Raw genomic sequence first — 224588 nt, forward strand, 5'->3', positions numbered from 1 at the left:
ACCCGCCGGGATGAGCTTGCCGATGATGATGTTCTCCTTCAGACCGCGCAGCGAGTCCGACTTGCCGTGGATGGCTGCGTCGGTCAGGACGCGGGTCGTCTCCTGGAAGGAGGCGGCCGACAGCCACGACTCGACGGCCAGCGAGGCCTTGGTGATGCCCATGAGCACCGGACGACCGGAGGCGGGGGTGCCGCCCTCGGCCACGACGCGCCGGTTCTCTTCCTCGAACTTCGCACGATCGACCAGGTCACCGGGGATGAGCTGGGCATCGCCCTGCTCGATGACCGTCACGCGACGGAGCATCTGGCGAACGATGATCTCGATGTGCTTGTCGTGGATGGCCACACCCTGCGAGCGGTAGACCTCCTGCACCTGGTCGACCAGGTGCTCCTGCGCCCGGCGGACACCCAGGATGCGCAGGACTTCCTGCGGATCCGGCGTGCCGTGCGTCAGCATCTGACCGACCTCGACGTGATCGCCGTCCTGGATCAGGAGGCGCGCACGCTTGGTGACGGGGTACTCCAGCGGCTCCGAACCATCGTCCGGGGTCACGACGAGCTTGCGGATCTTGTCCGAGTCGTCGATGACGACCCGTCCGGCCGACTCGGTGATCGGCGCCTTGCCCTTGGGCTGACGTGCCTCGAACAGCTCGACGACGCGCGGCAGACCGTGCGTGATGTCGTCACCGGCCACACCACCGGTGTGGAAGGTACGCATCGTGAGCTGCGTGCCGGGCTCACCGATCGACTGGGCCGCGATGGTGCCGACGGCCTCGCCGATGTCGACGAGCTTGCCGGTCGCCAGCGACCGTCCGTAGCACTTGGCGCAGGTACCGGCCTTGGCCTCGCAGGTCAGGACCGTGCGGACCTTGATCTCCTCGACGCCCTCGGCGATGAGGCGAGCGATCTCGACGTCGCCGAGCTCGCCACCGGCGGGGATCAGCACGTCGCCGGCCTCGTTGGTGACATCGGTGGCCGCGGTACGCGAGTACGCAGCCGTCTCGACGTTCTCGGCGGCGACCAGTCGGCCGTCGTCGGTCTTCGTCGCGATGACCTGCTTGAGACCACGCTCGGTGCCGCAGTCCTCCTCGCGGATGATGACGTCCTGGCTGACGTCGACGAGTCGACGCGTCAGGTAGCCCGAGTCGGCGGTACGAAGCGCCGTGTCGGCCAGTCCCTTACGGGCACCGTGGGTCGCGATGAAGTACTCGACGACCGACAGGCCCTCACGGAAGTTGGCCTTGATCGGGCGAGGAATGATCTCGCCCTTCGGGTTGGCCACCAGACCACGCATACCGGCGATCTGACGGACCTGCATCATGTTTCCGCGGGCACCGGAGTCGACCATCATCCAGATCGGGTTGTCCTCGGTGAAGCCCTTGAGCATCTCCTCGGTGACGTCGGCCGTGGCCTGCGTCCAGATCTCGATGAGCTCCTGACGGCGCTCGTCCTCGGTGATCAGACCGCGGTCGAACTGCGTCTGGACCTTGGCGGCCTGCGTCTCGTAGCCGCCGAGGATCTCCTGCTTGCGCGGAGGCGTCACGACGTCCTCGATGGAGACCGTCACGCCGGAGCGGGTGCCCCAGTGGAAGCCGGTGTCCTTGAGGTTGTCCAGAGCGTTGGCGACGTCGACCTTGGAGTAGCGCTCGGCCAGGTCGTTGACGATGACGCCCAGCTGGCTCTTGCCCACCTGGTGGTTGACGAACGGGTAGTCGTCCGGCAGCGCCTCGTTGAAGATCGCGCGGCCCAGCGTCGTGTCGAGGATCTCGCCGTTGATGCGGATCTTGACGTGGCTCTGCAGCGAGATCTCGCCCCGCTCGAAGGCCATCATCGCCTCGGGAACCGTGCTGAACGCGCGACCCTCGCCGATGTGACCCGAACGCTCGAGCGTCAGGAAGTACAGACCGATGATCATGTCCTGGGTGGGCATGGTCACGGGACGGCCGTCGGACGGCTTCAGGATGTTGTTCGTCGACAGCATCAGGACGCGTGCCTCGGCCTGGGCCTCGGCGCTCAGCGGCAGGTGCACCGCCATCTGGTCACCATCGAAGTCGGCGTTGAAGGCCGAGCAGACGAGCGGGTGGATCTGGATGGCCTTGCCCTCGATGAGCTGCGGCTCGAACGCCTGGATGCCCAGACGGTGCAGCGTGGGCGCACGGTTGAGCAGCACGGGGTGCTCGGTGATGACCTCTTCGAGGACGTCCCACACGACCGGACGAGCACGCTCGACCATCCGCTTGGCGCTCTTGATGTTCTGCGCGTGGTTCAGGTCGACCAGACGCTTCATGACGAACGGCTTGAACAGCTCGAGCGCCATCTGCTTGGGCAGACCGCACTGGTGCAGCTTGAGCTGCGGGCCGACGACGATGACCGAACGGCCCGAGTAGTCGACGCGCTTGCCGAGCAGGTTCTGACGGAAACGACCCTGCTTGCCCTTGAGCATGTCCGAGATCGACTTCAGGGGACGGTTGCCCGGTCCGGTGACCGGACGACCACGACGGCCGTTGTCGAACAGCGAGTCGACGGCCTCCTGAAGCATGCGCTTCTCGTTGTTGACGATGATCTCCGGAGCACCCAGGTCGAGCAGACGCTTGAGCCGGTTGTTGCGGTTGATCACGCGGCGGTACAGATCGTTCAGGTCGCTGGTGGCGAAACGGCCACCGTCGAGCTGGACCATCGGGCGCAGCTCCGGCGGGATCACCGGGACGGCGTCCAGCACCATGCCGGCGGGCGCGTTGTTGCTGCCACGGAAGGCCTCGACGACCTTGAGGCGCTTCAGGGCTCGGGTCTTCTTCTGACCCTTGCCCGTCGCGATGATCTCCTTTAGCAGCTCCTGCTCCGCGTCGAGGTCGAAGTCCTGCAGGCGCTTCTGGATCGCCTTGGCGCCCATGTAGCCCTCGAAGTACTTGCCGAAGCGGTACGTCATCTCGCGGTAGAGCAGCTCATCGCCCTCGAGGTCCTGGACCTTGAGGTTCTTGAAGCGGCTCCAGACCTCGTCGAGGCGGTCGATCTCGCGCTGGGCGCGGTCGCGACGCTGCTTGGCCTCGCGCTCGGCGGAGTCCTTGACCTTGCGCTTGGCGTCGGCCTTGGCGCCCTCGGCCTCCAGGGCCGCGAGGTCCTCCTCGAGCTTCTGCATGCGCTCGTTGACCTCGTTGTCACGACGGCTCTCGAGCTGCTTGCGCTCGAGCTCGATCTTGGCCTCGAGGCTCGGCAGGTCGGCGTGACGCGCGTCCTCGTCGACCTTCGTGATCATGTAGGCCGCGAAGTAGATGACCTTCTCGAGGTCCTTCGGGGCCAGGTCGAGCAGGTAGCCGAGCCGGCTGGGCACACCCTTGAAGTACCAGATGTGCGTGACCGGAGCGGCGAGCTCGATGTGGCCCATGCGCTCACGGCGCACCTTGGACCGCGTGACCTCGACGCCGCAGCGCTCGCAGATGATGCCCTTGAAGCGCACGCGCTTGTACTTGCCGCAGTAGCACTCCCAGTCCCGGGTGGGACCGAAGATCTTCTCGCAGAAGAGTCCGTCACGCTCGGGCTTGAGCGTGCGGTAGTTGATCGTCTCGGGCTTCTTGACCTCGCCGAACGACCATCCGCGGATGTCGTCGGCGGTCGCGAGACCGATCCGGATTTGATCGAAGAAGTTCACGTCAAGCACGTTGTCTTCTTTCCCTTTCAGAAATTCTTACGGGCGTGAGGGGTCCGAGCCTCGCGGCTCAGACCTCCTCCACGCTGGAGGGCTCACGCCGGGACAGATCGATGCCGAGCTCTTCGGCGGCACGGAAGAGATCCTCTTCCGCATCGCGCATCTCGACAGCGGTTCCGTCGCTCGAGAGCACCTCGACGTTGAGACACAGCGACTGCATCTCCTTGACGAGAACCTTGAAGGACTCCGGGATACCGGGCTCCGGGACGTTCTCACCCTTGACGATGGCTTCGTAGACCTTGACGCGTCCGAGGATGTCATCGGACTTGATGGTCAGGAGCTCCTGCAGCGCGTACGCCGCTCCGTAGGCCTCGAGGGCCCACACCTCCATCTCACCGAAACGCTGTCCACCGAACTGCGCCTTACCACCCAGCGGCTGCTGCGTGATCATCGAGTACGGACCCGTGGAACGTGCGTGGATCTTGTCGTCGACCAGGTGGTGGAGCTTCAGCAGGTACATGTAGCCGACCGAGATCGGGTCGGGGAAGGGCTCGCCGGAACGACCGTCGAACAGCTTCGCCTTGCCGTCACGCTTGACCATGCGCACACCGTCGCGGTTGGGCAGCGTCGAGGCCAGCAGGCCCTGGATCTCGTCCTCACGAGCACCGTCGAAGACCGGCGTCGCGACATTGCTGTCACGGGGGGCGCGGTCCGCACCGATGGCGCGCAGGCGCTCGGCCCACTCGTCCTTCATGTCCTCGATGTCCCAGCCGGTCTTGGCGACCCAGCCCAGGTGTGTCTCCAGCACCTGTCCCACGTTCATGCGTCCGGGGACGCCGAGCGGGTTGAGCACGATGTCGACGGGCGTGCCGTCCTCCAGGAAGGGCATGTCCTCGACCGGGAGGATCTTGGAGATGACGCCCTTGTTGCCGTGACGGCCGGCCAGCTTGTCGCCGTTGGAGATCTTGCGCTTCTGGGCCACGTAGACGCGGACCAGCTGGTTGACGCCCGGGGACAGCTCGTCACCCTCGGCCGAGTCGAAGACCCGGACGCCGATGACGGTGCCGGACTCGCCGTGCGGCACCTTCAGCGAGGTGTCGCGCACCTCGCGCGCCTTCTCACCGAAGATCGCGCGGAGCAGGCGCTCCTCGGGGGTCAGCTCGGTCTCGCCCTTGGGCGTGACCTTGCCGACCAGGACGTCACCGTTGCCGACCTCGGCGCCGATGCGGATGATGCCGCGCTCGTCGAGGTCAGCCAGCATCTCCTCGGAGACGTTGGGGATGTCCCGCGTGATCTCCTCGGGGCCGAGCTTCGTGTCGCGAGCATCGACCTCGTGCTCCTCGATGTGGATCGAGGTCAGCACGTCGTCCTGGACGACGCGCTGGGACAGGATGATCGCGTCCTCGTAGTTGTGACCCTGCCAGGGCATGAACGCGACCAGCAGGTTCGTGCCCAGGGCCATCTCGCCCTCGTCGGTGCACGGACCGTCGGCCAGCGGGGTGCCGACGACGACGCGCTGACCCTCCGTGACCAGCGGGCGCTGGTTGGTGCAGGTGCCCTGGTTGGAGCGCTTGAACTTGGCGAGGCGGTACGTGAAGTACGAGCCATCGTCCTGCATGATCTCGATGGCGTCCGCGGACACCTCGTTGACCACACCGGCCGCCTTGGCGACCGTGACGTCACCGGCGTCGACGGCGGCACGGAACTCCATGCCGGTGCCGACCAGCGGCGCGTCGTTGCGGATCAGCGGGACGGCCTGACGCTGCATGTTGGCACCCATCAGGGCGCGGTTGGCATCGTCGTGCTCGAGGAACGGGATCAGCGCCGTGGCGACCGACACCATCTGGCGCGGCGACACGTCCATGTAGTCGACCTCGGCGGCGGGACGCAGCTCGGCCTCGCCACCGCGCTGACGCACCAGGACCATGTCCTCGGCGAACTCGTTGTTCTCGTTCAGCAGCGAGTTGGCCTGCGCGACGATGAAGCGGTCCTCGTCGGTCGCGGTCAGGTAGTCGATCTGGTCGGTGACCACATTGTCGACGACCTTGCGGTACGGCGTCTCGATGAAGCCGAAGGAGTTGATCCGACCGAAGGAGGCCAGCGAGCCGATCAGACCGATGTTCGGGCCTTCGGGGGTCTCGATGGGGCACATGCGGCCGTAGTGCGACGGGTGGACGTCGCGGACCTCGTAGCCGGCGCGCTCACGCGACAGGCCACCGGGTCCGAGGGCGTTCAGGCGACGCTTGTGGGTCAGGCCCGCGAGCGGGTTGTTCTGATCCATGAACTGGCTCAGCTGCGAGGTGCCGAAGAACTCCTTCAGCGCCGCGACGACCGGGCGGATGTTGATCAGGGTCTGCGGCGTGATCGCCTCGACGTCCTGGGTCGTCATCCGCTCACGGACGACACGCTCCATGCGGGCCAGGCCGGTGCGGAGCTGGTTCTGGATCAGCTCGCCGACCGTGCGCATGCGACGGTTGCCGAAGTGGTCGATGTCATCGGCCTCGACGATGGTCGTGCCCGCAGGCGCTTCCATCTCGGTCTCGCCGGCGTGCAGCGCGACGATGTACTTGATCGCGAGCACGATGTCGTCGATCGTCAGCGTCTGCTGGTCGAACGCCTCGTCAGCGCCGAGCTTCTTGTTGATCTTGTGACGACCGACCTTGGCCGTGTCGTAGCGCTTGGCGTTGAAGTAGTAGTTGTCCAGCAACGTCTGCGCGGCCTCGCGGCTCGGCGGTTCGCCCGGACGCAGCTTGCGGTAGATGTCCAGCAGCGCCTCGTCCTGCGTGGCGGTGTTGTCCTTCTCCAGCGTCAGGCGGATCGACTCGTACTGGCCGAACTCCTCCAGGATCTGTGCCTCGGTCCAGCCGAGGGCCTTGAGCAGGACGGTGACGCTCTGCTTGCGCTTGCGGTCGAGGCGGACGCCGACCATGTCGCGCTTGTCGATCTCGAACTCGAGCCATGCGCCGCGCGAGGGGATGACCTTGGCGGTGTAGATGTCCTTGTCGGACGTCTTGTCGGCGGTGCGCTCGAAGTAGACGCCAGGCGAGCGGACCAGCTGGGACACGACGACACGCTCGGTGCCGTTGATGATGAACGTGCCCTTGTCCGTCATGAGGGGGAAGTCGCCCATGAAGACGGTCTGGCTCTTGATCTCGCCCGTCTCGTTGTTCATGAACTCGGCGGTGACGAACAGCGGCGCGGCGTACGTGACGTCGCGGTCCTTGCAGTCGTCGACGGAGTACTTGGGCGGCTCGAAGCGGTGATCGCGGAACGAGAGGCTCATCGTCTCGGAGAAGTCCTCGATCGGGGAGATCTCCTCGAAGATCTCCTCGAGGCCGGACTTGGTGGAGACGTCGGTGCGGCCGGCCGCGAGAGCGGCGTCCACACCTTCCTTCCACTTCTCGTCACCGATCAGCCAAGCAAAGGCATCGGTCTGCAGAGCGAGAAGCTCCGGGACCTCGAGAGGCTCTGAGATTTTGGCGAACGAGATGCGACGGGGCTGAACAGATGCGGAGGTGCGCGAGGCGGCCAAGAGGGGTCCTTCCAAGGGCTCGCAGGCGGGTGGCTCAAGATGTCGTGCTCCGCGCACGCCAAACGACCCCGGTCAAGGGGCGCCATTGCATTCCGAATGCGGAATGGGCAGGACAAGGCGAGCGCGAAAAATAAGTGTAACGCGGGTGCCACGCCGAAGCAAGGCCGGGTCTTGACATTCGCGGCTCAATAGGTGATTGTAGTTGGCTTTTCCTGCGCGCCGGCCATCTTTTGGACTGCAATGACGGCCCATACTACGACACCCCGCGGCCGAGGCCACGGGGTGTCGGGTGTGGGTGGGTGTGCTAGAGCGCCCGGACGTCCGCGACGAGCCAGCCGTCGTCCTGCTTGACCATCGAGACCTTGATCCGGTTGGCGAACACCGTCGGTTCCTTGGCGTCGCCGATCAGGCGGGCCTGGTCGACGAACACCAGGACATCGGCCTTCGTGGAGGAGCACTCGTCGCCGCACGGCAGGACCGCGGACTCGCGGGCCACGGCCTGCACCACGATGCTTCGCTGCGGGGCGAGCTCGGTCAGGGCGGGGGCGATCTTGTCGAACTCCTTGGCAAAGGCCGGGGTCATGAGCGCCTTGGAGGCCGCGAGGTGGTCGTCGAGCTGGTCGTGGCGGAAGGTGAAGATCGTCTCCGCCGCGCTCGCGGCCGCCGACGACGCCTGGCGACGCGATGCGTCCAGGTCTCCGTCGTCCCCGGTCACCTGGTCGACCATCACGAGCACACCGAGAACCAGTGCCGCGAGGGCGACCAGCGTCGCAGGAACCAGCCACAGCAGGTCGCGTCGCGACGGGCGCGACCCCGCGGGCCGCTCATCCTTTGTCGCCTTGGTCGCCTTGGTCGCCTTGGTCGCCTTGGTCTTCGGGGCAGCGATCTTCGGCGCGGTGACCTTCGGCGCAGCCGGCCGTGGCGCCGCCGGCGTGGCGGGCTTGGCGGGAGCTCGACCGCGCGTGACGGGGGTCGACGGCGCGGCGGTCACCCGCGCGTCCGGGGACGCCTTCGGCGTCGCCGGCGTCGTGCGTGCCACCGGCCTCCTGGGCGCGGGCCGCGGCGGGACGGCCTTGCGGGCGGGAGCGGCCGGGCCGCTCTCGCCGGCGATGCGCCGACGGCGCACGGGTCCGTTGGACTCACTCACTGTCGTCACCGCCCTTCTCGTCCGACGGGGCGGGGGTCGTCGGGCTCTGCCCCTGCGCCTCCGGCTCGCCAGTCGCCGGGCCGGTCTGCGCCTCGACCGAGGCGACACTCTCGAAGTTCGACACTAGCCACTCCCCCTTGCTCTTGGTGAGGCTGACCTTCCAGCGGAACCGCCGCTCGACCGCCGCGGCATTGTCGGTGTTGGTGATCGATGCGTCGACGGCGACGAGGGCGACGGCGGAGTCGCTGTCGAGGCTGTCGATCGCGACGGCCTGCACCTTGGCGTCACCGCTTCTTTGCTGCTTGGTCTCCAGCGCACCGAAGACCGCCTTGGTGATCTCGACGAACTGCTTGTCGTACGTCGGGGTCAGCAGGCCCTTGAGGCGCTTTTGGTAATCGGCCAGCTCGGCCACGTCGTAGGTGTTGTAGGCCACCGCGAAGTCGGTGACCCGCGAGGTCACCTGATTGCGCTGGGCCGTGTCGTCGTCATCCCCGCCCAGGCGCGGCAGCACCACCCCACCGATCAGGGCCAGCACCAGGCCCAGTGCCGTGAGTCCGGCGAGGGTGGCGATGACGACAGGGCGAGCGGACCAGCCGGTCACCGGGTCACTGGATCGCTCAGCAGCCACTTCCAGGAGTCCTTTCCAGTTGCCGTGGGCCCCTCGTGGGTGACGGGCCCTGCGGCTGCCCGGCGCAGCACCGTCTTGGACACCTGCCGGGCGATCTTGTTGTCGTTGACCTTGCAATCCACATCCGTGTCGAACTCCACGTCGCTGATCGCAGAATCCGCGCGCCGAGCGCGGTAGCCGGACTCGGCGCCGTTCTTGGCGCGAGTGCAGGTCGCGGTCTGATCGGTCAGCACGAGACCGAAGTTCGCGTTGTACTCGCCGGTCTCCTTGCCGTTCTTGACCTCGGGAGAGACCACGGAGAACGACCCCTGCAGAAGATACGGGTACAGGATGAAGATCGACTGCAGGCCTGCGACGTTCTCGGACAGCGGCTTGTTGGCCACGAGCAGGTCGCGGATCGCGTTGCCGAGGTCGTCGGCGTTCTCGTCGACGACTCCACGCACCGTCGCAGCACTGTCGCCACCCTTGTCGAGCAGGCGGCGCAGGTCCGGATCGGCGTCGACCAGGGTGTCCGACAGCAGCGCCAGGTTCTTGGAGAACGTCGCGAGCTCGCCGCGCTTGTCGATCTGCGTCTGCAGGACGCTGTCGGACTGGCGGATCAGCGACCTGGTCAGGTCGATGTTCTCGTCGGCGGTCTGGATGAAGTCCGACGACGTGTCCAGGATCCGGGCCAGATCGGGTCCGGTCCCCTCGAACGCCTGGCCGAGCTCGTCGACCACGGTGCGCAGGCTCTCGGTGTTGACGGACTTGACCAGCCCGTTGACGTCGACCAGCAGCGTCGTGGTGTCGATGGGGATGCGGGTGCTGCCGACCGGGATGGTCGTTCCGGTCTTCAGGTACGGGCCCGAGCGGGTCCGGGGCTGCAGGTCCATGTACTGCTCCCCGATGGCGGACTTGTTGGCCACGACCGCCAGGGAGTCCACCGGGATCTTGGGTGCGGAGTTCTCGATGTCCAGGGTCGCGCGCACACCCCCGTCGTCGGAGAAGGTCAGCTTGCCGACCTGGCCGACCGAGATGCCTCGGTACGTGACCTGGGCCCCGGCGAAGATGCCGCCCGAGTCGGCGAGCTGCACCGTGACCGGGTAGCTGCGGTCGACCACGAGGCGGTCGAGCTGGGCATAGCGTCCACCCACGAAGGCGCCGCCGATGACGGTGACGATCGCGAAGATGACCAGCTGGATCTTGGTGAGTCGGGTGATCATGGCGCCACCACCGGATCGACGAGCAGACGGGACAGATCAGCCGACGCCGCATTGGCGACCGGCGCCCGGCACGACCCGAACAGCCGGCACAGGAAGCCGGCCGGGGCGCGCGAGGTCGCAGCCGGAGCAGGTGTCGCGCCGGCAGGGGCCGGGACCGGCACCTGCGCCTGTCCCGGGGCCGTCGCCGGTGTGCGCGGCGTGGACTTGGCGGTGCTGGGCTTGCGGGTCGGGAGCCCCAGGCTCGGCAGGCCCTGCGAACCCGGCAGCAGCTTGGAGATCAGGTCGGCGAGGTCGGCCGCCGGGGCCGCCGCAGCCGGATCAGTGGCGGGAGCGGTCGGCTCCGCCGGGTCGGTGGCCGGCACCGGTGTCGCCGCCGGGCTGGGCTTGCCCGACAGCAGGCCGCGCAGGTCGAATCCGCCCAGGATGTTCTCCAGCTGCTCGGCGCCGATGTCCAGGCTGACCGACAAGTTGGCGAAGTCGCCGAAGCAGGCGCCTTCCTTGATCGCCTTCTGGTTGCCCGTGGCGTCCTGACAGCGTCCGGTCGCCGTCGCGATGTTGCCGCCCACGAATCCGTCGGTGAACGGGAACGTCAGCAGGGCCTGGGTGCCGGTGGCCAGGTCGTCGCCGGCCCGGGCCAGGTTCTTCAGTGCCGGCACGAGCGCCTTCAGATCGGCCACGGTGTCCGCCTTGGACTCGCGGATCACGCCGGTCGCCACATCGCCCAGCTTGTCCAGCGACTGCAGCAGGCCCACCAGCTCGTCGCGCTGGTCGTTGACGACGCGCAGCGCGTCCGGGAGCTCGTCGAGCGCGCCGGTGATCGCATCGCTCTGGTCATCGGTCGCGATCGCGAGCCGGTTGACCTTCTCCAGGGCGGTGAGCAGCGCTTCCTTGTTCTCGTCGAGCTGACCGATGAACGTCGTGGTCGTGGTCAGCAGCTCCTTGATCTGCGGCTCGTTGCCGCCGATCGCATTGTTGAGCTCACGCACGATCGTGTTGGTCTTCTCCAGGCCGCCGCCGTTGAACAACAGGGACGCGGCGCCCAGCACCTCCTCGATCTCGGGATTGCGCCCTGACCGGTCCAGAGGGATCTTGTCGCCGTTGCCCAGAGCACCGACGGCTCCCTGCGACGGCGGGGCGAGGGAGACGAACTTCTCGCCCAGCAGGCTGGTCTGGCGGATCGTCGCCACGGCATTGTCGGGGAGCTTGGCATCGCGGTTGATCTTGACGGTGACCAATGCGGTCCATCCCTCGAGCTCGATGTCGGTGACCTTGCCGACGGCGATGTCGTTGACCCGGACGGCGCTCTGCGGCACCAGGTCGAGCACGTCGCGGAACGCGATCTTGACGGTGTACGGCTCGCTGCCCAGATCGGCGCCGCCGGGCAGCGGCAGCTTGTACGGGGAGAAGCCGCACCCGCTCAGGGCGAGGGCGCTGACGATGGCCAGGATCGTGAGACGGACCGGACGAGAGATCATCAGTTCACCGCCAGCATCTCGGCGACCGAGCCGTTGACCCGCTCGGGGCGCACCGTCAGGTCGGACGCGGCCGCCGTGCGGGGCAACAGCCCCTTGGGCAGCAGGCCCTCCAGCAGGTCGGTCAGCACCGTGCAGGTGTTGCCGGCCACATCGGCCAGCTGCCCGTCACCGGCCTTGACCGGTGTCTCGCCCAGGAGGTTGCACAGCAGGGTGCTGGGGCTGTCGAGCGCACCGAACACGAGCTCGGGCAGATCGGCGCGGGTGTCCAGGGTGCCGAAGCGACCGTTGTAGGCCAGCGACACGTTCGACAGGGCCGTGGGCGCGCCCACCGAGATCTCCTCGAGCTCTGCCTTGCGCTTGGCCAGCAGCTTGGTCAGGGACGCGATGTTGTCGACGTTGCCGCGCAGCGCGCCGCGGTTCTCCTTGACCAGGGTGTTGACGTCGACCAGCGCCTTGCTCAAGGCCTCCAGCGTCGCCGCGAGGTCCTCGCGCTCGCCCTCCAGGACGGTCGAGACCTGCGCGGTGCTGTCGTTGAAGGCCCGCACCGCCGAGTCGTTGGTCTTGAGCAGGCTCACGAACTCCTCGACCTCGCGCAGGCTGCCGAACAGCTCGTCCTTGTTGTTCGACAGGGTCGTGCTCAGCTTGCCGAAGTTGCGCAGGGTCTCGTTGACCTGTGCCCCCTGGCCGCGGAGCTGGTCCGCCGCGCCGTCGACCAGCGTGCTCAGCGAGCCTTCCTTGTTGGCGCCCTCGGGCCCCAGCGCGACCGAGAGATCGTCCAGCGACTGGTAGATCTGGTCGAGCTCGACCGGGACGGCCGAGCGCTCGACCGACAGGTGCGCATCCTTCTTCAGGGTGGGCCCGCCGTCGTAGGCGGGGGCCAGCTGGACGAACCGGTCCCCCACGATCGACGGCGACACGATGACCGCCTTCACGTCGGCCGGCAGCTTCTGCGTGGCGTCGTAGGAGATCTTGACGCGGACCACGTCGCCGCGGGGCGTCAGGCTCTCGACCTTGCCCACCGGCACACCCAGGACCTTGACCTCCGATCCCTTGTAGACCGAGTTGGTCCGTTGGAAGTCCACCGTCATGTAGCGCGTCCCGTCACCCTTGTTGAGGAACAACAGCGTGGCCGCGATGAGCAGCAGCACCACGACGCCCACCAGCACCTTCGAGAATCCTGCGAACCGGGTCATGGCTTGGTCGCCCCCTTCGTCAGGCCGTCCTTGAGCGCATCGGTGATGGCCGGGACGAGTCCCCCGGCGGTGGTCAGCCCGCCCAGGTAGCTGTCGAACCACGGGCCGGTGCCCAGGGCGTTGGAGAACACCCGGGTGAAGGCGGGGAAGGTGCGCAGCGCCTCGTCCAGGCTGGCCTCGTTCTTGCGCAGCATCGTCGTGACGGTGTCGAGCTGCTCGAGGGCCGGCAGCAGGTCGGAGCGGGTGTCCTTGACCAGGCCGCGCAGCTGCGCGGAGATCGTCTGCGTGGAGACGAGCAGCCGGTGGATCGAGTCGCGCCGGGCGCTGATCGCCCGGAACAGCGTGTCGGCGTCCTTGAACAGCGTCACGAGCTCTTCGTTGCGGGAGTTGAGGACCCCCGAGACCTTCTTGAGGCTGACCAGCAAGGTGTTGATCTGCTCGTCGCGGGCCGCGAGGTTGCGGGACAGGTCGGAGACGCCCTTGATCGCCCCCCGGAACTCCTCGGGGGTCTGGGTCGAGATGTCGCTCAGCGTGTCGAGGGCCTGCGAGAGCTGGGGGATGTCGATCTGGTCGGTCGTGGTGCTCAGGTCCGAGAACGCCTGCACGACGTCATAGGGCGCGATCGTGCGCTCGAGCGGGATCGTGGCGCCCTTCGGCAGCTGACCGGGACCTGCAGGCGTCAAGGCCAGGTACTCCGCTCCCAGCAGCGTCCTGACCCGGATGTCGGCCCCGGACTCGGTGCCGAAGTCGATTCCCTTGTCGAGCTTGAACGTCACGCGCACCTTGGGACCGTCGAGCGCGATCTTCTGGACGTTGCCGACGGACACGCCGGCCACGCGCACCTCGTTGCCGGGCTTGAGACCGCCGATCTCGGCGAACTCGGCGTGATAGACGTCGCCGCCGCCGATGATCGGCAGCCGGTCGGCCCGGAAGGCGCCCAGCACCATGGCGGCGATCAGGGCCAGACCGATCAGACCGATGATGACCGGGTTGCGCTCGCGGAACGGCTTCATTTCTTGTACCCCGGCTGATCGCATCGGCGCTGGTCGGTGATGCCGAGCCCTTCCCCGGTCAGGTCGATCTTCGTCTCGGGGATGTTCAGGAGCCCGGCGACGTTGATCTCGGGGATCGTGATGCTCCCGTTGATGTCGCAGAGGTAGAAGTTGAACTCGCTGCCGGCCGATGCGGCGTTGCCGAACTTGGACAGCTTGATCGGCAGGATCTGGATCGAGCTCTGGACCTGGGCCAGGTTGCGCTCCGACGACAGGTTCTTGGTGAGGGCGTTGAGCTGGGCGATGTCCTCGGTCAACGCAGGTCGTCCCTGCACGAGCAGGTCGGACGTCTCGTCGGTGAGGTCCGAGATCGAGTCGACGGAGTCCAGGATCGCGGTGCGGTCGTCCTTCAGGCCGGTCACGAACTGCTGGAGCGTGTCGATGGTGTCGGTCAGCTCCTTGTCGCGGCTGCCCACGGTGTCCAGCACGGTGCTCAGGTTGGTGATCACGTCACCGATCAGCTGATCGCGGCCGGCCAGCGTGTTGGTCAGTGACGACGTCCGGGCGAGGAGGTCCTCGACGTTGCCGCTCTCGCCCTGCAGCGTCTGCACGATCTCGTAGGCGAACTTGTTGGTGTCGGCCGGCGAGAGCGCCTGGAACACCGGCTTGAAGCCGTTGAGCAGCACATTGAGGTCCAGCGCCTCCTGCGTGCGCTCCGGCGGGATCGTGCTGTTGGGCTTGAGGACCGACTTGGCCCCGTCGGCTCCCTGCGTCAGCGCGATGTACCGCTGGCCGACCAGGTTGCGGAACTTGATGGTGGCCCGGGTGTTGGCCGTCAGCGGGACGTCGGAGTCGACGCCGAAGGTGACGAGGGCCTTGTCTCGGTCGACGATCTCGACCTTGGAGACCGACCCGACCGCCACGCCGGCGATGCGGATGTCATCGCCCTTGGCCATGCCGGTGACATCGGTGAAGATCGCCTTGTACTGGTGGCGGTCCCCGAAGGAGCCATTGCCCAGGGTCAGTCCCAGGACCAGCGTCGCCAGCCCGGTGAAGGCGAAGAAGAAGGCCAGCTTGAGCGCGGCCCCCATGGACTCGGAGTCGATCTGCTTCATGATGCGCTCACCACCGTTCCGCGCAGCACCGGGCTGACCAGGAGCGAGCCGATGTCAGGGACGTCGTCGGGCGCCATCCCCAGCGTCCCGCCCAGGAAGACGTTCAGCTCCGCCCGCTCGCTCGGGGAGTCGATGCCCACGGCGCTGGGCTGCACGAGGTTCTGCAGGTCCAGGCTGGACGCCGCGGGCCGGTTGGCGAAGTCGCTGGCAGAGCCGAACTTCTTGTGGTCGCGCTTGACGCCCACGAGCTTGTAGACGTCGGCCGGCACCCTGAACGGACTCTTCTGGGAGGAAAAGGCCCGTTTCTGGGCCTCGCCCTTGTTCATCTCGTCCAGGTCCAGGCACGACGGGGCGGCCGCATTGCTGGCGTTGACGTCCTTGCCGCTCGTGGCCGCGGGACCACTCGATGCGCGGTCCAGATCGGCCTTCGAGACACGCACGTTCTCGTCGGCCTTGTATGCGGTCGGCTGGTCGATCAGCTCGACGTTGATGTGCAGCTTGCCGCCGCGGAAGGCACTGTCCAGACGCGGGATGAGCTGCGACATCGACTTGAGGAAGCACGGGAAGGTCGCCGAGTAGGTGCCGACCGTCTCCAGGACGGGGCGGGTCTCCTTGGCCAGCCGGACGAGGTTGTCACCGTTGTCCTGCGTGAACGTGGTGAGGGTCTCGGACAGGCCGGTGGCCTCCTCGAAGAAGGCCGCGAGCTGCGCCTTCTTGGCCACGACGGTGTTGCCGGTCACCACCGTGTTGCGCAGCAGCCGGCCGATCTCGGGCATCGCATCGGCGTAGGCGTCGGACACCGTCCCGAGCTTGGTGACGTCGGTGACCAGCTGCGGCACGTCGGGATTGACCTTCTTCAGATAGCTGTTCAAGGTCACCAGCGTCTCGCCGAGCTGGGTGCCCCGTCCTTCCAGCGCCGAGGCGACGGCACTGAGCGTGTACGACAGGTTCGCCGGGTCGACCGCCTCCAGCAGCGGGTACAGGTCGTTGAGCACCGTCTCGACCTCGATCGGCACATTGGCCTTGGTGATGGTGTCGCCGGCCTGCAGGGACTCCCCGCCGCGGCCACCCTCGGGCGGGATCAGCGCGACGTACTTCTCACCGAACAGGGTCTTGGGCACCAGCTGGGCGCTGACACCCTTCGGCACGTGGTCGATCAGCTTGGGGTTCATGCCCAGCACCAGCTTGACCCGGTCGCCCTCGGGCTGGACGCTGCGGACCTCGCCGACGATCATGCCGCGCAGCTTGACGTCGGCATTCTGCGGCAGGTTGACGCCCGCGGTGTCGGTCATCAGATCGACGTTGTCGTAGTCGACGAAGGTCTTGTTGAAGAATGCGTAGGTGACCCACAGCAACAGCATGACCAGCGCCACGAAGGCCGCGCCGAGCACCTTCAGCGCCGCCGGGCGCTCGAGGACAGGAGTGCGAGCCATGGGTCAGCCCGCCAGTCTGACGGTCACGTTCGTGCCCCAGATCGCCATGGAGGCGAGCAGGTCCACGACGTTGACCGCCACGATCGAGGTACGGATGGCCAGGCCGACGGCCACGCCGACGCCTGCGGGACCGCCACTGGCGTAGTAGCCGTAGTAGCAGTGGATGAGGATCACGACGACGGCGAAGATCAGGACCTTCGCGAACGACCACAGCACGTCACCGGGTGGCAGGAAGGTGTTGAAGTAGTGGTCGTAGGTGCCAGGGCTCTGCCCGTTGATCCAGGTCACCGTCAATCTGGTCGCGAAGTAGGACGCGAGCAGGCCCACGATGTACAGCGGCACGACCGCGATGAGGCCGGCGATGACGCGGGTCGTCACCAGGAAGGGCAGCGACGGGATCGCCATCGTCTCCAGGGCGTCGACCTCCTCGCTGATGCGCATCGCGCCCAGCTGTGCGGTGAAGCCGCAACCGACCGTCGCCGCGAGTGCGATGCCGGCCACGATCGGAGCGATCTCGCGGGTGTTGAAGTACGCCGAGATGAATCCGGTGAGCGCCGCCGTGCCGAGCTGGTCGAGTGCCGCGTAGCCCTGGATGCCGACCGAGGTGCCGGTGAAGAAGCACATCGCGCCGATCACGCCGACGGTGCCGCCGATCACCGCCAGCGACCCCGAGCCGAGGGTCACCTCGGCCACCAGCCGCATGATCTCCTTGCGGTAGTTGGTGAGCGCCCGCGGGAACGACTTGAAGACCCGCAGGTAGAACAGCATCTGGCGGCCGAGGCCGTCCAGGGCGTCGCCGAGTCGGGCCGGAGTGCTGGTGATCGTGGACAGAGCTGTCTTGGCGGTCGACATGCTCACATCCCCTTGGGCGGCACGAGCTGGATGTACACAGCCGTGAGCACGAAGTTGACGATGAACAGCAAGGTGAAGGTGATGACCACGGCCTCGTTGACCGCGTCACCGACGCCCTTCGGGCCGCCCTTCGCGTTCATGCCCTTGTAGGACGCGACGATCGCGGCGAGGAAGCCGAAGATCAGGGCCTTGATCATGCCCTGGTAGAGATCGGGGAGCTGGGCCAGCGCGGAGAAGGACGACACATAGGCGCCGGGCGTCCCGTCCTGCAGCACGACGTTGAACACGTAGCCGCCGATGACGCCGACGACCGTGACCAGACCGTTCAGGAACAGCGCGACGAGCATGCAGGCCAGGACACGCGGGACGACCAGACGCTGGATCGGGTCGATGCCCAGCACCATCATCGCGTCGAGCTCCTCGCGGATGCGCCGCGCGCCGAAGTCGGCGGCGATCGCCGAGCCGGCGGCTCCGGCGATCAGCAGGGCCGTGGCGATGGGACCGGCCTGCTGGACGACGGCCAGCACCGCGGCCGAGCCCGTGAAGGACTGCGCGCCGAACTGCTTGATCAGGCCGCCGGTCTGCAGGGCGATGACCGCGCCGAACGGAATCGCGACGAAGGCCGTGGGGACGATCGTGACCTTCACGATGAACCAGGCCTGGACCAGGAACTCCTTGAGCTGGAACGGCCGGCGGAACAACGCCACCATGACGTCCAGGGCGAAGGCGAACAGATTGCCGGCCACCCGTGCGGGGCCGGTGATGACGGCTGCGCTCACAGCGTCCCCCCTGCTGCGCCGCTCATGCCGAGAGTGCCTGTTCGGCGTTGGGCTCGAAGGAACCGGGAGGCGGCACGACGCCGTTCTCGCGGCACCAGGCGCCGGGCTCGCGCTGTCCGCGGCGGGGGCGGCCGTCGGAGGTCTCCAGCTGCACCGGCACGGGCGGCAGCGGCGGCATCGCGATGCCCTGCTCGGCGGCCAGCTCGTCGGCGTCCTTCTCCTCGGACATGCCGATCGGCCCGACGGTCTGGGCGTTGAGGAACTGCGCGACGACCGGCTCCTCAGACGTCAGCAGCATCTCGCGGGGCCCGAACATCGCCAGGTGCTTGTGGTACAGCAGGCCGATGTTGTCCGGCACCCTGCGGGCGGTGTTGATGTCGTGCGTCACGATCAGGAACGTCGCGTCGATCTGCGCGTTCAGGTCGATGAACAGCTGGTTGATGTAGGAGGTGCGGACCGGGTCGAGGCCGGAGTCGGGCTCGTCGATCAGCAGGATCTCCGGGTCCATGACCAGCGCGCGGGCCAGGCCGGCGCGCTTGCGCATCCCGCCGGAGATCTCGCCGGGCAGCTTGTGCTCGGCGCCCACCAGGCCGGTCAGCTCCATCTTGTCCATCACGATGTTGCGGATCTCGGACTCGGACTTGCGGGTGTGCTCGCGCAGCGGGAAGGCCACGTTGTCGTACAGGTCCATCGAGCCGAACATCGCGCCGTCCTGGAACAGCACCCCGAACAGCTTGCGGATCTCGTAGAGATCCTTCTCCTTGCAGTTGGCGATGTCGACGCCCTCGATCCACACATGGCCCGAGTTGGGCTTGAGCAGACCGATGAGGGTCTTGAGGAACACCGACTTGCCGGTGCCCGAGGGGCCGAGCATGACCGAGATCTCGCCGGCAGGGAGCGTCAGCGTGACGTCTTTCCAGATCAACGAGCTACCGAACTTCTTCGTCAGACCTTCGACGACGACTTCAACGCCCACGGATGGCCCCCCTCCTTGCTGACCGCGGCCTGTCGGCAGCTGCCGGCAGAACTCCCACTGTCACGACCGCTGTGACCGCGAACACAGACTCAACGAACAAGGCGAACCGAGGTTACGCCTGATCGTCCATCCATGTGACCGCCATGTAAACGACTGTGACCCAGAGAACATACCGTAGGTAACTCAGAGTGACAATCGCTACGCGGTGGCTTTCCCACAGAGCGGGAACGGCCCCGGACATGACGAAAGGGCGCCCCTTCCGAAGAAGGGACGCCCTGACGCGGGATTCAGCGACGAGTCACTTGACGGTGACGCTGGCGCCGGCGGCCTCGAGGGCCTCCTTGGCCTTGTCGGCAGCTTCCTTGTTGGCCTTCTCGAGGACGGGCTTCGGCGCACCCTCGACGAGGTCCTTGGCCTCCTTGAGTCCGAGACCGGTGATCGTACGAACTTCCTTGATGACCTGGATCTTCTTCTCTCCAGCGCCCTCGAGGATGACGTCGAACTCGTCCTGCTCGGCGGCGGCGTCGTCACCAGCGGCACCGCCGGCGGCGGGCGCGGCAGCGACGGCAACCGGGAGCGGCTGCGGTGACGTCGAACGTCTCCTCGAACTCCTTGACGAACTCGGAGAGCTCGATGAGGGTCATTTCCTTGAATGCGTCCAGCAGGTCGCTGGTGCTGAGCTTCGCCATGGTGGCGTCCTTCCGTTATGAGACCCCGAGGGGGTCCCGATTGGTTTAATCGGGCAGTCAGCCCTCGGTGGTCTCCGCGTCTGCGGAGTCGGCCTCGGCGGGTGCCTCGGCCGGAGTTTCAGTCGCCTCGTCGGCCGCGGGGGCCTCCTCGGCGGCGGCGACGGGCTCGGGGCCCGCAGCCAGGACCGACGGATCGCTCTCGGCCTTCGCCTGCAGGGCACCCAGAACGCGGGCGGCCTGCGAGAGCGGGGCTGCGAACAGCGACGCGGCGTTCGACAGGCTGGCCTTCATGCCACCTGCGAGCTTGGCGAGGAGGACCTCGCGCGACTCGAGGTCGGCCAGCTTGTTGATCTCCTCAGCGGAGAGGATCTTCCCGTCGAGGAAGCCTCCCTTGATGATGAGGGGGAGCGTTCGTCTTCGCGAAGTCACGCAGGCTCTTCGCAGCCAGCACCGGATCGCCCTTGATGAAGGCGATCGCGGTCGGACCGACGAGCAGCTCGTTGTCGAGCTCCACACCTGCGTCCTTGGCGGCGATCTTGGTCAGCGTGTTCTTGGCGACGGCATAGTTCACGTCCTCACCGAGCGAGCGGCGCAGTTCCTGCAGCTGCTTCACGGTGAGACCGCGGTACTCGGTGAGAACTGCGCCGCTGGACTCACGGAAATTGTCCGCGAGCGCTGCAACGGCGGCAATCTTTTCCGCGTTGGCCATGGGTCTCCTTCCAGCACATGGGTCGTCGTGACGAAGACTGCGACCCCATGTGCGAACACAGGCCCGACACGAAAAAACGTCCCGGGCACAGGGCCACGGGACGCGATCGAGCTGCATCTGAATTCGTGAACCTGCGCGGGCCGCCCCTTCGGGCGCTTCGGACAGCTCATGAGAGCTGCCTGCCAGCGGTCTTCGGCACCTTCAGGATAGAGCACGCAGGCGGCTCAACCAAATCGCGCTCTGCGGACGGTCAGGACCGACCCAGCCCGGCCAGGGGATCGGCGGTGACCTGGTCGTCCGGCGGCGGCTGGATGTCCACGGCGCTGCCCCACCGGGAGAAGTCCGCCGTGATGCTGGTGCCGGCGACCGTGGACGTGACGCGTCGCAGCAGGTCGTCCGAACCGATGTAGACGGTGTAGGTGATCGACTTCGGGAGGCCGGCCCCTGGAGCCTTCTCGGCGAGGCCGGGGATCGTGCCCGTGTCGAGCTTCAGCTCGTACGGCTGCGCCTGCACCCCGTCGATCGTCACGGGCGCTCCGGAGGGCCGCATCGACCGCACCGAGTCCTCGAGCTGCTTCAGCTGCTGCGATGGATCGATCTGGTCGGTGATCGCCGCCAGCCGGCGGGCGATCGGGTTGCTGGTGTCGTCCAGCGCGATGCGGATGTACTTGCCGTCGCTCATGGCGCCCGGGTTCACGAACAGGACCCGGTCCGCCAGGACCATCGACGTCGAGCCGAGACCCAGCATGCCCAGGTCCGCCGTCATGGCCATCGAGGTGTCGGCGGCAGTCTCGCCGAGCGAGACATCGCCCTCGGCGGTGATGGACTGCCCGTTCGCCTCGATCTTCATCGACACGTGGCTGGTGCGGGCATCGTCCTGCGCATCGGCGACCGTGCGGAAGAACGCTGCCTGCTGCATTCCGGCGGACGCGTCACCTGCGGCACTCGAGCCGGAGAACCGTTCGGTGCCCGGTGCGTCCGCGCCACAGGCGGCGACGCCCAGCACCAGGACCGCGGTCGACGCGGCGATGGCCAGCTGCTTGCGACGGGGGTGCATGCCGCCAGCATAACCCCGGCAGCACAGGGTCCCGGAGATCACGAGAACGGCCCGGCACCGACGCTGGGCGTCAGGACCGGGCCGTTGGTGGAGCTGTGATCAGCTCTCGTCAGCCGCGTAGTTCTTGGTGCGGTTCGGATCGACCGGGATGCCGGGACCGTTCGTCGTGGAGACGGTGATCTTCTTGACGTAGCGACCCTTCGAGCTGGCCGGCTTGATGCGCAGGATCTCGTCGAGCGCAGCGCCGTAGTTCTCGGCGAGCTGCTCGGCCGAGAACGAGGCCTTGCCGATCACGAAGTGCAGGTTCGCGTGACGATCGACGCGGAACTCGATCTTTCCACCCTTGATGTCGCCGACGGCCTTGGCGACGTCGGGGGTGACGGTGCCGGTCTTCGGGTTGGGCATCAGGTTGCGGGGGCCGAGGACGCGTCCGAGGCGGCCGACCTTGCCCATCATGTCGGGCGTCGCGACGACGGCGTCGAAGTCGAGCCATCCTCCGTTGACCTTGTCGACCAGCTCGTCGGCACCGACGAAGTCGGCGCCGGCCTCACGAGCGGCATCGGCGTTGGCGCCGGTGGCGAAGACCAGGACCCGTGCGGTCTTGCCCGTGCCGTGCGGGAGGTTGACGGTGCCGCGCACCATCTGATCGGCCTTGCGGGGGTCGACGCCGAGGCGGACGGAGACGTCCACGGTCGAGTCGTACTTCTTGCTACCCGACTCCTTGGCCAGCGTCGTGGCCTGCAGGGGCGTGTAGAGGTTGTCCTTGTCGATCTTCTCGGCGACCTCGCGGTACGCCTTGCTGTGCTGTGCCATCTCTGGTCTTCCTTACTGTGTATGAACCAGTCGTGGTCTGAACGGGCCCAGCCGGCCCTGCCACTAGTGGTGATGTGTGAGGTGGTGCTCAGTCCGTCGTGACGCCCATGGAGCGTGCGGTGCCCTCGACGATCTTCATCGCGGCGTCGATGTCGGTCGCGTTGAGGTCAGGCAGCTTGGTCGTGGCGATCTCGCGGATCTGGTCCTTGGTGATCTTGCCGACCTTGTCCGTGTGCGGGACAGCCGAACCCTTCTGCAGGCCGGCGGCCTTCTTGATCAGCTCGGCCGCGGGCGGCGTCTTGGTGACGAAGCTGAAGGTGCGGTCCTCGTAGATCGTGATCTCGACGGGGACGACGTTTCCACGCATGGCTTCCGTGGCCGAGTTGTAGGCCTTGCAGAACTCCATGATGTTGACGCCGTGCGGGCCGAGCGCGGTACCGACGGGCGGTGCCGGGTTGGCCATACCGGCCTGCAGCTGCACCTTGACGATGGCTGCGACTTTCTTCTTGGGAGGCATTTCTCGGGTCCTTTTGGTGATTGTTGCGGTAGGTGCGGGGCTTCTGTTGGGTCAGCCGCCGCGGCCGGGGTGGCTCAGACCTTCTGGATCTGGGTGAAGCTGAGCTCGACCGGGGTCTCGCGACCGAAGATCTCCACGAGGGCCTTGACCCTCTGCGCGTCGACGTTGATCTCCGTGATGGTCGCGTGCAGCGTGGCGAACGGTCCATCGACGACCATGACGGAGTCACCGACGGTGAAGTCGGAGAACTCGACCTTGGCGGCCTTCGTCTGCTGCTGGTCGGGGGCGTTGGCCGCGGTTGCGACCTCGGCCTCCACTGCCGGGGCGAGCATGCTCTCGACCTCGGCAAGACTGAGGGGGACGGGCTGGTGGGAGTTGCCCACGAATCCCGTGACCGACGGGGTGTGGCGCACGACGCCCCACGACTCGTCGGTGAGGTCCATGCGGACCAGGACGTAGCCGGGGAGGACGGTGCGCTTGACGAGCTTGCGCTGACCGTTCTTGATCTCGGCGACCTCCTCGGTCGGCACGACGACCTCGAAGATGTAGTCCTCGGCGTTGAGCGAGGTGACCCGGTTCTCCAGGTTCGACTTCACCCGCTTCTCCATGCCGGAGTAGGTGTGGACGACGTACCAGTCGCCGATCTGGTTGTGCAGACGATCCTTGAACTCCTGCAGCGCGTCGACGACGGGCTCGGCGTCCTCGTCGTCCGAGGACTCGTCCGCGGCCTCCTCCTCGGAGGACTCGATCGCCTCGTCGTCCTGGACGACCGGCTCGGCGTCCTCGGTCGCGTCGGCGACGTCGGTCTCCTCGATGGGCGCGTCGAGCTCAGCCGCCGGGACGTCCGACGAATCGTCGGCGTCGACGTTCTCTTCGTAACCTTGAGTCACAGTGATCCTTTGGCCGTGCAAAATTTGGGGCGAGTCCGCTTACGCGAAGATCTTGAACGAGGCCTGGCCGAACCCGTAGTCGAGTCCCGCGACGATGGCCATCATGACGAGCACGAACACGAGGACGACCCAGAAGTAGTTGATGACCTGGGGGCGGGTCGGCCAGACGACCTTGCGGAGCTCGGCGATGACCTGGCGGTAGAACGTGATCGGCGAGGTGCGCTTGCCGGACGTGCCAGCCAGCTCGTGACGATCGCTCACGTGGTGCTCCTTGGTCAGTCTTCGTGGTCAGTTCTGTGTTGTCGTGTGTCGCAGGGCACGAGGGACTTGAACCCCCAACCTTCGGTTTTGGAGACCGATGCTCTACCAGTTGAGCTAGTGCCCTTCAGCTTTCATCCTCGGCGTCACGGCCGCTCATGGGCATGACGATTGAGGGTGAATTTTCACCGGTGGGTCCAGTGTACGTGGTCGGCCCCGGCCGAGTCGAACCGAGTAGGGGCAGGGGCCACCTCGCCGGTGGCCGGACGCGGCCGGCGGCAGGGGCTGGCAGGATGGTGAGGGTGTCGATGACCGGAACCGATGAGCCTCCTGTCACGCCGGCGCGCGTGCGATCCATCCCCGCGCTGCCCAAGGCACACCTGCACCTGCACTTCACCGGGTCCATGCGGCACAGCACCCTGCTGGAGCTGGCCGAGCGCGACGGCATCCACCTGCCCACCTCGTTGACCGACGAGTGGCCGCCCGAGCTCAGCACGATGGACGAGAAGGGCTGGTTCCGGTTCCAGCGCCTGTACGACGTGGCCCGTTCGGTGCTGCGCACCGAGGACGATGTGCGTCGCCTGGTGCTGGAGGCGGCGCTCGACGACGCCGCCGACGGCTCGGTCTGGACCGAGATCCAGGTCGACCCCTCGGGCTACGGTGCCCGCTTCGGCGGCATCACCGCCTTCACCGACCTGGTCATCGACGCGGTGCGCGAAGCAAGCGAGCGGGCCGGCATCGGGATGGGCCTGGTCGTGGCCGCGAACCGCACGAGGCACCCGCTGGACGCGCGCACCCTGGCCCGTCTCGCGGCCCAGTACGCGGGCCGCGGGGTCATCGGATTCGGGCTGTCCAACGACGAGCGCCGCGGCGACACCGCGAGCTTCGCCCATGCCTTCTCCATCGCCGAGCGCGCCGGGCTCGCGCTGGTCCCGCACGGCGGGGAGCTGCGCGGGCCCGAGCACATCACGCAGTGCCTGGACCACCTGCACCCGAGCCGCCTCGGTCACGGCGTCCGCGCCGCCGAGAGCGAGGCAGTGCTGGGACGGATCGCCGACACCGGTGTCGCGCTCGAGGTCTGCCCGACGTCCAATGTCTCCCTCGGGGTCTACGCGACGTTCGAGGAGGTGCCGGTGCGCCAGCTGGTCGCTGCGGGCATCGACGTGGCCCTGGGGGCCGACGACCCGCTGCTGTTCGGCTCCCGGCTCGCCGGGCAGTACAACGTGCTGCGGGCCGCCCAGGACATGAGCGATGCGGAGCTGGCCGAGCTGGCCCGGATGTCGGTGCGCCGCTCCTACGCACCCTCCGACCTGGTCAGTGACGCCGTCGCGGGCATCGACGCCTGGCTGGCCTCCCCGCCGCCGGACGCACCATGACGACCGCCCACCCGGGATTCGCCCCGACGGCGCCGCCCAAGGCGCCCGGCGCGAGCCTGTCGCTGGTGCTCGGCATCATCTCGGTCGCCGGCCTGTTCGTGCTCGTCGTCCCCGTGTTCCTGGCGCCACTGGCCTGGTACCACGGGGTCGCCGCGGGACGCCGGGTCGAGCGCGAGCCGGATCGCTGGTCGGGTCGTGGCGAGGCGCGCGCCGGAGCGGTGCTGGGCATGATCGGCTCCGCCCTGGCACTGCTCGTGCTCGCCGCGCTCGCCCTGGCCGGTCTCGGCGTGCTGCTGGCATCGGCCCAGGGCTCCGGCTACCGCTCCTGAGCGCTAGAGCTCGCAGCCGACGAGCACCGGCTCGTTGACCAGCCTGATCCCATAGGCCCGTTCGACGCCGTCGCGGACCTCACGGGCGAGGTCGAGGAGCTGGGTCGTCGTGGCGCCGCCGCGATTGGTCAGCGCGAGCGTGTGCTTGGTCGACAGCGACACCGATGCGGAGCCGTGACCCTTGGCGAAGCCGGCGTGGTCGATGAGCCAGGCCGCGCTGGTCTTGACCGAGCCGTCGGGCTGCTCGAAGCGGGGCGCCTCGGGAGGCAGGGCGGCGGCCTGCTCCGGTGTCAGGATCGGGTTGGTGAAGAACGAGCCCGCGCTCCAGGTGTCGTGATCGGCCGCATCCAGGACCATGCCCTTGCCGCGGCGCAGGGCCAGCACCGCCTCGCGCACGTCCCGCAGGGGTGCGCGCTCCCCCACCCCGACGCCCAGCGTCCGGGCGAGCTCGGCGTACGCGACCGGCGCCCCGAGGTCGCCGAGCGCCAGCTGGAAGGTGACCGACAGGACGACGTGGCGCTGGGGCTCGGCCTTGAACCGGCTGTGCCGGTACGCGAACTCGCAGTCGGCTGCCGCGTACGTGCGGATACGACGGTCGTAGCGGTCGTACGTGCGCACCGAGGCGATCGTCTGGGCCACGTCCTGCCCGTACGCACCGACGTTCTGGATCGGGGTGGCGCCGGTGGACCCGGGGATGCCGGACAGCGCCTCGACGCCGACCCAGCCCTCGGTGACCGCGCGGGCCACGAGGTCGTCCCAGGGCTCGCCGGCCGCCACGGTGACCATGGCCCCACTGCACGCATCGGCGTCGACCGTGACGCCGCGGTTCAGGACCCGCACCACCGTGGCGTCCACGCCGTGGTCGCCGACCACCAGGTTGCTGCCACCGCCGACCAGCAGCACCGGGTCGCCGGCCTCGTCGGCGATCCGGACGATGTCGACGAGGTGCTCCTCGGTCGTGGCGTCGATCACGGCGCGAGCCGGGCCGCCGAGGCGAAGGGTCGTCAGCTCGGCGAGGTCCACGGGAATGACGCTACTAGGTGCTGACGCGGCAACGACGAAAGCCCCCGCCTGCCGAGGCAGGGGAGGCTTTCGCACGGACGGCGAGGGGTCAGCGCGTCTCGCGGTGCAGCGTGTGACGCTTGTCGCGAGGGCAGAACTTCTTCAGATCCATGCGATCGGGATCGTTGCGACGGTTCTTCTTCGTGATGTAGTTGCGTTCCTTGCACTCGGTGCAGGCCAAGGTGATCTTGGGGCGAACGTCTGAGCTCTTGCTGGCCACGAGGGTGCCTCTTCTTGATCGGGTGTAGCTGATGTCTTGCCGGTCTGTCGTGCGGTAGCTGGGGCGGGACTCGAACCCGCGACCCCACGATTATGAGTCGTGTGCTCTAACCACCTGAGCTACCCAGCCACGGGCGGGAGTTTCCTCCCGCCCACAGGACTCCTCGAGTGCTGAGAGTCCAGAGCCCCTTTACGGAATCGAACCGTAGACCTTTTCCTTACCATGGAAACGCTCTGCCGACTGAGCTAAAGGGGCAAGCCGACAAGCAAAGATACCCGGTCCCTCCTCGAAAGGTGAAATCGGGGTCCCCTCGTGCAGGATGGCGTCCATGACTTCTCGGCATCCCAGCGGTTTTCGGTTCAGCGACGAGTTCATCAAGCGGTGGACGAACCGCTTGGTGATCGCGATCTTCGCGATCGGGGGCATCGGGATCGGGCTGAGCGCGGCCACCGAGATCGACGGCTCACCCGACTGGCTCGGGACGGTCGCGGCGATCGTCCTGATCGGCGGCGTCGTCGGGCCGCTGCTGGCGGCCGCGGTGCTCGGCGGGGAGTCGATCAGGCGCGGCGGCGGGCTCGTCGGCGTCCTGCTCGTGGGCGGCCTCGGCGCGGGCGGCGCCGGCCAGGTCATCGACCGGCCGTGGCTGACCTGGTGCGGCGCGGCGGCGGTCGCGCTCAGCGTCATCGGTTTCTGGGCCATGGGCTGGATCGCGAAGGTGCCGATGTACATCGGGTTGCCGTGGGCGCACGGCGACGTCGTCCAGCGCGACGACAGCGCGCCGAAGGATCTGTTCGGTGGGGACGACCCGCGGCTCAGGCCGAGGCGGCCGCGAGGCGGCTCGGCCAGCCGGGGCCCTCGTAGATGAAGCCGGTGTAGCCCTGGACGAGATCGGCACCAGCGGCCAGCCGGGCCCGGACGTCATCGGGCGTCGTGACGCCGCCGACCGAGATGATCGCCAGCCGGTCGCCGACCCGCTCCCGCAGCCGGACCAGCACCTCGGTCGCCCGCTCGGCCAGGACCGGGCCGGACAGCCCACCGGCTCCGGCCGCCTCGATGACGGCACGATCGGTCCGCAACGTGTCCGGCCGGGCGATCGTGGTGTTCGTCGCACTGATGCCGTCCAGGCCCAGCTCGAGGGCCAGATCGGCCACCGCGTCGACATCGTCGTCGGCCAGGTCCGGCGCGATCTTGACCAGCAGGGGCACCCGGCCGCCCGGATTGCGGTCGGCGACCTCCTTGACCGCGCTCAGCAGCGGGCGCAGCTCGTCGACGGCCTGCAGGTCCCGCAGGCCCGGCGTGTTCGGCGATGACACGTTGACGACCAGGTAGCTCGCATACGGCACCAGGAGGCGGGCGCTCTCGACGTAGTCGGCCACGGCGTCCTGCGCGGGCGTGACCTTGGTCTTGCCGATGTTGACGCCGATGACGGCATCGCGTCCGGCATTCGTGCGGCGGAGCCGGTGCAGGCGGGAGGCGCACTCGGCTGCCCCGTCGTTGTTGAAGCCCATGCGGTTGATGATCGCGCGGTCGTCGACCAGGCGGAACAGCCGCGGGCGCGGGTTGCCCGGTTGCGGGCGGGCCGTCACGGTGCCGATCTCGACGTGCCCGAAACCGAGGGCCAGCAGCCCGGGGACGGCCTTGGCGTTCTTGTCGAAGCCCGCGGCCAGGCCGAATGCGTTGGGGAACTCGATGCCCATCACGGTGCGCGGAGCCCGGGTCTGCGGGAAGACGATGCGGGTGGCGAACCGCCCGGCCCGGATCGCGGCGAAGGCGCGTTCGTGCGCCTTCTCTGGATCCATCGACAGGAAGACGGCATCGAAGAACGCGCGGTAGACCACGTTTGCAGCGTATCGCGGCCTCGAGCGGAGGGTCAGGGCCGAGGCGCCGGGCCGTCGCCCTCAGGCGGGTTCTGCTCCACCTCGTGCTCGGGATCGGGGGCCAGGCCCGGGTCGAGATCGGGCTCTTGGCGCTCGATGGGGTCGGCGGGATTGGTGCCGCCCGGCCGGGGGTCCGGCGGCCGGGTCATGACTGCTCCTGCGCCGTCGGCGCCGGCGACTCGTCGAGCCGGGTCAGCGGACGGACCGCCGGCCCCTCGATGACCGTCCCGTCGGGCGCGAAGCGGGAGGCGTGCAGCGGGCAGTCCCACGTGCGCTCGTTGTCGTTCCACTCCAGCACCCCGCCCAGGTGGGTGCAGATCGCCCGGACGGCGCACGTCGTGCCGTCGACGGTCGAGACGCCCACCGGGACGACTCCACGGCGTCCGACGATCCCCTCCCCCTCTGCGGGCTCCGCCGGGGCGGGCTTCAGCTCGGCGGAGACGGCGGACACAGCCGCGGCGGCACCCACCTTGGCGTTGATCGAGGCGACGTGGAAGGCGCCGGAGGGCCCTGTCACGCGCCGGGACATCGTCTTCTGCCACGACGGCGCCTGGTCGAGGATCTCCGCGGAGATGCTGCGTCCGGCCATGACGCCGGCGGCCATGCCCCACTTGTCGAATCCGGTCGCCACGTAGATGCGCCCGCCGCCACGCGGCATGGGCCCGATGTACGGCACCGAGTCGTGCGAGCGATAGTCCTGGGCCGACCAGGTGTGCGTCTCGGTCGCCCCCGGGAAGTGCACGGCGGTCCAGGCCCGCAGCTCGTCGACGTGGGCGCGCTCGGAGGACGTGCGACCCACCGAGTGCCCGCTGCCGCCGATCACCAGCTTGCCGCCGGGGGCGTCGCGCACCGAGCGGCTCGGAGAACCGGCCGACAGGTACATCCCGTGCGGGACCACGACGTCGGGGGCATCGAAGGCCAGGGCGTACGACCGCATCGGCTCCAGCTTGGCGAAGTACAGTCCCCGATCCAGGATCGGCGTACCGGTTGCCAGCACCACGTGATCGGCGTCGAGGCTCGTGCCGTCCTCCAGCCGGACGACGCGACGGCCGCGGTGCGTGACGCCGACGACGCGGTGCCCCTGGTGCACCGATCCGCCGTGGGCGCGGATCTGGTCGACGAGCGCCGAGAGCAGGTCCATGGGGTCGATCTGCGCCTGGTCGGGCAGGACGACGCCGCCGAACTGCGGGAACGGGACGTCCAGCTCACGCACTGCGTAGGTGTCGAGCCCGACCGTGCGGCTGGCCTGCAGCTCGTCGTCCAGCGTCGAGCGCTGCTCCGGCGACGATGCGTACGTCACGGCATCGCGCACCTGGTACGGCACGCCGTGGTCGTCGCAGAAGCGCAGCATCCACTGCTGGCCCTCCAGGTTGCCCTCGACGTACGCGCGGGCGACCTGCTTGGACTGGTACCGCAGCATGCGCGAGTACTTCGTGCCCTGCAGCAGCGAGACCTTCGCGGTGGTGTGACCGCTGGCCAGCGAGCCGACGACCCCGGCGTCCAGGACCACGACCCGCCGCCCGGCGCGGGCCAGCAGCAGCGCCGTGGTCAGACCCGTGATGCCGGCGCCCACGACGATGTCGTCCACCACGGCGCCCTGGGGCAGGGGCTCGTCCGCGATGGGCTCCGGTCGGTCCTGCCACAACGACGTCCCGCGGCTAGAGCTTGGCTTCATCGATGTCGTCCCCTGCCTTGTCGCGGATGATGGTCTGCAGCATCGCGCTGACCGCCCCGATCACGGCGAGCCCGAAGGCGGCGTAGACCCATCCGTCGGCGAGCGTGCCGGCCTGCGTCAGGACGATGCCGACGATGCCGATCACCACGAGCAGCAGCGACACGCTCATCCCCAGCACCCAGCGCCGGTTCAGCACGTGGCGCTGTCGTCTGCGAGTTCTGCGACTTCTGCGTTGTGCCATGTGCCCGCAGTACCCATGGTCGCCACGGACAATCGGCCTAGAAGACGCCCTTGCCGCCGGTGACGCCCAGCACGGTGCCCGACACGTAGCTCGCATCGCTCTCCGAGGCCAGGAACACGAAGGCCGGTGCGACCTCGGCCGGCTGGCCGGCGCGACCCAACGGGGTCTCCTGGCCGAACTTCTGGACCTTCTCCTCGGTCTGCGTCGCCGGCTGCAGCGGGGTCCAGATCGGGCCGGGCGCCACGGCGTTGACCCGGATGCCCTTGGGCCCCAGCTGGGCGGCGAGGTTGATCGTGGCGTTGTTGATCGCCGCCTTGGTGGAGGCGTAGTCCAGCAGCGTCGTGGACGGGTCGAAGGCCTGGATCGACGAGTTGTTGATGATGCACGATCCGGGGCCGAACTGCCGGGCCGCCGCACGCGACATCCAGAACATCGCGTACAGGTTGGTCTTCAGCGTCCGGTCGAGGTTCTCGTCGGTCAGGTCCGCCAGCTCCTCGGAACGGGCCATCTGGAAGCCGGCGTTGTTGACCAGGATGTCCAGGCCGCCGAGGGCCTCGGTGGCCTCGGCGACGACCCGGTCGCACGTCGCGCTCTCGCGCAGGTCGGCCTCGATCGGGACGGCCTTGCGGCCGGCCTCCTCGACGAGGGCCTGGGTCGCGTCGGCGTCCTCCTTCTCCTCCGGCAGGTACGTGAAGGCGACGTCAGCGCCCTCGCGGGCGTAGGCGATCGCCACCGCGCGACCGATGCCGGAGTCGCCTCCGGTGATCAGGGCGCGACGACCGGCGAGCCGGTCGTGACCGACGTAGGAGCTCTCGCCGTGATCGGGCAGGGGGTCCATGGCCGAGGTGATGCCGGGAGGCTCTTGCTGCTGCGGGGGAAAGGACTGTTCGCTCATGGCTGGCACGTGCCCGATTCACCCTGCGGTCAAACGTCTCGTCGGGGTGCTGTTCCCGCCCGCCCGCCGTGGCGCCGGGCGAGGACGTCCGTCAGCATGGTCCCCGTGATCATCAGAAAGGTCGGTGTCGAGGAAGAGATGTTCCTCGTCGACCCCTCCAGCCGCCGGCTCGTCCCCGTCTCCGGACGGGTGACCTCCGGAGAGGACGACGTCGAGCAGGAGCTCTTCCTGCAGCAGCTGGAGACCCAGTCCGATCCTCACCGGGACCTCGCCGACGTGGCCGCCGACCTGCGCGAGGCTCGTCGCAAGGCGGCCGCAGCGGCGGAGTCGGCCGGCGCGCGTCTGGCCGTCATGCCGACCCCGGTCCTGCCCGGCGACGACGGCGACGTCACCCCCAACGCCCGCTACCACCGCATGATGCGCCGGTTCGGCGAGGTGGGCCGCCGCGCCCTGGCCTGCGGCATGCACGTCCACGTCGACGTCGCCGACGACGAGGAGGCCGTCGCGGTGATCGACGCGCTGCGGCCGTGGCTCCCGCTGGTGCAGGCCATCTCCGCCGGATCACCGTTCGACTCCGGGATCGACACGGGCTACGCGAGCTGGCGGGCCCAGGTCTGGGAGGCCTGGCCGTCGGCGGGCGTCGTCGAGCCGTTCGGGGACGCTGCGGGATACCGCGCCGCCGTCGAGGCGCTCATCGCGTCCGGCGCCGCGCTCGACGAGGGCATGATCTACCTCGACGCGCGTCCTGCGCGGGCGTACCCCACCGTCGAGATCCGCGTCGCCGATGTCTGCACCGACCTGCGCGACACCGTGCTGGTGGCCGCCGTGGCACGTGCCCTGGTCACCACCTGTGCGGAGGACTGGAAGGCAGGCCGTCAGCCCGAGGCCTGGCGGGTCGACCTGCTCCGGGCGGCCCGGTGGCGGGCCCGCCACGACGGCCTCGGCGGCGTCCTGCTCGATCCGCTCACCCGCCGGCCGGTCCCGGCCGCCGACGCCCTGGCCACGCTGGTGCGGACGATCGAGCCCGCGCTGATCGCGGCCGGCGACCACGACCTCGTCACCGAGGGCATCGCCCGTGTGCTGCGCGACGGTGGCGGCGCGCAGCGCCAGCGCGCCGCGGCAGGCGAGGATCTCGACCTGGTCGCCGTGGTCGACGACGTGCTGGCGCGCACCGCCGCGTCCTTCGACGACGACTGAGCCCGTCGGCCCCTCAGGCGCGGTGCGGCAGCCGGCCGACCAGCGCATCGGGCTGGACCGGAAGGTCGCGCACCCGCACGCCCGTCGCGTGCCAGACCGCATTCGCGACCGCCGCGGCCGATCCGACGATCCCGATCTCGCCGATGCCCTTGCCGCCGACCGGGTTGAGGTGCTCGTCGTGCTCCTCGAGCCACTCGACGTGGATGTCGGGGATGTCGGCGCACGCCGCGACGTGATAGGTCGCCAGGTCGTGATTGGCGTAGTCGCCGCGGCGCTCGTCCATGACCCCGTGCTCGTGCAGCGCCATCGACACCCCCATCGTCATGCCCCCGATGAGCTGCGATCGCGCGGTGCGGGCGTTCAGGATCCGGCCCGCCGCGAACACCCCCACCATGCGGGCCAGGACGATCTCCCCGGAGTCGAGGTCGACCCGCACCTCCGCGAAGTGCGCACCGTAGGCGTGCCGGTCGACGTCGTCCATCGCGTCGACGTCGTCCGACGTGTCCGCCTCCACGACCAGGCCGTCGGCCGGGATCCGCTCGCCGGCCGCGAGCCGTTCGGCCAGCTCCGCGCAGGCCTTGGCCACCGGCCACCCCCAGGACGCCGTGCCCGCCGAGCCACCGGCGATCGCGCCGGGCGGCAGGGCCGAGCTCCCGATCCGGATGTCGATGCGCTCGACGTCGACACCGAGCCGGTCCGCGGCGATCTGCGCCAGCACGGTGCGGGCACCGGTGCCGATGTCGGTCGCGTTGATCTGGACCAGGAACGTCCCGTCGCTGCGGGCCGTCGCCCGGGCACTGCTGCCACTGACCATCGCGGGGTACAGCGCCGAGGCGACACCTGTGCCGATCAGCCAGCGGCCCTCCTGCCGGGCGCCGGGCGTCGCGTCGCGACCGTCCCAGCCGAAGATCTCGGCGCCGCGGCGCAGGCAGTCGACCAGGTGCCGGCTGCTGAACTCCTTGCCGGTCTCCGGATCGCTGGCGGGCTCGTTCAGCACGCGCAGCTCGACCGGGTCGATCGCCAGCTCGTGTGCGAGCTCGTCGATCGCCGACTCCAGCGCCTACATGCCGGGGCACTCGCCGGGGGCACGCATCCACCGCGGCGTCGGGACGTCCAGCGCCGCGACACGGTGGGTCGTCGAGCGGTGCGGTGCGGCGTACATGTGGCGGGTCGCCTCGGCGGTCTGCTCGGCGAACTCCTCGATCGTCGAGGTCTGCGACTGCGCATCGTGGGCGATCCCGAGCAGGCGGCCGTCGTCGTTCGCGGCCAGCCGGACCCGGGAGATCGTGGGCGTCCGGTAGCCCGCGATCGAGAACATCATCTGCCGGCTGTACGCGATCTTGACCGGTCGTCCGGTGCGCCGGGCCGCCAGCACGGCCAGCACCACGTTGGGGCGCGGCGATCCCTTGGACCCGAAACCGCCGCCCACGTGCTGCGAGTCGACCGTGATCGCATCGGCCGGGACGTCGAACAGCGTGCTGAGGACCCCGCCGGTCGCCGTCGAGCCCTGCGAGGACTCGAACACGTGCAGGCGCCCGTCCGACCACGTCGCCACTGAGGCGTGGGGCTCCATCGGGTTGTTGAACAGCGCAGGCGTCGAGTAGGTCCGGTCGACGACGACATCGGCCTGGGCCAGTGCCTGGTCGAGGTCACCGACGCGGGTGTCGGTCTCGAATCCGGCGTTGACCTCCTCCGGGGCGTACAGCTTCGGGTGCCCGGGCGTCAGGACGGCGTCGACCGGGCGGGCGTCGTACTCGACGTGCAGCGCATCGGCTGCCGCCCGGGCGGTCTCCAGCGACTCCGCGACCACGAGCGCCACGACCTGCCCGCGGTACGCGACGTCGGGCGACTGAAGCACGAGCAGCTCGCCGTCGTCCGCATCGTTGAGGCGCTCCGCGTCCTCGTGCGTGATGACGTCCACGACGCCCGGCATCGCCAGCACTGCGGCGACGGCGATCGCCGTGATGCGGCTCGGCGCCTCGGTGGACTGCACGGGCCAGGCGTAGACGCAGCCGTCCGGCGTCCGCTCGTACGAGTAGCGGGCGGTGCCGGTGACCTTCTCGTGGCCCTCCAGGCGAGGGACGCCAGCGCCCAGGGCGGTCATCGGGCGCCTCCGGTGAGCTCGAGCAGGGTGCCGGTGACCAGCCGGGTCACGAGATCGATCTTGAAGCGGTTCTCGTCGGTGGGAGTGGCGGCGGCGAGCTCGGCCTCGACCGCCGCACGGAAGCTGTCGGCCGTCGCCGGCGCCCCGCGGAGGAGCTCCTCTGCGGCGTACGCCCGCCACGGGCGGTGGGACACCCCGCCCAGCGCCAGGCGGACGTCGCGCACCCGGCCGTCGGCGACATCGACGGCGGCGGCGACGGACGCCAGCGCGAAGGCGTACGAGCGGCGGTCGCGGGCCTTGCGGTACGTCGAGCTCGCCGCGAACGGCAACGGTGGGACCTCGACCGCGGTGATCACCGCTCCCGGCGGCAGGTTGGTGTCGACGGACGGATCATCGCCCGGCAACCGGTGGAACTCGGTCATGGCCAGCGTCGCGGGACCGTCGGCGGTGACGTAGTGGACGACTGCGTCGAGCGCGGCCAGCGCGACCGCCATGTCGCCGGGGTGGGTCGCGATGCACGATCGCGAGGTGCCCAGCACTCCCAGCTCCCGCGAGGCGCCCTCGATCGCGGGGCACCCGCTCCCGGGGAGGCGCTTGTTGCACGGCTTCGTGGCATCCATGAAGTAGACGCAGCGGGTGCGTTGCAGCAGGTTGCCGCCGGTCGTGGCGAGGTTGCGGATCTGCCCGGACGCCGCCGACAGCAGCGCCCTGGCCAGGACCGGGTAGCGCTCGCGGACGCGTGGATCGGCGGCCAGGTCCGCGTTGCGGACCATCGCCCCGATCAGCAGGCCGCCGGAGTCGGTGTCCTCGACCCGGTCGAGCCCGAGGTGGTTGACGTCCACGAGCAGTCCCGGCGTCTCGACCTCCAGCTTCATCAGGTCGACCAGGTTGGTGCCGCCGGCCAGCAACCGGGCCGGGACGTCCGAGGCGGCCAGCAGCCCGACGGCCTGATCCAGGCTCGATGCGCGCTCGTACGCGAGCGGCTTCACTGCTCCACCGACCCGATGGCCTCGACGATGTTGACGTAGGCCCCGCACCGGCACAGGTTGCCGCTCATCCGCTCGCGGATCTCATCGGTCCCCAGCTCTCCGGGAGAGACGAGATCGTCCGACACCGCGCTCGGCCAGCCCCGGGACGCCTCGTCGAGCATCCCGACCGCGGAGCAGATCTGCCCCGGCGTGCAGTATCCGCACTGGAACGCGTCGTGCTCCAGGAATGCGTCCTGCACCGGGTGCAGCGTCTCCGGCTCCGGGCCGCCGAGGCCCTCGATCGTCGTGATCGCCGACCCCTGCGCGGCGACGGCGAGCACGAGGCAGCTGTTGGCCCGGCGGCCGTCGATCAGGACGGTGCACGCTCCGCACTGCCCGTGGTCGCAGCCCTTCTTGGTGCCGGTCAGGTCGAGGTGCTCACGCAGCGCGTCGAGAACGGTCGTGCGGGTGTCGAGCTCGCAGGCCCGGCGGACGCCGTTGACCTCCAGCTCGACGCGATGGCTGGTCACGGGTGCTGGCATGCAGCGTGGTTACCCCGAACCCGTCGGCTGACGCGCCCGGCCGCGGGTTTCCCGCGGCGCCCAGCGGGTACGACGGATCGAGCCGCAGGAGGACACGTCCTGCCGAGAGGAGAACCGCGATGGGCCGTTACCAGCTGCGCAACGACGACGGGGACGTCATCGCCGAGGAGTCCTTCGACTCGTTCGAGAGCGCCAATGCATGGGCGCTCCTGCAGGACGTCGGCCCCGGCTGGACGCTGTTCCAGCACCTGGGTGGGGAATGGACCGCGGCCCGGTTCGACCCGTCCTGACGTCGGCTACCCGCGCTGCCCCGCCACCTCGTCCGGGGTCAGGTCGGGCCGCAACCGCACGAGCTTGACCGGGTGCCGCCACCGGCCCTCCTGCACCGAGCTGTCGACCGACACCTCGACCACGAGGTTCGCCCGGACCGGGCGAACCGGCTGCTTGTCGCCGCCACCCCAGCGCGATGCGCCGCTGTCGGGCAGCCATGCGTGGGCGGCCTCCGCAGGGCTCACCGCGGAGGCGACCTCGCGGCGCTGGGCCGGCGTGAGCGCGGTCGTGGTGCCGGCGAAGAACAGCCGGCCATCGGCGTCCGGCAGGCCCAGGACCAGGTGACCGGGGGCATCCAGCGACCCGCCCACGCCGCCGACGACGGCCTCGACGGTGTCCCGCAACCGGTACTTGAGCCATCCCCGGGCGCCGCCCCGGTAGGTCGTGTCGGCGCCCTTGACCACCAGCCCCTCCATGCCCTGCTCCGCGTCCGCGAACTGGCCCAGCCACTCCCGGGCCACGTCCAGGTCATCGGTCTGGGGGCACAGCTCCAGGGGCGCGGACGTCCCGGCCATGACGGTCTCGAGCAGCTGGCGCCGGACCCGCAGGGGCGTGGTCCGCACGTCGCGCCCGGCCGCGGCGAGCAGGTCGAACGCGATGAACGACGCGGCGGGCTGACCGATGCGCTGCTTGCCCGCCCGCGCGAGCCGGCGCTGCAGCTCGCCGAAGTCGAAGGCCCCGCGGGTGCGCACGACGAGCTCCCCGTCGACCACCAGCCCTGCAGGCAGCTGCTCGAAGGCCGCCTCCGCGACATCCCGGAACTCATCGGTGATGTCGTGGCCCCGCCTGGACTGGACGCGGCAGCCCTCCTCGGTGACGAACAGCAGCGCCCGGTAGCCATCGAGCTTGGGCTCGTACACGCAACCGCCCGGCAGCGCGGAGGGCTCCGGCAGGTTCGCGACGTGCTTGGCCAGCATGGGGTCCTGCGGGAACGACACCATCGAAGCTCATCCATCCGGCTGCTGGGGGACGCGACACCCGGACGTCGACGTCCGGACGCGCCTCGGCGCCGGCGATCCTACGGCACTGTGACCCCCGGCGCAGGGTTGAACCGCGCTCCACGGGGTACCTTCGGGACCGGTCGAGCACCCGGCCGCAGCAGCTCCAGAACGAGGATTTCCCCATGCACCATCCACTGACTCCCCTTTCCGGCCCGGTCATGCCGGCGGCCACGTGCTGACGCCCAAGGGCCGCGGGTCGCTCAGCGAGGTCGTGTTCTCGTCGCTTCGTTCGTCCACGCCCGACTGGCGCGCCGCGCTGAACACCTTGGCCGATGACGACGAGGACCTCCAGATCACCCTGTGGGCCCTTTACGAGCTGCACTACCAAGGTTTCGAGGACGCCGACGACCGGCTCGAGTGGCAGCCCGAGCTGATCGAGCTGCGCCGCTCGCTGGAGTCCAGCTTCGAGAACTCCCTGCGGGACCGGGCGCCGTCGAGCTGGCCCGACGGCGAGTTCGCCGATGCCCTGTTCACCTTCGTCGAGGAGCACGACGGCCCCTCGCTGGCCGCCTTCGTGCACAAGGACGCCGATCACGAGCAGGCGCTCGAGCTGCTGCGGATGCGCTCGATCTACCACCTCAAGGAGTCCGACCCGACCGCCTGGGTCGTGCCGCGACTGACCACCCGCACCAAGGCGGCTCTCATGGAGCTGCAGTTCGACGAGTACGGCGGCGGCGACCCCAACCGCCTGCACTCCGAGCTGTTCGCCCGAGGAATGGACCGCTGCGGCCTGCGGGCCGAGTACGGCGCCTACATCGACGACGTGCCGGTGGAGGTGCTGGAGGAGAACAACGCGATGTCGCTGTTCGGCCTCAACCGCCGCCTGCGCGGCGCCTCCCTGGGGCATCTCGCGGCCTTCGAGATGACCAGCAGCATCCCCTCGCGGCGCATCTCCCAGGGACTCACCCGGCTGGGACTTCCCGCCGAGATGATCGGCTACTACGACGAGCACGTCGAGGCCGATGCGGTCCACGAGCAGCTCGCGGTCCGGACGATCTGCGGCTCGCTCCTGGACGAGTCGCCTCACCTGCGCGACGACGTCTTCTTCGGGGCCTTCACCTGCCTGGACCTGGAGGACCGGTTCGCGCACCGGATGCTGGCGGAGTGGGCGGCATGAGCGACACCGAGCACCCCGACATCATCCTGTGCCCCGGCGGGCCGATGCTGCTGCGCGGCGATCACGTCGTGCAGGACGCCGAGGGCAACGCCCACCGGACCTGGCGTCCCATCAGCGCGGTCTGCCGGTGCGGGAAGTCCGCGACGCAACCATGGTGCGACGGGACCCACAAGGTCATCCCGCCGAAGAACCGGCCCTGACGCCGAGCCGGACCAGCACGCCGCGCTCGAAGGTGCGTGTCTCCACGACACCCAGCTGTGAGCCGGCCGCCGCGAGGTTGGCGTCGAGCTGATCGGCCTGGCCGATGTTGCCCAGCTGCAGGATCGCCGATCCCCCCGGGGCCAGGTGACGGTCCACGACCTCGCACGCGATGCGTGCCAGGGCCAGACCGTCCTCTCCCCCGTCGATCGCGATGGTGGGGTCCTCCGGGAACTCGCCGATGCCTGCGGTCGGTACCCACGGCGGGTCGGCGATGATCACCGGGAAGGTCTCCCTGCTCTCGAGCACCTCATCGATCCGGCCCTGCCGGATCTCGACGCGCGCCCCCATCCCGGCGGCGTCCGCGTTGCGGCGGGCCAGCTCGCAGGCCACGGGGTTCAGGTCCACCATGACCAGCTCACGCGCGTTGGCGGCCACCGCAGCCAGGCCGATGTGGCCGACCCCGGCGAACAGCTCCAGCACCTGACCGGCCGGCGCACCGTCGAGCAGCTCGGCGGCCCAGTCCGACTGTGCCTGCGTCCACTCCCTGGGGCGCAGGACGCGGTCGTCGAACCACACCTCGAGCCCGGCGAACGTCATGCTGCTGGGTGCTTGACTCACGACCATCCTTCCTCGGCGGGACCCGTGCCCCCGCTCCTGTATGCCTCTACCCGCCGTGTCGCGCCGGAAACGTCCGACAGCCACCCCGTCGAGCGTTTCCCACGCCGCGGGGCGGGGTACCTCGGGGTGTCCCACACGAAGACCCTCGAAGGAGCATCATGACGGACGAATCCGGCGGACTGGTCGGCAAGGCACGAGACATCGCCGGCGAGGTGGCGCACGAGGTGAAGGCGGCCGTCAACGACGCCGCTCCCCTGGTGCCCGGCACCCCCGGCAGCGGAACGCCGACGCTCGAGGAGCCGACGACGCCCACCGAGCCGTTGCCGCCGAAGCCTGCCCAGCACGGGCCGGTCCCGCACTCGCCGACCGGCGCCCCGTCCAAGGACGGCGAGCTCGCCGCTGCCCAGCAGGGCGCCTACCTCACGACCGCGACCGGCGTCCCGCTGCGGGACACCGATCACTCGCTGAAGGCCGGGCGTCGCGGACCGACCCTCCTGCAGGACCACCACCTGCGCGAGAAGATCATGCACTTCGACCACGAGCGCATTCCCGAGCGTGTCGTCCACGCCCGCGGTGCCGCGGCACACGGCGTGTTCCGCTCCAACGGCGCGGCCTCCGAGCTGACCAAGGCCGCATTCCTCGCCGAGGGCGCGACCACGCCGGTGTTCACCCGGTTCTCGACCGTGCTCGGATCGCGTGGATCGGCCGACACCGTGCGCGACACCCGCGGATTCGCGGTGAAGTTCTACACCACCGAGGGCAACTACGATCTCGTCGGCAACAACATCCCGGTGTTCTTCATCCAGGACGCGATCAAGTTCCCCGACGTCATCCACGCCGGCAAGCCGCATCCTGACGTCGAGATCCCGCAGGCGCAGAGCGCGCACGACACGTTCTGGGACTTCGTGTCGCTGCACACCGAGGGCCAGCACCACGCGCTCTGGAACATGTCGGACCGCGGCATCCCGCGCTCCTACCGGATGATGGAGGGCTTCGGCGTCCACACCTTCCGGCTGGTCAACGCCGCCGGCGAGACGACGCTGGTCAAGTTCCACTGGAAGCCGCGGCTCGGCGTCCACTCCCTCACGTGGGAAGAGGCGCAGATCGCCGCCGGCGTCGATCCGGACTTCCACCGCCGCGATCTGGCCGACGCGATCGAGTCCGGGGCGCACCCCGAGTGGGACCTGGGCGTGCAGGTGTTCCCCGACACCCCGGACCAGATGTTCGAGGGCATCGATCTGCTCGACTCGACCAAGTTCGTCCCCGAGGAGCTCGCCCCCGTCCAGGTCATCGGCACGATGACGCTGAACGCCAATCCGGGCAACTACTTCGCCGAGACCGAGCAGGTCGCCTTCCATGCGGGCCACTTCGTGCCGGGCATCGATGCGACCGACGACCCGCTCCTGCAGGGCCGGCTGTTCTCCTACCTCGACACGCAGCTGACCCGGCTGGGTGGACCGAACTTCAACCAGATCCCGATCAACCGGCCGCACGCACCGGTCAACGACATGCTGCGTGACGGATTCCACCAGCACGCCGACCACACCGGCATCGCTCCGTACAAGCCGAACTCCCTGGACGGCGGGTGCCCGTTCCTGGCCGGTGAGGACGTCAGTGCGTTCATCGACGTCCCCCAGGCGGTGGAGGCCGCGACCAAGGTACGCGAGTCGCCCCTGACGTACGACGACCACTTCAGCCAGGCGCGGCTGTTCTACCGCAGCATGAGCCCGGCGGAGCAGTCGCACATCGCACAGGCCTACACCTTCGAGCTGGGCAAGTGCTACGAGCAGGCGATCAAGGAGCGGCAGCTGCTGGCGCTGGCCAACATCGACGCGCACCTGTGCCAGCTGGTCGCTGACGGCCTCGGTCTGCCCGCACCCGAGCCGACGGTCGCGGTGACCGACGAGGCGCCGAGCCCGGCCCTGTCCCAGATCGGCGACACGTGGCCCACCGACGGACGCCTGATCGGCATCGTCGTGCCGGACGACGTCACGGACCTGTCCGATGTCCGGGCGGTGCGCGATGCGGTGTTCGCGGCCGGCATGGTGCCGCTGGTCATCGCGTCCAAGGGCGGCATGCTCACCGATGGCAACGGCGACCCGGTCGCGGTCCAGCGCACCTTCTTGACGGTTCGGTCCATCGAGCTGGACACCGTCCTGCTCGCCGGCGCTCCCCTGGTCGGCGCGGACGCCGATCCCTCGGCCGACGCCAAGGCGGGCGCGCCCAGCGGTGGCGTGCTCGACCCGCGGGTCTCGCTGCTGCTGTCGGAGGCCTACCGCCACTGCAAGGCGCTGGGCGGCTGGGGCGATGCAGCCGCTGCGTTCGAGGCCAGCGGCCTGCCGGCCGCACCGGCGGGCGTGTACATCGGCGACGACGCGCTGGACGTCCTCGGCTCGGTCGTCGAGCTGTTGGGCAGCCACCGCGTCTGGGAGCGGTTCCCGGCGTAACGGCGCATCTGGTGCGGCGGCCGTCCTCGGACGGCCGCCGCACTTTTGCCTCCGGGCTGCGTAGAGTGCTGAGCAACTACTTGGGAGGTAGCGACGTGGACGTCGCCCGCATGCTGGCAACGATGGCGCTCGAGCTCGAGCAGGATGCCACCCCGCAGACCATGCTCGACCGAGTCAGCTCCTACGCGTGCCGTGTGCTCGACGCCGATGACGCCGGCATCATGCGCACGCTGAGCCGGTCCCAGATCGAGACGCCGGCCCAGACCTCGCCGCGGGTCGCCGAGGCTCACCAGCTGCAGGTGACGTATGACGAGGGCCCATGCCTGGATGCCATGACCGGGCAGGCCACCTACCGTTCCGACGACGTGAAGAACGATCTGCGCTGGCCCCAGTGGGGTCCGTCCGCCGACGCGATCGGGATCCGCAGCACCCTGGGCGTGCGCCTCGCGACCACCACGCGTGGCTACGGGTCGCTCAACATCTACGCCAACCGAGTGAGCGCGTTCACCCGTGCCGACGAGGAGATCGCCGAGCTGCTGGCGGCCCACGCCACCGCGGCCTTCGCCGCCGCGGAGCGCACCGAAGGACTCACCACGGCCCTCGACACACGCACGGTCATCGGACAGGCCCAGGGCATCTTGATGCAGCAGTTCGAGATCAGTGCCGACACGGCGTTCCAGTTCCTGCGCCGGATCTCCCAGCACGAGAACAAACGTCTGGTGACGGTCGCCGAGGCCATCGTCGTGCAGCGCGAGTCGAACGCCCGCCCGCAGAACAGCTGACGCCGTGGCGGACGACCTGTCGATCGACGCCGTCGCCCGACGCCTCTACGGCCTTCCGGTGGCCGAGTTCACCCAGGCCCGGGACGCGGCGGCCAGGCAGCTCAAGGCATCCGGCGACAGCACGGCCGCCGGTCGCGTGAAGAAGTTCCGCAAGCCCGCCGCCGGGGCCCACCTGGTCAACCTGTTGGTGCGTGACGACCCGGCGCTGGTGGATCAGATCGACGATCTCGGCGACCGGTTGCGGGCCGCGCAGTCCCAGGCCGACGCGGGGCAGCTGCGCGCCCTGGACCAGGAGCGACGCGCGCTGGTCGGCCGGGCCGTCACGGCCGCGGGTTCGCTCGGTGCCGGTGGGCGCGCCACCGCCGCCTCGCTGCGCGACGTGGAGCAGACCGCGTGGGCAGCCGTCGTGGACCCCGGAGCCTGCGCGGCACTGCGCGCGGGTCTGCTGGTGCGGCCGTTGTCGCCCGGCGGCTTCGGCTCGGTCGACATCACGGACGCCTCCGCACTGCCGGTCGACGAGGTGTCCGTGCAACGGAGCCGCCGGGCCGCGCGGACGGCGCCCCAGCCCCCGCGTCGCGGTCGCGCTGACCCGAAGAAGCCGAGCGCCACCGCGGCGGACCGCAAGGCCGAGGCCGCGCGCCGGGAGGCCGCAGACAGAAGGGCCGAGGCGCAGCGCCGCGCGCGGGAGGAGGCCCGGGAGGATGCACGGCGCGACCTGGCCTCGGCGCAGCAGGAGCTGGAGCGCGCCGAGCAGGCGGAGGCCGAGGCCGGGCAAGCGGTCGTCGAGGCCAAGGAACGGGTGGCCGGGCTCAGGGACGAGCTGGCCGATCTGCGCGATCGCATCTCCGCAGTCGAGCAGGAGCTCCGGGCGGAGAAGTCCGGGCTGCCCGGACGCTCGACGGCTGTGTGGGCCGCCGAGAAGGCGCGACGCGCGGCCGACGCCGCCGTCGAACGCGCCCGTGAGCGGCTGGCGGAGCTGTCCGGCGACGGCTGAGCGACCGGCAGCCGGGGGTTTGGTCGGCTCGGCCACGGGGTACCTGCCGGCCATGATGACGATGCTCGGCACGATGACGACCACCTCGGTGCTGATCGCGGCAGAAGCCGCGACGGCCGCTCGCAGCGCCGCTGCCTCGCGGTTCGGCGCCGGACCACGCGCGTCGCGGTCGTGGCTGCACACTGCGGGCACGACCGGCACCCGCGTCGACTCCCCCACCGCCCGATGAGCGCCGATCGCCAGGACAGCCCCTCCCCGATCCAGCCCACCGTCGCCGAGGTGGATGCCGAGGTGCGCGCCAAGCTGACCGGGCTGTCGGTCCAGAGCATCGCCACCCAGGCCGAGTCCGCGTTCGCCACGATCGGCGTCCAGCTCGACGGCGAGCAGCTCGCCGCCTACGCCGATGCCGTCAGCACCGGCTCAGCGTTCGACATCGAGGACGCTGTCGAGCGCTGACGCCACGGCGTACGAGCCGTCGGGCCGCCGGGTCACCAGCTCACGCGCCACCAGGGCGTCGAGCCAGCCCTGCATCGGCCAGCTGCCCCAGCGGCGCCGGAAGATCGTCGCATTGCGCACGATGTCGTCGACGTGCTCGACCGGGGGGCGGCTGACCGGGTGGTGCTGGTGGAAGGCGTCGGCGCCACCGACCCACGTGAGCGCGATGCCCGCCGACTGCGCCACCCGCCCGAAGTCGGTGTCCTCTCCGCCGTACCCGACGTACGACTCCTCGAAGCCACCGAGCCGGTGCCAGGTCTGTGCCGACACCGCGAACGACAACGACCAGAACAGGTCGTACCGGTCGTGTCCTCGGTCGACCTGTCCCGGAGGCGGGCACGGCCTGGCCCGGTGCGGCTCACCCATGTGGGCGACCTCCTCCAGCCGGTACCCGCCCTCCGGCGGAGGCGGCAGATAGGTGACTGCCCCGCACACCACGTCGTCGGCGGTCCGTGGATCGGCCAGCACCCGCTCGTAGCTGCCGATCAGCTCGGGTGACGGGATGCAGTCGACGTCCAGGAAGATCAGCGCCTCGGCGCCTGCCGAGAGAGCCCGGCGGGCGCCGACGTTGCGGGCCCGCGCGAGCGGCAGCCCCCGGTCGTCGCCCTCGACGGACACCACGTCGGGGACCGGTGGAGCCGCAGGACGCCACCGCTCGAGCTGCGGATCGTCCATCGCCACCACCACCCGGTGATCGGCGGGACGCCGTGAGGCCGCGAGCCCTTCGTGCTGCAACAACAGGTGCCCGTGGCGGCCGTGGACGACCGTGACGACCGCGATCCTCACCGCGACTCCGGCATCGTCGCGCGCGCCTCGGCCTCGATCAGGGCGGCGGCCCGGGCCGCACCACCGCCGTCGTTCCAGCCCTGCCACTGCAGCCCGTCGAGACCGGCCGCGGAGTCGAGCAGCTCCTCCCAGCCGGTGGCGGGGAAGCCGCCGCGCACCACGACCGGCCAATGGCCTTCGGCCAGTCCGGCGGCCATGACGTCCTGCTCGCCGAACGGCCGCGGCTGCGGGATCACGACCGCGGGGCGCCTGGCGGCGGCGATCTCGGCGATCGCGTTCTGGCCGGCGTGGCTGACGACGACATCGGCGCCGCACAGCAGGTCCCACGGGTCGTCGACCCAGGCGCCCGGCCCGCCCAGCACCGTCCACTCCCAGCTGGTCGTCTGCTCCATCGCCCGGTCGAGGTGCTCGGCGGTCACGTCCGTGCCGCCGGCACCGGCCAGGACCACGACGCGCCGCCTCGACGGGCGACCCGCCGCGAGGACGATCGGCCGCCCGTCGAACCGTGACATCCCGCCGACCCGGACCAGCCGGTCGGACTCCTCATCGACGCCCCGCAGCAGGCGACGCGCCTCGGGGGGCCACACCGCGAGCAACCGGCGCGCGACCGAGTGCACCAGCTGGTGCGCCGGATCGCACCGATCACCGGGCAGGACCACCGTCACGACGGGCACGCCGTGCAGGCGGGCGAGCAGCGAGACCTCGACGGAGACGTCCACGACCATGAGCTGGGGTTCGACATTGGCGATCCAGGCGGACACCTCCGCCATCCGGGCACGCAGCCCACCGTGGTGCTCCGGGACCCAGTGCAGCTGCCCGTGGGCCTGGGCGTCGACCATCGTGTCGCCGTCGTCGTCGCGCGGCAGCTCGACCCATGGTCCGCGCCAGGCAGGCGGCCTGGGCAGCGAGCTCAGACCCACGACCGGCGTCTCGAGGGCCGCGGCGATCGCTGTCGCCCGGTGCACGTGGCCCTGTCCGTGGTGGTGCACGTAGTACCCGATCACGCCGCCTCCCCGCCGACCTGCTCGTACACCCGCTCGTAGCCGTCGACCATCGGGTCGATGCCGAGCCGGTCGACCGCATGCGCGCGGACCCGCCCGCGGTCCAGCCGGCCGGCGCTGCGCACGGCATCGGCCAGTGACTGCACGTCGCCGGGCACGGCCAGCGTGCCGCCGACCGGCGCGACGATCTCGGGCATCGCACCGCGGGCGAAGGCTGCCACCGGCGTGCCGCAGGACATCGCCTCCGCGGCCACCAGCCCGTACGGCTCGTCCCAGGTCGGCGACACGATGGCGACCGCCGAGCCGCCGACCAGCTCACCCAGCTCGTGGCTCGACAGGTGCCCCGCGTACTCGACGTGGCGATCCAGCAGCGGGGCCACCTCGCGGTCGAAGTAGCCCGGATCGAGGCGTGCCCCCGCCAGCACGAGGTCGATCCCTGCGGCCCGGGCTGCGCGGATGGCCAGGTGGGGCGCCTTCTCCGGCACCAGACGTCCGGTCCACACCGCCCGCGGTCCCCCGGGGCCCGGGCTCCAGCACTGCGTGTCGACGCCGTTGCGGATCACCCGGGCGTCCACGGCGTGCGACCACGCTCGTGCCGTGTGGTCGCTGACCGCCGTGAACGTCACCTCGTCGCCGGCCAGCGACATCGCCGACTCCAGCCAGGCCAACGGAGGGGTGTGCAGGCTGGAGATCATCGGCACGGCGAGGGCCCGCGCCATCGCGACCGGCAGGTGGTGCAGCGAGTTGTTGTGGATGACGTCGAACCGCTCCGCTCCCGTGGCGATCAGCTCCAGCATCAGGCGCAGGTACGCGTGGTGCTCCTGCATCCACATGCGGGGTGGGGAGCCGACGTCCTGGCGGGCGGCCGCACTGGGCTCGAAGGTGTCGACCTCAAGCTCCTCGACGTTGAGCCGCGGATCGGACCCGGGAGCGGCGAACAGACTGACGTGGTGCCCCCGGGCGATGAGAGCGGCTGCCAAGGTGGCGGTGTGCGCCTCGAGGCCACCTTGGTACGGCTCACGGACCGGGAACCGGCTCGACGCGATGAGGCAGACCCTCATGCGAGCAACGTGTCGTAGAGGGTCCGGTGGGCGAGCGCGGTCTCGTACCGCTGTCGCTCCCGCTCGGCCACCGTCACGTGCGAGGGCCGCGAGCGGTGCGCCCGGTGGACCGCCTCGACCAGGGAGTCCTCGTCCCAGCGCTCCTCGTCCATGACGTAGCTGTGCACCGGTCCCTGCTCGGCGTAGTAGCCGCAGGTGGGTGCGATGACCTGCGTCTCCAGGTCACGACATGCCTCGAGCCATCCCGAGTGCGTCCCGAATCGGTACGGCAGGACCGAGACGTCGAGCGAGGCCAGGTAGGCCCACAGCTCCTGGTCGTCGAAGTAGTCGTGGACGCGCAGGTCGATGCGGTCACCGTAGGAGCGCACCTGATCGGCCAGTCGCCGGTCGTAGCGGGCACCGGCGGTCTCCAGGACGTCCCGGTGCCCGTCCACCTGCACGACGGCGTCGCCGATCTCGTCCGCGGCGCGCACCAACGCGGGGAGGACGGCCGCCGGGTCCATGCTGGCGCGCAGGCTCTTGACGTGCAGACCGATCCGGAACGGCACGTGGCGCGTCCGCATCGCCCGCCACCGCGCCATGTCGTCCAGCTCGACGACATGGGGATGGCCGATGACCTGCGCCCGGCGTCCCCACCGGTGCCGGATCTGCGCGGCGGCGCCCGGGGTCAGGGTGATGAGTGCCTGGGCGGCCGGCACCAGCACGTCGAGCTGGGCGTCGTGCTCCTCCCGGCCGGCGTGGTGCGGATTGCGCAGGTCGTGCACGGTCAGGACCAGCGGCTTGCCGTGCGCCCCGAGGGCGTCCACCAGGTCGGTCAGCTGCTGCGGGGTCCGCGCGTCGAAGCCGAAGTGGATGTGGAACACGTCGAAGTCGTCATGGTGCGCGTGCACCCAGTCGGCCTCGAGCATTGCGGGCGGCCACCAGCGGGACTGCGGTGCGGCGCCGGACGGGACGGGGTCCGGAAGCCGGCGCACGCCGTCGGTGGCGTCTCCCGGTGGCGAGAGGTGACGGACGTACACGTGCGACGAGGGGACGGACGCCACCCGGATCGGAGTGGGTTCGGCATCTCTGACGAGCGGGGCCGACAGGTCGGTGGCCATGGACTGCTGCCTTCTGAAGCGAGCTCAGTGAGCGACCTTCTGCACCCGCCCGCGGGGTACCCCGTTGACCGGGCTCCAATCATCGTGGGGCCGTCAGGCCTGCTCGTGCTCCTGGCGCAGGCGCTCGCTGCGGATCACCCGGTCGCGGCCCAGGGCCTTGGCCTCGTACAGGGCCCGGTCCGCCTGCTCGATCGCCTGCGCGAGATCCACGCTGTCGGCCACCGAGGCGATCCCGTAGCTCACGGTGGGGAACGTCATGCCGTTCAGCGTCGCGGTCTGCCGCAGCCGGGTGCTGATCTCGACCACCACCTGCTCGGCGCGCTCCGGGGTGATGCCGGGCAGGAACAGGATGAACTCCTCGCCGCCGTACCGGCCCACCAGGTCGGAGGACCGTACGACACCGCGACACGTCGCCGCAAACGCCTGCAGCGCGTAGTCGCCGGCGGGATGGCCATAGGTGTCGTTGACCAGCTTGAAGTGGTCCAGGTCGGCCAGGACGAGACAGCCGTCGGCGCCCGGGCGGTTCCTGGCCCGGCTGCGCCACTCGGCGGCGGCCTGGCGCATGAACTCCTGACGGTTGAGCAGTCCCGTCAGCCCGTCCCGCGTCGCCCGGGTGCGCAGCTCCTCGGTCTCCCGCTCGAAGCTCAGCGACGTCATGCCGAAGGAGACGGTGGCCAGCAGCACCGTCGTGAACAGGGTCGTGACGCCCGAGCCGAAGAACCGCTCGAAGACGTCACCGTCCGGCCCGGAGGTCAGGAACGCGACGGTCCGTGCCGCGTAGTACGCGCTGAAGGCGGACGCCATGACGGCCATCGTGCGCACGGCCGGGGAGAAGGTGCGCTCACGGCGCAGCAGGACTGCCGCCGCAGGCCGGACCGACCACAGCTCCCACGACGCCAGCGCGACGGCCGAGGTCATCCAGGCCAGAAAGACGCCTCCCCCGGCCCAGTCGTTGGCGGCCGGATCGTCGAGCACCGCGGCCAAGAGGGTGCTGCCGGGAGCAACGACGAACAGGGCGGGCAGCACCGGCCGGTCGCGCAACGAGCGCGTGCCTGCCCACACCGCGCACACTCCGCCCACCATGAGGGTGCTGCCCAGCGGATTGGCCCAGACCTGGTGCGACGTGCCGTCCAGCACATAGGCCGCCGACCCGCCGATGAACAGCAGGAGGGCCACGCACCACCACCCGCAGTACGCCGAGCGGCTGGTGCGGTACGCCACGAAGTAGAACAGGACCAGCAGGGTCACCGCGACGACCCCGAACGCCACGCGCAGGCTCGCCGTGTCCAACACCGCCCGCACCCTTCACCGCCCCGAAATTGTCGAGACAGTGTGCCACAGATGAAGGCCGGGTCAGCGGTGAACCGCGTCGTCCGTGGCGGGTCTCACTCCGCGACGCTGCGGTACCCGAACGTGATCACGGCCAGCCCGAGCAGCGTGATGACAACTCCCTGAATCCATGCGCTGACCAGCAGGAACGCCAGTCCGGTGAGGGTGACGGCGAAGCCAACGAGAGTGACCAGGACAGCGGTCCGGGAGTCGATCTTGAGCATGGAGCAAATGTAGGTCGCGCCACCTGACCGGGGCTCGGAGGCACCTCCGATCCGTTTCCCGGGCTCACGTTTCGTACCCGCCCACGTGGGAAAACCTGGGGCATGTCCGCTCCAGATCCGCACCCGACACCCACCGACGGCCGCCCCGGCAGTTCCCCGTCGCTGGCCGGCCAGGACGAACGCCGGCTCGGCGGCACACTGAGCGTCCTGGTGCGACAAAAACGCGACCACGTCGAGCTCGACAGGTTGCTGCACGAGCTTGGCAGCGCGGCGCCGAACGCGCAGGACGATGTCCTGCGTCGCCTGTACCGCCTGGTGTTCTCACACGCCTTCGCGGAGGAGGCCGTGCTGTGGCCCGTCATCCGGAGGGTCCTGCCCGACGGCGAGGCCCTGACGCTGCAGGTCGAGCGGGAGCACCAGGAGGTCAACGAGATCGTCACCGAGATCGAGGCGACGGCGGCCGGCTCGGCCGAGCGCCAGCCACTTCTCGACCGGCTCGTCGCGGTGCTGCGCGAGGACGTGCGCGACGAGGAGGACGAGCTGCTGCCGCGCCTGCAGGCACGGCTCGACGTCCATCGCCTGCGCGCCCTCGGCCTGGCCTGGGAGACCGTGCGGCGCACCGCCCCGACCCGGGCCCATCCGGTCGTCGCGCGCCGCCCTCCCGGCAATGTCCTCGCAGCCGTTCCACTGACCGTGATCGACCGCCTGCGTGACCGCGTCGACCGCCACATCCAGCACGGTCGCGGTCCGGCGCCGCGCCTCCACGACGCCAGCAGGCTGCTGACGCGTGCCGCGCACGCCGTCGAGCACGCCCCGCTCCTGCGTCGCGGAGAGGACCCGTCGACCGCGGCGGAGCGGCCCTGAGATCACCGTGAAGGCTGCCCCGGGCTCACTTCCTCCCTGGTGGCTTGCCCTTCCCCTTCGGGGCGTGGGCCTTGCCGGCCGGAGCCTTCGCGGCCGGACCCTTCTTCGCCGCCGCCCGCTTGCTCGCTGCGCCCCCGGTCGAGGTCGAGCTCGCCGAACCCTGCGACGCGGTCCGGGCGGGAGCCACCGCGACCGTCAGCGTGACGGACGATCCGTACGCCAGCCGACCGGAGCGATCCAGGCCCAGGACCGTGCCCGGCTCGGCGCTGCCCGCGATGTCCTGACGGACCACCTCGAAGCCCTGCTCGGCCAGTGCGTCGGCGGCCTTGGTGTACGTCGTCCCGATGACGTCATCGGCCGAGAGCATGACCCGGCCCGACGCGACCGAGAGCTCCACCCGCTCGTCGCGCGACCCGGGCCGACCGCTGTCCGGTGACTGGTCGACGACCTGCCCGGCGGGGACGTCGCCGGCATCGACCGAGGTGGAACCCACGGCCAGGCCCGCGTCCCGGATACGGGCAGTCGCGTCGTCAACGTTCATCCCGACCACGTCGGGGACCATCGCCTTGTTCGGGTCCGGCCGCATCGACTGGACGCCGAGGAGGGCCAGGCAGACCACGAAGATGCCGATCCCGGCGTAGGCCTTGGCCGGGCGTCGGGTGCGGACTCCCGCAGCGGGGGCCACCGCACGCCCCGGCAGCGCAGTCACCGCCGGAGTGGTCTCGGTCAGCTGGACGTCCGGGGCGGTCCACTCGAAGGTCGCCGGCAGCTCGATCGCGCCCGCCGCGCCGATCGCGGCCGCCTGCAGGGCGACCGCCGCGGCGCTGGTCGGCCGGTCGGCAGGATTCCTGGCCGTCAGCGAGCCGACCAGGTCGGCGACCTCCTGCGGCACCCGGCCACCCAGGTCGGGAGCGTCCTCGTTCAGGTGGGCCACGGCCGTGGCGACCTGGGACTCACGGCGGAACGGGGACGTGCCGGTGAGGCAGTGGTGGGCGACGACGCCGAGGGCGTACAGATCCGATGCCGGTGTCGCGGAGCGCCCGGCGGCCTGCTCCGGGCTCATGTAGTCGGCCGTTCCGACCAGGACCCCGGTGCTGGTGAGCGGATCGCTCGTCGCCGAGCGGGCGATCCCGAAGTCCACCAGCACGGTCCGGCCGGCCGGGGTCAGCATGATGTTGGCCGGTTTCAGGTCCCGATGGACGATTCCCGCATCGTGGGCGGCCTGCAGCCCCTCGGCGACCTGCACGACGACGGACATCACCTGATCGGTCGGCAGCGGTCCGTGCTCGCCCAAGAGCTGGGCCAGCGACCGCCCCTCGATCATCTCCATGACGATGAAGGTGGGGCTCCCGCTCGAAGGCGCGCCCTCGTGGAAGTCGAAGACCCGGGCGACCCCGGGATGGTTGATGGACGCGGCGAGGCTCGCCTCGCTGCGCATCCTGGCCCGGGCCGTGCCGTCGGCCAAGGCGTCACCGCGCAGGATCTTGACGGCCACCGTCCGGCCCAGACGTAGATCCGTCGCTCGGTGGACGGCTCCCATCCCACCGGAGCCGACGACATCCCCCAGCTCGTACCGGTCGTTCAGGACCTCGCTCACCTGTTCTGGTCCTCTCTTCCGCGCATGCCCTCCTGAAGTACCCGCCTCGGGGCGGTGGCAAACCTGCCCGGGACGCAGGAGTGGGCGGCCCCGTGACGGGACCGCCCACCTCATGACCGCAGCGGACTCACTTGCGACTGAGCTCCTCGAACATCGTGCCGCCGGACGGCAGCGCCCGGAATCCCTTCAGCCCGGCCGAGATCCCGGCCAGGTCGGGGACCTCGACCAGCGAGATGATGGGCTCCTGCTCGGCCAGGACGTCCAGCGCTGATGCCAGGACGCCGGTGCGCTCGTCGCCGGTGGGCAGCTTCAGCGCCTTGATGACCAAGTCGTCCAGCTCGGCGTTGGCGAACCCGCTCTTGTTCAGCGCAGACTTGCTGTAGCTGTACAGGAACAGCGAGAACCCGGCATCGGGCTGCGAGGGGCGGTCGCTGTAGAGGTAGGACTCGTACTTCTGCTTGGAGACTCCCTCCTCGAAGTCCGCCGCGGACGGCACGGCCTTCAGCGAGACGTTGACGCCGACCTTCTTCAGGTCGGTCTGGATCAGCCGCGCGAGGTTCTCCGCGTACGGTCCCGGACGCTCTGTGGCGTAGCTCAGCTCCATGTCGAATCCGTCGGCGTACCCGGCGGCGGCGAGCTCCTTCTTGGCCAGTGCCACGTCGTACTCACCCATGGCCGGCTGGTCGGCGGCCAACGTCGAGGAGATCGGGGACAGGGCCGGGGCCGCGTAGCCCTGGTAGATCGCGCCGACGATCGCCTCGCGATCGATCGCGTGGCTCAGGGCGCGGCGCACCTCGGGCTTGGCCAAGATCTCGTTCTTGGTCGAGATCGACAGGTTGTGGCGGTTGGAGTCGGCCTGCTCGGACACGTTGGCGCTGGTGCTGTCCTCGATCTTCTTCAGCTGGTCGATCGGCGGCTCGGAGGCGATGTCGGCCTCGCCCGAGATCAGCAGCTGCGCCCGGGACGAGCCGTCCGGCACGGCCTTCATCACGATGTTCTCGAAGTAGGGCGTCTTGTCGAAGTAGTTGGGGTTGCGCTTGAGCCGCAGCTCCGTGTCCGGCTTCAGCGTGTCGACCTGGTACGGCCCGAAGCCGGCCGAGTTCTGCGCCAGCCACGCGCCGGCCCATTTGTCGTCCTCGGTCGCGTGCTTCTTGACCTCGGTCGAGTCCAGGATGCCGACGATGGGATAGGCCAGCACCGACATCGCCAGCGCGGACGGTGCCGTCAGGTTGTAGTGGATCGTGTAGTCGTCGACCTTCTCGACCGGCTTGTCGACGTCGACGTTGGCGGTCGCGAGCAGGACACCGGCCTGCAGGCTGGCGGGGTTGGAGTACATGCGCTCGAAGGAGTAGACGACGTCGTCGGCCGTCATCTCGTTGCCGGCCGGACTCTTGACGCCCTGACGCAGCTTGATTGTGTACTGCGTACCCGCCTCGTTGACCTCCCACGACTCGGCCAGCGAGGGCTTCAGGTCGTCCACGCCGACGATCTGGTCCTCGGGAACGCTGGTGTCGTACTCCACCAGGGTCGCCAGGAAGGCATCGGTCGCGTAGACCCAGGTCAGGCCCGTGAACACGTTGGGGTCCAGCTGGCTGGGCGTCGTCGTCCAGGCCACCGTCAAGGTCTTGGACCCCGAACCTGACGAGTCCGAGCCGGCGTTCGAGCTGCAGCCCGCGGCAGCCAGGATCGCCACGGCCGTGGCGGCGATCCCGAGGCGACGAAGAGTTCCTCTGCGCATGTCTTCTCCAAATATCTCTGCCAACCCCATGTCGGCAATAGGTCAGACAATAGGTCGCGCTCGTATCAAGAGACAGTGTTTGGGACAAAATTGTGTAATTTGTTTCACACCGAAGGCGAAAGGTGTAACACTCAGACCTATGCAGGCGCCGCACACCATCACGTCCGCCCTCGCCGATCTCGAGGCCGGACGCACCACGTCCGTGAGTCTCGTGCAGGCCTGCCTGGACCGGGCCGATGCCCTCGACGATCGGCTGGGCGTCTTCCTGCATCGCGACCGCGACCAGGCCCTCGCGGCGGCCCGTGCCAGCGACGCCCTCCGGGCGGCGGGGCACATGCCCCGGCCGCTGGAAGGCATCCCGCTGGGCATCAAGGACATCATCCTCACCGCCGACGCCCCCACCACGGGGCAGAGCGCCACCCGCGACCCGGTCCCGACAGGGGACGCCCCGGTCGTCGCGCGGCTGCGCGCCGCCGGCGCGGTCATGATGGGCAAGACCAGCACGATGGAGTTCGCGCTGGGGTTCAGCGATCCCGAGAAGCCCTTCCCGACCCCCGCCAATCCCTGGGACACCGATCGGTGGACCGGCGGCTCGAGCTCGGGCACCGGGTCAGGCATCCAGGCCGGGATGTTCCTCGGCGGCCTCGGCACCGACACCGCCGGATCGATCCGGATGCCGGCCGCATGGTGCGGCGTGAGCGGGCACAAGCCGACCTACGGGCTGGTCCCGCGCACCGGCGTCCTTCCGCTGGCCTGGTCGCTGGACCACGTCGGGCCGCTCGCCCGCACGGCCGAGGACTGCGCGCGGATCCTGGCGGTGCTGGCCGGGCCCGACGACCGCGACCGCTCAGTGCGGCCCGCAGCGACCTTCGACCTCGACGAGGTGCGGCTCGCGACCCGTGGCCTGCGCATCGGCCTGGCCCGCGACCCGATGGCCCGCTCGACGGACGCGGTGCAGGAGCTCGTCCGCGAGGCCGCGGACACCTTCGCAGCGGCGGGCGCCGTCGTCAGCGAGGTGAGCCTCCCGGCCTACGACGAGGTCAACGACTCGGTCATGCTGGGCCTCGCGGCCGAGGCGTTGGACTACCACCACGACGAGGTCATCGGCCGCTGGCACGACTTCGGGCGTCCCACGCGCTCCGCGCTGCTGACCGGCGCCCTGCTCAGCGGGCCCGACTACGTCCGCACGCTGCGGGTGCGCCGCCACGCGCAGCGGCAGATGGCACGGCTGTTCGCCGACGTCGACCTGGTCATCGGGCCCACCGCGACACAGCCGGCGCCCGCGCTGGACCATCTCGACTTCGCGGAGGTCGTCGGGATGCTGCAGACCCACTACTGGGACGGCACTGGGCATCCTGCACTGTCGGTCCCGATGGGTCAGGTCGACGGGCTGCCCGTCGGCCTGCAGATCATCGGACGCCCCTTCGAGGACGCCACGGTGCTCGACGCCGGCCGCCGCTGGCAGCAGCTGACCTCCCATCACGAGAAGGTGGCCCCTCTGTGAGCTCCTCCCCCGCCCCGACGCCCGATCACGCCACGACCGTCCGCGCCATGATCGCAGCCGCCGGGCTGACCCCCGATCCCGCCGAGATCGACGCCGCGATCGCCGGATACGCCTCGCTGCGCGCCTCGGTCGACCGGCTCCATGCGCTCGACCTGGACCACGAGGAGGATCTCGTGGTCTCCTTCGAGGCCTGACCCGTCCCGCACCCCGTCCCCGCACGACCGACCGACACACAGGAGCCACCATGACCCTCACCCGCGACGCCAGCGCACTGCTCGTCATCGACATGCAGAACGGATTCCTCGACCCCAAGGGGTCCATGGCCGCGATCGGGATGCCGACCGACCAGCTGCAGCCCTCCATCGAGGGCACCCAGCGGCTGATCGAGGCCGCACGTGCGGCGGGCGTGCCGGTCATCTTCACCCGCTACCAGTACATGGCCGGCTACGCGGACGGCGGCATCCTGCCCAATGAGCTGGTCCCCGCGATGCGCGACGCGGACGCCCTGCTGGCCGGGTCGTGGGACGCCGACGTCGCCGATGCCGTGGCGCCCCTCGACGGCGAGGTGATCATCGACAAGGCCCGCCCGAGCTCGTTCTACGGCACGCAGCTGGAGCCCGTCCTGACCGGCCTCGGCGTGCGCAACCTGGTGCTGTGCGGTGTCACGACCAACATCTGCGTCGAGACCACGGCCCGCGACGCCGGCCAGCGCGACTACCGCGTCCACGTGGTGGCCGATGCGTGCGCCGAGTTCGAGCAGGCACGTCACGACCACGCGCTGAACACGATCGGCTTCACCTTCGGCTGGGTCAACACGGTCGACGAGGTCGTCCAGGCCTGGCGCCCCTGACGCCGACGAGTCACGGAGTTCCGCTCACGAGTCACTGAGGGCACGCACAACGAAGAAGTGAGTGGCTCCTGGCCGGAACTCCGTGACTCGCGAGCGGATCTCTGTGACTCGCGAGCGGAACTGCGTGACTCGCGAGCGGATGTGCTGGCTGGGGCGGGTCAGCGGGACCAGACGATGCGGCGGGTCTGGCGTACCTGGGCGATGAACGAGCCGGACCGGTCGTAGAGCCGGGACTCCTCGACGCAGAACTCAGCCGTGGCCCACATCGTGCTCTGGGTGACGTAGTGCCAGCCGTGGCGGTCGAACTCGCCGCCGGGCGCGAAGTGGATCGTGAAGTCGACCGTCGGGACGTAGACCGGCGGCGGGTCGGTGAAGAACAGCCCCGGTGGCTGGGCGTCCAGGAAGATTGCCGCCAGACCGTACCGGCCCAGCTCAGGCGCCTGCTGGACCGACTCGTCGAAGCGGATCCAGGCGCGGGTCGTCCCCCGCCGCACGTGCGCGGGGTCGTCGATCAACCGGTGGTCCAGGAAGCTCTCGTACGGCATCGCCGAGGCGAAGCGGTACGACTCCAGGGACTCCGGCGCCGGCAGATCGGACAGGTCGATCGGGAAGTCCAGCAGTCGCTCGCCCTGCGCCCCGCCCAGCTTGCCGAAGGCCGTCAGGCGCGGATGCCCCTGCACGAGCTCGACCCCCACGGCCGCCGTCGAGCCACCGTGGTGCAGGACCTCCACACGCCAGTCGCTGTCGACGTCGCGCACGGCACCGGTGAACTGGATGCTGACGCTCATCGGCTCGAAGCCGTCGACGACCCGCACCGCCTCGACGACCCGGGCCAGGACGTAGCCGCCGTAGATGCCGTCGAGACCGCGCCACACCCCGGGGAACATCAGGCGATCGGCGTCCGGCGCAGGACCAGTCCGGAGCCGTCCGGCACCGGGTGCTCACCGTGCGACCACCGGGTCAGCCCCAGGTCGACCGTGTCGTCGTGCTCGGCCGCGGCCAGCGCACCGACGGACCAGCGTGCCTCGGAGGTCACCAGCAGGTCCGCTTCGAGCAGGGCGTCGATGTGGATCGACTCGATCCCCTCGCCGACGGCGTCCTGGCCGAGCTCGTCCGCCTCCACGAAGGTGGCCGGGCCGCCGAACCACGCCAGCGCCGTGCAGCCCTCGGGGGCGATCATGCTGGTGCGCAGGAAGCCCGCCGGGATGTAGGTCAGGTCGCCGCGCGCGAAGGTGCGTCCCTCGATCTGCAGGTGGCCGTCCAGCACCAGGAACTCCTCGGCACAGCGGTACCCACCGGGCGTGAGCCGCTCGAACCCCTCCGGGAAGCGGGTCAGGATCGCGAAGGTCGAACCGGCCGACGCCAGCGGCACGACCCGCAGACCCTGGTTGGCGCCGGGCATGGGCACCTCGCGCCAGGGCTGCTCGGCGGCGGTCAGGTCGAGGGTGGTCGGTCGGGGCATGGGAGTCCTGCTTTCTGGGCAGCTACGGGGCGGGTGCGTCGAGGAAGTCCGCCACCAGCCGGGCCGCCTCCGAGGAGTGTGTGTCGAGGAAGCCATGCGTCCAGTCGGACGCATCGAACAGGGTCGCATTGCGCAGGTACGGCATGATCCGCGGCGTGTGCTGCCGCAGGTCGTCATCGGGGTTGATCACGAGCATCGGGACGTCGACCTGCCCTGCGGCTGCCACGACGTCATAGGCGAAGGCCGCCCGGTGTCCCCACCAGTGGCGCTCCCCGCCGGACAGGCGGGCGTGGAAGATGCGCGCCGCGTGCTCGACGGTGTTGACCGTCCCGACGCGGAAGAAGTCGACGAACCAGCGCCACCGCTCCAGCAGTCGGGTGCCGTCGGGCGTGAAGATCGGCGCCGTGTCGTAGAGCGCCCGGAAGTCGACCAGCTCCTCCTCGGTGAACAGGGGCAGCGACACGGCCACGACCCGGCGCACCAGATCGGGCCGCAGGCGGCTCAGCTCGAGCGCCGTGAACGATCCGGTGTGATAGCCCATCACGTCCACGGGAGCTGACAGGCCGAGCGCCTCGATCACCTGGGCCACGACCCGCGCGTAGTCGGCGATCTCGGGATGCGCCGGCAGCGGATCGGACGCACCGAAGCCCGGCGTGTCCATCGCGATGACCTGCCGGCTCTCGCCGATGTGCGCCATGAACTGCTCGTAGACCAACCCCGATGCGGGGCTCATGTGCAGGCACAGCAGCGGAGGTGTCGCGGCGTCCGCCGAGCCGGCCACCCGCAGGTGGACCTGCCCGTGCGGGACGTCGACGTAGCCGCGCCGGACCGCGACGGTCACGGCGTCCCGTCGCGCCCTGCGGCCGACTCGGCCAGCGCGAGCGTCCGGCGGGCACTGTGCAGGACCGCCGGGTCGACGAGGCGTCCGTCCTCGTCGAGGACGACACCCGTGCCGCGCGCCTCGGCCGCCGCGACCATGGCGATGACCGCCTCCGCCTCCGCGACGTCATCGGCCGTGGGGGTGAACACCGCATGGACGACCGGCAGCTGGGCCGGGTGGATGCAGGCGCGACCCACGAATCCCTGCCGCTGCACCCGCCGCGTCGACACCTCGAACGCATCGGTGTCCTTCGTGATCCGGGAGACCGGTCCGACCGGCGGGTCGATGCCCGCGGCCGTGCTGGCCAGGACGACCAGAGCCCGGAACGGGGCCAGCTCGGCCTCATCGTCGCCCGGGAGCAGACCGAGCTCGCCGGCCAGGTCGACCTCGCCGATCTGCAGCTGCTGGACGCGCGGCCCTGCCGCGATCGCGCGGGCGTCAAGCACGGCGGCCGCCGTCTCGAGCAATGGCATCACCGAGGTGGTGCTGTCGCCCAGCGAGGTGAGCAGGGCGTCGATCGCGACGACCTCGGCCCCGTCCTCGACCTTGGCGAGCACGATCCCGGTCAGCGACGCGATGTTCGCGAGCGCCTGCACGTCGGTCTCGCGCAGCGGACCGCTGTTGACCCGCACCCACAGGTCGACGGGTCCGCCGGCCGGCTGCTCGGCGAGCCACGCCACGACGGCGTCCCGGGCGGCGTCCTTGCCCTGCAGCGGGACGGCGTCCTCGAGGTCGACGATCAGCGCGTCCGCGCCGCGGCCGACGGCCTTGCTGAGCTTGTCGGCCGCATTGCCCGGGACGTACAGGTACGACCGCGTGGTCGCGGTCATCCGACCACCGTCTCGCCCTTGATCAGCGACTTGGCCACGACGGTGCGCAGGATGTCGTTGGTGCCCTCGCCGATGCTCATCAGGATCGAGTCGCGGTACAGGCGCTCGATCTCGAACTCGGTCGAGTAGCCGTAGCCGCCGTGGACCTTCATCGAGTCGATGGCCGCCTGCAGGGCGACCTCTGAGCAGAAGATCTTGGCCATGCCGGTCGCGCCGTCGGCGCGTCCGTCACGCACCGCGTCCGCGGCCCAGTAGGCCATCAGGCGGGCGGCCTGGACCTGGGTGCCGAGCTCGCCGAGCTTGAGCTGGATGGCCTGGAAGTTGGCGATCGGCTCACCGAAGGCCTTGCGCTGCTGCGCGTACGCGAGCGCCTCCTCGTGGGCGCGCTGCGCGATGCCGACCGAGCGCGCGGCGATGTTGACGCGGCCCCACTCCAGCGCGGACAGCACCTGCTTCATGCCGGTGCCCTCGACGCCGCCGAGCAGCTGGTCCTTGTGGACGCGGACGTTGTCGAGCAGGATCTCGCACGACTCCGTGCCCTTGTAGCCGAGCTTCGGAATGTCCTTGGTGACCTCGTAGCCAGGGGTGTTGGCGTCGACCAGGATGACGCTCATGCCGCGGTGCGCGGGCGAGGCGCTCGGATCGGTCTTGACCAGGACCGGCAGCGGATCGGCGTAGCGGGCGTTGGTGATCCACATCTTGGAGCCGTTGATGACGTAGTGGTCCCCGTCGAGGCGGGCCGTCGTCCGGATGCCCTGCAGGTCGGTGCCGGCGTCGGCCTCGGTCAGGCCGATGCCGGTGCGGCGCTTGCCGGTCGCGAGATCGGGAAGGTACATGTCCTTCTGCTCCTGCGTGCCGTGCATCGCGATCAGGCGGCACGCCAGCGAGTGGCTGCCCAGGATGCCGGCGATGCCCATCCAGCCGCGGGCGATCTCCTCGAAGACCAGCGCGAACGACACCGGGTCCAGGTCGAGGCCGCCGAACTCCTCGGGCACCGTGATGCCGAACAGGCCCATGTCGGCCATGCCCTTGACGATCTCGGTCGGGTAGCGACCCGACTGCTCCCAGTCACGCGCGACGGGGATGATCTCCCGGTCGACGAACTGCCGCAGGAGCGCACGGAACTCGCGCTGGTCCTCGTTGAGCTTGAAGTCCATGGGATGTGCCTTTCAGGAGGGGACGGGATCAGCCGTCGGTGCGATGGAAGACGGGCAGGGCTCGGCCGTCCGGCAGGTCGACCCAACCGACGGCGACCGCGTCGCCGATCGTCCAGTCGTTGCCGCCGGTCAGCCGGGTCAGCAGGATGGGGCCTTCGGCCAGCCGCACGCGGGCCACGGTGTACGGGACCTCGACATCGGGCCGGGGCGCGCGATGGACGACCGTCGATGCGTCGACGACACCCGCGCCTGAGGCATCACGCAGCGTCAGGTGGTCCATCGACGAGCAGGCGGTGCACACCGCACGCGGCGGGTGCTGGACGTGATCGCACTGCGTGCAGGCCTGGACGGTCAGCCGGTGCTCACGCGTCGCGTCCCACCAGTCGGCGGTGACGTCGTCCGCGGGAGGGACGTCGGGAAGATTCATCGGTCGACCCCCAGGACGACGGTCGCGTGCGTGGACAGGATGCCGCCGGTGCCGTGGGCGACGGCCGTGCGCGCGCCGGCCACCTGCCGGTCGCCGGCCTCGCCGCGCAGCTGGCGGACGGCCTCGACCAGCAGCAGCACGCCGTACTGGCCGGGATGGCAGTACGAGAGCCCGCCACCATTGGTGTTGAGCGGCAACGCTCCCCCGGGCCGGATGGTGCCGTCGGCGATGAAGTCGAGCACCTCGCCGCGGCCGCAGAAGCCCAGCGCCTCGACGCTGAGCGCCGCGGTGATGGTGAAGGAGTCGTAGACCTCCAGCACGTCGACGTCGGCCGGCGTGATGCCGGCCCGCGCGAACGCATCGCGGCCCGAGCCGATCGCGCCGGGCGCCGTCAGGTCGTCGACCGCCGTGAAGGACGTGTTGGTCGTGCGCTCGCCGTAGCCCAGCACCTCGACGGGCTTGCGGGGCAGGTCACGGGCGCGTTCCAGGGACGTCAGCACGACCGCCCCGCCGCCGTCGGTGACCAGGCAGCAGTCGCCGACCGTCAGGGGCGAGGACAGCATCGTCGAGCCCGTGACATCGGCGGCAGTGATCGAGCCCTTGCCGTACCGGAACGCCTTGGGGTTCAGCAACGCCCACTCGCGGGCGGCGACCGCGATCTCGGCGAGCTGCTCGTGCGTGCCGCCGAAGCGGTGCAGGTACTGCTGCATCGCCATCGCGTAGTAGGAGGCCGGGAAGAGCATGTCGTACGGCTCCTCGAACTGCGCCTCGGGGATGTGCGGCTCGTGCACCCCGCCGAGCTTGCGCGACCTGGCCGAACGCTGGTTGGAGGCGAAGCTGATCACGATCGTCGTGGCCTGCCCCGCATCGATCGCCTGTGCCGCGCGGGCGACCATCATCTCGTAGGCCGAGCCGCCGGCGAAGGTCGAGTCGGTCCACGTCGGCTGGATCGCGAAGTAGTCGGCCAGCTGCGTCGCGGAGAAGCGCGAGACGCCGGTCGTCGCGATGCCGTCGACATCGGCCAGGGTCAGCCCGGCGTCAGCGAGGGCACGCGTCACGGCCTGCGACTGCAGGGTGAGGATCGACTTGTCGGTGACCCCGAGATCGGACTCGGCGGCGCCGACGATCGCGACACGGGTCGTCATCGAGCGCCGGGCCCGTCCGGCGTGCCCAGCAGCACCACGGCGCGGGCCGGCTTGGCGGCCGCGCGCTCCGGCCCGAAGTCCGAGGCCAGGATCGTGGCGGTCATCTCCACGACCGCACGCTCGGCGTCGATCTCGGTGACGGTTCCCTCGACCCGCACGGTCTCGCCGGCGAACATCAGGTTGCGGAACGTGAACGACAGCTCGCGCACGAACGACTGTGGACCGAAGGCGTCCTGGCACAGCTCGACGAAGTACGCGCCGAAGACCTGGCCGTCGACGACCGGGCCGGGCACCTTGGCTGCCTCGACGAAGGCCGGGTCGTAGTGCAGCCCGTACCAGTCCCACGTCGCGCCGGCGTAGGCGATCATGTCGGCCAGCGTGATGGTCCGCTCGATGACGGGCAGCGACTGCCCCACCTGCAGGCTCATGAGGTCGCTCCGATGCTCACGAAGATGATGGTCTCCTCGTTGACGGCGAGCAGCTCGTCGTCCTGGTTGGTGTAGGTGGCGCGCGAGTGGACGATCAGCATGTCCGCTCCCTTGCCGGTCTTCTTCTCGGTGAGGTCGTGGATCTCCCACGTCGCCGTGACGACGTCCTCGGGCCGCAGGCGGCGCTCGAACGTGTAGGTGTTGCCGCCACGGACCTGCCGCGTGCCCGGGATGTCCAGGTGCCACGAGTGGCCCGCGTAGCCGTCGGGGGCCATCGGCAGGTTGGCGTACTGGTTGGTCTCGGTGATCAGCGTCAGGGGCGCGCTGACTCCGGGCAGTCCCTGCTCGCGGGCGTACTCCGGATCGCTGTAGATCGGGTTGTCGTCGCCGATCGCGAGCGCGAAGTAGCGCCCGGCGGCAGCGCCGAAGGGCTCCGGCGCGGTGTAGACCTTGCGCGTGCCGACCAGCGCACGCACCTCGTCGGTGACCAGGCTCATGCCGTCGCCTCCGCGGCGGGCTCCGGGTACACGGCGGTCGGGAAGACCTCGAGCAGGAATTCCGGTCGCAGCAGCTCCTTGCAGATGCCGCCGGTCGAGGCGGGCCACGGCGGGCTCAGCAGCCGCTCGCGGACGCCGGCGACTGCCCGGTAGTCCGGCAGCGCCGACTCGACGCAGTACTCGGTCGTGAACAGCAGGTCCTCGGGACCGAGGCCGGCGTAGGTGAGCAGATGGAGGATCGCCCCATAGGTCACCTCCGCCTGGGCCCCGATGTCGCCGGGATGGAGCGCCTCCTGGGTCTCCATGTCCAGCGCCGCGAAGCCGGACATGTACAGCGTCCGGCCAGCCTTGATGCCCGGCGCGTAGGTCAGCGTGTCGTAGCGCGACCAGCCCGGGTTGACCAGCTCGAGCGGGTGCTTGGACGCGGTGACGTCGATCGCGACGAGTGACTCGGGGTGGTGCAGGCGGCTCATCAGGATGCCACCGGCGCCGGGGTACACGCCGGCGCCACCGAGGCGCTCCTTGCGGACGCGGTGGGTCTTGCGGTAGACCTCACGCGTGCCGGGCGTCGAGTAGTCGTAGGTCGTGACGGCCTGGTCGATCGACATGCCGGCGCGATCCAGCATGTCGGCGGCCTTGTCCAGGCAGTAGGCGTACTGGCTGACGAAGTCACCCGCGAACACGATGTCGCCGTGCTCGTCGACCGGCACCATGGTGGGCAGGTAGACGGCACCGTCGGTGCCCTCCTTGACCGCCGAGCGCTGCCACGTCCCGGCCTCGCGGGCCTCGCTGGCCACCAGCAGCTCGGTGCCTCCACCCTTCTTGGCCACGAGCTCGACCTCGAGGAATGCGGCCCGGCGCACGAGGCGCTCGACGATGATCGTCGACACGACCGGTTCGTGCTCGCCGAAGATCTCCTTGCGGACCGCGACGGCGTCCTCGTAGTCGCCGATGCCGGAGACCGTGACGTTCTCGGTGATGCGCACGACGTCCTCGATGCCCAGGCCGGCACCCTCCAGGATCGTCAGCACCTTGGCGTACGCGGTGCGGGCCTGCTGCTCCATCGTGCCCGAGACCGTCATCTTGCCGACGGCGTCGTCGAAGGCGGCGCTGGTGTGACCGGAGGTCCAGGCGCTGTCGCCCTCGCTCAGCCCGAGGCAGAAGGTGAAGCCTTCATACGGGAACCAGGTGAACTTGGGGGTCGTGATCGCGTTCAGGGTCATGATGTCCTTCGTGGGTCGTTCAGTCGCTGAGATCGGCCGCGGTCTTGGCGACGACGGTCATGAGGTGTCGGAGATCGGAGTGATCGGGCAGTGACTCGATCGCCTCGATCAGGGGGGCTGCTCCGGGTCCGACGTTGCCGGCGAACTTGGCGTGCAGGTCCGCATCGCTGAGCGGGTTGTCGGGGCCGCCGGCGCTGCGCTCGACCGTGCCGACGATCTGGCGACCGTCGCGCAGCTGCACGCGCACCTCGCCACGGGCGTCCGCGGCGACCTGCTGGGACGGAGCCAGCTCGACCCGGACACGTGCCGCGAGGTCGAACAGCTCGGGGCGCGCGATGCTCGTCTCGTCGAACGTCTCCAGCGTCATCGTGCCGTCCGCGAGCAGGGCCGCGACGCTCCACGGCAGCGAGAACTTGGCCGCGTACGGGCTGGCCGGACGGGTCAGGTCACGACTGGTGTCGCACACGACGGACGCCGAGTCCGGGTGCACCCGAGCCGTGATGAGCTCGATGTCGTCGACGCCGAATTCGACCTGGCGCCGGGCGTCCTGCACGGCGTCCAGCGTCGCGTGCGACAGCTGGCAGGCCGCGTAGGGCTTGATGCCGATGCGGGTGGTCTCCCAGCGCTCACCCAGGTCCGCGACGATGCCGTGCGGATTGGCGACGCCCTGCGCCAGGGCGTCGAACACCCCGTGCGGACCGTCGAAGACCGTCTCCGGCCCGGTGGCACCGGCGGCTGCCAGGCGGGCGGCGATGATGCCGGCCTGCGAGGCGAAGCCGGGGTGCAGCTGCTTGGTCGAGGCGCCGGTGCCCAGGAAGGCCAGCAGCCCGCCGGCCTGGCTCCCGGCGATGCCCAGGGCGTTGGTCGTCCGGTCGACGTCGAGGCCGCCCAGACGGGCGGCGATGATCGCCGAGGAGAACACCCCGGCCACCATCGTCGCGTGCAGGCCGCGGGCGTGGAAACCGTGCGGCGCAGCGGCAGCGATCCGGCAGGCGGTCTCGTAGCCGACCACGGCGGCCATCAGCACGTCCTCACCGGATGCCTGCACCTGCTCGCCCACCGCGAGTGCCGCGGGGAGCACGACCGCCGTCGCGTGGACCAGGCCACCGGCGTGCGTGTCGTCGAAGTCCAGGGCGTGCACGAGCGTGCCATTGGCCAGCGCCGCCGCCGGGGCGGACAGGCGGGAGGTCTGTCCCAGGATCGTCGCCTCCTGGGGGCCGCCCAGCCCGAGCGCGACCTCGACCGCGGGATCGGCCGAGCCGGCGCGGATGCCGCCGACTGCCGTCCCCAGCCCGTCCAGGAGGTGCCGCAGGGCTGCCCGACGGACATCGTCGGGCACCTCGGTCAGGCCGAGTCCCCAGGTGGCCAGCTCGCGCGCGATCATCGTCCGGCGGCCTCCGCCGCCGTCTCGACCTCCACGGGGTCCGCCCGCTTGCCGAAGGCGCCGTCCGCCGAGAGCTTCTCGACCGCGTCGTCGTCGAACCCGGCCAGCTCACGCAGCACGTAGTCGAAGTCCTCGTTGCGCTGGGGTGCGCGGCGGTACTCGGGCGTCTCGTTGCCGACCCGGACCGGCGACGCGACCTGCTTGACCGTGCCGAAGCGCGGGTGCTCGGTCTCGACGATGAGGTTGCGGGCGATCGTGTGCTCGTCCTTGAGGGCCGCCTCGACGTCGTTGATCGGGCCGCACGGGATCGATGCCGGGTAGAGGACGCTGAGCCACTCGTCCACCGTCTTGGTCCGGAAGATCGCCTCGAGCTGCGCGAGCAGCTCGACGCTGTTCTGCTGGCGGCCGGAGAAGCTGCCGAACGGCGACTCCGCCTCGGCCCACTCCGGGTGTCCAACCAGCGGCGCGAGCCGCTGCCAGAACTTCTCCTTGGCGCAGCCGACGACCATCCAGCCGTCACTGGCCTCGAAGGCCTGGAAGGGAACCAGCGAGGGGTGCGCCGAGTGGTGGGTGCGCACGGGGCTGAACCCGGCGTTCATGTGCCACGTCGCGGGATAGGTCAGCATGCCGATCGCGGTGTCGTACAGGCTGACGTCGCAGTCCATGCCCACTCCGTCGCGGCGCGCCGCGTGCAGGCCGCCGAGCAGCGAGATCGCCGCCACGAGACCACCGGAGTAGTCGACCATCGACAGGCCGGACTTCGTCGGCGGCCCGTCGGGCTCGCCGGTGAGCTCCATCCAGCCGGCCAGGCCCTGCAGCACGTAGTCGTAGCCGGGCTCGTTCTGGCGCGGGCCGGTCATGCCGAAACCGGTCAGCGAGACGCACACGATGGCCGGGTTGAGGTGCTTGAGGTCGTCGTACCTGATCTTGATCTTGGCCGGCACGTCACCGCGCAGGTTGGAGTAGACGACGTCGGCGGTCTTGACCAGCTCCTCGAAGACCTGGCGGCCCGCATCGGTCGACAGGTCGAGCGACACGCTCTTCTTGTTGCGGTTGAACGTCTCGAAGAAGAGGGAGTCCTCCTCCTCGAAGTACGGGGGCACGTAGCGCCCGACGTCGCCGCCGAAGCGGGGATCCTCGATCTTGATGACCTCGGCGCCGAGATCGGCCAGGTGGACCGAGCCGAACGGCCCGGCTCCGTACTGCTCGACGGCGATGATGCGCACGTCCTCGAGAGGCTTCACGAGATGCTCCCCTTCATGTCAGCGATCATGGAAATGAGTTCGTCCTGCGCCGCGCGGATCTCCGCGGGCGTCATGCCGTGCACGGGGGCGCTGAGCTTGACGGCATCGGCGATCCCTTCATAGGCGGCGATGCGTTCGGCGACCTGGTCGCGGGTCCCGGCCATCGTGAGCGCGTCGACCATCTCGTCGGACACCTCGCTCGCCAGGTAGTCGGCGCCACGTCCCGCACGGAAGGCCTCGATGACCTGCTGCTGCTGCTCGCCGAGCCCGTGGAACTCGAAGAAGTCGGCGTAGGTGCGCACGCTGGCGTAGAACCCGACCGTGCCGGCGACGTAGCGCTTGGCCGTCGCGAGATCGGGGTGCACGCCGCAGCACGCCGAGACGACGACGTCGACGTCGTCCAGGCTCTTGCCCTCGACCTTGTCGACACCGGCCTGCAGCTCGGGCAGGACCCGCTCGGCCAGGAACTTCGGCGAGCACAGCTCGTGGCTGATCCAGCCGTTGCCGATCTCGCCGGCCAGCCGGGTCATGACCGGGCCCATCGCCGCGAGGTAGACCGGGATGTCGGTGCGCACCTGGTTGAACGGGCGCTCGTAGCCGCGGATGTTCATGGGCTCGTAGTCGCCGTCGAGGGCGATGTCGCTTCCCTCGTCCGCGCTGACCCAGAACTGGCGGACGTTGCGGACCGTCTCACGGATGTGCGCGACGGGCTTGCCCCACTGGGCGTTGTGCCACGCCTCGTTGAGCTTCTGCACCCCCGAGCCGATGCCCAGGATGAACCGCCCGTCCGAGATCTCGTCGATGTCGAGCGCCTCGAGGGCCGTGATCATGGGGCTGCGGGTGAAGGCCAGGGCGATGCCGGTGCCGACCTTTGCGGTCGTCGTGGCGCCCGCCACCGCAGCCGCCGTGACGGTCGCGCTGCGGTGCAGCTCCTGGACCCACAGGGTCTCGGCGCCGGCCGCCTCGGCCCGGCGGCTGACGTCCAGCAGCTCGGCCATGGACTCGCCCCACGGCTGGAAGGTGATCCGCATCGAGCTACTCGCCGACCTGCGGCAGCGGCTTCTTGCCCTCGGGGAAGATGCCCTCGACCTGCTCGGCGCCCTGCTTGTACACGTAGAACATGCGCTTGAACGAGCAGACCTCGTCGCCGTCCTGGTTCAGCGTGCGGGTGTGGACCGTGACGATGCCGGCGTGCGGCCGACTGGCCGACTCACGCTTCTCCAGGACGACGGACTCGCTGAACAGCGTGTCGCCGGCGAAGACCGGGTGCGTCATCTTGATGTCGTCCCAGCCCAGGTTCGCGAAGGCGTTCTGGGTCAGGTCGGTGACGCTCTGACCGACCGCGATGGCCACGGTCAGGGTCGACACGACCAGCGGCTTGGTGAACTCCGACTTCTTGGCGTACTCGGTGTTGAAGTGCATCTGGTTGGTGTTCATCGTCAGCAACGAGAACCAGGTGTTGTCCGTCTCGGTGACGGTCCGGCCGAGGGGGTGCTTGTAGACGTCGCCCACCTCGAAGTCCTCGAAGAAACGCCCGGTCCAGCCCTGTTTGATGGTCATACGACTACCTTTCACACCCTGAGTCCGATTCCGCGATACTAATTGTCAGACATTTAGCCTGTCAAGATCCTATACGAAATTTGTCCGGGATTCAGCCGTATTCGCGTCCAGATCTCCCGGAAGTGACCGACAGCGACCTGTTGAAACGATCGCTCCACGAATACATCTGTCTTTTCGCCGCCGAACGAGCGGCGCAGGCGGACGACCTCAGCCGATGGGGGTGTCGCGGTAGGCGATGCTCAGCTTCGCCAGGTGGTCCTTCATCGCCGCGGAGGCGCCGTCGCTGTCACGGTCACGGATGCGGTCCACGATCTCGAGATGGTCGTCGTCGACCTCGCGCCAGAAGCCCGCGTCCATCTCCCCCCGGGCCAGCCGGGCCTGGAGCACCCGGAAGACCGGTTCGGTCATGACGCCGATCAGGCCGTTGCCGGCCGCGTTGACCACGATGCCGTGGAAGTTGCGATGCTCACGGAACTTCATGCCACGCCCGCGGGTCTGCTTCTCCCGCTCGACCACCTGCTTCATCTCCTCGAGGTGGTGCTCCTCGTGGCGGAGCGCGGCCAGTCCGGCGGCCGGCACCTCCAGCAGCTCCCGCGCCTCCAGGAGATCGCCCAGCGTGACGTCGTCGGTGCCCGACATCAGGCCCAGGCTGGTCTCCAGGTACTCGCTGACCTTCTCGAACTGCACGCGCGACACGAAGGTTCCGCCCGTGGTGCCCCGCGTCGTGTAGATCAGGTCGCGCGAGGCCAGCACCCGCAGGGCCTCGCGGACCGTGCTGCGACTGACGCCGAAGATGTCGGCCAGGTCCAGCTCGGTGGGCAGCCGGTCACCCGAGCCCAGGGAGCCGTCCAGGATGCGGTCACGCAGCTGGTCGGCCACCTGCTGGTACGCCGGCCGCACGCGGTTGACCCGGGAGGGGTCCAGCCCTTCGCGCGCCGTCGAGCGGGTCGTGAGGACGTGCCCCGCGACATGGTCGCCACCGTTGCTGCCGACCATTGCGATGCCTCACCTTCGTCCTGTGGATGGAACCGACCCGGTGTGCCACCCCCCGGTACGTCCAGATTAGGGCACTGCGGGCGCTGCGACAGCAATGTCGCGACGCGGGCACGGCAGCCTGCACGCAGGAACGCCCGCACGACCGCCTCGAGCGAGGTCAGTCGGGCGGCTCGCGATAGGCGGTGCGTAGCCGGACCAGGTGCGCCTTCATCGCGCTCGCAGCCCCGTCGCCGTCGCCGCTCTCGATGCACCGAAGGATGTCCCGGTGGTCGCAGTCGATCTGGGCCCAGTAGTCGGTCGTGACGTCGGGCGACACGAACTGGGCCTGCAGCACCTGGAACACCGGCCCGGTCATGACACCGAGCAGCCCGTTGCCAGCGGCCTCCACGACGAGCGCGTGGAAGTTGCGGTGCTCGCGGAACTTGATCCCGCGCCCTTGGCTGACGTTCTCGCGGTCGATCGCCTCCTGCAGCGCCGCCAGGTGGGCCTCGTCGCGACGTGACGCCGCCAGTCGGGCCGCGGGCACCTCCAGCACCTCGCGCGCCTCGAGCATCTCCGCGACCGAGACGTCCGAGGACCCCGTCAGCAGGCCGAGGCTCGTCTCGAGGTACTCGCTGATCTGCTCGAACTGCACCCGCGACACGAACGTGCCGCCGGTCGTCCCCCGCAAGGTGTGGATGAGATCACGGGAGGCCAGGACGCGCAACGCCTCCCGCACCGTGCTGCGACTCACCCCGAAGACCCCCGAGAGCTCGGCCTCGCTGGGTAGCCGGTCGCCCGACGACAACGACCCGGACAGGATCAGGTCGAGCAGCTGGTCGGCCACCTGCTGATAGGCAGGGAGGACCCGGCTGACGGCGAGGTTGTCGCCGCCCACCGCTCCTGCGAGGACCTGTTCGGTCACCAGCTCTCCTCCCCCCGATGCCCGCGCGCTAGCGCGCCTCGGCCTGCAGCGCCGCGATGTGGTCGTCCCGGATCTGGCGCTTGAGGATCTTACCGCCGGCATTGCGCGGCAGCTCGGCCACGACGTACCACTCGCGCGGGATCTTGTACTTGGCCACATTGTCCTTCACGTAGGCGGCCAGCGCCTCCATGTCGCAGTCCTCACCAGGCCGGTTGACGACGTAGGCCGCGATGCGCTCACCGTAGACCTCGTCGGGAACCCCGATCACCGCGACGTCGTCGATGGGACCGAAGCGGGCGATGACCTCCTCGATCTCCCGCGGGAAGATGTTGACGCCGCCGGCGATGATCATGTCCTTCTTGCGGTCGACGATCGAGATGAAGCCGTCCTCGTCGCGGACCGCGACGTCACCCACGGTGAAGAAGCCATCGGCGTCATAGCTCTCCTGCGTGGCTTCCTCGTTCTTGAGGTACCCGCCCAGCAGCAGCGGCGACCGGGCGTAGAGCTCGCCCGGCACGCCGGGCGGCACCTCGTTGCCGTCGTCGTCGACGAGCTTGACCTCGTTCATGAACCACGGCTGGCCGACGCTGCCGGCACGTTCCAGGGCGAACTCGGGACGCAGGTTGGTGACGATGGAGCACTCGGTCGAGCCGTACAGCTCGTGGACGCCGACACCCGGGAACGCCTGCAGCACCCACTGCTTGAGCGCCACCGGCAGCGCCGCGGCGTTGAAGTACAACGTGTCCAGCGCCGACAGGTCGTAGCTCTGAGCCGGGGTCTCGCACACACGACGGATCTGCTGGGCGTGCGTGGGGACGAGGAACACCGTGTTGCAGCGGTCGTCCACCATCATCTGCAAGAAGGCCTCGGGATTCCACTTGCGCAGGATCGAGACCGAACCGCCGAGCAGCAGATTGCCGTAGCTGAACGCGAAGCCGGCACCGTGGTACAGCGGCGCGACGGCGATGGTGTGCCGGCCCGGGCCGTAGCCGTACTCCATCGCGGCGCAGTAGACCGTCAGCACGCGACCGCGATGGGTCAAGATGACGCCCTTGGGACGTCCCGTCGTGCCCGATGTGTAGGTGATGCAGAACGTGTCGTTCTCGTCGACGTCGGCCAGCGGGTCGACCGGGTCGCCCGTCGCGATGAACGTCTCGTACTCCTCGCCGGTCTGTCCGCCGAAGGACACGACCAGGTCGAGGGTGTCCAGGAACGAGTCGGCCTGGGCGTGCAGCTCGTCCTCGAGCACGAGCACCCGCGCCTCGGAGTGGCCCACGATGTACGCGTTGTCCGATGCGCTGTTCTTGGAGTTCAGCGGCACCATGGCGATACCGGCCTTGGCCAGTCCGGCCGAGATCTCGAAGTACTCACCACGGTTGCCCGACAGCAGCGCCACGGTGTCGCCCTGCTTGACGCCGCGGGCGAGCAGCGCCTGGGCGAAGCGGTTGGAGCGCTCGTCGAGCTCGGCGAACGTGTAGGTCCGGTCTCCGTCGATGATCGCGGTCTTGGCCGGGGTGTTGCGGCCGAACTCGCGAATGCCGTTGGCCATGTTCAGCTGGATACCGCTCATGGAGCGTCGGTCCTTTCGTGTCTGTTGACCAGCATCACCGCATGCGCCTCGACGAGCGGCACGTCATTGCCGTCGAGGGCGGTCCACCGGTAGTTCTGGATGACTTTTCCGCTGCTGGTCTGGTGGGCGTCCAGTGCGACGAGCTCGACCGACACCGTAGTGCCCGCCGAGACCATCTTCAGGAAACGCACGTTCTTGAGCTCGACCAACGCGATCGCGTGGTCCAGCGCGCCCGACTGCTCCAGGAGGCCACCCATCATCAGCAGCACACCTTGACCCGGCAGCGGCGCGGTGGCGGCGTCTGCGGGTGGCGGGTTGAACAGCGGATGGGTGTATCCCCCGGTGCCGACGATCGTGGCGATCAGCTCCGGGGTGATCTCGACCGCGGCGGTCCTAACGGAGCTCTGTGACATCGAAGTCCCCCCAGCTGGGCGTGCGGCGGTCGACGAAGGCCTGATAGCCCTCGCGGGCCTCGACCGGCGCGATCTCGTGGAGGCGGCCGAACAGCTCGAGCTCGTGGCGCAGCCCGTCGGCGAGGGGCAGCTGCTGGGCGGCGTTGATCGCGGCCTTGGTGATGGCGATCGCAGGACGCGATCGTCCCCGCAACGAGGACAGCAGGTTCTCGACCTCGGCGTCGAGCCCGGCGCGGGGTGCGCTGGACAGCGCCAGCCCCCACCGCACGAGGGACGGGCCGTCGAGCCACAGCGGCGTCAGCATCAACGCCTTGGCCTTCTGGTCGCCGAGCTTGCGGGCCGCGCGCTGGCTGGACCCGGCTCCCGGCGGCATGCCGAACTCGAGGTGGATGTCGCCGACGCGGGCCTCGTCCGCGGCGATCACGAAGTCGCAGGCGAGGATCAGCTCGAAGCCGCCGGCCCGCGCCAGCCCGTTGACCCGGGCGATGACCGGCACCGGCAGCGCCTCGATGCGCTGGAGGACGGTGTGGAAGGTCTGCAGGAACGGCAGGAAGGTGCCCTGCGGGTCGTCGAAGCAGCTGCCGAGGAAGGTGATGTCCATCCCGACGCTGAACGCCTTCTCGCCCGCACCGGTGATCACGACGGCACGCAGCGACGGATCGGTCTCCGCGACCGCCAGGACATCGTTCAGGCCTGCCACGACCTGCGGCGAGATGCTGTTCATGGTGTCCGCGCCGTCCAGCGTCACGTGCATGACCTGGTCGAGGATCTCGTGGACGACCTCGGTCATCGCGCGACCTCCCGCGCGAAGGCCAGCAGCTCGGCGCTGAACTCCTCGGGGGCGCGCAGGTGTGGCTGGCCCTGCAGCCCCGGCAGGATGTTGAGCCGGGGGTCCTTGGCCAGCTCCATGGCCTTGGCGTCCAGGTGCGCCAGCATGTCGAACTCCGCGTCCAGCAGCATGACCGGCACGTCCAGAGCGGCCAGCGGCGCGGCCGGGTCGTGCCGGAACGCGGCCTGGTAGCCCCACTCGTACCGGTCGAAGACCCGCAGCACCTCGATGCAGGCGATGTGCAGCATCTCCGCGCTCAGGTCCGGCCAGATCCGGCGGTACCGCTCCACCGCCCAGTCGAACTGGGCGCCTTCGTCGTCGAAGGGGATCTTCGGGTTCCAGGTGGCCAGGAACTCGGCGCGCTCCTGCTCGTCCAGCAGCGCCACGCCGCTCAGCGACAGACCGGACACCTCGAGGCGGTGGGCCATCTCGATCGCGATCGAGGCGCCCGTGTGCACCCCGGCCAGGACCGGCCGCTCCATGCCGATCGCGGTGGCGGCCTCGGCCAGCACCTCGGCGTAGTCGGGGATCTCGTAGCCATAGGCCGGCGGCGGGTCGGAGGCGCCGTAACCGGGGGTGTCGAAGGCGACGACCCGGGCGTCCCGGCCCAGGACCGTCAGGACCGACTCGTAGACCTTCGACGACAGCGGCGACTCGTGCAGCAGCCCGATCCAGGGGCCGGAGCTCCCCGCGATGCGGTAGTGCACCTGGCCCCAGCGCGTGTCGACATAGCCGCCTCGCACCGTCGTGCTCATGCGACCGCCCCGACCTTGACCAGGAGCTCGGCGCCGTCGTCGGTGGAGAGCGTGGGCGCCGCTGCGCCGGGCGGGACGTGGACCAGCGAGCACGGTTCGAGGTCGTGGCCGTCGACGGTGATGGTTCCCGTGGTGGAGATGAGGAAGCGCTCACGGTCGCTCGGGGCGATCTGCGTGGAGCATCCCGCCGGCACCGCGACCAGGACCGATGCTGCCGCGGTGACCGCGTTGCTGCTGAGCACCTTGCTCGTCAGCTCGGCCGAGCCCAGCGCGGTGACCGAGTCGTCGTGGCGGCGCCACACCATGTGGCGGGCCTCGGCACGGCGGACGTAGCCGCGCGGCCCGATGCTCTGCTCGCCCTCGCGGATCGGGTTGCACCCGGCGTCGGAGTCGGGACGGATGACCCGCGAGACCCGGCCGCTGCCGTCGCTCGGGGACTCCCCCTCCATCATCAGGATGCCCTCGAAGCCCTCCGGGCTCCTGGCCATGTGCACCCAGCCCGGCGGCCGCCAGAAGTAGTCGCCGGCCTGGAAGTCGCCCTCTGCCGTCAGCTCGACCGAGCCGCTCAGGAAGAAGCACTCCTCGACGCTGTCGTGATACGCCTCGCACAGGTCCAGGTAGCCCGGATCGGTGCGGACGTGGTCGATGCGCCGGGTGGTGACCGGGTCGATCCACAGCGTCCGCATCGAGTACTTCGACAACAGCTCCTCGACCCGGTCCGGGGACCCGCCCAGGTTGTCGCGGAACGCCGGCTCCATCGACGCGTACACCTCGGCACCGTTGACCCAGGGGACGGACGTGGCATCCACGATGGTGGTTGTCATGTGCGCTCCTGGGGTCATGCCGACGGCGGGGTGACGACGGAGGTGTCGCCGACGAAGGCCTGGTACGCGTGCCGCTCGCGCGGGTCCGCCGACAGGCGCGCAGACAGCAGGGTCCGCGTGTACGGGTGCTCCGGGGTGTCGAACAGGGCGCGCGTCGGCGCGGTCTCGACGATCTCGCCCAGGTACATCACCGCGATGCGGTCGCTGACCCACTCGACGGTGTGCATGTCGTGCGAGACGAACAGGTAGGCCATCTTGTAGTCCTCCTGCAGCTCGGCCAGGAGCGACAGGATCTGGGCACGGATCGACAGGTCCAGCGACGACGTCGGCTCGTCCAGCACCATGAATCGGGGCCGGCTGATGATCGCGCGGGCGATGCCGACGCGCTGCTGCTGGCCACCGGACAGCTCGCCGGGCAGACGGCGCGCCGCATCCCCGGGCAGACCCACGCGGTCGAGCGTCGCGAGCACCTGCTTGCGGATCTCCTGGGTGCCCAGCTGCGGCTGGTGGATCTCGAGCGGCTCGGCGACGATCGCGCCGATCGACAGCCGCGGGTTCAGCGACTCGTAGGGCTCCTGGAACACGATCTGCATCTCGGACCGCTTGGCCCGCATGGCCTCCGGGCTCAGGGACCCGATGTCGGTGCCGTCGAACCGGACGGCACCCTCGTCGACCTCCAGCAGGCGCAGCACCGCACGTCCCAGGGTCGACTTGCCCGAGCCGCTCTCGCCGATGACGGCCAGCGTCTCGCCCTCCTCGATCGCGAGCGAGACACCGCGCAGGGCGCGGACGGGATCGCCTCCGCGCACGCGCGAGGCGAACGTCTTGACCACTGATTCAACTTCAACGAGCGACACTGAGCTTCTCCCCTGCCTTGGGCACCGAGCCGATGAGCTTCTTGGTGTATTCGTGCTGCGGGTCGACCATGACCTGCATGACGTCGCCGGACTCGACGACCTCGCCGGCGTACATCACCACGGCGCGGTGGCAGTACTGGGCGATGACGCCCAGATCGTGGGTCACCAGCACCATCGAGCGGTTCTCGCTCTTCACCAGGCTGGTGATCAGGTCGAGGATCTGCGCCTGCACCGTCGCGTCGAGACCGGTCGTCGGCTCGTCGGCGAACAGCAGGCCGGGGTTCAACGTGGTCGCCAGGGCGATCACGACGCGCTGGGCCATGCCGCCGGACAGCTGGTGGGCATATCCGTCGAGCACCCGCTCCGGGGCCACGATGCCGACGCCGTGCAGCATGCGCAGCGCGATTTCGCGCGACTCGGCCTTCTTGACACCGGTCCTGTGCGCCTTCTGCAGCTCGTAGAACTGACGCTCGATCGAGTAGATCGGGTTGAGCGAGCCGAACGGGTTCTGCGCGACGAAGCCGATGTGGTTGCCACGGATCTCGCGCATCGCCTTGTTGTCCGCCGCGGCCAGGTCGGCCTGACCGACCAGGTCGATCGCATCGGCGGTGACGTGGCTGTTGGGACCCAGCAGCTTCAGGATGCCCTTGATCGTCGTGGACTTGCCGCAGCCGGACTCGCCCATGATGCCGACGATCTCGCCGCGGCGGACCTGCAGGTCGATGCCGCGGACCGGGTGGACCGGCCCGTCGGGCGTGTCGATCGTGACCGCGAGATTGCGGACGTCCAGGACCAAGCCGTCGGACGTGGGCTCTGCGCTCATCGGTGGCTCCTGGCGGTCGTGTCGCCGATCGCGTCGGCGAGCTGGTTGAAGGCCAGGACGCACAGCAGCACGATCAGGCCGGGGAAGGTCGCGATCCACCACTCGCCGGAGGACATGTTGCCCGACCCGTCGCGGATCATGGCGCCCCAGGACGGGGTCGGTGCGCTGACACCGACGCCGAGGAAGGACAGCGAGGCGATGACGACGATCGCGTTGGCGATCGTCAGCGAGGTCTGCACCAGCACGACGCCCCACACATTGGGCAGCAGGTGTCGGAACGTGATGCGGCGCTGCGGTGCACCCATCGCGATGGCCGCCTCGATGAAGCGGGACTCGCGCAGGGCCAGCACCTCGCTGCGCAGCAGGCGCATGTACCGCGGGATGTTGATCAGCGCGATGGCCACCACGACCATGTACAGCTTGTTGCCCGACAGCGTCACCAGGGCGAGGGCCAGGATCAGCAGCGGGAACGCCTGGAAGGCGTCCAGCCCGCGGACCAGCCGCTCGCTGCCCTTGCCCTTGGTGCTGGCCGCGAGCCCCAGGATGACGCCGAGGACCAGCGACAGCACCGTGCCGCCGAGGGCCAGGGACAGATCGATGCGGGCCGCGTCGATGACCCGGCTGAACACGTCCGCCCCTGCGCCGTCGGTGCCGAACCAGTGGTCACCGTCGGGCGCCTTCAAGGTGGCGGCCCCGTCGGTCGCGCGCGGGTCGTGCGGCAGCGGCGAGAACAGGCTGGCCAGCAGCAGCAGGACGATGAACGTGACGCCGAGCGTGGCCGCCTTGTGCTGCTTGACCAGGCGCACGAACACCTGCGACCGGGGGGTGGCGAAAACCTCAGGCATGCTTGATCCTCGGATCCAGAAGGCCGACGACGATGTCGAGCACGGTGTACACGATGAGCGTGATCGCTCCGGCCACGAGGACCATTCCCTGGACCACGGGCAGATCGAGCTTGGTGATGCCCTGCAACGACCAGGTGCCGATGCCGTTCCAGGCGAACACCCGCTCCACGATGGCCTCGCCGCCCAGCAGCGAGGCGAAGATGACGCCTGCATAGGTGACGATCGTGGTGCGCGACTCGACGAATGCGTAGCGGACGACGGTCCGCTCGGGCAGACCCATCGCGCGGGCGAACTGTGCCTGCTGCGAGTTGAGCGCCTTGCCGATCGTCGAACGTGCCGTCTTGGCGAAGTAGGCCGCGTAGACCAGTCCCAGCGTCAGGACCGGCAGCATCAGGTGCTTGGCTGCCGAGACGAACAGGCCCATGTCACCGGAGATGAGCGAGTCGATCAGGTAGAAACCGGTGACCTGCTCCGGAGCCGACTCCGCGATCCCGACCCGCCCCGACGGCGCCGGAGCGATGCCGAGGACGAAGAAGATGAAGTAGATCAGGATCAGGCCCAGGAAGAAGTCGGGAACCGCCTGGAACACGCCCGTCCCCAGCCGGCTGAGCTTGTCGGGCCACCGTCCGCGGAAGTACGCGCCGAGCGCGCCGACCGCGATGCCGACGATGGCCGCGAAGATGACCGACAAGATGATCAGCTCGAGCGTCGCGGGGAGCTTGTCACCGATCTCGGAGGCGATGGACTGCTTGGTGAAGTAGGACTCCCCCAGGTCGCCCTTGAGCAGTCCACCCACGTAGTCCACGTACCGGGTGCCGATGGACTCGTCGAGTCCCAGATCGGTGCGGATCGCCTCGACCTGCTCGTTGGTGGCCATCGGGCCGGCAATCAGTTCTGCCGGATCTCCGGGGGTGACGCTGACCAGGAGGAAGGACAGCGTCACCAGCCCGAAGAGCGCGGCGATCAGGAAGCCCAGACGACCTGCGACCAAACGGAGGGGTCCGGAGGCCTTGACCGGCGACTTCACCTTGACGCCAGGCGTCGTGCTGAGCGTCATGCGTTACTCCCTGGTGAGGCTTGAGTAGGAGTAGCCACCCGACGGGACCGAGATGCGTCCGCCGAGATCGGATGCCTCACCCGTGATGTCGGGCATCTCGACCAACGAGAAGATCGGCTGGTTGTCGCGCAGCATCTGCAGCGCGTCCTCGATGATCGCGTCGCGCTCCTCGCCCTTGTCGAGCTTGAGCGTGCCGGCCACGAGCGCATCGAACTCGGGGTTGGCGAAGCCGACCTTGTTCAGGGCCGACTTGGAGGCGTTGTACAGGAACATCGAGAAGCCCGGGTCCGGCTGCGAGGGACGGTCCGAGTACAGGTAGGCCTGCATCGACTGCGCCGTCACGGCCTGCTCGAAGTCCGCCGGCGACGGGATGTTCTTGATCGAGACGGTGACACCGATCTTCTTCAGATCGCTCTGGATCAGACGCGCGATGTTCTCGGCGTACGGTCCGGGACGCTCCGAGCTGATGGAGATCTCGAAGTCCAGGCCGTCGGCGTAGCCGGCATCGGCCAGCAGCTTCTTGGCCTCGTCGGGGTTGTACTCGATCATCGGCTCCTGGTCGGCGAGCATGTTGCTCGGGACCGGGGTCCAGGCAGCCTTGGCGTAGCCCTGGTAGATCGACGAGGCGATCGACTCGCGGTCGATGGCCATGTTGATGGCCTTGCGGACCTCGGGCTTCTTGAGGTCGGGGTCCTTCATGCTCAGGTTGAAGTTGTGCCGGTTGGTGTCGGGCTGCACGTTGACCTTGGTGGCGTCATTGCTCTCGATCTTCTTGAGCTGATCGATCGGGGGCTCCGAGATCAGGTCGACCTCGCCGGCCATGAGCAGCTGGGCGCGGGCGGCACCGTCGGGGACGTTCTTGATCAAGATGTCCTTGAAGTACGGCTTCTTGTCCCAGTAGTTCGGGTTCTGCTTGAGCTTGATCTCCTCGCCGGGCTTGAGCGACTCCAGCATGTACGGGCCGAAGCCGGCGGAGTTCGTGGCCAGCCACTTGCCGGCGTACGGGTCGTCGGCCGTGGCGTGCTTCTTGACCTCGGTCGAGTCCAGGATGCCCATCAGCGGGTACGCCAGGATCGACAGGCTGATCGACGACGGCGCCGAGAGGTTGTAGCGGATCGTGTAGTCGTCGATCTTCTCGACGGCGTTCTTGGCATCGACGTTGGCCGGGCCCATCAGCGAGTTGGCCTGGATGCTCGTGGGGTTGGAGGCGAAGCGCTCGAAGGTCCACACGACGTCGTCGGCGGTCAGCTCGTTGCCGTACTGGCTCTTGACACCCTTGCGCAGCTTGAAGGTGAACTGGGTGCGGTCCTCGTTGGGCTCGAAGGACTCGGCCAGGGCCGGAACCAGCTCGTCGGTCGCGATGACCTTGTTGTCCGAGGCCTTGCTGTAGTCGTACTCGAGCAGGCCGGACAGGGTCGCGTCGGTCGCGTAGACCACGGTGTTGCCCGTGTAGACCATCGGGTCGAGCTGGGCGGGGACGTTGGCCCAGGCCATCTTGAGCGACGTGTCGCCACCCTTCGACTCACCGTCAGAAGAGCCGCCACCACACGCGGCCAGGGCAAGCATCGCCGCCGACACCGCCAGCACGCCGAGCGGGCGTGTGAATTTTGAACGCATCTGGAACTCCAAACTGAGATGGGGCGAACTGAATAAGTCCGACATTAACCTATAGTGACCGGTGTCACCTTGGGAATACAGTTTGATTACAGAAATATTTCGTGTCAGCCGAATTCCGTATTTGACCGTCCATACGGCCCCGGGACAAGGGTGTACAGCCGCCATTCCTCGTGACATTCTGAGCCGCGACCCCCGCGCGCATTCATCAGACATATTGGGTCCTTCCCGACTAGGAGCTCCCCTTGCTGGACACGTCACCCTTTGAGGAACCCGCCGAGCGCCACGATCTGCGGTCCATGGTGCAGGCCCTGCTCGGCCGCCACCTGCCTCAGGACCGCGCGCTGCAGATCGATCGGGAGGGGATCTTCGACCGCGACGTGTGGCAGGCCCTCGGCGAGGCAGGTGTCCTGGGCCTCGGCGCCGACGAGGAGGCCGGCGGCTCGGGCGGCACCGTGGGCGACGCCCTGGCGGTGACCGAGGAGATCGCCCGTGTCCTGCCGAGCCTGGCGGTCGACTACGTGACCTGCGGCATGGCGATGCGCATGCTGGCCGACGCCAACGCCGGTGCGGCGGCCGCCCAGCTGCCGGACATCGCATCGGGACGCACGGTGTGCGCCTTCGGCATGAGCGAGCCGGGGGTCGGCACCGATCTGCTGAGCCTGCGCACGACAGCCCGCGAGCAGGACGGCCAGTGGGTCCTGAACGGCCAGAAGACCTGGATCTCCCTCGGCCAGGAGGCGGACGTGATCTTCGTGGTCGCCCGCACCGACGCGGTGCAGGACGGCCGGAAGGGACGCGGGTTGAGCATCATCGCGGTGCCCACCGACCAGCCCGGGGTCACCACGCGCCGGGTCCACCTGGGCGGCATGCGCGCCGCCATCACGTGCGAGGTGTTCCTCGACGATGCCGTCGCGCCGCTGGACCACCTGGTCGGGACGCGTGGCCGCGCGATGAGCATCCTGGGCCAGACGCTGGACGTCGAGCGGGTGCTCGCGGCGGGCATCAGCCTGGGCATCGGCCGCGCCGCGCTCGACCTGCACGTGCAGTACGCCGGGGAGCGGGAGGCCTTCGGTGCTCCGATCGGTGCGTTGCAGGCCGTCCAGCACCCGGCTGCCGACTCGATCGCCGAGCTCACCGCGGCACGCGCCCTGGTCAACACGACGGTCCGCATGATCGAGGCCGGACGATCCGCCTCGGAGATGTCCGCGATGTGCAAGCTCACCGCCGGTGAGAGCACGGCACGCATCGTCGACCGCGGCATGCGAGCCATGGGCGCGATGGGACTGGCCGAGGAGTCGGCCATGCAGATGTACTTCCGCGATGCCCGCCTGCAGCTGTTCAGCCCCGTCTCCAACGAGATGATCCGCAACATCCTGGGCGAGGCGCTCGGCCTGCCGAGGAGCTACTGACATGTTCGACGGAATCGACACGATCGTCCTGCCGGTCGCCGACATCGCCCCGCTGCGCGAGCTGTACGTCGACCTGCTCGGTTTCACCCCCGGGCCCGTCGAGCCGGTGACCGACCCGGCGTGGCAGTCGCTGTGGGCCCTGCCCGTGGCGCCGACCCGCACCGTCCTGCTGGCCAAGCCGCGCAGCCATGGTGGCTGGATCCGCCTCGTCGAGGCTCCGGGACTTCCCGCGCCGGAACCGGCCGGCCGGCCTGATCGTCCCGGCGCGTACGCCCTGGACTTCTACCAGCGGGACGCCGCCACGACCGAGGCGCTCGTCGAGGCCGCGGGATGGACGTTCCGCTCCCCCGCCACGCACTACGCGCTGCCCGGCACGACGTTGCCGGTGCGCGAGCGCATGCTCGAGCAGCCGTTCTCCGGCCTGGTGCACGCCAGCGTGCAGTACCGCGAGAAGGGCACGCGATGCGTCATCGACCACGACGGGGCCGAGCAGACCAGTGAGGTCAACGCCGTCGTCTTCATGACCGACCGCTACGCCGGGGCCAAGTCCTTCGCCGAGCACGTCCTGGGGGGCCGTCCCTACTTCGAGGGCCGGTTCGACGATCCCGCGGTCGCCGAGATGCTGGCCCTGGAGCCCGGTGAGGGATTCGCCGCGGCGCTGTTCCGCGGACCCGCATCGCGCAACGCCCGCCTCGAGTTCGGCGAGGTCATGCCGGGCGGCACGCGAAGCCCCGATCCGGTCCCGCGCGTCGTCGCCAGCTGCGCGATGGACGACCTGGACGCACTCGCCGAGGCCTTGGCCGGCGGGGAGCACGGCGTCAGCACGGGTGTCGTCGAGGCAAGCGATGCCACGGGGACGACACGACGGCTGGGCCTCCGGTCGGTCTACGGCGCGACCTTCGACTTCTTCGAACGCCGGTGACCACCACCGCGGGCCGGCGATCCGGGGGGCTGCTGGTCGGGGCCTGCGCGCTGATCTTCCTGGCGATGGTGGCCAGCTTCGCGCCGACGCCGCTGTACCCGGTGTACCAGGAGGCGTGGAACATCTCGGACGTCCAGGTGAGCCTGGCGTTCGCGGCCTATCCGGTCGGCGTCATCGTGATCGTGTCGTTCCTCGGTGGTCTCTCGGACCGGATCGGCCGGCGCAACACCCTGCTGATCGGCCTGGTCATGCTGGCGATCGCGCTGCTGACACTCGCGCTGGCACCCAGCTATCCGGTGCTGGTGATCGGGCGGCTGATCCACGGCTTCGCGAGCGGCCTGGTGACGGGGGCCGCAGCAGCAGCGCTGATGGAGTCCCATCCCCGCGGGCTCGCGGCCGGCGCATTCGTCAACACCCTGTGCCTCGCCGCCGGCATGGCCATCGGTCCCCTGCTGTCCGGCGCGCTGGCGGGGCTGACCGACCACCCCCGACTGTTCCCGTTCCTGGTCATCGGAGCCTGCCTGGCCGTCCCGGCCGCACTGCTCAACCGGGTCCCGCGATCACCGCGATCGTCAACGCGGGTACGTCTGGTGCAGCCGATCGGCGTGCCGCGGCGGCTGTGGTTCCCGTTCAGCGTCTCCGCGGCCGGCATCATCACCGCCAACTTCGGCATGGGCGTGTTCGGGACGTTCGGCGCCGAGATCGCCGGGACGATCGGCTGGACCTCGCAGACCCGGACCGGCTGGCTGGTGTCGAGCATGCTCATCCTGCTGGCCCTGGCGCAGATCGGCGGACGCCGCCTCGCACACACGACGTCCATGGCGATCGGCACGGTGTGCGCGACCCTCGGGTGGCTGACCGTGGCGCTGGGAGGCCAGGGCGGCAGCGCGCCGGCGGTCGTCATCGGCTCGCTGCTGATCGGTTCGGCAGCGGGCCTGTGCCTGCTCGGCTCCGCGGGATTCATCGGCTCGATCGCACCGCCGGACCGCCGGGCCGAGATCTACTCGGCCTTCTTGCTGTTCGCCTTCGGGACGCTCGGCCTCACGGCCCTCGGGATCGGCCCGGTCATCGAGCACCGGACGATCGAGTCGGTGCTGTGGGGCGCGACCGGGCTCGCCGCTGCGCTCGCCTGCTGGGTCGTGCCGTCGGTGCTGCGGCTGCGACGGAGCGCCTGAGCTCAGCGGGCGAGGAACTGCTCGATCTCGGCCTCGTAGGCAGCCGCGGCGGACTCACGCTCGTCGTTGCCCCACGTCCGTCGGGCCAGCGCGACCAGGGGCTGCTCGAGTCCGGCGATGGCCTGCGCCGCCTCCTGGGCCGTGCGCGCGAGCTCGTGCCGCGCCACCAGCCGGGCTCCCCCGAGTGTCGCGACCTGGGCGGCACCGATGCGCTCCCCCGTCAACAGCATCCGCCTGGTCAGTGGGCCGCCGAGGGTCCGCTGCGCCACGGCACCGCCGATCGTCACGCCGACCTGCAGCTCGGGAAGGCCGAACCATGCGTCCTCGGACGCGATCAGGACGTCGGCGGCGCAGGCCAGCAGCGCTCCTGCGCCGATCGCTCCGCCGTGCACCGCCGCCACGAAGGGGGCACGGCAGCGCAGGGCGGCGATGACCGCGGCCGCACCGCGACGCAGGTCCGCAGCAGCCTGCTCGGCGGTCTTGTCGGACTGGTGCTCGGCCAGGTCCTGGCCCGTGCAGAAGTGGCGGGCGGCAGACCGCAGCACCAGCACGTCCTCGGGCTCAGCATCGTCGAATGCCCGGGCCAGCGCATCATAGGTCTCGCCGTCCAGCGCATTGACCGGAGGCCGGTCGAGCACCATGTCGACAAGGCGACCCTGCCTGCTGACGCGCAGGCTCATCAGTACGATCTCGGCAGGGCGAGCGCCTTGTGCGCGATGTGGTTCAACAGCATCTCCGAGCTGACCGGTGCGATGCGGAACAGTCGCACCAGTCCGGACAGGGTCGCCAGGCCGTACTCGGTGGCCATGCCGTTGCCGCCGTGGGTCTGGATCGCGGCGTCGAGGGCGAAGCTCGCGGCCTCGGAGGCCGACAGCTTGGCCATCGCGGCGGAGACGCCGGCGTGCACTCCGGCATCGTGGTCGCGGGCCGCCTTCTCGGTCAGCAGCCGAGCGCCGGCCAGCATCGTCTCGGCGTGCGCCAGCGGGTGGGAGATGGCCTGGTGAGCGCCGATCGGCGCATTCCACACTGTTCGCGTGCGGGCGTACTCGGCCGCCTTGTCGATGGCGTAGCGCGAGATGCCGTTGAGCAGGGCGGCGCTGCTGATCCGCTCGGGGTTGAGCCCGGTGAACAGGATCGCCAACCCGTCCTGGGCCCCGACGATCGCATCGGCGGGGATGCGGACGTCATCGAAGAACAGGGAGTACTGCAGCTCGGGCGAGATCACGTCCACCGAGATCTCCGTCTTCGTCAGTCCCGGCGCATCGGTCGGCACCAGGAAGACCTTCAACCCTGCCGGGAGATCGTCCGGCCCGCTCTCCGCCTGCGCGACGACCATCAACGCGTCGCAGTTGTCGACGTGCGAGACGTAGTACTTCTGCCCGCTGAGCACCCAGTCGCCACCTTCGAAGCGCGCCCGCGTCGTGATGTTGTGGGTGTTCGAGCCCGCATCGGGCTCGGTGATCGCGAAGCCCAGCACCTTCGAGCCGTCCGCAAGACCCGGCAGCCAGGTCGCCTTCTGCTCATCCGATCCGTGGTGGACCAGCATCGAGGCACAGACGGCCGGGGACAGCGAGATCAGCATCAGCGGGGAACCGGCGATCGCCGTCTCCTCCGACACGATCGCCAGCTCCTCGATGCCGGCGCCGCCACCCCCGAACTCCTCGGGGATCAGGACGCCGAGCGCTCCGGCCGCTCCGAGCGCCTCCCACAGCTCACGGGCATTGCCCTTGTCGGCGCTCGTGCGCAAGAAGTATTCGTGACCGAAAGGCGCGCACATCCGGCGCAGGGAGTCGCGGAAGGAATCGAGCTCTGCGCTCTTCGTGTCAGTCATGTCGAAAAGTCTGACGTATCGGCGGTTATCGGTCAAGGCTCGATGGCAAACGCCCGCTCAGCTTTGCCGCGCAACGCACGAATGGCCGGCACCGGGACGCATTGCGTCCTGGTGCCGACCATCGATGTGCTGTGACACATGCAGCGAGGCCGCGCAAGTTCAAGTGAATGAACCTGGGCGGCCTCGCGCTAATGATTGTCCGGCGACGTCCTACTCTCCCACACCGTCTCCAGTGCAGTACCATCGGCGCTGAGAGGCTTGACTTCCGGGTTCGGAATGTAGCCGGGTATTTCCCTCTCGCTATGGTCGCCGTAACTCTATTGAGATATCAAAACCATTCAACAACTCTCCCCGAACCAAACCCAAAGGGTTGTGGTGGGGGTGTTGGTGGTTCCCGATCATATCTCGGGAACCTCACAGTGGACGCGGTGTACATCTTTGTAAGAAACAAGCCCTCGGCCTATTAGTACCGGTCGGCTCCACACATTGCTGTGCTTCCACCTCCGGCCTATCAACCCAGTGGTCTGCTGGGGGCCTTACCTGGTAAACCAGTGGGAAACCTCATCTTGAAACACGCTTCCCGCTTAGATGCTTTCAGCGGTTATCGCTTCCGAACGTAGCTAACCAGCGGTGCTCTTGGCAGAACAACTGGCACACCAGAGGTTCGTCCATCCCGGTCCTCTCGTACTAGGGACAGATTTTCTCAAGTTTCCTACGCGCGCGGCGGATAGGGACCGAACTGTCTCACGACGTTCTAAACCCAGCTCGCGTGCCGCTTTAATGGGCGAACAGCCCAACCCTTGGGACCTGCTACGGCCCCAGGATGCGACGAGCCGACATCGAGGTGCCAAACCATCCCGTCGATATGGACTCTTGGGGAAGATCAGCCTGTTATCCCCGGGGTACCTTTTATCCGTTGAGCGACGCCGCTTCCACTTGCCAGCGCCGGATCACTAGTTCCGACTTTCGTCCCTGCTCGAGCTGTCACTCTCACAGTCAAGCTCCCTTGTGCACTTACACTCGAAACCTGATTGCCAACCAGGCTGAGGGAACCTTTGAGCGCCTCCGTTACATTTTAGGAGGCAACCGCCCCAGTTAAACTACCCATCAGGCACTGTCCCTGATCCAGATAATGGACCTAGGTTAGATATCTAGTACAGCCAGAGTGGTATTTCAACGATGACTCCACACACACTGGCGTGCATGCTTCACAGTCTCCCACCTATCCTACACAAACTGAACCAAACACCAATACCAAACTATAGTAAAGGTCCCGGGGTCTTTCCGTCCTGCCGCGCGTAACGAGCATCTTTACTCGTAGTGCAATTTCGCCGAGTCCATGGTTGAGACAGCGCCCAAGTCGTTACTCCATTCGTGCAGGTCGGAACTTACCCGACAAGGAATTTCGCTACCTTAGGATGGTTATAGTTACCACCGCCGTTTACTGGGGCTTAAGTTCTGTGCTTCGCTTGCGCTGACACGTCCCCTTAACCTTCCAGCACCGGGCAGGAGTCAGTCCGTATACGGCGTCTTTCGACTTAGCACGGACCTGTGTTTTTAGTAAACAGTCGCTTGGGCCTGGTCTCTGCGGCCGTCAACGCTTCTCGCAGCAAGTGCGATAACGAATCGGGCCCCCCTTCTCCCGAAGTTACGGGGGCATTTTGCCGAGTTCCTTAACCATGGTTCACTCGATCACCTTAGTATTCTCTACCTGACCACCTGAGTCGGTTTGGGGTACGGGCGGCTCTAGATCTCGCTAGATGCTTTTCTCGGCAGCATAGGATCACTCACTTCGACAAAATTGTCTCCCCATCAGATCTCAGGCACGTGAATGACGGATTTGCCTATCATTCGCCCTACATCCTTAGCCCGGGACAACCATCGCCCGGGATGAGCTACCTTCCTGCGTCACACCATTGCTTGCCTACTACCAGATCGGGTCGTGCGCAGCGCCGGCATCGCTCCGAAGAGTCCCGCCAGTTTTGGGCACTTAGCATTTCTGGGTTCAGCATGGGCGATCTAATGCCGGTACGGGAATATCAGCCCGTTGTCCATCGACTACGCCTGTCGGCCTCGCCTTAGGTCCCGACTTACCCAGGGAAGATTAGCTTGACCCTGGAACCCTTGGTCATTCGGTGGAGGAGTTTCTCACTCCTCATTCGCTACTCATGCCTGCATTCTCACTCGTGTAGCCTCCACGGCTGGATCACTCCGCCGCTTCGCTGGCCACACGACGCTCCCCTACCGATCCACACACCTGGACCACGAAGGCCTGGTTATTGTGTAAATCCCATAGCTTCGGTGGATAACTTGAGCCCCGCTAAATTGTCGGCGCGGAATTACTTGACCAGTGAGCTATTACGCACTCTTTCAAGGGTGGCTGCTTCTAAGCCAACCTCCTGGTTGTCTCTGCGACTCCACATCCTTTTCCACTTAGTTATCGCTTTGGGACCTTAGCTGATGGTCTGGGCTGTTTCCCTCTCGACAATGGAGCTTATCCCCCACTGTCTCACTGCTGCGCTCTCACTTATCGGCATTCGGAGTTTGGCTGGGTTCAGTAAGCTTGTAGGCCCCCTAGCCCATCCAGTGCTCTACCTCCGACAAGAAACACGCAACGCTGCACCTAAATGCATTTCGGGGAGAACCAGCTATCACGGAGTTTGATTGGCCTTTCACCCCTATCCACAGCTCATCCCCCCAGTTTTTAACCTAGGTGGGTTCGGTCCTCCACGCGGTCTTACCCGCGCTTCAACCTGGCCATGGATAGATCACTCCGCTTCGGGTCTAGATCCTGCAACTATGGTCGCCCTATTCGGACTCGCTTTCGCTACGGCTACGGCTCAACGCCTTAACCTCGCTACAGAACACTAACTCGCAGGCTCATTCTTCAAAAGGCACGCTGTCACCCGTCACAAGGACGAGCTCCAACGGATTGTATGCACATGGTTTCAGGTACTATTTCACTCCCCTCCCGGGGTACTTTTCACCTTTCCCTCACGGTACTAGTCCGCTATCGGTCATCGAGGAGTATTTAGGCTTAACGGGTGGTCCCGCCAGATTCACACCGAATTTCAGGGGTTCGGTGTTACTCGGGGTGACGCAAAAGAGCCATGAGCTTACGTGTACGGGGGTATCACCCTCTATGCCGCGACTTTCCAGTCGGCTTTCACTTCACTCATGGTTTATGACTCTTCGTCTGATCGGCAGAACAGACCATGCGGCCCCACAACACCCCAAACACAACGCCTGCCGGCTATCACATGCTTGAGGTTTAGCCTGATCCGGTTTCGCTCGCCACTACTACCGGAATCACTTTTGTTTTCTCTCTCCTGTGGGTACTGAGATGTTTCACTTCCCCACGTTCCCTCCAAACGCCCTATGTGTTCAGGCGCAGGTACTCAGACTTTACTCTGAGTGGGTTTCCCCATTCGGACATCCCCGGATCACAGGTCGGTTGTCACCTTCCCGGGGCTTTTCGCAGACTCCAACGTCCTTCATCGGCTCTCGATGCCAAGGCATCCACCATGTGCACTTAGTAGCTTGTTGTTACTACAAAGATGCTCGCGTCCACTGTGAAGTTCTCAAAATACGATCGGTCCCGCATACAAGTCCCACGCCTACCAGATGAGCATCCCCGCCGAAGCGAAGAAACCGAACCTGGTGGTTCGAGGGGGTATACGGTCCGAGAAACCAACCCTTGCGGGGCTGATCCCTCAGGACCCAACAGTGTGCCTGATTCAGATGACAACCAACAACGATGTTCCACTCTCCCGAAGAAGAAGTACTGACGCTGCCAACCACCACCTGAGCCAAATAACCGACAATCCACTAGTGAGCTGGCCTGCGGACACACATTCGGTGTCCAAACAGAACCAATGGACAACCACCACGATGGACGGTTGCCGAATGCTCCTTAGAAAGGAGGTGATCCAGCCGCACCTTCCGGTACGGCTACCTTGTTACGACTTCGTCCCAATCGCCAGCCCCACCTTCGACAGCTCCCTCCGTAAACGGTTGGGCCACTGGCTTCGGGTGTTGCCGACTTTCATGACGTGACGGGCGGTGTGTACAAGGCCCGGGAACGTATTCACCGCAGCGTTGCTGATCTGCGATTACTAGCGACTCCGACTTCATGGGGTCGAGTTGCAGACCCCAATCCGAACTGAGACCGGCTTTTTGGGATTCGCTCCACCTTGCGGTATCGCAGCCCATTGTACCGGCCATTGTAGCATGCTTGAAGCCCTGGACATAAGGGGCATGAAGACTTGACGTCATCCCCACCTTCCTCCGAGTTGACCCCGGCAGTCTCCTATGAGTCCCCACCATTACGTGCTGGCAACATAGAACGAGGGTTGCGCTCGTTGCGGGACTTAACCCAACATCTCACGACACGAGCTGACGACAGCCATGCACCACCTGTATACCGACCAAAAGGGGGCTACATCTCTGCAGCTTTCCGGTATATGTCAAACCCAGGTAAGGTTCTTCGCGTTGCATCGAATTAATCAGCATGCTCCGCCGCTTGTGCGGGCCCCCGTCAATTCCTTTGAGTTTTAGCCTTGCGGCCGTACTCCCCAGGCGGGGCGCTTAATGCGTTAGCTGCGGCACGGAGACCGTGGAAGGTCCCCACACCTAGCGCCCAACGTTTACGGCATGGACTACCAGGGTATCTAATCCTGTTCGCTCCCCATGCTTTCGCTCCTCAGCGTCAGGTAATGCCCAGAGAACCGCCTTCGCCACCGGTGTTCCTCCTGATATCTGCGCATTCCACCGCTACACCAGGAATTCCGTTCTCCCCTGCATACCTCTAGTCTGCCCGTATCGGAAGCACGCTCAGGGTTGAGCCCTGAGTTTTCACTCCCGACGTGACAAACCGCCTACGAGCCCTTTACGCCCAATAATTCCGGACAACGCTCGGACCCTACGTATTACCGCGGCTGCTGGCACGTAGTTGGCCGGTCCTTCTTCTGCAGGTACCGTCACTTTCGCTTCGTCCCTGCTGAAAGAGGTTTACAACCCGAAGGCCGTCATCCCTCACGCGGCGTTGCTGGATCAGGCTTTCGCCCATTGTCCAATATTCCCCACTGCTGCCTCCCGTAGGAGTCTGGGCCGTGTCTCAGTCCCAGTGTGGCCGGTCACCCTCTCAGGCCGGCTACCCGTCAATGCCTTGGTGAGCCATTACCTCACCAACAAGCTGATAGGCCGCGAGCTCATCCTTCTCCGCCGGAGCTTTCCACCCCCCAACATGCGAAGGGGGGTCATATTCGGCATTAGCCATCGTTTCCAATGGTTATTCCAAAGAGAAGGGCAGATTGCTCACGTGTTACTCACCCGTTCGCCGCTCGTGTACCCCCGAAGGGGCCTTACCGCTCGACTTGCATGTGTTAAGCACGCCGCCAGCGTTCGTCCTGAGCCAGGATCAAACTCTCCGTTGAAAGCCACATAAGTGCGACTCAAACTTCAGTTCAACCTGACAAACTATTTGCTGACAAATAAATTGTCGGAATTAATCCATCGATCATCACCACAAACCCGAAAGTCTGTAGATCCGGTCTCGACGGGGTACTACTAATTAATCTCGTCGATTTTTGGCACACTGTTGAGTTCTCAAGGATCAGACGCTCACCTCAGCAAGACTGGTGTGTCTCACCTCAGGGCAACTCGTCCAACTTACACGGCTCGTTTTCACCGGTCAAACCGGGTCGGTCACCATGCTCAGCTTCCGTTCTCAGCGATCCGTTTCCTGGAACCTGTAAAGATTCCGTGCCGTTGATCGTTTCGGTTCAGCTGGTCAGATTCGCTGCGGTGGCGGGCTTTTCGGCCTGCCGTTCGCTGCGCTTTCCAACAAGAAGAACACTACCGGACCCCTTTTCGAAACGCCAAATCGGGGTCCCATAACGCACGTCACACTGGCCCGGAAGCCTGCAATTGCAGGGTTCGGTCCGCCGATTTCGGTCGCTCAGCTCATCCGCGGCCCGTCACCAGCAGGCTCACGCCGACGCAATGAGCGGCGAATGCCGCGATCGTCAGCGCGTGGAACACCTCGTGGAAGCCGAAGAACGCCGGCGAGGGATTCGGTCGCTTCGCTCCGTAGACCAGCGCCCCGAGTGAGTACAGGATCCCGCCGGCCGCGAGCAGGAGCAGCGCCGTGTGGTGCCCACCCCCGATGAAGTCCGCCGAGAAGGGAACCGGCGCCCATCCCAGCGCGAGGTAGAGCGTGACCCCCATCCACCTGGGTGCATCGATCCACAGCACCTTGACCGCGACCCCGATCGCCGCGCCGCCCCACATGACAGCCATCAGCACCCGCGCGTGCTCGGCAGACAGGAGCAGGATCGCGAACGGGGTGCTCGAGCCGGCGATCAGCACGAAGATGTTGGCGTGGTCGATGCGCTTGAGCAGCTTCGTGCGCTGCGCGCTCCACGTCCCGGTGTGGTAGATCGCGCTGGTCGTGAAGAGCAACAGGGAGCTGACCATGAAGACGGCGACCCCCAGGCGCGCTGCGAAGCCTTCTGCCATGACCAGGACGACCAGCAGGGACACGAACGCCAGCGGCGCCGTCGCTGCGTGCAGCCAGCCGCGGAGCCGCGGCTTGATGTCGGCGATGGCGTCGGACGTGTGGTCATGCACGGCGCCGGCAGCGCGTCCGGCTCCCGCGATCGCGTCAGCAGCGATCTGCTGGGGTGAGGCGGCCCGACGCCCGGGCGCGCCTCCTGCGTAGGCGTAGGTGCTGCCCGGTCCGCTCCGCTGGTTACTCACAGGTAGCCGATACCCATCGAAGCGGGTCCCAATCGGCGATGAGGGTCAGTCGACCGGTTCAGGCCCAACGAGAACAGCCCCTGACCAGCACGCGCGCTGGTCAGGGGCTGAGTGTTTCTCCCGTGGCAGGTAGAGGGTTCGAACCTCTGTAGGCTGAGCCGTCTGATTTACAGTCAGATCCCTTTGGCCACTCGGGCAACCTGCCGGGGTGTTGCCGGGGCAACGAGAAGGAAGCCTATCGCAGGCGATTAGGCTGAGAGAAATCGATCCCCCCGCGACGCTTCAGGAGCACCCATGGCCGACTCTTCCTTCGACATCGTGAGCAAGATCGATCGCCAGGAGGCCGACAACGCGCTGAACCAGGCGATCAAGGAGATCCAGACCCGGTACGACTTCAAGAACACGGGTGCTGAGCTCAAGTGGAGCGGCGAGTGGGGCATCGAGATCACGGCCAACGCCGACGAGCGCGCACTGGCCGTGCTGGACGTCTTCAAGGACAAGCTGATCAAGCGCGGCATCTCCCTGAAGGCCCTCGAGGAGGGTGAGCCGCGGCAGTCCGGCAAAGAGGTCAAGATCAACTGCACCTTCGGCGAGGGCATCAGCCAGGAGCAGGCCAAGAAGGTCTCCAAGCTGATCCGCGACGAGGGCCCCAAGGGCGTCAAGGTGCAGATCCAGGGCGACGAGCTGCGGGTCACCAGCAAGAAGCGCGATGACCTCCAGGAAGTCATCGCGCTGCTCAAGGGGGCCGACCTGGACTTCCCGGTCCAGTTCACCAACTACCGCTGACGAACCAGCAGCGCGGCCGCACGAACTGTCGTCGCGGCTAGCTGCCCTGGGCGAGCTCGGAGACGTGGTTCCACTGCTCCCAGGTCTCGATCCGCTTGGCGTAGTCGGCCTTCGCTATCCCGAGCGGAGCGGTGCCGAAGAAGACCCGCAGCGGAGGCTCCGGCGCGTCCACGATCTGGAGGATCGCGGCGGCCGAGGCGTGGGGGTCACCCGGCTCCGCGTTGCGGCTGGCGCGCCCCTGCATGGTCTTCTCGCGGAATGCGTCGTACGCCGGGTTCTGCTCGGAGTGCGAGGCGGAGTCGCCGGCCCAGTCGGTCGAGAAGCCGCCCGGCTCGACGAGCGTCACGTGGATGCCGAAGTCGGCGACCTCCTGCGCCAGGGCCTGCGAGAAGCCCTCGAGCCCCCACTTCGACGCGTGGTAGATGCCGACCAGCGGGAACGCCGAGATGCCGCCGATCGAGGAGACCTGGATGATGTGGCCGCTGCCCTGCTCGCGCAGGAACGGCAGCGCAGCCTGGGTGACCCACAGGGCGCCGAACAGGTTGGTCTCGATCTGGGCGCGGGCCTCGTCCTCGGTCAGCTCCTCGATGAACCCGAAGTGACCGTAACCGGCGTTGTTGACCACGACGTCCAGACGTCCGAAGTGATCGTGCGCCTGCTTGACGGCCGCGAAGTCGGCGGCCCAGTCGTTGACGTCCAGGGCGATCGGGAGGATCGCGTCGCCGTACTTCTGGACGAGGTCGTCCAGGGAGTCGGTGTTGCGTGCGGTGGCGGCGACCCGGTCGCCCCGCTCGAGGGCCGCTTCGGCCCATTCACGTCCGAAACCGCGGGACGTCCCGGTGATGAACCACGTCTTGGGTGCGTTGTCGGTCATGCCCTCGACGCTACGACCGCCAGTCCGTTCCTGCACCTCATGCCGCTAGGCGGCGCGGGGTTCCTGCTTGGTGAACCTGGCGTGACGTCTAGGACGTCTCTCGGGGTCGATGCGTGGTGGCGGAATGATCTCGGGGATCCCGTCGGCTCCCATCCGGGCTTCCCACTCCCCCTCGTGGACCAGGAAGTGGTGGAAGTGGCACAGGAGCGCCGCGTTGTTCAGATCGGTCGGTCCGCCCTCGGACCAGAAGCTGAGGTGGTGCGCTTCGCACCACGCCGGCGGGCGGTCGCAATCGGGGAACACGCAGCCCTTGTCGCGGACGGCCAGGGCGAGGCGCTGGTGGCGGTCGTAAAGTCTTTTCGTCATGCCGTGGTCGATGACCCTGGTGCCGTTCTCCAGGTACAGCGCGACGAGGTGGGCGTTGCACGCCAGACGCTGGGCGTTGCGGGCTGACAAGTTCGTGCCCGAGGTGTTGGTGGCCGTTCCCTGACCGGTCCGCAGGTCGTCCACGTCCACGGTGACTGCCACGGTGGCGGCCAAACCGCCGGACTGCGGGAGTGCATCGGTCGGCAGGTGCGTGATGAGCTCGGTGAACGCGTGCCCGAGCTTGCGATCCCTCGGCAACGCCAACCAGTCATCGGCACCCATGCCGTGGTGTTCGGCATTCGCCGCTGTCCGGCGTGGGGCGATGATTCCTTCCAGTGCCGCGCGCAAGGTGTCGGCAGCTGCGTTGGGGGTGATGAACGAGCCTCGGGTGGTGCCGTCGCCTCGGTCCTTGATCGCCATCCGGGTGGCGTCCCAGGCCTTCTGCTCCTGCTTGCGCAGTTGCTCCCCGAGGTGCTCGTCCGCACCATCGGGGTCAATGACCTCCAGCACCCGGTTCGCCAACCGCTTCAGGTCGTCCAGGCCGTACTCCGCCGCGAGACGGATCAAATGAGCCTCGGCGTCAGCCCGCTCTTCGTCACCGCACCAGTCCGGCAAGGCGTCGATCGCCTTCATGATCACCGCCGCCTGATCCGTCGACAGGTCACCGCGAGCCCAAGCCGCCTGGCTGGCCTCGACCCCGCTCACCCGCGCGAGGCCGACGAGCTTGGCGGCTTCGCCCTTGCTGATCCCCGTCGCACCCGCCAACCACACTGTCGTGGAGGTCGCTCCGTCGTCCTTGGCCAGCCCCATGTCCTCCGCGCACCCAGCAAGACGGGAGAGCGCCGCATCCAGACACGTCCGGGCCCTGACCACAGCGATCGCGACCTCACGAACCTCGCCACCGGTCAACGTCCAGGGCTCGAGCGCGGCCAGATCATCACTCACCGATGACAGCTGATCCACGATCATGGACAGAACTCCGAAACGACTAGAACGTATGTTCGATTCTATCGCTCATCCGGCTCCGAGCGCAATGCTTGCCCACCAGAAATATCCTGCAATCTCAGTGTAAATGTGTCACTACGGGACGCGCAGGAACGTCACCGCGAAGTCGGCGTCCGCGGAGAACGGCACGAGGTCCCACGTGGCGAATCTCTGCTCCAGGACGAGCCCCGCCGCCTCGACATCGGCGTCGAAGTCCTCCAGCGCGAGCTCGCGGTCGGTCGCGAAGCCGACGACGATCCGTCCGCCGGGACGCACGTGGCGGCGCAGCGACTCCAGCACGAGCCGTTCCGTGCCGGGCGCGACGAACACCATGACGTTGCCGGCGACGACAGCGATGTCGAAGGGCTCCTCGTCCAGGTCGAGCTTGCTCAAGTCACCGACGACCCAGCGCGGACCGGGATGATCCTGCTCGGCCGCCTCGATCAGCACCGGGTCGGCGTCGACCCCGACGACGGTGTGGCCGCGCTCGTGGAGCACCGCTCCGACGCGTCCGGGTCCGCAGCCGGCGTCGAGGACCCGCGACCCGGGAGCCGTCACCGCGTCGATGAGCCGCGCCTCGCCGCCGAGGTCTGCACCGTCGGCAGCGAGCTGCCGGAACCGGTCGACGTACCACTGCGAGTGGCCGTCCTTGGTGCTGGTGAACCAGCGGGGAATGTCCGTCATGTGCCCATCGTCCACCAGGCGTACGCTCTGCTGGTGAACGACTCCAGAAGTGGCGTGGGCTTCGGGGTCGCCGCCTACCTGTGCTGGGGATTCTTCCCCTTGTACTGGCCGCTGCTCGACCCCGCCGGATCGCTCGAGGTGCTGGCCCACCGCTTCGTCTGGTCGATGGTCTTCGTCCTCGTGGCGATCACCGCGATGCGCAAGTGGCCGGCCATCCTCGCGATCGCCCGTGACCGCCGGCTGATGCTGATCCTGGGCATCGCCTCGGTGACGATCGCCTTCAACTGGGGCGGTTTCATCTACGGCGTGACCAACGGGCACGTCATCGAGACCTCGCTGGGCTACTTCATCAACCCGCTCGTGACGGTGCTGCTGGGTGTGTTCGTGCTGAAGGAGACCCTGCGTCCCGTGCAGTGGCTGGCCGTCGCGATCGGCGCCGCCGCCGTCGTGGTGCTGACGATCGACTACGGCCGCCTGCCGTGGGTCGCGCTGCTGGTCGCGTTCTCGTTCGCGATCTACGGATTCCTCAAGAAGAAGGCCGACCTCGGCGCCTTCGAGAGCCTCGGCATGGAGACCGCGATCCTGTTCCCGGTCGCCCTGACCTTCCTGATCGTGCTGCAGCTGCGCGGCAACCTGACCTTCGGGCACGAGGGACCGGCCAACATGATGCTGCTGATCGGCACCGGCATCGTCACGGCCATCCCGCTGCTGCTGTTCGGCGCCGCGGCCACGCGGCTCTCCCTGACGACCACGGGTCTGCTGCAGTACCTCGGACCGATCCTGCAGTTCGCGACGGGCCTGCTGATCTTCCGCGAGGACATGACCGGCGCCCGCTGGGCCGGCTTCGTCCTCGTCTGGCTGGCACTGGCCATCTTCACCGTGGACGCGATCAGCAGCCGCCGTCGGATCGTCGCCGAGCCCGCGCCGCTCTAGCCCGTGCAGCCCTGCGGCGCGACCCGGTCCGGCGCGGGACGTCCGGCGACGAGGGCGGCGTTGCTGCAGGCCACGACATTTCCGCCCGCCCGCGCCGCACCGAACACCTCGACCGCCCACCTGGTGGCCGGCACCTCGAAGCGGTTGTCACGGAACACATTGGCCCGACCCCAGCCGTCGAGGATCTCGAACACGGCAGCCCCGTTGCCGGGCGACGCGGCTCCGGTGTTCTTCTCGATCGTCCAGCCGTTGCCCTTGACGTCGATCAGCGAGTCGGCCCTCGTGCTGCCCGCACCGTCGAGGTGGTTGCCCCGCACGACGCCGTCCGACGCACCCTCCTTGATGTCGATCGTCTCTGCCGTCGTGTTCTCGATCCTGTTGCCTATCACCGCATTGGCATCGCTTCGATCCGGCTCGCAGTCGGTGAGCGAGCACCAGTTGCTCTCGGCAGAGCCGATGTAGATCCCTTCACCGATGTCGGGCCGGGTCGTCCCCGTGCCGGAGATCCGGGACCGCTCGACCAGGTTGCGGCTGCTCCCGCGGCGCAGGTGGATGCCCTCCTCGCCCGTGCGCTCGACCGTCACGTCGACGATCTGGTTGTCCGACGACTGATCCAGCACGATGCCCTTCGCCCCACCGCGCACCGTGAGTCCCTGCACACGCCAGTGGCTGACGCCGTCGAGGTGCAGCGTGTACCCCCGCTCGCCCCCGTCCAGCACGGCGGACGACTCGCCGCACAGGACGATCGGGGCCGACGCCTCCCCCGCACGGTCCGCGACGAACGACCCCCCATAGGCGCCCGGGGCCACCACGATCACGTCACCGGCCTTCGCGGCGGCCAGCTCGTCGGCGAGCTCGGCGGACGTCTTGACGACCCGGCCGTCGGGGCAGCCGCCGGCCGGAGCAGGGGCGTCCTCATCGGAGCCCGAGCACCCCGCCGATGCCGACGCGATCAGCAGCACCGCGATCAGGCCGGAGATTGCAGCGTATTTCGGCACGCAGGCACCCTCCCACACACTAGGCTCACGGTCGGCACGCGGCTGGGGGGCCGACGCGGTGTGCCGGTGCTGGCGTTTGCGAGCCGATTCCCTCGTCCCCATCCCGGTCAGGACAACTCTGAATGCAGTGGGCAGCTCACGGCGGTTCATTGACCTGGCTCGTGCCGTTCGGAGTCTTCGGCGCGATCTCCTGGGGTATCTGGCTGGTGCGCCGAGTGCTGTCGGCGATCACCCGCCCGACCGTCAACGAGTTCGAGACGTCGGTGACGGTCGTCGTGCCGTCTTTCCACGAGGACCCGGACGTGCTGATGCGCTGCCTGGCCACCTGGCGTCACCAGGCGCCCGATCGCATCCTCGTGGTGCTGGACGTCGCCGACACCGAGGCGCAGCAACGGATCGAGGCGTTGGGCGATCCCGCGTTGGAGGCGGTGATGTTCGTGCATCGCGGCAAACGATCCGCGCTGGGCGCCGGCCTGCGCATGGTCGACACCGAGCTGGTCGTGCTGGTGGACTCCGACACGGCATGGGACGAAGGGTTGCTGGCGGCGGTGCAGATGCCGTTCGTCGACCCGGCGGTCGGTGCCGTGAGCACGCGGCAGAACGTGTACCGCCCGACCACCAGCATCTGGCGACGGGTGGCCGACTGGATCATCGATCTGCGCTACTGCGACTATGCGCCGGCGATGGGACGCTACGGGGGTGTCATCTGTGCCTCCGGGCGCACCGCTGCGTACCGGACCGATGTCATCGTCCCCCACCTGGATGCGCTCGAGAACGAGACGTTCCGGGGCCGCCGGTGCGTCGCCGGTGACGACGGGCGACTGACCTGGATCGTCCTGTCCCAGGGCTTCCGGGTCGGCCATCAGGACAGCGCACGAGCGTTGTCGATGTTTCCCGGGACGTTTCGCGCCTTCGTCAAGCAGCGGGTCCGGTGGAGCCGGAACTCCTACCGCTGCTACCTGACGGCCATCCGCAACGGCTGGATCTTCCGGGTCCCGCTGATCTCGCAGCTCACGGTCATGCAGATCCTGTTCACCCCCCTCACGATGGCGGTGGCCGTGGTCTACGTCGCCCTCACCGTGCGCAGCGACCATCCGCTGCCGGCCGTCGCGCTGGCCTGCGGGTGGGTCGTCGTCGGACGTGGCATCCGCAGCCTCTCGCACCTGCGGCGGCGACCCCAGGACATCTGGTTGCTTCCCGTGGTCACCGTGGTGGTCGCGTTCATCGCCCTGCCGATCAAGGTGTATGCGCTGGTCACCATGAACAAGCAGGGGTGGCTCACCCGTTCCGAGGACACCATCGGCGGCGAGGGTCAGGACGAGGCCAGCGTCGCGTTGGGGCGCCAGCCGTGAACACCCTCCCGGACCACCGGCTGACGCCGGACGAGCGTGGCGACCCAGCCAGTCCCCGGCGCACGCTGGTGGCCTTCGCGGCGATCGTCGTGGTCGTCGTCGGTGCCGCCGTCGCGATCACGGCCGCATCCAACGAGGCCAAGCCCTCCGAGCAGCGTCCGCCGGCGGCTGCCGCCTCCCCAGCACCGGTGACCAGGACCCCCGCACCCGGCGACATCGCCCAGGCCGATCTCGTCGACGAGGAGGACCGCCGCCTGCAGTCTGCTGTCTCCGGAGGAACCGGTCGGCGGGGCGGCGTCACGACGGTGGTGCTGGAGCCCCGGGAGGTCGGCGCGTACGGCGTGGACGACCTGATCGCGCTCGGGGCCGCCAGCCGCCAGGGACGCACGATCACCCTCCGGCGTCCCGTGGTCGTCCCGTCGGGCGTCTCACTGAGGATCCACGCACCGGGAGCCACCCTGCGTCTTGCCGGAAGCGCTGCGGGCCCGGCCAGCGTCGTCGCGTGGGGCGGGTCACTGACCGTGTCGGGCACTGCGGCCAAACCGGTGCAGGTCATCGGGTGGGATCGCGCGACCAGGGCGCCGGACGTGGACGAGACCGACGGGCGCGGCTACCTCCGGGTCCATTCCGGACGGCTCGCGGTCAAGCACGCCTCGCTGGAGCATCTCGGCTTCTGGAGCGGTCGCACCGGCGGGCTGGCGGCGACCGGGACGAGCTTCGCCCCGTCGAAGGCGCAGATCCTCGATGTCAGCATCACGGCGCCCCACATCGGGGTCTACCTCGCGGACACCCGCAAGGTTGCGATCAGCCGGACTCGCGTACAGGACGCCGACCGGGACGGCATCCAGCTCGACCGGTCGACGGGGACGCGCATCAGCGATGTCACCGTCGCCGGGTCCGGGCTGAGCGGCATCCGGGCCCGCTACCGCAGCGACCGGTTGTCGCTCTCCGGCGGCTCGGTCACCGGCAGCGCGGCCTACGGGATAGTCGCGGACGGGCGGCCGCGCGCGACGGGGCCGAATCCGGCCGGCCGCAGCGTGGTCAACGCGACCGGGCTGACCCTCACGGGAACGACGGTCACCGACAACCGCAAGGGCGGGGTCCGGATCTTTGGGACGAACGACGCCTCGGTGGACGGTTTGAAGGCCGATGAGGATCGTGCGGCCCTGCAGGTCATCGGGCGATCCAGCGGGACCTCGGTGCATGACAGCGTGATCACGTCCCGGCGCGGCGCCGCGATCGCCGTGGCGGGCGGGGCGCTGAGGGTCACCGTGGTCGGCAGCACCGTGGCCGGCACGACCTCGGGCATCACGATCGCCGATGCGGACGTCGACGTCTCCGGCACCGCGCTCACGATCGCCAAGGGACACGCTGTGCAGGTCACCGACCGACGTGGCACGGGCTCGGCGAAGGGCAACACCGTCTCCGGCGCCGGGCCGCACGCCTTCGAGCTGGCCGATGGCGCCGACGGCTTCACTGTCAGCGACAACGACGCGCAACGGTGGCGGACGACCCACCCCCGGATCGAGTGGATCGAGCACAACCCGTTCGCCCTGCTGTGGGCGCTGATCCTGGTCGTCCCCGCACTGGGCCTGCGCTTCGTCGTACGGCGACACCGCAGGCACCGGGATCTGCGCCGCCTCGCAGAGGAGACCGTCATCGCGATGGCCCGCGCCCGCCGGCAGGGGCCTGCCGAGATCCCGGATCCCCTGGCGCAGCCGCCACGAGCAGAGCGACCAGCTCCGGCGTCGTTGATGGGCGCGCCGGCGGCGATCGTCCCCGCGCCGCCCGCGCCGCAGGCACCCCGGCTGGTCGAGGCCAACCGGATCATCACGCGCGGCACCATGGGGCAGTTCCGCTCCGCCCACGATCTGGCGGTCCACGCCGTCCTCGAGGGTGGCAAGTCACCCCATGACGTGGCGCGGACCCTTCGGGTGCCGGTCGCGGTCGTGACCAGCTGGGTCGACGCGAGCAGGTCCGGACCGACCTGAGCAGCGAGGTGGGGTCAGCCGAGGCGGGTGACGACGGTGTCGCACAGCTCCTGCAGTGCCGAGCGTGCGGGAGAGTCCGGGAGCTTGGCCAGCAGGACGCTCGCGGCATCGGCCTCGGCCTGCACATAGGCGCGCGCCTCGGTCATCGCCGGGTGGGCGCGCAGCAGCGTGAGCGCCTCGGCGTGCTCGTCGTCATCGGTCAGCGGTTTGGACAGCAGCGACCGCAGCCGCGCGTCGGCCGGATCGGTCGAGCGCAGCGCGATGAGCGTGGGCAGCGTCGGGACGCCTTCGCGAAGATCGGTGCCCGGCGTCTTGCCCGAGTCGCCGGTCTCGCTGGCGACGTCGATGATGTCATCGGCCAGCTGGAAGGCAGCGCCGATGCGCTCGCCGAACTCGGTGAGCGTCACCTGGACGTCCTCGGGGGCGCCGGCCATCATGGCACCGAACCGGGCGGAGGTCGCGATCAGCGAGCCGGTCTTGTCCGCGACCACGGAGAGGTAGTGCGCCAGGGCGTCCTCGTCGGCGTCGGGCCCGATCGTCTCGCGGATCTGCCCCTGCACCAGACGTGAGAACGTGCGCGCCTGGATGCGCACCGCATCGGTGCCGAGGTCGGACACCAGGTCGGATGCCTGGGCGAAGAGATAGTCGCCGACCAGGATCGCCACCGAGTTGTCCCAGCGCGAGTTGGCGCTCGGGGCACCCCGGCGCAACGGGGCCTCGTCCATGACGTCGTCGTGGTAGAGCGTCGCCAGGTGCGTCAGCTCCACGACGACGGCGGCTCGAGCCACCTCCGCGCGGGACGGGTCGCCGAACTCCGCGCTCAGCATCACCAGCAGCGGGCGGAACCGCTTGCCACCGGCATTGAGCAGGTGGGCGGCTGCCTCGGCCACGAACGGCGAGGACGAGTCGACTGCCGCGGTCAGCTGCGACTCGACCGCATCCACCCCCGCGAGAACTCGGCTCTCGAGGGCAGTGTCGGCGAACGAGACACCCAGAGTGGACACGCAGAGCTCCTAGAGAAACGGTTCAGCGCACGAATGCGCCCGCATGCTGCGCGAGGTCCAGCACCGGTCCCGGAATGATACCGAGTCCGACCGTGCCCAACACAGCGACGACGATCACCACGGTAGTCAGCGCGCTGGGCACGGCGACCGTCGGGCCGTCGCCGACCGGATCGGTGAAGAACATCAGCACGATGACCCGCACGTAGAAGTAGGCCGCCAGTGCGCTGATCAGCACGCCGATGACCACGAGCCACCAGAAGCCGCCGGAGTACGCGGCGCTGAAGACGCCCCACTTGCCGATGAAGCCGCCGGTCAGCGGGATGCCTGCGAACGACAGCATGAACACCGCGAACGAGCCCGCCAGCCACGGCGAGGTCCTGCCCAGACCTGCCCACTTCGACAGGTGGGTCGTCTCGCCACCGGAGTCACGCACCAGCGTGACGACGGCGAAGGCGCCGATGGACGACAGCCCGTAGACCGCGAGGTAGAACAGGACACTGGACACCGAGGTGATGCGGTCGGAACCGGCGACGCCCGCGTAGACGCCGACGAACCCGACCAGCAGGAAGCCCGCGTGGGCGATCGAGGAGTAGGCCAGCATCCGCTTGACGTCGGTCTGCGAGATCGACACGACGGCGCCCAGGAACATCGTGATGATCGCGATGGCCACGATCATGGGACGCCAGTCCCACGACGATCCGCCGAAGGCCACGAAGAACACCCGCAGCAGCGCGAGGAAGGCCGCCGCCTTGGTGCCGGCGGCCATGAAGGCGGTCACCGGCGTCGGGGCGCCCTGGTAGACATCGGGTGTCCACGTGTGGAACGGGGCGGCGCCGATCTTGAACAGCAGCCCGACCGCGATGAGCGCGGTCGCCGCGAGCAGCATGTTCTCGCCGCCGGTGCGGTTGGTGACGGCCCGGTCGATCGCCGCCAGGTCGAAGCTGCCGGAGTAGCCATAGGCCAGCGCGATGCCGTACAGGAAGAACACCGACGAGAACGCCCCGAGCAGGAAGTACTTGAGCGCGGCCTCCTGGCTCAGCAGGCGACGTCGGCGGGCCAGCCCGCACAGCAGGTACAGCGGCAGCGACAGGACCTCGAGCGCGACGAACATCGTCAGCAGGTCGTTCGCCGTGGCGAACAGCATCATGCCGACCAGCGCGAACAGGGCGAGCGGGAAGATCTCGCTGTGCTCGACGCGCAGCTTGACCGCCTCGGCCTCTGCCGCGGACCCGGGCGCGTCCGCAGCACGTCCGGTGAAGGCGCTCATGCCGCCCTCGAGCCGGCGCTCGGCGAACAGCATCATGCTGAGCAGCCCGAAGACCAGCAGGCTGCCCCACGCGAAGACGCCCGGTCCGTCGATCGACAGGGCGCCCTCGGCGGCCACCTGACCGCGAGCCTGCAGCGCGGCCTCGATCCGGTCCAGGTCGTTGTAGACCAGGACGGTGTCGACGATCGCGGCCACGATCGCGACGACCGCCAGACCGGTCTGCACCACGAACCTGGAACCCCGGGGCCAGAACGCCTCGACGACGACGCCGAGCACTGCGGCCCCGGCGATGATGAACAGCGGGCCCAGCAGCGAGTACTGGATCTCGGGCGCGGCGATGGGCGGCAGATCGGCCGACAACAACGACGTGATCATCAGTGCCCCCCTTCTTCGTGGCCGGTCGACTCGGTGGTGCCGGCGTCGATCGGTGTGGGTGTCTTCGGCGCCGGGTCACCCTTGCCGATGTGGCTGACCACCGTGTCGATCGCGGGGTTGATGGCGTTGAGCACGGGCTGCGGGAAGAAGCCGAGCCCGATGATGAGCATGATCGCGGGGGTCAGCGCCGCGATCTCCAGCGGACGCAGCTCGGTGACCCCCTCGGCGCCCGGAGCCAGCGGTCCGGTCATCGTGCGCTGGTACATGATCAGGACGTACAGCGCCGCCAGCACGATGCCGAGCGTCGCGAACACCGCTGCGGGAATCGACACCGTGAACGTGCCGGCGAGCACCAGGAACTCCGAGACGAACGGCGCCAGCCCCGGCAACGACAGGCTGGACAGGCCCGCGATCAGCAGGACGCCCGACATGATCGGCGCGATCTTCTGCACGCCACCGAAGTCGGAGATCCGCGCCGAGCCGCGCCGCGCGATCATGACGCCGGTGACCAGGAACAGGGCGGCCGTGGAGAGGCCGTGGTTGAACATGTACAGCGTGGAGCCGGCCATCGAGGTCGACGTGAACGCGAAGATGCCCAGGATGATGAAGCCGAAGTGCGACACCGAGGTGAAGGCGACGAGCCGGCGGATGTCGTCCTGCCCGATCGCCAGCAGCGCGCCGTAGATGATGCTGATCACCGCGAGCGTGATGATGACCGGGCTCGCCCAGTCGGCCGCCTCGGGGAACAGGTTCAGGCACCAGGTGATCATGCCGAACGTGCCGATCTTGTCCACGACACTGACCATCAGCACCGAGGTGCCCGGGGTCGCCTGACCCGCGGCGTCCGGCAGCCAGGTGTGCAGCGGCCACAGCGGCGCCTTGATCGCGAACGCCGCCATGAAGCCCAGGAACAGCAGTCGCTCGGTGTTCTGGCCCAGGTCGAGCTCCTTGAGATCGGTCAGCAGGTACGACGCGTCCCCCTGACGGGCGCTGACGACGTACAGGCCCACGATCGCGGCGAGCATCAGCAGGCCACCGACCAGGTTGTAGATCAAGAACTTGACCGCCGCGTAGGACCTGTTGCCTCCCCCGAACGTTCCGATCAGGAAGTACAGCGGGATCAGCGTCGCCTCGAACAGGACGTAGAACAAGAAGACATCGGTCGCGATGAATGCGCCGATCGCCAGACCCTCGACGGCGAGCATCCAGGCGAAGTAGGCGTTGACGCCCCGCGGATCGGGGAGCCGGTCGTCGAAGGAGGCCAGGATGACGATCGGCACCAGGATCGTGGTCAGCAGCACCAGCGTGATCGCGATGCCGTTGACGCCGACCGCGTAGTGCGCGCCGAAGGCCTTGATCCAGGTGTGCTCCTGGGTCAGCTGGTACCCACCGGACGTCGGCTCGTACTTGGCCAGCACGACCAGCGACAACGCCAGCGTGATCAGCGAGACGCCGAGGGCGATCACCTTGGCGGGCAGGTGATCGGTCGTGCCGCGTGGCACGAGGGCGAGGATCAGCGCGCCCGCGATCGGGGTCGCGGCCAGGATCGTGAGGATCATGCGAGGTTCACCGCCAGGAGGCACAGGACGACGATGGCGGCGCCACCGAACATCGTGAGGGCATAGGAACGGACGTGGCCGGTCTGCGGCTTGCGCAGGAACTGCGAGGTGTCACCGAGCCGGTCGGCGATCCCGGTCACGAAGCCGTCGACACCCTTGCCGTCGAACCAGACCAGCAACCGGGTGAGGTACCGGGTGGGACGAACGACGAGCGCCTCGTTGATCTCGTTGCCGTACAGCTCGTGGCGGCCGGCCCGGGCGAACACCGACACCGAGCTGTCGGCGGGCGTCTCGGCGGCGATCGGCTCCCGGCTGTAGAAGAACACCGCGCCCAGCACACCGAGCGCGACGACCGCGGTGATGATCAGCGTCAGGACGATGGCCGGCACCGCCAGCTCGTGGTGCTCGGCCTCCCCGACGACCGGCTCCAGCCAGTCCACGATCCAGTCACCCAGCAGCAGGACACCACCGACGGCCGACAGCGCGGCGAGCGCGATCAGCGGCCAGGTCATGACCCGCGGCGACTCGTGCGGGTGGACGTCCTCGCGCCAGCGTTTGTGCGACAGGAAGGTCATGATCATCAGCCGCGTCATGTAGAACGCCGTGACGCCGGCCCCGAGCAGGGCGCCGAGGCCGACCCACAGGTTCTGCCCGAAGGCGGCCTCGATGATCTTGTCCTTGGACCAGAAGCCGGCGAACGGCGGGACGCCGATGATCGCCAGGTAGCCCAGGGCGAAGGTCGCGAAGGTGATGGGCATCATGTGCCGCAACCCGCCGTAGTGGCGCATGTCGACGTCATCGTCCATGCCGTGCATGACCGATCCGGCGCCGAGGAACATGTTGGCCTTGAAGAAGCCGTGCGTGATCAGGTGGAAGATCGCGAACGCGTAGCCGGCGGGGCCGAGACCCGCGGCCAGCATCATGTAGCCGATCTGGCTCATCGTCGAGCCCGCCAGGGCCTTCTTGATGTCGTCCTTGGCGCAGCCGATCCACGCGCCGGCCAGCAACGTCACCAGGCCGACGACGATGACCGCGGTGCGGGCCACCTCGGAGGCGTCGAAGATCGCGTTGCTGCGCACCACGAGGTAGACGCCCGCGGTGACCATCGTCGCGGCGTGGATCAGCGCGGAGACGGGGGTGGGGCCCTCCATGGCGTCCAGCAGCCAGCTCTGCAGCGGCACCTGGGCCGACTTGCCGCAGGCGCCCAGCAGGAGCAGCAGGCCGAGCGCCGTCGTCACGGTGTCGGTCGCGCCCGGGGCAGCGGCGTTCACCGCCCCGATCGCGGACGTCCCGAACTGCGCGAACATCAGCATGATCGCCAGCGCCATCCCGATGTCACCGACGCGGTTGACCACGAAGGCCTTCTTCGCGGCAGCCGCAGCACTCGGCTTGTGCTGCCAGAACCCGATCAGCAGGTACGACGCGAGGCCGACGCCCTCCCAGCCCAGGAACAGCACCAGGTAGTCGCCGGCCAGCACCAGCGTGAGCATCGCGGCGATGAAGATGTTGAGGTAGGCGAAGAACCGGCGCCGGCGCTCGTCGTGGGCCATGTACCCGATCGAGTACACGTGGATCAGGGTGCCGACGCCGGTGATGAGCAGCACGAACAGCGCCGAGAGCTGGTCGTAGACGAACACCATGTCGACGTGGAAGCGGCCCGCATCGATCCAGGTGAACAGATCGGTGGTTTGGGAGCGGTCCTCGGCGTCACGGCCCATCAGCTGGGCGAACAGGATGACGCCGAGGATGAAGGACGCCGCCGACGCCGCGGTGCCGATGAGGTGGCCGAAGCGGTCGGACTCCTTGCCCCAGACCAGGAGCAGGGCTCCGCTGGCCAGCGGGATGGCGATGAGCAGCCACTGAAGATCGAGCATCGAGTGCGTCCCCTTATGACTTCAGCAGGCTCGCGTCGTCGACGGAGATCGTCCGGCGCGCGCGATAGATGGACACGATGATGGACAGCCCGACGACGACCTCGGCCGCGGCGACGACCATCACGAAGAAGGCGGCCACCTGGCCGTCGAGGTTGCCGTGCTGGCGCGAGAAGGACACGAAGGCCAGGTTCGTCGCGTTGAGCATCAGCTCGATGCACATGAACACGATGATCGCGTTGCGGCGGACCAGGACGCCGACGGCGCCGATCGTGAACAGGATCAGCGACAGGGTGATGTACTCGGTCACTTCTGCCCTCCCAACGCGTCCGGGTCTTCCTCGGGGGTCAGCTGCTCGACGACCTTGTCGATGTCGTCGTCGAATCCGCTGCGCACCTGGCCGCGCTCGACGATGCTCGGCGAGAGCGAGGACTCCAGCGGCGTGCCGTCCGGCAGCAGGGCCGGGGTGTCCACGGCGTTGTGTCGGGCGAAGACGCCCGGCGTGGCCTGCGGGCCCGGGTGGCGGCCCGACTCGGCGTACTCGCGCATGCGACGCGCGGCGATGTCGGCCTGGGAGAGCCGGGGCGTCAGGCGCTCCTTGTGGGCCAGCACCATCGCGCCGAGGGCTGCGGTGATGAGCAGCGCGCTCGTGAACTCGAAGGCCAGCACGTACTTGCCGAACAGGAGCTCGGCCAGGCCGTACGGATTGCCGTTGGCGTTGGCGCCCTTCAGGCCGACGACCGCGCCCGACACCGTCTGACCGATCGCCAGCACCGCCGTGATGCCGAAGAGCAGGCCCACCACTGCCGCGAAGAAACGCTGACCGGCGATCGTCTCGCGGATCGCGTCGGAGGAGTCGACGCCCACCAGCATCAGGACGAACAGGAACAGCATCATGATCGCGCCGGTGTAGACGATGATCTGCACCGCGAACAGGAACGGTGCGCCCTGCGCGGCGTACAGGATCGCCAGGCTGATCATGACGACGGCCAGGGCCAGCGCCGCGTGGACTGCCTTGCGCGCGAAGATCAGCCCCAGTGCCGCGATCACCATGACCGGGGCCAGGACCCAGAACGCCGTCACTTGTTCTCCCCCGCGCCCGTTGAGCCTGTCGAAACGTCGCCCGTTGAGCCTGTCGAAACGCCCGTTGAGCCTGTCGAAACGTCGCCCGGCGCCCCCTCGGGATTGACCTCGGCGGTCTCGGCCGCGTCCACGGGGAAGATCGGCAGCTGCTTGCCGCGGTAGTAGTCGTGGTGGTCGTCGCTGATCATCATCTCGTGCGGGGGCTCGACCATTCCCGGCAGCAGCGGCGCCAGCAGGTCGTTCTTCTCGTAGATCAGATCGGCCCGGTTGTCGTTCGCCAGCTCGTACTCGTTGGTCATCGTGAGCGCCCGCGTCGGGCAGGCCTCGATGCACAGCCCGCACAGGATGCAGCGCAGGTAGTTGATCTGGTAGACCCGGCCGTACCGCTCGCCGGGGCTGTGCCGGTCGCCGGCGACGTTGGAGGCGCCCTCGACGTAGATCGCATCCGCCGGGCAGGCCCAGGCGCACAGCTCGCAGCCGATGCACTTCTCCAGGCCATCGGGCCAGCGGTTGAGCTGGTGCCGGCCGTGGAAGCGCGGAGCGGTCGGCATCTTGACCTTGGGATACTGCTCGGTCACCGGTTTGCGGAACATCGTCCGGAACGTCACGCCGAAGCCGGCGATGGGGTCCCAGAGGGTCTCCTTGGCGGGGCTGCTCATGACGAGGGGGTCCTCTCGGGGGGAGCTGCGGCGGTGTCGGTGGTCGGTGCGGCCTGGCCGGGCATCGGCGGTACGGGGTAGCCGCCGGCGAAGGCGTCCCACTGTTCGGGCTCGGGCTCCGGATCGGACTTCTTCTCCGGGATGAAGAACGTCAGCAGGACCAGGACGCCCGCCGCGACCGCGATCCACAGCAGGGTCTGCTGGTCGAGCATGTCCTCGCTCTTGAGCTTGCGGATGAAGGCGACCGCGATGATCCAGGCCAGCGAGGCGGGGATCAGGATCTTCCAGCCGAAGCTCATGAACTGGTCGTAGCGCATGCGCGGGAGTGTCCCGCGCAGCCAGACGAAGATGAAGATGAAGAACAACGTCTTGCCGAAGAACCACAGCAGCGGCCAGTAGCCGGTGTTGAAGTAGCCGTCGTTGATCTGCCCGATGCCGAACGGGGCCCGCCAGCCGCCGAGGAACAGCGTCGTCGCCAGCGCCGAGACCGTCACCATGTTGACGTACTCGGCCAGGAAGAACAGCGCGAACTTCAGCGAGGAGTACTCGGTGTGGAAGCCGCCGACCAGCTCGCCCTCGGCCTCGGGCAGGTCGAAGGGCGCGCGGTTGGTCTCGCCGACCATCGCGATGCAGTAGATGACGAAGGACGGGAACAGCGGCACGAAGTACCACAGGTCGCTCTGCGCCGCGACGATCTCGGACGTCGACATCGTGCCGGCGTACATGAACACCGAGACGAACGACAGGCCCATCGCGACCTCGTACGAGATGACCTGCGCGCTGGAGCGCAGGCCACCCAGCAGGGCGTAGATCGAGCCGGACGCCCACCCGGCCAGCACGATGCCGTAGACGCCGACCGAGGTGACCGCCAGGACGTAGAGCACCGCGACCGGGAGATCGGTCAACTGCAGCGGCGTGATGGTGTCGGTGAACGGGATGCGGACCTCGGGTCCGAAGGGGATCACCGCCCACGCCAGGAAGGCCGGGATCGTGGCGAGGATCGGCGCCAGGATGTAGACCAGCTTGTCGGCCGACTTGACGACGATGTCCTCCTTCAGCGCAAGCTTCACGCCGTCGGCGAGGCTCTGCAGCAGGCCGAAGGGGCCGTTGACGTTGGGGCCGACGCGGTGCTGCATGCGGGCCACGACGCGGCGCTCGAACCAGATGTTGAACAGCGTGTAGACCAGCAGGAAGACGAAGATCAGCACCGCCTTCAGCGCCACGACCCAGAAGGCCTCGTGCCCGAACAGATCACTCATGCGCCATCGCCCCTTGAGCCTGCCCCGTCGCCCCTTGAGCCTGCCCCGTCGCCCCTTGAGCCTGTCGAAAGGGAGACCGCATCCCCGAATCCCGCCGCGAGCCTCGCCCGCAGGTTGACCCCCGAGTTGGCCGGCGCCCAGACGACGCCGTCGGGCAGGTCGGCGACCTGGGTCAGGAAGGTCGCGGTGCCGGCCGGCGTCGAGAGCGTCGCCGGACCACCGGGGTCGATGTCGAAGGCCTTCAGCGTCGCCTCGCTGGCCCGCAGCACCGCGGGCCGGGCGGTGGCCTTGTACTGGTCCTGGCCGTCCTGGCCGCGTCCGTCGTCGACCAGCAGGCGCCACGAGTCGAGGACGACCTGCCCCCGGGCGGCTGCACGCGCAGTCGGCGCGACCGAGGGGGCCGGAGCCCGCGCACCGTCCCACGGCCCCAGATCGGCCATGGCCTGCCGGGCGGCGGAGACCGTGCGGAAGCCCAGGGACGTTCCCATCTCCTCGGCGATGCCGGCCAGCACACGGATGTCGGTGAGCGAGCTCGGCTCGTGCAGGACGGCGTCGAACGTCCGCACGCGTCCCTCCCAGCTGATGAACGTGCCCGGCTTCTCGACCACGGGTGCGATCGGGAGGACGACATCGGCCACGGCCGTGACGTCGCTGTGGCGCAGCTCCAGGCTGACCACGAACCCGGCTGCCGCGAGAGCGGCCCGCGCCGCGGCCGGATCGGGCAGGTCGTCGATCTCGACGCCGGCGATGAGCAGGGCCTCGAGGTCGCCGGATGCCGCGGCGGCCAGGATCTGCGACGTGTCGCGACCGGGGGCCGCCGGGATCGTCGGAACTCCCCAGGCGGCCGCCAGGTCGGCACGGGCCTCGGCGTCGTCGAGGGGCCGGCCACCGGGCAGCAGGGTCGGCAGGCATCCGGTCTCGACCGCACCGCGGTCACCGGCACGACGCGGCACCCAGGCCAGGCGTGCACCGGAGCGCTCCGCCGCGGCCACGGCCGCGCTGAACCCGCCGGGCACCGCGGCCAGCCGCTCGCCGACCAGGATGACCGATCCGGCCGGCAGCTCGAGCTCGCTCAGGGCAGCGGGCTCGTCGCCCGGGACGGTCTGCACGAGCTCGCCGGACATCTTGCGCAACCCGCGCGTGGCGTGGCTGGCGATCGCGACGACCTTGACCCCGCGGGTGCGGGCGCCCTTGCGCAGCCGCAGGAAGATGCTGCCGTTCTCGTCCTCGGGCTCGAGGCCCACGAGCACCACGGTGGACGCCCGCTCCAGGTCCGTGAAGCTGACCTCCAGCTGCGTCGCGGCGACGTGGGAGGCCAGGAACGCGGCCTCCTCGGCGGAGTGTGCACGCGCCCGGAAGTCGATGTCATTGGTGCCCAGGACGGTGCGGGCGAACTTGCTGTAGGCGAAGGCGTCCTCAGCCGTCAGGCGTCCACCGGTCAGCACGCCGACCCGGCCGGCCGCCGCGGCCAGGCCACGCCCGGCGACGGCCAGCGCCGCGGGCCAGGAGGCCGGCTCCAGCTCGCCGGTCGCCTGGTTGCGGATCAGCGGCGTCCTGATGCGGTCGGGCTGCATCGCGTAGGTGAAGGCGAAGCGGTCCTTGTCGGTGATCCACTCCTCGTTGACCTCGGGATCGTCGCCCGCGAGGCGTCGCACGACCCGTCCGCGCCGGTGGTCGACCCGGATGGCCGATCCGCTGGAGTCGTGCTCGGCGATCGACGGCACCGAGACCAGGTCGAAGGGACGCGAGCGGAAGCGGTAGTCGGCGCTCGTGAGCGCGCCGACGGGGCAGATCTGGATCGTGTTGCCCGAGAAGTAGGAGCTGAACGGCTCCTCCTCGTAGATGCCGACCTGCTGCTGGGCGCCGCGCTCGATCAGCGCGATGAACGGATCGCCGGCGATCTGCTCGGAGAACCGGGTGCACCGGGCGCACAGGACGCAGCGCTCACGGTCGAGCAGCACCTGCTCGGAGACCTTGACCGGCTTGGGGAACGTGCGTTTGGTCTCGATGAACCGGGACTCGCCCTGGCCGTGCGTCATGGCCTGGTTCTGCAACGGGCACTCGCCGCCCTTGTCACACACCGGGCAGTCCAGTGGATGGTTGATCAGCAGGAACTCCAGATTGCCGCGCTGCGCCTTCTCGGCGACCGGCGACGTCACCTGGGTCTTGACGACCATCCCGTCGGCGACCTCGATCGTGCAGGATGCCTGCGGCTTGGGGAAGCCGCGTCCGTTGCCGGCATCGGTGATGTCGACCAGGCACTGGCGGCACGCCCCGATCGGATCGAGCAGCGGGTGGTCGCAGAAGCGCGGGATCTCGGTGCCGATGACCTCGGCGGCGCGAATCACCAGCGTCCCCTTCGGCACGCTGACCTCGACGTCGTCGATCGTCAGCGTCACCAGCTCGACCGCTTCGCTCCCTGAGCCTGTCGAAGGGACGGTGACAGTCATCAGGAGAGTCCTTTCGACAGGCTCAACGAGCGGTCCGCGAACAGCGTCGAGGCAGCCGGCGGGAAGAGCTCGCGCGACGGTGTGTGCATCCCGGCCTCGAACTCGTCGCGGAAGTGCTGGATCGCCGAGGTGATGGGGCTGGTGGCGCCGTCACCCAGTGCGCAGAACGACCGTCCCAGGATGTTGTCGCACAGGTCGACCAGCAGCTCGATGTCGCCGGGCCTGCCCTGGCCCTCGTCGAGGCGTTGCAGGGTCTGCACGAGCCACCAGGTGCCCTCGCGGCACGGCGTGCACTTGCCACACGACTCGTGCTTGTAGAACTCCGTCCAGCGCAGGACACAGCGCACCACCGAGGTCGTCTGGTCGAAGACCTGCAGGGCGCGGGTGCCGAGCATCGACCCGGCGGCGCCGACGGACTCGTAGTCCAGCGGCATGTCGAGGTGCTCGGCGGTCAGCAGCGGGGTGGACGAGCCCCCGGGCGTCCAGAACTTCAGCTCGCTGCCCTCACGCATGCCGCCGCCCAGCTCGATCAGCTCGCGCAGCGTGATGCCCAGCGGCGCCTCGTACTGCCCGGGCGTCTTGACGTGCCCCGACAGCGAGTAGATGACGTAGCCCTTGGACTTCTCGGTGCCCATCGAGGCGAACCACTCGTGCCCGGCGCGGATGATCGAGGGCACCGACGCGATCGACTCGACATTGTTGATGACCGTGGGGCTGGCGTACAGGCCCTCGACGGCAGGGAACGGCGGGCGCAGGCGGGGCTGGCCGCGGCGGCCCTCCAGCGAGTCGAGCAGCGCCGTCTCCTCGCCGCAGATGTACGCGCCGGCGCCGGCGTGGATGACCAGGTCGATGGTGACGCCGCTGCCCAGGATGTCCTGCCCGAGGTAGCCCGCCGCGTACGCCTCACGGGCAGCGGCGCGCAGCCGGCGGATGACGTGCAGCACCTCGCCGCGCACGTAGATGAAGGCCTGGTTGGCGTTGATCGCGTGCGCCGCGATGATGGCGCCCTCGATCAGTGTGTGCGGCGTGGCCATCATGAACGGGATGTCCTTGCAGGTGCCCGGCTCGGACTCGTCCGCGTTGACCACGAGGTACTTGGGCTTCGGGTTGTCCTGCGGGATGAAGCTCCACTTCATCCCGGTCGGGAACCCGGCACCGCCGCGTCCTCGCAGGCCGGAGTCCTTGACCATGTCCACGATCGCGGCGGGCTGCATCCTCAGCGCCTTCTCGAGCGCCTGGTAGCCACCCGCCTCGCGATAGGCGTCCAACGTCCAGGCACGATCGGTGCCCCACTCGGCGGTCAGGACCGGTGTCAGCGGATCAGTCATCCGAACCCTCCTTGGCGGTGTTGGCCGGGGACTGCTCGATGACGGTCTCCGTCTCGGCGCGGGACGTGTCGGCCTCCGCGGCGGCTCCGGCCTTGGATCCCTCGCTGGTCTCGCCGGACTCGCCGGTCGAGCTTGTCGAGGCCTCGCCGGTCGAGCTTGTCGAGGCCCCGACCGGCGGCGCCGTCCAGCCTCGTTCCTTGGCGATCTGCAGACCGGCCAGCGATGCGCCGGCAGCGGTCGGGCCCTCGTCGACGAGCCCGTCCTCGTACCCGGCGATGACCCGCTCGGCCGCTCGCCAGCTGGTGATCGTCGCGCCCCGGGTCGCCTGGACGGTCTCCCCTGCCCGCAACCGGTCGACCAGGTCGACCGCGGACTCGGGCGTCTGGTTGTCGAAGAACTCCCAGTTGACCGTCATGACGGGCGCGAAGTCGCAGGCCGCATTGCACTCGATGTGCTCGAGCGTGACCATGCCGTCCTCGGTCGTCTCGTCGTTGCCCACGTCCAGGTGGCCCTTGAGCCGCTCGAAGATCAGGTCGCCGCCCATCACCGCGCACAGCGTGTTGGTGCAGACGCCCACGTGGTGCTCGCCCATCGGACGCCGCTTGTACATCGTGTAGAACGTCGCGACGCCGGACACCTCGGCGGCGCTGATGCCCAAGATGGCGGCGCACACCTCGATGCCCTCGTTGGTGACGTTGCCCTCAGCGGACTGCACCAGGTGCAACATCGGCAGCAGCGCGCTGCGAGCTTGCGGATACCGCCCCGCCAGCTCCGCGAGCTCGGCCCGCGTCACGTCAGAAAGCGTCATCGGTCCACCCCGCCCATTACCGGATCGATGCTGGCGATCGCGACGATGACGTCCGAGAGCATCCCGCCCTCGCTCATCACCGAGGTGCCCTGCAGGTTGACGAAGGAGGGATCGCGGAAGTGTGCGCGGTAGGGACGCGTGCCGCCGTCGGACACCAGGTGGCAGCCGATCTCGCCGCGCGGCGCCTCGATCGAGGAGTAGACCTGACCGGTGGGGACCCGGAAGCCCTCGGTGACGATCTTGAAGTGGTGGATCAGGGCTTCCATCGACTCGCCCATGATGTGGCGGATGTGCTCGGCGGAGTTGCCCTGGCCGTCGGCACCGACGCTCAGCTGGGACGGCCAGGCGATCTTCTTGTCGGCGACCATGACGGGCTGGCCCTCCATCAGCGCGAGCCGCTCGATGGCCTGCTCGACGATCTTGATCGATTCCCACATCTCGTCCAGGCGCACCCGGAAGCGTCCGTACGCATCGGGCTCGTCGCGGGTGACGACCTCGAAGTCGTAGGTGTCGTAGCCCCAGTACGGCTGCTTCTTGCGCAGGTCCCAGTCGTAGCCCGTGGCGCGCAGCACCGGACCGGTCAGGCCCAGCGCCAGGCAGCCGGCCAGCTCGAGGTGGCCGACGCCCTTGAGGCGTCCCTTGAAGATCGGGTTGGCGTTGCACAGGGCCGCGTACTCGGGCAGGCGCTTCTTCAGCAGCCGGACCGTCGACCGCAGCTTCTCGATCGCACCTTCCGGCAGGTCCTGGGCGACGCCGCCGGGGCGGATGAAGGCGTGGTTCATGCGCAGGCCGGTGATCATCTCGAACAGGTCCAGGATCAGCTCACGGTCGCGGAATCCGCAGGTCATGACGGTCAGCGCGCCGATCTCCATGCCGCCGGTCGCCAGGCACACCAGGTGCGAGGAGATCCGGTTGAGCTCGAGCAGCAGCACGCGCATCGTCTGCGCCTTCTCGGGAGCCTCGATGCCCAGCAGCTTCTCGACCGCCATGACGTAGGCGGCCTCGTTCGAGAACGGCGCCACGTAGTCCATCCGGGTGCAGAAGGTCACGCCCTGCGTCCAGGTGCGGTACTCCATGTTCTTCTCGATGCCGGTGTGCAGGTAGCCGATGCCGGCGCGCGCATCGCGGACCGTCTCGCCGTCGATCTCCAGGATCAGGCGCAGCACGCCGTGGGTCGAGGGGTGCTGCGGCCCCATGTTGATGACCAGGTGGTCGCCCTCGACCGCCGAGGCGTCGATCGTGTCCCAGTCCTGACCGGTGACGGTAAAGACCGGGCCACCGGCCGACTCGGTGGTGCTCGCGTACGGATCGTTGGTGGTGGTCACGAGTAGCTCCTGCGCTGATCCGGCGGCGGCACGGTCCCGCCCTTGTACTCGACCGGGATGCCGCCCAACGGATAGTCCTTGCGCTGGGGGTGGCCGGGCCAGTCGTCCGGCATGAGGATGCGGGTCAGCCCGGGGTGGCCGTCGAAGACGATGCCGAACATGTCCCACGTCTCCCGCTCCTGCCAGTCGGCGGTCGGGTAGATCGGGACGACGCTGGGCACGTGCGGATCCGCCTCGGGAGCGGTGACCTCCAGACGGATGCGCCGGTTGTGCGTCATCGACAGCAGGTGGTGCACGACGTGCAGCTCGCGCCCGGTCTCGTGCGGGAAGTGCACGCCGCTGACGCTGGAGCAGAACTCGAACCGCAGGACGGGGTCGTTGCGCAGGTGCGTCACGACCTCCAGCAGCTGCGCACGGCGGATGTGGAAGGTGATCTCGCCGCGGTCGACGATGACCTTCTCGACCGCGTCGCCCAGACCCGGCCCAGCAGTGAGGCGGGCGGCGACCTCGTCGAACCAGCCGCCGTACGGCGGCTGGCTGGCACCCGGCATGACAACCGGCCGGGTGAGGCCGCCGAAGCCGCTGGTGTCGCCCGTGCCGTGGGCCCCGAAGGCCCCCTCACGGATCTCGACGACCTCGAGCTGGGTCGTGTCGGAGCGGACCAGCTCGTTCTGCGTCTCGTGCGAGGCGTCCTGGGTCACGGTGCCCGCATCGCGCGCGTCCCGGTCGCCCTTCGGATCGGTCATCGCATGAGCCCTTTCATCGCCGAGGTCGGCGTCGCGAGCAGGGCCGTCTTCTCCTCGGCCTTGATCTGGGCCAGACGGTTGGCGCCGAGCTTCTCGTGCTGGATCGAGTCGTGCAGCTTGAGGATCGCGTCGATCAGCATCTCGGGGCGCGGCGGGCAACCGGGCAGGTACATGTCGACCGGGACGACGTGGTCGACGCCCTGGACGATCGCGTAGTTGTTGAACATCCCACCCGAGCTGGCGCACACCCCCATGGCCAGGACGTACTTCGGTCCGGCCATCTGGTCGTAGATCTGGCGCAGGACGGGGGCCATCTTGTTGCTGACCCGGCCGGCCACGATCATCAGGTCGGCCTGGCGCGGCGAGGGGCGGAAGACCTCCATGCCGAACCGGGACGAGTCGAAGCGCGGCGCGCCGAAGGTCATCATCTCGATCGCGCAGCACGCCAGGCCGAACGTCGCGGGCCAGAACGAGGCCTTGCGCATGTAGCCGGCGAGTCCCTCGACCGTCGACAGCAGGACCCCCGACGGCAGCTTTTCCTCTAGTCCCATTCCAAGCCTCCACGACGCCAGACGTAGGCATAGGCGATGAAGACCGTCGCCATGAACAGGAACATCTCGATCAGGCCGAACCAGCCGAGCGCATCGAAGGCGACGGCGAACGGGTAGAGGAAGATGATCTCGATGTCGAAGACGATGAACAGCATCGCGATGATGAAGTAACGGATCGAGACCTTGCCGCCGCCTTCTGGCAGGGGGCTGGGCTCGATGCCCGACTCGTAGCGGTCGAGCTTGGCCCGGTTGTAACGCTTCGGCCCGGTGAAGGGCGCGATCGCCACGGACCCGATGGCGAACAGGGCAGCCAGTCCGCCCAGCACCAGAATCGGCGTGTAGGCCGTCATGGCACCTCCCGAGACTCGTCCGACGAAGCGAAGAACCTGCATGATCGTGTGCTTGTGAATTGGTTCACAACGTGATCACCGTCTCACCATACGCCCGGTTGGGGTGCGCTGTAACTCAGGTCACACTAAGTCGGCTCTGGCTCTCCGGACAGATGTGTGCCGGGACGCGCGTGGGCGCGCGGAAGTCCACCAGTCGGGGTGGGCCGGGTTCAGGGCTTGGTGGAGTGGTGCAGGGCCACGATGCCCGCCGTGAGGTTGTGCCAGTCGACCTTGCCCCAGCCGGCCTCGACCATGCGCAGCGCCAGGCCCTTCTGGTCGGGCCAGGCGCGGATCGACTCGGCGAGGTACACGTACGACTCGGGATTGGAGGAGACCGCGCGGGCCACCGGCGGCAGGGCCCGCATCAGGTAGTTGGTGTAGATCGCGTCGAACGGGCCCCACGTGGGTGTGCTGAACTCGCACACCACGATGCGTCCGCCCCGCTTGGTCACCCGCAGCATCTCGCGCAGGCCCTCGATGGGGTCGACGATGTTGCGCAGGCCGAACGAGATCGTCACGGCGTCGAAGGTGTTGTCGCCGAACGGCAGCAGCATCCCGTCGCCCGCGGTGAACGGCAGCTCTGGCCGCGCCTGCTTGCCGACCTCGAGCATCCCCATCGAGAAGTCGCACGGCACGACGGTCGCGCCGGCATCGGCGAACGGCTGGCTGGACGTCCCGGTGCCCGCCGCGAGATCGAGGACCAGCTCGCCCGGCTTCGGGGCGACCAGGTCGACGACCCGCTTGCGCCACCGGCGGTCCTGGCCCAGCGAGAGCACGTCATTGGTCAGGTCGTACCTCTTGGCCACCTTGTCGAACATCGTCGCGACGTCGTGGGGCTGCTTGTCCAGACCGGCTCGGCTCACCCGGCTACCTTGCCACGAGTAGGCTGGTGGATTGTGAGCAACCCTGCCCTCGCCGATGTTCCGGGCCCCCTCCTGGTCCGCTCGGCTCCCATCGACGACCCCGGCGCCCTGCTCTCCCTCCTCCCCCAGGACGACGCGTTCGCCTGGGTCCACAACGGTGACGGGCTGGTCGGCTGGGGCCGCGCCGCGGAGGTTCACACCTCCGGCAAGGGACGTTTCGCCGAGGCCGAGCAGTGGTGGCGCGACCTGGCCCAGCACGCCGTGGTCCGCGACGAGGTCGGCACACCGGGCTCCGGGCTGGTCGCATTCGGCTCGTTCACCTTCTCCGACGACACCGAGGGCAGCGCACTGGTCGTGCCCGAGATCGTGGTCGGGCGCCGCGACGGCGTCACCTGGGTCACGCTGATCGGCCTGGGCATCACGGCCACGCCGCCGCTCGTCCCCTCGTCGGCTCCTCGCGAGCCCTCCGGTGCGACGTTCTCGGACGGCGCGGTCGACAGCGCCGAGTGGCAGCAGATGGTCGCCGAGGCCGTGTCCCGCATCGTCCGTGACGACCTGGACAAGGTCGTGCTGGCCCGCGAGCTGGTCGCGACGCTCGACGAGCCGCTGGACGTCCGCGCACCGCTGGCCAGGCTCGCCGAGCAGTACCCGAGCTGCTGGACGTTCCACGTCGACGGCTTCTTCGGCTCCACCCCCGAGATGCTCGTGCGCCTCGAACGGGGCCTGGTGACCTCACGCGTCCTGGCCGGGACGATCCGGCGCACCGGCGACGACACCCGCGACCTGGCGCTGGCCGGATCGCTGGCCCGCTCGAGCAAGGATCTCGAGGAGCACGAGTACGCCGTGCGCTCGGTCGCGGACGCACTGGCACCGCACTGCACGAACATGTTTGTCCCGGAGACGCCGTTCGTGCTGCACCTGCCCAATGTCATGCACCTGGCGACCGATGTCACGGGCGTCATGAGGAACGGCGCCGGCGCCCTGACCCTCGCGGCCTCGCTGCACCCGTCCGCGGCAGTCGGCGGCACCCCCACCGCGGAGGCGGTCCGGCTGATCGGCCAGGTCGAGCGGCTCGACCGCGGCCGCTATGCCGGCCCGGTCGGCTGGATCGACGCCCGCGGCGACGGCGAGTGGGGCATCGGCCTGCGCTCGGCCCAGATCGAGGACGATGGTCGCACCGTGCGGCTGTTCGCCGGCTGCGGCATCGTGGCCGACTCCGTGCCCGCCGACGAGCTGGCCGAGTCCGAGGCCAAGCTCATCCCGGTGCGCGACGCCCTGCGTCCACGCACCTGACCGGCCGGCTACCGGTAGACCTTCGCCTCCAGCGGCTGCCCCATGATCCGGGCGGCCAGCAGACGGTGCAGGCCGTCCAGGTGCCACCAGCCGTTGCTGCCCTCCACCTCGAAGATCTTGGCCGGCTTGATCGCCTCACCCGCGTCGAGCTGGGTGAGGTAGTAGTTGACCTTCGCGACGCCGACGAACTCCTGCGGGGTCATGACGACGGTGTGCGGGCTCAGCACGATCGTCTCGCCGGCGGCGTGCGGAGACCGGTCGTCCTTGAGCCGCAGCGGTCCGGAGAACACCACGGCCAGCCACAGCAGCCGCCGGGTGTTGACGACCTTCTCGTCGCCGGTCATGCGGATGAACTCGCCGAGGCGCTCCATCGAGTCGTCGTCGAGGTCCGTCGGTGCAGCGGCCAGCTTGGGGCCGAGCTTGGGCAGACGGACCACGACGACCTCAGCCGGCCGTGACCGGTGCGAGCGCGGGCCAGCGGGGGCGCAGGCCGTCACCCGAGGAGGTGCCGGTCAGGCGCCGCTTGACCCAGGGGCCGGCGTGGGACTTGGCCCACTCCAGGTTCGCGGCGCGACGCTGCTTGGAGGTCAGCAGCGGCCGTTCGAGCACCTCGAGCGGCTTGAGGTCGTGCGCGATGCCGAGCGTGTCGAGCACCGCGATGGCCATCCGCTGGTGGCCGGCGCTGGACATGTGCATGCGGTCGATGTCCCACAGCCGGTCGTCGCGGTAGTCCCGCAGCCGCCAGAAGTCGACCAGCACGGCGTCGTGGCGCTCGGCGATCTCACGGACGAGCTCGTTGTAGATCGCGAAGCGGCCGCGCAGGGCACCGAACACCGGGGACTCGCCGGGGTCGTACGCGGTGAACATGACGACCCGGGCACCGGCGTCGGTGAGGCGTCCGATGGCCACGTCGTACGTCGCCATCAGGTTGTCGATGTCGACCCGGGGGCGCAGGACGTCATTGGCGCCGGCGTAGATCGTGACCAGGTCGGGCTTCATCGCGATCGCGGGCTCGAGCTGCTCGGCCACGATCTGCAGGAGCTTGCGCCCGCGGATCGCCAGGTTCGCGTAGGTGAAGTCGTCGCCGGCCAGCTCTGCGGCCATCCGGTCGGCCCAGCCCCGGACGCCATTGGGACGGGTCGGGTCGGGGTCGCCGACGCCTTCGGTGAATGAGTCGCCGAGCGCGACATAACGGTGGAAGCTCACCGACGCAGTCTACCGACCTCAGCCATCGAGCAGGCCACGGCGGCGAGCGATCGCCGCCGCCTCCGTGCGCCCGGACGCCTCGAGCTTGGCCAGGATGTTCGACACGTGCACCGAGACCGTCTTGATGCTGATGAACAGGTGCTTGCCGATCTCGCCGTTGCTACGACCGGCGGCCACCTGGTGGAGCACCTCGATCTCGCGGGGTGTCAGCTGGACCTCGGACCCGTCCTGGCGTGGGCGCAGCAGCTCGATCTCGGCCAGCAGGGGACGCGCGCGCAGCCGCTCGGCGTCACCGCGCGCCTCGTGCAGCAGGGCGGCCGCCTCGGCCCCGGCGCCGGTCGTCATGAGCACCGCCGCCAGCCGGGTCGCCGAGCGAGCGGTCTCGTAGGGGTCGTCGAGGCCGCGGAACGCCTCCAGCGTGGAGCGCCAGGCGCCGGTCAGCTCGTCGAGGTCCGGGGCGTCCACCCCGCAGCGCCACCGCAGCCGGGCGATCTCGGCGTGCGCGCGGCGGCGCCACGCCTCACCCTCGGGCCCGAAGGGGTGGGTCGCGGCGACGACCCGCTCGACGTCACCGGCCAGGGCCGGGACCTGTGCGAGCAGCAGGTGCTGACCGGCACGCTCCAGTGATTCGACGGCGCCGGCGTACTGGCCCAGCAGCAGGGCCGCGAGCTTGATCCGTCCCGGGAAGTCGGGCTCGTCCCAGGCCCGGACGAACACCTCGATCACGTCGTCGTACGTGCGTCGCGCGGCCACGAGGTCGCCGGCGACGCCGTACAGCTCGATGAGCCCCGCGCTGCCGTGCGCCGATGCGGCCTCCTCATGACGCCACAACGACCGCATGGCGAGGGTGCGCTCGATCTGCTCGACCTCACCGCGGGCGGCCGCCACCGGCAGCCCGACGGCCGCCAGGTTCGCGGCCAGCAGCGCGGGAAGTCCGGCCTGCGGCTCGCACAGCTCGCGGACCCGGTCCCAATGACCGCGCATGTACGCCACGACCGCGCCGAAGAACCGGCCGTCGAATCCGTAGGGGCCCTTGCCCCAGCCGGTCTCCTCGGCGCGGCGCAGGGCCTCGGCGAAGGCCCACTCGGCCTGGTCGAGCTCGCCGGCGTTGAAGTTGATGAAACCCAGCTGGTTCAGCCCGCGCAGCTCGCCCAGCACGTGCCCGGACACGCGCGAGCTGTCGACGAGCTCGTGGAAGGTCGCCCTGGCCCGGTCGGGGTCGTCACCGGTGCGCACCATGAGCCGGGTCAAGGTGGCCTTGGCATCGCTGATGACCTGCTCCGAGCCGATCTGCTCCCCGATCGCGAGGGCCCGCTCGCCCCACGCGATCGCCTCCTGGTCGAGCTGCCGGCTAGACAGCACGCGCGCCCGCAGCGCGACGACCTCGCCGCGCAGCGCGGTTGGCTCGTCGGGCACGACCCGCGCGGCGTCCGCGCTGGCCTGCTCGGCCTCGGCGTCCAGGTTGGCGTAGTAGCTGGTGTTGCCGATCGCGACGAGCAGACGCCCGTGGCAGCCTCTCCCCCGATCCGCAGGCAGCTGAGCCAGCCGGTCGCGCAGCAGGTCGAGTGCCCGCATGAGCTGGCCGGAGGTGACCAGCGCATCGGCGGCGTCGATGACCAGGTCGATCTCGTCGGTGCCCTCCGGCGCCGCGTCGAGCAGCTCGAGGGCCTGCTCCCAGTGCGCAGCAGCCTCGTCGTGACCGGCCACGCGCCCTGCTGCCCGGGCGGCTTCCACCGTCGCGAGGAAGGCGGTCCGCCGGTCGCCGGCCGCGAGGGCGTGCCTGGCCAGCGTGGCAGGTGGGGCGTCGGGCGCCAGCGCCGCCAGGAACGCCCCGTGGATGCGCCGCCGCTCACCCGGCAGCAGATCGTCGCGCAGCGCCTCCCCCAGCAGGGCGTGGCGGAACGCGTAGTCATCGGAGCCGCTGCGGCGCAGCACCTTGTGGTCGACCGCCGTCACGAGCGCCTCGTCGAGCTCGACGTCGCTGAGCCCGGCGGCGGCGGCGAGCGCCGCGAACCCCTCACGGCCGTCGGTGACCGCTGCGGCCCGCACCAGGCGCCGGGCGGGCTCGTCCAGCCGGTCCAGCCGCACGAGCAGCAGATCGCTGAGGGTCTCGGGCAGGGAGGAGGCGTGGTCGGCCATCCCCGCGTCGATCAACTCCTCGACGTAGAACGCGTTGCCGCCGGCTCGCTGGACCACCGCGTGCAGCTCGTCCGGGCCCAGGGTGCCGTCGGCGCGCACCCGGACCAGGTCGGCCACCTCGGCGTCCGCGAGCGGCTCGAGCTCGATGCGGCGCACCCCCGGCATCCGGACCCACTCGGTCAGCGGCTGCCGCAGCGGGTGCTTGCGGTGCAGGTCGTCGGAGCGGTAGCTCACCACGACGTGGACCGAGCGATGAAATCCCTGCGCCATGACGTAACGGATCAGGTGGCGGGTCGAGGCATCGGCCCAGTGGGCGTCCTCGATGACCAGCAGCACCGGCTGCTCCTCGGCCAGCGAGTCGAGGGCGGCCACCACCGATGCGAACAGCTCGGCCCGCTCGACACCCGGACCCGGTGCCGCCGACGGACGCGGCAGCAGGGGGCCCAGCGCCGGGAAGCGCTCGGCCAGCCGGTCGCGCTCGTCGACGCCCAGGCCCGAGAACGCGTCCCCGAACGGCTGGTACGGCGGTGCGCTGTCGCCCAGGTCGAGGCAGTGGCCCGCCATGACCCGGTGGCCCGCCTCCCGCGCGCGCAGGCCCAGCTCGCGCAGCAACCGCGTCTTGCCGATGCCCGCGTCGCCCCCGAGCAGCACGATGTCGCGGGCGTCGGTCGTCACACCTGCGTACTGCAGCAGCAGGTCCAGCTCGTCCCGGCGCCCGACCAGCGGTGTGGCCGCGGAGCGATGATTCGCCATGTCCCCCATCATGACCGAAGCATCGGACGCTTTGACCCAGCTACTTGATCGTCTTCTTGCCGCCGTGCAGGAGCGTGATGAGCGAGGCGACCCGCGCATCGGTCTTGGGGTCGCGGGCGAAGGACGTCAGCAGCATCGGCGGACGGTACTTCTGGCGCGTGATCGCCTTGGCGTAGGTGAACTCCTTCAGGCCGTCGGGGCCGTGGATGCGCCCGAAGCCGGACTCGCCCACGCCGCCGAACGGCAGCGTCGGCACGCCCGCGAACGCGATGACCGAGTTGACCGAGGTCATGCCCGAACGGATGCGCTTGGCGATCTCCATGCCCCGCTTCTTGGAGAACACCGCCCCGGCCAGGCCGTACGAGGTGGCGTTGGTCAGCTCGACCGCCTCGTCCATGCTCGCGACCGGGTTGATCGCCAGGGTGGGCCCGAAGGTCTCCTCGGTCATCCCGACCGAGTCCTCGGGGACGTGCGTCAGGATCGTCGGCTGCACGAAACGATCCCCCACCGCGTCCTTGCCGCCGAGCGCGACGTGTGCGCCCTTGTCGATCGCGTCGTCGATGTGGGTGCGGATGACGTCGATCTGCGACGGCATCGTGATCGGCCCGATCTTGGCGCCCGAGTCGGCGCCCGCCCGCAGGCCCTTGGCCTGGCTGAGGATCTCGGTCATGAACGAGTCGAAGACCCGCTCGTGGACGTACACCCGCTCGGTGCCGATGCAGGTCTGGCCGGCATTGGACATGCCGCCCCACAGTGCCGCCTCGGCGGCCTTGGTCAGGTTCGCGTCCTCGTCGACGATCAAGGAGTCCTTGCCGCCGGCCTCGATGATGACGGGGGTCAGGTTCTCGGCGCACTCGGCCATGACCTTCTTGCCCGTGCGTCCCGAGCCGGTGAACGCGAGCTTGTCGACACCCGAGGTGCACAGCGCGTTGCCGGTCTCGCCCAGGCCCGTGACGACCTGCAGCACCGCCCGGCCGTGGACGACCTCGGTCAGGCTGTCGGCGAGCCACTGGCCGACGCCCGGGGTGTACTCGCTCGGCTTGAAGACCACCGTGTTGCCGGCGGCCAGGGCGTAGGCGATCGAGCCCATCGGGGTGAAGACGGGGTAGTTCCACGGGCCGATGACGCCGACGACGCCCAGCGAGCGGTACTCGACGGTCGCGGCCTGGTTGGCCATCAGCAGGCCCGACTTCACCTTGTGCGGGCCGAGCACCTTCTTGGCGTGCTTGGCCGCCCACGCGATGTGGTCGATGGCCAGGACGATCTCGAGCTGCGCGTCGCCGTGCGGCTTGCCGGTCTCCCGGTGCGAGAGCTCGGCCAGCTGGGCGATGCGGCGGGTCAGCACGCTGCGCCAGGTCAGCAGGTACTCGGCGCGCTCGTCGAAGGACAGGTTGCCCCACCAGTCGGCGGTGTCGCGGGCGCGAGCCACCGCGGCGTCGACATCGGCCTTGGAGGCGATGGGGTGGGTGCCCACGACGTCCCCGGTGGCCGGGTTCAGCGAGTCGAAGGTCTCTGTCGGCGCATCGGTGCCGGCGGTCGGTTCGAGCGTTGCGGTCATGAACGGGACTCCTTGATGAGATCGGCGCACTTCTCGCCGATCATGATGGTGGGTGCATTGGTGTTGCCGCGGGGCACCCGCGGCATGACGGACGCATCGGCGACCCGCAGGCCGTCCACGCCATGGACTCTGAGCTGTGGGTCGACGACGCTGCCCTCGATCGTGCCCATCGCACAGGTGCCGACCGGGTGGTAGAGCGTCTGCCCGAGGGCGCCGATCGCCTCGATGATCTGGTCGTCGGTCGGATCGGCCGAGGCCGGGACCCAGGGCGTGTCGATGAGCCGCGTGATCGGGCCCTGCGACAGGATCTGGAACGCCCGCCGGAAGCCGCCGATCATGGCGTCCAGGTCGGCCCGGTCGTCGAAGTAGCCCGGATCGATCTCGGGATGCCAGCTCGGATCGGCCGAGCGCAACCTGATGTGCCCCTTGCTCTGCACGTTGACCAGGGTCACTGCCGTCGTCTGCGCCCGGCGCATCGGCTCGTGCAGGCCGTTGTCGTAGAAGCCGGTCGGCGCGACGTGCAGCTGGATGTCGGGCAGGTCCAGATCGTCCCGCGAGCTGAAGAACGCGCCGGTGTCGGCGACATTGGAGCTCAACGGCCCCTTGCCGGTCGCCCGCCACCTCAGCAGGTTGCCCAGGCCGAGCATCTCGGCGACATCGGTGGTGTCCTTGGTGTGGCTGAGGATTCCCGAGACGGGGTGGTCCTGCAGGTTCTGACCCACGCCGGGCGACTCGACGGCGACGTCGATGCCCATCTCGCTCAGGTGCGCACCCGGTCCGATGCCCGACAGCATCAGCAGCTGGGGGCTGTTGATCGCGCCCCCGCTGAGGACGACCTCGGCCTCGGCCCGGGCGACGAGGTCCTGGCCGTGGCGGCGGTAGGCGACGCCGCTCGCCCGGTTGCCGTCCAGGAGGATCTTCGTCACGAAGGCCTCGGTGCGCAGCGTCAGGTTGGGGCGGTCCAGGGCCGGCCGGATGTAGGCATCGGCGACCGACCAGCGGCGACCCTTCTTCGTGGTGAGCTGGTAGGCACCGATGCCGTCCTGCGCGGCACCGTTGAAGTCGTCGGTGCGCTTGAGGCCCGCGGCGACCCCCGACTCGAGGAAGGCGGCGCTCAACGGGTGGACGTAGGTGCGGTCCTCGACATGCAGCGGCCCCTCGGTGCCGTGGAACGGATCGCCCAGGCGGGTGTTGCCCTCGGCCTTCTTGAAGTACGGCAGGACGTCCTCGTACCCCCACCCGGTGGCTCCGTGGGCGTCGCGCCACTCGTCGTAGTCGGCGTGGTTGCCGCGGATGTAGATCATCGCGTTCATCGACGAGCAGCCGCCGAGCGCCTTCATCCGGGGCCAGTACGCGCGACGGCCGGCGAGGTGCTTCTGGGGAGTCGTCTCGTAGTTCCAGTCCCACTTGGTCTTGAACAGCGTCGAGAAACCCAGCGGCATGCGGATCATCTCGTCGTCGTCCACGGGGCCGGCCTCGAGCAGCAGCACCCTGGTCTGCGGGTCCTCGCTGAGCCGCGCGGCGACGACTCCGCCGGCGCTGCCCGAACCGATCACGATGTAGTCGTAGGACTCGTCCACCATTTTGCCTCCTGCGGCCGGGTGACTCAGGCCACAAACCTACTGCCAGCACGACCGTGACACAACCGCTGTCACGGTTTCAGGACGGCCCGAACTTCCGCGGCCACCCGCGCCTCGAGCTCGCGCCGCCCGCTCCGGTCGACCGGGACCTCGAGGACGCGTATGCCGGCGACCTCCTCGGCCAGCGCCGACGGCAGGTCGCCGGCCGCCAGGACACGGTGCGGGACGCCGTACCCGGCGCACAGCGCGGCGATGTCGGCGCCGGTCGGTGTCGCGTAGACGCGCTCGAACGACTCGGCGTACTCCGGTGCGCCCTGCTCCAGGGTCGAGAAGATGCTGCCACCGTCGTCGGAGGCGACCACGATCGTCAGGTCGGGGCGAGGCTCCCCCGGGGCGATCAGCAGCCCGTTGCTGCCGTGCAGGAAGGTCAGGTCGCCGACGTAGGCGATCGCGCGGGTCGAGGGCCGGGCCAGCGCGGCGCCGATCGCGCTGGACAGGACGCCGTCGATGCCGGCCAGTCCGCGGTTCGCGATGATCAGCCGCTTCTCCCCGACCGGGTACGGACGGGCGACCAGGTCCAGGTCACGGATCGGGCTGGACGATCCGACGAGCAGCAGTCCGCCCGGTGGGACCGCGGCGTTCACGGCGCGGGCCACCTCGTACGGGGTGCCCGGGGTGATCTCGTCGATGACCGTGGTCGCGAGGGCGTCATCGGCCAGCCAGGCCGCGAGCCAGACCGGAGCGTCCTGCCCGTCGGCCTCGACCCGATCGACGAACGTGACGTTGTCGCCGGCCGGCACCGGGAACGTGTCCTGCGTCCCCACGTGGATGATCGGGATGTCGGTCCGGGCCAGCAGCCGGGTCACCGGACGCGTCAGCGTCACGTGCCCGAAGCTGACCACCCGCTCGATGCCGGCGGCCAGCGGCGAGTGCGCGAGCAGCTGCCGGTACGCCACGAGGGCCTCGCCGTTGCGGGAGCCCGAGCTGGGCTCGGCCAGCAGCGGCCAGCGCGCGTCGAGGGCCAGGATCCGGGCGGGCTGGCGCGCGTCGTCGCCGGCGACGACGACGGTGCGCGGTCCCAGCGGCAGGCGCTCGGGAGCTGCTTGCGCCCGGTCCGTCCGGGCGGGATCGGGGGCGGCCTGGGGCGTCACGTCCCACTCGACCGGTTCGATCAACGGCTCGTCCAGCTCGAGGTTGAGGTGCTGCACCGTGCCGGTGATCCCGTCGACGCGGTCGGTGAACGGCACGCCGGGAAAGATCTGCCGCTGGTCGGTGGTCTGGTTGGCGCCCGTGCCGCGCAGCCGGCCCGGGCGGTCGGCGGTCACCGCGAGCACCGGCACGTCCGCGTGCAGCGCCTCGAGCATCGCGGGGTGCAGATTCGCCACGGCCGTGCCGGACGTCGTGACGACCGGCACCAGCCGACGGGACGCCTTGGCCATGCCGAGGGCCAGGAAGGCGGCCTCCCGCTCGTCGACCCGGACGTGCAGGCGGATCGCGCCGGCCCGGTCGGCGGCGAGGAAGCCGAGGGCCAGCGGCCCGGACCGGGATCCCGGTGACAGCACGGCCTCGCGGACGCCGGCCGCGACCAGCACCTGGATGAGCTGCTTGGCGTCGCCCGTCGAGCTCATGCCAGCACCGCCCGGACGGCCGAGAGCCGGGCCTGCCAGCGAGCATCGGTCTCGTCGTCGGCGGCGACGGCCTCGTACGCGGCCGGGTCGAGCTGCTGGCGTCCGACCGGCAGCAGCCCGTCCACAGGCACCAGCGGGTGTGCCACGACGTCCCCGTCCAGCAGCGAGGTCGTGCCGAGGCCACAGGCGTACGGCAGCTCCGGCAGGGCTGCGGCCAGGGCCAGGCCGGCGGCCAGACCGATCGAGGTGTCGACGGCGCTGGACACCACGACCGGCAGCCCGATCTGCTCGGCGATGCGCAGGCAGGCGTGCACGCCGCCGAGCGGCGCGACCTTCAGGACGGCGATGTCGGCGGCCTCCAGCTCGACGACGCGGAACGGGTCGTCCGCGCGGCGGATCGACTCGTCCGCGGCGATCGGGACGTCGACCCGGCGGCGCACCGCTGCGAGGTCCTCGACGGATGCGCAGGGCTGCTCGACGTACTCCAGTCCGTGGGCCGCGATGGTGAGGGCCGTGATCGCACCGACCGCCTCGTCGACGGACCAGCCGCCGTTGGCGTCGACCCGCACCCGGCCGCCCGCTCCGATGGCGTCGCGGACCGCCTCGACGCGCTCGATGTCGTCGGCCAGGCGCTGCCCCTTCTCGGCGACCTTGACCTTGGCGGTGCTGCAGCCGCTGCGGCGCACGATCGCCGCGGCCTGCTCGGGACCGACGGCGGGCACGGTGCAGTTGACCGGCACGTGGGTGCGCAGGGGCTGCGGCCACTCCCGCTCGGCCGAGTCGATCGCGGCGGCCAGCCAGGGGGCGCTCTCGCGGGCGTCGTAGTCCAGGAACGGGCTGAACTCCGCCCAGCCGGCCGGGCCCTCGAAGACCATCCCCTCGCGCCGCGTGATCCCGCGGAACCGGGTCGGCATCGGGATGGAGAAGGTTCGCGGCTGCACAACTGGCAACTTACCCGCCCCGACGTACGTTGGAGGAATGACCCGAATCGCCATCGTCGGGGGCCACGGCAAGATCGCGCGCCTCCTCATCCCCGTCCTGGCCGAGGCCGGCCACCAGCCCGTCGCCCTCGTCCGCAATCCCGACCACACCGCCGAGCTGGAGGACCTCGGCGCCGAGGTCGCCCTGCTGGACATCGAGAAGTCCGGCGAGGACGACTTCGCCAAGGCCTTCGACGGCGCAGGCGCCATCGTGTTCGCCGCAGGCGGCGGTGCTGACGGCAACGTCGAGCGCAAGAAGACCGTCGACCTCGGCGGATCGCTGAAGTCGATCGCCGGGGCCGGCACCGCCGGCGTCCGCCGATTCGTGCAGATCTCCGCGATGGGCGTCGACGAGCCCGTCGGCGATGACGTCGAGGACGCCTGGCGGGCCTACGTCGACGCCAAGCGCGACGCCGACATCGCGCTGCGCGACAGCGACCTGGACTGGACCATCATCCGTCCCGGCGCCCTGACCGATGACGCCCCGACCGGCCGGATCCAGCTGGCCGAGCGGGCCGAACGCTCGCAGGTGCCGCGCGCCGACGTCGCAGCCGTCATCGCCGCGGTGCTGGACGATCCACGCACCCACGGCAAGCAGTGGGAGCTCGTCAGCGGCGACACCCCGATCGCCGACGCGATCACCGCCGCCGTCCGCTGAACCCGGGGGGCGGTGGCTCAGCCACCCATCCGGACGCGATGACGTGGCTGGGCCACCGCCCCATCACGGGATGCGTGGCTCAGGCACCGCCGCGGGCGCGGCGCTGCAGGGCCTGGCGGTCGATCTTGCCGCCGGGCAGCAGCGGCAGCCCGTCGAGCAGGACGATCTCGCGGGGCGCCCAGGTGCGGGGCAGGCCCAGCTGCTCGACGCCGTCGCGGACGCCCTCCAGCCGCAGACCGTCCAGGCACACCGCATCGTCCGGCACGACATACGCCACGACCCGGGTGCCCCACTCGTCATCGGGCACGCCGAGCGCGATCGCCTCACGGACCCCCTCGAGGGCACGCACGGCACGGGTCACAGCCGGCAGCGGGATGTTGACGCCGCCGCTGATGACCACGTCGTCGGAGCGTCCGGTCACGTGCAGGCGTCCGTCCGCGTCGATCTCGCCCAGATCGGCCGTCGCGAACCAGCCGTCGCGCAGCACCCTGGCGGTCGCCTCGGGATCGGCGTACCCGTCGAACAGCACCGGACCACGGATCAGCACCTGCCCCGCGTCGTCGAGGCGGATCTCGACGCCGTCCAGCGGCACGCCGTCGTACACGCATCCGCCGCTCGTCTCGCTCATGCCGTAGGTCCGCACGACCGGGACGTCCGTCAGCGCGTCCAGCAGCTCCGGCGGCATCGCGGCCCCGCCGACGAGCAGGGCGTCCAGGGAGCGCAGGACGTCGGACTGCCCGGCCTCCACGAGCCGGTGCACCTGGGTCGGGACGAGCGAGGCGTACCGCCGATCGCCCGGTACCGCGGCGATCGCCTCGCCCAGGGTGTCGTGCTCGGCGGCGAAGACCGGCGCGAGGCCGGCCAGGGCCGACCGCACCAGCACCTGGAGGCCACCGACACCGGTGACCGGCATCGCCAGGAGCCAACCGCCCGGGCCTCCCAGCCGCTCGAGGCTCGCGCGCGCCGACGCGATGACGGCCGCATGCGACAGGATTACGTCCTTGGGCTCGCCCGTGCTGCCGGACGTCCGGATGACGACGGGCTCCCCGCCGTCACGCACCCAGGCCTGCACGAGCTCGAAGACCTCCCGCGGGGCCCCCGAGACCGGACGAAGACCAGCGGTCACGACGACGGCTCACCGGACGCGGCCGGCAGGTCGAGCGGACGCTTCAGGTAGATCCACGGGAACCACATCGAGCCGATCCGCTCCCAGCCCGCGGACTCGAGCTCGCGGGCCCTGCGGCTGCCGACCACCGCACGCGCGTGCTCCCACTGGACAGGGGACTGCTCGACGTGATGGAACATCGGGCCGAAGGCGATCGAGTGCCATCCGTGCCGCCCCCACGCGTTGAGCTGGTCGATCTCGTTGAACGCGGTCAGCCCGACGAGCTGTCGGTGCTCGGGCGATCCGGGCCCGGCGACGGGTGCGCGGCCGAAGCGCTGCTGGGCGGCCTGGCGCGACATGCCCATGGCCGAGCCGATGGCCTCCCAGCTGGAGCCGGCCCCGCGAGCCGATGCGACCGCGTCGTGCAGCAACCGGTTGGTCTCCTGGTGCACGCGCCGGGTCAGCAGCACCAGCTCCAGGTGGGCCGCCGGATCGGTCCCGAGGCGTTTGGCCAGCGAGGGGTCCAGACGCGCGACGGCGCGTGCGATGTGATCGGTGAACTCTGCGTCGTCGGCCGGCATGCGGTCAACCCTAGCTTGACGCACCCCAGAACGCCCCTGGATCGTCAACCAAACATTGACAATGCGGCGGAGTGGCAGACTGGTCGGTCATGAGTGCCTCCCTGTCCCCCGCCCAGATCTGGCTCGCGGGCGCCCGCCCACGCACGCTGCCGGCAGCCGTCGCGCCCGTGCTGGCGGGCACGGGTGCGGCTGCCTACTCCGACAGCGTCGTGTGGTGGAAGGCACTGCTGGCGCTGGGCGTCTCCGTCGCCCTGCAGATCGGCGTCAACTACGCCAACGACTACTCCGACGGCATCAAGGGCACCGATGACGACCGGGTCGGCCCCCTGCGGCTCGTCGGTTCGGGACTGGTCCCGGCCCGCACCGTCAAGACCGCGGCGCTGGCCTTCCTCGGTCTCGGCGGCATCCTCGGCTTCGCCCTCGCGGCGACCACATCATGGTGGCTGCTGCTGGTGGGCGTCGTCGCCCTGGCGGCCGCGTGGACGTACACCGGCGGCCCGTCGCCGTACGGCTACCGGGCACTCGGAGAGATCAGCGTCTTCGTCTTCTTCGGCCTCGTGGCAGTGCTGGGCACGGCCTACGTCCAGGTCGAGGACATCACCCAGGTCGCCGTCGCGGCATCCATCGGCATCGGGGCACTGGCCTGCCAGATCCTGGTGGCCAACAACCTGCGCGACATCCCCACGGACTCGGTGACCGGCAAGCGGACGCTCGCGGTCGTGCTCGGCGACTCCGGCACGCGCCGGCTGTTCGGATTCCTGGGCTTCCTGGCGATCGCGATGCTGGTGTGGGCCGCCTTCTCGACCCCGTGGGCCCTGCTGGGCCTGATCTGCCTGCCGCTGCTCGGCCGCGGCGCGGCCGTCGTGGCGTCCGGCGCCAAGGGCATGGACCTGATCCCCGTCCTGCGCGACGCCGGGCTGGCCGAGCTGCTGTACGCCGCCGGACTCGCGATCGGTCTGTGGATCGGCGCCTGACGTGCTGCGCGTCGCGATCGTCTCCGACACCCACGGGCCGCGGTTCTGGAAGGCCATGCCCCCCGCCGTCGCCGAGCAGCTGGACGGCGTCGACCTGATCCTGCACGCCGGCGACGTGTGCGTCCCGTCGGTGCTGGACGAGCTCGCGGCGTACGCTCCCGTCCACGTCGTGCTCGGCAACAACGACGGTCCCGATGTCGCCGCCTGGGGCGCTCCCGAGACCCTGCGGCTGGAGCTGGACGGGCTGCAGGTCGCGATGATCCACGACTCGGGCCAGAAACAGGGACGGGCGGCGCGGATGCGGCGCCAGTTCCCCGAGGCCGACCTGGTCGTGTTCGGCCACTCCCACATCCCCTGGGACACCCAGGAGGGCGGTCAGCGCCTGTTCAACCCCGGCTCGCCGACCGACAAGCGCCGCCAGCCCCGCGGCACGATGGGCCACCTGGTCATCGACGCGGGGCGCATCCGGTCCCTCGACCTCGTCCCCACCACGGCCTAGCGGTTTACCACGGTCCCTCCGCAAACGTCGTCCCCCCAAGGGAAATTTGCCCCGGGCGGAGCCGGTTTGCGGAGGGACCGTGGTAAACCGTCAGCGCGGGAGGGTGCCGGTGGCGGCGAACTCGGCCAGGGCGGCGCTGTAGGGCGCGATGTCGATGCCCTTCGCGGCGAGCCACGCGTCGTCGTAGTAGGTGTGCGCGTACCGCTCCCCGCCGTCGCACAGCAGGGTCACGACGCTGCCGTCCTCACCCTCGTCGCGCATGCGCCCGATGAGCTCCAGCGAGGCCCACACGTTCGTGCCCGTCGACCCGCCGACCGGGCGCCCCAGGATGCCCGAGACCCAGCGCATCGTCGCGATCGAGGCGGCATCGGGCACCTGGACCATGTCGTCGATGACGCCGCCGACGAACGACGGCTCGACCCGCATCCGGCCGATGCCCTCGATACGGGACGGCTGCCCCGTCGTGACGTCCGAGCGGTCAGCCGCCCAGCCGCCGAAGAACGCGGAGTTCTCCGGGTCCGCCACCGCGACGCGGGTCTCCAGCCGGCGGTAGCGGACGTACCGGCCGATCGTGGCGGACGTCCCGCCCGTGCCGGCGCTGACCACGATCCAGGTGGGACACGGATGCGGCTCGGCCGACATCTGCTGGTAGATCGACTCGGCGATGTTGTTGTTGCCGCGCCAGTCCGTCGCCCGCTCCGCGTACGTGAACTGGTCCATGTAGTGCCCGCCGCACGCGTCCGCGAGCTCGCGAGCGACGTCGTAGACCGTGCCCGGGTCGTCCACCAGGTGGCAGCGACCGCCGTAGAACTCGATCAGCGCGATCTTCTCGGGGCTCGTGGTCGCCGGCATGACCGCCACGAACGGCAGCCCGATCAGGCGGGCGAAGTACGCCTCGCTGACCGCGGTCGAGCCGCTGGACGCCTCGATGACCGTCGACTCCGGGCCGAGCCAGCCATTGCAGAGGGCATACAGGAACAGCGAGCGCGCCAGTCGGTGCTTGAGGCTGCCGGTGGGGTGCACCGACTCGTCCTTGAGGTACAGCTCGATGCCCGGCACCGGGATGGGCAGGACGTGCAGGTGGGTGTCGGCGCTGCGGTTGGCGTCGGCGTCGACCCGGCGGATCGCCTCGGCGATCCAGGCGCGACTCTCAGTCGACGTCTTCGGCACGGCGGGACTCCTCGATGCGCGTCGTCATCCGGGAGGCCCGATCGTGGACGTCCTGCGCGAGCCGGTCACGCAGACCTGCGAGCAGGAAGATCGAGATGATCGAGGAGATGACGAGCGAGATCAGCAGGACCCAGATGGTGGAGACCGTGTTCGTCTCGAGCCAGATCTGGGACACGCCCCACACGATCGCGAAGCACACCCCGAACACCGCGAACCGGGCCAGAGTGTACGTCCAGAAAGCCTTCATGGCATCCAGCCTAATCGGTGCGTTCCAGTGCAGAGCCTGCGCGGTTGTCCCTCGACGATACGGTGGAGCCCATGGGCAAGGCTGTTCTTCTCGTGCTGGGCGTCGTGCTCGTCGTCTATGCGATCTTCGATCTGCTGGCGACCCCGAAGGACCAGGTGCGGCTGCTGCCCAAGCTCGTGTGGTTCGTGGTGGTGTTCATCCCGTTCGCGGGCGCGCTGCTGTGGATCTTCTTCGGCCACGCCAATGCCGTCCCGCCGCCGAAGCCGCGCGACACGGGAGGCTCGAACCGTCCCCCGGGGCCTCGCGGCCCCGATGACGACCCGGACTACCTGCGCAACCTCTGAGCTGCCGGGTCAGCGGTCCCAGCGGAACAGCCGGCTCGCGACGGCGGTCAGCACGATCGCGAAACCGAGCAGGATGGCCATCGGGACGAGCGCCGACGACGGCCCCTCGCCCCGCACCATCGTGTCGAGCATGCCCTGGTTGAGGTGCTTGAGCGGCAGGACCTTGCTGACCGCCGTGACATATCCGGGCGCCCCGTCCAGGGAGAAGAACGAGCCGGACAGGAATGCCATCGGCAGCACGACGAAGTTGGCGATGCCGACGGCGGCCTCCTCGGTGCGGGCGACCGCCCCGGCCAGCAGGCCGATCGCCATGAAGGCCAGGGTGCCGCAGATCAGCAACGGGATGATCATCGGCCACGAACCGGTGAGCCTCAGGCCGAAGAACGCGACGCCGACGCCCAGGAAGATCACCGCCTGGACGAGCGCGATCGCGATCGACACCGCGACACGTGCCACCACGACCGAGCTGGTCGGCACGGGCGCCAGACGCAGCCGGCGCAGCAGCCCGTTCTTGCGCCAGGCCACCAGGTTGGTGGCCGCGCCGAACGTCGCGCCGGAGGCGATCGCCCAGCCCATCAGGCCGGGTGTGTAGTACTGGATCGCCTCGAGCGAGTCGTCCTCGACCTGGTCGGTCCGGAGGCTGAACTTCGGCGGCTGCCCGGTCGCGGCAAGATTGGCCGTCTGGATGATCGACTGGAACGTGCCCTGCAACGTCGCCGCGACGACCTGGTCGGCCTGCGAGTAGCGCAGCACGAGCCGGTCGCCGTCCTGGCTCACCACGGCGTCGGCATCGCCCTTGCGGACCTGCTCGACCGCGTCCTTCAGATCGGATGACTTGGTGATCTCCAGGCTCTCGTCGAGATAGTAGGTCAGCTCCTTCGGCGCCCGGTCGAGGACCGAGACCTGGCCGACCTGGATGATGTCGGCCCGCGACGCACCGTCGTTGGTGAAGATGCCGCCGAACAGCACCAGGAACATCAGCGGGAAGACGATCGAGAAGAAGAAGGCCATCCGGTCGCGGAAGAATCCCTTGAGCATCGCCCGCGACAGGCTCAGGAGCGGTGTCATGCGCGGTACTCCCGCCCGGTCAGCTCGAGGAAGACATCCTCCAGGGAGGCACCCTTGACGCTGAGCCCGTCCAGCGCGTCGCGCTGCGCCAGGTCGGTCAGCACCCGGGACGCTTCGCGCGTCGTGATGGTCGTCCCGGAGGCGTCGACGTCGACCGGGTCGTGACCGGCGACGGCCCGTGCGTCCTCGATCGACAGCGCGCCCGGCGCCAGGCTGATCCGCACCGGGGCGTCGAGGGCCCGCACGAGTGCCGCGGGGGTGTCGAGGCGCAGGATCCGTCCGGCGTCCATGATCGCGACGCGATCGCACAGCGCCTCGGCCTCGTCCATGTGGTGGGTCGTCAGGACCACGGTGCGCCCCTGGTCGTTGATGGCGCGCAGCACGTCCCACAGGTTGCGACGGGCCTGCGGGTCGAGCGCGGCGCTGGGCTCGTCGAGGAAGACCACCTCGGGATCGTGGATCAGCGCGCAGGCGATCGACAATCGCTGCTTCTGGCCGCCGGACAGGTCCTCGGTGCGGACACCGGCCTTGCCGACCAGGCCGACCTGCTCGAGCATCTCCTCGGACCGGCCGGCGGGCACGCCGTACAGCGCCCCGAAGGTGTCGAGCTGCTCGCGGGCGGTCAGCCGCTCGAAGAAGGACGACGACTGCAGCTGCACACCGATCCGTTGCTGCAGCTCGGGCTCGCGCCGCCAGGGCTCGTGCTCACCGATCCGCACGGTGCCGGCGGTGGGATGTCGCAGGCCCTCGACCATCTCCAGGGTCGTGGTCTTGCCGGCGCCGTTGGGCCCCAGCAGACCGAAGAACTCCCCCGGCTCGATCGTGAACGTCACGCCGTCCACCGCGCGCAGGTCGCCATACGTCATGACGAGCCCCTCGGCCCTGATCTCCATCCCCACGGAGGAACCCTAGCCGCGCAGCAGGATCAGGCTCCAGCACCCCGCGTCCCGACCATTGGCCGAGCGAGCGCAGCGAGCCGCACGCTATTTCGCGTACGAGTGCATCCCGCCGACCCACAGGTTGACGCCCACGAAGTTGAAGACGAACGTCGCGAAGCCGATCAGGGCCAGGATCGCCGCGGCCTTGCCCTTCCACCCGGCCGTGGCGCGGGCGTGCAGGTAGCCGGCGTAGACGACCCAGGTGATGAAGGCCCAGACCTCCTTGGGGTCCCAGCCCCAGTACCGGCCCCAGGCGTACTGCGCCCAGATCGGCCCGGCGATGAGCGCCGCGAACGTCCAGATCGGGAAAGCGAAGGCGTGGACCCGGTAGGCGACCTGGTCGATCTTGGCCGAGGCCGGGATGCGCCACAGGAAGCCGGTGCGCTTGTCCTCGGGGGTGTTGCGCTCGGCGCGCGACTTGACCAGGTACAGCACCGATGCGGCGGCGCCGACCAGGAAGGCCGCGCCGGAGATGATCGCGCCGAGGACGTGGATGACCAGCCAGTAGGAGTGCAACGCCGGCACGAGCGGGCCGGCCGGCACGTAGACCATCGCGGAGGCGCCGAGCACGACCGTGCCGAAGCCGGTGATGATCGGGCCGACCCAGCCGATGTCCCACACCCGCACGAGCACCAGGTAGGTCACCAGGGCCGCGAGGGTCGCGACGCAGCCGAACTCGTACATGTTGCCCCACGGGACCCGCTCGGCGGCGAGTCCGCGGGTCACGACGCCGATCAGCAGGACGATCGTGGACAGCGACGTCAGCGACAGGCCGATGCCGCCCGCCACGTCGCTGCGCTCGACCGGGTCGGCTCCGGTCGACGGGCCCTCGACCCCGCCGGCGTTGACCAGCTCACGGTCGGCGGGCAGGTTGCGGGCGAAGCCCCACTGGGCGACGTAGGCCACGAAGGCCAACGCCAGGATGCCGGTCGCGGAGGCGACGGCGTAGTTCGAGATCTGTGCGTAGTTCTCGAGCGTCATACGAGCTTCTTCTCCTCGGTGTGGCCGAGCTGGTCCTTGAACCGCTCGAGGAAGTCATCCAGGTCGGCGGGCAGGTCGTCCCGGGGCACACGGTCCAGCACGGCGACCTCCACAACCGTACGCGAGCCGTCCTGACGGGTGCGGATCCAGGTCCGCCTGGGCTTGATGGTCAACGACGCCATGAGGCCGATCAGGCCGGCGATGATGCCGAACAGCGGAACCTTGACCAGCGGCGACGAGCCGATCTGGAACCGCGCGAACTGGCGCAGCTCGGTGAACTCGATCGTGCCGCCGTCGGGCAGGTCGGCCGTCATGCCGGGCTGCAGGCTGACCCGGAAGTTCTGGTCGCCGACGGTGTACTGCTGCATCTTGGACTTGTCCAGGGTGAAGACCGACTGGCTCGTCCCGTCGTCCAGGCCGAGGTCGCCGTGCCACACGTTGAGCCCGACGAGCGGGTTCGCGGCGGCGGGGTGCGCGGACGTCGAGAGGTCCTTGCCGTTCTGCGTCACGGCCGTCGGGATGAAGAACCCCTGGAAGCCCAGCTGCTCGGGTTGTGCGTCCGGCACCTTGATGATGCCGTTGGAGGTGTACGTCGCGTCGGCGGGCAGGAACGGCACGGCGTCGTTGTAGACGACATCGCCGTTCGCATCGGTGATCTTGAAGACCGGCGCATAGCCCTGGCCCAGCAGGTAGACCGAGGTGTTGCCGATCGCCAGCGGGTGGTTGACCTCGATGTCGAAGGGCTTGGGATCGTCCCCCGGCTTGGCGGAGTACGTGCCGGTGGCCCGGAACTCGCGGGGCGCACCGGCCTGCGGGCTGCCGAACGGCTGGAACTTCGCGGTGACCTTGTCGAGCGTGAGCGAGAACGGCGGCAGGTCGTCGGTGTGGAACAACGTGCCGGAGCTGAACTCGTCGTACTGCGGCAGGGAGTTGGCGAACTGCCCTCCACCGTCGGTCACGATGACCGATCCGCGGTAGCCGAACAGCGTCCCGACCGCGACGCCGATCAGCACGACGACGATGCTGACGTGGAACAGCAGGTTGCCGGCCTCGCGCAGGAATCCCTTCTCGGCGCTGACCTCACGCACCCCGTCGCGGTCGACGACGTCGATGCGCGAGCGCCCGAGGGCGCGGCGTGCGGCCGCCACGACCTCGTCGGGCGAGGAGTCGGTCTCGAACGACGCGGACGCCGGGAGACGGGAGAAGTTGCGCGGCGCCTTGGGCGGACGGGCCCGCAGGGCGCGGTAGTAGACGAATGCCCGCGGCAGGATGCAGCCGACCAGCGACACCATCAGCAGCAGGTAGACCGCACTGAACCACGGCGAGCTGTAGACGCTGAAGAAGCCCAGGTCGTCCAGGATCGGCGCGGACTTGGGGTGCTCCAGGAAGTACGTCTCGACGGCCTGCGCGTCGACGCCGCGCTGGGGCACCAAGGACCCCGGCACGGCGGCGATCGCCAGCAGCAGCAGGAGCATCAGCGCCGTGCGCATGGATGTCAGCTGTCGCCAGAACCATCGGGTCAGCTCGCGGCCTCCCAGCTCGCTGACGGCGTTGCTGCTCATCGGTTCTCTTCCTGATCGTTCATGGGGTCTCGTTCGGGGGCTTCGTCGATCGGGCGGCCTGGGCTCACACCGGCGCCTCGAATCCCGTCACCCAGGTCTGCATCTCCCCGACCAGGTCGTCCCACAGGCCCGTCACGAGCATGACGCCGACGGCGATCAGCAGGACGCCGCCGGTGACCGACACCGCACGCTGGTGCCGGCGGAACCACGAGACGGCGGTCATGAACCGGCCGAATCCCAGTGCTGCGAGGACGAACGGGATGCCCAGGCCCAGGCAGTACACGAGCGCGAGCACCGCGCCCCGCGACGCCGTGGTGTCGTCGGTGGCCATCGACAATCCGAGCACCGCGGTCAGGGTCGGTCCGACGCACGGGATCCAGCCCACGCCGAAGAACACACCCAGCAGCGGGGCGATGGCCAGACCGACCGCGGGCACCGCGTGGACGCGCACCTCCCGCTGCAGGAGGGGGACGAAACCGATGAAGGCCAGTCCCACGACGATCACCAGGATCCCGGCGATCAGGCTCAGCGTGTCCTGGTAGCGCCGCAGCTCCAGCCCGATCGAGCCGAACAGCGCGCCGCCGAGCACGAAGACCGTCGAGAAGCCGAGCACGAACAGCACCGCACCGGCCAGCAGCCGACCGCGACGGGCCGACTCCAGGTCCTGGGCCGCGACGCCGGAGACATAGGACAGGTAGCCCGGCAGCAGCGGCAGGACGCACGGGGAGAAGAACGACACCAGACCCGCCAGTGCCGCCACCGGCACGGCCAGCAGCAGGTTGCCGGAGTAGACGGTGTCCTGGAACCAATCGGTCACGCGGTGCTCTTCTGGACGTCGTCGATCAGGTTGGCCAACGTGGACGCCGAGACCTTGTCGATGACCCGGGCGGCGACGCGCCCCTCGGCGTCGATGATCCAGGTCGTGGGGATGGCCGTGGTCGGCAGGCTGTCGTTGAACGCGAGCTCGAGCTTGCCGCCCTGGTCGGTGAAGCTGGGATAGCTGACGCCGAACTTGCGGTTGAACGCGATGGCCGACGCCGGGTCCTTGGTGCGCGTCAGCATGCCGACGAACTGGACGTCCTTGGACGCGTACTCGGACGCGACCTCCTCCAGCGCCGGCGCCTCCGCGCGGCAGGGTGCGCACCACGGGCCCCAGAGGTTGACCACGATCGTCTTGCCGGCGAAGTCGGCCGTCGAGAGCGGCTTGCCGTCCAGGCCCTCCCCCTCGAGCACCGGCGCCTTCTCGCGGTCGGCGGCATCGACCCGTGTGATCGAGCCGTCACCGGACACGAAGCCGCTGGTCGTCCCGCGGTTGCCGACGCCGCCGCACGCGGCGAGCAGGGCCAGGGCCCCGATCGCCGCGACGGAACGGGCGCGCAGAGAGATCATGATCAGGCGCCGCCGACGACCTTGCCGCGCAGAGCGGGCGGCAGCAGGTCACCCGCCGGCTCGCTGTACGTGAAGCCGACGAACTCGTCGCCGTCGAAGGTCAGGCTGGTCAGGCTGGCCAGGGTGCACTGCCGCTTGCGGGGGTCGTGCACGAAGCTCTTCTGCTCGTACGACCGGCGGGCGATCCACACCGGCAGCTGGTGCGAGACGATGACCGCCTCGTGGCCGCGGGCGGCCTCACGGGCGTCGTCGACGGCCGAGCGCATGCGTGCCGCGATGTCCTTGTACGGCTCGCCCCAGGACGGGCGGATGGGATTGCGCAGCATCCACCAGTTGCGCGGGTTGGTGAAGGCGCCGTTGCCGACACCGACGGTCTTGCCCTCGAACAGGTTGTCGGCCTCGATGACCCGGTCATCGGTGTGGATCGGCACCTCCAGCAGCTCCGACAGCGGCTGCGCGGTCTGCTGCGCGCGCTCGAGCGGCGATGCGACCATGTGCACGATCTCGTTCTTGGACAGGAAATCCGCGGCACGCTTGGCCATCTGGTGGCCGAGCTCGGAGAGCACGAACTCCGGGAGCCGTCCGTACAGGACGCCTTCGGGGTTGTGGACCTCGCCGTGGCGCATCAGGTGCACGATGGTTCGTTCGGACATGCTGCCCTCTCTTGTTCGGGTGGGCTAGTTCTGCGCGGTGGCCCGCGCGGCTGCACGGGCGGCGCCCGGCAGTGCCGCGCCAATTCTAGAGAGTGCCTCCTCGTCGTGTGCGGCCGAGACGAACCAGCACTCGAATGCGCTCGGCGGCAGGTACACGCCGGCGTCCAGCATCGCGTGGAAGAAGGGCTTGTAGCGCCACGCCTCCTGCGCCTGCGCGGCGGCGAAATGGGTGACCGGCTCGTCGGTGCCCCAGAAGACGCTGAACATGTTGCCGGCGTTCTGCAGGGTGTGCTTGACACCCTCGGCGGCAAGGGCCTCGGTCACCATCGTCCTGAGGCGGGCCGAGGCGGCGTCGAGGCGCGCGTACGCATCGGCGTCGGCGAGCCGCAGTGTCGTCAGGCCGGCGGTCGTGGCGATCGGATTGCCCGACAGCGTCCCGGCCTGGTAGACCGGGCCGGCCGGCGCGAGCTGCTCCATGACGTCCTTGCGGCCGCCGAAGGCCGCCGCGGGGAAGCCGCCGCCCATGACCTTGCCGAAGGTGACCAGGTCGGGCGCCCAGCCCTCCTGCTGGCCGTCCAGGCCCCAGTGGCCCGAGCGGGTCACCCGGAAACCGGTCATGACCTCGTCGCTGACGAACAAAGCGCCGTGACGCGCACAGACCTCGGACAGGAACCGGTTGAAACCGGGCTCCGGCGGGACGACGCCCATGTTGCCGGCCGCGGCCTCGGTGATCAGGCACGCGATCTGGTCGCCGTACTCGGCGAACGCCGCCTCGACGGCGGCACGGTCGTTGTACGGCAGGACGATGGTGTCGGCCGTGACGTGCGCCGGCACCCCGGGCGTCTCGGGCAGGCCGAGGGTCACGACGCCGGAGCCGGCCTCGGCCAGCAGCGCGTCGACGTGGCCGTGGTAGCAACCGGCGAACTTGACGATCTTGTCGCGGCCGGTGAACCCACGGGCCAGCCGGATCGCCGACATCGTCGCCTCGGTGCCCGATGACACCATGCGCACCATCTCGGCGGACGTGCGGTCCACGATCTCCTCGGCCAGGAGGACCTCCGGCTCGCTGGGCGTGCCGAAGGACGTCCCGCGGGCCACGGCTGCGCCCACGGCGGCCAGCACCTCGGGATGGGCGTGGCCCAGCAGCATCGGGCCCCAGGACCCCACCAGGTCGACGTACCGGTTGCCGTCGACGTCGGTCAGCCAGGCCCCCTCGCCCGATGCCATGAAGATCGGTGTCCCGCCGACGGCCCGGAAGGCACGGACCGGCGAGTTGACCCCACCGGGGGAGACGGCGCGAGCGCGATCGAACAGCTGCTGGGAGGCGGGGAGCGGAGTCACGCCCCCCATTGTCCCCGCCATGACAAGGCCGGCTGCCACGGGCGTCACCGGCCGTAACCTGAGCGCTGCCGGGTCGTTGAAAAGTGTGGCCTGCGCCACTGTGGGACTGGCACGACGGCGGATGCTGGCGTAACATCGGTTTACGCATACGGCGCGGGCAAATTTCGCCGGTTCGGGAGGGTGTGACATGGGAGTTCGACAGCTCACGCGCTGGCAGAAGGCCAGCGCACTGGTGCCGATGGCAGTACTGGTCGGCGCGTGGGGCGCCGCGATCGGCAACTCCGGTCTGGCGACCGCCTCGGACGGCCCCTCGGACGGCGCTGTCCCCGATGTCCCGTCCACGGCCTTCGAGCAGCCCGCCAGCGTCCAGCAGACCCCCGCCGGCGTCGATGCGAAGGCCGGCGCTGCGGGCACGGTCGCGACGCTGTCGACCAATGGCATCCCGACGGCGGCGCTCAACGCCTACCGTCGCTCCGAGACCCTCCTGGGCAAGGCCGACAAGGTCTGCAACCTGCAGTGGAACCTGGTGGCCGCGATCGGCCGCGTCGAGTCCAACCACGGCCGATCGGGCGGCAATGCGCTGGACGGCGACGGCATCGCCCAGCCGGGCATCTTCGGGGTGCCGCTGGACGGCAAGGACGGCCGCGCCAACATCGGTGACACCGACAGCGGCGAGCTGGACAACAACTCGGTCTACGACCTGGCCGTGGGACCCATGCAGTTCATCCCGGGGACCTGGAAGTCCGTCGGCGTCGACGCGGACAACGACGGCGACAAGAACCCGCAGAGCATCAACGACGCGGCCACCTCGGCCGGCATCTACCTGTGCGCCGGCGAGGGCGATCTGTCCGATCCGTCCGTCGCGGCCGCCGCGGTCAAGCGCTACAACAACTCCGATGCCTACGTGGACCTCGTGCTGAAGATCTCGGCCGCGTACGCGAACGGCGACTTCACGCAGTCGCCCAACGGCGTCTCAGCCGCGCCGGTCCTGACGCGGTCCGCGGACGACCAGACCCTGACACCGGCCCAGCGCAAGAAGGCCGCGAACGCCCAGAAGTCGACCGAGAAGAAGAAGTCCGTCGCGAAGCCGGGCGCCGGTGGCACCAAGGGCGGTGGCTCGGGTGGTGGCACCAAGATCACCCCGATCCCTGCGCCGGGGGCGGGCGGCTCCGGCAGCGGCGGTGGCGGAAACGGGTCCGGTGGCGGCAGTGGCGGCGGCGGTGGAGGCACCACCAAGCCCGCGCCCGGCACGCTCGGTGGCGGCGTCCAGGACCTCGTCGAGGACACCCCGCTGTCCCCCCTGGCCCCGGTCACCAAGCCGGTCACGGGCCTGCTGACCCTCGTCGAGGCCATCCCGCGGTGCACGGCCCTCGCCTCGGCCGGTCCGAGCGCCGCGTACCCCAGCACCAAGTACATGGAGCGCTACAACGCCTGCATCAAGGAGCTCACCGGGAAGAAGTGAGGTCGCGGACCGCTCGCCACGGGCGAGCGGTCCGCTCGGCTCAGCGGCGCAGGCGCTCGGCCAGCTCCATCGCCCAGTAGGTCAGGACGATGTCGGCGCCGGCGCGGCGGATCGAGATGATGATCTCGTCGATCGCCCGTTCGCGATCGATCCAGCCGTTGGCCGCTGCCGCCTCGACCATCGCCAGCTCACCGGAGATGTTGTAGGCAGCCACGGGCACATCGACGGCTGCGCGCACGTCGGCGATCAGGTCGAGGTACGACAGGGCCGGCTTGACCATGACCATGTCGGCGCCCTCGCCGATGTCGAGCAGGGTCTCGCGGATCGCCTCGCGGCCATTGGCCGGATCCTGCTGGTAGGTCTTGCGGTCGCCCTGCAGGGACGAGTCGACGGCCTCGCGGAACGGACCGTAGAACGCCGACGAGTACTTCGCGGCGTACGCCAGGATGACCGTCTCGTCGTGCCCGGCCGCGTCCAGCGCGGCCCGGATGACGCCGACCTGGCCGTCCATCATGCCGCTCGGACCCACGACGTGGGCACCGGACTCGGCCTGCACGACACCCATCTGGGCGTAGATCTCCAGCGTCGCGTCGTTGTCGACCCGGCCGCGGGAGTCCAGCACACCGCAGTGCCCGTGATCGGTGAACTCGTCGAGGCACAGATCGGCCATGACCAGCAGGTCGTCACCGACCTCGCTGCGCGCATCGGCCAGTGCCACGTTCAAGATGCCGTCGGGATCGAGCGCCCCCGAGCCCTGGGCGTCCTTGTGCTCGGGCAGGCCGAACAGCATGACGCCGCCGAGCCCGAGGGCTGCCGCCTCGGCGTAGACCGCACGCGCGGATTCCCGCGTGTGCTGGACGACGCCGGGCATGCTCGCGATGGGACGGGCCTCGGACCGGCCCTCCGCCACGAACATCGGCAGCACCAGCTGCGAGGGCTGGACGTGCGTCTCCGCGACCAACCGCCTCATCGCCGGCGACTGGCGCAGGCGACGAGGGCGGTCAGCGGGAAATGTCATGCCTTGCGACGCGTCGACGGACGCTTCTGCGACGGCTTGGTGACGGGCTCACCGGCCTCGACGAAGGCCAGACGGCGCGCGGCACCGAACTCGGCCAGCGCGTCGGCCAGCTCCTCGACGGACGGGGACTCGGCGACGACGTCGACCCGCAGGCCGTGCTCCTCGGCGGTCTTGGCCGTCGCGGGACCGATGCACGCGATGATCGTCGACGCGTGCGGCTTGCCGGCGATGCCGACCAGGTTGCGCACGGTGGACGACGAGGTGAACATGACCGCATCGAACTTGCCGGTCTTGATCGCCTCACGCGTCGGCGCCGGCGGCGGGGCGGCCCGGACGGTCCGGTAGGCGGTGACGTCGTCGACCTCCCAGCCCAGATCGATCAGGCCTGCGACGAGGGTCTCGGTCGCGATGTCGGCGCGCGGCAGGAACACCCGGTTGATCGGGTCGAGCAGGTCGTCGTACGGCGGCCAGTCGTCCAGGAGCCCACGTGCGGACTGCTCGCCCGACGGGATCAGGTCGGCACGGATGCCCCAGGTCGCGATGGCCTCGGCGGTCTTCTCACCGACCGCGGCGATCTTGAGGCCGGAGAACGCGCGAGCGTCCAGACCGTACTCGTCGAACTTCTCCCGCACCGCCTTGACGGCGTTGACGCTGGTGAAGGCGATCCACTCGTACCGGCCCTCGACCAGGCCTCGGACGGCCTTGTCCATCTGCTGCGGGTTGCGCGGCGGCTCGACCGAGATGGTCGGCACCTCCTCGGAGATCGCTCCGAAGCCACGCAGCCGCGAAGCCAGTCCGGCAGCCTGCTCCTTGGTGCGGGGCACCAGGATGCGCCAGCCGTACAGCGGCTTGGTCTCGAACCACGACAGCGTCTCGCGCATCGCGACGACCTCGCCGACGACCGTGATGGCCGGCGACGTCATGCCGGCGGCCTTGGCGTCCGCGGCGATCTCGGCCAGCGTCGAGACGACCGTGCTCTGCTCGGTCGTGGTGCCGACCCGCGTCATCGCAACGGGCGTCTCGGGCTTGCGACCGGCGTCGACGAGCCCGCGGGCGACCTCGTCGATACGGGCGACGGCCGAGAGGAGGACGAGCGTGTCCTGCGTGGCGTGATCGGACCAGTTGATGGTCGAGTCACCGACGCTGACGACCGAGAACTCACGGTGCGCCTTGTTCGTCAGCGGCACGCCGGCGTAGGCCGGGACCGCGGCGATCGAGGAGATGCCCGGGACGATCTCGAAGCCGATGCCGGCCTTGTTGCACGCCGCGGCCTCCTCGGGCCCGGTCGCGTAGGTGAACGGGTCACCAGCGATGAGGCGGACGACCTGCGCACCGGTCTTGGCGTGCTTGACGACCAGACGTCCTCGCGCGGCGTGGGTCAACGGCTCGCCGTCCTCGCCGACTCCCCCGTCGATGATCTCGGCCCCGTTGGTGACGAGGGCCGCCTGCTCGGGAAGCTCCGTGATGACGATGTCGGCCTGGGCCAGCAGCTCGGTCGCACGGACGGTCAGGAGACGCGCATCGCCCGGTCCGGCACCGACGAAGCTCACATGGCCACGGGGGGCCTTGCGAGCAGGTTTGCTCGGTGTGGACGGTGCTTCTGGCATCGCAGTGGTGATGGTCACTGTGTTCCTTTTCTCGGGCTGTCAGGGGGGTCAGGAGGCGGCGACGGCAATGAGGGAGTCGGCGCCTTCGGCGAGCATCTCGACAGCAAGACGTTCGCCGACCGCGGCGGCTTCGGAGGGCAAGCCGGTCGCGGACAATCGGATGGTGGGTGCGCCGGAGATGTCTCCGACGACGGCACGAAGCCACAGCTCCTCGCCGTGATCGCCGTCGGCGATCTCGGCCAGGGCTCCCACAGGTGCACTGCAGCCTGCCTCGAGGGTGGCGAGGAGGCTTCGTTCGGCGGTGACGGCAACGCGGGTGTCGCGGTCGTCGAGCCGCTCGAGCAGGCGAGCGGTCACGTCGTCGTCGACGCGGCACTCACACGCCAGTGCTCCCTGCCCGGGGGCGGGAAGCATCTGGAGAGGATCGATCACTTCGGTGGCCTCGTCGGCGCGGCCCAGCCGCAGCAGACCGGCGCGGGCCAGGAGCACGGCATCGCAGTCGCCCGAGGCGATCTTGCCGATGCGGGTGTCGACGTTGCCGCGGATCGGCACGACCTCGACACCCAGTCCCAGTGCGTTGAGCTGCGCCTCGCGACGCGGCGATCCGGTGCCGACGCGGGCGCCGCGCGGCAGCTCGCCCAGCGTCAGGCCGTCGCGGGCCACCAGGGCGTCGCGGGGGTCCTCACGCCGCGGGATCGCAGCAAGGGACAGTCGCGGGTCGGGCGTCGTGGGCAGGTCCTTGAGCGAGTGCACCGCGAAGTCGACGTCGCCGCGCACGAGAGCCTCGCGCAGGGCTGCGACGAAGACGCCCTGGCCGCCCATGGAGGCCAGGGGGGCCGAGCTGCGGTCGCCCTCGGTCGAGATCGTCACGAGCTCCACGTCGACCCCGCACTCGGTGCGCAGCCGGTCGGCGATGTGGCCCGACTGGGTCATGGCCAGCGCGCTGGCGCGGGTGCCCATACGCAGGGTGGGGCGGTCTGCGGTGCTCATGAGGTCTCCCCTGATCGGGTCACGGCGTCGACCCTCGACTGGTCGAGGGCGAACAGGTCGGCCAGCGCATCGGCGTAGGTCAGGTCCTCGGGCCCGTCGATGAGCTGCTGGACGCGCACGGTCGGTGCGTGGATGAGCTTCTCGGCCACGCGGTGCAGCGCCTTGCGGACGTCGGCCCGCTCGGCGTCGGTCAGGTTGGGCAGGCGCGACTCGATGCGGGCCTGCTCGGAGGCCACGATCTCGGTCGCCATGGTGCGCAGCGCCACGACGGTCGGGGTGATGTGCGAGGCGGCCTTCGCGGCCAGGAACGTGCGCACCTCGGACTCCACGATGGTCCGCACCTGGGCGACGTCGTCGGCGAGCTCGGCATTGGCCGCGAGCTGCGACAGCACCATGAGGTCGACCAGGTCGACGTTGTCGAGCTCACTCACCGCCGGGTCGATGTCGCGGGGCAGCGCCAGGTCGATCAGTGAGGTCGGTCGGCCGCCGCGAGCGGTCACGATGCGGTCACGATCGAACACGACGCCGCTGGCGCCGGTGCAGCTGATCAGGACGTCTGCTGCTGCCAGCTCGACGTCCATCGCCTGCCAGCGGACAGCACTGACACCGAAGGTGGCGACCAGGTTGTGGGCGCGCTCGTAGGTGCGGTTGGCGACCATGATGCGGTGCGGCTCGACGCCGCGGTCGATCAGCGTCCGGACGGCGAGGCTGGCCATCGTGCCGGCCCCGGCGACGAGGAACCGCGTGTCGGCCGCGTCGACCGCTGCGCCCGCGGCGTCCAGGCCGGCGGTGACGATCGATGGGGCGAGCCGGTCGATGCCGGTCTCGGCGTGGCCGCGCTTGCCGATGCGCAGCGCCTGCTGGAACAGGGCGTTGAGCGCGGATCCGACGGTCGACTCGGCCTGCGCGGAGTGCAGCGCATCGCGCACCTGCCCGAGGATCTGGCTCTCGCCCAGGATCATCGAGTCCATGCCGGCGGCGACGCCGAACAGGTGGGCGACCGCGGCCTCGTCGAAGTGCACGTAGACGTGACGGACGAACTCGTCGCGGTCGAGCCCGGACAGCTCGGCGAGCAGCCGGGAGACCTCCTCGACGGCGCCGTGGAAGCGCTCGGCCTCGACGTAGATCTCGACCCGGTTGCAGGTCGAGATGACCACCGACTCGGACACGTACGGCGCGTCGAGCACCAGGTGCGACAGCTTCACCGCCGCCTCGGAGTCGAGGGAGGCGTGCTCCAGGACGTCGATCGGCGCCGACTTGTGGGACATGCCCACCACCAGGACGCTCATGCGATTACTTCCTTGCTGGTTGTGCTGGTCGTGCCGGTCTTGCGCTGCTCGTGATACGCCAGGATCTGCAGCTCGATCGACAGGTCGACCTTGCGGACGTCGACCCCGTCCGGCACCTGCACGATGGCCGGTGCGAAGTTGAGGATGCTGGTGATGCCGGCCGCGACCAGGCGGTCGGCGACCTCCTGGGCAGCGGTGCCCGGAGTGGCGATGACACCGATGGCGATCTTGCGCTCGGCGACGATCGCCTCGAGCTCGTCGACGGAGCTCACGACGATGTCCGAGACCACGGTGCCCACGCGCTGCGGATCGGCGTCCACCAGGGCGGCGACGCGGATGCCGCGGGCGCTGAACCCCTGATAGGCCGAGAGAGCCGAACCGAGGTTGCCGACGCCGACGATGACGACGTCCCAGTCCTGGGTCTGGCCCATCTCGCGGGCGATCTGGTAGCGCAGGTACTCCACGTCGTAGCCGACGCCGCGCGTCCCGTAGGAGCCCAGATACGACAGGTCCTTGCGCAGCTTGGCCGGGTTGACTCCTGCCTGCTCGGCGAGCTCGTTGGAGGCGCACGACAGCACGCCCTGCTCGGCGAGGCTGTTGAGTGCGCGAAGATAGACCGGCAGACGGGCGACAGTGGCATCGGGGATGCCACGACCGCTTCCATCGGCGAGCCGAGGGCTACGAAGAATTGTCACTGTGCTCCTGCGCCGCGATGCTGGGGATTATCCCTTGCGGGACGGGCACCGGGTGCTTCGCCAGTTTAAGAGTTTGTGAACGCGTTAACAAAATCGACGAAAGCGCCCAAGCGTGCTAGCGATGCGCGGAACAGCTCGCGCGACACTCACCGCACGCGTCAGCGAGTCGGGACCAGCGCGCCGGAAGTGACCGACCTCACCACCGCCGGGCGGCGGGAAATTCAGCGGCGGCGGCCCAGCGCCTTGCGCAGCCGTCCGACGTCGACCCGCCAGAAGTCGTGCTGCTTGCCGTCCACGAACGTCACCGGGACCTGCTCGGTGAACCGGGCCCGCAGATCGGGGTCGTCGTCGATGTCGATCCGGGTCCAGCTGTCGCCGGTCTCGGCGCACACCTCGGCGACGGCGGCCTCGGCCGCGGCGCACAGGTGGCACCCCTCCCGCGTGTACACGACGACGCGTGCGGCGTCGGCGTGCGCGATCACGAGGCGCCCAGGCCCAGCGCCTGGCTGCGCGCGAGGGCCCGCAGGCGCCCCTTGGCGACCTTGCCGGTCGCCGAGTGCGGCAGGCCGGTGACGATGATCGTGCGCCGGGGCTGCTTGAACCGCGCCAGCCGGGTCCGGCAGTGGGCGTCGATCGCCTCCAGCAGCGTCTCCTCGTCGACGGCCACGCCCTTGGCGGGGACGACGAAGGCGATGACGGCCTCCCCCGTCTCCTCGTCGGGCACCCCGACGACCGCCACCTGGCCGACGCCGTCGACCTCGGCGATACTGTCCTCGACCTCGAACGGGTACACGTTGAAGCCCGAGACGATGACCAGCTCACGCAGCCGGTCGACCAGCGTCAGGTCGCCGTCGGCGTCGAGGTAGCCGACGTCGCCGGTGGCGTACCAGCCGTCGTCGCCGGGCCCGTCCGCGCCGTCGGGCCAGTAGCCGGAGAAGAGGTTGTCACCCCGCACCCAGATCTCGGCCGGGTCGCCGGGCGCGGCATCGACCCCGTTGCCCTCGACGATGCGCAGCTCGACGCCCGGCAGCGCGCGGCCGACCGAGCCGTGCAAGATGTGGTTCTCGGCGTCCCGCGGCCATCCGTGGGTCGTCGTGATGACCGGGGCTGTCTCCGTGAGGCCGTAGCCCTGCTCGATCCGGTGCCCGGACGACTCGAGGAACGCCTCGGCGAGGTCGTGCTCCAGGGCGGACGCGCCCGACAGGATCGTCCGGACGCGGGCGAGCTTGTCGCGCAGGTCGTCGCGGCCGGCCCAGGCGGCGACGACCGGTGGTGCCAGCGGCAGGTTGGTGATGCCCTCGGCGGCGATCAGGTCGAGCAGGCCACCCGGGTCGAAGCCGTCGACCAGCACGACGGTGGCACCCTGGCGCACCGCCTGGCCCAGGACGCAGTTGAGGCCATAGATGTGGAACATGGGCAGCAGCCCGAGGCAGATGTCGTCCGCCGTCATCGCCGGCGGCTCCAGCCGGGCGATCTGCTCGGTGTTGGCGATCAGCGCCCGGTGGGTCAGCATCGCGCCGCGGGGCTTGCCGCTGGTGCCGGACGTGTAAAGGATGACCGCCAGCGTCTCGGCATCGATGGGAGCGGCGGGGTCGGCCCCCGCGGCATCGGCCAGGAAGCTCTCGAACGAGGCCTCCTCACCCTGCGCCGGCGCCCCGTCGACGACGACGGCGACCTGGTGGTCGTCGGAGACGGCCTCGCGGACCTGGGCGATGCCCGCCTCGTCGCACAGGACGACCCGGCTGCGGGAGTCGGCGAGCATCCGGCCGATCTCTCGGGTCGTGGAGCGCGGGTTGATGGGGACGGCGACCATCCCGCCGCGCAGGATGCCGTAGTAGGCGATCGGCAGGTCGACGCGATTGGCCATCACGATCGCGACCCGCTGGCCCGCGACCAGGCCGCGACCGGACAGCGCACGGGCGACCCGGTCCGCCGACTCGTCGAGCTCACGCCAGGTGACGGCCCGTCTGTCGGGGCGGTGCTCGACGAGCGCGACACCCTCGGGATCGTTCTGGGCGGCTGCGCGGAGGTACTCACTGACATTGACTGTCACGCTCCGAGTCAACCACAGGTACTGAGACCTCGACCGGGCTAGGCTCGGTCGCATGACACGGGATGCAACACCCGATCGGCTGCGGAACCTGCAGTCTCGGTCCGTCCTGGCCGGTCAGGCGTCCCCCGCCTCGTCGCAGATCGAGCAGGAGCTGGCCGCGGCCATCGATCCGACCGCCGCGGCATTCTTCGACGTCGACAACACGATCATGCAGGGCGCCTCGATCTTCCACCTCGCCCGCGGCCTGCACCGGCGCAACTTCTTCACCACGTCCGACCTGCTCAAGGCGACCTGGCAGCAGATGTGGTTCCGCGTCGTGGGCAGCGAGGACCCCCAGCACATCGACAGCGCCCGCGCCGCCGCGCTCGCCTTCATCGCGGGGCACCCGGTCAGCGAGCTGGAGGAGATCGGCGAGGAGATCTTCGACGAGCACATGGCCGCCAAGATCTGGCCCGGTACGCGCGCCCTCGCGCAGTGGCACCTCGACCGCGGGCACCGGGTCTGGCTGGTCACCGCCGCCCCCGTCGAGATCGCCCAGGTCATCGCCCGGCGACTCGGCCTGACCGGTGCCCTGGGGACGGTCCCGGAGCACGTCGACGGCGTCTACACCGGCCGGCTGGTCGGCGAGATGCTGCACGGCGCGGGCAAGGCGGACGCGATCCGTGGGATCGCGGAGCGCGAGGGTCTCGTCCTGGACCAGTGCTACGCGTACTCCGACTCCAGCAACGACCTGCCGATGCTCTCCCTGGTGGGTCATCCGTGCGCGATCAACCCGGACTCCGCGTTGCGGTCCCACGCCCGGTCGGAAGGCTGGCGGGTGCGCGACTACCGCACCGGACGCAAGGTGGCGATGGCCGGCAGCAAGGGTGCCGTCGCGGCCGTCGCGGCAGGTGGCACCTGGCACCTGCTGCGCAGGAAGAAGTGAAACGCCCACTGTCCCCTGGGCCCGCTGCGGGATAGCATCGCGGTGATCAGGGGGAGGGCCCGTGAGATCACGCTGGGAGTCGCTGCGCGGTGCGCTGGTGCTCGCCGCGTCCATGCCCGACGACCGAGCGTTGCAGATCGCCCTCGCGCTGGCCGACTCCTCGGCGTACGCCGCCATGCCGAACGGACGGGCGCCGCAGGGCGATCACGATCCTGAGGCCACTCGGCTGCGTGCCCTCGTCGACCTGGCCAAGCAGGGCGATGCGGACGCCTTCGGGCAGCTGTACGATCACTACGTCACCGGGGTGTTCCGGTTCATCTACTACCGCGTGGGCTCGCGCCAGCTGGCCGAGGACCTGACCAGCGAGACGTTCCTGCGCGGCCTCCGCGCCATCCAGCGGTTCAACTGGCAGGGCAAGGACTTCGGCGCCTGGCTCACGACGATCGCCCGCAACCTGGTCGCCGACCACTTCAAGTCGAGCCGGTCGCGCCTCGAGATCGTCTCCGAGAACATCCCGGAGAGGGGCAATCACGCGCCCAGCACGGAGCAGGAGGTGCTGGCGCACATCTCCAACGAGCTGTTGTACCAAGCGGTCAGCGCCTTGCCGACCGAGCAGCGTGACTGCATCCTGATGCGTTTCATCCAAGGCCTGTCGATCGCGCAGACGGCGGCGGCCCTGGACCGCAGCGAGGGCGCGGTCAAGCAGCTCCAGCTCCGCGCGGTGCGCAGCCTCGCCAAGTCCATCCCGGTGGACTCACGATGACCCGTAGCCGGGCGTCGAGCCCCTCAGCCCGCCGTAACCTGGCCCCCCTGCGCGTCGTTGAGCCCGGCAGCACCCGCGCGCACCCAGCAGTCAGGATCCCCTCATGATCGGCCGTCGGCCGCACGACGACGCCCGGGCCTTCGACGAGGCCCTGGCCGGCGGCGCCCCACGTGACGAGCAGATCGCCGATCTGCTGCGCGTCGCCGAGGACCTGTGCCAGGACGCCGCGGCCCTGCAGCCGGCAACAGCCTTCCGCGAGTCGTTGCGCACCCAGCTCATGACCGAGGCGGTCACGGTCCTGACGCCCTTGCCGCCCACCGAGCGCCCGACGTCGCGAACCGCCCCACCGCGCCCCGCCCGCCGCCGGGTCGCCCGGCTGACGGTCGCCCTCGTCGCCACCGCCGGTGCGGTCGGGATCGTGGCGTCCAGCGCCTCGGCCGTGCCCGGCGAGATGCTGTACCCGGTCAAGCGCACGGTCGAGAACGTCGAGCTCCAGCTGCACCGCGATGACGCCTCCCGCGGCGCGTTCCAGCTCGAGCAGGCCTCCACGCGTCTGTCCGAGGCGCGCCGGTTGAGCACCGAGGGCCGGTCGCCCGATCTGATCGCCGAGACCCTCGAGGACTTCTCCTCCACCGCCACCGCCGGCTCCGTCCGACTGTTCTCGGACTACACCGACAACGGCAAGGAGAAGTCGATCCGCGCCGTGAACGACTTCGCGGCTGCTTCCAGCGTCGATCTGTCCGCGCTGTCCAGGCAGCTGCCCGAGCAGGCCGCGGACGCCGTCACCGCAGCTGCCGACGCGGTGACGGACCTGGCGGCGGAGGCGGCGGCGTTGTGCACCAGCTGCGATCCGGCACGCCTGTCCCCGATCGCGGCCCCGGCGAAGGTGCGGACGCAGCCGGCCACGCCCGCCGCGCCGAAGGCCACCCCCCGCAGTCCCCAGAAGCCGTCGTCCCCGGGCCCGATCGCCGTGCCGCCCGCGGGTGCGACCCCCGCACCGACTCGGCCCAGCGCCACCGCCGCCACCCCGACGACGCCGGCAGCACCGGCCGCCACGACCAAGCCCCCCTCGCTGAACGGCCTGACCGATCCGCTCCTGGGCGGCCTGCTCGGCAACGAGCAGCAGCCGGGACTGGTGCCCGGGCTGCTGGGCGGGCTGCTGGGAAATCCGCCCAAGTAGCCGGCTGAGTCACCCCGGGAGTCTCAGAAGAAGGCGTTGCCCCGGTCCACCAGCAGCTGGTAGAGCGTCTGCTGGATCGTCTCGCGCACCTGGTCGGTCACGTTGAACAGCAGCATCGGATCGTCCGCGGCCTCCGGCTCGTAGGCATCGGTGCGCACCGGCTCCCCGAACTCGATGATCCACTTGCTGGGCAGCGGCACCAGCCCCAGCGGACCCAGCAGGGGGAAGAACGGTGTGATCGGCAGGTAGGGCAGGCCGAGCAGCCGCGCGAGCGAGGGGACGTTGCCCACGAGCGGGTAGATCTCCTCGGCGCCGACGATCGAGACCGGCACGATCGGCACCTGCGCGCGCATCGCGGACGACACGAATCCGCCACGACCGAAGCGCTGCAGCTTGTAGCGCTCGGCGAACGGCTTGCCGACGCCCTTGAAGCCCTCGGGCCACACGCCGGCGAGCTCGCCGGTGGTCAGCAGTCGCTCGGCATCCTCCTGGCAGGCCAGGGTCGCGCCGACCTTGCGCGCCACCTGACCGATGATCGGCAACGAGAAGACCAGGTCTGCCCCCAGCGGACGCAGATTGCGCCCGGCGTACTTCTTGACCGCGTACCCGGTGATCAGTCCATCGAGTGGGATCGTCCCCGAGTGGTTGCCCACCAGCAGCGCCCCACCGTCGGCGGGGATGTTCTCGACGCCGCGCACCTCCAGGCGGAACCACTTCTCGGCCAGCGGCTCGATGGCGAGCGTGAGCACCTCGGCGATCTGCGGGTCAAAGCCGAAGTCGTCGACCTCGTAGTCGCCGCTGAGCCGCTTGCGGATGGTGGCCAGCAGGGTCGCGATGCGCGACTCCCAGTCCGAGCCGATGACGCGTTGGGCCGCCTCGGCCACGGCGACCAGGATCTCGTCGATCGGGAGGCCGGCCGACAGCGGCGCGGCGCCGGCGGTGCGGGTCCGGCCCGCGGCCTCCTCGGCGGCTGCGGCTGCGGCTGCCGCCGCGTCCTCGTCGGTCACTGCCCGCAGGCGGGGCTTGTCGGCCCGGGGCGGGGGTGATGAAGCGCCGGAGGGGTGCGATGTCGCGCCCTTCGGCGTCGACGGTCCAGGAGCGGACGCGGACTTCTTGGGTCGAGCGGCTGGCTTCTTGCGGGTGCCGCCCCCGGCGAGGGAGCGCGCGGCGGCCGACGGCGAGGTCTCGTGATTGCCGCGGCCGGGCTTTCCGCCCGAGCCGATGGTCTTCCGGTCGTCGTTCATGCTCGTCCCCCCAAGGCCGACAGGATGCCCGGGCGAAGCGACCGACGGAAGTCGTCGAAGGTCTGCTCGGACGTCCGGGTCAGCTCGTACCCGAAGATGTCACGCAATGCGGACGTGTCGACCGCGCGACCGTAGGTCAGCAGGCGGTGCAGGTCGGGCGGGATGTCGGACCCCATGGCCCGGATGAATCGGCGGGCGGCGCCCGCGAAGCCGATCGGCGGAAGCGGCAGCATGGGGCGTCCGAGGCGACGCGCTGCCTGGCTGAGCAGCACGATCCCGTCGCCGGCCGCGTTGAACGTGCCGGGGCGGTCGTTGGCGACCGCCTGCACGAGAATCTCCAGGGCGTCGTCCAGCGCGAGGAACTGCAGGCGCGGATCGAATCCGACCACCGACGGCAGCACCGGATTGCTGAAGTAGTTGCGCAGCGGGGTGTCGATGTCCGGGTGAAGCACCTGGGCGCTGCGGATCGTCGTGATGATGACGTCCTGGCGGCGTCGCGCGAAGCCGCGCACGTACGACTCGACCTCGACGATGTCCTTCGGGAACCCGGACCGCACGCCACTGCGCGCCAGCCCGGACTCCGTGAACAACGCCGGGTCGCGCGACGACGATCCGTAGACCGCCGTCGACGATCCCAGCACGAGCTTGCCGACCTGGGCCGACCGCTGGCAGGCGGCCAGCAGCTGCATCGTCCCGATGACGTTGAGCTCCTTGCCACTGCCCCGTCCCCGCTGAGGCGGGTTGAGGTCGAGGTGGACCACGGTGTCGACGTCCTCGACGGCGATGACCTTGCCCACGACCGGGGTGCGGATGTCGGCTCGCACGAACTTGACGCCGCCCAGGTCGGCATCGGGCAGGATCGTGTCGATCCCGACGACCTTGCCGATCCCGGCGTCCTCACCGAGCTCGGCGAGCCGCCGGGCCGCGACGGACGCAAATGAGCCGGCCACGCCAGTGACAAGGACGACGCGGCTCATGGGGACTTACTTACCCAGACGACGGCGCTGCACTCGAGTGCGCTTCAGCATCTTGCGGTGCTTCTTCTTCGACATCCGCTTACGGCGCTTCTTGATGACTGAACCCACGGGTCACAACTCAATTCTTGTTGGCCGCGCGCACGCGGCTGGTGTTCTAGAGACGGGTTGCCGCGACGACGGGACAGGACGTGGAACGTCCTCAGCCTCCGTTGTGACGGCTCCCTCAGGGTACACGGCACCTGCCGCCTTGCCCGAGGGCGACCGCGCTCAACGGGCCGGGACCTGAGGCCGCTGGGTCAGCCGGCTTGGAAGTAGGACTTGCCCAGGAACTCCTGCACAGCGTGCTCCGGCACGCGGAACGACCTGCCGACGCGCACCGCCTCGAGCTCACCCGAGTGCACCAGGCGGTAGACCGTCATCTTCGAGACGCGCATCTGAGTGGCCACTTCGGCGACGGTCAAGAACGTCGGTCCGGATGCCATGTCACCACCTGCTTCCTGAGTGGCACGCGCGCTCTCTGGCTTCCCCACCAGAGAAACAGCGCGCGTGCCTTCATCGAGCCTAGTGCCTCCGGAGGCGTCAGCGACAGTAGTTGTCCAAAATGGGCGTCCGGGAGGGCACCGGATTCGCCCGGCAGCGCAGGAGGGACCGGGCGTCAGGGCAGGTGGTCGAGGCCGTTGAGCGGGAACGAGGCCTCCCGGGTCGCGTGAATCGACCGGTCGAGCCAGCTCGCCGGGTCGAAACCCTGCTCCCAGGCGCGGTAGCCGACCGCGCGGCCATCAGTCATCCGGTGCGGTCCGGGCATGCCGCGCAGCTCCTGGATCCGCGCGCGCCAGCGCTCCGGGGTGGGCGCCTGCGGGTCCAGCGGCTGGCCGGCGACGATCGCCATCAAGTGGGCCCACGCCCGCGGGACGACATCCATGACGGCATATCCGCCACCACCGGTGGCGACCCACTTGCCGTCGCAGACCTCGTCGGCCAGCGCCTTGAGGGCCAGGTAGGACGCCCGCTGGCCGTCGACGCTGAGCATCAGATTGGTCAGAGGATCGTCCATGTGGGAGTCGCACCCCTGCTGCGTCACCAAGATGTCGGGCGCGAACTCGCGCACCAGCGGCGGGACGACGGCGTGGAACGCCCGCAACCAGCCGGCATCGGACGTGCCGGGCGGCAGCGGGACGTTGACGGCCATGCCCTCGGCGCCCTCACCGCCGGTGTCGATCGAGAACCCGGTCCCCGGGAACAGCGTCTGCGGGCCTTCGTGGATCGAGATCGTCAGGACGCGCGGGTCGTTCCAGAACATCTTCTGGACGCCGTCGCCGTGGTGCGCGTCGACGTCGATGTAGACGACCCGTTCGGCACCGTTGTCCAGCAGCCAGCGGATCGCGAGCGCGACGTCGTTGTAGATGCAGAAACCGCTCGCCCGGTCCGGCATCGCGTGATGGAGACCGCCGCTGATGTTGACCGCGCGGGGCGCCTGACCGGTCCAGACCCGGCGGGCGGCCTCGACACTCGCGCCGGCGATGAGGGCGCTGGCCTCGTGCATGTTGGCGAACACCGGATTGTCCTCGGTGCCCAGGTTGACCGTCGGGTCGGCGTGCGTCGGGTGCTGGCTCAGCTTCTGCACCCGCTCGATGTACAGCGGGGTGTGGATCAGGGCCAGCTCGTCCTCGGTGGCCGGCTTGGCCCCGACGACGTCGAGCCCTTCCACGATGCCCAGCTCGTCGGCCAGCTCCATCGTCAGCTCGATGCGGACCGGGGCCATGGGGTGCGATTGCCCGAAGTTGTACTGGGTCAGGTGCTCGTCGTAGACGATGCAGGCGCGGTCGACTGTGGCCTCGGTCATACCCGTCACCTTATTGGGGGGCCGAAAGCTCCGCCGACCGGGCGGCCGCAGCGGCCACCCCGGCCACCAGTCCGGCCTTGACGCCGCGCTCGTCGAAGGTCGTGATCGCGGCATGGGTCGTGCCGTTGGGCGACGTGACCCGGCGACGCAGCTCCTCGGCGGTCTCCTCGGATCCCGCGAGCAGCTTCGCGGAGCCCACCAGCGTCTGCTGGGCCAGGATCCGCGCGGTCTCCGGGTCGAGACCCTCGGCGACGCCGCCGGCGATCATGGCCTCGGCGAGGTAGAAGACGTACGCCGGCCCCGATCCGGAGACCGCCGTCACGGCGTCCTGCAGGGCCTCCTCGACGACCACGACCTTGCCGCCGGACTCCAGGAGCGTGACGACGGCGGCCAGCTGCTCCTCGGTGACGGCCGGGGCCGGCGAGATGCCGAACATTCCCTCCCCCACCAGCGCGGGGGTGTTGGGCATGGCCCGGACGATCGCGACACCGTCGGGGAGCGCGGACGCGATCGCCTCGATGCGGATGCCCGCGGCCAGCGAGACGACCGTGGTGCCGGGCGCCACCGAGCCGGCGATCTCCTGCAGCAACGCCGGCACGTCCTGGGGCTTGACGACGAGCAGGACGACATCGGCGCCGGCCGCGGCCTCGGCGTTGCCGGTGACCTCGACCCCGTAGGCCTCCCGCAGCTCGGCGGCACGATCGTCGCGGCGCTCGCTGATGACGAGGTGGTCGACCGGGTGCCCGGAGGACAGGATCGCCGAGAGGAGGGTCTCGCCCATCACACCGGCACCGAGGATCGCGATCCGTTGAGTCATGCCCCTCACCCTAGTGTCGGGCGCCCTAGTGTTGGGCCGTGCGCCTGCGACCCGACCCGTTCATCGTGGCCCTGGTGTCCGCCGCGCTGATCGCGTCGTTCCTGCCCGCGACGGGCAACCTGCTGGAGCTGTTGAAGCACGCCGCGGTCGTCGCGATCGGCCTGCTGTTCTTCCTGTACGGCGCACGCCTGTCGACCGCGGAGACCATCGCCGGGCTGACCAGATGGCGCCTGCACCTGGTCATCTTGTCGACGACCTTCGTGGTGTTCCCGGTGCTGGGGCTGGCGACGCAGCTGCTGGAGGGCAACCTGCTGCGACCCTCGCTCGCCGCCGGGGTGCTGCTGCTGTGCCTGGTCCCGTCGACGGTCCAGTCGTGCGTCGTCTACACCGGGATCGCCCGCGGCAACGTCGCCGGTGCGGTGGTCAGCGCGTCGATGTCCAATCTGATCGGTGTCTTCCTGACCCCCGCCCTCGTGGCGCTGCTGATGTCGGCGGACGCCCGTGTGGACGCCGGCTCGATCGTGCGGATCGTCCTGCAGCTGCTCGCCCCGTTCGTGCTCGGACAGCTGCTGCGGCCACTCGTGGGAGGCTTCGTGACCCGTCAGGACGCGCGGCTCAAGCTCTTCGACCGCGGCAGCATCGTGCTGGTGGTGTTCGTCGCCTTCAGCGAGGGCGCCGATGCCCACATCTGGGCGTCCCAGACGGTGTGGTCGGTGCTGTCGGTCGCCGTGGTGTGCGCGGCGCTGCTGGCGGCCACGATGACGTGGTGCGTCGTGGTCGGCCGGCTCACGCGCCTGCCCCGCGGCGACCGGGTCGCGCTGCTGTTCTGCGGATCGAACAAGTCGCTGGCCAGCGGCCTGCCGATCGCCTCGGTGCTGTTCGCCGGCGACGCCGTCGCGCTCATCGTGCTGCCGTTGATGCTCTACCACCAGATGCAGATCATCACCGGCGCCCTCCTCGCCCGCCGCCTCGCCCCACCGGCCGAGCCCCAGGGGGAGACGGCCGGACTCAGGCGCTGATGTGCCGGCGCGTGAACTCCAGCGCCTCGACCAGGTCCGCCTCGCGCTCGGCCTGGTCCTTGGCCTTGCGGGTGTTGATCTCGACCACGATCTCCCCACCGAAGTCCGATTCGGCGACGGCCTCCAGGAACTCGGCGCACGGCTGGCTGCCGCGTCCGGGCACCAGGTGCTCGTCCTTGGCCGATCCCGTCCCGTCCGCGATGTGCACGTGCGCCAGCCGGTCGCCCAGCTCGCGCGCCATCGCCAGCGGATCGGAGCCGGCCGTCGAGCTGTGGGACAGGTCGAGCGTCACGTGGGAGTAGTCCTGCTCGACCGGGTCCCAGCCCGGCGCATAGGCGTGGAACTCGCGCTTGCCGGTGCGCCACGGGTACATGTTCTCCACCGCGAAGGTGACCCCGTGCTGGGCCTCCAGATCGGCGATGCCGTCGACGAAGGTGCGCGCGTACTCGCGCTGCCAGCGGAACGGCGGGTGCACGACGACGAGGGACGCGCCGACCTCCTGGGCCATCTCGGCGCTGCGATCCAGCTTGCCCCAGGGATCGGAACCCCACACGCGCTGCGTGACCAGCAGGCACGGCGCGTGGACCGACACCACAGGCATGTCGTGGAATGCGCTGAGCGCCTTGATGGCGGTGATGTCTGCGCTGACGTCGTCGATGCCGACCATGACCTCGACCCCGTCGTAGCCCAGTCGTGCCGCAGCCTCGAAACCGCTGGCGGTCGACCCCGGGTACACCGAGGACGTCGACAGCGAGACGCGGATGGGTTCGGGCACGCCCCCTAGCGTATGACGGCACCCCTCACAGGGCGTCCAGATGCTCCAGCAGCACGCCCTCGCGCAGCGCCCACGGGCAGATCTCCAGCTCCGACAGGTCGAACAGGTCCATCGTCGCCTCGGCGACGAGTGCACCGGCATGCATCTGGTGGGCCCGGTCCGGTGAGACCCCGGGCAACCGCTTGACCGCGTCGGGGCTCATCGTCCGCAGCTCGCTGACCAGACGCGACAGCTCACGCCGGGGCAGCACCCTGCGGACGTACTGCCCCTCCGAGGACGGCGCCGCACCGCAGATGCGAGCCAGGGACCGGAAGGTCTTGCTGGTCGCGACGGCCCGGTCGAAGGCGCCACCACGCAGGATCGCACCGGCCTCGTCGGCGATCGTCGAGCGGATGTGGAGCCGCAGCTCGGAATGGGTCCTGCCGCCCTGGAGCCACTCGCGCGTCAAGCGTCCGGCGCCCAGTGCCATCGACTGCGCGACATCGGGACTCTCGTCGGCTCCCGCGGCGATCTCCAGCGAGCCGCCGCCGATGTCGAAGACGCCCAGGCGTCCGGCGGACCAGCCGAACCAGCGCCGCACCGCGAGGAAGGTCAGTCGCGCCTCGTCAGGACCGGCCAGCACCTGCAGGTCCAGGCCGCTGGCCTCCCGCACCGCCGCGACGACCTCGTCGACGTTGACCGCATCACGCACGGCCGATGTGGCGAAGGCCAGGATCGTGGTGCAGCCCTTGTCCTCGGCCTGGGACCGCGCCGCCACGGCGTACTTGACCAGGCTGCTGACGCCCTCGGGGCTCACGGCCTGCTGGTCGTCGAGGTGCTCGGCCAGGCGCAGCGGTTCCTTGTAGGAATGGGCCGGGACGGGCGGCGCCCCGCGGAACGCGTCGACCACGAGGAGATGCCCGGTGTTGGATCCGATGTCCAGGACGCCCATACGCATGGCGCCATTCTCGCACCTGCAGCCGACCGGTCACACGCGGCAAGGCCGCGTAAACTTCCGGGGATGCCTGAAGTCGAGCTCGGATTCCCGCGGACGTACGTCGAGTTCACCAACCCCGCCGACCCCGACGAGGTGTTCCGGTGCGACCTGACCTGGCTGACGTCGCGCTGGACGTGCATCTTCGGTCAGGGCTGTCCGGGCATCTACGCGACGAGCCCCGAGGCGGGCTGCTGCACCCTGGGGGCGCACTTCTCCGACGATGACGACGCGGAGCGGACCCGGCTGGTCATGGAGCAGCTGACCCCGGCCCAGTGGGAGAACCACGACGAGGGGCACCGCGGCGGCTGGACCGAGACGGACGACGAGGGCGATCTCAAGACCCGCGCGTACCGGGGCGCCTGCATCTTCCACAACTCACGCGACTTCGCCGGCGGGTACGGGTGCGCGCTGCACGGCTACGCGCTCGACCACGGGCTCAAGCCGCACACCACCAAGCCCGACGTGTGCTGGCAGCTGCCGCTGCGCCGGCAGTTCCGCGATGTCGATCGCGGGGACGGCACGACGTACACCGAGACGCAGATCGGTGAGTACACCCGGCCGGGTTGGGGCCCCGGCGGCACGGACCTGGACTGGTACTGCTCGTCCAACACCGAGGCGCACATCGCACCCGAACCGGTCTACGTCACCAACCGCGACGAGCTGACCGCCTTGATGGGTGAAGCCGGATATGCCGAACTGGCCCGGTATTGCAGGCAGCACGAGCAGGGCGGCGCAAATACACCACACCCGGCCGATCCCTTGAGATGACCCCCTCCGTGTCGCGCGTCACGGGCTGGGTCAGAATGCCGTATGCACCTCGATCACGTCTCGTTCGCAGTGGGCCCCAACGGTCTCGCCGGCACCACCGCTGACCTGGGTCAGCTGCTCGGCGCCTCATTCCTCGACGGCGGTGTCCACCCCCGGTTCGGCACCCGCAACATGATCCTTCCGCTCAAGAACCGGCAGTACCTCGAGGTCGTCGAGGTGCTGGACCACCCGGCGTCGGACAAGGCGGTCTTCGGCAAGGTCGTGCGCGAGCGGTCCGAGGCCGGCGGCGGCTGGATGGCCTGGTGCGTGTCGGTGGACGACATGACCGAGGTCGAGCACCGCATCGGTCGCCACGCCGTGCCGGGCAACCGCCGTCGTCCCGATGGCTTCAACCTGCAGTGGCGCCAGATCGGGACCAGCAGCATGCGGGCCGATCCGCAGCTGCCCTACGTCACGAGCTGGGACATCGATCCGTCCGAGCACCCGTCCCAGATGGCCCCGTCCGACATCGAGCTGGTGGCGCTGGACATCGCCGGCTCGCCGCAGCGGCTCTCGGACTGGCTCGGCGAGACGGTCGTCGACGCCCTCGAGGAGATCCAGGTCAACTGGACCGCCCCGCACGGGCTGCCGGGCATCATGGCCGCGACGTTCCGGACCCCCAACGGGGACGTCCGGATCTAGCGCGGGACCTCGTCGACCCGTTCCTGCTGCGCCAGCTCGAGCTGGGGTGCGACCTCGGCGAGGTATCCGCGGCGCCACAGGGCGTACACCCAGCAGGCGGCGAGCACCGAGCCGAGGGCGCCCAGTGCCATGTCGCTCAGCGTGTCGGCGTAGGCGCCCATCCGCTCGGGCGACCACCGCAGGAATGTGAAGTACTCCGCGATCTCCCACACCAGCGCAGCACTGACCCCGAACGCCAGGCCCCGTTCCAGCACCGCGCCCAGGGACGACGTACGGTGCATCGTCAGCATGATGACGGCCGCCGACAGCAGCCCCGTGTTGACGAAGTGCAAGATGTTGTCGAACGGCTCGATGGTGTCGTACAGGTTCAAGAAGTTGCCGAACATGTCGCTGAAGCACACGATCGTGATCAGGAAGTCCGCAGTCCACGGGAACGAGGCGCGCGGACGCCACCAGGTGAACCAGATGAACGGGATGGCGAACGCCACGAGCGGGTAGCTGATGGCCCGCGGCGCCAGCCCCTTGCCGTCCAGATGGCTCATTCCGGGGACCAGCACGGCCAGCCCGACCAGCAGCAGCAGACCGGTCTTGGCCGCGATGTCGGCAGTCCTCAGGACGGGCGGCGGTGGGTACCGGGTCTCCACGGCGACGGACGTCATGGGCCAAGTTTAGGTGTCCGGTGATGGAACCGGGCCACCGGACGTCTTTCGGGAGCGGCGCCGCGGCCCCGGACTGTCGGTGCGCTGACCTAGGCTGACGCCATGGCCAGCACCAAGACCGCCCGTCCGGCATATGTCTGCGCCGAGTGCGGCTGGACCACCAGCAAGTGGGTCGGACGCTGCGGGGAGTGCCAGGCATGGGGCACCGTCGACGTCGCCGCACCCGCTCGCACCGGACGCACGCAGGCCGCACCGGTCTCCTCCCCCGCGGTGCCGATCAGCCAGGTCACGCTCGAGTCCGCCCGGTCGGTGGGCTCGGGCATCGGCGAGCTGGACCGGGTCCTGGGTGGCGGGGTCGTCCCCGGCGGCGTGCTGCTGCTGGCCGGCGAGCCGGGCGTGGGCAAGTCGACCCTGCTGCTGGAGGTCGCGGCCCGGTGGGCCCGGGCCGGCCGCCGCACCCTGTACGTGTCCGGCGAGGAGTCCGCGGCCCAGGTGCGCCTGCGGGCCGAGCGCACAGGCGCCATCGAGGACAACTTGTACCTCGCCGCCGAGACCGACCTGGGCGGCGTGCTGACCCACGTCGAGACGGTCGCGCCGAGCCTGCTGATCGTCGACTCGGTGCAGACCATCGGCTCGGCCGACGTCGACGGCGTCCCCGGCGGGGTGACCCAGGTCCGCGAGGTCGCCTCGGCCGTCATCCAGCGCGCCAAGCGCGACAACATCGCCACGTTGCTGGTCGGCCACGTCACCAAGGACGGCTCGGTCGCCGGTCCGCGGGTGCTGGAGCACCTCGTCGACGTCGTGCTGCAGTTCGAGGGCGACCGCAGCTCGCGGCTGCGCCTGCTGCGCGCGATCAAGAACCGGTTCGGGCCGGTCGACGAGATCGGTTGCTTCGACCTGGTCGACGACGGCATCGTCGAGGTGCCCGATCCCACGGGCCTGTTCGTCTCACGGCACGAGCAGCCGGTGTCGGGCACCTGCGTCACCGTCACGATGGAGGGACGCCGGCCGCTGCTGGCCGAGGTGCAGGCCCTGAGCGTCGCGACGTCGACGCCATCGCCGCGCCGGACGTCCAGCGGCCTGGACTCCGCGCGCGTGGCGATGATCCTGGCCGTCCTGACCAAGCACTGCCAGGTCAACCTCGGCCAGCTCGACGTCTACACGGCGTCGGTGGGCGGCGCCCGCCTGGTCGAGCCGTCGGTCGACCTGGCCGTCGCGATCGCCACGCTGTCGGCCGTCACGGGGCGGGTCGCACCGACCGATCTGGTCGCGATCGGCGAGGTGGGGCTGGCCGGCGAGGTCCGCAAGGTCAGCAATCTGGCCGCCCGGCTGCGCGAGGCGGAGCGCATCGGATTCAGGCGGGCCGTCGTCCCGGCGGGCTCCGAAGGGCTGGCCTCCTTCAGCGGGGACATGTCGATCCGGGCGGTGCACACCATCGGCGAGGCCATGCAGTGTCTGGATGCGTCACCACGCCTCCTGCGCCCCGTAGACTGACCCCGACCTGAGTGATGGGAAGTGTCATGGCAAGTGCTGCCGAGCGCCAAGCGGCGAGCCTGGACGCTGCCACACGCCTGCGCTCGACCCTGTCCTCGGTCGCTCCCGGCACCGCCCTGCGTGAGGGCCTGGAGCGCATCCTGCGCGGACGTACCGGTGCCCTGATCGTCGTCGGCCACGACAAGAGCGTCGAGGCGATCTCGACCGGCGGATTCGCCCTCGACGTCCCCTTCACCGCCACGGGCCTGCGCGAGCTGGCCAAGATGGATGGCGCGATCATCCTGGACAAGGACGCCAGCCGCATCGTGATGGCCGGCGTCCACCTGATGCCCGATCCGTCGATCCCCACCGAGGAGACCGGCACCCGCCACCGGACCGCCGACCGGGTCGCCCGGCAGACCGGCGTCCCGGTCATCTCGGTGTCGGCCTCGATGCACATCATCGCGCTGTACCTGGAGGACCTGCGGCACGTGCTGGAGGACACCGGCGCGGTGCTCGGGCGCGCCAACCAGGCGCTCCAGACCCTCGAGCGCTACCGCAACCGGCTCGACGAGGTGTCCGACGCCCTGTCGGCGCTGGAGATCGAGGACCTCGTGACGGTCCGCGACGTCTCGGCCGTCGCCCAGCGCCTCGAGATGGTCAGCCGCATCGCCGGCGAGATCGACACCTACGTCCTGGAGCTCGGCACCGACGGCCGCCTATTGGCCCTGCAGCACGAGGAGCTCATCGCCGGCGTCGATGCCGAGCGCGAGCTCATCATCCGCGACTACATGCCCACCGGACGCCGCGCGCGTCCGTTGGAGGCCGTGCTGGCCGAGCTCGCGGCGATCGAGTCGTCCAACCTGGTCGATCTCGGCGCGGTCGCCCGCGCCCTGCGGATCGGCACCGCCGAGACCCTGGACGGACCGCTGGCACCCCGCGGCTACCGCCTGCTCGCCAAGATCCCCCGCCTTCCGGCATCGGTCGTGGAAGGGCTGGTCGAGCACTTCGGCTCGCTGCAGAAGCTGCTCGCGGCCAGCATCGAGGACCTGCAGAACGTCGACGGGGTCGGCGACCTGCGCGCCCGCGGCGTCCGCGAGGGCCTGTCCCGGCTCGCCGAGTCCAGCATCCTCGAGCGGTACGTCTGAGCCTGCTCAGCCCGCCGGTTTCGCGGTGTTCTTCGGCGGAGCGGGTGCCGGCGTCGTCGGCGCGGGCGGTGCCGGGGTCGCCGCAGCCGGGGGCGCGGCCGGATCGGGGGCGGCGGGCGGCTCAGCGGTCTTGGCAGGAGCCGGTCGCGGGTCGAGCGTGAACGTCGTCTTGCCCGGCTCGCCGCCGAGCGTCCCGATCTGCAGCGTGTACTTGCCCGGGGTGGCCCACCCCTCGTTGGTGGTGCAGTGCAGCCCGGACCCGCGCCCGGTCCACTGCACCGTGGCCATCGTCGCCCACTGCGGTGAGATCGGCACCGCAGTCGTCAGCAGCGACGACTTGCAGACCGTCGAGTCCCACACGGCCGTGCCGTTGGCACTGATGACCGCGATGGCCTCGGCGTCGTCGGGCCGCAGCGTGCACGGCGCCGTGTCCGTGGAGCTGACCACCAGACCGATGTCGACCGGGCCGCGGGTCAGCTGACCGGGGCGGACCGTCGGGGTGATGCGGACCTTCTGCGGATCGCAGGGCTTGACCGCCTTCTTCACCGCCACGTCGACGATCCCGTTGGTCACGGTCTTCGGGACCGGCGGCGTGGTCGGGACAGGTGCCGCCGTGGTGGTCGCGGTCGTCGTCGGATCCGTCTTCGCCGAGGCGTCCGACTGGCCGTCGTCGCCGGTCACCTGCTGCACGACCCACACCAGGCCGATGACGACCGCCAGGAGGAGCAGGCGTCGACGCCAGTAGATCGCTGCCGGTAACCGTCGCTGACTCACGGTCACACGATATGCGGCCGGACCCGCGTGCGAAGATCGACGCGCCATGACGTCATCGATGCCACCCCCGATCGTCGATCCGACCCGCCTCCACGACGCCGTGATCGACTGGTTCGGCCGCGCCGCCCGCGACCTGCCGTGGCGCCGGGACGCGACACCATGGGCCGTCATGGTCTCGGAGTTCATGCTGCAGCAGACCCCCGTCGCGCGGGTCCTGCCGGTCTACGAGGCCTGGCTCGAACGCTGGCCGACGCCGGCCGATCTCGCGGCCGAGCCGGCCGGCGAGGCGGTCCGGGCGTGGGGACGACTGGGCTATCCCCGCCGCGCGCTGCGCCTGCACGCCGCCGCGACGGCCATCGTCGAGGGGCACGGCGGGCAGGTGCCCACCTCGCCGGAGGATCTGCGGGCCCTGCCCGGCGTCGGCGAGTACACCGCCGCGGCCATCATCTCCTTCGCGCACGGCGGCCGTGCCGTGGTGATGGACACCAACATCCGGCGGGTCCTCGCCCGTGTCGTGACCGGGGTGGAGTTCCCCGCCGCTGCCGTGACGGCGGCCGAGCGCGAGCTGGCGACATCCCTGCTGCCCGCCGAGCGCGCGCACGTCTGGGCCGCCGCGACGATGGAGCTCGGGGCGCTGGTGTGCACCGCACGGTCGCCGCAGTGCCAGGTCTGCCCGGTGGCCCAGATGTGCCGCTGGCGCGCCGCCGGCCATCCGGCGCACGACGGGCCGCCCCGCCGCGGCCAGTCGTGGGAGGGCACCGACCGGCAGTGCCGCGGCCGGCTCATGGCGGTGCTGCGCGATGCGACCGGGCCGGTCGCCAAGGCGGCCCTGGACGTCGTGTGGCCGGACGCCGCACAGCGCGAGCGCGCCCTGGACGCCCTGGTGGCCGACGGCCTGGTCGAGCCGCTGGAGGACGAGACCTACGCACTGCCCGGGACATGACGAGGCCCCCGCAGCATGCGCTGCGGGGGCCCGGTCGGTCGTTCCGGTGGATCACTCCGTGCCGGGAGCGACCGCCTCGACGGCCGGGGGAACCTCGGGCATCTCGAGCTCGAGCTCGGCCTTGTCGCGGCCCTCGAACGTGAACGCCGCGTCGACGCCCTCGCCCTCGACGCCGACCAGGACGATCTGGCCCGGCCGCAGCTCGCCGTAGAGCAGCTTCTCGGCCATGACGTCCTCGATCTCGCGCTGCACCGTGCGGCGCAACGGACGAGCACCCAGGACCGGGTCGAAGCCACGCTTCGAGAGCAGGTCCTTGGCCTCCATCGTGAGCTCGATGTTCATGTCCTTCTCGGCCAGACGCTTCTCCAGCGAGGAGATCATCATGTCGACCATCTGCAGGATCTCCTCCTGCGTCAACGGCGGGAAGACGATGATCTCGTCGACACGGTTGAGGAACTCAGGCCGGAAGTGCTGCTTGAGCTCGATCGACACGCGCTCCTTCATCTTGTTGTAGGAGCCCGCGGTGTCGCCGGCCTGGCTGAAGCCCAGGTTGACGCCCTTGGAGATCTCCCGCGCACCGAGGTTGGTGGTCATGATGACGACGGCGTTCTTGAAGTTGACGACGCGCCCCTGACCATCGGTCAGGTGACCTTCCTCCAGCACCTGCAGCAGCGAGTTGAAGATGTCCGGGTGGGCCTTCTCGATCTCGTCGAACAGCACAACGGAGAACGGCTTGCGGCGCACCTTCTCGGTGAGCTGGCCACCCTCTTCGTAGCCGACGTAGCCCGGAGGCGAGCCGAAGAGGCGCGAGACGGTGTGCTTCTCGCTGTACTCCGACATGTCGAGCTGGATCAGGGAGTCCTCGTCGCCGAACAGGAAGTTCGCCAGCGCCTTGGACAGCCAGGTCTTGCCGACACCCGACGGCCCGGCGAAGATGAACGATCCACCGGGACGCTTCGGGTCCTTCAGGCCGGCGCGCGTACGACGGATCGCCCGCGACAGGGCCTTGATGGCCTCGTCCTGGCCGATGACCCGCTCGTGCAGCTCCGCCTCCATGTTGAGCAGGCGGCTGGACTCGGCCTCGCTGAGCTGGCCGACGGGGATGCCGGTGGCCTTGGCGAGCACCTCGGCGATGAGCTGCTCGTCGACGACCGCGACACTGTCCAGGTCGCCGGACTTCCAGGCCTTCTCACGCTCGCTCTTGGCGTTGATGAGCTTCTTCTCCTCGTCGCGCAGGGAGGCAGCGGCCTCGAAGTCCTGCGCGTCGATGGCGCCTTCCTTGCGGCGGCGGACGTCGGCGATCTGGTCGTCGAACTCCTTGAGCTCCGGCGGCGTCGCCATGCGACGGATGCGCAGGCGGGCCCCGGCCTCGTCGATCAGGTCGATCGCCTTGTCCGGCAGGAACCGGTCCGAGACGTAGCGGTCGCCCATCGTCGCCGCGGCCACAAGGGCCTCGTCGGTGATGGAGACGCGGTGGTGCGCCTCGTAGCGATCGCGCAGACCCTTGAGGATCTCGACGGTGTCGGCGACCGACGGCTCGTCGACCACGATCGGCTGGAAGCGACGGTTGAGGGCCGCATCCTTCTCGAAGTGCTTGCGGTACTCGTCCAGCGTCGTGGCGCCGACGGTCTGCAGCTCACCACGCGCCAGCATCGGCTTGAGGATGCTGGCCGCGTCGATCGCGCCCTCGGCGGCACCCGCACCCACCAGGGTGTGGATCTCGTCGATGAACAAGATGATGTCGCCACGCGTGCGGATCTCCTTGAGCACCTTCTTGAGGCGCTCCTCGAAGTCGCCGCGGTAGCGCGAGCCGGCCACGAGCGCGCCGAGGTCGAGCGTGTAGATCTGCTTGTCCTTGAGCGTCTCGGGGACGTCGCCACGGACGATGTCCTGGGCGAGGCTCTCCACGACGGCGGTCTTGCCGACGCCGGGCTCGCCGACCAGCACCGGGTTGTTCTTGGTGCGCCTGGACAGCGTCTGCATGACCCGCTCGGCCTCGTCGGCCCGGCCGATGACCGGGTCGAGCTTGCCCTCGCGGGCGGCCTGGGTCAGGTTGCGGCCGAACTGGTCGAGGACGGCGGACGTGCTGGGAGCGGACTCGCTCGGCGCGCCGGCGGCCTCGGCCTCCTTGCCCTGGAAGCCGCTGACCAGCTGGATGACCTGCTGGCGGACGCGGTTCAGGTCGGCTCCGAGCTTGACCAGCACCTGGGCTGCGACACCCTCGCCCTCACGGATGAGGCCGAGCAGGATGTGCTCGGTGCCGATGTAGCTGTGGCCGAGCTGCAGGGCCTCGCGGAGGCTGAGCTCCAGGACCTTCTTGGCACGCGGCGTGAACGGGATGTGGCCGCTCGGGGCCTGCTGGCCCTGGCCGATGATGTCCTCGACCTGGCCGCGGACGGCCTCCAGCGAGATGTCGAGGCTTTCGAGCGCCTTGGCGGCAACGCCCTCGCCCTCGTGGATCAGGCCGAGGAGGATGTGCTCCGTGCCGATGTAGTTGTGGCTGAGCATGCGCGCCTCTTCTTGGGCGAGCACGACCACGCGACGAGCACGGTCAGTGAATCTTTCGAACATTCGTCCCCCTCGGGCTGGACTATCAGTTCAGTTTAGTCGGGTGTGGAAATCCGCGAGTCAGACGCCCACGTGTTTAACTCAACCGCCCCCCGGCCCCAGGCGTTCCCTCGTTCGCCGTGGGCGTAAAGGCGCCGCGCTGTTTGCCAGGGGAACCCCCGGGGCAGTCGGGCTACTCAGCGCGTGTGGTCGGGAACAAGATGGCGTCGCGGATGCCGATGCCCTGCAGCAGCATCACCAGCCGGTCGACGCCGAAGCCCAGGCCACCGGCGGGCGGCATGCCGAACTCCAGCGCCCGCAGGAAGTCCTCGTCGACGTCATTGGCCTCGGGATTGCCCGCGGCGGCCTGACGCGCCTGCTCCTCGAGCCGCTCGCGCTGGATGACCGGGTCATTGAGCTCGGAGTACGCCGGGGCCAGCTCGACGCCGTTGATGATCAGGTCCCACGCCTCGACCAGGCCGGGCTTGGTGCGGTGCTTCTTGGCCAGCGGGCGGACGGACTCGGGGTAGTCGCGCACGAACGTCGGCTGGATCAGGGTGTGCTCCACGAGCTTCTCGTACAGCTCCAGCACGATCTCGCCGGCGTCCCAGCCGTCCTTCAGGGCGACGTCGTGGGTGGCGGCCAGGGCCACCAGCTCCTCGACCGTCGTGTCCGTGTCGACGGTCCGCCCCACGGCCTCGCTGACCAGACCGTGCACCGTGGCGTGGCGCCACGGCTGCTCCAGGTCGATCTCGCTGCCGTCGCGTCCCGTGACGACGGTCTTGCCGACCGCCCGGGCCGCGTCGAGCACGAGCTCGCGGGTCAGCTCGGCCATCGTGTCGTAGGAGCCGTACGCCTCATATGCCTCGAGCATCAGGAACTCGACGTTGTGGGTGTTGTCGACGCCCTCGTTGCGGAACGTCTTGGCCATCTCGTAGACCTTGTCGATGCCGCCGACCAGGGCCCGCTTGAGGTGCAGCTCCAGCGCGATGCGCAGCAGCGCCGGCTCGTCGAAGGCGTTGACGTGGGTGCGGAACGGACGGGCCGCGGCGCCGCCGTTGGTGTGCTGCAGCACCGGGGTCTCGACCTCGATGTAGCCCAGGCGGTCCAGCGTCGCGCGCAGGGACTGCATGACCTTGGCCTTGACCCGGACGTTGTCGCGCGCCTCAGGCCGCACGATCAGGTCGACGTAGCGCATGCGGCTGCGCGCCTCGTCCGACAGCGGCGCGTGCTCGTTGGGCAGCGGCCGGACCGTCTTGGCAGCGAGCTGCCAGCTGCTGGCCATGATCGACAGCTCGCCGCGCTTGCTGGTGATGACCTCGCCGGTCACGGCGAGATGGTCGCCGATGTCGACGGTCGACTTGAACTCCGCGAGCTTCTGCTCGCCGACGCCGTCGAGGGAGATCATGGCCTGCAGCGGCGTGCCGTCGCCGGAGCGCAGGGCCGCGAACACCAGCTTGCCGGTGCCGCGCAGGAAGATGACCCGACCGGCGACGGTGACGACGTCACCGGTCTGCGTGTCGGGGCCGAGCGCCTCGGCGTCGTAGGCGTCAACGATCTCGCGCAGGGTGTGCGTGCGACCCACGACGACGGGATAGGGATCCTCGCCGCGGTCGATGACCTGCTGGCGCTTGTCCAGCCGCACCCGCATCTGTTCGGGCAGGTCCTCGTCGGGGGTCTTGGTCGCGTCGCTCACGAGGGTTCACTCTAGTGCTGCCACCACGGCCGCGGGCTGGCGCGTCAGCCGTGGTTCTTGTCGTGGATGAGCCGCAGCCCGGTCAGCGTGAGGTACGGGTCGCGAGTCGTGATGGTCTCGCAGTGGTCGACGACCGAGCCGGGGAAGGAACCGGTGGCGATGACCGTCACGTGGTCCGGATCGGCGCCCAGCGAGTCGATGATGCGGTTGACCATGCCGTCGACCAGGCCGGCGAAGCCGAACACCAGGCCGGACTGGAGCGCCTCGACGGTGTTCTTGCCGACGACGTCGCGGGGCACGGCCAGCTCGACGCTGCGCAGCTGCGCCCCTCTGCTGGCGAGCGCCTCGAGCGACAGCTCCACGCCGGGCGCGATCGCCCCGCCCACGTACCGGTTGTCGGCGTCGATGACGTCGAAGATCGTCGCGGTGCCGTTGAGGTCGACCACGATCGCCGGGCCGCCGTACAGCTCGGCCGCCGCAAGCGCGTTGACGATGCGGTCGGCGCCCACCTCACGGGGATTGTCGGTGTGGATGGGGATGCCGGTCTTGACCCCGGGCCCGACCACGGCCACCGGGAGCCCGGCGTAGTAGCGCTCCTGCATCGAGCGCAGCTCGACCAGGATCGACGGCACCGTGCAGCACATGCTGACCGCATCGATCGAGTCGATCCCGGAGCGTGCCGCGAGCCCGGTGATCAGCACCTGCCACTCGTCGGCGGTGCGCCGCTCGTCCGATGACACCTGCCAGTGCTCGATCAGCCCGTCCTCGTCGGTCGGAGCGGCCGACATGTCGAAGGCACCGATGGATGTGTGGCTGTTGCTCACGTCCAGGCACAGCAGGATCATCGCGACCGCCTCAACGAGCCGCGACGAGTGGGTTCTCCACGATGTCGCCGCGCACCAGTCCCTGTCCGTCCGGCACCGCGGCCGGATCGGTGCCCAACGTCATGACCTTGTTGTCGGCATCGACGAACACGACGCTGGGCTCGAACGTACGGGCCTCGGCATCGTCGAGCTGCGCGTACGCGATCAGGATGACCAGGTCGCCGGGGTGGACGAGGTGCGCCGCGGCGCCGTTGATGCCGATGACGCCCGAGCCGCGCTCGCCGGCGATCGTGTAGGTCTCCAGGCGGGCGCCGTTGTCGACGTCGACGATGTGCACCAGCTCGCCGGGCAGCAGGTTCGCGGCGTCCAGGAGATCCTCGTCGACCGTGACGGAGCCGACGTAGTGCAGATCGGCCTGCGTGACCGTCGCGCGGTGGATCTTGGACTTCATCATGGTGCGGATCATGGTCAGCTCTTTCCGAGGGTAAGGCCGATGTTGTCGAGGAGTCGGGGCTTGCCGACCCGGGCTGCGACCAGCAGCCGGGCCTCGGCGCCCGCGACCGCGGGGCCCAGCTCGGGATCGGTGAGAACGAGGTAGTCCAGGTCGACGTCGGCGGGATCGATCACGGCGTGCGCGGCTGCCAGCACGGCATCGGGGCCGTCGGCTGCTGCGGCGACGCCTGCACGCAGGCCGGCCGACAGCACGGCGGCGGTGCTGCGCTGCTCGTCGGTCAGGTATCGGTTGCGCGAGCTCATCGCCAGCCCGTCGGCCTCCCGCACGGTCGGGCAGCCGACGATCTCGACGCCCAGCGCCAGCTCGCGGGACATCTGGGAGATCAGCGTCAGCTGCTGGTAGTCCTTCTCGCCGAACACCGCGACGTCAGGACGCACCAGGCCGAACAGCTTGGAGACCACGGTCAGCACGCCGCGGAAGTGCGTCGGCCGGGTCGCTCCCTCGAGGATCGTGCCGAGCGGTCCGGGATCGACGGTGATGGTGTCGACCAGGCCGGACGGGTACATCGTCTCGACGGCCGGGGCGAAGACGACGTCGACCCCCGCCTCGGCGCACCGCTGGAGATCGGCCTCGAACGTGCGCGGATAGTCCTCGAAGTCCTCACCCGGCGCGAACTGCGTCGGGTTGACGAAGATCGAGGCCACGAGGGTCTCGGCGAGCGGCCGGGCGTGCTTGAGCAGCTGGACGTGGCCGTCGTGCAGGGCCCCCATCGTGGGGACCAGGGCGACCGTGGACGTCCCTCGGGCGGCCTGCAGCTCGGCGCGAGTGCGGGCGACGATCGGGCCGGTCATGGTCAGAATCCCGCCGCGATGTGTGCCATCGCGTCCCAGTCGGCCTCGTCGAGCACCTGGCGGATCGTGCCGGCGGTGGCCGGCGCGATCCGGCGATCGGCCTCGGCGCGACTTGCCGTGGCGCGGGCCAGCTCGAGGTACGCGGCGGTGGTGGCGTCGTCGACGTTCGCGGCGGCCAGCGCGTCGACGTGGGCCCGGATCGTCGTGACGTCGCCGCGCACGACCGGACCGGTCAGGGCGGCATCGCCGTAGGCCAGGACGTTGTCGAGCGCTGCGGTCAGCAGCGGCCGCAGGACGCCCGCCGGATCCTGCGCGCCGGCGTCCCTCAGCAGGTCCATCGACTGGGCCACCAGCGTCACCAGGTGGTTGGCGCCGTGTGCGAGGGCCGCGTGGTACAGCGCGCGATCGGACTCCGCGACCCACATGGGGACGCCGCGCAGCGCTGCGACGAGCTCCTCGGCGAGCGCGCGATCGGCCGGCGCCGCGGTGAGACCGAACACGGGTCCGCGGTCGAAGTCGACCGCGGTGCCGGTGAACGTCATGGCCGGGTGGAAGGCGATGGGCCGGGCGCCGAGCCGGGTCAGCGCGGCCAGGGCGTCGAGCCCGTGGCGTCCGCTGGTGTGCAGCACGTACTGGCCCGGGCGGACCGCACCGGAGGAGGCGAGCTCCTCGGCGACGGCGATCAGGTCGTCGTCGGGGACGGCCAGGATCAGGACGTCCGCCGCGGCGGCGACCTGCGCCGGCTCGAGCACGGAGACACCCGGCAGCAGGGTGCTGATGCGCAGGCGGGTCGCGGCGGAGCGTCCGCTGACACCGACGACGGGGTAGCCGGCGGAGCGCAGGCGGGCGGCCAGCACGGAGCCGACCTTGCCTGCTCCGACGACGCCCATGGAAAGACGCGACATGTGATGCCTTTCGTTCCAGTCCCTGACGGGTACCAGACAAATTGACACCGGAAGTCTAGCCCCGAAGACCCGATTGCCCATAGGGACGGCCTGTGCCATGACTCACACGGACGTCGCGCTCAGCGCGGGATCCTCGCGGTCACGGTGCCGGACCGCTTCCCGTCCTCGAGCGTCACGGTCACGGAGGTGGGCTTCCGGCGCCCGACCCCGCGCAGCGTCAGCGTCCACCCGGAGTGGGCGTACCGGCGCTGCGCGCCCTGGCGGGACGTCACGACGTGCGGCTCGGCGCCCGGCGCGACGTCGACGTGGTCGCCGTCGGTCTTGACGGCGAGTGCGGGAGCCGACATCTCGATGCAGGGGAACCACGCGGCGAGGTCGAGCACCAGGTCCGCGCCGTCGCGGCGGGCGTTGCGCACGACCGCGCGGGCCGCGGTCTGCTCGGCGGTCAGCACGTAGTCCTCGGCCGGCACGTCGTCCACCTGCCAGCCCGGCAGGTAGACCGTGGTCCCGGCCGGCTCCTCGCCGCTGGGATGCATCTCGGGCTGCATGCCCTCGGCCGCGACGTAGCGCCAGATCGCCTTCCGGTCGCCGGAGGCCAGCAGCGAGTAGAGGACGCGGTACTGGGCGGGCACCTCGGCGGCGTACCGTCCCGGCGGCGCCGCCTCGACGATGCGGGGCACCCGCTCGACCAGTGCGTCCAGGTAGTCGTCGTCGGCGCGCTCGAGCTTGAGCAGCGAGTTCGGGATGTTGTGCCGCAGGTACTGCAGGATGCGCTCGTCGCGGGCGACCGGCAACGGCTCCAGGATCTGCAGGACGGCATCGATCGCGTCCTGGCGCGCATGCACGGCCGCCGCGGTCACGTGCCCCTGGGAGATCGAGGTGGCCTGGCGGCGCCACGTGTAGCCGGGGTCGCCGGTGATGTCGATCGACCGGGCCTTCAAGAAGGCCTCGGCGGCAACACGTTGGTCACCGGCCAGGAGCACCGTGGGGTACTCCAGGCCGTTCTCGTCCCAGAAGCTGCGCCGGAAGATCTTGCCGCCGGGGATCGCGCTGAGCAGGACGTCCGGGCGCTCGGCCAGCGTGACGGCCTCGGCCGGCTTGGCGTGCAGGGCGCGGATCCACGCTGCCGGCGGACGCACGACATCGCCCTCCAGCCGCTGGTACGGCATCACCGAGACATCCGATCCGCTGCGGCGCAGGGTGTCCATCGCGGTCTGGATGCCGGTGCGGGTCACCAGGTCGTCGGCGTCGACGAAGGTCAGCCACTCCCCCGTGGCCGCGGCGGTACCGGTGCGGCGCGCGACCCCGACCCCGCCGTTGGGCTGGCTCAGCACGGTCACCTGCGGGTGCGACTGCGCGAACCGGCGGGCGATCTGCAGGCTGTCGTCGGTCGAGCCGTCGTCCACCACGATGATCTCGACCTGGCGGTATCGCTGGTCGAGGACGGACTGCAGCGCGGCCTCGAGGAAGTCCGCACCGTTGTAGACCGGGACGACGACGCTCAGCAGGGGGCTGTCGCGATTGCGCCACCGGCGCCGGGCCGCTGCCAGGGCACCCTTCACGTGTTGTCCTGTTGGCCTCACGCGCCGAGCATAACGACGCCCCCCATTTCGCCTGACGTCCCACTAGGTTGAACCTCGTGGCAGCTGAAACGGCGGTCTCACGATCCTCATGGGCCATCTAGCCATGAGGGCGATGCCGGCGGGCGCCTACGTCTCGGTGATCGGCGGCATCCGTCCGGGCGCGGGCGGCCAGACCCGGGTGCTGCTGCTGCGGCACCGGCTCTTCGCCGAGCACCGCGGCATCGACGTGCCGATCCTGACGTTCAACCCACGCTCGGACTACGACCGGGTGCGCCGGTCGCTGCACGACGACGGCCTGCTGCTGGCGCACAGCCGGGTGCTGAACATGCACGAGGACCTGCGCGGCCGCGACATCTCGGCGCTGCCCGCCGTCGCGCCGCAACCCCGACCGCCGGCGACCGCCCACCCGGACAGGACCGACCGCGACGCGCTGCCGTGGCGCAGCACCGTGACGCCCCTGGACGGCGGCAGGCCGTGGTTCGAGTACGCCCGCGCCGACGGCACGATCTACTCCCGCACTCCCGTGGACGCCGGTGAGGGCATCGTCGAGGTGCTGCGCCCGGACGGGCTGGCCGTCGACAGCTGGCCGACGCTGGGCGGCATGTGGCGCTGGTGGACCCGCCTGGCCACCCCGCCGACCGGCCACGTGTTCATCCTCAGCGACAGCCGGTTCGTCTCGCGAGAGCTGGCCGGGATCGACGACGACCGCTTCTTCGTCCTGCACCAGATGCACAACCCGCACACGATCGGGCGCCGGCACTGGACGTCCGCGATCAGCCCGACGTACGCCGATGCGATGGAGCACCTCGGTCGCCTCGACGTGCTCAGCAGCCTGACGGCACGCCAGCGCGACGATGTGGCCCGCCGTTACGGCGCCACCGACAACCTGGTCGTGATCCCCAACCCGGTCGAGCTGCCACCGGTTCCCGAGCCCCGGCCGGCCCGGCGCCCCGGACGCATCGTGGTGATCGCCCGGCTGCACAGCCAGAAGCGGCTCGACCTGGCGGTGGATGCCTTCGCACAGCTGGTCCGGACCCATCCGTGGGCCCGGCTCGACCTGTACGGCAGCGGTCCCGAGCGCGAGGCGCTGGAGCGTCAGGTCGCCGACCTCGGGGTGGGCGGATCGGTGACGCTGCACGGCCACGACCCCCGGGCGGCCGACGAGCTGTGGTCGGCCGACGTGGCATGGCTGACCAGCGCCTTCGAGGGCTACTCCCTGTTCCTGCTCGAGGCACGGGCGCGCGAGTGCCCCGTCGTGTCGTTCGACGTCCCCTACGGGCCGCGCGAGCAGATCACCGACGGGGTGGACGGGCTGCTCGTGCGGGCCGGTGACACGTCTGCACTCGCGGCGGCGACCGGTGCCCTGCTCGACGACCGGGCCCGCCTGGAGGAGATGCGTGCCCCCGCGCGTGCCGGCGCCGCAGCGCACGGTCCCGAACGCTTCCTGGACGACTGGGCCGAGGCCGTGGCCGGCGCCGTCACCCGCAAGCGGTGCCGCACCCGGATCGACGCCGTCACCCTGCGAGACGTCCGCCTGCGGCTGCCGGGCCGCGACGGCCGGATGAGGCTCTCGGCACGACTGAGCGTCGACGGGGTCGTGCCGCCGGACGACACGACCCTGGTCTGGCAGGCGTACACCGACGTCAGCCCGGATCCGGTCGATCTGCCCGCGACGGTGACCCACGAGGCGGGCACCTGGACGATCGTCGGCGACGCCCCGGTGGCGGGCCTGCCGGTGTCCGGCCGGCGCGCGACCGTGCGACTGCTCCTGGTGAGCCGCAACAGCGCGTGGCGGCACGAGCTGTTCGTCGGCGACCTGGCGGCAACCGGGCTCCTGCGCCGAGCCGCGCGCCGCGTCGCCGGACTGCTGGGCCGCGACCGCCGCCATGGAACACTGGAGCCATGACACGGCTGCTGATCCGTTCGGGCAAGGATCCGTTCACCCCGGTGGTCGCGGAGTCGACGCTGACCCAGGACGTCTTCAACAGCAACAGCGGCAACTACCTGTTCCAGCACTCGATGTGGCGTGCGCTGTCGGTCGACGGCGCCGAGCTGGTCTCCAACTCGACGCTGTCCGAGCGCGTGCCGCCCGAGCCGGGCGACGCCGAGCGCATCAACGACGAGTTCGACCACTTCGTCATCCCGATGGCCAATGCGTTCCGCGCCGACTTCGCGCCGCGCCTGGACCGGTTATCCGAGCTCATCGAGGGCGTCACGATCCCCGTCACCGTCACCGGCATCGGCGCACAGGCGCCCCACGGCCAGGGCATCGAGGCGATGGCCCCGGTCAACGACACCGTCAAGCGGTTCGTCGGCCTGGTGCTCGACCGCTCCGCGTCGATCGGCGTGCGCGGGGAGTTCACCCGCTCGTACCTGCTCAGCCTCGGCTTCCCCGATGAGGCGATCGACGTCATCGGCTGCCCGTCGCTGTTCCTGCACGGGGGTGGCTTCCGGGTCGACAAGCCGGCCGACGCGCTGACCGTCGACAGCCCGCTGGCGCTGAACCTGACGCCGGAGGTGCCGGGCATCGGCGCCTTCGCGACCGCGCAGGCGCAGCGGCACCCGAACCTGACGTACATCGGCCAGGACGGGCACGACCTGCGGATGCTGCTGTGGGGCGTCCCGTTCCCGCACGTCCACGACCCGCTCGTCCCGGTGCACCTGCAGCACCCGCTGTACCAGCAGGACCGCATCCGGCTGTTCCTGGACACCTGGCCCTGGTACGACTTCATGGCGACGCAGCACTTCGCCTACGGAACCCGCTTCCACGGCAATGTCGCCGGCCTGCTGGGCGGCATCCCGGCGCACCTGCTGGCGCACGACTCGCGCACGCTCGAGCTGGCCGAGTACCACCGGATGCCGTACACGGTCATGCCCCAGCTGTCGGCCGACCTGCGGGTCGAGGAGCTGTACGACAAGACCGACATGGACGGCTTCAACGCCGAGCTGCCGCGCGGCTTCGACCGGTTCACCGCCTTCCTGGACCGCAACGGGCTGCAGCACATCTGGACGCCGGGCAATGGTCGCGGCGACTTCGATCAGCGGCTCGACGCGGCCACGTTCCCCCCGCCGGTGCACCCGCTGGTGGCGGCCGACGGCCACGAGATCGCCTCGCGCCTGCAGTGGCTGCGCGACGGGATGGTCCTGGACATCACCCGGCACCCGCAGGCCTACCACCAGCCGTACGAGCACCCCGTGTGGAGCGGCGCCGGCAGCCGGCACGCTCGCCTGCACGCCACGGTCCGGGAGCAGGCCACGCAGATCTCCGAGCTGACCGCGCGCCTGGAGATGCTGGAGCGGGGCTCGCCGTACATCCGGCTGCGCCGGGCCGGTCGTCGGCTGCGCGACACGTTCCGCCGCTCCTGACCCCAGGTGCTGCCCGGCCGGCCGCGGGGACGAGTTGGCCTAGTCTCAAGAGATGACGACCGACCGCGAGCCGACCCCGCTGGACGACCTCTCCGAGCAGTGGCTGGACACCCTGCTCGAGCTCTCGCCGGAGCTGCACATCCACCTCGGCCGCCCCGGCCGGGAGTCCGAGTACACCGATCACTCCCCCGACGGGGTCGCGGCGCGGGTCGATGCGACCCGCGCGGTGCTGGACCGGGTGCGGGGCCTCCGTCCCGAGGACGCCACCGACCAGGTCACGCAGGCCGAGCTGATCCGCACCCTGGAGCTGGAGGTGGAGCAGGTCGAGGCCGGTTTCTGGCAGCGCGACCTCAACGTCATCGCCTCCCCGGCCCAGGACCTGCGCGACATCTTCGACCTGATGCCCACCGGGACCGAGGACGACTGGGCGCACATCGCCCACCGCATGCACCAGCTGCCGCCGGCCATGGCGGGCTACCTGGACTCGCTGCGCATCGGGATCGCCGCGGGCAACGTCCCGGCCGTCCGCCAGGTGCGCGAGGTCGCCGCCCAGGCCCGCAAGCAGATCGGCCCGGACAGCTTCTTCACGGCACTCGCGGCACGCGCGGACGTCCCGGCATCCCTGCAGTCCGATCTGCAGGACGGCGCCCGTGTGGCGTCCGAGGCGTACGGGCGGCTCGCGGAGTTCCTCGAGCGCGACCTGGCCCCGCACGCCCCGGAGGCGGACGCCGTCGGGCGCGAGCACTACGCACTGGCCTCGCGTGGCTTCGTCGGCGCCGAGATCGACCTGGACGAGACCTACGAGTGGGGCGTCGAGGAGCTGGCCCGGATGGTCGACGAGCAGGAGGCGGTCGCCCGCCAGATCCGGCCCGGTGCGAGCGTCGCCGAGGCGATCGCGCACCTGGAGGCCGATCCGGACCGCAAGCTGCACGGCACCGACGCACTGCAGGCCTGGATGCAGCAGACCAGCGACCGGGCCGTCGCCGAGCTGGGTCGGACCCACTTCGACATCCCGGAGCCGATGCGCCGCCTGGAGTGCATGATCGCCCCGACGCAGGAGGGCGGGATCTACTACACCGGCCCGAGCGAGGACTTCACCCGCGCCGGGCGCATGTGGTGGAGCGTCCCGGAGGGGATCACCGAGTTCGACACCTGGCGCGAGCTCACCACGGTCTACCACGAGGGGGTCCCGGGCCATCACCTCCAGATCGGGCTGGCGACGTACAACAGCCGGCAGCTGAACGGGTGGCGCAGGCTCAACTGGAACTCCGGGCATGGCGAGGGATGGGCCCTGTACGCCGAACGGCTGATGGCCGACCTGGGTTATCTGGACGATCCGGCCGACCGGCTCGGGATGCTCGACGGGCAGCGCATGCGCGCGGCCCGCGTCGTGCTGGACATCGGTGTGCACCTGCAGAAGCCCAAGCCTGACGGAAGCGGCACCTGGACCGGCGAGGACGCGTTCACGTTCATGGCCCAGCACGTCAACATGAACGACTCGTTCGTCCGGTTCGAGGTCAACCGCTACCTCGGCTGGCCCGGGCAGGCCCCGTCCTACAAGGTCGGCCAGCGGATGTGGGAACAGCTGCGCGATGACTGGGTGGCCGCCCACGGGACGGATCTCAAGGCCTTCCACCGCGATGCCCTGGCCGTTGGCAGCGTCGGGCTCGGGACGTTGCGCTCGACCCTGCTGGGCTAGGCGTCAGGCCGGGGTCGCGCCGGGACGGCCGGGCGAGCCCTTGCCCTTGTGCCCCTTGCCGTCCTCGTCGTCATCGTCCTCGGGCAGGCGACAGGCCCGTTCCAGCAACAGGGCGGCGATCAGCAGCAGGAGGCTCGCGATCGCGGCGCTGAGGGCCCGCACGAAGCGTTCCTTGCCCAGCACCGAGTCCAGGTCGCCGGCGAAGGCCAAGGCATAGCCGCCGTAGAACCCCGCGACGAGGGCCCCCACGACGGCGCACGCCTTGGCCAGGGCCAGCATCTTGATGCCGTGATCGGAGGTCATCCGCTCGTGCCTGCGGTGCAGGCTCTGCCAGGTGCCCCACGCGAAGCGTCCGACCACGACCGCCCCCGCGAGCAGCATCAGCGGCGCGACCCAGCTCAGCCGCGGCGGGTTGCCGTCCAGCCGGACGAACACCTCCGGGGTGAGCCGGCCGGCCACGACGCCGACGGCGATCAGCGTCACGACCAGCAGGGCCGAGATCGGCTTGGCCAGCTTCATGACCGGTCCATCACGTATCCGAGATCACAAGATGATCTCGAGATCCTCACGTCGGGTGACTCCGCTTGTGTCCACATCGGCGATCAGGTCCGCGACGAATCCCTTGCCGGGGATCTCGCCCTCGGGATCGATCTCGAGCCACGGGACGAGCACGAATCCGCGCTCGTGGGCCCGCGGGTGCGGCAGGACGAGCTTCTCGTCCTCGGCGAGCCGGTTGCCGACCACGATGACGTCCACGTCGAGCGTCCGGGGTGCGCCGGGCTCGGACCGCTCACGGCCGAATGCGTCCTCGATCGCGAGGGCCCGGTCGAGCAGGGTGTGCACGGTCAGGGTGGTGTCGATCAGCACGACGGCGTTGAGGAACTTGCCCGCCGAGTCGGGACCGCCGACCGGATCGGTCTCGTAGACCGACGAGATGGCCACGACGGTGACCTCGGGGGTGTCCTCCAGCGCCGAGATGCCGCCCTGGAGTTTCTCGAGCCGCGCGCCCAGATTCGAGCCGAGTGCCAGGACGGCCTGACGGATGGGGCGCATGCCGCCGGTCATCGTGTCGGCGTCCAGGACGTACGGGGTGGGCGATTCGGTCACTGTTTGCTCCGCTCTATCGTGACGGCGACGTCTTCGAACGTCACCGCGATGGGCGCTTCCGGCTTGTGCACCGTCACGCTAGCCCATTGGACTGGGTCCTCAGCCAGGCACAAGTCCACCATACGAAGGGCGACCGTCTCGATGAGGTCGACGGGATCGCTCACGATGGCGTCGTGTATCTGCTGAGCCAGGACGCCGTAGTGCACCGTCCTGGTGAGGTCGTGCTCGCGCGCCGCGGGGCCCAGGTCCAGACCGAGGCTGACGTCGACGACGAATGTCTGGCCGTTCTGCTTCTCCTCGGCGAACACGCCGTGGTGACCGTGCGCCGAGATGCCGCGCAGGTCGATGCGATCGAGGCCATCGGGAATCGGCATCTCAGTCGGTCTCCAAGCGCATCTCGGCGATCGGGGAGGCGTGCCGGGACCAGAACTTCCAGTCACCGGCCGTCCTGCCCCCGGACAGGTCACGCACCAAGATACTGGTGCACAGCGCCTTGCCTCCCGCGAAGGCCTCCGGGGACGACATGCCTTCGCCGGACAGGATGTTCTCGGTGCACACGATGACCGCCGTCGTGGGCTCCTGCGCCCCGATGGGCAGGGTCGTGACGTCGACGTCGGTCAGGAAGAACTGGATGTAGCTGACCTGCGCCATGAGCACCGTCCACGACCGCAGCACCGCGCTCGTGCCGCGCAACGGGGCCGCTCCGGGGTGGACGCAGGACACGCGGGGGTGATCGACCCACAGCGAGGCCATCAGGTCGACGTCGCCGGTCTCGACGGCGTCGTAGAAGGCGCGGTGGACGGCCAGCGCGGTGTCGCTCATCGCCGCGCCTCCTGTCGCAGCCGGGCGGCGACGCGCACGGCGTCGGCCGACGGGGCGGGATCGTGGACCCGGATGCACCAGGCGCCGGCAGCGGCTGCCAGGGCGGTGACGGCGGCGGTGGCGGCGTCCCGGCCGTCGACCGGTCGCTGGACGCCGTCGCGAGCCAGCAGCTCGCCCAGGAACCGCTTGCGGCTCGCGGCGACCAGCAGCGGGTACCCGAGGTCGACGAAGGCGTCCAGGTGCGCCAGCACGGTCCAGTTCTGCTCACCGGTCTTGGAGAACCCCAGGCCCGGATCCACGATGATGCGGTCAGGGGCGACACCAGCGGCGAGGGCAGCCTCGATCTGCACGGTCAGCTCGGACCGGATGTCGGCGACGAGATCGTCGTAGCGCGTGTGCTTCTGCATCGTGGCGGAGTGCTCACGCCAGTGCATCAGGACGATGGGCGACCCGGTCTGCGCCGCCAGGGCCGTCATCGCCGGATCGGCGCGCCCCCCGGAGACGTCGTTGATGATGCTCGCCCCGGCGTCCAGCGACCGCCGCGCGGTCCCCGCCCGCATGGTGTCGACGGACACCGTGATGCCCTCGGCGACCAGGCCCTCGATGACCGGCAGCACCCGGCGTGACTCCTCGTCCTCGTCGATGCGCAGCGCGCCCGGACGCGTCGACTCACCGCCCACGTCGACGATGTCGGCGCCGTCGGCCGCGAGGTCGATGCCGTGGCGGATCGCCGTGGCAGGATCGAGCCACCTGCCCCCGTCGGAGAACGAGTCGGGGGTCACGTTGACGACGCCCATCACGAGGCATCGGTCCTGGGCGAGGCCGGCGAGCACGGGCGTCCTTGCTACCGGGCCGTGATGAGGCCCATGGCCTCGGCCCGGGTCGCGGGATCGCGCAGCTGTCCGCGGACAGCGCTCGTGACGGTCTTCGCGCCGCCCTTGCGGACACCACGCATCGCCATGCACAGGTGCTCGGCCTCGATCACCACGATGACGCCCTGCGGCTTGAGCCGGTCGACCAGCGCCTCGGCGATCTGGGTCGTGAGCCGCTCCTGCACCTGCGGACGACGCGCGTACACGTCGACCAGCCGGGCCAGCTTGGACAGTCCGGTCACGTTGCCGGCCTCGGCCGGGATGTAGCCGACGTGGGCCCGGCCGAAGAACGGCACGAGGTGGTGCTCGCACATCGACCACATCTCGATGTCCTTGACCAGCACGAGCTCGTCGTGACCGACCTCGAAGTTCGCCGTCAGCACATCGTCCGGGTCCTGGTCGAGGCCGGCCAGCAGCTCCACGTACGACCTGGCGACCCGCTTGGGGGTGTCGCGCAGGCCCTCGCGGTCGGGGTCCTCCCCGACCGCGAGCAAGAGCTCGCGGATCGCCGCCTCGGCGCGTGGCAGATCGACCGTCATGTCAGGTCGGGGCCTTCGGTGGGTGCCGGGCCGGCCGGCGGCGGGGCGTCGACACCGGCGTCCGGGCCAACGGTGATCGGCGTGTTGCCGTTGGTGCTGTACGACTTGCCCGGGACGACCTCGACGGGAGGACGCGTGTCCGGGACCCGGGAGGGCGATCCGGTCCACGCCGGGCGGACGTCGCGACGGCGCAGCGGCTCGAAGATCCGTGCCACCTGGGCCTTGTCGAGCGTCTCCTTCTCGAGCAGCTCGGTCACCAGCGTGTCGAGCACGTCGCGGTTCTCGTGCAGGATGTCGAAGGCCTCCTGGTGGGCGAAGGTGATCAGCTTGTTGATCTCCTCGTCCACGACCGCCGCGACGGCCTCGGAGTAGTTGCGCGCGTGCCCGATGTCGCGGCCCAGGAACGGCTGGCCCTCGTTCTCGCCCAGCCGGACGGCGCCGAGACGCTCGGTCATGCCGTACTGGGTGACCATCGCGCGGGCCAGGTTGGTGGCCTTCTCGATGTCGTTGCCGGCGCCGGTCGTCGGGTCGTGGAAGACCAGCTCCTCGGCGGCGCGGCCACCCAGCATGTAGGCGAGCTTGTCGAGCAGCTCGGCCCGCGTCTGGGAGTACTTGTCCTCATCGGGCAGGACCATCGTGTAGCCCAGCGCCCGGCCGCGCGGCAGGATCGTGATCTTGTGCACCGGATCGCTCTGCGGCAGCGCCGCGGCGACCAGGGCGTGGCCACCCTCGTGGTACGCGGTGATGCGTCGCTCGTTCTCGTTCATCAACCGGCTGCGCTTCTGCGGGCCGGAGATGACCCGGTCGATCGCCTCGTCGAGCGCCTCGTTGTCGATCGTCTTGGCGCCGTCGCGGGCGGTCAGCAGCGCGGCCTCGTTCAGGACGTTGGCCAGATCGGCACCGGAGAAGCCCGGGGTGCGGCGGGCGATGGCCTCCAGGTCGACACCCGGGGCGATCGGCTTGCCGCGCGAGTGGACCTTCAGGATCTGGGTGCGTCCGGCCAGGTCGGGGGCCTCGACGCCGATCTGGCGGTCGAAACGACCTGGACGCAGCAGCGCGGGATCGAGCACGTCGGGACGGTTGGTCGCGGCGATCAGGATGACGCCGCCGCGCACGTCGAAGCCGTCCATCTCGACCAGCAGCTGGTTGAGGGTCTGCTCGCGCTCGTCGTGACCGCCGCCCATGCCGGTGCCGCGGTGGCGTCCGACCGCGTCGATCTCGTCGATGAAGACGATCGCGGGGGCGTTCTCCTTGGCCTGCTCGAACAGGTCACGCACGCGGCTGGCGCCGACGCCGACGAACATCTCGACGAAGTCCGAGCCCGAGATCGAGTAGAACGGGACGCCCGCCTCGCCCGCGACGGCCCGCGCGAGCAGCGTCTTGCCGGTGCCGGGAGGGCCGTACAGCAGGACGCCCTTGGGGATCTTGGCGCCGACGGCCTGGAACTTGGCGGGCTCCTGGAGGAACTCCTTGATCTCGCCGAGCTCCTCGATGGCCTCGTCGCACCCTGCGACGTCCGCGAACGTCGTCTTGGGGGTGTCCTTGCTCATCAGCTTGGCCTTGGACTTGGCGAACTGCATGACGCGGCCGCCACCGCCGGCGGCGTTGTTCATCAGGAAGAAGATGAGGCCGAAGATCAGGATGAACGGGAGGATGCCGATCAGCAGGGAGACGAATGCGTTGGTCTTGGGGACCTCGACGTCGAAGCTCTTGAGCTTCTTGTCCGCGACGGCCTTCTCGGCCTGCTCCACGAGCCGTGCGCCCTGGTCACCGAGGTACTTGGTCTTGACCTTGGTGCCGTCGTTGAGCGTCGCCTGGATCTGCTGGTCGCCGTCGACGAACTTGACGTCCTTGACCTTGCCCGAGTCCAGGTAGGTGACCATCGTGGCGGTCTTGACCTGCTTGTACCCATCGGCGGAGGACGACACCGAGACGATCGAGATCACGAGGATCGTGATCAACACGATCCAGAGCCAAGGGCCCTTGAGAAGGCGTTTGAAGTTCATGTGCGGCGTGGAGCGGGTCCACTCCTCCTCGGGTGCTGGTCGGTAGTCGAACGGTACACGGAGCGCTGCTCACCAGTTCAACGCGCGCAGACCCCACCAACGTTCCCCGGCCCCGTACGCCCGGAGCGAACAGGGGCCTAGGAGTAGACGTGCGGTGAGAGGGTCCCGATGCAGCGCAGGTTGCGGTAGCGCTCGTTGTAGTCCAGGCCGTACCCGACGACGAAGGCGTTGGGGATGTCGAAGCCGACGTACTTGACCTCGACGTCCATGCGCTGCGCCTCGGGCTTGCGCAGCAGGGTGGCGATCTCCACCGAGGCGGGTCCGCGTGAGCGCAGGTTGGTGATGAGCCACGACAGCGTCAGGCCGGTGTCGATGATGTCCTCGACGATCAGGACGTGGCGGCCGTTGAGGTCGGTGTCCAGATCCTTCAGGATCCGCACGACACCGGACGACTGGGTGCCCGAGCCGTACGACGACACCGCCATCCAGTCCATCTCGACGTGGCGGTTCAGGCTGCGGGCCAGATCGGCCATGACCATGACCGCGCCCTTCAGGACGCCGACGAGCAGCAGGTCCTTGCCCTCGTAGTCCGTCTGGATCTGCTCGGCCATCTCATTGAGGCGCTGTCTGATCTGCTCCTCGGTGTAGAGGGTCTGATCGAGATCGAGGTCGCCTTCGACATGCGTCTGGTCCACAAGGTCACCTTTTCACAGGGGTGTCTGCGAACGACAGGGAAGCCCCCGTCCGGGTCGCGCTGACCCCTCCCGGGAGCTCGACGCGGCGCTGGCCGCGCCAGTCCGTGACGAGCCGGTCGAGCTCGGACACATGGGTGGCGGTCAGCGCCTCGGCGCCCGCCGCCAGGGCGGCCAGGCGCAGCACCCTGGACCGCACCGCCACCGGGAGCGCGGCCAGCGTGTCGACGTCGTGCGGTGCGGCGACCTCGGCGGCCAGCGCGTCCAGCACCAGGCCGTCGTGCCGGACCTGCTCGGCCGTGCGGGCCAGCGCCTCGGCCACGCCTCCGCCGAGGACGTCCTCCAGCAGCGGCATGACCTCCGCCCGCAGGCGGGAGCGACGGAAGGCCGGATCGCTGTTGTGCGGATCGGTCCACCAGGTCAGGCCGTGCACCCGGCAGATGTGCTCGGTGTCGGCTCGGCGCAGCCGCAGGAACGGACGCCGCCACAGTCCGTCGTGGGCGGACATGCCGGCGATGGACCGCGGGCCGGACCCGCGGCCCAGGCCCAGCAGCACCGTCTCGGCCTGGTCGTCCAGGGTGTGGGCCAGGAGCACCGCATCGGCGCCGGTGGCCCCGAGCGCCCCGAGGCGGGCGGTGCGGGCGGCGCCCTCGGGGCCGCCATCGGCACCCACCTCGACGCGCACCACCCGGGCCGGGAGGCCGATCCCGGCGAGCTGCTTGACGGCGACCTCGGCGACCTCGGCGGACCCGGGCTGCAGCTGGTGGTCGACCACGACGGCCTCGACGTCCAGCGCGGCGCGGTCGGCGACGAAGGCCGTGACCGCGGCCAGCGCCAGGGAGTCGGCGCCACCGGAGACGCCGATCACGATGCGTGCCGCGGGCCCCAGGTCGTCCAGGGCGTGCCGGACGAGATTGCGCCCGGTCGCGACGACGGGATCCAGTGCACCGCCCATGCCCGGCCCCGGCTCAGCCGTGGACGCGCTTGACCCACGACGCGGGGTCGAGGATCTCGGCGCGACCGGGCAGGTTGGCCGGCTCGGCCCAGACCTGGTTGAACCCGTCCAGGCCGACCATCTGATTGACCTCGCGGACGAAGACCGCCCCGTCGCGGTACTGACGCATCTTGGCATCGATCCCGAGCAGGCGGCGCAGCATGCGATCCATGGGGCTGGCGCCCTTGCGCCGCTCCGTGAACTTGCGGCGGATCTCCTCGACGCTGGGAATGACCTCGGGGCCGACACCGTCCATCACGACGTCGGCGTGGCCCTCCAGCAGCGACATGATGCCGGTCAGCCGGTCGACGATCTCGCGCTGCCGCTCGTTCTGGAACACATCGGACAGCGCGGCGTCCGACTCGCCCTTGACGATGCGCACGATCTCGCCGACCCCGTCGGAGAGCATGGACGACAGCGCCGAGGAGTCCAGATCGGTCGCCTCGATGAACTCGTCGATCAGCGACTTCATGTGCCCGCGCATCCAGTCGACCGCGGTGAACTGCACCCGGTGGGTCTCCTCGTGCAGGCAGACCCAGAGCCGGAAGTCGTGCGGGTCGACGCCGAGCTGGCGCTCCACCTCCACGATGTTGGGCGCCACCAGGAGCAGCCGTCCACCCTCACCGGCCGGTCCGTCCCAGAACGGGTCGAACTGGCCGAGCACCTTGGACGACATGAACGACATCAGCGCGCCGACCTCGGCGCCGGTGACCTTCTCGCCGATCGCGCGGCCGAACACACCCGGCCGTTTCTCGGAGGCCGCGAGCTTCGCCACCACCGGGTCCATCAGGGTCCGGAAGGTCTCCAGATTGGCCTCGATCCAGCGCGGACGGTCGATCACGAGCACCGGCGCGGTGGCCGACGTGGCGTGCAGGTCGCTGAACTCGCGCACGGGGCCCTCGGAGCGGGCGGCTCCCTCACGCAGCTCGGCGACCGTCTCGGCGGCCTCGTCCGGCGACATCTCGGGTCCGGGGCGGGACAGCTTGGTCGCCGTCGTGAGGGCCAGGTTCCAGTCGATCATGTGGCAACGGTACGCGCCGAGCGGTAGGCCGAACGCCGAAAGATCGCTCTGGCTAGCCGCAGGAGCAGCCGGCGATGGCGGCCGCGGCCCGGTCGAGGGCGGCCTGCGCCTGCAATGGCTGGTCCTTGTCCGACCGGTCGGCCATCAACGCGAACAGGACCGGACGGCCGTCGGCATCGGTCCCGTAGCCGGCCAGCGAGTGGACGCCCGACAGCGTGCCGGTCTTGGCGCGCACCGTCCCCCGCGCCGCGGTCAGCTGGGCGAACCGGTCGACCAGCGTGCCGGTGAACCCGCTGACCGGCAGGTCGGCCACCAGCTCGGACGTGCGGGGAGCCGCCAGCGCCTGGCGCAGCACCTCGACGAGCATCACCGGCGTGATGCGGTTGCGGCGCGACAGCCCACTGCCGTCCTGCAGCACCAGGCCCGTGGTGCTGATGCCGGCGGACTCCAGGGACGCCCGCACCGCGGCCGCCCCGCCCTCGAAGTCGGCGGGCTGCCCGGCAGCGACAGCGACCAGTCGCAGCACGACCTCGGCCGCCTCGTTGTCGCTGACCCGCACGAACGTCTCGACGATCTGGGCGAGCGTCGCGCTGCGCACCCGGGCGACGAGCTCGCTGCCCGCGCCGGCGACTGCGGCCTTCGGGGTGCCGCTGACGTCGATGCCCTGCTTCGACAGGAGCTCGGCGAAGGTCCGTGCGGCGCCTGCGGCCGGCTCCCGGTCACGGATCCCGCGGGTGACCCCCTGGTCGGCCCACAGCGCGGAGACGGGGGTGACGATGTTGGCTGTCACGTAGGACGGCTCCCAGCCGGGGCTCGCGTCCGGGCCGGTGAACAAGGAGGCGTCGTAGCCCAGCGTGACGGTCGTCGTACCGGTCTTCTTCAGCGCCGCAGCGGTGCGCTTGGCCAGGGTCGTCAGGTCGGCCCGGTAGACCCGGTCGGCGCCCTTGCGCGGCGGCTTGGTCGCCAGGTACGGATCGCCGCCGCCGACCAGCACGATGCCGTCACCGGATCGCACGACCGAGGTCGCGAAACGGGTGTCCGGGTCGATCGTGGCGAGGGCCGCGAACCCGGTCAGCAGCTTGGTCGTCGAGGCCGGCACGTAGGGGCGGTCGGCCTCGGTCGCGACATCGGCGGCGGTCGGCCCGGTGACCGCGAGACCGACCCGCGGTCCGAGCACCGACTCGCCGAGCTCGCCGCGCACGACCGCCGCCACCTTGGCCGGGTCGATCGGTCCGGGGCTCGCGGCGTCCGGCGTCGGGACGGGCGGTGCCGCGAGGATCTTCAGGCCCTCGGGATCCACGACCGCCGACGAGCCGCAGTCGCCGTCGCAGATGAACCGGTTGAGGTCTCCCCGGCCCCACAGGGTCACTCCGAGGGCCACGACCAGTCCTGCCACGACCAGCGGGATCAGCAGCGCCGTGACACGGCCCACGACCCTGCTTCCGCCATGACCTGCCACATGCGCCAGACTATAGAGACCCTCGACGCGGCGCCGCCAGGCATCGCGCTCCCCACATTTCAACCGCCGGAGGCAACAGTGATTTTCGACGTCACCGTGGAAATCCCCAAGGGCAGCCGCAACAAGTACGAGGTCGACCACTCGTCGCACCGCATCCGTCTTGACCGCACGCTGTTCACCGCTACGCAGTACCCGGCGGACTACGGTTTCATCGACGACACCCTCGGGATGGACAGCGACCCGCTGGACGCGCTCGTGCTGCTGTCCGAGCCGACGTTCCCCGGCTGCGTCATCTCGTGCCGCACGATCGGCATGTTCCGCATGACCGACGAGGCCGGCGGAGACGACAAGGTCCTGTGCGTCCCGGCCAAGGACCCGCGCCAGGAGCACCTGCGCGACATCCACCACGTGCCGGAGTTCGATCGTCTCGAGATCGAGCACTTCTTCACCGTCTACAAGGACCTCGAGCCGGGCAAGTCCGTCGAGGGCTCCACCTGGACGGGCCGGGTCGAGGCCGAGGCCGAGATCCAGGCCAGCTACGACCGCTTCAAGGCCAACGGCGGGTACTGAGGTACATCACAGCTCGGACACGCGGCTCGACGTCCAGCGTTGAGCCGCGCCCGATCTAGCCTGTCTCGGTGCCGCTGCGCAAGCTCCTGATCGCGGCCCTCGGATCACTGCTGTTGACCGTGGGCCTGGCTGCTCCTGCCTCGGCGCGCCCGGCCAGGGTGGCGGCCCCGTACGTGACGGCCGCCTCGCCGCACACGCTCACTGTCGAGTGGCCCCAGGTGCGCGGCGCCCGCCGGTACACCGTCCACGTGGCGGCAACTCCCAAGAAGGCGAGCCGGACCACGAAGCGGTCCCACTGGTCCCACGGCAAGAAGACCAGGCTCAAGATCAAGAACCTGTCCTCGAAGCGGCGCTACTGCTTCACGGTCAAGGCCGTCCGCGGCGGCACGAGCGGCAAGCGCTCGGAGCCGGTCTGCGCGCACACCCTGCGCCGGACCATCAAGCCGGGCGGCCACCGCGTCTCGGTGGCGACCTTCAACGTCTGCGCCGCCGCGGACAACTGCAAGAGGTGGACCAAGAAGCGCGAGAACGCCATCGTGCAGCGCATCGTCGACGCCCGGGCGGACGTCGTCGCGATCCAGGAGATCACCCGCAAGGCGGACAAGCTGGCGTCCCGGCTGGCCAAGCACGGGTACACCCGGTACGCGGCGCCCACCCGCAAGGTCGACGAGGCCATCTACTACCGGACCGCCGTGGCGGACATGGCCGTCACGACCGAGCCGGAGCAGGTGTGTGAGGTCGAGCCCTACGCGGGCGCCGAGGACACCGCCGCGTGGCGTTTCCCGCGGCACTACGACGCGGCGTCCCAGCGCTGGTACGCGTTCCGCACCAGCAGCTGGACCACCGAGGAGCCGGTCTGCCGCGAGCGGAACGCGCCGGTCGAGCACGAAGGGCGCATCGGATCGCCGACCGGCGCGTCCGCGGCGTGGGCGGCGTTGCGGCTCAAGCGCACGGGCCAGACGTACGTGTTCGTCTCGGCGCACCTGTCCCACGGTCGGACCGCGAAGGACGGGCGGCTGCGCGGACGGGAGACCAAGCAGCTGATCCGCAATGCCGAGCGGATCGCCGGGCCGCTCCCCATCATCTTCATGGGCGACTTCAACTCCTATCGCGGTGGCCCGGCGGGCGATGCCCCCCGCAAGGAGATGGCCAGGGCGGGCTGGATCGACACCTTCGACGCCTCGGACACCTACACCCGGCCCTATGTCAGCAGCTTCAACGGCTGGCGCCCCAAGGTCTCCACGATGAAGCACTGGGGCGGTCACATCGACCGCATCTTCATCCGCCCGTCGATGGGATCGACCTCGTGGCGGGTCGTCGCCAAGACCAAGAAGCGGCGCTACGTCGGCGTCCAGGCATCGGACCACAACGCGGTGCGGACCACGATCCTGCTGCCCTGAGCGGAGCAGACGCTGTGACATCGCGCACACTGGAGTGATGATGCGCTCCTGGCGGGTCATCCCCGCGCTCGTCCTCACCGTCCCCGTGCTCGTCGCGACGCCGGCCGTCGCGGACCGCCCCGACCTGCGGGTCTCGGTCGTCCAGGACGGGCTCAGCCATCCGTGGGACCTGGCCTTCCTGCCCGACGGGAGGATGCTGGTGACCGAGCGGGACTCGCGGCGGCTGAGCCTGGCGACACCCGGTGGCCCGCGCCGCACGGTGCTCACCGCGCCGCGACACATGTGGGCCGCCGGGGAGACCGGCCTGATGTCGGTCGAGGTCGCCGCCGACTTCGCCCGGAGCCGCGGGATCATCACGTGCCACGGCTATCGCCGGGGCGGCGTGCAGGACGTCCGGGTCGTGCGGTGGCGGCTCAGCTCGGCCGGCACCTCGGCGTCGTACGTCCGCACACTGGTGTCCGGGCTGCCCTCGACCAGCGGCCGCCACGGCGGCTGCGCCCTGGCGAAGGGTCCGCGCAACCAGCTGTACATCGGCACCGGCGATGCGGCCACGGGGCGCAATCCGCAGCGCCTGACCTCCGGCGGCGGCAAGGTGCTGCGGGTCGACGCGACGACCGGACGCCCCGTGGCGTCCAATCCGTTCATCCGCAGCAGCAACCGCATGAAGCAACGCGTGTTCACCTACGGGCACCGCAACGTGCAGGGTCTGGCGCGGCGCAGCGACGGCACGATGTGGTCGGTCGAGCAGGGCAGCTATCGCGACGACGAGGTCAACCGGCTGGCCAAGAAGGCCAACTACGGCTGGAACCCGGTGCCCCGGAAGGCCACGGACCCCGCCTACAACGAGGGCGCCGGCTCACCCATGACCGACCACCGCCTGCCGGGCGCTCAACGGGGGGCGCGGTGGCGGTCCGGGAGCAGCACGGTGGCGGCGAGCGCGGGCGCATTCGTGACCGGCCGCTCGTGGGGCGACTGGAGAGGCGCTCTGGCCGTCTCGGCGTTGAAGGACACCTCGCTGCGGCTGCTGCGGTTCAGCAAGGGCGGCAGCCTGCGGGGGACGTGGAAGCCGGCCGCGCTCGACGGCAGGTACGGCCGCCTGCGCGGGGCCGTCGCCGGGCCGGACGGTGCGCTGTACGTGACGACGTCGAACGGGACGAACGACAAGATCCTGCGGGTGACGGCCGGCGGCTGAGCCGGGCGTCTCAGGCCTGCGTCCCGCTGAGCAGCGCGCGCATCGTGTCGGCGAAGACGCCGACGTCGATCGTCTGGTCGAGCGAGCGCAGCGTGCCCAGGCCGATGCCCAGGCTGAGCAGCGCCGTGGCCGCCTGGTCGGCGTCGACTCCCTCGATGCCGGCCTCGGCGGTGACCTGCCGGACCAGGTCGGCGATCGCGACGCGGATCGCGCGGTGCCGCTTGACCAGCTCGGTGGCCACATAGGTGCTCTGCCGGGCGATGGCGCCGAACTCGACCTCGAGAGCCGTCCAACGCGGCTGTCCGAGCCCTTCGCGAGCCCAGGCAGAGAATGCCTCGATGCGTCCGTCCAGATCGGTGTCCTGCGTGAACGCACGGACCACGCCGATGATCTGCTCCTCGTGGATGCTGTCGAGCACCGCCATGCAGAGCTCTTCCTTGCCGGCGAAGTTGGAGTACACCGCACCCTTGGAGAAGCCGGCCCGCAGCGCGACCTTGTCCAGCGAGGTCGCGTTGTAGCCGTCGGCCAGGAACATCTCCCGGGCCACGGCGATCAGCGCCTCCCGCGTCTGCGCCTGGCGCTGCGCCCGGCTGACCTTGATGTTGCTCGACACACCTGCTCCTCGTCCGGCGGATCCGTGTTCCGGATGCCTCTTGCATCATACTCAGATACCGCTAGTATCTGAAATGTGATCTCCAAGGACATCGTCATCATCGGCACCGGGTTCTCCGGCATGGGCATGGCCATGAAGCTACGCGCATCCGGCCGCGAGGACTTCGTGATCCTCGAGAAGGCGCAGGACGTCGGCGGAACCTGGCGCGACAACACCTATCCCGGGTGCGAGTGCGACATCCCCAGCCACATGTACTCCTTCTCCTACGAGCTCAACGCCGACTGGAGCAAGAGCTTCTCCGGGCAGGAGGAGATCTGGTCGTACATGCGCAACGTCGCCGACGAGCAGGGCATCCGGCCGTACATCGACTTCGGTGTCGAGGTCACGGGGGCGTCGTGGGACGAGAGCCGCCAGCGCTGGACGGTCCGCACCGCCGGCGGCGAGGACTACGAGGCCCGCTTCGTGGTCGCCGGGGTCGGCGGGCTGCACATCCCCAACATCCCCGAGATCACCGGGGCCGAGACGTTCGAGGGGCCACGCTTCCACTCCGCGACCTGGGACCACTCGATCGACCTGGCGGGCAAGAAGGTCGTCGTGATCGGCACCGGCGCCAGCGCGATCCAGTTCATCCCGATCATCGCGCAGGAGGTCGGCCAGCTGACGGTCTTCCAGCGCACTCCCCCGTGGGTGCTGCCCAAGAACGACAAGCCGATGCCCGAGTGGCGCAAGAAGCTGTTCGCGAAGGTCCCCGCGGCGCAGCGGATCTACCGCGATGCCCTCTACTGGGGCCTGGAGGCGCGGGCGATCGCGTTCAACGGCCACCTGAACGTCCTGCCGTTCGCCGAGAAGATCGTCACGCGACAGCTGGAGAAGAAGATCCCCGATCCCGAGCTGCGGGCCAAGCTGACGCCGGACTACCGGCTGGGCTGCAAGCGGGTCCTGCAGTCCAACACGTACTACCCGACGTTCCTGCGCGACAACGTCGAGCTGAGCACCGACGGCGTCGCCGAGATCGTCAGCGACGGCGTCATCGACGGCAATGGCGTCAAGCACGAGGCCGATGTCATCATCTACGGCACCGGCTTCCACGTCATCGACGCCTTCGACTACCTCGACATCAAGGGCCGCGACGGCGTCGACCTGGCGGCCCAGTTCCGCGAGAACGGCGTCGAGACGTACATGGGCATCATGGTCAACGGCTTCCCGAACCTGGCGTTCATGCTGGGACCCAACACGGCGCTGGGCCACAACTCGGTGGTGTTCATGATCGAGCAGCAGACCAAGTTCATCATCCGGCTGCTCGACGAGCTGGACGCCCGTGGCGCGGCCGCGGCCGAGCCGACGTGGAAGGCCCAGAGCGAGTTCAACGAGGAGATCCAGCGCCTCGTCGAGAAGGGCATCTGGACGCAGGGCGGCTGCACCAGCTGGTACCTGGACAGCCACGGCAAGAACCGCACCATCTGGCCGAAGTTCACCTTCCAGTACTGGTGGGAGACCCGCAAGGTCGACCCCGCCGCCTTTGCCTGGGAACGCGCTGCCTGACCCACCTCCCCCCTGAGTGCGACGTTCTCCACGCGGTCCCCGCGTGAGCGGTGCAGGAAACGTCCCACTCAGCGGGGAGGGGGGTCAGCGGGGGCCGACGTCCGTCACGGTCACGGCGGCCTCGCCGATCTCGTCGCTGCGGGCCAGGTCGACCGTCGCGCTGATGCCCCAGTCGCGGTCGCCCTCGGGATCGTCGAAGGTCTGCCGGACGGTCCACGTCTCCGGGCCCTCCTCGACCATGAACAGCTCGGGCCCACGTGATCCGGGACCGGTGCCGATGTTGGTCGCGAATCCCGACTCGGCCGGGTACTCCTCGCGGTATGCGGCCATCGCCGCCTGCCAGGCCTCGGCGTCCCACTCGGAGTCCGGCTCGAGCGCGGCGAGCTCGGTCCAGCGGCCGAAGGCGGCCAGCTCGACCCGGCGGAACATCGCATTGCGCACCAGCACCCGGAAGGCCCGGGTGTTGCCGGTGACGGGGCGCGGCGTCTCGCTGGCCATCGCCTGCGGCCGCACCTCCAGGGGGTCGACGCCCGGGGCGATGAGCTGCTCCCACTCGTCCAGCAGCGAGGAGTCGGTCTGACGGACGAGCTCGCCGAGCCACTCGGTGAGGTCCTCCAGCTCGGTGTTGCGGGCCTTCTCCGGCACGGTGCGCCCCAGCGTCTTGTAGACGTCCGACAGGTAGCGCAGAACCAGGCCCTCCGAGCGGGCGAGCTGGTAGTCGCCGATCAGCTCGGAGAACGTCATCGCGCGCTCCCACATCTCGCGCACGACCGACTTGGGTCGCAGCTCGTGGTCGGCGACCCACGGGTGCCCGCCGCGGTAGGTCTCGTAGGCCGCGGTCAGCAGCTCCTCGAGCGGCTTGGGCCAGGTGATCTCCTCGAGCAGCTCCATCCGCTCGTCGTACTCGATGCCGTCCATCTTCATCTCGTTGATCGCCTCCCCGCGGGCCCGGTGGCGCTGGGCGTTGAGGATCGGCCGCGGGTCGTCGAGCGTCGCCTCGATGACCGACACGACGTCGAGCGCGTACGTCGGCGACTCCCGGTCCAGCAGCTCGAGCGCCGCGACGGCGAACGGGGACAGCGGCTGGTTGAGCGCGAAGTTGGCCTGCAGATCGATCGTCAGCTGCAGCGTGCGGCCCTCCTCGTCAGGCGGGTCGATGCGCTCGACGACCCCGCCGGCCAGCAGGGCCTCGATGATCTCGTCGACCTGCGCCAGCATGCGGTCCTGCGCCTCCTCGGTCTCCCCGCTCTCGCGCAGCAGGTGCTCGAGGGCCGCCCGCGCGTCGCCGGGTCGCGAGATGACGTCCAGCACCATCGCGTGGCTGACCTTCATGCGTGAGTGGAGCGGCTCGGGGGTGCCGGTCGAGAGCTTCTCGAACGTGCCCTGCCCCCAGGACACGAATCCCTCCTGGGGCTTCTTGCGGTTGATGCGCTTGAGCTTCTTGGGGTCGTCGCCGGCCTTGCGGACCAGGCGCGCGTTCTCGATCTCGTGATCGGGGGCCTCGACCACGACGTGCCCGATCGTGTCGTAGCCGGCCCGGCCGGCTCGGCCGGCGATCTGCTGGAACTCGCGGACCTGCAGCTGCCGCTGGCGGGTGCCGTCGTACTTGGACAGTCCGCTGAACAGCACGGTGCGGATCGGGACGTTGATGCCCACGCCCAGCGTGTCGGTGCCGCACACGACCTTCAGCAGTCCCTGCTGCGTCAGCGTCTCGACCAGGCGGCGGTAGCGCGGCAGCATGCCGGCGTGGTGGACGCCGACGCCCATCCGGATGAGTCGCGACAGCGTCTTGCCGAATGCCGAGGAGAATCGGAAGTCCCCCAGCGCGTCGGCGATCGTGTCGCGCTCCTCGCGGGTCGCCACCTTGATGCTGGTCAGCGCCTGCGCGCGCTCCAGCGCCGACACCTGCGTGAAGTGGACGACGTAGACGGGCGTCTGGCCGGTCTCGATGAGCTGCTCGAGGGTCTCCTGCACGGGGGTCGTGACGTACTCGCTGACCAGCGGTACGGGGCGCTCGGTGGACGACACGACCGTCGTCTCGCGACCGGTGCGCCGGGTCAGGTCCGCCTCGAGCCTCGTGGTGTCGCCGAGCGTGGCCGACATCAGCAGGAACTGCGCCTTCGGGAGCTCGATGAGCGGGACCTGCCACGCCCAGCCTCGCTCCGGATCTGCGTAGAAGTGGAACTCGTCCATCACGACCAGGCCGATGTCGGCCTCGGCGCCCTCGCGAAGTGCCATGTTCGCCAGGATCTCGGCGGTCGCGGCGATGATCGGGGCGTCGGCGTTGACCGCCGCGTCGCCGGTGACCATGCCCACGTTCTCGGCCCCGAAGATCTCGCACAGGTCGAAGAATTTCTCACTCACCAGGGCCTTGATCGGTGCGGTGTAGACACTGCACTCCCCGCGCGCGAGCGCTGCCGCCATCGCGCCGGTCGCCACGAGGCTCTTGCCCGAGCCGGTGGGGGTGGCAAGGATGACGTTGTTGCCTGCGACGCACTCCAGGATCGCCTCGTCCTGGGCGGGATACATCGTGATGCCGCGGGACTCGACCCACTCGGCGACGGCTTCGTAGACCGCATCCTCATCGGTGGTGACACCCTTGGGCAGCAGATCGACGAGACGCATGGTCGCCATTGTCCTCCGGCCATCCGGGCCGTGGACGCGCGCCACCCGCGAATTCCCTAAGCAAGCGCTTACCGATGCGCTATCGTCGGGCCATGAAGGCGATCCAGATCACATCCCTTGACGGACCCGCAGCGGTCGAGCTCCTCGACGTCCCCGAGCCCGTGCCGGGCGACGGCCAGGTGCTGATCCGCGTGCACGCGGCCGGCGTCGCGTTCCCGGAGGTGCTGCAGAGCCGCGGGCTCTACCAGATGAAGCCCGAGCTGCCGTTCACGCCGGGCGCCGAGATCGCCGGCGAGGTGGTCAGCGCCCCGGAGGGCTCCGGCCTCGTCCCCGGCGACCGCGTCGCGGCCCTGTGCCTGCTGGGCGGCTTCGCCGAGCTGGCCGTCGCACCGGCCACCGAGACGTTCAAGCTGCCCGACAACGTGTCGTACGAGCAGGGCGCCTCGATCATCTTCAACTACGGGACGGCCTACTTCGCCCTCGTCGAGCGCGGCAAGCTGCAGCCCGGCGAGTCGGTCCTCGTGCAGGGGGCGGCCGGCGGCATCGGGACGGCGGCGATCCAGGTCGCGAAGGCATTCGGCGCCGGTCGCGTCGTGGCCGTGACCTCGACCGTCGAGAAGGGCGCGGTCGCCCTCGAGGCCGGGGCGGACGAGTTCGTGCTCGCCGACGGCTTCAAGGACGCCGTCGTGGCCGGCGGCAAGGTCGACATCGTGGTCGACCCGGTCGGCGGCGACCGGTTCACCGACTCGCTGCGCTGCCTGGCCGATGACGGCCGCGTGCTGGTCATCGGCTTCACCGCCGGCGAGATCCCGACGGTCAAGGTCAACCGCCTGCTGCTGAACAACATCTCGGTGGTCGGCGTCGGCTGGGGCGCGTACGTCCTGGCCCGCCCAGGGCACATCGCCGGCGAGTGGGACGCCCTCACGCCGCACCTCGAGAGCGGGGCCCTGCGTCCGGTCGTGGGGCCGACGTTCCCGCTCGCCGAGGCGTCCGCCGCGCTGCTGACGCTCGACGAGCGCCGCGCAACCGGCAAGGTGCTGCTGACCATCTGACCCACACCGCCGACGCGTGGGTTACGCACGCCGACGCGTGGCTTACGCACGCCGACGCGTGGGTTGCGCTCAGCACAACCCACGCGTCGCGGTTCACAACCCACGCGTCGCGGTTCACAACTCACGCGTCAGCGTTCGCTGTCGAGCATCGCCATCTGCTCGGCGGCGTAGCGCGTCCCGGCGACCTTGTCGGCGGGCATCGCGGCCTCGATCGCAGCGAGCTGGTCGGCGGTCAACGTCACGTCCGCTGCGCCCCAGGCTCTCGGTGGCCACGACCTGCGCGCCTGACCGTATGGTCGGTACGTGCCTGAGTTCAACGGATTCCCCGAGGCGGCCCTCGACTTCTACGACGACATCGAGATGGACAACACCAAGACGTTCTGGGAGGCGCACAAGGACGTCTACAGAACCGCCGTGGCCGAGCCCATGAAGGCGCTGACCGCAGCGCTGGCCGACGAGTTCGGCGAGGCGAAGATCTACCGGCCGTACCGCGACGTGCGGTTCGCCAAGGACAAGACCCCGTACAAGACCCATCAGGGCGCCTTCGTCGCGAAGGGCCCCTCGACCGGCTACTACGTCCAGATCGGGGCGCCGGGCGTCCGGGTCGGCGTCGGCTACTACGAGGCGTCCGGGCCCCGGCTGGCCAGCATCCGCGACGCGATCGTCGAGGACCGCCGCGGCGGCGAGCTCGAGCGGATCATCAAGAAGATGACCGCCTCCGGCTGGGAGCTCGGCGGTGACAAGCTCAAGACCGCGCCCCGCGGCTACGACGCCGACCACCCGCGGATCGACCTGCTGCGGCACAAGTCGATGACGCTGGGCAAGTCGTATGGCTTCGACCCGGTCATCCACACCCCCGAGCTCATCGACCGGATCCGCGCCGACTGGCGAGCTGCGACCCCGTTCGTGGAGTGGGTCCGCACCTACGCCAAGGGCTGACTCCGGCCCCAAGATTTGGCCGATGATCAACCGTTTCCTCGTCCGTCAGGGACAAGAATGGTTGTTCATCGGCCAAATTTCGGCTGGTGGCTTCCCCATGCCCCTCGGCAGATGTCGGTCAGATTCCCAGCATGTGCCCCGCGGCCTGCCATCGCAGCACTTGCGGCCAGGCCGGGTCGGCGCAACCATGGGGCGACCGACCACAGGGAGCCCCCCATGTACGTCATCATCACGACCGACGGCTCGAAGCAGTCGTTGCAGGCCGCGCGTTATCTCAAGTCCGTCGCCGATCCGGACACCATCACGTCGATCGCGGTGCTCGCGGTCATCAGTCCTCTCGCGGCCGTGCCGTTCGCGACCGCCGACAAGGGACGGCAGGACCCGGCGGACATGTCCTTTCGGGAGTCCGCGACGGCTGCCACCAAGGAGGTCGCCGCAATCCTCGCCGGCTGGGGCCCCAAGGTCACGACCCAGATCCGCAGCGGGTCCCCGGCCTCGGAGATCGTCAAGGCCGCCAAGGCCAAGGACGCCGGTCTCATCGTCCTGGCCGCCCGCAGCTCGCGCGCCGAAGCCGTCCTGATGGGCTCGGTGGCGCACCGCGTGCTCAACCACGCGCCATGCCCCGTGCTGGTCGTCCCCCCTGGCACGAAGATCAAGGCCAAGAGCAAGGCCAAGCCGGCCGCGGCCGCCAAGAAGCCGGTCGCCAAGAGCCCTTCGTGACGGGGAGCCGGCTCAGCGCGTCGGGTCGTCGCCGACCTGGACGAGCAGCTTGCCGAAGTTCTTGCCCTTGAGCATCCCGAAGAACGCCTCGGGAGCGTTCTCGAGGCCCTGGACGATGTCCTCCTTGTGGCGCAGCGAGCCGTCGGCGATCCAGCCTGCGGCGTCGGCCTGGAACGCCTTGTAGTGCGTCTTGACGAACTCGTTCTGGATGAAGCCGCGCACCGTCAGGCTCTTGGTGAGGATCGTCTGCATCAGCCGGGGCGCACGGTCGGGCCCGGGCGGCAGCTCGGTGTCGTTGTAGTGGGCGACGAGCCCGCACACCGGGACCCGGGCGTAGGTGTTCAGACGCGGCAGGACCGCATCCCACACGTGACCGCCGACGTTCTCGAAGTAGACGTCGATGCCGTCCGGCACCGCGGCCTTGAGATCGTCCTTGAACGTCGGCGAGCGGTGGTCCAGGGCCACGTCGAAGCCGAGCTCCTCGAGCCAGGCGACCTTCTGCGCGCCGCCGGCGATGCCGACGGCCCGCGCGCCCTTGATGCGCGCGATCTGTCCGACGGCAGAGCCCACGGGCCCGGCCGCTGCGGCCACGACGACGGTCTCACCGGGCTGTGGGCGACCGATCTCCAGCAGCCCTGCGTACGCCGTGAAGCCCGGCATCCCGAGGACTCCGACCGCGGTCGACACCGGCGCGCGGGACGGGTCGAGCTTGCGGACCTGCCCGGCCGGCAGCACCCCATACGCCTGCCAGCCCAGGTGCGACAGCACGATGTCACCCGGCACGAGGGACGGGTCGCGGGACTCGACGACCTCGGCCACGGTGCCGCCCTCCATGACCGCCCCGAGCTCGACGGGCGCGGCGTACGACTTGGCGTCGTTCATGCGTCCGCGCATGTACGGGTCGAGCGAGAGGTAGATCGTTCGCAGCAGCACCTCTCCCTCAGCGGGTTCGGGCACCGGCACGTGCTCGATCCTGAAGTTGTCGGCGGTCGGCTCGCCATCGGGTCGTGAGGCCAGCAGGATGCGGGTGTTCTGGATCGGATCGGTCACCGTGCCGACGATAACGGGCATCCGTGCACGACACTGGATGACATGACGCAGAGCAGGCCCTTCTGGCGGGCGATCGAGGCCATTCACGATGTCGTCTACTTCGCTCCCAGCACGAAGGAGCGGTACGGCGCGATCGGGCTGAAGGGCTTCTGGATGGGGTACGCGGCATCGAGGTCCGCGGCGGTCGGGACCCCGTCGGCACACCTGGTGACGGCGCTGTTCCACGGCTTCGCCCCGGCACTCGTCCAGCGCGCGATCCCGGACGCCTGGCAGCTGGCCGACCGCGATGCGGTCCTGGCGGCCCGCCTGGACGTCGCCCGGGACGCACTGGCCCCGGCGCTCGACGGCGCGGACGTCGCGCGGATCGCGCGCGACCTGGGCACGATCACCTCCCGGCTCGACTTCGCCGGCAAGCCGCTGGCCGCGGCCCACGCCGACCTGCCGACACCGGCGGACGAGATCGGCCGGCTGTGGCACGCGGCGACGATCATCCGCGAGTACCGCGGCGACTGCCATGTCGCGGTGCTGACCGCCGCCGGCCTGGACGGCGCCGCGGCGAACGCGCTGGCCGCCGTGACCGGCCTCGTGCCGCCGGGCCAGCTGGACATGCGCGGCTGGACCGAGGCCGAGGCGTCCGAAGCAATCGCGCGCCTCGCCACCCGCGGCTGGGTCGACGCCGCCGGGGCGGTCACCGACACCGGCCGCGCGGCCCGGGCGCAGATCGAGGACACGACCGACCGCGTCTGCGCGGCGGGCTTCGACCGGGAGGCGACCGGCCGGGCCATCACGGTGGAGGAATCGGTCGTGGCGGTCGCCCGCCGGCTCGAGGAGCTCGGCGCGATCACGTACCCCAACCCGGCCGGCGTCCAGCGTCCCTGAACACCGGCCGGACGGTCAGCGTCCGCGCCAGACCGGCTCGCGTCCCTCGGCGAAGGCCGCGACTCCCTCGCGGGCGTCATCGGACAAGATGACCGGTGAGGCGAGGATGCTCTGCTGCTGGAAGGCGTCATCGAGGTCCCAACCGGGCGACTCGTCGATCATCTTCTTGCCGACCGACACGCTCAGCGGCGCGTTGGCGGCGATCCGGGTGGCCAGGTCGATCGCGACCTCGAGCGCCGATCCCGGCTCGGTGACCCGGTTGACCAACCCCAGCTCGGCCAGCCGGGCAGCCGGGAGCGGCTCGCCCAGCAGCGTCAGCTCCATCGCGATGTTGCGCGGCAACCGGTCGCGCAGACGCATGACGCCACCCGCAGCGGCGATCAGTCCGCGGCGGACCTCCGGGATGCCGAACTCGGCGTCCTCGGCCGCGACGATCAGGTCGGCGGCCAGCGCGAGCTCGCAACCGCCGGCCAGCGCGCTGCCCTCGACCGCGGCGATGAGCGGCTTGGTCGGCGGCTGGCCGGTGAGTCCCAGCGGACCACGGCGCTCGGTGACCGGGAACTCGCCCCGGGCCGCGGCCTTGAGGTCCATGCCCGCGCAGAACGCACCGCCGGCCCCGGTCAGCACGATGACCCGCACCGTGTCGTCGGCCTCGGCATCGTCGATCGCCAGCTCCAGCGCTGCGGCGGTGCGGGCGTCGATCGCGTTGCGCGCCTCGGGTCGATCGAGGGTCACCACCGCCACGGCCCCCTCACGGCGCACCTTCACCGGTGCCGACGGCGGCTCCGGCAGCTCCGCGATCTTGCGGCGAAGCACCGAGATCTCGCCGCCGGACAGCCGCAGCGTGCGACCGATCGGGTCGCCGTCGAGTACGAACGCGATGATCTCGGGGGTGTCGCTGCGCAGCAGCACCCGGTCGCCGTTCGGCGTCAGGACGCTGAGCACCGCCGCCTCGGGGGCGCCGTCGCGCGCATAGGGCACCGTGGTCGCCTCGACCACGACATCGCCCTCGTACGAGCGCAGCACGCGGCGCGCGGGCGGACGCTCGACCATGGGCCGCAGGTGCTCGAAGGCGCGCTCCGGCGGCTGGGCTGAGTACAGGCCCACCGAGTGCTTGGTCGCGTACCAGCCGAGTGACGTCGACAGGCCCGTGGCGGTCGGGTCGGCGCGCAGGATCGGGACCAGGGTCGCGATCGCGTGGCTGCCGTACCCGTTGCCCGGCCCGCCGGCGAAGGTCAGTCCACCGGTCACCGACAGGGGGCGCTCGGGATCGTCCACCGGCAGGCCCAGCGCGTCCGCGCCGATCTGCACCGCAGCCGGGAAGCAGGAGTACAGGTCGATGTGCTTGACCTGGTCGATCGTGAGCCCGGCGTGCTCGAGCGCCCCGCGGCCGGCGGCACGGATCGCGGGTGACGTCGACAGGTCGGCCCGCTCCGACACGAACCACTGATCGGTCGCCGAGGCGCCGGCCAGCACGAAGACCCACTTGTCCTGGGCGATGCCCGCTGCCTGGGCAGCCGCGACGCTGGTCACGACGATGCCCGAGGCGAGGTCGACCTGCAGGTTCGCGCACATCAGCTTCGTGTACGGCTCGCTGATGGCCCGGTTGGAGGGGGTGGGGCTCGCCAGCTCGTCCGCGGGGACCTCGGTCGGGCTCCACGCGTACGGGTTGTCCGCGGCGATCGCGGACATGCGCGACCACAAGCCCGAGATCGCCTCCCGGTGCTGCGGCACGTCGTGGCCGCGCCGGTGGCGGACGGCCGACTCCATCAGCGAGTAGACGTACACCGGGGCGCCGAGCCCCACGGCCGTCTCGATCTCGTTGTTGGCGACCCGGTCGACGCCGACCACGCGGTCCGGGGCGATGTCGCCGTCCTGCTCGGGCCAGTCCGGCGTCTGCCCGTCCTTCTGGACGGCGGCCAGGGTCGATCCCGCCTCGGCCCCGGCCACCAGGACGATCTGCGACCGGCCCGAGGCGATCGCGGCCGCGGCCTCGTTGACCAGCAGCTGTGAGCCGTCGCCGCCGTAGGGCGTCGACTGCACCCGCTCGTTCGGCGTCGCGCCGACCGCCTCGGCCACGAGGGCCGACTGGTCGCGGTAGGTCCACGAGGCGCTGGGGACGGCGTACACCGCATCGGCCGCACGCAGCAGCTGCTCGCCGGCGCCGCTGTCCTCGGCGGCGGCGCGCAGCGCCTGCGCCGCGAGGGCGACGGGATCGTTCGCCGGTTGGGGCACCCGCTGCACGACCTGTCCGACACCGACGACGACGGGCGTCCGCGGGTCGAGCATCCGCCCGCTGGCCTCGTGGAGCACCGGCTCGTCGCGCACGGTCCAGGCCGGACGCGCGCCGGCCCCGGTGCCCATCGCGGCGAGTCGGTCGGCCGAGACGGCCAGGGCCGCGTCGATGCTGCGGACGACGGTCGTGCCGATGGGGCCGCGCAGGGGCGGGCCGTCCATGCCGACGTCGACCCGCAGCACCGATCCGGTGCCGTCCGGCGCGACGGCGCACCACAGGGCCAGCACGATGCCCATCGGGCCGGTGCCCTGCAGCTCGAGTCCGCGGCTCGTGACCGATGCCGCGGTCCACCGCACCTCCGCCGGGATGTCCATCAGCAGGATCTGCTGGGCGAAGGTGTCACCTTCGGCCAGGCGTCCGGGGGGATCACCACGCCAGGCCGCGTGCAGGGAGAACCACTCCGGCGCCCGGCCGAAGTCGGCGATCGCCTCCGCGAGCTGGTCCGGCGGGGTCGCCGAGGACGCCACGGCCACGCTGCGACGGCTGAAGTCCTCGAGGCCCGTGGGCGGGTCCAGCGTCACCGAGCCCCCGGCCGGCACGGGTGCCTGCGCACCGGAGTCGCCGGGCCGCAGCGATGACAGCAGCGCCTTGCGGGTCTCGGGGTTGCGGGCCATGCCGGCGACGGCAGAGGCGGTTCCCGCCAGTTGCTTGGCGCGGCGTTGGAGAGGACTTCTGGAGCTCATGTGCACTTCCCGTACGATCAGACTGTTTCTGTCATGGTGCAGTCTGCTGGACTGCGCCCCGTCTGGCAAGGTGGCCCCATGTCCGAGAAGACCGCGCCCGGTCAGAACGCACGCCGGTCGCAGCGCGATCGCACGGCGGCGACCCGCTCGCGTGTCATCGACGCGACCATCAGCTCGCTGGTCGAGCTGGGCCACGCCGCGACAACGATCTCGCGCGTGCAGGAACGCGCCGGAGTCGCCCGCGGGACGCTCCTGCACCACTTCCCGACCCGGGCGTCGCTGCTGGTCGCCGTGGTCGAGGACGTCGCGAACCGTCGCCTGCACGTCCTGGCCGACGAGGTGGAGCACTCCGGGGCCGCGGGCTGGGACGCTGCCGTCGACCTGGTCTGGAAGGACCTGCAGAGCCCGGCGTTCCTGGCGGTGCTGGAGCTGTGGGTCGCAGCACGCACGGACGCTGACCTGCGGGCAGCCCTGGTACCGGTCGAGCGGACGGTCTTCGAGTCGGTCCACCGCGCCGTCACGACGGTCGCGGCCGATGACGACCCGCGGGTGCCGACCCTCGTGCAGTTCACGATCGACCTGCTCACCGGATCGACCATGACGACCCTGCTGGTGGACGACGACGGTTCGCAGCGGGTGCTGCTGGACCGCTGGCGGCGTGCCATCCCGGTCCTGCTGGGCCGCTCGGGGGCCGAGACCTGGGGCTGAGCCTCGAAGACGCGCAGGGTGCGCCGCCCCGGTCTACCGTGGGGACATGGCAGCGCCCGGCTCCCCCGCCGTCGAGATCGAGGTGGACGATCAGGTCGTCCGCGTCTCCAACCCCGACCGGGTCTACTTCCCGGACCACGGCTGGACGAAGCTCGACCTGGTGCAGTACTACCTCGCGGTCGGCGAACCGATCGTCAACGCTCTGTTCGAGCGCCCGTGCATGCTGCACCGCTTCCCCAAGGGTCTGGCCGGCGACAAGGTGCACCAGAAGAAGGTCCCGGCCGGCGCCCCACCCTGGCTCGAGACCGTCAGCGTCCACTTCCCCCGGTTCGATCGTGACGTCAACGAGCTGTGCGTGACCTCGGTCGCCGCCGTGATCTGGGCGGTGCAGATGTCGACCGTCGAGTTCCACCCCTGGAACAGCCGGCGCGCGGACGTCGAGAAGCCCGATGAGTGGCGCATCGACCTCGACCCGGGTCAGGAGTGCGACTTCGCCACCGTCCAACGGGTGTCGCACGTCGTGCACGAGGTGCTGGACGAGCTCGGCGCGACCGGGTTCCCCAAGACCTCCGGCGGCTCAGGGCTGCACGTCTACGTGCGCATCCCGCCCGAGCACGGGTTCACCGACGTGCGCCGCGCCGCGCTGGCCTTCGCCCGCGAGGTCGAGCGGCGATCCAGCGAGGTCACCACGACCTGGTGGCGCAAGGACCGCGATCCGAAGAAGCTGTTCGTCGACTACAACCAGAACGCCCGCGACCACACGATCGCCGCGGCGTACTCCGTGCGCGGCTTCCCGGACGGACGGGTGTCGACGCCGGTCGAGTGGGGCGAGATCGACGACCTGGATCCGCACGACTTCACGATCGCGACGGTGCCGGACCGCCTCGCCCGCCTGGGCGACCTGCACGCCGGCATCGACGACGCGGTGTTCGACATCGCGCCGCTGCTGCAGTGGGCCGAGCGCGACGAGGCCGACGGCGCGGAGCCGCCGGCCGACCCCGAGGGGTAGACCGGCGGCTCCGGGGGACGGACGATCAGGCCGTCTCGACCTCAAGCTTGACCTCGATGTTGCCGCGGGTGGCGTTCGAGTACGGGCACACCTGGTGCGCGACCTCGACGGCCTTCTGCGCGTCCTCGGCCGAGACGCCACCGCCGATCTCCACGTGCAGCGTCACGGCGAGCTCGAAGCCACCCTCGCCGTTCGACCCGATGCCCACCTCGGCCGTCACGGCGGAGTCGACGACGTCGACGCCGTGCACCTTCTTGGTGGCCTTCAGCGCGGAGTGGAAGCACGCGGCGTAGCCCGACGCGAACAGCTGCTCGGGGTTGGTGGCGCCGCCGGGGCCACCCATCTCCTTGGGCGTGCGGACATCGGTGTCGATGAGTCCGTCGCTGCTGCGGACGTGGCCGTTGCGGCCGTCACCGGTGGATGTCGAGACGGCGGTGTAGACGATGCTCTCGGGCATGTGTTCTCCTCGGATCTTGATGTAGACTGACTAGTACGTCTATTACGATGGAACCACCTTTCCGCGTGATGCACAACCACCCCCGACGACAGGACCTGATTCCCATGAGCGTCATCGACCTGGTTCCCGTGCGCGAGCGCATCCTGGCCGCCGCGACCGAGCACTACTACGCCGAGGGCATCCGCGCGGTCAGCGCCGACAAGCTGATCGCGGCCGCACACGTCTCCAAGGTCACCTTCTACCGGCACTTCCCGACCAAGGGCGATCTGGTCGCGGCCTACCTCAGCGCCCGCTCCGAGGAGGAGAAGTCGTTCATCGTCGCCAAGCGGGACGAGCTCGCGGGCGATCCGGCCGGCGTCCTTCGCTGGTACGCCGGCGCCGTCGGCGACCTGAGCTGCTCGCCGGGCTTTCGCGGCTGCCCGTTCATCAATGCGGCTGCCGAGCTGCCCGACGGTGACCACCCGGGCCGCCGGGTCATCGCCGAGCACCGCGCCTGGGTGGTCCAGCAGGCCGCCGAGCTGCTGGCCGAGCTGGGGGTCGACGACCCGGCCACCAAGGCCGAGCAGCTGATGATGCTGCGCGACGGCGCGATGGTGTCGGGTTATGTCGGCCACGCCCCGGAGCAGATCGCGACCGCACTGGTCGCCGCCGGTCGCGCCATCATCGGCCGGTAGTCGGCCGTGTCAGCCCGGCGCGGCCGGGTACTCGCGGGGCATGGACGTGCTGGACGACATCTGGACACCTGGCATCGAGCTGGCGATCTGCGGGACGGCGGTCGGCCCCTGCGCAGCCGAGCGCGGCCACCACTACGCCCAGCGTGGCAACGCCTTCTGGAGGCTGCTGAACGACAGTGGGCTGACCCCGACCCTCCTGACGCCGGGGGACGAGGTGCGGCTGCCGGACCTCGGCATCGGCCTGATCGACGTGGTGCGCCGCTTCGACCCGCCGGACCCCTTCGACGTCGACACCTTCGCGACGGCCCTTGACCGGGCCGCTCCCCGCTGGATCGCGTTCAACGGACGCGTGGGCGCCGACGCCGTCGCGCGGACCCTCGGCGAGCCGCGCCCGGCGCTCGGCCGGCAACGATGGACGTTCGCCGGCGCCCGGGTGTTCGTGCTGCCGAGCAGCAGCGGGGCCAACCAGCGCAAGGACCACGGCGGACGGTCCGACCGTCTCTCGTGGTGGGCCGAGCTGGCCGCGCTCGTCGCCGACCGGGCCGTGGTCAGGTCCTGACGACCCCGCGGAAGCGGTCGCCACCGAAGGCGGCGAGCGCAGTGGCGATCTGGTCGACCGTGGGCAGCTTGTCGCCCCTGCCGAGCGTCGGGCCCGGGACGCCGATCGCACGCGTGAACGGCGTCTGGTCGATGCGCGCCAGCGGGCGCAGGTCCGGCCGGGAGCCGAAGTCCTCCTCGTCCAGCGGCGCGAGCCGGACCAGGATGCTGACCTTGGTGCGCATCGACTTCGGGAGCTTGGCACCGCCGCGTGACACGACCCGCACCCAGCACCAGACGTCGACGGCTGCCAGCTCCCCCCAGGTGACGAGCACGGTCCCGCGACCGGTGGTGCTGGTGATGCCGGTGCCGTCGATCCGCAGCCCCGCCGCGGACGCGCCGCGCAGGGTCCACAGGACCACGGCGCCAAAGCCGCCGAAGATCGCTGCGACGACCAGTCCCACGACCAGCCCCGTCGTGCCGCTGCCGCTGCCGCTCGCGTACCCAGTCAGGGTCAGGTAGACGAAGAGCACGCCCAGTCCCAGCGAACCGAGGCCGATCCATCGCGCGACACGGACCTGCGGGGCGAAGGACAGCTCGAGAGGCACGCACACAGGCGATGACGATAGCGGCGCGCGGCGGCCACGTCCGGGCATTCCGGGGCGGCGGATAGTGTGGCGCCGAACCGTCAGGAGCCCCATGCCCCACCAGCACACCCCCCATGTCGTCACGCCGCCGTCCGCTCAGGTGCGGGCCGACGCCGAGTCCCGACTGGCCGGACTCGCGACCCCGCCCGGCGCCCTCGGCCGGCTCGGTGACCTCGCCGTCTGGGTCGCCGCGACCCAAGGCCAGGTGCCGCCGCGGCCCGTCGAGCACGTGCGCACGGTGATCTTCGCCGGCGACCACGGCGTCGCCGACCACGGCGTGTCGGCCTTCCCGAAGGCCATCACGCCTGCCATGGTCCGCACATTCCTGGCCGGCCGGGCCGGCGTCTCGGTGCTCGCGGCGCAGCACGGCGTCACGGTGCGCGTGCTGGACCTCGGCGTGGACGATGACCTGGCGGGTGTGCCGGACGACGTGACGGCGTACAAGATCCGTCGCGGCAGCGGTGCGATCCACCTCGAGGACGCCCTGACATCTGATCAGACGGCCCGCGCCATCGCGGCCGGAGAGGCCGTCGCCGCCGAGGAGATCGCCGCCGGCGCTCAGCTGCTGATCAGCGGCGACATGGGCATCGGCAACACGACCCCCGCCGCAGCCCTCATCGCCGCCTCGCTGGGCCTGCCCGCCTTCGAGGTCACGGGCCGCGGCACCGGCATCGACGAGGCGGGCCTGGCCCGCAAGACCGAGATCGTCCAGCAGGCCCTCGACCGCGCCGGGGACCGAGTCGCCGACCCGGTCGACACCCTGACAGCGCTGGGCAGCGCCGACCTGGCCGCCTCCGCCGGCTACATGGCCGCGGCCGCGCGCGCCGGCGTCCCCGTCCTGCTCGACGGACTCATCTGCGTCGCGGCAGCCGTCATCGCCGACCGCATGGCCCCCGGGGCAGCCGCCTGGTTCGCGGCGGGACACCGCTCGACCGAGCCTGCCCAGTCGCTGGCGCTCAGCAAGCTCGGGCTCGAGCCCGTCCTCGACCTGGGGATGCGTCTGGGTGAGGGCAGCGGCGCCGTCGCGGCCGTCCCGGTCGTGCGGTCGGCCGCGCTGCTGCTGTCGCAGGTCGCCCTGCTGTCCGACCTGTGAGCGACGAGTCGGTCGTCGTCGAGCGCCGCGGACGCCTCGGGGTGCTGACCCTGAACCGGCCACGAGCCATCAACGCGCTCGTGCCGCAGATGGTGCACCTGATGCAGCAGGCACTCGACACCTGGGCCGAGGACGACGCCGTGGAGGCGGTGCTGGTGACCGGCGCCGGGGAGCGCGGCCTGTGCGCCGGCGGCGACCTGCAGGGCATGTACCGCTCCGCCCGCGACACGACGACCGAGTCCATCGACTTCTGGCGCGACGAGTACCACCTCGACCACACGATCGCCACGTTCGACAAGCCCGTCGTCGCGCTGATGGACGGCATCGTCCTGGGCGGCGGCGTCGGCATCTCGGCCCATGCCTCGCACCGGGTCGTGACCGAGCGGACGTCGCTCGGCATGCCGGAGACCCGGATCGGCTTCGTCCCGGACGTCGGCGGTCCGTGGCTGCTGGCCCACGCCCCGGGCGAGCTCGGCACCCACCTGGCCCTGACCGCCGCCAGCGCCGACGGGCCGGACACCATCGCCCTCGGTCTGGCTGACGTCCTGGTGCCGAGCGTGCGACTCGCCGAGCTCGAGTCGGCCCTGCGGACCGAGGCACCCGACGCCGTGCTCGCCCGACTGTCGATCGATCCCGGGGCGTCGGCCCTGGCGGCGCAGCGCTCGTGGATCGACGAGTGCTACCGCGGTGACGATCCCCTGGCGATCGTCGCGCGGCTGCGAGCGTGTGGGGTCGAGGCGGCCGCACTGGCCGCGGACGAGATCGAGGCCCGGTCACCGACCGCCGTGGCGCTGACCCTGGCCGCGCTGCGCCGTGCCGCGACGCTGCCGGACCTTCGGGCCGCGCTCGACCAGGACCTGGCCGTGTCGGCCTTCCTGCTCGGCGTGCCCGACATGGCCGAGGGCATCCGCGCCCAGGTCATCGACAAGGACCGGTCCCCCACATGGGATCCCGCGACCTTGGCCGAGGTCGACCCGTCGACGTTCGGTCACCTGTTCGGCTGAGGCGGGCTCAGGACCTCACCCGGTGCAGCCACGGGGCGAGCAGTCGCGTCACCCACGGCAGCAGCACGTACGTCATGAGCGGCATCATGATGCAGACCGTCAGCAGAACGCGCCCGGGCAGCCACCAGTGGCTCAGGTACTCCCGGCCCACCACGTTGCCGATCAGGTTCAGCGGGAAGAACACGATGAAGATCGCGCACATCTGCTTCCAGCGCGGCGGCGCGGCCGCGGGGGTCCGCAGGTCCTGCACGTCGACGCTGGAGGGCTCGTCGAACCAGCCCTCGATACCGGTGCGGTGCTCCCGCGAGGACTCGTCGACGAATCCCTGGGCGGAGTCCAACCACCAGCGACGCTGCGCGGACTGCTCCCACGCGTCCAGCGCCTGCGGCGACGCGAACCGGAGCATGTGCCACTCGGCCGACTCGGTGGCCGGGCGCACCCAGCCCGAGCCGAGGAATCCCTCGAAGCGCTCGGCCAGCTCGTTGCTGGCCCGCAGCCAGGCCAGCATCTGGTCCTCCTGCGAGGGGTCGACCCGGCGGGTGATCGAGACGGTCACGGGTCCGGTCGTCAGCTCGGTCATGGGCTCCCCTGGTGTGTTCGCGACGGTGTCGGCCGTGGTCGGACATGCAAAGACCCCCGGAGCCAGGCTCCGGGGGTCTTGCGGTGATCTAGTTCAGATCAGTGGATTCAGAGGGGACGAATGTTCGTCGCCTGCAGGCCCTTCTGGCCCTGCTCGACGTCAAACTCGACCTTCTGGTTCTCGTCCAGCGAGCGGTAACCGCTCGACGCGATGGCGGAGAAGTGCGCGAACACGTCCTCGCTGCCGTCGTCCGGGGCGATGAATCCGAAGCCCTTGTCAGCGTTGAACCACTTGACAGTTCCAGTAGCCATAGTCTTGCTCCTTCTTGCGAGTTGCCGTCCACGCCTTTCGCGGACAGCCGTCGCGACACACATTTAACCGAGAAGAAATCAAAACCAGTGATGGAACATCATTCGTTCGTACAGCCCAACGTCGTGCAACTGATGTCTACTGTAGCGGGCTTTTCCACAAAGCGCCTCCTCTGGGCGAAGTTGTGACGATCTACACGTAGCGGGCCCGCCGCGCGGCCCGTCGCAAGGTGGCAAGAATCGCCGGTCCCAGAGCCACGATCGCGATCGAGTTGGTGATCGCGCGACCCGTGTCCCATCCCGCCGTCGAGGTCAGCAGCGTGTAGATCGTGAACCGGTGCAGGTTGTCGAGCAGGTCGGCGCCCGGCACGAACGACAGTCCGCCCTCGTGGCCCGGCACCTCGATGCCCAGGGTGAACGGCCACGACGACAGGTTCATCAAGAATCCGTACAGGTACGAGCACACGACGCCGTAGACGACCAGCGCCACGATCTCGGCGCGTCCGGTCAGGCGGCGCGGCAGGAGCCCTGCTCCCATTCCGATCCACGCCGAGGCCAGCATCTGGAACGGCAGCCACGGGCCCACCCCGGACGTCAGCAGGGACGATGCGAACAGCGACGTGCACCCCAGCACGAAGCCGAAGCCCGCGCCGAACACCCGCCCGGACAGGATCAGCAGGAAGAACACCATCTCGATGCCCGCCGTCCCGGCCCCGAGCGCCCGCAGCGCGGCGTTGATCGCCGTCAGCACCCCCAGCATCGCCAGCGCCTTGGAGTCCATGCCGCCCTCGGTCAGCTCGACGACGACGACGCCGACCACCAGCGGCAGCAGCAGCATGAAGAAGAACGGCGGGTCGACCCGCGTCGCGCCGGCCTCCGGCACCAGCACGAGCGGCCACATGAACATCAGGAGGCCGGCGAGCGAGGCGACCGCCAGCACCGCGATCGACCGCGGCCGCAACCTGGACGCCACCTGGCTCATGCCAGCGCCTCCGCGACCTGCTCGACCGTCAGCCAGCCGGGTCCCAGGATCTTGGACACCTGGGGAGCGAACGCCGGCGACTCGGCCAGCACCTGCGCGGTCGGCCCGGTCGAGACGACCTCCCCGTCCGCCAGGACGACGCACTCGTCGGCGACGTGGGCGATGAACTCCACGTCATGGCTGGCCAGGAGGACGGCACGCCCCTCGGCGGTGAGCTCGCGCAGGATGCCGGCGAGCTCGGACTTCGCGGTGTAGTCCAGGCCGCGGGTCGGCTCGTCCAGGGCAATGACGCGGGGGCGGGCCGTCAGCACGATCGACAGGACGAGCGAGAGCCGCTGCCCCTCGGACAGGTCGCGCGGGTGGGAGCTGCCGGGGATGCCCGGCGCGAGCCGGTCCAGGATCGCCCGGCAGGTGCCCACCGGGGAGCCGGCCTGGTTGTCGGCGGCCGCGCACTCCTCGTCGACCGTCTCCAGGTAGAGCAGGTCGCTGGCGGTCTGCGGGACCAGGCCGACCAGGTTGCGGGCCTCGCTGCTGGACAGGGTGCCGGGATCGGAGCCATCGACGTCGACGGTGCCGGACCTGCGCCTGCCGGTGCCCTGCACCGCCCACAGCAGGGATGACTTGCCCGAGCCGTTGCGGCCCATCAGGGCCACGACCCGGCCGGCGGGCACCACGAGGTCCACGTCGCGGACCGCGACGACCGATCCGTACGTCACCGAGATCCCGGTCGCGGTCAGGGCCGGCTCGGCGGCCGGCAGATCGACCGGCGCCGGTTCGGGCAGGACGCCCAGGGACGACCGGCGGCGACGCGCCTCGCGCACCGACAGCGGCAACGGGGACCAGCCCGCGAGCCGGCCCAGCTCGATGAGCGGCGGCGCGACGCTGGAGTCGGCCAACAGCTCGGCCGGCTCGCCGTCGCGCACGCGGCTGCCCTCGACCAGCACGAGCCGGTCCGCGAACGGGATGACCCGCTCCATCCGGTGCTCGGCCAGCACCACGGTCAGCCCGAGGTCGTCGACCAACCGGGCGAGCGTCGCCAGGACGTCCTCGGCCGCGGTCGGGTCCAGCGCCGACGTCGGCTCGTCGAGGACCAGGATGCGCGGGTGCATCGTCAGCACCGCGCCGATCGCGACGCGCTGCTGCTGCCCGCCCGACAGCGTCCGGAGCGGCCGCGACCGCAGTCCGGCGATGCCCAGGATGTCGAGCGTCTCCTCGACCCGGCGGCGCATCGTGCTCGGGTCCAGGCCGAGCTGCTCCATGCCGTAGGCCAGCTCGTCCTCGACGATGTCGCTGACGAATCCGGCGAGCGGGTCCTGCCCGACGTAGCCGATGCGGTCGGCCAGCTCCCGGGGCGCGCGCCCGCGGATGGACTCCCCGTCGATCAGCACGTCGCCGGCCAGCTCGCCGCCGCTGAAGTGCGGGACGAGGCCGTTGAAGGTGCCCAGCAGGGTCGACTTGCCCGAACCGGTGCGGCCGGCGACCAGCACGAGCTCGCCCTCGGGCAGGACCAGGTCCACGCCCTGCAGGGCGGGCTCGTCGGCACCGTCGTACGTGAAACCGACTCCGCGCAGCTCGATCATCGGCGCACCTCCGCGGTCGCGTCGAGCACCGGCGGAGGGGTCAGGAAGGCCGGCACGAGCCCGATCATGACAGCCACGAGCGCCGCGATCGTCAGCTCGGGCCCGTCGGCGACCGACGGCAGGATGACGTCCGGACGCCGCGCGGCGATGGCGTAGGTCAGCACGGCGACCGCCACGCCCGACGCGACCGCCACCAGCTCACCGGTGCGCCACCGATCGGGGCGGTACCTCGTCCGCTCGACGCGCCGGCCGGCCACGACGAACCCCAGCACCGCCAGCACGACGCCGGCCGCCAGCATCGGCCAGGCCAGCGCCCGGGGCGCCGTCGAGTCCAGATATGCATAGGTGCCGACGCACAGACCGACGAGGCCGGCCAGCATGAGCGTGCCGGTGAGCAGCCGGGCGGAACGCGTCGCCTCCCCGGAACGTCCGTAGCCGCGCGCGTCCATCCCGGCGGCCAGCGTCATGGAGCGTTCGAGGGCGTCCTCCAGGACGGGGACGATGATCCGCCGCAGCGAGCCGATGCCCTTGCCCGGGTCGCCGCGCAACCGCCGTGCCCGGCGGACCCGTTGCACGCTCTCGGCCAGCTGCGGGAACACCGAGAGCGCGACCACGATCGCCGTGCCGACCTCGTACAGCGCCGGGGGCATCGACTTGAGCAGCCGCTTGGGATTGGCCAAGGTGTTGGCCGCGCCCACGCAGATCACGATCGCGGCCAGCCGCATGCCGTCGTACAGCGCGGCGAGCAGCGAGTCGCGGGTGACCGGGCCCAGCAGCTCGATGCCGCGGACCGCCTCCGGCAGCGGGATGCTCGGCAGCGTGAACAACACCGGTCCCCCGCCGCTGCCGCCGACCAGGATCCGGAACACGACGCGGATCCCGATGATCAGCAGGCCCAGGTACAGGTAGAACCGGAACGACATCGCCCACGGCGCCTCGGTGCGCCGCGCCAGCACCACGAAGCAGGCGACCAGCACGACCAGGACGATCAGGATCGGGTTCGCCATGCGCGACACGGCAGCGGCCAGACCCAGGGACCAGATCCACCAGGCCCCTGGGTGCAGATCGCGTGGCAGGACGGTGGCTATGACGGCCCGCCCGCCGCCTTGCGCCGCCACAGCACGGCCCCCATGCCGGCGACCAGCGCGATGACCAGGACGGCCGCGACCCAGCCCAGCGAGCCGGACCCGTCCGAGGAGTCGGCCTGGTTGCTGGTCGACTCGATGTCATCGGTGGTCTCCGGCGCCGCAGCCGGCTGCTCCGCGGCAGCCGAGGGCGACGGGGCAGGCGCGGGAGTGGTGGCCGCGGCTCCCGTCGACGGGGTCGCGGATGGGGTCGGCGTCCCCGGGGTCCCCGGCGCCGCGGAATTGGCACCCGGGGGTGCCGCCGGTGCGCTGCCGGTACGCCCGGCAGTCGGCGCCGTCGCCTTCGGCGTGACGACCTTCTTCGGGGTGGCGGTCGCCTTGGGGGTCGGCTGGCCGGCCGGCTTCGTGGCAGCCGGGGCCGGGGCCGTGCCGACGGGGTTGACGCCCGGGTAGGTCCTGGAGCTGCTGTTCTGGAACACCATCGCGACCCATCCGCCCGCGGGAATCCGCAGCGATCCGACGCCCTGGGTGGCGTAGGTCCACTTCCCGGACTTGCCGTCCGACCAGAACACCCCCCAGTACGCGTCAGTCGGCGGGGTGTTGACACAACCCGCCGAGCTGGGGGCACCGTCGACGCGGCACACGAATCCCGGCTGTCGGTCGACCATCGTCAGGGTGTGCCCGGTGGCCTTGATGCTGCTGGCCGCGGTTCCGCCGCCGCCGGGGTCGCAGGACACGCTCGACCCGACCACGACCGTGACCCCCTGTCCCGCGGGGCAGGAGGCCGCAGCGGCCGGACCGGCTGCGAGGACGACCCCTGCCGCGCTGCCCAGCAGCAGCGCGGCGAGCAGGCCCGCGAATCGGCGCATCACTTGACCCGGAACGACTTCGAGCCGGTGCGGTCGGCGAAGGCGCCGATGACCTTCACGGTCTTCTTGCCGGCCTTCTTGCCGACCTTGCTCTGGGCCGTGTACGTGCCGTTGGAGTAGACCGTTCCGGACTTGACCAGCTTGCCGCCGAGGTACACCCGGACGCGCTCGCCCGGCGTCAGGCCGGAGACCGAGATGGTCTGCTTCTTGCCCTTCTTGACCGTCTTGTGGCGCAGCTTCGGGGTGATCTTGCGGGCCCCGAGAAGGGTGACGGCGGTGGTTCCGACGCGGTTGGAGCGCGATCCCACGACCGTGACCAGACGCTGGGCGGTTCCGGCCGGGGTGGGCACGGAGCGCGCGACCCGGCCCTCGGCGTCGGCCGATCCGGTGAACGAGCCACCACCTGCCACCGAGAGCGAGTACTTCTCGCCGGCGCGCAGACCGGTGGCCGACACCGCGATGGTGCTGCCGGCCTTCCTCAGACCTGACGGGACGGTGACGGCCAGCGAGGTCGCCGACAGCTGGGCGTTGACGCCGATCGCGGCCTGCGCCGTCGCCCGGATGAACTGGTCGCGCGTGGTCTCGTCGATGCCCGAGGCCTTCGCCGCATCCAGCGCAGCCTGATCGAAGGCGACCGCGCCGAGCTCGGAGGCCAGCAGGGAGTCCTCGGCGACGGCGTCGGTGACCTGGTGGTCGACGATGAACGCGGCCGCGCTGCCCGCGGCGCCGTCCTTGCCGGTCGCCCTGAGGGTGGCAGCGGCCAGCCCCGTGGAGTTGGTGTTCGAGGTGCCCTCGTCGGAGAACCCACCGTCGGGGGCCTGCTGCCCCAGCAGCCAGGCGACGGCCTGGTCGATGTCGTCCTGGACGTCTGCCTGGCCGGCGCCCTTGGCAACCTGCAGCGCCTGCACCGCCAGGGCGGTGGCGTCGATCGTGCCCACGGTCGTGGTGCACTGCTCATCGGCCATCTGCACCCGGAACGAGCCGTCGTCGCACTGCTGCTCGAGCAGGTAGTCGACCGTCTCGTCGGCGAGGGGGCTCCTGGCGGTCGAGAGCGCCCGCACCACGAAGGACTGACCGATCGCGTTGGAGTAGTCCGCGCCGTACTCGTCGGCGGGGTCGAAGGTGTCGCTGGCTCGTCCGGACGAGGTGACCAGCGCCTCGGCCTGCTTGATCAGGTCGACGCCGGCCACGTCATCGGCCTGGCCGCCGCTGGCCTGGACCGCCGTCGCCAGCTTGCCGGTCGCGCCGGCGTACACCGCGGTGCCACTGCCCGTGTAGACGCTCGGGTCGGCTGACAGCGCGTCGATGATGCGCTTCTGGTCGCCGGCCCGGGTGTCGAGCGCATTGAGCGCGAAGAAGATGTCGAGCGTCAGGCCGTAGTCGTCGAAGTCGTACTGCTCGTTGTGCACGACCCCGTCGGTCAGCTGGTCGCTGAGCCAGCGGGCAGCCGAGTAGGCGTACGAGTTGGGTGCGGCCTGCGCGGAGGGCGCGGCGACGACCATGCCTGCGGCCAGGGCCGGGGCGATGACGGCCGCACCGAGGCGGCGGAGGGTGGTGCTGTTCATCGGAGTCCTTCCCGCTGCATCACGGAAAGGCCCAGGAGCCCGTCACGTGTTGTCCTCGACAGCGTGGATCGGTAAGTCCCACAGGCAGGTGCTCCGGCTCGCCACCTGAGGTGGCCTACGGTTGCGGGTCAGCGCCGGACTTGGACCGGCTTCCCCTGCGATGCGGGTGGATGGAGTTGTGCCGAATGGCTCGACGAATCTAGCACCCGCTGAAGCAGGGACCTATCGGGCGGGCACCGCCGAGCGATGAGTAGCCTCGACGAGGAGCTGTCGTGGACGGTATGGCAGCCGAACAAGGGAGCAACACACGTGCCAGGCCTCGACGACAAGCTCACCGACCTGTTCCACCAGGTCCTCGACCGCAACCCGGGAGAGCTGGAGTTCCACCAGGCCGTCCGCGAGGTGTTCGACAGCCTGGGCCCCGTCGTCACGAAGCACCCCGAGTACGCCGATGTCATCAAGCGGCTGTGCGAGCCGGAGCGTCAGATCATCTTCCGCGTCCCGTGGACCGATGACGCCGGACAGGTGCACATCAACCGCGGCTTCCGGGTCGAGTTCAACTCCGCCCTCGGCCCGTACAAGGGTGGGCTGCGGTTCCACCCCAGCGTCAACCTGGGCATCGTCAAGTTCCTCGGCTTCGAGCAGATCTTCAAGAACGCGCTGACCGGTCTGCCGATCGGCGGCGGCAAGGGCGGCTCGGACTTCGACCCGAAGGGTCGTTCGGAGGCCGAGGTCATGCGCTTCTGCCAGTCGTTCATGACCGAGCTGTACCGCCACATCGGTGAGTACACCGACGTCCCCGCCGGTGACATCGGTGTCGGCGGCCGCGAGATCGGCTACCTGTTCGGCCAGTACAAGCGCATCACGAACCGCTACGAGTCCGGCGTCCTGACCGGCAAGGGCATCTCGTGGGGCGGGTCGCGCGTCCGCACCGAGGCCACCGGTTACGGCACGGTGTTCTTCGTCGACGAGATGCTCAAGGCGACCGGCGGGTCCCTGGAGGGCAAGCGCGTCACCGTGTCGGGCTCGGGCAATGTCGCGACGTACGCGATCGCGAAGGTCCAGCAGCTCGGCGGAACCGTGGTCGCGTGCTCGGACTCCAGCGGCTACGTCGTGGAGGAGGACGGCATCGACCTGGCGCTGCTCAAGCAGGTCAAGGAGGTCGACCGGGGACGCATCGCGGACTACGCCGCTGCCCGCGGCGCCGGCGCCCAACTGGGCCGGGACGGATCGATCTGGCACGTGCCGGCGGACATCGCGCTGCCGTGCGCGACCCAGAACGAGCTCGACGCCGATGACGCGGCGCGGCTCGTCGCGAACGGCTGCATGATCGTCGCCGAGGGCGCGAACATGCCGTGCACGCCCGAGGCGATCAAGGTCCTGACCGAGGGCGGGGTGCGGTACGCGCCCGGCAAGGCGGCCAATGCCGGTGGCGTCGCCACCAGCGCGCTGGAGATGCAGCAGAACGCCTCACGCGACTCGTGGAGCTTCGCCCACACCGAGGAGCGCCTGGCCGACATCATGCGCGGCATCCACGACCGCTGCCTCGCCACTGCGGACGAGTACGGCAGCCCGGGCAGCTACACCGCGGGCGCCAACATCGCCGGCTTCACCAAGGTCGCCGACGCGATGATCGCCCTGGGCGTCATCTGATTCGTCGGTCGGGTCAGGCGATGAGCTGGAACAGCGCGCAGTCCTGCCACCGGCCCGCGATGCGCAGGTAGTCCGGGGCCATGCCGTAGCGCACGAAGCCGGCGCGTTCGAGGACCTTCTGGGAGCCGGTGTTGTGCGTCAGCGTCTCGCCCTGCACCCGGTGCAGGTCCAGCTCCCCGAACGCCACCTGCACGAGCGAGCGCAGCGCGGCCGTGGCGATCCCGCGACCCTGCGCGTCCGCGGAGACCCAGTAGCCGACCGAACCGGACTGCAAGGCGCCACGGATGATGCTGCTCAACCCGATGCGACCGACCAGGCGCCCGTCGTCTTCGAGGATGACGCACGGATGGGACGTGCCGTCGGCGTGACCCTCCAGCGCGGTGCGCGCCGCCGCGAGCTGACCCTCAGTGGTGAACCAGCTGTCCGCCCGCACCGGCTCCCACGGCTGGAGATGATCGCGGTTGCGGCGGTGGAGCTCTGTCAGGGCAGGGACGTCGTCAAGGGCGAGCAGACGGATCGAGGGCACGGCGGCATGGTGTCACGCCACGTGGTGCAGCGCCCTCGACGCCACGACGATGCCGTTGGCGTCGGCGTAGACCCAGTCGCCCGGCGTGATCGAGACGCCGCCGAACGTGACGGTCAGGCCGACGTCACCGGCGCCCTGCGGATCGGTCCGCACCGGGAACACGCCCAGGGCCTGCACGCCGAGGTCGATCGTCCTCAGGATCTCGACGTCGCGCACGGCGCCGTTGATCACCAGGCCGGCCCAGCCGTTGTCGGCTGCGGCCGACGCCATGTTGTCGCCCAGCAGTGAGCGCCCGGTCGTCCCGCCGTTGTCGACCACGATGACCCGCCCCTCACCCGGGGTGGCCACCAGGTCCTTGACCCGCGAGTTGTCGTCGTGGCACCGCACCGTGACCGCTTGGCCGAAGAAGGCCTCGCGACCTCCGAAGGTCCGGAACATCGGCGCCATCACCCGGACGTCCTCGGGGTGGTCGTCACACAGGTCAGGAGTCGTGAACACGGTCATCCTCTCGACGGGTGGCGCCCACGCTACCGGCCTGCCACGCACAGCAGGCGCCGGTACCGTGGGCGCATGACGCTCAGCGACGAACTCCGTATGTCCCTCGACGGCAAGTGGCGCCATGTGCGGGAGCAGTCCCGCAAGGAGCTGGCCGAACTCGACCTCGCCTATGACCACGACCTGACGCTCGACGAGGCGCGGGCGCGCGTGCTGGAGCAGATGAAGAAGCTGGTGCCGACCGGCATCCCGGCCGCAGGCTTCAAGGTCTCCAGCGGAGGCACCGGCGATCCGGGCATGGCGGTGACGGGCATCGAGATGCTGGCGCAGTTCGACCTGT

Annotated in this window: 214 protein-coding genes, 4 tRNA genes, 3 rRNA genes, 2 pseudogenes and 1 riboswitch (2 of these 224 only partly in view); of the genes and pseudogenes, 57 read left to right on the forward strand and 166 right to left on the reverse strand. The window is 69.7% G+C overall.

Going from position 1 to position 224588, the window contains the following annotated elements; all coding sequences use genetic code 11:
• The 21 genes and pseudogenes from NQV15_RS15200 to NQV15_RS15300 all read right to left on the reverse strand — a co-directional run.
• On the reverse strand, nucleotides 1-3654 hold the 5' portion of the coding sequence (locus tag NQV15_RS15200; RefSeq protein ID WP_306459351.1) for a DNA-directed RNA polymerase subunit beta'. The gene continues 168 nt to the left of window position 1, outside the view; only the first 3654 of its 3822 coding nucleotides appear in the window; the start codon lies at nucleotides 3652-3654; the stop codon falls past the left edge of the window.
• Nucleotides 3655-3712: 58 nt separating this feature from the next.
• Nucleotides 3713-7174 (reverse strand): DNA-directed RNA polymerase subunit beta, encoded by a 3462-nt coding sequence (rpoB, locus tag NQV15_RS15205; RefSeq protein ID WP_232400672.1) that lies wholly within the window; start codon nucleotides 7172-7174, stop codon nucleotides 3713-3715.
• A gap of 304 nt (nucleotides 7175-7478) precedes the next feature.
• The gene (locus tag NQV15_RS15210; RefSeq protein WP_232400670.1) at nucleotides 7479-8330 is read right to left on the reverse strand and encodes a hypothetical protein; all 852 of its coding nucleotides are present in this window, start codon (nucleotides 8328-8330) and stop codon (nucleotides 7479-7481) included.
• The gene (locus NQV15_RS15215; RefSeq protein ID WP_232400669.1) at nucleotides 8314-8922 is read right to left on the reverse strand and encodes a hypothetical protein; all 609 of its coding nucleotides are present in this window, start codon (nucleotides 8920-8922) and stop codon (nucleotides 8314-8316) included. The genes NQV15_RS15210 and NQV15_RS15215 overlap by 17 nt, the downstream gene beginning before the upstream one ends.
• Nucleotides 8919-10151, reverse strand: a complete 1233-nt coding sequence (locus NQV15_RS15220; RefSeq protein ID WP_232400667.1) for an MCE family protein — start codon at nucleotides 10149-10151, stop codon at nucleotides 8919-8921. The genes NQV15_RS15215 and NQV15_RS15220 overlap by 4 nt, the downstream gene beginning before the upstream one ends.
• Nucleotides 10148-11626, reverse strand: coding sequence for an MCE family protein (locus NQV15_RS15225; RefSeq protein ID WP_232400664.1), 1479 nt, complete (start codon nucleotides 11624-11626; stop codon nucleotides 10148-10150). The genes NQV15_RS15220 and NQV15_RS15225 overlap by 4 nt, the downstream gene beginning before the upstream one ends.
• Nucleotides 11626-12819: an MCE family protein gene (locus NQV15_RS15230; RefSeq protein WP_232400662.1), complete on the reverse strand. Its 1194-nt coding sequence runs from the start codon at nucleotides 12817-12819 to the stop codon at nucleotides 11626-11628. The genes NQV15_RS15225 and NQV15_RS15230 overlap by 1 nt, the downstream gene beginning before the upstream one ends.
• Nucleotides 12816-13832: an MCE family protein gene (locus NQV15_RS15235; RefSeq protein WP_232400660.1), complete on the reverse strand. Its 1017-nt coding sequence runs from the start codon at nucleotides 13830-13832 to the stop codon at nucleotides 12816-12818. Before NQV15_RS15235 ends, NQV15_RS15230 begins: the two co-directional genes overlap by 4 nt.
• On the reverse strand, nucleotides 13829-14926 hold the full coding sequence (locus tag NQV15_RS15240; protein ID WP_232400657.1) for an MCE family protein: 1098 nt from the start codon (nucleotides 14924-14926) through the stop codon (nucleotides 13829-13831). Before NQV15_RS15240 ends, NQV15_RS15235 begins: the two co-directional genes overlap by 4 nt.
• The gene (locus NQV15_RS15245; protein WP_232400655.1) at nucleotides 14923-16359 is read right to left on the reverse strand and encodes an MCE family protein; all 1437 of its coding nucleotides are present in this window, start codon (nucleotides 16357-16359) and stop codon (nucleotides 14923-14925) included. Before NQV15_RS15245 ends, NQV15_RS15240 begins: the two co-directional genes overlap by 4 nt.
• A 3-nt stretch (nucleotides 16360-16362) precedes the next feature.
• Entirely contained in the window at nucleotides 16363-17211 is an 849-nt protein-coding gene (locus NQV15_RS15250; protein ID WP_255670053.1) for an MlaE family ABC transporter permease, read from the reverse strand.
• A gap of 2 nt (nucleotides 17212-17213) precedes the next feature.
• Nucleotides 17214-17990, reverse strand: a complete 777-nt coding sequence (locus NQV15_RS15255; RefSeq protein ID WP_249373246.1) for an MlaE family ABC transporter permease — start codon at nucleotides 17988-17990, stop codon at nucleotides 17214-17216.
• 22 nt (nucleotides 17991-18012) lie between these two features.
• Nucleotides 18013-18966 carry an ABC transporter ATP-binding protein gene (locus NQV15_RS15260; RefSeq protein ID WP_232400653.1) on the reverse strand — a complete coding sequence of 318 codons (954 nt, stop codon included), beginning with the start codon at nucleotides 18964-18966 and terminating at the stop codon, nucleotides 18013-18015.
• Between the two features lie 298 nt (nucleotides 18967-19264).
• A pseudogene (gene rplL / locus NQV15_RS15265) lies at nucleotides 19265-19655 on the reverse strand (50S ribosomal protein L7/L12).
• A 57-nt stretch (nucleotides 19656-19712) separates the two neighbouring features.
• Nucleotides 19713-20364 (reverse strand): annotated as a pseudogene (rplJ, locus tag NQV15_RS15270) (50S ribosomal protein L10).
• 250 nt (nucleotides 20365-20614) lie between these two features.
• The gene (locus tag NQV15_RS15275; RefSeq protein WP_232400646.1) at nucleotides 20615-21421 is read right to left on the reverse strand and encodes a hypothetical protein; all 807 of its coding nucleotides are present in this window, start codon (nucleotides 21419-21421) and stop codon (nucleotides 20615-20617) included.
• Nucleotides 21422-21520: 99 nt separating this feature from the next.
• On the reverse strand, nucleotides 21521-22234 hold the full coding sequence (gene rplA, locus NQV15_RS15280; RefSeq protein WP_232400644.1) for a 50S ribosomal protein L1: 714 nt from the start codon (nucleotides 22232-22234) through the stop codon (nucleotides 21521-21523).
• Nucleotides 22235-22322: 88 nt separating this feature from the next.
• A complete protein-coding gene (gene rplK, locus NQV15_RS15285) occupies nucleotides 22323-22751 on the reverse strand; it encodes a 50S ribosomal protein L11 (RefSeq protein ID WP_232400643.1) in 429 nt (142 codons plus the stop codon).
• 74 nt (nucleotides 22752-22825) lie between these two features.
• Nucleotides 22826-23665, reverse strand: coding sequence for a transcription termination/antitermination protein NusG (gene nusG / locus NQV15_RS15290; protein WP_404801336.1), 840 nt, complete (start codon nucleotides 23663-23665; stop codon nucleotides 22826-22828).
• Nucleotides 23666-23680: 15 nt separating this feature from the next.
• Nucleotides 23681-23902 (reverse strand): preprotein translocase subunit SecE, encoded by a 222-nt coding sequence (gene secE / locus NQV15_RS15295; protein ID WP_232400621.1) that lies wholly within the window; start codon nucleotides 23900-23902, stop codon nucleotides 23681-23683.
• Nucleotides 23903-23953: 51 nt separating this feature from the next.
• A tRNA-Trp gene (locus NQV15_RS15300) sits at nucleotides 23954-24026 on the reverse strand.
• 181 nt (nucleotides 24027-24207) lie between these two features.
• Here NQV15_RS15300 and NQV15_RS15305 point away from each other — a divergent pair.
• Nucleotides 24208-25275: an adenosine deaminase gene (locus NQV15_RS15305; protein WP_232400619.1), complete on the forward strand. Its 1068-nt coding sequence runs from the start codon at nucleotides 24208-24210 to the stop codon at nucleotides 25273-25275.
• On the forward strand, nucleotides 25272-25604 hold the full coding sequence (locus NQV15_RS15310) for a hypothetical protein (RefSeq protein WP_232400617.1): 333 nt from the start codon (nucleotides 25272-25274) through the stop codon (nucleotides 25602-25604). The genes NQV15_RS15305 and NQV15_RS15310 overlap by 4 nt, the downstream gene beginning before the upstream one ends.
• A gap of 3 nt (nucleotides 25605-25607) precedes the next feature.
• Here NQV15_RS15310 and NQV15_RS15315 read toward each other — a convergent pair whose 3' ends face one another.
• The 4 genes from NQV15_RS15315 to NQV15_RS15330 form a co-directional block, all read right to left on the reverse strand.
• Nucleotides 25608-26627 (reverse strand): UDP-N-acetylmuramate dehydrogenase, encoded by a 1020-nt coding sequence (locus tag NQV15_RS15315; RefSeq protein ID WP_404801311.1) that lies wholly within the window; start codon nucleotides 26625-26627, stop codon nucleotides 25608-25610.
• A gap of 88 nt (nucleotides 26628-26715) precedes the next feature.
• Nucleotides 26716-26886, reverse strand: coding sequence for a 50S ribosomal protein L33 (gene rpmG, locus NQV15_RS15320; RefSeq protein ID WP_232400614.1), 171 nt, complete (start codon nucleotides 26884-26886; stop codon nucleotides 26716-26718).
• Nucleotides 26887-26941: 55 nt separating this feature from the next.
• A tRNA-Met gene (locus tag NQV15_RS15325) sits at nucleotides 26942-27015 on the reverse strand.
• 53 nt (nucleotides 27016-27068) lie between these two features.
• Nucleotides 27069-27141: transfer RNA gene (locus NQV15_RS15330), tRNA-Thr, on the reverse strand.
• A 73-nt stretch (nucleotides 27142-27214) separates the two neighbouring features.
• Here NQV15_RS15330 and NQV15_RS15335 point away from each other — a divergent pair.
• Entirely contained in the window at nucleotides 27215-27751 is a 537-nt protein-coding gene (locus NQV15_RS15335) for a hypothetical protein (RefSeq protein ID WP_232400611.1), read from the forward strand.
• Here NQV15_RS15335 and NQV15_RS15340 read toward each other — a convergent pair.
• The 5 genes from NQV15_RS15340 to NQV15_RS15360 all read right to left on the reverse strand — a co-directional run bounded on the left by NQV15_RS15340 (nucleotide 27699) and on the right by NQV15_RS15360 (nucleotide 31574).
• Nucleotides 27699-28724, reverse strand: coding sequence for a quinone-dependent dihydroorotate dehydrogenase (locus tag NQV15_RS15340; protein ID WP_232400609.1), 1026 nt, complete (start codon nucleotides 28722-28724; stop codon nucleotides 27699-27701). The two genes, NQV15_RS15335 and NQV15_RS15340, sit on opposite strands and share 53 nt — an antisense overlap.
• 32 nt (nucleotides 28725-28756) lie before the next feature.
• Complete coding sequence (locus NQV15_RS15345) at nucleotides 28757-28912, reverse strand: hypothetical protein (RefSeq protein WP_232400604.1); 156 nt, start codon at nucleotides 28910-28912, stop codon at nucleotides 28757-28759.
• Nucleotides 28909-30438 (reverse strand): FAD-dependent oxidoreductase, encoded by a 1530-nt coding sequence (locus NQV15_RS15350; protein WP_232400603.1) that lies wholly within the window; start codon nucleotides 30436-30438, stop codon nucleotides 28909-28911. Before NQV15_RS15350 ends, NQV15_RS15345 begins: the two co-directional genes overlap by 4 nt.
• The gene (locus NQV15_RS15355) at nucleotides 30422-30634 is read right to left on the reverse strand and encodes a hypothetical protein (protein WP_232400600.1); all 213 of its coding nucleotides are present in this window, start codon (nucleotides 30632-30634) and stop codon (nucleotides 30422-30424) included. Before NQV15_RS15355 ends, NQV15_RS15350 begins: the two co-directional genes overlap by 17 nt.
• Before the next feature lie 82 nt (nucleotides 30635-30716).
• A complete protein-coding gene (locus NQV15_RS15360; RefSeq protein ID WP_232400598.1) occupies nucleotides 30717-31574 on the reverse strand; it encodes an SDR family oxidoreductase in 858 nt (285 codons plus the stop codon).
• Nucleotides 31575-31679: 105 nt separating this feature from the next.
• Between NQV15_RS15360 and NQV15_RS15365 the strand changes: the two genes are divergently transcribed.
• Nucleotides 31680-32771: a carboxylate-amine ligase gene (locus NQV15_RS15365; RefSeq protein WP_232400596.1), complete on the forward strand. Its 1092-nt coding sequence runs from the start codon at nucleotides 31680-31682 to the stop codon at nucleotides 32769-32771.
• A gap of 13 nt (nucleotides 32772-32784) precedes the next feature.
• Here NQV15_RS15365 and NQV15_RS18140 read toward each other — a convergent pair whose 3' ends face one another.
• The 4 genes from NQV15_RS18140 to NQV15_RS15385 all read right to left on the reverse strand — a co-directional run bounded on the left by NQV15_RS18140 (nucleotide 32785) and on the right by NQV15_RS15385 (nucleotide 36385).
• The gene (locus NQV15_RS18140; protein ID WP_306459352.1) at nucleotides 32785-33768 is read right to left on the reverse strand and encodes a molybdopterin cofactor-binding domain-containing protein; all 984 of its coding nucleotides are present in this window, start codon (nucleotides 33766-33768) and stop codon (nucleotides 32785-32787) included.
• Between the two features lie 63 nt (nucleotides 33769-33831).
• Entirely contained in the window at nucleotides 33832-34875 is a 1044-nt protein-coding gene (locus NQV15_RS15375) for a xanthine dehydrogenase family protein molybdopterin-binding subunit (protein WP_306459353.1), read from the reverse strand.
• Nucleotides 34872-35864: an FAD binding domain-containing protein gene (locus NQV15_RS15380; RefSeq protein ID WP_232400594.1), complete on the reverse strand. Its 993-nt coding sequence runs from the start codon at nucleotides 35862-35864 to the stop codon at nucleotides 34872-34874. Before NQV15_RS15380 ends, NQV15_RS15375 begins: the two co-directional genes overlap by 4 nt.
• Entirely contained in the window at nucleotides 35861-36385 is a 525-nt protein-coding gene (locus NQV15_RS15385) for a 2Fe-2S iron-sulfur cluster-binding protein (RefSeq protein WP_232400592.1), read from the reverse strand. Before NQV15_RS15385 ends, NQV15_RS15380 begins: the two co-directional genes overlap by 4 nt.
• A 119-nt stretch (nucleotides 36386-36504) precedes the next feature.
• Here NQV15_RS15385 and NQV15_RS15390 point away from each other — a divergent pair, with 119 nt between their 5' ends.
• A complete protein-coding gene (locus NQV15_RS15390) occupies nucleotides 36505-36675 on the forward strand; it encodes a hypothetical protein (RefSeq protein ID WP_232400590.1) in 171 nt (56 codons plus the stop codon).
• A gap of 6 nt (nucleotides 36676-36681) precedes the next feature.
• Here NQV15_RS15390 and NQV15_RS15395 read toward each other — a convergent pair whose 3' ends face one another.
• On the reverse strand, nucleotides 36682-37656 hold the full coding sequence (locus NQV15_RS15395) for an ATP-dependent DNA ligase (RefSeq protein ID WP_232400589.1): 975 nt from the start codon (nucleotides 37654-37656) through the stop codon (nucleotides 36682-36684).
• A gap of 232 nt (nucleotides 37657-37888) precedes the next feature.
• Between NQV15_RS15395 and NQV15_RS15400 the strand changes: the two genes are divergently transcribed.
• Nucleotides 37889-38833, forward strand: coding sequence for an iron-containing redox enzyme family protein (locus NQV15_RS15400; RefSeq protein WP_232400587.1), 945 nt, complete (start codon nucleotides 37889-37891; stop codon nucleotides 38831-38833).
• Nucleotides 38830-39033 (forward strand): CDGSH iron-sulfur domain-containing protein, encoded by a 204-nt coding sequence (locus NQV15_RS15405; protein WP_232400585.1) that lies wholly within the window; start codon nucleotides 38830-38832, stop codon nucleotides 39031-39033. Before NQV15_RS15400 ends, NQV15_RS15405 begins: the two co-directional genes overlap by 4 nt.
• Here NQV15_RS15405 and NQV15_RS15410 read toward each other — a convergent pair.
• Nucleotides 39008-39658 (reverse strand): RsmD family RNA methyltransferase, encoded by a 651-nt coding sequence (locus tag NQV15_RS15410; RefSeq protein ID WP_404801312.1) that lies wholly within the window; start codon nucleotides 39656-39658, stop codon nucleotides 39008-39010. The genes NQV15_RS15405 and NQV15_RS15410 overlap by 26 nt on opposite strands.
• A 152-nt stretch (nucleotides 39659-39810) precedes the next feature.
• Here NQV15_RS15410 and NQV15_RS15415 point away from each other — a divergent pair, with 152 nt between their 5' ends.
• The 5 genes from NQV15_RS15415 (at nucleotide 39811) to NQV15_RS15435 (ending at nucleotide 44331) form a co-directional block, all read left to right on the forward strand.
• Nucleotides 39811-42099: a catalase gene (locus NQV15_RS15415; RefSeq protein ID WP_257125061.1), complete on the forward strand. Its 2289-nt coding sequence runs from the start codon at nucleotides 39811-39813 to the stop codon at nucleotides 42097-42099.
• A 95-nt stretch (nucleotides 42100-42194) separates the two neighbouring features.
• On the forward strand, nucleotides 42195-42881 hold the full coding sequence (locus tag NQV15_RS15420; protein ID WP_232400581.1) for a GAF and ANTAR domain-containing protein: 687 nt from the start codon (nucleotides 42195-42197) through the stop codon (nucleotides 42879-42881).
• Between the two features lie 4 nt (nucleotides 42882-42885).
• Entirely contained in the window at nucleotides 42886-43875 is a 990-nt protein-coding gene (locus tag NQV15_RS15425; RefSeq protein WP_232400579.1) for a hypothetical protein, read from the forward strand.
• Between the two features lie 52 nt (nucleotides 43876-43927).
• The gene (locus NQV15_RS15430) at nucleotides 43928-44104 is read left to right on the forward strand and encodes a hypothetical protein (RefSeq protein ID WP_232400577.1); all 177 of its coding nucleotides are present in this window, start codon (nucleotides 43928-43930) and stop codon (nucleotides 44102-44104) included.
• A complete protein-coding gene (locus NQV15_RS15435) occupies nucleotides 44101-44331 on the forward strand; it encodes a hypothetical protein (protein ID WP_232400575.1) in 231 nt (76 codons plus the stop codon). The genes NQV15_RS15430 and NQV15_RS15435 overlap by 4 nt, the downstream gene beginning before the upstream one ends.
• Here the strand turns inward: NQV15_RS15435 and NQV15_RS15440 are convergent.
• The 6 genes from NQV15_RS15440 to NQV15_RS15465 form a co-directional block, all read right to left on the reverse strand.
• The gene (locus NQV15_RS15440) at nucleotides 44296-45156 is read right to left on the reverse strand and encodes a glycosyltransferase family 2 protein (protein WP_232400558.1); all 861 of its coding nucleotides are present in this window, start codon (nucleotides 45154-45156) and stop codon (nucleotides 44296-44298) included. The genes NQV15_RS15435 and NQV15_RS15440 overlap by 36 nt on opposite strands.
• A complete protein-coding gene (locus tag NQV15_RS15445) occupies nucleotides 45153-46160 on the reverse strand; it encodes a glycosyltransferase (RefSeq protein ID WP_232400556.1) in 1008 nt (335 codons plus the stop codon). The genes NQV15_RS15440 and NQV15_RS15445 overlap by 4 nt, the downstream gene beginning before the upstream one ends.
• A complete protein-coding gene (locus tag NQV15_RS15450) occupies nucleotides 46157-47218 on the reverse strand; it encodes a glycosyltransferase (RefSeq protein ID WP_232400554.1) in 1062 nt (353 codons plus the stop codon). Before NQV15_RS15450 ends, NQV15_RS15445 begins: the two co-directional genes overlap by 4 nt.
• Complete coding sequence (locus NQV15_RS15455) at nucleotides 47215-48318, reverse strand: glycosyltransferase family protein (protein ID WP_232400551.1); 1104 nt, start codon at nucleotides 48316-48318, stop codon at nucleotides 47215-47217. The genes NQV15_RS15450 and NQV15_RS15455 overlap by 4 nt, the downstream gene beginning before the upstream one ends.
• Before the next feature lie 93 nt (nucleotides 48319-48411).
• Nucleotides 48412-49611 carry a GGDEF domain-containing protein gene (locus NQV15_RS15460; protein WP_232400543.1) on the reverse strand — a complete coding sequence of 400 codons (1200 nt, stop codon included), beginning with the start codon at nucleotides 49609-49611 and terminating at the stop codon, nucleotides 48412-48414.
• Between the two features lie 92 nt (nucleotides 49612-49703).
• Nucleotides 49704-49871, reverse strand: coding sequence for a hypothetical protein (locus NQV15_RS15465; protein WP_232400541.1), 168 nt, complete (start codon nucleotides 49869-49871; stop codon nucleotides 49704-49706).
• Nucleotides 49872-49973: 102 nt separating this feature from the next.
• Between NQV15_RS15465 and NQV15_RS15470 the strand changes: the two genes are divergently transcribed.
• Nucleotides 49974-50735, forward strand: coding sequence for a hemerythrin domain-containing protein (locus tag NQV15_RS15470; RefSeq protein ID WP_232400539.1), 762 nt, complete (start codon nucleotides 49974-49976; stop codon nucleotides 50733-50735).
• 25 nt (nucleotides 50736-50760) lie between these two features.
• On the opposite strand, the gene NQV15_RS15475 is transcribed toward NQV15_RS15470, so the two are convergent.
• Together NQV15_RS15475 and NQV15_RS15480 are read right to left on the reverse strand one after the other, a co-directional pair.
• Complete coding sequence (locus NQV15_RS15475; RefSeq protein ID WP_232400537.1) at nucleotides 50761-52332, reverse strand: protein kinase domain-containing protein; 1572 nt, start codon at nucleotides 52330-52332, stop codon at nucleotides 50761-50763.
• A 127-nt stretch (nucleotides 52333-52459) separates the two neighbouring features.
• On the reverse strand, nucleotides 52460-54070 hold the full coding sequence (locus NQV15_RS15480) for an ABC transporter substrate-binding protein (RefSeq protein ID WP_232400526.1): 1611 nt from the start codon (nucleotides 54068-54070) through the stop codon (nucleotides 52460-52462).
• A 139-nt stretch (nucleotides 54071-54209) separates the two neighbouring features.
• Here NQV15_RS15480 and NQV15_RS15485 point away from each other — a divergent pair, with 139 nt between their 5' ends.
• From NQV15_RS15485 to NQV15_RS15495, 3 genes are read left to right on the forward strand one after another with little or no spacing between them, the layout of a single operon-like run.
• The gene (locus NQV15_RS15485; protein ID WP_232400524.1) at nucleotides 54210-55574 is read left to right on the forward strand and encodes an amidase; all 1365 of its coding nucleotides are present in this window, start codon (nucleotides 54210-54212) and stop codon (nucleotides 55572-55574) included.
• A complete protein-coding gene (locus NQV15_RS15490; RefSeq protein WP_232400522.1) occupies nucleotides 55571-55768 on the forward strand; it encodes a hypothetical protein in 198 nt (65 codons plus the stop codon). The genes NQV15_RS15485 and NQV15_RS15490 overlap by 4 nt, the downstream gene beginning before the upstream one ends.
• A gap of 50 nt (nucleotides 55769-55818) precedes the next feature.
• A complete protein-coding gene (locus tag NQV15_RS15495) occupies nucleotides 55819-56424 on the forward strand; it encodes a cysteine hydrolase family protein (RefSeq protein ID WP_232400520.1) in 606 nt (201 codons plus the stop codon).
• A 158-nt stretch (nucleotides 56425-56582) separates the two neighbouring features.
• Here NQV15_RS15495 and NQV15_RS15500 read toward each other — a convergent pair whose 3' ends face one another.
• From NQV15_RS15500 to NQV15_RS15625, 26 genes are all read right to left on the reverse strand, one after another.
• Entirely contained in the window at nucleotides 56583-57311 is a 729-nt protein-coding gene (locus tag NQV15_RS15500) for an acyl-CoA thioesterase (RefSeq protein ID WP_232400518.1), read from the reverse strand.
• The gene (locus tag NQV15_RS15505; RefSeq protein WP_232400513.1) at nucleotides 57311-57886 is read right to left on the reverse strand and encodes a cupin domain-containing protein; all 576 of its coding nucleotides are present in this window, start codon (nucleotides 57884-57886) and stop codon (nucleotides 57311-57313) included. Before NQV15_RS15505 ends, NQV15_RS15500 begins: the two co-directional genes overlap by 1 nt.
• 22 nt (nucleotides 57887-57908) lie before the next feature.
• Nucleotides 57909-58727, reverse strand: a complete 819-nt coding sequence (locus tag NQV15_RS15510) for an alpha/beta fold hydrolase (protein WP_232400511.1) — start codon at nucleotides 58725-58727, stop codon at nucleotides 57909-57911.
• On the reverse strand, nucleotides 58724-59596 hold the full coding sequence (locus NQV15_RS15515; RefSeq protein WP_232400509.1) for an HpcH/HpaI aldolase/citrate lyase family protein: 873 nt from the start codon (nucleotides 59594-59596) through the stop codon (nucleotides 58724-58726). Before NQV15_RS15515 ends, NQV15_RS15510 begins: the two co-directional genes overlap by 4 nt.
• Entirely contained in the window at nucleotides 59593-60753 is a 1161-nt protein-coding gene (locus NQV15_RS15520; RefSeq protein ID WP_232400507.1) for an acyl-CoA dehydrogenase family protein, read from the reverse strand. Before NQV15_RS15520 ends, NQV15_RS15515 begins: the two co-directional genes overlap by 4 nt.
• 28 nt (nucleotides 60754-60781) lie before the next feature.
• Nucleotides 60782-61180 (reverse strand): Zn-ribbon domain-containing OB-fold protein, encoded by a 399-nt coding sequence (locus NQV15_RS15525; RefSeq protein ID WP_232400498.1) that lies wholly within the window; start codon nucleotides 61178-61180, stop codon nucleotides 60782-60784.
• Entirely contained in the window at nucleotides 61177-62325 is a 1149-nt protein-coding gene (locus tag NQV15_RS15530) for an acetyl-CoA acetyltransferase (protein WP_232400479.1), read from the reverse strand. The genes NQV15_RS15525 and NQV15_RS15530 overlap by 4 nt, the downstream gene beginning before the upstream one ends.
• A complete protein-coding gene (locus NQV15_RS15535; RefSeq protein WP_232400477.1) occupies nucleotides 62322-62753 on the reverse strand; it encodes a MaoC family dehydratase in 432 nt (143 codons plus the stop codon). The genes NQV15_RS15530 and NQV15_RS15535 overlap by 4 nt, the downstream gene beginning before the upstream one ends.
• Nucleotides 62750-63250 carry an FAS1-like dehydratase domain-containing protein gene (locus NQV15_RS15540; RefSeq protein ID WP_232400474.1) on the reverse strand — a complete coding sequence of 167 codons (501 nt, stop codon included), beginning with the start codon at nucleotides 63248-63250 and terminating at the stop codon, nucleotides 62750-62752. The genes NQV15_RS15535 and NQV15_RS15540 overlap by 4 nt, the downstream gene beginning before the upstream one ends.
• On the reverse strand, nucleotides 63247-64473 hold the full coding sequence (locus NQV15_RS15545) for a RidA family protein (RefSeq protein WP_232400472.1): 1227 nt from the start codon (nucleotides 64471-64473) through the stop codon (nucleotides 63247-63249). The genes NQV15_RS15540 and NQV15_RS15545 overlap by 4 nt, the downstream gene beginning before the upstream one ends.
• Before the next feature lie 19 nt (nucleotides 64474-64492).
• A complete protein-coding gene (locus NQV15_RS15550; RefSeq protein WP_232400470.1) occupies nucleotides 64493-65857 on the reverse strand; it encodes an MmgE/PrpD family protein in 1365 nt (454 codons plus the stop codon).
• A complete protein-coding gene (locus NQV15_RS15555; protein ID WP_232400468.1) occupies nucleotides 65854-67101 on the reverse strand; it encodes a CaiB/BaiF CoA transferase family protein in 1248 nt (415 codons plus the stop codon). The genes NQV15_RS15550 and NQV15_RS15555 overlap by 4 nt, the downstream gene beginning before the upstream one ends.
• A complete protein-coding gene (locus NQV15_RS15560; RefSeq protein WP_232400466.1) occupies nucleotides 67098-68132 on the reverse strand; it encodes an LLM class flavin-dependent oxidoreductase in 1035 nt (344 codons plus the stop codon). Before NQV15_RS15560 ends, NQV15_RS15555 begins: the two co-directional genes overlap by 4 nt.
• 4 nt (nucleotides 68133-68136) lie before the next feature.
• Nucleotides 68137-68661, reverse strand: coding sequence for a MaoC family dehydratase (locus NQV15_RS15565; protein ID WP_232400463.1), 525 nt, complete (start codon nucleotides 68659-68661; stop codon nucleotides 68137-68139).
• A gap of 207 nt (nucleotides 68662-68868) precedes the next feature.
• Nucleotides 68869-69657 carry a FadR/GntR family transcriptional regulator gene (locus tag NQV15_RS15570; RefSeq protein ID WP_232400461.1) on the reverse strand — a complete coding sequence of 263 codons (789 nt, stop codon included), beginning with the start codon at nucleotides 69655-69657 and terminating at the stop codon, nucleotides 68869-68871.
• A 157-nt stretch (nucleotides 69658-69814) separates the two neighbouring features.
• A complete protein-coding gene (locus NQV15_RS15575; RefSeq protein ID WP_232400459.1) occupies nucleotides 69815-70561 on the reverse strand; it encodes a FadR/GntR family transcriptional regulator in 747 nt (248 codons plus the stop codon).
• A gap of 28 nt (nucleotides 70562-70589) precedes the next feature.
• Nucleotides 70590-72131 (reverse strand): class I adenylate-forming enzyme family protein, encoded by a 1542-nt coding sequence (locus tag NQV15_RS15580; protein WP_232400457.1) that lies wholly within the window; start codon nucleotides 72129-72131, stop codon nucleotides 70590-70592.
• Nucleotides 72128-72544, reverse strand: a complete 417-nt coding sequence (locus NQV15_RS15585) for a hypothetical protein (RefSeq protein ID WP_232400447.1) — start codon at nucleotides 72542-72544, stop codon at nucleotides 72128-72130. The genes NQV15_RS15580 and NQV15_RS15585 overlap by 4 nt, the downstream gene beginning before the upstream one ends.
• On the reverse strand, nucleotides 72525-73334 hold the full coding sequence (locus NQV15_RS15590) for an enoyl-CoA hydratase/isomerase family protein (protein ID WP_232400436.1): 810 nt from the start codon (nucleotides 73332-73334) through the stop codon (nucleotides 72525-72527). Before NQV15_RS15590 ends, NQV15_RS15585 begins: the two co-directional genes overlap by 20 nt.
• Complete coding sequence (locus NQV15_RS15595) at nucleotides 73331-74128, reverse strand: alpha/beta fold hydrolase (RefSeq protein ID WP_232400434.1); 798 nt, start codon at nucleotides 74126-74128, stop codon at nucleotides 73331-73333. Before NQV15_RS15595 ends, NQV15_RS15590 begins: the two co-directional genes overlap by 4 nt.
• Nucleotides 74125-74952 carry a cupin domain-containing protein gene (locus tag NQV15_RS15600; protein ID WP_232400433.1) on the reverse strand — a complete coding sequence of 276 codons (828 nt, stop codon included), beginning with the start codon at nucleotides 74950-74952 and terminating at the stop codon, nucleotides 74125-74127. The genes NQV15_RS15595 and NQV15_RS15600 overlap by 4 nt, the downstream gene beginning before the upstream one ends.
• Before the next feature lie 14 nt (nucleotides 74953-74966).
• The gene (locus NQV15_RS15605; RefSeq protein WP_232400430.1) at nucleotides 74967-75785 is read right to left on the reverse strand and encodes an ATP-binding cassette domain-containing protein; all 819 of its coding nucleotides are present in this window, start codon (nucleotides 75783-75785) and stop codon (nucleotides 74967-74969) included.
• A 10-nt stretch (nucleotides 75786-75795) separates the two neighbouring features.
• A complete protein-coding gene (locus NQV15_RS15610) occupies nucleotides 75796-76632 on the reverse strand; it encodes an ABC transporter ATP-binding protein (protein WP_232400421.1) in 837 nt (278 codons plus the stop codon).
• Nucleotides 76629-77477 (reverse strand): ABC transporter permease, encoded by an 849-nt coding sequence (locus NQV15_RS15615; RefSeq protein WP_232400419.1) that lies wholly within the window; start codon nucleotides 77475-77477, stop codon nucleotides 76629-76631. The genes NQV15_RS15610 and NQV15_RS15615 overlap by 4 nt, the downstream gene beginning before the upstream one ends.
• Nucleotides 77470-78534 (reverse strand): ABC transporter permease, encoded by a 1065-nt coding sequence (locus tag NQV15_RS15620; protein ID WP_232400417.1) that lies wholly within the window; start codon nucleotides 78532-78534, stop codon nucleotides 77470-77472. The genes NQV15_RS15615 and NQV15_RS15620 overlap by 8 nt, the downstream gene beginning before the upstream one ends.
• Before the next feature lie 3 nt (nucleotides 78535-78537).
• Nucleotides 78538-80151: an ABC transporter substrate-binding protein gene (locus tag NQV15_RS15625; RefSeq protein WP_232400408.1), complete on the reverse strand. Its 1614-nt coding sequence runs from the start codon at nucleotides 80149-80151 to the stop codon at nucleotides 78538-78540.
• A 242-nt stretch (nucleotides 80152-80393) separates the two neighbouring features.
• Here NQV15_RS15625 and NQV15_RS15630 point away from each other — a divergent pair, with 242 nt between their 5' ends.
• From NQV15_RS15630 to NQV15_RS15640, 3 genes are read left to right on the forward strand one after another with little or no spacing between them, the layout of a single operon-like run.
• On the forward strand, nucleotides 80394-81560 hold the full coding sequence (locus NQV15_RS15630) for an acyl-CoA dehydrogenase family protein (protein ID WP_232400398.1): 1167 nt from the start codon (nucleotides 80394-80396) through the stop codon (nucleotides 81558-81560).
• Between the two features lies 1 nt (nucleotide 81561).
• The gene (locus NQV15_RS15635) at nucleotides 81562-82482 is read left to right on the forward strand and encodes a hypothetical protein (RefSeq protein WP_232400396.1); all 921 of its coding nucleotides are present in this window, start codon (nucleotides 81562-81564) and stop codon (nucleotides 82480-82482) included.
• The gene (locus NQV15_RS15640; RefSeq protein WP_232400395.1) at nucleotides 82479-83657 is read left to right on the forward strand and encodes an MFS transporter; all 1179 of its coding nucleotides are present in this window, start codon (nucleotides 82479-82481) and stop codon (nucleotides 83655-83657) included. The genes NQV15_RS15635 and NQV15_RS15640 overlap by 4 nt, the downstream gene beginning before the upstream one ends.
• 2 nt (nucleotides 83658-83659) lie before the next feature.
• Here the strand turns inward: NQV15_RS15640 and NQV15_RS15645 are convergent, their stop codons facing one another.
• From NQV15_RS15645 to NQV15_RS15675, 7 genes are all read right to left on the reverse strand, one after another.
• Nucleotides 83660-84337 carry an enoyl-CoA hydratase/isomerase family protein gene (locus NQV15_RS15645; protein WP_232400393.1) on the reverse strand — a complete coding sequence of 226 codons (678 nt, stop codon included), beginning with the start codon at nucleotides 84335-84337 and terminating at the stop codon, nucleotides 83660-83662.
• Complete coding sequence (locus NQV15_RS15650; protein ID WP_232400390.1) at nucleotides 84337-85488, reverse strand: acyl-CoA dehydrogenase family protein; 1152 nt, start codon at nucleotides 85486-85488, stop codon at nucleotides 84337-84339. The genes NQV15_RS15645 and NQV15_RS15650 overlap by 1 nt, the downstream gene beginning before the upstream one ends.
• Nucleotides 85489-85685: 197 nt before the next feature.
• A 5S ribosomal RNA gene (rrf, locus tag NQV15_RS15655) occupies nucleotides 85686-85802 on the reverse strand.
• A 129-nt stretch (nucleotides 85803-85931) separates the two neighbouring features.
• Nucleotides 85932-89034: ribosomal RNA gene (locus tag NQV15_RS15660) — 23S ribosomal RNA — on the reverse strand.
• A gap of 371 nt (nucleotides 89035-89405) precedes the next feature.
• Nucleotides 89406-90923, reverse strand: a 16S ribosomal RNA gene (locus tag NQV15_RS15665).
• The 16S, 23S and 5S rRNA genes sit together here, the layout of an rRNA operon.
• A gap of 529 nt (nucleotides 90924-91452) precedes the next feature.
• The gene (gene trhA, locus NQV15_RS15670; RefSeq protein ID WP_232403783.1) at nucleotides 91453-92247 is read right to left on the reverse strand and encodes a PAQR family membrane homeostasis protein TrhA; all 795 of its coding nucleotides are present in this window, start codon (nucleotides 92245-92247) and stop codon (nucleotides 91453-91455) included.
• A gap of 123 nt (nucleotides 92248-92370) precedes the next feature.
• A tRNA-Tyr gene (locus tag NQV15_RS15675) sits at nucleotides 92371-92452 on the reverse strand.
• A gap of 89 nt (nucleotides 92453-92541) precedes the next feature.
• Here NQV15_RS15675 and NQV15_RS15680 point away from each other — a divergent pair.
• The gene (locus tag NQV15_RS15680; protein ID WP_232403785.1) at nucleotides 92542-93033 is read left to right on the forward strand and encodes a YajQ family cyclic di-GMP-binding protein; all 492 of its coding nucleotides are present in this window, start codon (nucleotides 92542-92544) and stop codon (nucleotides 93031-93033) included.
• A gap of 37 nt (nucleotides 93034-93070) precedes the next feature.
• On the opposite strand, the gene NQV15_RS15685 is transcribed toward NQV15_RS15680, so the two are convergent.
• From NQV15_RS15685 to NQV15_RS15695, 3 genes are all read right to left on the reverse strand, one after another.
• Nucleotides 93071-93907 carry an SDR family oxidoreductase gene (locus NQV15_RS15685; protein ID WP_232403787.1) on the reverse strand — a complete coding sequence of 279 codons (837 nt, stop codon included), beginning with the start codon at nucleotides 93905-93907 and terminating at the stop codon, nucleotides 93071-93073.
• 45 nt (nucleotides 93908-93952) lie between these two features.
• On the reverse strand, nucleotides 93953-95242 hold the full coding sequence (locus NQV15_RS15690; RefSeq protein WP_232403789.1) for an HNH endonuclease signature motif containing protein: 1290 nt from the start codon (nucleotides 95240-95242) through the stop codon (nucleotides 93953-93955).
• A 111-nt stretch (nucleotides 95243-95353) separates the two neighbouring features.
• Entirely contained in the window at nucleotides 95354-95941 is a 588-nt protein-coding gene (locus NQV15_RS15695) for a class I SAM-dependent methyltransferase (RefSeq protein WP_232403791.1), read from the reverse strand.
• A gap of 33 nt (nucleotides 95942-95974) precedes the next feature.
• Between NQV15_RS15695 and rarD the strand changes: the two genes are divergently transcribed.
• On the forward strand, nucleotides 95975-96874 hold the full coding sequence (gene rarD / locus NQV15_RS15700; protein WP_232403793.1) for an EamA family transporter RarD: 900 nt from the start codon (nucleotides 95975-95977) through the stop codon (nucleotides 96872-96874).
• Here the strand turns inward: rarD and NQV15_RS15705 are convergent.
• Nucleotides 96871-97872, reverse strand: coding sequence for a right-handed parallel beta-helix repeat-containing protein (locus NQV15_RS15705; protein WP_232403795.1), 1002 nt, complete (start codon nucleotides 97870-97872; stop codon nucleotides 96871-96873). The genes rarD and NQV15_RS15705 overlap by 4 nt on opposite strands.
• Before the next feature lie 122 nt (nucleotides 97873-97994).
• Between NQV15_RS15705 and NQV15_RS15710 the strand changes: the two genes are divergently transcribed.
• Nucleotides 97995-99224: a glycosyltransferase gene (locus NQV15_RS15710; RefSeq protein ID WP_232403797.1), complete on the forward strand. Its 1230-nt coding sequence runs from the start codon at nucleotides 97995-97997 to the stop codon at nucleotides 99222-99224.
• Complete coding sequence (locus NQV15_RS15715) at nucleotides 99221-101215, forward strand: right-handed parallel beta-helix repeat-containing protein (RefSeq protein WP_232403799.1); 1995 nt, start codon at nucleotides 99221-99223, stop codon at nucleotides 101213-101215. The genes NQV15_RS15710 and NQV15_RS15715 overlap by 4 nt, the downstream gene beginning before the upstream one ends.
• Before the next feature lie 14 nt (nucleotides 101216-101229).
• Here the strand turns inward: NQV15_RS15715 and NQV15_RS15720 are convergent, their stop codons facing one another.
• The 16 genes from NQV15_RS15720 to NQV15_RS15795 all read right to left on the reverse strand — a co-directional run bounded on the left by NQV15_RS15720 (nucleotide 101230) and on the right by NQV15_RS15795 (nucleotide 118752).
• A complete protein-coding gene (locus NQV15_RS15720) occupies nucleotides 101230-102219 on the reverse strand; it encodes a polyprenyl synthetase family protein (RefSeq protein ID WP_232403801.1) in 990 nt (329 codons plus the stop codon).
• Between the two features lie 22 nt (nucleotides 102220-102241).
• Complete coding sequence (gene nuoN / locus NQV15_RS15725) at nucleotides 102242-103861, reverse strand: NADH-quinone oxidoreductase subunit NuoN (protein ID WP_232403803.1); 1620 nt, start codon at nucleotides 103859-103861, stop codon at nucleotides 102242-102244.
• Nucleotides 103861-105420: an NADH-quinone oxidoreductase subunit M gene (locus NQV15_RS15730; RefSeq protein ID WP_232403805.1), complete on the reverse strand. Its 1560-nt coding sequence runs from the start codon at nucleotides 105418-105420 to the stop codon at nucleotides 103861-103863. Before NQV15_RS15730 ends, nuoN begins: the two co-directional genes overlap by 1 nt.
• The gene (gene nuoL, locus NQV15_RS15735; RefSeq protein ID WP_232403807.1) at nucleotides 105417-107294 is read right to left on the reverse strand and encodes an NADH-quinone oxidoreductase subunit L; all 1878 of its coding nucleotides are present in this window, start codon (nucleotides 107292-107294) and stop codon (nucleotides 105417-105419) included. The genes NQV15_RS15730 and nuoL overlap by 4 nt, the downstream gene beginning before the upstream one ends.
• 13 nt (nucleotides 107295-107307) lie before the next feature.
• On the reverse strand, nucleotides 107308-107601 hold the full coding sequence (nuoK, locus tag NQV15_RS15740; RefSeq protein ID WP_232403809.1) for an NADH-quinone oxidoreductase subunit NuoK: 294 nt from the start codon (nucleotides 107599-107601) through the stop codon (nucleotides 107308-107310).
• Complete coding sequence (locus NQV15_RS15745) at nucleotides 107598-108374, reverse strand: NADH-quinone oxidoreductase subunit J (RefSeq protein ID WP_232403811.1); 777 nt, start codon at nucleotides 108372-108374, stop codon at nucleotides 107598-107600. Before NQV15_RS15745 ends, nuoK begins: the two co-directional genes overlap by 4 nt.
• Nucleotides 108371-109033, reverse strand: coding sequence for an NADH-quinone oxidoreductase subunit NuoI (nuoI, locus tag NQV15_RS15750; protein ID WP_232403813.1), 663 nt, complete (start codon nucleotides 109031-109033; stop codon nucleotides 108371-108373). Before nuoI ends, NQV15_RS15745 begins: the two co-directional genes overlap by 4 nt.
• Nucleotides 109030-110292 (reverse strand): NADH-quinone oxidoreductase subunit NuoH, encoded by a 1263-nt coding sequence (gene nuoH, locus NQV15_RS15755; RefSeq protein ID WP_232403815.1) that lies wholly within the window; start codon nucleotides 110290-110292, stop codon nucleotides 109030-109032. Before nuoH ends, nuoI begins: the two co-directional genes overlap by 4 nt.
• Nucleotides 110289-112742, reverse strand: coding sequence for an NADH-quinone oxidoreductase subunit G (locus NQV15_RS15760; protein ID WP_232403817.1), 2454 nt, complete (start codon nucleotides 112740-112742; stop codon nucleotides 110289-110291). The genes nuoH and NQV15_RS15760 overlap by 4 nt, the downstream gene beginning before the upstream one ends.
• Nucleotides 112742-114070: an NADH-quinone oxidoreductase subunit NuoF gene (nuoF, locus tag NQV15_RS15765; RefSeq protein ID WP_232403818.1), complete on the reverse strand. Its 1329-nt coding sequence runs from the start codon at nucleotides 114068-114070 to the stop codon at nucleotides 112742-112744. Before nuoF ends, NQV15_RS15760 begins: the two co-directional genes overlap by 1 nt.
• Nucleotides 114063-114878, reverse strand: coding sequence for an NADH-quinone oxidoreductase subunit NuoE (gene nuoE, locus NQV15_RS15770; RefSeq protein WP_232403819.1), 816 nt, complete (start codon nucleotides 114876-114878; stop codon nucleotides 114063-114065). The genes nuoF and nuoE overlap by 8 nt, the downstream gene beginning before the upstream one ends.
• Entirely contained in the window at nucleotides 114875-116203 is a 1329-nt protein-coding gene (locus tag NQV15_RS15775) for an NADH-quinone oxidoreductase subunit D (RefSeq protein WP_232403820.1), read from the reverse strand. The genes nuoE and NQV15_RS15775 overlap by 4 nt, the downstream gene beginning before the upstream one ends.
• Nucleotides 116200-116949: an NADH-quinone oxidoreductase subunit C gene (locus NQV15_RS15780; RefSeq protein ID WP_232403821.1), complete on the reverse strand. Its 750-nt coding sequence runs from the start codon at nucleotides 116947-116949 to the stop codon at nucleotides 116200-116202. The genes NQV15_RS15775 and NQV15_RS15780 overlap by 4 nt, the downstream gene beginning before the upstream one ends.
• Complete coding sequence (locus tag NQV15_RS15785; RefSeq protein ID WP_232403822.1) at nucleotides 116946-117500, reverse strand: NuoB/complex I 20 kDa subunit family protein; 555 nt, start codon at nucleotides 117498-117500, stop codon at nucleotides 116946-116948. The genes NQV15_RS15780 and NQV15_RS15785 overlap by 4 nt, the downstream gene beginning before the upstream one ends.
• Nucleotides 117491-117850, reverse strand: a complete 360-nt coding sequence (locus tag NQV15_RS15790) for an NADH-quinone oxidoreductase subunit A (RefSeq protein ID WP_232404012.1) — start codon at nucleotides 117848-117850, stop codon at nucleotides 117491-117493. The genes NQV15_RS15785 and NQV15_RS15790 overlap by 10 nt, the downstream gene beginning before the upstream one ends.
• Before the next feature lie 209 nt (nucleotides 117851-118059).
• A complete protein-coding gene (locus NQV15_RS15795) occupies nucleotides 118060-118752 on the reverse strand; it encodes a demethylmenaquinone methyltransferase (RefSeq protein ID WP_232403823.1) in 693 nt (230 codons plus the stop codon).
• 33 nt (nucleotides 118753-118785) lie between these two features.
• Between NQV15_RS15795 and NQV15_RS15800 the strand changes: the two genes are divergently transcribed.
• Nucleotides 118786-120045 carry an isochorismate synthase gene (locus tag NQV15_RS15800; RefSeq protein WP_232403824.1) on the forward strand — a complete coding sequence of 420 codons (1260 nt, stop codon included), beginning with the start codon at nucleotides 118786-118788 and terminating at the stop codon, nucleotides 120043-120045.
• Between the two features lie 8 nt (nucleotides 120046-120053).
• On the opposite strand, the gene NQV15_RS15805 is transcribed toward NQV15_RS15800, so the two are convergent.
• The 7 genes from NQV15_RS15805 to NQV15_RS15840 form a co-directional block, all read right to left on the reverse strand.
• The gene (locus NQV15_RS15805; protein ID WP_232403825.1) at nucleotides 120054-120482 is read right to left on the reverse strand and encodes a hypothetical protein; all 429 of its coding nucleotides are present in this window, start codon (nucleotides 120480-120482) and stop codon (nucleotides 120054-120056) included.
• A 7-nt stretch (nucleotides 120483-120489) separates the two neighbouring features.
• The gene (locus tag NQV15_RS15810) at nucleotides 120490-121251 is read right to left on the reverse strand and encodes an SGNH/GDSL hydrolase family protein (protein ID WP_232403827.1); all 762 of its coding nucleotides are present in this window, start codon (nucleotides 121249-121251) and stop codon (nucleotides 120490-120492) included.
• Between the two features lie 18 nt (nucleotides 121252-121269).
• Nucleotides 121270-124143 carry a helix-turn-helix transcriptional regulator gene (locus NQV15_RS18145; protein ID WP_304523597.1) on the reverse strand — a complete coding sequence of 958 codons (2874 nt, stop codon included), beginning with the start codon at nucleotides 124141-124143 and terminating at the stop codon, nucleotides 121270-121272.
• 40 nt (nucleotides 124144-124183) lie between these two features.
• Entirely contained in the window at nucleotides 124184-125701 is a 1518-nt protein-coding gene (locus NQV15_RS15825; protein WP_232403830.1) for an aldehyde dehydrogenase family protein, read from the reverse strand.
• On the reverse strand, nucleotides 125698-127284 hold the full coding sequence (locus NQV15_RS15830) for a GMC family oxidoreductase (RefSeq protein ID WP_232403831.1): 1587 nt from the start codon (nucleotides 127282-127284) through the stop codon (nucleotides 125698-125700). Before NQV15_RS15830 ends, NQV15_RS15825 begins: the two co-directional genes overlap by 4 nt.
• A 68-nt stretch (nucleotides 127285-127352) precedes the next feature.
• Entirely contained in the window at nucleotides 127353-128909 is a 1557-nt protein-coding gene (gene menD, locus NQV15_RS15835; RefSeq protein ID WP_232403834.1) for a 2-succinyl-5-enolpyruvyl-6-hydroxy-3-cyclohexene-1-carboxylate synthase, read from the reverse strand.
• The gene (locus NQV15_RS15840) at nucleotides 128906-129850 is read right to left on the reverse strand and encodes an o-succinylbenzoate synthase (protein WP_232403836.1); all 945 of its coding nucleotides are present in this window, start codon (nucleotides 129848-129850) and stop codon (nucleotides 128906-128908) included. Before NQV15_RS15840 ends, menD begins: the two co-directional genes overlap by 4 nt.
• 37 nt (nucleotides 129851-129887) lie before the next feature.
• Here NQV15_RS15840 and NQV15_RS15845 point away from each other — a divergent pair, with 37 nt between their 5' ends.
• Nucleotides 129888-130547: an SDR family oxidoreductase gene (locus tag NQV15_RS15845; RefSeq protein WP_232403838.1), complete on the forward strand. Its 660-nt coding sequence runs from the start codon at nucleotides 129888-129890 to the stop codon at nucleotides 130545-130547.
• 79 nt (nucleotides 130548-130626) lie between these two features.
• Here the strand turns inward: NQV15_RS15845 and NQV15_RS15850 are convergent, their stop codons facing one another.
• Both NQV15_RS15850 and NQV15_RS15855 read right to left on the reverse strand, forming a co-directional pair.
• Entirely contained in the window at nucleotides 130627-131673 is a 1047-nt protein-coding gene (locus tag NQV15_RS15850) for an AMP-binding protein (RefSeq protein WP_232403840.1), read from the reverse strand.
• The gene (locus tag NQV15_RS15855; RefSeq protein ID WP_232403841.1) at nucleotides 131670-132233 is read right to left on the reverse strand and encodes a hypothetical protein; all 564 of its coding nucleotides are present in this window, start codon (nucleotides 132231-132233) and stop codon (nucleotides 131670-131672) included. The genes NQV15_RS15850 and NQV15_RS15855 overlap by 4 nt, the downstream gene beginning before the upstream one ends.
• Before the next feature lie 101 nt (nucleotides 132234-132334).
• Here NQV15_RS15855 and NQV15_RS15860 point away from each other — a divergent pair, with 101 nt between their 5' ends.
• Together NQV15_RS15860 and NQV15_RS15865 are read left to right on the forward strand one after the other, a co-directional pair.
• On the forward strand, nucleotides 132335-133207 hold the full coding sequence (locus NQV15_RS15860; RefSeq protein WP_232404013.1) for a 1,4-dihydroxy-2-naphthoate polyprenyltransferase: 873 nt from the start codon (nucleotides 132335-132337) through the stop codon (nucleotides 133205-133207).
• A gap of 1 nt (nucleotide 133208) precedes the next feature.
• A complete protein-coding gene (locus NQV15_RS15865; RefSeq protein WP_232403842.1) occupies nucleotides 133209-133706 on the forward strand; it encodes a metallophosphoesterase family protein in 498 nt (165 codons plus the stop codon).
• Between the two features lie 90 nt (nucleotides 133707-133796).
• Here the strand turns inward: NQV15_RS15865 and cds1 are convergent, their stop codons facing one another.
• Both cds1 and NQV15_RS15875 read right to left on the reverse strand, forming a co-directional pair.
• Nucleotides 133797-134876, reverse strand: coding sequence for an L-cysteine desulfhydrase Cds1 (gene cds1, locus NQV15_RS15870; RefSeq protein ID WP_232403843.1), 1080 nt, complete (start codon nucleotides 134874-134876; stop codon nucleotides 133797-133799).
• On the reverse strand, nucleotides 134857-135123 hold the full coding sequence (locus NQV15_RS15875) for a DUF4229 domain-containing protein (RefSeq protein WP_232403844.1): 267 nt from the start codon (nucleotides 135121-135123) through the stop codon (nucleotides 134857-134859). The genes cds1 and NQV15_RS15875 overlap by 20 nt, the downstream gene beginning before the upstream one ends.
• 44 nt (nucleotides 135124-135167) lie before the next feature.
• Here NQV15_RS15875 and NQV15_RS15880 point away from each other — a divergent pair, with 44 nt between their 5' ends.
• A complete protein-coding gene (locus NQV15_RS15880; RefSeq protein ID WP_232403845.1) occupies nucleotides 135168-135467 on the forward strand; it encodes a PLD nuclease N-terminal domain-containing protein in 300 nt (99 codons plus the stop codon).
• Between the two features lie 9 nt (nucleotides 135468-135476).
• Here the strand turns inward: NQV15_RS15880 and NQV15_RS15885 are convergent, their stop codons facing one another.
• The 8 genes from NQV15_RS15885 to hemL all read right to left on the reverse strand — a co-directional run bounded on the left by NQV15_RS15885 (nucleotide 135477) and on the right by hemL (nucleotide 143408).
• A complete protein-coding gene (locus tag NQV15_RS15885; RefSeq protein WP_232403846.1) occupies nucleotides 135477-136535 on the reverse strand; it encodes an ABC transporter permease in 1059 nt (352 codons plus the stop codon).
• Nucleotides 136532-137401, reverse strand: coding sequence for an ABC transporter ATP-binding protein (locus NQV15_RS15890; protein ID WP_232403847.1), 870 nt, complete (start codon nucleotides 137399-137401; stop codon nucleotides 136532-136534). The genes NQV15_RS15885 and NQV15_RS15890 overlap by 4 nt, the downstream gene beginning before the upstream one ends.
• A 117-nt stretch (nucleotides 137402-137518) precedes the next feature.
• Nucleotides 137519-138454, reverse strand: coding sequence for a c-type cytochrome biogenesis protein CcsB (gene ccsB, locus NQV15_RS15895; RefSeq protein WP_232403848.1), 936 nt, complete (start codon nucleotides 138452-138454; stop codon nucleotides 137519-137521).
• A complete protein-coding gene (gene resB, locus NQV15_RS15900; RefSeq protein ID WP_232403850.1) occupies nucleotides 138451-140016 on the reverse strand; it encodes a cytochrome c biogenesis protein ResB in 1566 nt (521 codons plus the stop codon). Before resB ends, ccsB begins: the two co-directional genes overlap by 4 nt.
• 64 nt (nucleotides 140017-140080) lie before the next feature.
• Nucleotides 140081-140833, reverse strand: coding sequence for a cytochrome c biogenesis CcdA family protein (locus NQV15_RS15905; RefSeq protein WP_232403851.1), 753 nt, complete (start codon nucleotides 140831-140833; stop codon nucleotides 140081-140083).
• Nucleotides 140830-141405, reverse strand: a complete 576-nt coding sequence (locus NQV15_RS15910; protein WP_232403854.1) for a TlpA family protein disulfide reductase — start codon at nucleotides 141403-141405, stop codon at nucleotides 140830-140832. Before NQV15_RS15910 ends, NQV15_RS15905 begins: the two co-directional genes overlap by 4 nt.
• A 2-nt stretch (nucleotides 141406-141407) precedes the next feature.
• Nucleotides 141408-142058: a histidine phosphatase family protein gene (locus tag NQV15_RS15915; protein WP_232403856.1), complete on the reverse strand. Its 651-nt coding sequence runs from the start codon at nucleotides 142056-142058 to the stop codon at nucleotides 141408-141410.
• A gap of 24 nt (nucleotides 142059-142082) precedes the next feature.
• Nucleotides 142083-143408 (reverse strand): glutamate-1-semialdehyde 2,1-aminomutase, encoded by a 1326-nt coding sequence (gene hemL, locus NQV15_RS15920; RefSeq protein WP_404801337.1) that lies wholly within the window; start codon nucleotides 143406-143408, stop codon nucleotides 142083-142085.
• Nucleotides 143409-143586: 178 nt separating this feature from the next.
• On the opposite strand from hemL, the gene NQV15_RS15925 reads away from it, so the two are divergent.
• Complete coding sequence (locus NQV15_RS15925; protein WP_232403858.1) at nucleotides 143587-144861, forward strand: lytic transglycosylase domain-containing protein; 1275 nt, start codon at nucleotides 143587-143589, stop codon at nucleotides 144859-144861.
• A 40-nt stretch (nucleotides 144862-144901) separates the two neighbouring features.
• Here the strand turns inward: NQV15_RS15925 and hemB are convergent, their stop codons facing one another.
• From hemB to NQV15_RS15960, 7 genes are all read right to left on the reverse strand, one after another.
• Entirely contained in the window at nucleotides 144902-145879 is a 978-nt protein-coding gene (gene hemB, locus NQV15_RS15930) for a porphobilinogen synthase (RefSeq protein WP_232403859.1), read from the reverse strand.
• Nucleotides 145876-147486, reverse strand: coding sequence for a bifunctional uroporphyrinogen-III C-methyltransferase/uroporphyrinogen-III synthase (locus NQV15_RS15935; protein WP_232404014.1), 1611 nt, complete (start codon nucleotides 147484-147486; stop codon nucleotides 145876-145878). Before NQV15_RS15935 ends, hemB begins: the two co-directional genes overlap by 4 nt.
• A 48-nt stretch (nucleotides 147487-147534) precedes the next feature.
• Nucleotides 147535-148476 carry a hydroxymethylbilane synthase gene (gene hemC, locus NQV15_RS15940; RefSeq protein WP_232403860.1) on the reverse strand — a complete coding sequence of 314 codons (942 nt, stop codon included), beginning with the start codon at nucleotides 148474-148476 and terminating at the stop codon, nucleotides 147535-147537.
• A complete protein-coding gene (locus NQV15_RS15945; protein ID WP_232403861.1) occupies nucleotides 148473-149765 on the reverse strand; it encodes a glutamyl-tRNA reductase in 1293 nt (430 codons plus the stop codon). The genes hemC and NQV15_RS15945 overlap by 4 nt, the downstream gene beginning before the upstream one ends.
• Complete coding sequence (locus NQV15_RS15950; RefSeq protein WP_232403862.1) at nucleotides 149762-150460, reverse strand: redox-sensing transcriptional repressor Rex; 699 nt, start codon at nucleotides 150458-150460, stop codon at nucleotides 149762-149764. Before NQV15_RS15950 ends, NQV15_RS15945 begins: the two co-directional genes overlap by 4 nt.
• 221 nt (nucleotides 150461-150681) lie before the next feature.
• Nucleotides 150682-150942: a glutaredoxin family protein gene (locus tag NQV15_RS15955; RefSeq protein ID WP_232403864.1), complete on the reverse strand. Its 261-nt coding sequence runs from the start codon at nucleotides 150940-150942 to the stop codon at nucleotides 150682-150684.
• A complete protein-coding gene (locus NQV15_RS15960) occupies nucleotides 150939-152513 on the reverse strand; it encodes a class I adenylate-forming enzyme family protein (RefSeq protein WP_232403865.1) in 1575 nt (524 codons plus the stop codon). Before NQV15_RS15960 ends, NQV15_RS15955 begins: the two co-directional genes overlap by 4 nt.
• A 52-nt stretch (nucleotides 152514-152565) precedes the next feature.
• Here NQV15_RS15960 and NQV15_RS15965 point away from each other — a divergent pair, with 52 nt between their 5' ends.
• The 3 genes from NQV15_RS15965 to NQV15_RS15975 all read left to right on the forward strand — a co-directional run bounded on the left by NQV15_RS15965 (nucleotide 152566) and on the right by NQV15_RS15975 (nucleotide 155381).
• The gene (locus tag NQV15_RS15965; protein WP_232403866.1) at nucleotides 152566-153438 is read left to right on the forward strand and encodes an HAD family hydrolase; all 873 of its coding nucleotides are present in this window, start codon (nucleotides 152566-152568) and stop codon (nucleotides 153436-153438) included.
• Between the two features lie 61 nt (nucleotides 153439-153499).
• Complete coding sequence (locus NQV15_RS15970; protein WP_232403867.1) at nucleotides 153500-154201, forward strand: sigma-70 family RNA polymerase sigma factor; 702 nt, start codon at nucleotides 153500-153502, stop codon at nucleotides 154199-154201.
• A gap of 103 nt (nucleotides 154202-154304) precedes the next feature.
• Nucleotides 154305-155381, forward strand: a complete 1077-nt coding sequence (locus NQV15_RS15975; RefSeq protein WP_232403868.1) for a DUF5667 domain-containing protein — start codon at nucleotides 154305-154307, stop codon at nucleotides 155379-155381.
• A 23-nt stretch (nucleotides 155382-155404) separates the two neighbouring features.
• On the opposite strand, the gene NQV15_RS15980 is transcribed toward NQV15_RS15975, so the two are convergent.
• From NQV15_RS15980 to proC, 6 genes are all read right to left on the reverse strand, one after another.
• Complete coding sequence (locus NQV15_RS15980; RefSeq protein WP_232403869.1) at nucleotides 155405-156625, reverse strand: lysophospholipid acyltransferase family protein; 1221 nt, start codon at nucleotides 156623-156625, stop codon at nucleotides 155405-155407.
• Nucleotides 156622-157602: an NAD-dependent epimerase/dehydratase family protein gene (locus NQV15_RS15985; RefSeq protein ID WP_232403870.1), complete on the reverse strand. Its 981-nt coding sequence runs from the start codon at nucleotides 157600-157602 to the stop codon at nucleotides 156622-156624. Before NQV15_RS15985 ends, NQV15_RS15980 begins: the two co-directional genes overlap by 4 nt.
• A 6-nt stretch (nucleotides 157603-157608) precedes the next feature.
• Nucleotides 157609-157710 (reverse strand): 30S ribosomal protein bS22, encoded by a 102-nt coding sequence (locus tag NQV15_RS15990; protein ID WP_019143756.1) that lies wholly within the window; start codon nucleotides 157708-157710, stop codon nucleotides 157609-157611.
• Between the two features lie 188 nt (nucleotides 157711-157898).
• A complete protein-coding gene (locus tag NQV15_RS15995) occupies nucleotides 157899-158084 on the reverse strand; it encodes a helix-turn-helix domain-containing protein (protein WP_232403871.1) in 186 nt (61 codons plus the stop codon).
• 173 nt (nucleotides 158085-158257) lie between these two features.
• Nucleotides 158258-159445: an acetoin utilization protein AcuC gene (locus NQV15_RS16000; protein WP_232403872.1), complete on the reverse strand. Its 1188-nt coding sequence runs from the start codon at nucleotides 159443-159445 to the stop codon at nucleotides 158258-158260.
• A 10-nt stretch (nucleotides 159446-159455) separates the two neighbouring features.
• Entirely contained in the window at nucleotides 159456-160262 is an 807-nt protein-coding gene (gene proC, locus NQV15_RS16005) for a pyrroline-5-carboxylate reductase (RefSeq protein WP_232403874.1), read from the reverse strand.
• A gap of 38 nt (nucleotides 160263-160300) precedes the next feature.
• Here proC and NQV15_RS16010 point away from each other — a divergent pair, with 38 nt between their 5' ends.
• Nucleotides 160301-161281 carry a bile acid:sodium symporter family protein gene (locus NQV15_RS16010; RefSeq protein WP_232403876.1) on the forward strand — a complete coding sequence of 327 codons (981 nt, stop codon included), beginning with the start codon at nucleotides 160301-160303 and terminating at the stop codon, nucleotides 161279-161281.
• On the opposite strand, the gene NQV15_RS16015 is transcribed toward NQV15_RS16010, so the two are convergent.
• Together NQV15_RS16015 and NQV15_RS16020 are read right to left on the reverse strand one after the other, a co-directional pair.
• Entirely contained in the window at nucleotides 161271-162056 is a 786-nt protein-coding gene (locus NQV15_RS16015) for a sugar phosphate isomerase/epimerase family protein (RefSeq protein ID WP_232403879.1), read from the reverse strand. The genes NQV15_RS16010 and NQV15_RS16015 overlap by 11 nt on opposite strands.
• Before the next feature lie 25 nt (nucleotides 162057-162081).
• Complete coding sequence (locus NQV15_RS16020) at nucleotides 162082-162993, reverse strand: Ppx/GppA phosphatase family protein (RefSeq protein WP_232403880.1); 912 nt, start codon at nucleotides 162991-162993, stop codon at nucleotides 162082-162084.
• 63 nt (nucleotides 162994-163056) lie between these two features.
• Here NQV15_RS16020 and NQV15_RS16025 point away from each other — a divergent pair, with 63 nt between their 5' ends.
• Together NQV15_RS16025 and NQV15_RS16030 are read left to right on the forward strand one after the other, a co-directional pair.
• Nucleotides 163057-163800: a hypothetical protein gene (locus NQV15_RS16025; RefSeq protein WP_232403881.1), complete on the forward strand. Its 744-nt coding sequence runs from the start codon at nucleotides 163057-163059 to the stop codon at nucleotides 163798-163800.
• A 42-nt stretch (nucleotides 163801-163842) separates the two neighbouring features.
• On the forward strand, nucleotides 163843-164481 hold the full coding sequence (locus tag NQV15_RS16030; RefSeq protein ID WP_232403882.1) for a VOC family protein: 639 nt from the start codon (nucleotides 163843-163845) through the stop codon (nucleotides 164479-164481).
• Here the strand turns inward: NQV15_RS16030 and NQV15_RS16035 are convergent.
• Nucleotides 164478-165140 carry a hypothetical protein gene (locus NQV15_RS16035; protein ID WP_232403883.1) on the reverse strand — a complete coding sequence of 221 codons (663 nt, stop codon included), beginning with the start codon at nucleotides 165138-165140 and terminating at the stop codon, nucleotides 164478-164480. The two genes, NQV15_RS16030 and NQV15_RS16035, sit on opposite strands and share 4 nt — an antisense overlap.
• A gap of 102 nt (nucleotides 165141-165242) precedes the next feature.
• Here NQV15_RS16035 and radA point away from each other — a divergent pair, with 102 nt between their 5' ends.
• Nucleotides 165243-166634, forward strand: a complete 1392-nt coding sequence (gene radA, locus NQV15_RS16040) for a DNA repair protein RadA (RefSeq protein WP_232403884.1) — start codon at nucleotides 165243-165245, stop codon at nucleotides 166632-166634.
• A 26-nt stretch (nucleotides 166635-166660) separates the two neighbouring features.
• Nucleotides 166661-167761 (forward strand): DNA integrity scanning diadenylate cyclase DisA, encoded by a 1101-nt coding sequence (gene disA, locus NQV15_RS16045; protein ID WP_232403886.1) that lies wholly within the window; start codon nucleotides 166661-166663, stop codon nucleotides 167759-167761.
• A 6-nt stretch (nucleotides 167762-167767) separates the two neighbouring features.
• Here disA and NQV15_RS16050 read toward each other — a convergent pair whose 3' ends face one another.
• Nucleotides 167768-168535: a hypothetical protein gene (locus NQV15_RS16050; protein WP_232403887.1), complete on the reverse strand. Its 768-nt coding sequence runs from the start codon at nucleotides 168533-168535 to the stop codon at nucleotides 167768-167770.
• 46 nt (nucleotides 168536-168581) lie between these two features.
• On the opposite strand from NQV15_RS16050, the gene NQV15_RS16055 reads away from it, so the two are divergent.
• Nucleotides 168582-169478, forward strand: a complete 897-nt coding sequence (locus NQV15_RS16055) for an HhH-GPD family protein (protein ID WP_257125063.1) — start codon at nucleotides 168582-168584, stop codon at nucleotides 169476-169478.
• Between the two features lie 51 nt (nucleotides 169479-169529).
• Here the strand turns inward: NQV15_RS16055 and NQV15_RS16060 are convergent, their stop codons facing one another.
• The 7 genes from NQV15_RS16060 to NQV15_RS16090 form a co-directional block, all read right to left on the reverse strand.
• Nucleotides 169530-172049 carry an ATP-dependent Clp protease ATP-binding subunit gene (locus NQV15_RS16060; RefSeq protein WP_232403891.1) on the reverse strand — a complete coding sequence of 840 codons (2520 nt, stop codon included), beginning with the start codon at nucleotides 172047-172049 and terminating at the stop codon, nucleotides 169530-169532.
• 169 nt (nucleotides 172050-172218) lie between these two features.
• Entirely contained in the window at nucleotides 172219-173676 is a 1458-nt protein-coding gene (lysS, locus tag NQV15_RS16065) for a lysine--tRNA ligase (RefSeq protein WP_232404015.1), read from the reverse strand.
• Between the two features lie 89 nt (nucleotides 173677-173765).
• Nucleotides 173766-174566, reverse strand: a complete 801-nt coding sequence (locus NQV15_RS16070) for a type III pantothenate kinase (RefSeq protein ID WP_232403892.1) — start codon at nucleotides 174564-174566, stop codon at nucleotides 173766-173768.
• 10 nt (nucleotides 174567-174576) lie between these two features.
• The gene (panD, locus tag NQV15_RS16075; protein WP_232403895.1) at nucleotides 174577-175011 is read right to left on the reverse strand and encodes an aspartate 1-decarboxylase; all 435 of its coding nucleotides are present in this window, start codon (nucleotides 175009-175011) and stop codon (nucleotides 174577-174579) included.
• 2 nt (nucleotides 175012-175013) lie between these two features.
• The gene (gene panC / locus NQV15_RS16080) at nucleotides 175014-175850 is read right to left on the reverse strand and encodes a pantoate--beta-alanine ligase (protein ID WP_232403897.1); all 837 of its coding nucleotides are present in this window, start codon (nucleotides 175848-175850) and stop codon (nucleotides 175014-175016) included.
• A gap of 2 nt (nucleotides 175851-175852) precedes the next feature.
• Nucleotides 175853-176755 carry a Rossmann-like and DUF2520 domain-containing protein gene (locus NQV15_RS16085; protein WP_232403899.1) on the reverse strand — a complete coding sequence of 301 codons (903 nt, stop codon included), beginning with the start codon at nucleotides 176753-176755 and terminating at the stop codon, nucleotides 175853-175855.
• 119 nt (nucleotides 176756-176874) lie between these two features.
• Nucleotides 176875-178317, reverse strand: coding sequence for a glycosyltransferase family 2 protein (locus tag NQV15_RS16090; protein ID WP_232403901.1), 1443 nt, complete (start codon nucleotides 178315-178317; stop codon nucleotides 176875-176877).
• 124 nt (nucleotides 178318-178441) lie between these two features.
• On the opposite strand from NQV15_RS16090, the gene NQV15_RS16095 reads away from it, so the two are divergent.
• The 3 genes from NQV15_RS16095 to NQV15_RS16105 are packed head-to-tail and all read left to right on the forward strand — an operon-like array spanning nucleotide 178442 to nucleotide 183403.
• A complete protein-coding gene (locus NQV15_RS16095; RefSeq protein WP_232403902.1) occupies nucleotides 178442-180244 on the forward strand; it encodes a glycosyltransferase in 1803 nt (600 codons plus the stop codon).
• On the forward strand, nucleotides 180241-181704 hold the full coding sequence (locus NQV15_RS16100) for a polysaccharide pyruvyl transferase family protein (protein ID WP_232403903.1): 1464 nt from the start codon (nucleotides 180241-180243) through the stop codon (nucleotides 181702-181704). The genes NQV15_RS16095 and NQV15_RS16100 overlap by 4 nt, the downstream gene beginning before the upstream one ends.
• 52 nt (nucleotides 181705-181756) lie before the next feature.
• Complete coding sequence (locus NQV15_RS16105; RefSeq protein WP_232403904.1) at nucleotides 181757-183403, forward strand: DUF885 domain-containing protein; 1647 nt, start codon at nucleotides 181757-181759, stop codon at nucleotides 183401-183403.
• Between the two features lie 3 nt (nucleotides 183404-183406).
• Here the strand turns inward: NQV15_RS16105 and NQV15_RS16110 are convergent, their stop codons facing one another.
• From NQV15_RS16110 to dacB, 11 genes are all read right to left on the reverse strand, one after another.
• Complete coding sequence (locus NQV15_RS16110) at nucleotides 183407-183922, reverse strand: DUF3180 domain-containing protein (protein WP_232403905.1); 516 nt, start codon at nucleotides 183920-183922, stop codon at nucleotides 183407-183409.
• A gap of 24 nt (nucleotides 183923-183946) precedes the next feature.
• On the reverse strand, nucleotides 183947-184510 hold the full coding sequence (gene folK, locus NQV15_RS16115; protein WP_232403906.1) for a 2-amino-4-hydroxy-6-hydroxymethyldihydropteridine diphosphokinase: 564 nt from the start codon (nucleotides 184508-184510) through the stop codon (nucleotides 183947-183949).
• Nucleotides 184507-184884: a dihydroneopterin aldolase gene (folB, locus tag NQV15_RS16120; protein ID WP_232403907.1), complete on the reverse strand. Its 378-nt coding sequence runs from the start codon at nucleotides 184882-184884 to the stop codon at nucleotides 184507-184509. Before folB ends, folK begins: the two co-directional genes overlap by 4 nt.
• Before the next feature lies 1 nt (nucleotide 184885).
• On the reverse strand, nucleotides 184886-185332 hold the full coding sequence (locus NQV15_RS16125; RefSeq protein ID WP_232403908.1) for a nuclear transport factor 2 family protein: 447 nt from the start codon (nucleotides 185330-185332) through the stop codon (nucleotides 184886-184888).
• On the reverse strand, nucleotides 185329-186129 hold the full coding sequence (gene folP / locus NQV15_RS16130) for a dihydropteroate synthase (RefSeq protein ID WP_232404016.1): 801 nt from the start codon (nucleotides 186127-186129) through the stop codon (nucleotides 185329-185331). The genes NQV15_RS16125 and folP overlap by 4 nt, the downstream gene beginning before the upstream one ends.
• A 47-nt stretch (nucleotides 186130-186176) precedes the next feature.
• Complete coding sequence (gene folE / locus NQV15_RS16135; RefSeq protein ID WP_232403910.1) at nucleotides 186177-186743, reverse strand: GTP cyclohydrolase I FolE; 567 nt, start codon at nucleotides 186741-186743, stop codon at nucleotides 186177-186179.
• Nucleotides 186740-188749 carry an ATP-dependent zinc metalloprotease FtsH gene (gene ftsH, locus NQV15_RS16140; RefSeq protein ID WP_232403912.1) on the reverse strand — a complete coding sequence of 670 codons (2010 nt, stop codon included), beginning with the start codon at nucleotides 188747-188749 and terminating at the stop codon, nucleotides 186740-186742. The genes folE and ftsH overlap by 4 nt, the downstream gene beginning before the upstream one ends.
• Before the next feature lie 137 nt (nucleotides 188750-188886).
• A complete protein-coding gene (gene hpt / locus NQV15_RS16145) occupies nucleotides 188887-189444 on the reverse strand; it encodes a hypoxanthine phosphoribosyltransferase (protein ID WP_232403914.1) in 558 nt (185 codons plus the stop codon).
• Between the two features lie 4 nt (nucleotides 189445-189448).
• Nucleotides 189449-190396: a tRNA lysidine(34) synthetase TilS gene (tilS, locus tag NQV15_RS16150; protein ID WP_232403916.1), complete on the reverse strand. Its 948-nt coding sequence runs from the start codon at nucleotides 190394-190396 to the stop codon at nucleotides 189449-189451.
• Nucleotides 190397-190409: 13 nt separating this feature from the next.
• Entirely contained in the window at nucleotides 190410-191456 is a 1047-nt protein-coding gene (locus NQV15_RS16155) for a zinc-dependent metalloprotease (RefSeq protein ID WP_232403918.1), read from the reverse strand.
• Between the two features lie 52 nt (nucleotides 191457-191508).
• Nucleotides 191509-192888 carry a D-alanyl-D-alanine carboxypeptidase/D-alanyl-D-alanine endopeptidase gene (dacB, locus tag NQV15_RS16160; RefSeq protein WP_232403919.1) on the reverse strand — a complete coding sequence of 460 codons (1380 nt, stop codon included), beginning with the start codon at nucleotides 192886-192888 and terminating at the stop codon, nucleotides 191509-191511.
• Between the two features lie 105 nt (nucleotides 192889-192993).
• Between dacB and NQV15_RS16165 the strand changes: the two genes are divergently transcribed.
• The 3 genes from NQV15_RS16165 (at nucleotide 192994) to NQV15_RS16175 (ending at nucleotide 196077) form a co-directional block, all read left to right on the forward strand.
• A complete protein-coding gene (locus tag NQV15_RS16165) occupies nucleotides 192994-193485 on the forward strand; it encodes an inorganic diphosphatase (RefSeq protein WP_232403921.1) in 492 nt (163 codons plus the stop codon).
• A 68-nt stretch (nucleotides 193486-193553) separates the two neighbouring features.
• Complete coding sequence (locus NQV15_RS16170; protein ID WP_232403923.1) at nucleotides 193554-194885, forward strand: endonuclease/exonuclease/phosphatase family protein; 1332 nt, start codon at nucleotides 193554-193556, stop codon at nucleotides 194883-194885.
• A gap of 37 nt (nucleotides 194886-194922) precedes the next feature.
• Nucleotides 194923-196077 carry a PQQ-dependent sugar dehydrogenase gene (locus NQV15_RS16175; protein ID WP_232403925.1) on the forward strand — a complete coding sequence of 385 codons (1155 nt, stop codon included), beginning with the start codon at nucleotides 194923-194925 and terminating at the stop codon, nucleotides 196075-196077.
• A gap of 10 nt (nucleotides 196078-196087) precedes the next feature.
• Here NQV15_RS16175 and NQV15_RS16180 read toward each other — a convergent pair whose 3' ends face one another.
• Nucleotides 196088-196690 (reverse strand): TetR/AcrR family transcriptional regulator, encoded by a 603-nt coding sequence (locus NQV15_RS16180; protein WP_232403927.1) that lies wholly within the window; start codon nucleotides 196688-196690, stop codon nucleotides 196088-196090.
• Between the two features lie 75 nt (nucleotides 196691-196765).
• On the opposite strand from NQV15_RS16180, the gene NQV15_RS16185 reads away from it, so the two are divergent.
• The gene (locus NQV15_RS16185; protein WP_232403928.1) at nucleotides 196766-198232 is read left to right on the forward strand and encodes a flavin-containing monooxygenase; all 1467 of its coding nucleotides are present in this window, start codon (nucleotides 196766-196768) and stop codon (nucleotides 198230-198232) included.
• A gap of 84 nt (nucleotides 198233-198316) precedes the next feature.
• Here the strand turns inward: NQV15_RS16185 and NQV15_RS16190 are convergent, their stop codons facing one another.
• Nucleotides 198317-200857, reverse strand: a complete 2541-nt coding sequence (locus tag NQV15_RS16190) for a DEAD/DEAH box helicase (RefSeq protein WP_232403929.1) — start codon at nucleotides 200855-200857, stop codon at nucleotides 198317-198319.
• A 92-nt stretch (nucleotides 200858-200949) separates the two neighbouring features.
• On the opposite strand from NQV15_RS16190, the gene NQV15_RS16195 reads away from it, so the two are divergent.
• The 3 genes from NQV15_RS16195 to NQV15_RS16205 all read left to right on the forward strand — a co-directional run bounded on the left by NQV15_RS16195 (nucleotide 200950) and on the right by NQV15_RS16205 (nucleotide 203568).
• Nucleotides 200950-201909: an NADPH:quinone oxidoreductase family protein gene (locus NQV15_RS16195; RefSeq protein WP_232403932.1), complete on the forward strand. Its 960-nt coding sequence runs from the start codon at nucleotides 200950-200952 to the stop codon at nucleotides 201907-201909.
• A 303-nt stretch (nucleotides 201910-202212) separates the two neighbouring features.
• Nucleotides 202213-202848 (forward strand): DUF2461 domain-containing protein, encoded by a 636-nt coding sequence (locus NQV15_RS16200; protein ID WP_257125065.1) that lies wholly within the window; start codon nucleotides 202213-202215, stop codon nucleotides 202846-202848.
• A gap of 216 nt (nucleotides 202849-203064) precedes the next feature.
• Nucleotides 203065-203568, forward strand: coding sequence for a universal stress protein (locus tag NQV15_RS16205; RefSeq protein ID WP_232403934.1), 504 nt, complete (start codon nucleotides 203065-203067; stop codon nucleotides 203566-203568).
• Between the two features lie 12 nt (nucleotides 203569-203580).
• On the opposite strand, the gene NQV15_RS16210 is transcribed toward NQV15_RS16205, so the two are convergent.
• The gene (locus NQV15_RS16210) at nucleotides 203581-204618 is read right to left on the reverse strand and encodes an NADP-dependent oxidoreductase (protein WP_232403936.1); all 1038 of its coding nucleotides are present in this window, start codon (nucleotides 204616-204618) and stop codon (nucleotides 203581-203583) included.
• Nucleotides 204619-204660: 42 nt separating this feature from the next.
• Between NQV15_RS16210 and NQV15_RS16215 the strand changes: the two genes are divergently transcribed.
• Complete coding sequence (locus NQV15_RS16215) at nucleotides 204661-205497, forward strand: SCO6745 family protein (protein ID WP_232403938.1); 837 nt, start codon at nucleotides 204661-204663, stop codon at nucleotides 205495-205497.
• A gap of 15 nt (nucleotides 205498-205512) precedes the next feature.
• On the opposite strand, the gene NQV15_RS16220 is transcribed toward NQV15_RS16215, so the two are convergent.
• Nucleotides 205513-208476, reverse strand: a complete 2964-nt coding sequence (locus NQV15_RS16220) for a type II toxin-antitoxin system Rv0910 family toxin (protein ID WP_232403939.1) — start codon at nucleotides 208474-208476, stop codon at nucleotides 205513-205515.
• A 78-nt stretch (nucleotides 208477-208554) separates the two neighbouring features.
• Between NQV15_RS16220 and NQV15_RS16225 the strand changes: the two genes are divergently transcribed.
• Nucleotides 208555-209184: a TetR/AcrR family transcriptional regulator gene (locus NQV15_RS16225; protein WP_232403943.1), complete on the forward strand. Its 630-nt coding sequence runs from the start codon at nucleotides 208555-208557 to the stop codon at nucleotides 209182-209184.
• 46 nt (nucleotides 209185-209230) lie between these two features.
• On the forward strand, nucleotides 209231-210193 hold the full coding sequence (gene ligD, locus NQV15_RS16230) for a non-homologous end-joining DNA ligase (protein WP_232403945.1): 963 nt from the start codon (nucleotides 209231-209233) through the stop codon (nucleotides 210191-210193).
• A 25-nt stretch (nucleotides 210194-210218) separates the two neighbouring features.
• Here the strand turns inward: ligD and NQV15_RS16235 are convergent, their stop codons facing one another.
• Nucleotides 210219-210650, reverse strand: coding sequence for an organic hydroperoxide resistance protein (locus NQV15_RS16235; protein ID WP_232403947.1), 432 nt, complete (start codon nucleotides 210648-210650; stop codon nucleotides 210219-210221).
• Between the two features lie 104 nt (nucleotides 210651-210754).
• Between NQV15_RS16235 and NQV15_RS16240 the strand changes: the two genes are divergently transcribed.
• Nucleotides 210755-211324 (forward strand): TetR/AcrR family transcriptional regulator, encoded by a 570-nt coding sequence (locus tag NQV15_RS16240; protein WP_232403948.1) that lies wholly within the window; start codon nucleotides 210755-210757, stop codon nucleotides 211322-211324.
• Nucleotides 211325-211364: 40 nt separating this feature from the next.
• Nucleotides 211365-211883: a mismatch-specific DNA-glycosylase gene (locus NQV15_RS16245; RefSeq protein WP_232403949.1), complete on the forward strand. Its 519-nt coding sequence runs from the start codon at nucleotides 211365-211367 to the stop codon at nucleotides 211881-211883.
• On the opposite strand, the gene NQV15_RS16250 is transcribed toward NQV15_RS16245, so the two are convergent.
• Nucleotides 211873-212469 (reverse strand): hypothetical protein, encoded by a 597-nt coding sequence (locus tag NQV15_RS16250; protein ID WP_232403950.1) that lies wholly within the window; start codon nucleotides 212467-212469, stop codon nucleotides 211873-211875. The two genes, NQV15_RS16245 and NQV15_RS16250, sit on opposite strands and share 11 nt — an antisense overlap.
• A 91-nt stretch (nucleotides 212470-212560) precedes the next feature.
• Here NQV15_RS16250 and cobT point away from each other — a divergent pair, with 91 nt between their 5' ends.
• Nucleotides 212561-213601 carry a nicotinate-nucleotide--dimethylbenzimidazole phosphoribosyltransferase gene (gene cobT, locus NQV15_RS16255; RefSeq protein ID WP_232403952.1) on the forward strand — a complete coding sequence of 347 codons (1041 nt, stop codon included), beginning with the start codon at nucleotides 212561-212563 and terminating at the stop codon, nucleotides 213599-213601.
• On the forward strand, nucleotides 213598-214605 hold the full coding sequence (locus NQV15_RS16260) for an enoyl-CoA hydratase/isomerase family protein (RefSeq protein ID WP_232403953.1): 1008 nt from the start codon (nucleotides 213598-213600) through the stop codon (nucleotides 214603-214605). Before cobT ends, NQV15_RS16260 begins: the two co-directional genes overlap by 4 nt.
• A gap of 7 nt (nucleotides 214606-214612) precedes the next feature.
• Here the strand turns inward: NQV15_RS16260 and NQV15_RS16265 are convergent, their stop codons facing one another.
• From NQV15_RS16265 to NQV15_RS16295, 7 genes are all read right to left on the reverse strand, one after another.
• Nucleotides 214613-215185 carry an antibiotic biosynthesis monooxygenase gene (locus NQV15_RS16265; protein ID WP_232403954.1) on the reverse strand — a complete coding sequence of 191 codons (573 nt, stop codon included), beginning with the start codon at nucleotides 215183-215185 and terminating at the stop codon, nucleotides 214613-214615.
• Between the two features lie 107 nt (nucleotides 215186-215292).
• The gene (gene cspE / locus NQV15_RS16270; RefSeq protein ID WP_056605450.1) at nucleotides 215293-215496 is read right to left on the reverse strand and encodes a transcription antiterminator/RNA stability regulator CspE; all 204 of its coding nucleotides are present in this window, start codon (nucleotides 215494-215496) and stop codon (nucleotides 215293-215295) included.
• 190 nt (nucleotides 215497-215686) lie between these two features.
• A complete protein-coding gene (locus tag NQV15_RS16275; RefSeq protein ID WP_232403955.1) occupies nucleotides 215687-216475 on the reverse strand; it encodes an ECF transporter S component in 789 nt (262 codons plus the stop codon).
• Nucleotides 216472-218055 carry an ABC transporter ATP-binding protein gene (locus NQV15_RS16280; protein WP_232403956.1) on the reverse strand — a complete coding sequence of 528 codons (1584 nt, stop codon included), beginning with the start codon at nucleotides 218053-218055 and terminating at the stop codon, nucleotides 216472-216474. The genes NQV15_RS16275 and NQV15_RS16280 overlap by 4 nt, the downstream gene beginning before the upstream one ends.
• Entirely contained in the window at nucleotides 218052-219173 is a 1122-nt protein-coding gene (locus NQV15_RS16285; protein WP_232403957.1) for an energy-coupling factor transporter transmembrane component T, read from the reverse strand. The genes NQV15_RS16280 and NQV15_RS16285 overlap by 4 nt, the downstream gene beginning before the upstream one ends.
• Nucleotides 219140-220009, reverse strand: a complete 870-nt coding sequence (locus NQV15_RS16290; protein WP_232403958.1) for a hypothetical protein — start codon at nucleotides 220007-220009, stop codon at nucleotides 219140-219142. Before NQV15_RS16290 ends, NQV15_RS16285 begins: the two co-directional genes overlap by 34 nt.
• The gene (locus NQV15_RS16295) at nucleotides 220009-221574 is read right to left on the reverse strand and encodes a prenyltransferase/squalene oxidase repeat-containing protein (RefSeq protein WP_232403959.1); all 1566 of its coding nucleotides are present in this window, start codon (nucleotides 221572-221574) and stop codon (nucleotides 220009-220011) included. The genes NQV15_RS16290 and NQV15_RS16295 overlap by 1 nt, the downstream gene beginning before the upstream one ends.
• Nucleotides 221575-221640: 66 nt before the next feature.
• Nucleotides 221641-221794, reverse strand: a riboswitch (cobalamin riboswitch).
• A gap of 89 nt (nucleotides 221795-221883) precedes the next feature.
• Here NQV15_RS16295 and gdhA point away from each other — a divergent pair.
• Entirely contained in the window at nucleotides 221884-223227 is a 1344-nt protein-coding gene (gdhA, locus tag NQV15_RS16300; protein ID WP_232404018.1) for an NADP-specific glutamate dehydrogenase, read from the forward strand.
• A 13-nt stretch (nucleotides 223228-223240) separates the two neighbouring features.
• Here the strand turns inward: gdhA and NQV15_RS16305 are convergent, their stop codons facing one another.
• The gene (locus NQV15_RS16305; RefSeq protein WP_232403962.1) at nucleotides 223241-223753 is read right to left on the reverse strand and encodes a GNAT family N-acetyltransferase; all 513 of its coding nucleotides are present in this window, start codon (nucleotides 223751-223753) and stop codon (nucleotides 223241-223243) included.
• 12 nt (nucleotides 223754-223765) lie between these two features.
• The gene (rraA, locus tag NQV15_RS16310; protein ID WP_232403963.1) at nucleotides 223766-224251 is read right to left on the reverse strand and encodes a ribonuclease E activity regulator RraA; all 486 of its coding nucleotides are present in this window, start codon (nucleotides 224249-224251) and stop codon (nucleotides 223766-223768) included.
• 72 nt (nucleotides 224252-224323) lie between these two features.
• Between rraA and NQV15_RS16315 the strand changes: the two genes are divergently transcribed.
• Nucleotides 224324-224588, forward strand: the 5' portion of a protein-coding gene (locus NQV15_RS16315; protein WP_232403964.1) for an acyl-CoA dehydrogenase family protein. It continues 1643 nt past the right edge of the window; the window shows 265 of its 1908 coding nt (coding positions 1-265); its start codon is at nucleotides 224324-224326; the stop codon falls past the right edge of the window.

The sequence above is a fragment of the Aeromicrobium wangtongii genome (assembly GCF_024584515.1).
Lineage (GTDB): Bacteria > Actinomycetota > Actinomycetes > Propionibacteriales > Nocardioidaceae > Aeromicrobium > Aeromicrobium wangtongii.

What these genes read in the sequence shown, in the direction of transcription:
- NQV15_RS15220 (WP_232400667.1), bottom strand. Translation starts at nt 10,151, where the DNA reads ATGATCACCCGACTCACCAAGATCCAGCTGGTCATCTTCGCGATCGTC.
- NQV15_RS15225 (WP_232400664.1), bottom strand. Translation starts at nt 11,626, where the DNA reads ATGATCTCTCGTCCGGTCCGTCTCACGATCCTGGCCATCGTCAGCGCC.
- NQV15_RS15230 (WP_232400662.1), bottom strand. Translation starts at nt 12,819, where the DNA reads ATGACCCGGTTCGCAGGATTCTCGAAGGTGCTGGTGGGCGTCGTGGTG.
- NQV15_RS15235 (WP_232400660.1), bottom strand. Translation starts at nt 13,832, where the DNA reads ATGAAGCCGTTCCGCGAGCGCAACCCGGTCATCATCGGTCTGATCGGT.
- NQV15_RS15240 (WP_232400657.1), bottom strand. Translation starts at nt 14,926, where the DNA reads ATGAAGCAGATCGACTCCGAGTCCATGGGGGCCGCGCTCAAGCTGGCC.
- NQV15_RS15245 (WP_232400655.1), bottom strand. Translation starts at nt 16,359, where the DNA reads ATGGCTCGCACTCCTGTCCTCGAGCGCCCGGCGGCGCTGAAGGTGCTC.
- NQV15_RS15250 (WP_255670053.1), bottom strand. Translation starts at nt 17,211, where the DNA reads ATGTCGACCGCCAAGACAGCTCTGTCCACGATCACCAGCACTCCGGCC.
- NQV15_RS15275 (WP_232400646.1), bottom strand. Translation starts at nt 21,421, where the DNA reads ATGCACCCCCGTCGCAAGCAGCTGGCCATCGCCGCGTCGACCGCGGTC.
- rplA (WP_232400644.1), bottom strand. Translation starts at nt 22,234, where the DNA reads ATGGCACAGCACAGCAAGGCGTACCGCGAGGTCGCCGAGAAGATCGAC.
- rplK (WP_232400643.1), bottom strand. Translation starts at nt 22,751, where the DNA reads ATGCCTCCCAAGAAGAAAGTCGCAGCCATCGTCAAGGTGCAGCTGCAG.
- NQV15_RS15305 (WP_232400619.1), top strand. Translation starts at nt 24,208, where the DNA reads ATGACCGGAACCGATGAGCCTCCTGTCACGCCGGCGCGCGTGCGATCC.
- NQV15_RS15310 (WP_232400617.1), top strand. Translation starts at nt 25,272, where the DNA reads ATGACGACCGCCCACCCGGGATTCGCCCCGACGGCGCCGCCCAAGGCG.
- NQV15_RS15335 (WP_232400611.1), top strand. Translation starts at nt 27,215, where the DNA reads ATGACTTCTCGGCATCCCAGCGGTTTTCGGTTCAGCGACGAGTTCATC.
- NQV15_RS15345 (WP_232400604.1), bottom strand. Translation starts at nt 28,912, where the DNA reads ATGACCCGGCCGCCGGACCCCCGGCCGGGCGGCACCAATCCCGCCGAC.
- NQV15_RS15350 (WP_232400603.1), bottom strand. Translation starts at nt 30,438, where the DNA reads ATGAAGCCAAGCTCTAGCCGCGGGACGTCGTTGTGGCAGGACCGACCG.
- NQV15_RS15360 (WP_232400598.1), bottom strand. Translation starts at nt 31,574, where the DNA reads ATGAGCGAACAGTCCTTTCCCCCGCAGCAGCAAGAGCCTCCCGGCATC.
- NQV15_RS15375 (WP_306459353.1), bottom strand. Translation starts at nt 34,875, where the DNA reads ATGACCGCCCTGGGCGCTGGCGTCCCTCGCCTGGAGGGCCACGAGAAG.
- NQV15_RS15385 (WP_232400592.1), bottom strand. Translation starts at nt 36,385, where the DNA reads ATGCCAGCACCCGTGACCAGCCATCGCGTCGAGCTGGAGGTCAACGGC.
- NQV15_RS15390 (WP_232400590.1), top strand. Translation starts at nt 36,505, where the DNA reads ATGGGCCGTTACCAGCTGCGCAACGACGACGGGGACGTCATCGCCGAG.
- NQV15_RS15395 (WP_232400589.1), bottom strand. Translation starts at nt 37,656, where the DNA reads ATGGTGTCGTTCCCGCAGGACCCCATGCTGGCCAAGCACGTCGCGAAC.
- NQV15_RS15405 (WP_232400585.1), top strand. Translation starts at nt 38,830, where the DNA reads ATGAGCGACACCGAGCACCCCGACATCATCCTGTGCCCCGGCGGGCCG.
- NQV15_RS15410 (WP_404801312.1), bottom strand. Translation starts at nt 39,658, where the DNA reads ATGGTCGTGAGTCAAGCACCCAGCAGCATGACGTTCGCCGGGCTCGAG.
- NQV15_RS15415 (WP_257125061.1), top strand. Translation starts at nt 39,811, where the DNA reads ATGACGGACGAATCCGGCGGACTGGTCGGCAAGGCACGAGACATCGCC.
- NQV15_RS15430 (WP_232400577.1), top strand. Translation starts at nt 43,928, where the DNA reads ATGATGACGATGCTCGGCACGATGACGACCACCTCGGTGCTGATCGCG.
- NQV15_RS15435 (WP_232400575.1), top strand. Translation starts at nt 44,101, where the DNA reads ATGAGCGCCGATCGCCAGGACAGCCCCTCCCCGATCCAGCCCACCGTC.
- NQV15_RS15450 (WP_232400554.1), bottom strand. Translation starts at nt 47,218, where the DNA reads ATGAGGGTCTGCCTCATCGCGTCGAGCCGGTTCCCGGTCCGTGAGCCG.
- NQV15_RS15455 (WP_232400551.1), bottom strand. Translation starts at nt 48,318, where the DNA reads ATGGCCACCGACCTGTCGGCCCCGCTCGTCAGAGATGCCGAACCCACT.
- NQV15_RS15465 (WP_232400541.1), bottom strand. Translation starts at nt 49,871, where the DNA reads ATGCTCAAGATCGACTCCCGGACCGCTGTCCTGGTCACTCTCGTTGGC.
- NQV15_RS15470 (WP_232400539.1), top strand. Translation starts at nt 49,974, where the DNA reads ATGTCCGCTCCAGATCCGCACCCGACACCCACCGACGGCCGCCCCGGC.
- NQV15_RS15480 (WP_232400526.1), bottom strand. Translation starts at nt 54,070, where the DNA reads ATGCGCAGAGGAACTCTTCGTCGCCTCGGGATCGCCGCCACGGCCGTG.
- NQV15_RS15485 (WP_232400524.1), top strand. Translation starts at nt 54,210, where the DNA reads ATGCAGGCGCCGCACACCATCACGTCCGCCCTCGCCGATCTCGAGGCC.
- NQV15_RS15495 (WP_232400520.1), top strand. Translation starts at nt 55,819, where the DNA reads ATGACCCTCACCCGCGACGCCAGCGCACTGCTCGTCATCGACATGCAG.
- NQV15_RS15500 (WP_232400518.1), bottom strand. Translation starts at nt 57,311, where the DNA reads ATGTTCCCCGGGGTGTGGCGCGGTCTCGACGGCATCTACGGCGGCTAC.
- NQV15_RS15505 (WP_232400513.1), bottom strand. Translation starts at nt 57,886, where the DNA reads ATGCCCCGACCGACCACCCTCGACCTGACCGCCGCCGAGCAGCCCTGG.
- NQV15_RS15515 (WP_232400509.1), bottom strand. Translation starts at nt 59,596, where the DNA reads ATGACCGCGACCACGCGGTCGTACCTGTACGTCCCGGGCAATGCGGCC.
- NQV15_RS15520 (WP_232400507.1), bottom strand. Translation starts at nt 60,753, where the DNA reads ATGGACTTCAAGCTCAACGAGGACCAGCGCGAGTTCCGTGCGCTCCTG.
- NQV15_RS15525 (WP_232400498.1), bottom strand. Translation starts at nt 61,180, where the DNA reads ATGAATCTTCCCGACGTCCCTCCCGCGGACGACGTCACCGCCGACTGG.
- NQV15_RS15530 (WP_232400479.1), bottom strand. Translation starts at nt 62,325, where the DNA reads ATGACGACCCGTGTCGCGATCGTCGGCGCCGCCGAGTCCGATCTCGGG.
- NQV15_RS15535 (WP_232400477.1), bottom strand. Translation starts at nt 62,753, where the DNA reads ATGAGCCTGCAGGTGGGGCAGTCGCTGCCCGTCATCGAGCGGACCATC.
- NQV15_RS15540 (WP_232400474.1), bottom strand. Translation starts at nt 63,250, where the DNA reads ATGAGCCTGGTCACCGACGAGGTGCGTGCGCTGGTCGGCACGCGCAAG.
- NQV15_RS15545 (WP_232400472.1), bottom strand. Translation starts at nt 64,473, where the DNA reads ATGACCCTGAACGCGATCACGACCCCCAAGTTCACCTGGTTCCCGTAT.
- NQV15_RS15550 (WP_232400470.1), bottom strand. Translation starts at nt 65,857, where the DNA reads ATGATCGCGCGCGAGCTGGCCACCTGGGGACTCGGCCTGACCGAGGTG.
- NQV15_RS15560 (WP_232400466.1), bottom strand. Translation starts at nt 68,132, where the DNA reads ATGCGGATCACCTTCCAGCCGTGGGGCGAGTCCATGGCCGAGCTGCTG.
- NQV15_RS15565 (WP_232400463.1), bottom strand. Translation starts at nt 68,661, where the DNA reads ATGACCATCAAACAGGGCTGGACCGGGCGTTTCTTCGAGGACTTCGAG.
- NQV15_RS15570 (WP_232400461.1), bottom strand. Translation starts at nt 69,657, where the DNA reads ATGGTCGGCAGCAACGGTGGCGACCATGTCGCGGGGCACGTCCTCACG.
- NQV15_RS15580 (WP_232400457.1), bottom strand. Translation starts at nt 72,131, where the DNA reads ATGAGCGGTATCCAGCTGAACATGGCCAACGGCATTCGCGAGTTCGGC.
- NQV15_RS15585 (WP_232400447.1), bottom strand. Translation starts at nt 72,544, where the DNA reads ATGTCACAGAGCTCCGTTAGGACCGCCGCGGTCGAGATCACCCCGGAG.
- NQV15_RS15590 (WP_232400436.1), bottom strand. Translation starts at nt 73,334, where the DNA reads ATGACCGAGGTCGTCCACGAGATCCTCGACCAGGTCATGCACGTGACG.
- NQV15_RS15595 (WP_232400434.1), bottom strand. Translation starts at nt 74,128, where the DNA reads ATGAGCACGACGGTGCGAGGCGGCTATGTCGACACGCGCTGGGGCCAG.
- NQV15_RS15600 (WP_232400433.1), bottom strand. Translation starts at nt 74,952, where the DNA reads ATGACAACCACCATCGTGGATGCCACGTCCGTCCCCTGGGTCAACGGT.
- NQV15_RS15610 (WP_232400421.1), bottom strand. Translation starts at nt 76,632, where the DNA reads ATGAGCGCAGAGCCCACGTCCGACGGCTTGGTCCTGGACGTCCGCAAT.
- NQV15_RS15615 (WP_232400419.1), bottom strand. Translation starts at nt 77,477, where the DNA reads ATGCCTGAGGTTTTCGCCACCCCCCGGTCGCAGGTGTTCGTGCGCCTG.
- NQV15_RS15620 (WP_232400417.1), bottom strand. Translation starts at nt 78,534, where the DNA reads ATGACGCTCAGCACGACGCCTGGCGTCAAGGTGAAGTCGCCGGTCAAG.
- NQV15_RS15625 (WP_232400408.1), bottom strand. Translation starts at nt 80,151, where the DNA reads ATGCGTTCAAAATTCACACGCCCGCTCGGCGTGCTGGCGGTGTCGGCG.
- NQV15_RS15635 (WP_232400396.1), top strand. Translation starts at nt 81,562, where the DNA reads ATGTTCGACGGAATCGACACGATCGTCCTGCCGGTCGCCGACATCGCC.
- NQV15_RS15645 (WP_232400393.1), bottom strand. Translation starts at nt 84,337, where the DNA reads ATGAGCCTGCGCGTCAGCAGGCAGGGTCGCCTTGTCGACATGGTGCTC.
- NQV15_RS15650 (WP_232400390.1), bottom strand. Translation starts at nt 85,488, where the DNA reads ATGACTGACACGAAGAGCGCAGAGCTCGATTCCTTCCGCGACTCCCTG.
- NQV15_RS15680 (WP_232403785.1), top strand. Translation starts at nt 92,542, where the DNA reads ATGGCCGACTCTTCCTTCGACATCGTGAGCAAGATCGATCGCCAGGAG.
- NQV15_RS15685 (WP_232403787.1), bottom strand. Translation starts at nt 93,907, where the DNA reads ATGACCGACAACGCACCCAAGACGTGGTTCATCACCGGGACGTCCCGC.
- NQV15_RS15690 (WP_232403789.1), bottom strand. Translation starts at nt 95,242, where the DNA reads ATGATCGTGGATCAGCTGTCATCGGTGAGTGATGATCTGGCCGCGCTC.
- NQV15_RS15695 (WP_232403791.1), bottom strand. Translation starts at nt 95,941, where the DNA reads ATGACGGACATTCCCCGCTGGTTCACCAGCACCAAGGACGGCCACTCG.
- NQV15_RS15710 (WP_232403797.1), top strand. Translation starts at nt 97,995, where the DNA reads ATGCAGTGGGCAGCTCACGGCGGTTCATTGACCTGGCTCGTGCCGTTC.
- nuoN (WP_232403803.1), bottom strand. Translation starts at nt 103,861, where the DNA reads ATGATCACGTCGTTGTTGTCGGCCGATCTGCCGCCCATCGCCGCGCCC.
- NQV15_RS15730 (WP_232403805.1), bottom strand. Translation starts at nt 105,420, where the DNA reads ATGATCCTCACGATCCTGGCCGCGACCCCGATCGCGGGCGCGCTGATC.
- nuoL (WP_232403807.1), bottom strand. Translation starts at nt 107,294, where the DNA reads ATGCTCGATCTTCAGTGGCTGCTCATCGCCATCCCGCTGGCCAGCGGA.
- nuoI (WP_232403813.1), bottom strand. Translation starts at nt 109,033, where the DNA reads ATGAGCAGCCCCGCCAAGGAGACCCTCTGGGACCCCATCGCCGGCTTC.
- nuoH (WP_232403815.1), bottom strand. Translation starts at nt 110,292, where the DNA reads ATGAGTGATCTGTTCGGGCACGAGGCCTTCTGGGTCGTGGCGCTGAAG.
- NQV15_RS15760 (WP_232403817.1), bottom strand. Translation starts at nt 112,742, where the DNA reads ATGACTGTCACCGTCCCTTCGACAGGCTCAGGGAGCGAAGCGGTCGAG.
- nuoF (WP_232403818.1), bottom strand. Translation starts at nt 114,070, where the DNA reads ATGACTGATCCGCTGACACCGGTCCTGACCGCCGAGTGGGGCACCGAT.
- nuoE (WP_232403819.1), bottom strand. Translation starts at nt 114,878, where the DNA reads ATGACGCTTTCTGACGTGACGCGGGCCGAGCTCGCGGAGCTGGCGGGG.
- NQV15_RS15780 (WP_232403821.1), bottom strand. Translation starts at nt 116,949, where the DNA reads ATGACCGATCCGAAGGGCGACCGGGACGCGCGCGATGCGGGCACCGTG.
- NQV15_RS15785 (WP_232403822.1), bottom strand. Translation starts at nt 117,500, where the DNA reads ATGGGACTAGAGGAAAAGCTGCCGTCGGGGGTCCTGCTGTCGACGGTC.
- NQV15_RS15790 (WP_232404012.1), bottom strand. Translation starts at nt 117,850, where the DNA reads ATGACGGCCTACACGCCGATTCTGGTGCTGGGCGGACTGGCTGCCCTG.
- NQV15_RS18145 (WP_304523597.1), bottom strand. Translation starts at nt 124,143, where the DNA reads ATGGCGAATCATCGCTCCGCGGCCACACCGCTGGTCGGGCGCCGGGAC.
- NQV15_RS15825 (WP_232403830.1), bottom strand. Translation starts at nt 125,701, where the DNA reads ATGACCGCAACGCTCGAACCGACCGCCGGCACCGATGCGCCGACAGAG.
- NQV15_RS15830 (WP_232403831.1), bottom strand. Translation starts at nt 127,284, where the DNA reads ATGGTGGACGAGTCCTACGACTACATCGTGATCGGTTCGGGCAGCGCC.
- menD (WP_232403834.1), bottom strand. Translation starts at nt 128,909, where the DNA reads ATGAGCTCGACGGGCGACGCCAAGCAGCTCATCCAGGTGCTGGTCGCG.
- NQV15_RS15845 (WP_232403838.1), top strand. Translation starts at nt 129,888, where the DNA reads ATGACCCGAATCGCCATCGTCGGGGGCCACGGCAAGATCGCGCGCCTC.
- NQV15_RS15855 (WP_232403841.1), bottom strand. Translation starts at nt 132,233, where the DNA reads ATGCCGGCCGACGACGCAGAGTTCACCGATCACATCGCACGCGCCGTC.
- NQV15_RS15875 (WP_232403844.1), bottom strand. Translation starts at nt 135,123, where the DNA reads ATGAAGGCTTTCTGGACGTACACTCTGGCCCGGTTCGCGGTGTTCGGG.
- NQV15_RS15885 (WP_232403846.1), bottom strand. Translation starts at nt 136,535, where the DNA reads ATGACACCGCTCCTGAGCCTGTCGCGGGCGATGCTCAAGGGATTCTTC.
- NQV15_RS15890 (WP_232403847.1), bottom strand. Translation starts at nt 137,401, where the DNA reads ATGACGTATGGCGACCTGCGCGCGGTGGACGGCGTGACGTTCACGATC.
- ccsB (WP_232403848.1), bottom strand. Translation starts at nt 138,454, where the DNA reads ATGACGCTCGAGAACTACGCACAGATCTCGAACTACGCCGTCGCCTCC.
- resB (WP_232403850.1), bottom strand. Translation starts at nt 140,016, where the DNA reads ATGAGCAGCAACGCCGTCAGCGAGCTGGGAGGCCGCGAGCTGACCCGA.
- NQV15_RS15910 (WP_232403854.1), bottom strand. Translation starts at nt 141,405, where the DNA reads ATGATCTCTCTGCGCGCCCGTTCCGTCGCGGCGATCGGGGCCCTGGCC.
- NQV15_RS15915 (WP_232403856.1), bottom strand. Translation starts at nt 142,058, where the DNA reads ATGTCCGAACGAACCATCGTGCACCTGATGCGCCACGGCGAGGTCCAC.
- hemL (WP_404801337.1), bottom strand. Translation starts at nt 143,408, where the DNA reads ATGGGGGGCGTGACTCCGCTCCCCGCCTCCCAGCAGCTGTTCGATCGC.
- NQV15_RS15925 (WP_232403858.1), top strand. Translation starts at nt 143,587, where the DNA reads ATGGGAGTTCGACAGCTCACGCGCTGGCAGAAGGCCAGCGCACTGGTG.
- hemB (WP_232403859.1), bottom strand. Translation starts at nt 145,879, where the DNA reads ATGACATTTCCCGCTGACCGCCCTCGTCGCCTGCGCCAGTCGCCGGCG.
- NQV15_RS15935 (WP_232404014.1), bottom strand. Translation starts at nt 147,486, where the DNA reads ATGCCAGAAGCACCGTCCACACCGAGCAAACCTGCTCGCAAGGCCCCC.
- hemC (WP_232403860.1), bottom strand. Translation starts at nt 148,476, where the DNA reads ATGAGCACCGCAGACCGCCCCACCCTGCGTATGGGCACCCGCGCCAGC.
- NQV15_RS15945 (WP_232403861.1), bottom strand. Translation starts at nt 149,765, where the DNA reads ATGAGCGTCCTGGTGGTGGGCATGTCCCACAAGTCGGCGCCGATCGAC.
- NQV15_RS15965 (WP_232403866.1), top strand. Translation starts at nt 152,566, where the DNA reads ATGACACGGGATGCAACACCCGATCGGCTGCGGAACCTGCAGTCTCGG.
- NQV15_RS15975 (WP_232403868.1), top strand. Translation starts at nt 154,305, where the DNA reads ATGATCGGCCGTCGGCCGCACGACGACGCCCGGGCCTTCGACGAGGCC.
- NQV15_RS15980 (WP_232403869.1), bottom strand. Translation starts at nt 156,625, where the DNA reads ATGAACGACGACCGGAAGACCATCGGCTCGGGCGGAAAGCCCGGCCGC.
- NQV15_RS15985 (WP_232403870.1), bottom strand. Translation starts at nt 157,602, where the DNA reads ATGAGCCGCGTCGTCCTTGTCACTGGCGTGGCCGGCTCATTTGCGTCC.
- NQV15_RS15995 (WP_232403871.1), bottom strand. Translation starts at nt 158,084, where the DNA reads ATGGCATCCGGACCGACGTTCTTGACCGTCGCCGAAGTGGCCACTCAG.
- NQV15_RS16000 (WP_232403872.1), bottom strand. Translation starts at nt 159,445, where the DNA reads ATGACCGAGGCCACAGTCGACCGCGCCTGCATCGTCTACGACGAGCAC.
- proC (WP_232403874.1), bottom strand. Translation starts at nt 160,262, where the DNA reads ATGACTCAACGGATCGCGATCCTCGGTGCCGGTGTGATGGGCGAGACC.
- NQV15_RS16020 (WP_232403880.1), bottom strand. Translation starts at nt 162,993, where the DNA reads ATGCGTATGGGCGTCCTGGACATCGGATCCAACACCGGGCATCTCCTC.
- NQV15_RS16025 (WP_232403881.1), top strand. Translation starts at nt 163,057, where the DNA reads ATGCCTGAAGTCGAGCTCGGATTCCCGCGGACGTACGTCGAGTTCACC.
- NQV15_RS16030 (WP_232403882.1), top strand. Translation starts at nt 163,843, where the DNA reads ATGCACCTCGATCACGTCTCGTTCGCAGTGGGCCCCAACGGTCTCGCC.
- NQV15_RS16035 (WP_232403883.1), bottom strand. Translation starts at nt 165,140, where the DNA reads ATGACGTCCGTCGCCGTGGAGACCCGGTACCCACCGCCGCCCGTCCTG.
- radA (WP_232403884.1), top strand. Translation starts at nt 165,243, where the DNA reads ATGGCCAGCACCAAGACCGCCCGTCCGGCATATGTCTGCGCCGAGTGC.
- disA (WP_232403886.1), top strand. Translation starts at nt 166,661, where the DNA reads ATGGCAAGTGCTGCCGAGCGCCAAGCGGCGAGCCTGGACGCTGCCACA.
- NQV15_RS16055 (WP_257125063.1), top strand. Translation starts at nt 168,582, where the DNA reads ATGACGTCATCGATGCCACCCCCGATCGTCGATCCGACCCGCCTCCAC.
- NQV15_RS16060 (WP_232403891.1), bottom strand. Translation starts at nt 172,049, where the DNA reads ATGTTCGAAAGATTCACTGACCGTGCTCGTCGCGTGGTCGTGCTCGCC.
- lysS (WP_232404015.1), bottom strand. Translation starts at nt 173,676, where the DNA reads ATGCGGGTGCGGCTGGACAAGCGCCAGCAGGTCATCGACCGCGGCGAG.
- NQV15_RS16070 (WP_232403892.1), bottom strand. Translation starts at nt 174,566, where the DNA reads ATGATCCTGCTGTGCCTGGACGTGAGCAACAGCCACACATCCATCGGT.
- panD (WP_232403895.1), bottom strand. Translation starts at nt 175,011, where the DNA reads ATGATCCGCACCATGATGAAGTCCAAGATCCACCGCGCGACGGTCACG.
- panC (WP_232403897.1), bottom strand. Translation starts at nt 175,850, where the DNA reads ATGACCGGCCCGATCGTCGCCCGCACTCGCGCCGAGCTGCAGGCCGCC.
- NQV15_RS16085 (WP_232403899.1), bottom strand. Translation starts at nt 176,755, where the DNA reads ATGTCGCGTCTTTCCATGGGCGTCGTCGGAGCAGGCAAGGTCGGCTCC.
- NQV15_RS16095 (WP_232403902.1), top strand. Translation starts at nt 178,442, where the DNA reads ATGAGGGCGATGCCGGCGGGCGCCTACGTCTCGGTGATCGGCGGCATC.
- NQV15_RS16100 (WP_232403903.1), top strand. Translation starts at nt 180,241, where the DNA reads ATGACACGGCTGCTGATCCGTTCGGGCAAGGATCCGTTCACCCCGGTG.
- NQV15_RS16105 (WP_232403904.1), top strand. Translation starts at nt 181,757, where the DNA reads ATGACGACCGACCGCGAGCCGACCCCGCTGGACGACCTCTCCGAGCAG.
- NQV15_RS16110 (WP_232403905.1), bottom strand. Translation starts at nt 183,922, where the DNA reads ATGAAGCTGGCCAAGCCGATCTCGGCCCTGCTGGTCGTGACGCTGATC.
- folB (WP_232403907.1), bottom strand. Translation starts at nt 184,884, where the DNA reads ATGCCGATTCCCGATGGCCTCGATCGCATCGACCTGCGCGGCATCTCG.
- NQV15_RS16125 (WP_232403908.1), bottom strand. Translation starts at nt 185,332, where the DNA reads ATGAGCGACACCGCGCTGGCCGTCCACCGCGCCTTCTACGACGCCGTC.
- folP (WP_232404016.1), bottom strand. Translation starts at nt 186,129, where the DNA reads ATGGGCGTCGTCAACGTGACCCCCGACTCGTTCTCCGACGGGGGCAGG.
- folE (WP_232403910.1), bottom strand. Translation starts at nt 186,743, where the DNA reads ATGACGGTCGATCTGCCACGCGCCGAGGCGGCGATCCGCGAGCTCTTG.
- ftsH (WP_232403912.1), bottom strand. Translation starts at nt 188,749, where the DNA reads ATGAACTTCAAACGCCTTCTCAAGGGCCCTTGGCTCTGGATCGTGTTG.
- tilS (WP_232403916.1), bottom strand. Translation starts at nt 190,396, where the DNA reads ATGGGCGGTGCACTGGATCCCGTCGTCGCGACCGGGCGCAATCTCGTC.
- NQV15_RS16155 (WP_232403918.1), bottom strand. Translation starts at nt 191,456, where the DNA reads ATGATCGACTGGAACCTGGCCCTCACGACGGCGACCAAGCTGTCCCGC.
- NQV15_RS16175 (WP_232403925.1), top strand. Translation starts at nt 194,923, where the DNA reads ATGATGCGCTCCTGGCGGGTCATCCCCGCGCTCGTCCTCACCGTCCCC.
- NQV15_RS16190 (WP_232403929.1), bottom strand. Translation starts at nt 200,857, where the DNA reads ATGCGTCTCGTCGATCTGCTGCCCAAGGGTGTCACCACCGATGAGGAT.
- NQV15_RS16195 (WP_232403932.1), top strand. Translation starts at nt 200,950, where the DNA reads ATGAAGGCGATCCAGATCACATCCCTTGACGGACCCGCAGCGGTCGAG.
- NQV15_RS16205 (WP_232403934.1), top strand. Translation starts at nt 203,065, where the DNA reads ATGTACGTCATCATCACGACCGACGGCTCGAAGCAGTCGTTGCAGGCC.
- NQV15_RS16215 (WP_232403938.1), top strand. Translation starts at nt 204,661, where the DNA reads ATGACGCAGAGCAGGCCCTTCTGGCGGGCGATCGAGGCCATTCACGAT.
- NQV15_RS16220 (WP_232403939.1), bottom strand. Translation starts at nt 208,476, where the DNA reads ATGAGCTCCAGAAGTCCTCTCCAACGCCGCGCCAAGCAACTGGCGGGA.
- NQV15_RS16225 (WP_232403943.1), top strand. Translation starts at nt 208,555, where the DNA reads ATGTCCGAGAAGACCGCGCCCGGTCAGAACGCACGCCGGTCGCAGCGC.
- ligD (WP_232403945.1), top strand. Translation starts at nt 209,231, where the DNA reads ATGGCAGCGCCCGGCTCCCCCGCCGTCGAGATCGAGGTGGACGATCAG.
- NQV15_RS16235 (WP_232403947.1), bottom strand. Translation starts at nt 210,650, where the DNA reads ATGCCCGAGAGCATCGTCTACACCGCCGTCTCGACATCCACCGGTGAC.
- NQV15_RS16240 (WP_232403948.1), top strand. Translation starts at nt 210,755, where the DNA reads ATGAGCGTCATCGACCTGGTTCCCGTGCGCGAGCGCATCCTGGCCGCC.
- NQV15_RS16245 (WP_232403949.1), top strand. Translation starts at nt 211,365, where the DNA reads ATGGACGTGCTGGACGACATCTGGACACCTGGCATCGAGCTGGCGATC.
- cobT (WP_232403952.1), top strand. Translation starts at nt 212,561, where the DNA reads ATGCCCCACCAGCACACCCCCCATGTCGTCACGCCGCCGTCCGCTCAG.
- NQV15_RS16265 (WP_232403954.1), bottom strand. Translation starts at nt 215,185, where the DNA reads ATGACCGAGCTGACGACCGGACCCGTGACCGTCTCGATCACCCGCCGG.
- cspE (WP_056605450.1), bottom strand. Translation starts at nt 215,496, where the DNA reads ATGGCTACTGGAACTGTCAAGTGGTTCAACGCTGACAAGGGCTTCGGA.
- NQV15_RS16275 (WP_232403955.1), bottom strand. Translation starts at nt 216,475, where the DNA reads ATGAGCCAGGTGGCGTCCAGGTTGCGGCCGCGGTCGATCGCGGTGCTG.
- NQV15_RS16280 (WP_232403956.1), bottom strand. Translation starts at nt 218,055, where the DNA reads ATGATCGAGCTGCGCGGAGTCGGTTTCACGTACGACGGTGCCGACGAG.
- NQV15_RS16290 (WP_232403958.1), bottom strand. Translation starts at nt 220,009, where the DNA reads ATGCGCCGATTCGCGGGCCTGCTCGCCGCGCTGCTGCTGGGCAGCGCG.
- NQV15_RS16295 (WP_232403959.1), bottom strand. Translation starts at nt 221,574, where the DNA reads ATGAACAGCACCACCCTCCGCCGCCTCGGTGCGGCCGTCATCGCCCCG.